Raw genomic sequence first — 161,975 nt, forward strand, 5'->3', positions numbered from 1 at the left:
GGGGAGCCGGGCCGGGGGCCGGGGAGCCGGGCCGGGGGCCGGGGAGCCGGGCCGGGGATCGGGGAGGCGGGCGGTTCACGGCCGTGGGTGGGGAGTCGGGACAGGTGTGCGGCCTGATATGTGCTGCGCCGGTCGGGGCCCGGGGGATCCAGGACCGAGGACGGGTGGGAGGGGCCGAGGTACTTTCGGCCACCGCGAGGAGCGCGAAGGCGTATCCGCGCCGCCGGGCGGGGAGCCGGGGTGCTTCCGCATCACGCGGCCAAGGACGACGGCGTACCGTCACCAGGCCGCGGAGGCGGGACCGGTCCCCATCCGCACCTCCGCGACCGAAGGCCGGCCCGATCCCGAGGGCGCCGGCGAGTCGGCCGCGGCTCCCCAGCCGTCGGAGGACGGAGTGCCCCCGCGCCGGGCGGGGCGGGGCGGAGCGCGTCACGTCCCGGCCGCCTCGACCCACCCAGCCCCCACGGCAAGTCGCCGCCCGAGCCTCACCCCCGCCCGACCCCGAACCCGGCCGCCGTCACTCCCCCACGTACGCCGCCAGATGCTCCGCCGTCAGCGTGCCCCCCGTCGCCACCAGCTCCGCCGGAGTCCCCTCGAAGACGATCCGGCCGCCGTCGTGGCCCGCGCCCGGGCCGAGGTCGATGATCCAGTCGGCGTGGGCCATGACCGCCTGGTGGTGTTCGACGACGATGACGGACTTCCCGGAGTCGACGAGGCGGTCGAGGAGACCGAGCAGCTGTTCGACGTCGGCGAGGTGGAGGCCGGTCGTCGGCTCGTCGAGGATGTAGACACCGCCCTTGTCCCCCATGTGGGTCGCCAGCTTCAGCCGCTGCCGCTCACCTCCGGACAGCGTGGTGAGCGGCTGTCCGAGGGTGAGGTAGCCGAGCCCGACGTCCGAGAGCCGCTCCAGGATCCGGTGCGCGGCGGGCGTCCGCGCCTCACCGGTGTCGAAGAACTCCAGCGCCTCCGTCACCGGCATCGCGAGCACCTCGCTGATGTCCCGCCCACCGAGGTGGTATTCGAGGACCGAGGCCTGGAACCGCTTCCCCTCGCACTCCTCGCAGGTCGTCGCGACCCCGGCCATCATCGCGAGGTCGGTGTAGACGACCCCCGCCCCGTTGCAGGTGGGACAGGCCCCCTCCGAGTTCGCGCTGAACAGCGCCGGCTTCACACCGTTGACCTTCGCGAACGCCTTCCGGATCGGTTCGAGGAGTCCGGTGTACGTCGCCGGGTTGCTGCGCCGCGAGCCACGGATCGCCCCCTGGTCCACGGACACCACCCCCTCCGCGGCCGGAATCGACCCGTGCACCAGCGAGCTCTTGCCCGACCCGGCCACACCGGTGATCACCGTCAGCACCCCGAGCGGGACGTCCACGTCGACGTCCTGGAGGTTGTGCGTGCTCGCACCCCGGATCTCCAGCACGCCGGTCGCCTTGCGGACCGTGTCCTTGAGAGCGGACCGGTCGTCGAAGTGGCGCCCGGTGACCGTGCCACTGGTCCGCAGTCCCTCGACCGTGCCCTCGAAGCAGACCGAGCCGCCCGCGGTGCCGGCACCGGGGCCGAGGTCGACGACATGGTCGGCGATCACGATCGTCTCCGGCTTGTGCTCCACGACGAGGACCGTGTTCCCCTTGTCCCGCAGGCGCAGCAGCAGGTTGTTCATGCGCTGGATGTCATGCGGGTGCAGCCCGATCGTCGGTTCGTCGAAGACGTAGGTGACATCGGTGAGCGAGGAGCCGAGATGGCGGATCATCTTGGTGCGCTGCGCCTCGCCGCCGGACAGCGTGCCCGAGGGCCGGTCCAGGGAGAGATAGCCGAGCCCGATCTCCACGAAGGAGTCGAGGGTCTCCCCCAGCGCCGTCAGCAGCGGCCCGACCGACGGTTCCTTCAGCGCGCGGACCCAGTCGGCGAGGTCGCTGATCTGCATCGCGCAGGCGTCGGCGATGCTGATCCCCTTGATCTTCGAGGACCGGGCGCCCTCGTTGAGCCGGGTGCCCTCGCAGTCGGGGCACACCATGAAGGTGATGGCCCGGTCCACGAACTCCCGGATGTGCGGCTGCATCGACTCGCGGTCCTTGGCCAGCATCGACTTCTGGATCCGCGGCACGAGACCCTCGTAGGTCATGTTGATGCCCGCGATCTTCATCCTGGTCGGCTCGCGGTACAGGAAGTCCTGGAGCTCGCGCTTGGTGAACTTCCCGATCGGCTTGTCCGCGGGGAAGAAGCCGGACTCGCTGTAGAGGCGGTAGTTCCAGCCGCCGGCCTTGTAGCCGGGGATGGTCAGGGCGCCCTCGTCCAGCGACTTGGAGTCGTCGTAGAGCTGGGTGAGGTCGATGTCGTTGACGGTGCCGCGGCCCTCGCAGCGCGGACACATGCCGCCGACGATGCTGAAGCTGCGCCGATCCTTCACGGTCTGCCCGCCGCGCTCCACGGTCACCGCGCCCGCCCCGCTGATGGAGGCCACGTTGAAGGAGAAGGCCTTGGGCGAGCCGATGTGCGGGGTGCCGAGTCTGCTGAAGAGGATGCGCAGCATCGCGTTGGTGTCGGTGACGGTGCCGACGGTGGAGCGCGGGTCGCCGCCGAGGCGCTGCTGGTCGACGGTGATCGCGGTGGTGAGGCCGTCGAGGACGTCGACCTCGGGCCGGGCGAGCGTGGGCATGAAGCCCTGGACGAAGGCGCTGTAGGTCTCGTTGATCAGCCGCTGCGACTCGGCGGCGATGGTGTCGAACACCAGCGAGCTCTTGCCGGAGCCGGAGACTCCGGTGAAGACCGTGAGCCGGCGCTTCGGGATCTCGATGCTGACGTCCTTGAGGTTGTTCTCGCGCGCCCCGTGCACGCGGATCAGGTCGTGGCTGTCAGCGGTGTGCCGGTCGCCCGAAGTGGCCTGGCTCATGGTCTTCCGTCCTCCCGTTTCGACGACTTCGCACACTATGTCGACGCGTGCGTCTCAGCGCAGCTCCTGGACCCGGATCACATTGCCCGCGGGGTCGAGGAAGGCGCAGTCCCGCACACCGTACGACTGCTCGATCGGCTCCTGGATCACCTCGGCGCGGGCCTGGAGCCACTCGAAGGCGGCGTCGAGGTCGGGGGTGGTGAGCAGGAGACCGGGGTCCTCGCCCACCGGGTGCAGCACCACCGAGGGGCCGCCCGCGGGACCGACCGTGATCCGGCGCCGGCCTCCGCGGCCGGTGTCACCCCGGACCTCGAAGCCGAGCACGTCCCGGTAGAACGCCAGCGACGCTTCCGGGTCGTCTTGCGGAAGGAAGCTCGCCCGAAGGGTGATGTCCATGGCGTCACGCTAGCCACGGCTCCCGGCCGGCGCTTCTCGAATACTGACCGGTCTCAGCGCACCCTCAGCGCACCAGGCCCGCGATGTGCGCCGTGACGGTGTCGAGGATCTCCGACCAGGCGGCCGCGTCGCCGAGGACGAGGTAGTTGAGGGTGAGCCCGTCGGTCATGGCCGCGAGATAACGGGCCAGGACGGACACGGGCACCCGCAGCTCCAGGTCCATGTCCCGGCGCAGCTGCTCGATGAGCTCGGCGTAGGACTCGCCGTACAGCTCGTACTGGCGTCTGGCGAGGTGGTCGAAGCCGGGCTCGCGCAGGGCGTACTGGGTGAGCTCGTAGGTGAGCATGTGCGCCTCGGGGTTGGCGCGGACATGGTCCCAGTAGGCCCGGAAACCGGCGGCGACGGTCTCCTCCAGGGTGTCCTTCGGGCGCAGCGCCTCCTGCACCACGCTCACCGAGTGGTCGGTGAGCGTGGTGATCACGGCCTCGACGAGGGCCTGCTTGGAGTCGAAGCAGTAGTGGAAGACGCTCAGGGACACGCCGGCCTCGGCGGCGATGGACCGGGTCGTCGTCTTCGCGACGCCGTCCCGGGCCATCGCCCTGATCGCCGCCTCCGTCAGCTGTCGGCGCCGCTCGGCCGACGGCATGCGTGCCATGTGTGTCCCCCGCTGTCGAACGGATCAGCCGCTGTGGACGCCCACCTCGTAGAGCGAGTATCCCCAGTCGGTGCCGCGGCCGAGACCGTGGACCCTGACGTAACGCGCCGGGGTACCGGTGAACTTGGCGGTGTCGAGGCCGCCGTCACCGGAGGTCGTCGACCAGACGGTCCGCCAGTCCGTCCCGTCCGTCGACAGCTCGATCCGGTACGACTTCCCGTACGCCCGCTCCCAGTCGAGCGTGACCTTGGAGACCAGGTTGGTGGAGCCCAGGTCGACCTGCCACCACTGGTCGTCGCTCCAGTCGCTCGCCCAGCGGCTGGAGTCGTCACCGTCGACGGCCCGCCCCGGCTGGTAGCTGGTGAAGGGGTTGGACTCGGACGAACTGGCCGTGGCCGCACGCCCTTGCGCGAGGTTGACGGACGCCTGGTGGCGCTCGGTGGTGCCCCAGGTGTCGAGGTAGGACTCGGCCCCGCGGAACAGGTCGTCGACCACGTCCTGACCGCCGACGAGCCGGATGTCCTCGATCCAGTCGGGGATCAGCCCGACGTGCGCGGCCCCGTCGGTGTTGAAGTCGAAGGTGCGCTGCCCGGAGGTCTGCCGGTCGATCACGGAGCCGCCGTCGACGCTCTTGAAGGGGTACGTGACCTTGTTCGCGGCGTCCGCTCCGCGTGGTGCGGGGTGGTCGCCGATGCCGTTGAAGTCGGTGCCGAAGCCGTATCCGACGCCGTACTTGTCCCGCAGGGCGTTCGTGCGCTTCGCCTCGGCGGCGAACCCCTCGGAGCCGTGCATGTACTGGGCGACGAACCCGCCCAACGAGTACACCCGCTCGGTCCAGTTGAGGTCCATCCAGCTGTGCGAGGACAGGACACCGGGGTAGTTCGCGGCCTCGAAGATGTCGAGGACCTGGCCGGTGGCCTTGACGCTCATGTGGTCGATCTCGAGCATCATCTTGCGTTTCATCATGCCGCGCACGGCGTACTCGCCGAGATCGGTGAGCCCGCGGACGTTGCACTGCGCGGCCTTGTCGTACGACGGGACGTCGACGCCGGCCGGCAGGTCCGCCTCGGCCTCGGAGGCCGCCGTGCCGATCGGGTTGTCGTGCTGCGGGCCCTTGCAGGCCTCGGTCTTCCAGAAGGTGCCGGTGGACAGGAACTGCCCGACGTTGATGGCGGTGCCGAGACCGCCCTCGTCGAAGCGGACCCCGCACAGCGCGTTGTCGAACTTGTGGCACAGGAACATCGAGCGCACACCGAGCCCGTACAGCTCGTCGAGGCCCTTGTCGATGTCCGCCTTGCTGCACTGCCCGATGTCGAGGATCTGCTTGCAGCCGAACGGCTCGGAGGTCTCGACGCCGAGCACGACGGCCAACTTGCCCTGCTCGATGACCTGTCGGGCCTGCGCGCTGTCGGTGACGATCCGGAACCAGCCCTTGCCGGTGCCGCCGTACATCTTGTCGACGAAGCCCTGGAGGTCGTAGGCGAGCTTGGCCTGAAGGCGGATCGAGGTCATCTCGTCACAACCGCGGTCCTTGAACGGGTAGATCGAGCAGATCATCCCGTTGGTGACGAGGTCGTTGACGAGCACCCGCTGGCCACCTCGCCAGGCCCGCTCCACCCAGGCGTAGTAGTCGGCCTGATGGGTCATCGAGTCGTACGCCGGCCAGTCCTTGAAGGTGGGCCAGCCGGTCGGGTCGTGCTTGCCGTCACCGCCGTGGGTGATGTAGTCGAAGAGCGCGAGGCTGCCGTCGGGGTAGTGCTCGGGGCAGTCCTTGAGAGCGTCGGCGACTCCGGACTCGGAGAACACCTTGCCGCAGATCAGCCGGCCACCGAAGGCCTCGTTGGAGAAGAGGTGGTTGTGCGCGTCGACGAACCCCCGTACCTCGCCTGCGGAGTTGGTGCCGGTGAAGGGCGCTCCGGTCACGTTGATCTGGGCGTCGGGGGCGGGCCGTGCGGTCGGCGTCCACCAGTCGGTGGCGGCCGAACTCGGCGTGGGGCCGAGGATCGCGGCCAGTACCAGGAAGAGCACGGAGACGATGGTGATGTTCTTGCGTCTGCGGCAGGAGCGTCCGGTCACGGCACACGTCCCTCGGTCGGCGGGGGCGCCGTCGACCGAGGGAGTTTTGACTGCCCTTGGAGTTGTCATGACCGGCGCAATAGATGCGTCGAGGATCGCGACGCGCGCGTTCCGAGTCAAGAGTCCGGGACAGTTGACCTGATGCCTCGGGTGCATCAACCGTTCACGCAGGACGCCCCGTTGAGGGTGAACGCGCCGGGCGCGGTGTTCTTGGCCCCCTTGCTGCCGATGAAGCCGACGGTCACAGAGCCCCCGGCGGGAATGGTGCTGGTGTACGGGGCCGGGGTGACGGTCACCGAGCCACCGCTCTGCGCGGCGGTACCGCCCCACATGGTGGAGACGGTCTGTCCGTCGGCGAAGGAGAAGCCCAGCTTCCAGCCGGTGACGGCGGCCGTTCCCGTGTTGCGGACGGCGATCTCGCCCTGGAAGCCGCCGGGCCAGTCGCCGACCACGCGGTAGCCGACCGAGCAGTTGCCGGCGGGCGTGGCGGTGGTGGTGACGCTCACCGTGCCCGACCGGGGCGACCTGTTGCCGGCAGCGTCACGGGCGTAAACGGCAAAGGAGTAGGCGGTGTCGGCGTTCAGGCCGGTGATCATCACGGAGGTGCCGGTGGCGGACGCGACCGTGGTCTCCGTGCCACCGCTGACCCGCACGACGTCGTATCCGGCGATGCCAACGTTGTCAGAAGACGCCGTCCAGGTGAGGTGGGCCGAGGATGCCGTCACCGCGGAGGCGGTCGGGGTGCCGGGCGCGGTCGGGGCCTGGGTGTCGGCGGAGCCGCCGCCGAAGACCGTGGCCTCCTTGGCGGTCTGCGCGATGCCGTCGGTGCCGTGGAAGATGCGCTGCCCCCACGAGGTCATCTGTGCGGGGTCGAAGCCGAGCACGAGGTCGAGGCTCGGGTCGGTGTTGCCGCTCCAGGACCAGGCGAGGTAGCCGAGTCCGAGCCGTTGGGCCGTCGCCATCATGGTGTCCTCGTCGGGATCGCCCCACTGGTCGGCGGGGCCGCCGAACTCCCCTATGAGGATGGGCAGTTTGGCGTTGACGAAGGCGTTCAGATAGTCGGTGACCTCGGCTGCGGTGTCGTAGACGCTGTACATGTGGATCGAGAAGATCAGGTTGCCGGTGGTGTCGGCGGCGTACACGGACCGGGCGTTGGTGCGCATGACCTGCTGCCAGTCCTGGCCCCAGTTGGGCGCGTCGACCATGATCGTGTGCTGGAAGCCGGCGTTGCGGAGCTTCTGGATCGCGGCGATGGTCGGAGCGGTCCACCCTTCCGGACCGGTGTTCCCCCAGGGCTCGTTGCCGATGTTGATGATGACGTAGTTCTCCTGGCCGGCGAGCACGTCCTTCAGGCCGATCCAGTAGTCGGCGGCCTGGTCGAGGGTGCCGGCGGCGCTCTCCTCGCCGTAGCCGGTGGTGTCGTGCACCTCCAGGACGCAGATGAGCTTGTTGGCTTTACACCGGGCGATCACATTCGCCACGTCCGCGGCACTGTTGGCGGTCCAGCGGTGCCCGTCAGCGAGGACGACCCGGACGGTGTTGGCGCCCTGCGCCTTGATGTCGGCCAGCGAACCGAGCTTGTCGGGGTACCAGGTGTGGGCATGGTTGACGCCGCGCATCACGAAGTCGTTGCCGTTGCCCTCGACGAGGCGGCCGTTGCTGATGTGCAGACCGGCGGCCTGCGTGCCGGGCTCGACGGCGGCCTGGGCGGTACCGGGGCCGAGGGCGCCGGGGACCATGAGGCCGATCAGGGCGGCCAGCCCGGCCAGGAAGGTGGGTAAGGGGCTCGTTCTCGTTCTTCTCATTGCGGCTCCAGGGGTGGGTGGGGTTGACGGAATGGGGAAGCGGAGCATGGAGATGGGAGCGCTCCCATGGAAGCCACTCTGCCGAGTACACGTCAAGATGCGCGACGACAAAGGGCGCACGGGAGTGGCGCATAGGGTGGCGGCCTCGACCACCGCACCCTGGAGGCACCTTGACCAGTCGCCCCGTCGACCCGGATTCCGTGAACGCCGCGGCCTGGCAGGCCTACGGCGACCACCATCTGCGGCGCGGCACGGTGCTGCCGGAGCCGACGCGGTTCGACTGGGGCTTCTGGGGCACCGGGCCGGGTGCCGAGATCCTCGGCGAACTCGCAGGGCGCCGAGTGCTGGACCTCGGCTGCGGTCCCGGCCGGCACGCGGCGCACCTGGTCCGGGCGCACGGCGCCTCGGTGGACGCGGTCGACTCCTCCCCCGCCCAGCACGAACGGGCCCGCGCCGCTCATGGCTCCGTGCCCGGCCTGAACCTGATCAGGGCCGACGCCGTCGAACACCTGGGCACGGCGGCGCCGTACGACGTCATCTACTCGGTCAACGGGATGCCGTACATCGACCCCCGCCGGCTGCTGCCCGCCCTCGCCGCGGCGCTGCGCCCCGGCGGGACGCTGTGCTTCACGGTGCTGCACACCAACTCCCGCGGCGACGGCCCCTCGACGGTCGTCGAGTCCCGGCCCGAGGTGCTGCGACCGGCGGGAGGCGATGAGACGACCGTGCACATGTGGGTGCTGACACCCGAACTCTGGACCGACCTGCTGGCCGAGCACGGACTGCGCGTCGAGGGTGTGGAGGTCCTCGACGCGCCGGAGAAGGACAACCACGCCTCGTACCGGATCTTCCGGGCGACTCGACCGGTCCGGGTGTCCTCCCGGCCTCGCGGCAGGCGCCCTCCGGTACCGCACGCGGCGATCGGGGTCGGCGCCATCCTGTACGGCCCGCGCGGACTGCTCCTCGGCAGGCACCGGCGCGGGACCTGGGAGTTGCCAGGGGGCACGGTGGAGCCCGGGGAGTCGCTGGAGGAGACCGTCGTCCGCGAACTCCGCGAGGAGACCGGGATCGAGTCCCGCCCCTCCGACGTACGGCTCCTGGGCACGCTTCTGGATCATGTCGAGGGGGTGGTCCGGATGACCGTGGCCAGCGAGGTCACCACCTGGCACGGCGAACCGTCCGACCAGCCCGACGAACGCGTCGGCGACTGGCGCTGGTTCCCCCTGGACCGCCTCCCGGAAAACCTGTTCGTGTGCAGCGCGCAGGGCCTCACGGTGTGGCGCCCGGACCTGCCGATCGACCACACAGCGGCGCACTTCACGCGGTATGCCGACCAGGAGGGGTAACGGCTGCGGGTGGGGCCGGGAGACAGCCGTCTCCCGGCCCCACCCGCAGGTCAGGGGCGTTCGGCGGGTGTCACAGCAGTTGTCTGTTCAGAGCGTCGGCCTCCTCGGGCGTGAGCGCGTAGTTCCATGCTTGGACGTGGCTGACGGCACCAGGTACGAAGTCGGTGGCCACGCCGTCGTACTGGCCCCGGCCGACGGTGAACGGACCCGAGGATCCCCAGGAGACGGCATTGGTGGTAGTGGCGGCGAGGGTGCCGTTGACGTACAGCTTGGCGGTCCGGGTCGTGGCGTCGTAGGTGCCGACGAGGTCCGTCCAGGTGCCTGCGGTGACGCCGGAGGCCGTTGCGTTCCAGAAGCCGACATCGGCGGTGTCGCTCTTGCTGAGGCTGAATGACCAACTGGGGGTGCCGGAGGCTGCGTTGTACTGGAGCATGAAGGGGCTGGTCTGGCTGCCGTCCTGGGCGGCGATGGTCGCGTTGTGGGTGGGCAGGGAGGACATCTTCACCCAGGCAGAGACGGAGTAACTGCGGGTGGTGTCCAGCGCACTCGTGCCGGAGGCGGCGTACCCGCTGGTCCCGTCCAGGTTCAGCACTTCGCCGCGGGTCGTGTCGTTGCCCCAGGTGGTACCTCCGCTCAGGGTCAGCGGATTGTTGCCCACCGTGGTGTCGGGCATCGCGTAGGCGGTGTCGGTGGGCGCGGTGTCGTTGGCGAAGGTGTAGCCGTCGCCGTCGTCCAGGTTCCAGCTGTGGTGCGGTGAGTCGTAGACGCCGGCGATGGCCCCGAAGCCCGCGTTCTTGGGGTTGAGGTGGTCCCAGCTGTCGGCGCCCGGCGCGAGCTTCTCCTCACCGTTCGTGGTGTCGATCGTGGCCAGGGTCGTGTCGATGTCGGTGACGAAGACGGGCGGGGTGTCCCACCACCCGCCGAGGTTGTAGCTGCGCAGCCAGTCGTTCACGGCCGACCGGTACTGGTCGACGGTCGTGGTGCACGGGTCGTTGACCGGGGACGCTGTCGTGGTGCCGCCGCCGGTGTAACCGTCGCAGGGGGTGAGGGTGCTCACCGTCGTGCCGATGCCCCAGCCGGTGAGCTGCTGGACGAGGGCGGTGTAGCCGTTGGTCTCCAGGTCGACGTCGGTGCGGCCGCCTTCCAACACGTCTTCAAGTCCCTCGTAGAGGAGGACGCTGTTCACGCCCGGCTGGTCGAGAACGTCACGGTCGATGCGGGACAGGAGCGAGGGGCCGGACGCGGGGAAGGCGCCGTCGGCGTAGTCGCTCATGAGCTGGTTCGCGGAGACGCTCTCGGAGATCTCGCCGGAGGCCTGGTCGGTGGAAGCGTCTGCGCGTTGCAGCACGTCGTCGATCTGCGTGCCGCTCGGCAGGGACTGGGGGCGCGATGTGTCGAACTCGCCGTCCCCGATGATGGCCCGCGTGGGAGCGCCGGCGGTCGTGACGTCGACGTCGGTGAGCAGATGCGTGACCGGGGTGCCTTCCCATTTGGAGCTGGTGAACGGGTTCCCCGTGGTGTCGGTGGTCTTGTCGCCGGTGCCGGTGTCGGCCAGATACTCCAGGCCGGTGTTGGCAGCGGTGTGCCAGACGATCGCATTGACCGAGTTCGACAGGAAGTACGAGACCAGCAGGAATCTGTTCCGGGTCACCGGGAAGGGCAGGGGGTCGCTGTAGATCATGCCGCCGGCCGGTACGGTGACGCTCTGGCTGCCCGAGAAGGTCAGCGAGGTCGGGGTGCCGGCGGGAACCGAGGAAGGCTCAGCGGGATCGGGCACGGTGTCGGACGACGTGGCGACGGTGGCGTGTCCGATGGACAGCTTCGATGAGCCCAGTGCGTTGTCCAGCTTGATGCGTACGGTGCTGCCGGACACGGAGGGGCGCAGCGCGACTCGGAAGGTCTGGTTGCCGAACGGCCCCATGTCGCCGTCCTCGCCCTCGCTCGGGCTGCCCCAGGCGCCGGTCCATGTCTGGCCACTCGGTGCGGCCACGTTGGTGCCGTTGGACTCCGTCGTGCGCACGGTGGTGTTGCGCGTGGCCAGGGAGAACACATGCAGCGACGGCGTGTGGTTGCCGATCTTGTTGCCGACGTCGGGCAAAGTGACCGACGCGATGGTCCGGGCCGGGTCGAGGGGGACGGAGAAGGCGTACAACCGCCGCTTGCTGGCGGTCTGGCCACTCGCGTTGTTGCGGTGCGGCAGGATCACCGCGGCAATCGAGTCGTCGGCGACGGTCCAGCCGGGCACCGTCAGGGCGTACGAAGTAGAGGTGCCGTCGGTGTAGTTGACCGTGCCGGTGGCGGCGCACGGCCCGTCGGGCGTGGTCCCGGTGAAGCAGTAGGTGCCGGTCACGGCGCTGCCGGCGGGCACGTACGGTGCGGTCGCCTGACCGTTGATGGCGCCCGGGTCGGTGAAGTTGGAGTACGACGACGAGGCCAGGAACTCCAGGGCGTTGCCGGAACCGCTGTAGGTGACGGTCTGGTTGGCGGCCAGCACGTTGTCCTTCTGGCCGGACCCGAAGGCGGGCAGCGTGAAGGTGGCGCCGTCGATGGTGACCTTGCCGCCGGACGTCCAGCCGACGTTGTTCAGGTCGGTGGCGGAGTAGCTGCTGCCGGTGCCGTCCATGTCGGCCTGCGACGGCGTGGCGTCAGCGCTGATGCCGGTGTTGTTGTAGCAGGCGGTCAGGCTCGCGCAGGTGGTCGGGGTGTGGCCGGTGGCCAGGAAGCGGTAGGGGTGGGTGGCGGAGAAGTCGCCGGCCGCGTCGATGGCGTAGACGTACAGCGTGTGCGGGCCGGGGGCGTACGGAGTGACGGTCACCTTGCCCGCGTTGCTGGTGGCGGGGACGGTCTGGGAGGCCGGCGGGCTGACGGTGGGGTCGAGGCCGACGTCGAGCGAGTAGACGAACTTCGTGGCACTCGCGCCGCCGCTGGTCGCCACGTCGAAGGTGCCTGCGGTACCCGCCACCGCACCGGCCGCGCCCCCGTTGTCGGTGTCCGGGTAGAGGCTGTTCTCCGAACTGACGGTCGGCTCGTCGGGGGCAGTGGGCTGGGCAACGAAGTGGCACGTCGAGGAGTAGGCGGTGGTGTCCTCGCCGTCGGTGACCTTCGCCTGCCAGTCGACGATCTTGCCGTTGGTCAGGGCACTGGTGAAGCTCGAAGGCAGCGAGGCGGTGGCGTAGCTGCCGCTGGCGAGGTTGTCGCCGCTGAGCACGGTCGCCTTGGTGGTCGAGCCGTCCACCCAGTACTGGAAGGTGGCCTGAAGCTTGTCACCGTCGCCGTCACTGACCTTGGCCTTGAGCACCGGCGGGGTGGAGGCGATGGTCTTGCCCATGTACGGGTACGGCGCGATGGTGTCGCAGCCCGCCGAGTGCGCGCCGGAGACGGCGGACATGGTGCTCACGGCCGGCACGTTCGGGATGGTGTTGTAGAAGATCTCCAGGCTCGGATTGTCGGCGAAGCGGGAGAAGCCGGACGCGTTGTGGGCGTCCTCGGCCGAGTCCTCCTTGAGTGTGACGGCGAAGGTGGAGGAGTGCCCGAGGGCATCGGCCTTGATGGGGGTGAGCACGTTCAGCCCGTGCGTGACGTCACCGTTGGAGGGGCAGTAGGTGGGGTTCCAGGCACGGGCGTACGAGGCCGACGTGGAGTAGCTGTTGAAGCCGGGCCGGTTCGACCAGTCGGTGCCCTTGCCGAAGCCGCCGGACCAGTGCAGGTTGACGGTGTAGCTGCTGGAGCAGGAGGCGGAGTAGACCTCGGTGGCGTTCACGGTGGCGGTGTTGATGTGCGCCCCGTACAGGGTGGAGGACAACTTCCACTGGTAGAGCGCGTGTTCCAGGCCGGCCGCGCAGTCGCCCTCCGACCAGCCGTTGTAGCCCACGCCGAGCCGCCCCGAGTCGGACAGCGCGTCGGTCTTGTCGTAGAACGAGGTGTTGGGGCACCCCTGCTTGATCTCGTCGAAATGCGGGGCGGCCGGGTCGTACGGATGCCAGTTGAAGGTGGGATCCACGTACAGCGGGAACACCGTCCCGCGGCTGGTGAGCAGCCGGGTGTCCGACTTCAGAACGAGCGACTTGGCGGAGGTGCTCAGCCCGACCGGGGCAAGGCGGGCGGCGAGCCCCGGGTGGCCGGCGTCCGAGGCGTCCGCCGCGACCTTGGCGCCGGGGGTCACACGGGTCGCGTGGGCGGGTCGCAGGGTGGTGTTGGAGTCCCACATCTGTGCGGCCGGGGCGTCCAGCACGTCGCGGCCGCGGGTGTCCAGCAGACTCAGCCCGCCGTCCGGGGCACGGCGAAGTCCGCCTCCGGTGACCGTGGTGCCCAGCCTCAGGGACTTCACCGCGGGATCGGCGGCCGCCGCCCTGTTCTTGACCACCAGGGTGTCGGTGAACCCGCCGGCCGCGGTGGCCGCCACCACCAGGTCCACGCCGGGAAGTGCGTCACGGTAGGTGGCCGTCGTGTCCTTGACGACCGGGGCCGGCAGCCGCCCGGGCCAGGCGACGGACATGGTCGCGTGCCCGTAACTGGTGCTGACGAGAGGCGCGTTGCCGCCCGCGGAGAACGAGACGCTGCCGTACGCGGTCGCGGCCGGGGCCAGGCGCCCGCCCGCGGCGGGGCGCAGCCGCAGGTCGATCGGTACCCAGCGGCCGTGCTGCCTGGTGCGCACCGGCTTGGGATTGCTGTCCAGTTCGAAGCCGCCCCGGGGCAGCGCCCTCACCTGCTGCACCGGGGTGGTCAGGGCGGCGACCGCGACCTTGTTCCCGGAGGTCCGCGCGGCGGCGCCGGCCTGCTCCATGGCGCGGCGCTCCGCCGGGGTGGGACCGAACCCGTCAGGGAGCGTAGGCAGATTGGGGTCCTTCACGGGATCACTGGCGCGTGCCGCTGCCGTCTTGCCTGTGGTGGTCGGGGCCGGGGAGTCGCCGGCCCGTCCCTGACCGGCGGTAAGCGCCTGCGCGGGCGCGACGCCGACCGCCAGGGCCAACGCCACCAGGCCGGTCAGCGCGGCCTGTCTCGCGCGCCATGACCCGTGACGACCGCCGCGCATGCGGTGAAGGTGCATGAAGAATCCTTTGCTCGCTGCTCCCGGGTGACAGCAGACGAACGTAGGAAGTGCGGCGCCTTCCGACTAGATGGAATGAGGCAGGATTTGATCGCTCTTGCCAGCAATCCTGCCCATATTCGATCACATAGCTTTCGCAAAGGTATGCCCACGAACTGGTTCCCACGGTCCGTCCGCCGGTGCCGCCGGGATACGTTCCCGCTCGTTTCGAACACAGCGGCAGCACAGTCAACTTGTGGGGGGCGCGACCGTGGCGGTCACCAGAGCGTGGGCAAGTCGGGCCATGAGACCCGGAGTCGGGAGGCGGTTCAGGAGCGGCCGGATCACGGCGCGCTGGCCCGTGCTGCTCGTGCTCGCACTCCTGACACCGGCCCTGCCGGGCGTCGGCCCGGAGGCGATCGCCGCACCCCTCCGGCACGCTCCGACTCCCGCGCACGGCAAACCCGTTGCTGTGCACGAGGTCGCCTCGCACTACCACGCACCCCGGCGGATGCCGGCCTTCAAGACCCCCCACGTCAGCTGGCCCGCCGGCACTGCCTCCCTCACCGTTCCGCGGGCGGACGGCAAGACCGCGCGCGCGGGGTCCCTGCCGGTACGGATCGGGCGAAGCGGCCACAGCGGCGCCCCGGACCGGCTCCAAGTACGGCTGCTTCCACACCGATCCGCCACTGCCGCGGGCGTCCACGGAGTGCTGCTGGACCTCACCGGGACAGCGCTCTCCGGCACGGCTCCCTCCGGCACAGCGGCCCGAGCGGCCGGCAGCAAGGTCGCGGTCAGCCTGGACTACTCCGCCTACGCGGGCGCCTTCGGCGGTGACTACGCCTCCCGCCTGCACCTCGTGCGGCTGCCCGCCTGCGCCCTGACCACCCCAGGCGTCCGCTCCTGCCGTACCCAGACTCCGTTGGCCTCCCGCAACGACACACACGGTCACATCCTGCACGCCGACGTGTCCCTGCCCGGCACACAGCCGTCCGCCTCACAGCAGGCCGCCGCGTCCGGCACCAAGCAGGCCATGCTGCAGGCCGCGAGCACGATGGTGGTCGCGGCGACCTCGGACAGCGGCGGCGGAGGCGGCGACTTCTCGGCCACCTCGCTGAGCCCGTCCGGTTCGTGGCAGGCCGGCGGCAGCTCCGACGGCTTCGAGTGGTCGTATCCGATGTCCGTCCCCGGGGTGCCCGGCGGGATGGCGCCGAAGCTCGGGCTCAGCTACAACTCCCAGGCCGTCGACGGTCTCGTCTCCTCCACCAACAACCAGGCGTCCGTCGTCGGCGACGGCTTCGGCCTCCCGGCCAGCTTCGTCGAGCGGTCGTACAGGTCCTGCAACGACAACCCGGCGGGCACGACCAAGACCCGGGACTACTGCTGGTCGGACGACAACCAGCTGACGCTCTCCCTCAACGGCCAGACGTCCACGCTCGTCAAGGACGACAAGACGGGCACGTACCACCCCGCCGGCGACTCCGACGAGAAGGTCGAATACCTCACCGGCGCCGCCAACGGCGCGCAGAACGGGGAGTACTTCCGGGTCACCACCGACGACGGCACGCAGTACACCTTCGGTCTCGACGAACTGCCGGGCTGGGCCTCGGGCGACACCAAGACGAACTCCGTGCTCACCGAGCCCGTCTACGCCACCGCGTCGGGACAGCCGTGCTACAACGCGACCTTCTCCAACTCCTGGTGCCAGCAGGCCTACCGCTGGAACCTGGACTACGTGAAGGACACGCACGGCGACGTGATGTCCTCCTTCTACACGGTCGACACGGCGTACTACGCGCGTGACCTCGGCACCACCGCGAACACCCCGTACAGCAGGGACTCCCGCCTCACCCGCATCCAGTACGGCCAGCGCGACGGCTCCGTCTACTCGACCAGCCCCGCCGCGCAGATCACCTTCAGCTACAACGGCCGCTGCAAGACGTCCGCGACCGGCTGCGCGACCTCCACGCTGTCCTCGTCGACGGCCGCCGACTGGCCGGACGTCCCGTACGACCTGAACTGTGCCAGCGGCGCCTCCTGCAGCGTCACGTCGCCCACCTTCTGGTCCGAGTACGAGCTGAGCACGGTGCAGACGCAGGCGCTGTCCGGCACCACCGAGACCAACGTCGACAAGTGGGACCTCACCTACGCGTTCCCGGCGACGGGCGACTCGACCTCTCCGGCGCTGTGGCTGTCCACCCTGGTGCACACCGGCCAGGACACCACCGGTGGCGGCTCCACATCACCGATCGCCATGAAGCCCGTCACCTTCACCGGCACACCGCTCTCGAACCGGGTGAACGTCACCAACGGCTACCCGCCCATCACACGCCACCGGCTCAACACGGTCACGACCGAGACCGGCGCGATCATCAACGTCAACTACTCGGCACCCGACTGCACTTCCGGCACACCGTCCGACCCGAGCACCAACACCAAGCGGTGCTACCCGGAGTACTGGACGCCCACCGGCCAGACCAGCCCGATCATGGACTGGTTCAACAAGTTCATCGTCACCGGCGTCACCCAGCAGGACCCCACCGGTGGCGGTGTCAACGACACCGTCTCCACCCACTACACGCCCATAGGCGGCGGCGCCTGGCACTACGACACCAACCCGCTGACGAAGTCCTCGCAGCGCACCTGGAACCAGTGGCGCGGCTACCAGGGCATGACGGTCACCACGGGTACCGCGCCCGATCCGGTCACACAGACCGACACCACGTTCTTCCGCGGGATGGACGGCGACACCCTGCCCGGCGGTGCGACCCGCTCGGTGAGCATCACGGACTCCCGCGGCGACACCCCGGTCAAGGACTCCAACCAGTTCGCCGGTCAGACGTACGAGTCCATCACGTACAACGGCAGCGGCAGCAACAAGGTGGTCAGCGACGCCGTCACCACCCCGTGGACCTCGGCCGCCACCGCCACCCACGCGGTCTCCGGGCTGCCCGACCAGCAGGCGTTCCTCACCGGGGCCGCGGACAGCAAGGTGTACACCCCGCTGGCCGCCGGCGGCACCCGGGTGACCGAGACCGCCTTCACCCATGACACGTACGGTCGCGTCACGAGGACCGACGACCGCGGCGACGTCTCGACCACGGCCGACGACCTGTGCACGACGACCGGTTACGCGGACAACACGGCGAAGTGGATCCTGGACACCGCCGACGAGGTCCGCACGGTGTCCGTCGACTGCGACACCACGCCGACACTGCCGAAGGACGCGGTCTCCGACACCCTGACCTTCTACGACCTCTCCACCACCCTGGGCGCGGCCCCGAGCGTCGGCGACCCGACCTCGACGCAGAAGGCCACCAGCTACAACGGCTCCACGCCGGTCTACACGACGACGGCCAGCACCACCGTCGACCAGTACGGCCGTCCCGCCACCTCGACCGACGCCGACAAGCGCACGGTGAAGACCACGTACTCGCCCACGACCGGCGCCGAACCGACGTCCATCACCGAGACCGACCCGCTCGGCTACGCCACCGTCAAGACCTACGACCCGCTGCGCAACGTCCCGCTGTCGGTGACCGACCCGGCCGGCTACAAGGCCTCCGGCACCTACGACGCACTGGGCCGCCTCACCCAGGTCTTCAACCCCGGCATCACCTCTCCGGTCACCAAATACGTATACACACTGAGCAGCACCGCCCCGTCGACGATCACCACCCAGTCGCTCAACGACGACGGCAGCTACCGCAGCGCCACCATGCTCTACGACGCACTTCTGCGAGTGCGCGAGACCCAGACCCCGACTCCCGACGGCGGCAGGGAGGTCAGCGACACCGTCTACAACACCATCGGCCAGGTTGCGAAGACGTCCAGTCCGTACTACACGACCGGCGCCCCGGACAGCACACTGGTCCAGGCGCAGGACGGCCAGATCCCCTCCGAGACCGGATACACCTACGACGGAGCCGGCCGCAAGACGGTCGCCACCGCCTACAAGCTCGGCTCCGAGACGTGGCACACGACCACGGTCTACGGCGGCAACTTCACCACCACGATCCCGCCGTCCGGCGCCACGTCCCAGAGTCTGCTGACCGACGCCCGCGGCCGTGTCACCGACCTGTACGAGTACCACACCGGTGCGACGGCCGATCCGGTGAACGACACCGCCTCGGACTACTCGGACACGAAGTACGCCTACTACCCGGACGGGAACCGGGCCTCTGAGACCGACGCCGCCGGCAACACCTGGTCCTGGAAGTACGACCTGCTGGGCCGACAGACCTCCGCCACCGACCCCGACAGCGGCACGGGCACCACGGCTTTCGACGCCGCCGGGCTGATCCTCAACACCACCGACTCCCGCGGCAAGCAGCTCTCGTACAGCTACGACGGCGACGGACGCAAGACCGGCGCGTACGACACCACCGGAGGCGTCGCCCAGTCGACCGCGAACCAGATCGGCGCGTGGACGTACGACACCCTCAAGAAGGGCATGCCCACCGCCAGTACCTCCTACCAGCTGGGCACCGGCAGCCCGTCGGTCACGACGGCGGTGCTGGCGTACAACTCCCTGGGCAAGATCGCCGCGGAGAAGACGACCCTGGCGAACCTGCCGACCGACGAAGCGGCGCTGGCTCCCGCGGCCGGCTACACCACCAGCTACACCTACAAGCCCACCGGGGCGCCGGCCACTGAGTCGGATCCCGCCGAAGGGGGTCTGCCGGCCGAGACCCTCACCACCGGCTACGACACGTTGGGGGAACCGACCAGTCTCACCAGCAGCGGCACCAACGCCTGGACCTACGTGAGCGCCATCGGTTACTCAGAGTCGGGCCAGCTGCTGCAGTACACCTTCGGCCCCTCCACCAACTGGGTGGCCCTGTCCCTCGGTTACGACGAGCAGACGGGCGCGCTGACGGACGCGCAGACCACGGACTCCACCAGCAGCACTGTGGTGGACCACGCGCGCTACACCTGGGGCGACACGCGCATCTCCAAGGGCGCGGGCCTGCTCACCGCCGTCAGCGACACACAGGACGGCGGGGCCGCCACCGACACGCAGTGCTACACCTACGACTACGCCGATCACCTCAGCAGCGCCTGGACGGCCACCGACAGCTGTGCCGCCGTTCCCGCCTCCGGGGCGAGCAGCACCGTCGGCGGCCCGAACCCGTACTGGCAGAGCTGGACCTACACGGCCGACGGACTGCGCAAGACGCAGACCGACCACGACACGACCGGCAACACCGCCAGTGACACCACGACCACCTACAACTACCCGACCCCCGGCTCGTCCACCGATCAGCCGCACACCCTCACCAGCACCACGGCCACCGGACCGAACGCCGCCGCGAACACCGCCTCGTACACCTACGACGCCGCGGGCAACACCCAGACCATCAGCGGCGGTGCGGCCGGACAGCAGGCCCTGACCTTCAACGACGAGGGCAAGGTCGCCACCGACACCACCAGCAGCGGTACGACCAGCTACCTGTACGACGCCACCGGTGGCCTCGCTCTGCGCACCGATCCCGGCAAAGCCACGCTCTTCGTCGGGAACGCCCAGATCGTCGAGGACACAACGACCCACACGCTCTCGGGCACTCGGTACTACACCGTCGCCGGTCACACCATCGCGCAGCGGAGCAGCTCGGGCGACATCCAGTACCTCATTCCCAACCAGCAGGGGACCGCCACGGTCTCCATCGACTATCAGACGCAGTCGGTGACGCGACGCCAGTACCTGCCCTTCGGGCAGACACGCAGCGGCTCCGGTAGCACGTTCCCGAACGGCACGGGCTTCGTGGGTGGCACCCCGGACCCGGCGACCTCGCTGGTCAACCTCGGGGCCCGGGAGTACGACCCGTACACCGGCCGCTTCCTGTCGGACGACCCGGTGTTCGAGTCAATGGACACGAACGAGCTGCCCGGCTACGACTACGCGGGCAACGACCCCGTGACCCTGTCAGACCCGTCCGGCGAGGACAACTGGTGGGCCGACCCCACGATGAACGTACCGGTAACCCCGGACGCCCCGCCGATCTCGCAGAGCCTCGCCGACGAGCAGGGCTTCGGCAGCCTGTGCAACGCGCACAACTGCTCGAACTATCACCCGCATCCCGTCTTCATCTCGCCCCACTTCGGCTTCAGCGCGAACACCCCGAACATCAAGCAGCTGGCCGCGGCATTCGCGAAGGAACTGAAGACGCACTACGACAAGATGTTCGACCCCCGTGCGTCGACCTACAAGATGCCCGACAAGGTGCTCGCCTACGGCACCGAGGTCGGCACCTGGGACGACGTGTGCAGCGGGAAACCGGGGTTGTGCTCCAAGTCGTTCGCCGACGAGGTCAGCGGCCTTCATGCGGCCCTCGACAAGCAGGCCAAGGCCAACGAACGCGGCACCATGTGCATCTTCTTCGGTGAGTGCCACTGGTGGAAGGTGACGGCCGCCGGCGCCATCTACTTCCGCACGATGCGCGCGGGCCCGGATGGCAAGCCGATGCTCGGCAACTCCGCCCGCACGCTGGGGGGCCGGGATAGGGACTACGAGGAGAACCTCGACGAGGACGGGAACATCGTCGTCGACGACGAGGAGGCCGCTCCCCCCGGCCTGTCGACGGACCTCGATCCGGGGCGGATGTACAAGGTGGCACGACCGAACTGGCTGCCGGGGGGCCAGTCGAAGGACCCGCTCTGGGCCATCAGGGACGACGCCCTGTCGGCACGTGGGCTCGCCGGGCGAGCGATGCCCACGAACAAGTTCCATATCGTGCTCGGACCGAACGAGAACGGTGTCTCACCCGACGACTACAACGCGAGAATCCAGTCGACCCAGGACGACTGGATCAACACCCAGGCACAGTCCATGGAAGACGTCCAGGCGTTTCTCGCGGAGGCTGAGGGAGAGGAACCATGATGAAGGCGGAGAACAGCATGGAGCTCAAGGAGATCCTGGCCGACTGGCGGGACTACGACGACGCGGCGTTCCGGCTCGGGATCTTCCTCGGCGTCTTCCCGCCCGACCAGAAGTTCAACTGGGTCAAGCCGATGTTCTGGCAGGACGGATACCCGTTGGGCGACATGCTCGTGGACATCCTGGACCGGATGGCCGAGGCGGGCGTTCTCCTGAAGGACGAGGACGACGCCCGGTACAAGTGGAACCCGGTGCCCCTCGACCTGTCCTGAGGTAGGTGCAACCCCTTCGCAACCTTCCCCGTGCTGCACTCATCCACCATGGACGAGGATTCCGCACATGCCGGGTACGACGAGGTGCCCCGGGTCGAGCTCACCGCCGCGGCCGGTGAGTTGCTGCGTCGGCTGCACGCGGTGCACGGGCCGTTGATGTTCCACCAGTCCGGCGGCTGCTGCGACGGGAGCGCGCCGATGTGCTACCCGGAGGGCGAGTTCCGTACCGGTGGTTCCGATGTGTTGCTGGCCGAGTTGGACGTCGCCGGGGTCGAGAGGCCGGTGACGTTCTGGATGTCGCGGAGCCAGTACGAGGTGTGGGCGCACACCCGGTTGATCGTCGACGTCGTCGAGGGCCGTGGGAGCGGATTCTCCCTGGAGGCACCCGAGGGAGTGCGTTTCCTCATCCGTTCGCGTGTGGTCGGTGCCGAGTAGCCACGCGGACCCCCGTCGTCTGGTGCACTTCCCTTGAGTTCTGGGACAGTTGACGAGACCTCAGGGGAGAGCTGTGACGCACCGTCAAGGACGTTTCGGCGCAGGCAGATCGGTACTGACGCTTCTCGCGGCCCTCGGCACACTGGCCGGTTCGGCCCTGGTGGGCGCGGCACCCGCGAGTGCCGCCCCGCAGTGGACGCGGCTCGCCAAGGGCGTGCGGTACGGCCAGTTCGACATCTCCGGGGCCGCAGGACCGACGCACGCCCATGTGCTGAGCGTCGACCTGCGCGCTCCGCGGGTGCGGGTCGAGCTGCTGTATCCGGGGGCGGTGGCCGCGCGGGCCCCGGTGTCCCGGCAGGCGACCGCGCAGGGCGCCCTCGCGGGCGTGAACGGCGACTTCTTCAACATCTCCGAGACCCAGCACCCGGGCGTGGAGGCGACCGGCGCGAGCGTGGGGCCGGCGATCGCGCACGGGCGGGTGCTGAAGGGGGCGGTCCCGGACGGCCAGCGATTCGGGCCCGCGCTGCCCCCCGGCACGAGCACCGAGGACGTGTTCGGGGTGGGCACCGACCGCCGGGCCCGCCTGGACGACCTGACGCTCGACGGATCGGTGCGCACACCCCAGGGTCCGCTGCCGCTCGGCGGGCTCAACCAGTACGCGCTGCCTGTCGGTTCGGTGGGGGCGTACACCTCGGACTGGGGCAACGTGTCCCGGGTGCGGGCGACCTGCGGGACGGACACCGACCGGGCGGCCCCGTGCAGCACCGACACCTGGGAGGTGACAGTCCGTGCCGGGCACGTCGTCGCCGCGGCCGGCACCCCGGGGAGCGGGCCGATCGCCGCGAACACCACCGTCCTCGTGGGCCGGGAGGCGGGCGCGCAGGAGCTGCGGAAGCTCGCGGTCGGCTCGACGGTGAAGGTGCGGCACCGGCTGGTCGCCGCCTCGTCGCGGGTCCCGTACCGCTTCGCGCTCGGCGGCTATCCGGTGCTGGAGGACGGCCGAGCGCTCCCCGGTCTCGACGACACCACGTCGGCGGTGCGTACCGCCGTGGGCATCGCGGACGGCGGCCGGACGCTGTATCTCCTCGCACTGGACGGAGCGCCCGACTACCGCGGCGGGCTGACGATCGCGGAAGTCGCGCGCGCCATGCGGGCGTTGGGCTCGGTCGACGCCTTCAGCCTGGACGGCGGCGGCTCGACGACCATGGCCGCCCGGTTGCCGGGCACGAGTTCCGTCACCGCCCTCAACCACCCCTCCGGTGGCGCCGAACGCCCCGTTCCGAACGGTATCGGGGTCTTCTCGGGTTGATCTCCGGCCCTGCTCAGGGACGCAGACTGCCGACGATGTCGGCGGTCGCCGTCATCCCGCTGTGGATGGTGGGCGCGATGCTCGTGCTCGCGAGGCAGAAGCCGAGGAGCGCGCACACCAACGCGTGGGAGACCTTGAGTCCGCCGCTGCGCAGGAAGATCACCGCCAGGATCAGCAGCAGCACCAGCACCGAGATGGAAATCGCCATGGACAGCCTCCTCCGCCACACCGCCGGTTCCGTTTCGCGGCGTTCGGGCGCAAGTGTGGCGTAGCGGAGGGTTCGTCCGTGCGGCGGAAGCGTCCTCCGAACGAGTGGTGTCCCACCCGTGGGAGAACGACTATCGACGGGCGTCCAGGAAGGCCTCCAGGCCCGCCAGGTCGTCCGTGTTGAAGTAGTCGACGTCGGCGGCGAGGAGTTCGCCCCACAGTGCGTCCCGGGCCGGACCCGGCAGGTCGGGGGTGGCCCAGAACCGTACCTTCTGCCCGCGCGCGTGGGCCTGTCCGACGATGCTCCGCAGCTTCTGCCGCTCGGCCTCGGGGAAGGTGCCTTCGCCGAGCCAGGTGAAGTTGAGCGTCCAGTTGTCGCTGATCAGCGGGATGAAGGAGGCGGGCGCCGGGGAGCCGAGGTCGGCGAGGCGGCCGTCGTAGAAGGCCCGTCGGACCGTCTGGACCTCCATGGGGACCCGTGCCGCCCGGTCGCCGGAGATCACAGCGGTGACCGCTCCGGGGACCACCTTGCCGTGGGCACAGGTCGTGAACAGGTGCCTGTGGCGCCGGAGATGGCGGTCGAGTTCCAGATAGGTCGAGGAGCCCTCGGTCTTGATGTCGATGAGGAGCTGGAGCGGGCGGCGCCAACCCCGGTACACCGCACCGCGGTTGCTCTTCACGATCCTGGCCAGCGGGTCGAGGTACAGGGATTCGAGCGTGCGCGTCGGATCGAGGTCGTCCGCGGTGTGGCCGACCAGGAGCTGGTCGCCGACGAGGAAGATGTCGGCCTCGACGCTGCCGAACCGGTGGTCGAGGGCGTCGAGCAGGGGGCGCGGATGCTCGTAGTCGTTGTGCGCGTGGGCGCGCCACAGCGGGCGCGCGCGGTGCTTGCGGTCGGCGGCCCACGCGCTGCCGGCGGGCGGGGCGAGCACCGCGGCGGCCGTGGCCCCGAAGGCGGTGAGGGCGGTGCGACGACTGATACGGGCCATGTTCTGCCTCCCTGCGAGTGGGTCGGAACCACAGGGAGTATGGGGCCATCCGCACCCCAATGAACCTGTACGCGAAAGGAGTTGGCCGGACCGCCGCCCCTCGTTCACTCCTCCCGCGCACACGGCACGGGAAAGCCCGCCCCAGGTGGGGCGGGCTTCACCGGGCGGTGGGACCAGGGGTCAGGGCGCCTGGAGGTCGACGAGTTCGGCCAGCCGGGCGCGGTGCGCGCCCGCCGTGCCGTACGCGATCGAGTCGGACTTGGCCCGCTTCAGGTACAGGTGCACCGGGTGCTCCCAGGTCATGCCGATCCCGGCGTGCAGCTGGAGCGCCTCCTCGGCGGCGTGCACGGCGACGGACGCCGCGTAGGCCTGGGCGACGGCGACCGCCACGTCCGCGTCCGCCCCGGTCGCGAGCGCGTCGGCCGCGTTGCGGGCGGCGGCACGGAGGTTGACGACCTCCAGCCACAGCTGGGCGAGCCGGTGCTTGAGCGCCTGGAAGCCACCGACGGGCCGGTTGAACTGCTTGCGCTCCTTGAGGTAGCGCACGGTCTCGGTCAACGTCCATTCGGCGAGCCCGAACTGCTCGGAGGCGAGCAGCCCGGCCCCGGCCCGGAGCGCCCGGTGCACTGCGGCCTCGGCGTCACCGAGGAGGCGGCCCGGCACTCCGTCGAGGGTGACGGTCGCGAGCGGCCGGGTCAGGTCGAAGGTGATCTGCGGGGTGACGGTCGCCGCGTCGGCGTCCACCGCGTACAGTCCGCCGTCGTCCGCGGGCACCAGCAGCACATCGGCCGCCTGGGCGTCGGCGATCGCCGTCAACTCCCCGTGCAGGGCACCGTCTTCATGGCGTACGACCTTGTAGGCGCCGCCCGGGGCGACGTTCAGGGCAACGGCGAGGGCGCCGATCCTCCGCCCGGAGGCGAGCTCGGCGAGGAGGTCGTCGGCGTCGCAGGCGAGCAGGGCCTCGGTGGCGACGACCGCGCTGGTGAGGTAGGGCACGGGGGCGACCGCGCGGCCCAACTCCTCCAGGACGACGGCGGCTTCGCGGTGGGTGGCGCCCTGGCCGCCCTTGTCCTCCGGGACCAGGAGCCCCGCGAGGCCCATCCCGTCGGCGAGGGCTTTCCAGGCCGCGAGGTCGTGCGGGGTGTCCGACTCGGTGCGGGCGATCACGCCCGGCGCGTCGCAGTGGTCGGCGAGCAGGTCCCGGACGGCGGCGCGGAGGGCCTCTTCCTCCTCCGAGTACAGCAGGTCGGTCATCGAGACAGGTCCTTCCAGGCGACGTCCTTGTCGGTGCGCGGTTCGGCCGGGAGGCCCAGGACCCGCTCGGCGACGATGTTCAGCAGGACCTCGCTGGTCCCGCCCTCGATGCTGTTGCCCTTGGAGCGAAGGTAGCGGTAGCCGGCGTCCCGGCCGGTGAAGTCCACCAGCTCGGGGCGGCGCATGGTCCAGTCGTCGTACAACAGGCCCTCCTCGCCGCGGAGTTCGACCTCCAGGCCGCTGATCTCCTGGTTGAGGCGGGCGAAGGCGAGCTTCATGCCGGCGCCCTCGGGTCCGGGCTGGCCCGCGACGAGCTGCTGGCGCAGCCGCTCGGCGGTGAGGCGGGCGACCTCGGAGTCGACCCAGAGCTTCAGCAGCCGCTGGTGCAGGTCCTGGGTGCGCAGTTCGGGGCGCTCGCGCCAGGTCTTCGAGACCGGGCCGATCATGCCGCCCTCGCGGGGCAGCCGCATGCCGCCGATGGCGACGCGCTCGTTGTTGAGGGTGGTCTGGGCGACCCGCCAGCCGTCGCCGATCGCGCCGAGTCGGCGGTCGTCGGGGATGCGGACGTCGGTGAGGAAGACCTCGTTGAACTCGGCCTCGCCGGTGATCTGCCGCAGCGGGCGGACGTCGACGCCGGGGTCGGTCATGTCGCAGATGAAGTAGGTGATTCCTGCGTGCTTGGGCACGTCCGGGTCGGTGCGGGCGATGAGGATGGCCCAGCGGGAGTTGTGGGCGCCGGACGTCCACACCTTCTGCCCGTTGACGACCCACTCGTCGCCCTCACGGACCGCCCGGGTGCCGAGCGCGGCGAGGTCGGACCCGGCGCCGGGCTCGCTGAACAGCTGGCACCAGACCTCCTCCCCCACCCACAGGGGTCGCAGATAGCGCTGCTTCTGGTCCTCGGTGCCGTACTTGAGGATGGTCGGCGCGGCCATGCCGAGGCCGATGCCGTTGCGCCGCGGGTCGTTGTCGGGGGCGCCCGCGGCCTCCAGCTCGGCGTCCACGACGGCCTGGAGGGAGCGGGGCGCGTTCAGCCCGCCGAGGCCCTCGGGGTAGTGCACCCAGGCGAGTCCGGCGTCGAAGCGGGCCTTGAGGAAGTCCAGGCGGTCCGTGCCGGCGGGCGGGTGGGAGGCCAGCAACTCGGCGGTGCGGCGCTGGAGTTCTGCTGCGTCCGTCATGCGGCGGCTCCGTTCTCGGAAGAGGGCACCACGGCGATCCGGCCGGTGGTGACGCCGTCGCCGAGGCGCTGCACCGCGTCCGCGGCCCCCGCCAGCGGCACCCGCTCGCTCACCAGCGGCTTGACGGCGCCACGGGCGGCCAGTTCGGTGAGCTGCTCGTGGCAGTGCTGGACCAGCTTGGGGTTCTTGGTGTTGTACAGGCCCCAGTGCAGGCCGAGGATCGAGTAGTTCTTCACCAGGGCGTGGTTGAGGGCGGGGCTCGGGATGGTCCCGCTCGCGAAGCCGACGATCACGATCCGGCCCTCGAAGGCGACGACCTTGGTCGACTGCGTGTAGGCCTCGCCGCCCACGGGGTCGTAGATCACATCCGCGCCCCGGCCCCCGGTGACCTCCTTGACGGCGGCGACGACGTCCTCGCTGCGCCGGTCGACCACCACGTCACAGCCCAGTTCCCGGGCCACGGCGGCCTTGTCGGCACCGCCGACGACCCCGATGACGGTGGCCCCGGCCGCCTTCCCGAGCTGCACGGCCGCGCTGCCGACCCCTCCAGCGGCAGCGTGGACGAGCAGCGTCTCGCCGGCCTCGAGGCGGGCCCGTCGGTGCAGACCGAACCAGCCCGTCTGGTAGCCGATGTGCAGCGCGGCGGCCTCGGCGTCGTCCAGCGAGTCCGGCGCGGGCAGCAGGGCGGCGGCGTCCGCGACGGCGTACTCGGCGAAACCGCCGTGCGGCAGCGCGGGGTTGGCGATCACGCGCCGCCCGTCCTCGGTCTCGCCACAGATCTCCACGCCCGGCGTGAAGGGGAGCGGCGGGCGGACCTGGTAGTGGCCGCGGCACATCAGGACGTCCGGGAAGTTGATGTTCGCGGCGCGCACCTTCAGCAGGACCTGGCCGTCGCCGGGCACGGGACGTGCCACGTCCTCGAGGCGCATCACCTCGCTCGGCTCACCGTTCTCGTGCACTTGCCATGCCTGCATGGGGGGCCTCCAGGGGGTCTGACCGGGGTCCCTCGCATACTAAGCGGTCGCTTGCCGATCAGGGAACAGCCCACGACAGAAAGTGCCGGCATCAATGCGAGGGAGAGGGGGTACATAACCGGCTCGACAGGTGACGCACGGTACTGACCGACTTCGGCCCCACCCGCGCCGGGACGTGGCCCGCTGCCGGCGGTTGCCCTCGGGACTCCGCGGAAGTCGTTCGCGGGGCCTCTGCGCGCGCGGTGAGACTCCACAGGGCCCGAATCCGGAGCGCACGTCGGCCCGGGAGCCTGCCACAGTCACCCCTGTGACGCTGCTGGACTTCCTCGTCGACTTCGCCCGCGCCGGCCGGATCGGGCCTCTTCACCTCGGCATGCCCCTGAGCGAGGCGGAGGACCTCCTCGGCCCCGGGCGCCCCCACCCCGCGATCCGCCTGAAGGGGCCCGACATCGACGGCTACCCGTACTCCTGGGACGGGCTGGAGCTGGACGTCGTACAGCGGGCGGTCAGCGGCATCCGGGTCCGCCTCCGGCCCGGCTCGACCGTGAGACTGCCCGCCCTCCTCCTGCCCGAGTCGGAGTCGTTCGAGGCCACCGTGGTCCGCGAGGACCTGGTCGCGGCCCTGGACGCGGCCGGCTGCGAGCACTGCGTCAACGACACCCTGACGTTCGGCGAGCAGTCCAGCATCCTGACCCGACCGGCCGGAGTCTGCGCGGTCTTCAGCCTCCCCGGGCGGGACGATCGCGTGCGCCACCGAGACCGTCACCACCTCGACGTGATCTACACCCGACCGTGAACGCGGCGTTCCCCGCCGGCACTTCTCTTCGTCCGCGGACACCCCGCCCTGGACTTCGCCGCCACCCTCCGCGCCCGGCGCTCGACCCGTTTCGAGATGCTCGTGTCGCCCGAGCGGCTCAACGCCTGGTACCTGGAAGCCGGGCTCGTGGACGCGAGCACGCCGGGCCAGGAGGAGGACGTCCGAGCGGCGATCACGGTGCGGGAGGCCGTCTACCGGCTCGTCACCGACCGTCGTCTCGGCGAGGGGTTCGACCGGGAGGCGCTCGCCGTGCTCAACGCCGCCGCACGCAGAACTCCCACGACACCGCAGCTCACAGTGTCGGGCCGGCACACCGACGCGACGCCCGGGCAGGCCCTCGCGACCGTCGCCCGACAGGCCGTGGAGCTGCCGAGTGGCCCGGACGTGCCCCGCATGAAGGAGGGCGGCAACCCCGAGTGCACCCTGTTGCCGCAGGACTCCATGCCGCACCACTGGCGTCGCATGCCGCGCGAGCGGTCGATGCAATCAAGGCGGCCGCCCACCGGGCCCGCAAGAAGGACGCCCCCACGAGAACCGCAGGCCGAGCCCCCGCAGGCCCCCTCACAGGCCCAGGTCGAGGGCCAGGCACGAGTAGTACTTCCAGCCCCCCGCGGGGTCGTACGACACATCCGTCCCGCCCCCGGGAGCGGCCTGCACCTCTTCGGTCATGTCCTCGAAGCGGATGCGCTCGGGAAGGCTGCCGTAGCGCGCCTGCCGGGCCGCCGTGTCGGCGTCCGCGGTGAGGTTCCTGCTCATGACGTTCTCCACTTCGTGGACCGGTCCGGCTCACTGCCTTGGACAGTGACCAGCGTGCACTCGGAGTGCGTCACCTGTCAAGCCGGTGACACTAGCTCCGAGGGCGGGCCGGTACCCGCCGAGCATGTCCGCCCCGGTCGTGGGTACGCCCCCTCCATGATTCGAAAGCTGCAAGCGGTCGCACTGGACTGCGCCGACCCGGTACGGCTCGCCGAGTTCTACGCGGAACTGCTCGGCGGCCGGGTGGTCAAGCACCCCGAGGATCCGGACTGGGTCGAGGTGCACGGGTTCGAGGGCACCCCGCTGGCCTGCCAGCGGGTGGACGGCTACCAGTCGCCGCAATGGCCGGGCCAGGAGCACCCCCAGCAACTCCACCTCGACTTCGACGTGGACGATCTCGACGGCGAGGAGCAGCGGGCACTCGCCCTCGGAGCGACCGTGCTGGAACGCACCGACCAGCTCCGCCCCGAGGCCAACTGGCGGGTCTACGCGGACCCGGCCGGCCATCCGTTCTGCCTCTGCTTCCACTGAGCCCGAGCCCGCCGCCGGCTATTCGGTTGCCGCAGGCCGATGCGGTCCTATAGGAAGCTCGCATGCTCAAGGGCGGCAAGGTCGGGCTGAGGGCCCGCCACGATGACGACATCCCGGTACTGCGGACCGAGCTCTACGACGACGTGGTCAACTCCTCGCGCGCCGAGGGCGGACCGTGGCGGCCCATCACGCCGGGTTCGAAGGACCCGCGGCTCGTGGTGGACGACAAGGAGCAGGGACACGTTCCGTTCTCCGTGGTGGAGCTGGAGGGCGGGACGCTCGTCGGCACCGCGACCCTGTGGGGCATCGACACCCACAACCGCTGCGCGCACATCGGCCTGGGCCTGCTCCCGTCCAGCCGCGGCAAGGGCTACGGCACCGATGTGGTCGCGGTCCTGTGCCACTACGGCTTCGTCGTGCGCGGTCTGCACCGGCTCCAGATCGAGACCCTGGCGGACAACGCGGCGATGCTGCGGTCCGCCGAGCGCAACGGCTTCGTCCGCGAGGGCGTACTGCGCTCCTCGGCCTGGGTGATGGGCGAGTTCCTGGACGAGGTCCTGCTCGGCCTCCTCGCCCGGGACTGGAAGCCGGCCCCGCTCACACCGTGATCGTCTTGTACTCGGTGCAGGTCGCCGGTCCCACCGCCCCGTACTCCGAGCCGTCGGCGATCCGGACGGCCTTCCTGGAGCGCGCTGCAGCAGTGGGCCTCCTGCACTCCGGCGCACCCCCGACGGATGGGCCGGGGCTCTGCTGCCCCAGCTCATGCACCTGATGTCACGTCAGCTGTCCCGGCTGAGCCCCGCGCAGCCCGCGGACGTCGTCGTCGACACCCTCCTGAACGGCCTGGGCGGGTCCTGAGGCACCCGCCGCCGTGCGGGACCGGTGCGGATGGGCCGGGTAGACGCCGAGGATCCGCACCTCGGTGGAGAAGAACCCCAGCTCGTGCAGCGCGAGGGCGACGTGCCGCTCGTCGGGGTGGCCCTCGATCTCGACGTAGAAACGGCTCGCGTCGAGGCCCGCGCCGACCTGGTAGCTCTCGATCTTCGTGAGGTTCACCCCGCTGGTGGCGAACCCGCCCAGCGCCTTGAACAGCGCGCTCGGGATGTTGCGCACGGAGAAGAACAGGCTCGTCATGGTCGGCTGCCCGGTGTCCGGGGCCACCACCGCGTCCCGGGACAGGACGACGAACCGGGTGGTGTTGTCCGGGTCGTCCTCGACCCCGGCGCGCAGCACGTCGAGGCCGTACCGCGCGGCGGCCGCGGGCGGGGCGAGCGCCGCGTGCCGCGGGTCCCCCAGCTCGGCCACCTCGCGTGCCGCGCCGGCGGTGTCGTCGGAGACGAGGGTCCGCCAGCCGCCCTCCCGCAGGACCTTGCGGCACTGCCCGAGGGCGTGCACATGGCTGCGTACGCATTCCACCTGGTCCACCGTCGCCCCGGCCACGCCCATCAGGTCGAAACGGATGGCGAGGAAGTGCTCGGCGATGATGAACAGCCCCGACTCGGGCAGCAGGTGGTGGACGTCGGCGACCCGTCCGGCCGCGGAGTTGTCCACCGGGATCACCGCCACGTCGGCGGTGCCGAGCGTCACCGCGTCCAGGGCCTGCTCGAAGCCGGTGCAGGGCTGCTCGGCGCACCCGGGGTACAGGGTGTGCGCGGCGGTTGCCGAGTTGGATCCGGGTTCACCTTGGTACGCGACGGTCGTCACTGTGCTCGGTCTCTTGTCGTGGGGCGGCGGAAGCTCCGTAACGTACCAGGCGGCCCCGTCCTCAGATCCAGGTGTCCAGCCACATCCGGGAGTGCCAGTCGGCGTACGGGATCGTCTGCCCGGTGTAGAGCGGGAAGAAGTACACGAAGTTCCAGGCGATGAGCAGCACGAGGGTGCCCGCGGCGACCGCGCCCAGGGTGCGCCGCCGGTGGTCCGAGCCGGGCGGGCCCAGCATCGCGCCGACCGTCATCGCGACCGCCAGGCACAGGTAGGGCACGAAGACGACGGCGTAGAAGGAGAAGATCGTGCGGTCCTGGTACAGGAACCAGGGCAGATACCCGGCGCCCACCCCGCACAGGATCGCCCCGGCCCGCCAGTCGCGGCGCAGCGCCCAGCGGAAGAGCAGGTAGGCGAGGGCCCCGCAGGCCGACCACCACAGCAGCGGGGTGCCGAGGGCGAGGACGGTCTGGGAGCAGTCGACCGCGGTGCGGCAGCCGTCCTGTCCCGGTTTCGGCGACTGGTAGTCGAACAGCACCGGGCGCCCCTGGACCAGCCAGCTCCAGGGGTTCGACTGGTACTTGTGCGGGGTGTGCAGTCCCACGTTGAACTCGTACACGGCGTGCTCGTAGTGCCAGAGGCTGCGCAGCGGGGCCGGGATCCAGGACCAGGTGCCGCCGCGGCCGTCGGCCCAGTGCCGTCCGTAGCCGTCGTCGGACAGGAACCAGCCGGTCCAGGTGGTCAGGTAGGTCAGCACGGCGACCGGCACCAGGGACAGCAGGGACCAGCCGAGGCCGTTGTTCAGCACCGCCAGGTACGGGCGACGGGAGCCGGCCACGCGGCGGGAGCCGACGTCCCACAGCACGGTCAGGGCCGTGAAGAACACCAGGACGTACAGGCCGTTCCACTTGGTGGAGGCCGCCAGGCCCAGGAAGACGCCGGCGGCGAGCCGCCAGGGGCGCGGTCCGGTCCCGGTGCGGTCGGCGGCGTGCTCGTCGGGGCGGGCGCGGCCGTCCGCCCCGACCGGCAGGGCGGCGGCGAGGCGGGCCCGCGCGTGGTCCCGGTCGATCAGCAGACAGCCGAAGGCCGCCAGGACGAAGAACATGACGACGAGGTCGAGCAGGGCGGTCCGGCTCATCACCACATGCAGCCCGTCCACCGCGAGGAGCGCCCCGGCCAGGCAGCCCAGGAACGTCGAGCGGAACAGCCGGCGTCCGACGCGGCACAGCATGAGCACCGACAGGGTGCCGAGGGCCGCCGTCATGAAGCGCCAGCCGAAGGGGGTGAGGCCGAACATCCACTCGCCGAGGGCGATGACCCACTTGCCGGTCGGCGGGTGCGCGACGAAGGTGCCGGTGTCGGAGAGGGAGATCACCTGCGGATCGGCGAGGAGCTGTGGGTCGGCGATCTTGCGGTCCGGCCAGGTGCCCTCGTAGCCGAGCCGCAGCAGGGACCAGGCGTCCTTGGCGTAGAAGGTCTCGTCGAAGATCACGGCCCTCGGCCGGCCGAGATGCCAGAACCGGATCACGCCCGCCATGGCGGCCACGAGCAGCGGGCCCAGCCAGTCCCACACCGAGGGCTTCGGGAAACGCGGGACCAGACGCTCACGGACGTCGGTCGCCGGGCGGGCCGCCGTGTACCCGTGTCGGCGAAGCCGGTCCTGCCAGTTCAGGGGCGCTGCCACGGTGCGGGAGTCCTCGACGAGGGGGGAACGGGTCATGTGGCCGCTGGTCACCGGGCACCCTGCCGCGCGGCGGAGTGCGGCCGCCGCAATATCTCGTCCATCCGGCGAACCTACCCGGGCCGCACGCCAGTTGTCGCGGGCGGGGGGCCGCTCACGCCTTCCGGGGACGCGCGCGGACGTGCATCCGCTCGCCCTGCGGTCCGAAGAGGCTGAGGAACTCCGCGGGCCCCTCCCCCGTCGAGCCGAACCAGTGCGGCACCCGGGTGTCGAACTCGGCCGCCTCTCCCGCCGTCATCACCACGTCGTGGTCCCCCAGCACCACCCGCAGCCGCCCCGCCAGCACATAGAGCCACTCGTAGCCCTCGTGGGTGCGCGGCTCCGGCACCTCCTCGCGGCGCGGCACCAGCACCTTGAAGGCCTGGAGGCCGCCCGGCTGCCGGGTGAGCGGCCAGAAGGTGCGCCCGTGCCGCTCCAGCGGCGCGGACCGCACGCGGGGATCGCCGACCTCCGGGGCGCCGACCAGTTCGTCGAGCGGCACCTGATGGGCCTGCGCGATCGGCAGCAGCAGCTCCAGGCTGGGCTTGCGCAGGCCGGACTCCAGCCGGGACAGGGTGCTCACGGAGATCCCCGTCGACCGGGACAGCGACGCGAGCGTCACCTCCCGGTCCTTGCGCAGCCGACGCAGTCGGGGCCCGACCTCCGCGAGAACGTCATCGGTACTCATGCGAGACATTGCAGAATCGGCAAAGAAGTTTGTCAATCCCGCACCCTCGCGTGACGGTGTCGGTATGACCGAGACATACGAGGTGATCGTCATCGGCGGCGGTGCCGCCGGACTGTCCGCCGCACTCGTCCTGGGCCGCTCCCGCCGCCGCACGCTCGTCGTCGACGCGGGCGAGCCGCGCAACGCGCCCGCCGCGCACATGCAGGGCTTCCTGACCCGGGACGGCATGCCGCCCGCCGAGTTCCTGGCGATCGGACGGGCGGAGATCGAACGGTACGGCGTCGAGCTGGTCCGGGACCGGGTCGTAGAGGTCGCCGAGGGCTTCGCCGTGACCCTGGCGAGCGGTCGCGTGCTCCGGGCCCGGCGCCTGGTGGTCGCGACCGGGCTGAAGGACGAGCTGCCCGGCGTCCCCGGGGTCGCCGAGCGCTTCGGCAAGGACGTGCTGCACTGCCCGTACTGCCATGGCTGGGAGGTCCGCGACCAGGCCTTCGGGGTGCTCGCGACCAGTGCGCTCGGCGTGCACCAGGCACTGATGGTGTCCCAGTGGTCGAAGGACGTGACGTTCTTCCTGCACGAGGTCGCCGAGGCCGACCTGGCGGACGACGACCTGCGCAGGCTCGCCGCGGCGGGTGTCACGGTGGTGCCCGGCGAGGTCGCCGAGCTGGTGGTGAGGGACGACCGGCTGACCGCCGTACGTCTGAGGGACGGGACCGTCCATGCGCGTGAGGTGGTCTTCACGGCGCCCCGGGCGGTCCCGCGCAACGGCCTGCTGGAGCGGCTCGGGGCCGAACTGACCGAGACTCCGTTCGGCGCGTACCCGGTCGTCGACGCGACGGGGCAGACCTCCGTGCCGGGGGTGTGGGCGGCAGGGAACGCCGTCGGCTTCGGCGAGCAGGTGATCAACGCGGCGGCGGGCGGCTACCGGGCCGGGGCCGCGATCAACGGGGACCTGCTGATGGCGGATCTCGACGGCTGACAGCGGGCTCGACACGGCCGCCGGGGTGTGGACCCGGCGCCTCCGGTACACCCTGGAGGAATGCTGCTTGCCCGACTGGCACAGGTGTCCCAGGAAGTCGCCGCGACCTCGGCGCGCTCCCAGAAGATCGCGCTGCTCGCGGAGCTGTTCCGGGAGGCGGAGCCGGACGACGTGCCCGTCGTCATCCCGTACCTCGCGGGACGGCTCCCGCAGGGCCGGCTCGGCGTCGGCTGGAAGGTGCTGAGCCGCCCGGTCGCACCCGCCGCCGAACCGACCCTGACCGTCCGCGAGGTGGACCACCGCCTCACCGCGCTCGGCAAGGTCGCGGGCGCGGGCTCGCAGGCCGAACGGACGCGGCTCGTCGGCGAGTTGCTGGGCGCGGCCACCGAGGACGAGCAGCGGTTCCTGTTCGGGCTGATCAGCGGGGAGGTACGGCAGGGCGCGCTGGACGCGGTCGCCATCGAGGGGCTCGCCCGGGCGACGCAGGCACCGCCCGCCGACGTCCGCCGTGCCGTGATGCTGGCAGGCTCCCTCCAGACGGTCGCCGAGGCCCTGCTCGGCGAGGGCCCGCCCGCTCTGGACCGCTTCCGTCTCACCGTGGGCCGCCCGGTCCTGCCGATGCTCGCGCACAGCGCCTCCTCGGTGGCCGAGGCGGTCGGGAAGCTCGGCGTGTGCGCGGTCGAGGAGAAGCTGGACGGCATCCGCGTCCAGATCCACCGCGACGGCGATGCCGTACGGCTCTACACCCGCACCCTCGACGACATCACCGGCCGGCTGCCCGAACTGACCGCTGCCGCACTGGAGTTGCGGGGCGATCGGTTCATCCTGGACGGTGAGGTGATCGCCTTCGACGAGGCGGGGCGGCCCCGCTCCTTCCAGGAGACCGCGGGCCGGGTCGGCTCGCGCACGGACGTGTCGACGGCCGCCGAGGCGGTCCCCGTCTCCCCCGTCTTCTTCGACGCCCTGTCCGTCGACGGCCGGGACCTCCTCGACCTGCCCTTCGCCGAACGCCACGCGGAGCTGGCCCGGCTGGTGCCGGAGCCGATGCGGGTACGGCGGGCCCTGGTGTCGGGACCGGACGAGATCCCCGCGGCGGAGGAGTTCCTCGCCGAGACGCTGAAGCGCGGGCACGAGGGCGTGGTCGTGAAGTCCCTCGACGCGCCCTACAGCGCGGGCCGGCGCGGCGCGTCCTGGCTCAAGGTCAAGCCCGTGCACACCCTGGACCTGGTGGTGCTGGCCGCCGAGTGGGGGCACGGCCGCCGCACCGGCAAGCTCTCCAACCTGCACCTCGGCGCCCGCACGGCGGACGGCGGCTTCGCGATGCTCGGCAAGACCTTCAAGGGCATGACCGACGCGATGCTCACCTGGCAGACCGAGCGCCTCCAGGAGCTGGCGGTGGAGAGCAGCGGCTATGTGGTGACGGTACGGCCCGAACTGGTCGTGGAGATCGCCTACGACGGCCTCCAGAGGTCGACCCGCTATCCGGCCGGGGTCACCCTGCGGTTCGCACGCGTGGTCCGGTACCGGGAGGACAAGCGGCCCGAGGAGGCCGACACCGTGGAGACGCTGCTGGCCGCGCACCCCGAGGTGAAGCCGTGAGGACGAGTGCGGGCCTGCTGTTGTTCCGGCATACCGAGAACGGGCCGGAGGTGTTGCTGGGCCATATGGGTGGGCCGTTCTTCGCCCGCCGGGACGCCGGGGCGTGGACGGTCCCCAAGGGCGAGTACGAGCCGGAGTCGGAGTCGGCCTGGGACGCGGCCCGGCGGGAGTTCGAGGAGGAGCTCGGGCTGCCGCCGCCGGACGGGGCGGCCGTACCCCTGGGCGAGGTGCGGCAGACGAACGGCAAGGTCGTCACGGCGTGGGCGATCGAGGCGGACCTCGATCCGGCGACCGTGGTGCCGGGGGTGTTCAGCATGGAGTGGCCGCCCAGGTCCGGTCGGACCCAGGAGTTCCCGGAGCTGGACCGGGTGGCGTGGTTCGGGCTGGAGCGGGCCCGGGCCGTGATCGTGAAGGCGCAGGCCGCGTTTCTCGACCGGCTGGCTGAGCACTCGGCCTGATGTCCACGCGTTGCGGTCGCCCCCGCCGCGCGGGAAGGTCGAAGCACAGTCAGCTCTTCAGGAGGTCGGTCATGCCCATCGCGACGGTGAACCCGGCGAACGGCGAGACGCTCAAGACGTACGAGGCCATGGGCGAGGAGGAGATCGAGCGCAGGCTCCAGCTCGCCGAGGCGACGTTCCGGACCTACCGCACGACGTCCTTCGAGGAGCGCGCCCGTCTCCTGAACCGGGCCGCCGAGGTCCTCGACGAGGCTCAGCAGGACATCGCCCGGGTCATGACGACCGAGATGGGCAAGCCGGTCAAGCAGGCCCGCGCGGAGGCCGCCAAGTGCGCCAAGGCGATGCGCTGGTACGCCGGGCACGCCGAGGCGCTGCTGGCCGACGAGGAGCCCTCGCAGGCCGACGTCGAGGACTCCGGCGGGGCACGCGCGCGCGTGCTCTACCGGCCGCTGGGTCCGGTGCTCGCGGTGATGCCGTGGAACTTCCCGCTGTGGCAGGTGATCCGGTTCGCCGCGCCCGCGCTGATGGCGGGCAACGTGGGTCTGCTCAAGCACGCCTCGAACGTGCCGCAGACCGCGCTGTTCCTGGAGGACCTCTTCCACCAGGCGGGCTACACCCAGGGCTGTTTCCAGACGCTGCTCGTCGGGTCCGGGGCGATCGACGACATCCTGCGCGACGAACGCGTCAAGGCGGCCACGCTCACCGGGAGCGAGCCCGCGGGGCGGGCCGTCGCGTCCACCGCCGGGGACATGGTGAAGAAGACGGTGCTGGAGCTGGGCGGCAGCGACCCGTATGTCGTGATGCCGTCCGCGGACATCGACCGGGCCGCCGAGGTCGCGGTGACCGCGCGGGTGCAGAACAACGGGCAGTCCTGCATCGCCGCCAAGCGGTTCATCGTGCACACCGACGTCTACCACCGGTTCGCCGAGCGGTTCGTGGCGGGCATGAAGGCGCTCAAGGTCGGCGACCCGCTGGAGGAGGACACCGAGGTCGGGCCGCTCTCCAGCGAACAGGGGCGCAACGACCTGGAGGAGCTGGTCGACGACGCGAAGCGCAGCGGGGCGAGCGTGCTGTGCGGCGGCGAGCGGCCCGACGGGCCCGGCTGGTACTACCCGCCGACCGTCGTCGCCGACGTCACCCGCGAGATGCGCATCCACCGCGAGGAGACCTTCGGCCCGGTGGCCACGCTGTACCGGGCCGCCGACCTCGACGAGGCGGTGCTGATCGCCAACGACTCGCCGTTCGGGCTGAGTTCGAACGTGTGGACGCGGGACGAGGCCGAGATCGACCGGTTCGTACGGGATCTGGAGGCCGGCGGGGTGTTCGTCAACGGGATGACCGCCTCGCATCCGGCGTTCCCGTTCGGCGGGGTGAAGCGGTCCGGGTACGGCCGTGAGCTGTCCGGGCACGGAATCAGGGAGTTCTGCAACATCACGACGGTTTGGCACGGAGCGTGACGCTTGCGCGGCTACGATCCCGGTGTGAACCGCGAAGTGACTCTGCCTCTGATCGTCGACGACCGCGGGACCCTGCAGGTGGCTGCCGCCGATGTGAGCAAGCTGCTGCGCAGTCTTGGCGGGCGGTGGCTGCACCTGGTCGAGGCCGGGGCCGACGGTCTCGACGAGGACACGGTTGCCGCACTGACCATCGAGTTGGCGAAGCTGGCCGACCGGATCGATGTGGCGTGCATCGCGCACAGCAGCGGTGGGGCGCCGTAGTCGCGCGCAGTAGCGGTGGGGCGCCGTAGGGGGCGCTGGTTCGTCGAGTTCCAGCCGGATGCCCCCGTTGGCGCCCCTGGCGCGACGTCAGCGGATCGGCATCCCGGAGAGGGTCCGGGCGATCACCAGGCGCTGGATCTCGCTCGTCCCTTCGAAGATGGTGTAGATCGCGGCGTCCCGGTGCATCCGCTCCACCGGGTACTCCCGGGTGTAGCCGTTGCCGCCGAGGATCTGGACGGCCTGCGCGGTGACCTTCTTCGCGGTCTCGCTCGCGAACAGCTTGGACATGGAGCCCTCGGCCGCGGTGAACTGCTTGCCGTTGATGGCCATCCAGGAGGCCCGCCACACCAGCAGCCGGGCCGCGTCGATGGACGTCCGCATGTCGGCGAGCTGGAAGGCCACGCCCTGGTTGTCGATGATGGGGCGGCCGAACTGGGTCCGCGTCTTCGCGTAGTCCAGCGCCACCTCGTAGGCGGCCCGCGCGGTGCCCACGGCCATGGCGCCGACCGCGGGGCGGCTGGCCTCGAACGTGGCCATCGCGGCGTTCTTGACCCGCTCGCCGTTGCCCGCCTTCGCCCGCTCCCGGGCCCGGGCGAGGCGCTGGTCGAGCTTCTCCTTGCCGCCGAGGAGGCAGGAGCCGGGCACCCGGACGTTCTCCAGGACGACCTCGGCGGTGTGCGAGGCGCGGATGCCGTGCTTCTTGAACTTCTGGCCCTGGGACAGGCCCGGGGTGTTCGGCGGCACGATGAAGGACGCGTGGCCCTTGGAGCCGAGCTCGGCGTCCACGACGGCCACGACGACGTGGACGTTGGCGATGCCGCCGTTGGTCGCCCAGGTCTTGGTGCCGTTGAGCACCCACTCGTCCTTGGCCTCGTCGTACACGGCACGCGTGCGCATGGAGGCCACGTCGGAGCCGGCGTCCGGCTCGGAGGAACAGAAGGCGGCGACCTTGACGTCGTTGGCGTCGCCGTACATCTGGGGGATCCAGGTGCCGATCTGTTCCTCGGTTCCGTTGGCGAGAACGCCCACGGCGGCGAGTCCGGTGCCTACGATCGACAGGGCGATGCCCGCGTCGCCCCAGAACAGCTCCTCCATCGCCATCGGGATACCGAGCCCGGTGGGGTCGAAGTACTGCTGGGCGTAGAAGTCGAGGGAGTAGATGCCGACCTTCGCGGCCTCCTGGATGACCGGCCAGGGAGTCTCCTCACGCTCGTCCCATTCGGCGGCCGCGGGGCGGATGACATCGGCGGCGAAGCCGTGCAGCCAGTCCCGCACCTCCTTCTGTTCGTCGTTGAGCTCCATGGTGAACTCGGCCATGTCCCCTCCAGCGGCGGCACACATACATGTTACTAGCGGTAACCCGAGTCTGTTACCCACGGGTAGGAAAAGTCAACTCCGAGGACCGGTCAGCAGCCTGTTCGATGCGCGCGACCTGCCGAGTGTTAGTTTGCGCAGGCGTCACCGATTAAGCACGGGTGGGGAGAGCTCATGGACACCACACAGCGGACCGATCAGCAGCGGTCCGCCGACCGCCGTCGGCGCGAGTTGTTGGAGGCCGCGGACCGGGTGGTGCTGCGTGACGGACCGCACGCCTCCATGAACGCGATCGCCGCCGAGGCGGGCATCACCAAGCCGATCCTGTACCGCCACTTCGGTGACAAGGGGGGACTTTACGCCGCCCTCGCCAAGCGGCACACCGACGCGCTGCTGGACTCGCTGCGGGCCGCGCTGGACGCCCCGGCGGAGCGGCGGGAGCGGGTCGAGGCGACGCTCGACACCTACCTCGCGGCGATCGAGGCGCGGCCCCAGGTGTACCGGTTCCTGATGCATCCCGCGGAGGGGGGCCAGAGCGCGGACCAGGGGTTCGACGTCGGCCAGCATTCCGCGCCGCTGCTGCGGAGGATGGGTGAAGAGTTGGCGCAGGTCATCGAGGACCGGCTGGACCTGGGGCCCGGGAGTCAGCTGCTGGCGCGGGTGTGGGGGCACGGGATCGTCGGGATGATGTACGCCGCGGGTGACTGGTGGCTGGGGGAACGGCCGTGTGAGCGGGGGGAGTTGGTGCGGAGTATGGCGGACCTGTTGTGGGGTCGGCTGGCCGCGGCGGGGGACAAGGTCGGAGGTCCGGGGTTCTGACGGTCGGATGTCGGGTGCGGCGCCCTGGGGGCTGGTCGCGCAGTTCCCCGCGCCCCTGACCTGGTCACCTGGTCCTGCGCCAAGAGGCACGGCCCACTTGGCGCAGCAACCTCCGGTGGCGCCAGCCACGCACTCGGTCCGCATAGGTCTTGCCGTCCAAGTGGTCGCACTCGTGCTGAAGGCAGCGGGCGAAGAATCCTGTTCCGTGCACGGTGATCGGCTCGCCCGTCATCGTGAACCCCTCCACCACCGCGTGGTCGTGGCGTTCCACCCCCGCCTCCAGGCCCGGCAGGGACAGGCAGCCCTCCGGGCCCCGCAGGACCACGCCGTCGGTCTCCACCAGGCGGGGGTTGACCACGTGGCCCAGGTGGCGGACCTCCTCGTCGTCCGGGCAGTCGTAGACGAACACGCGCAGGGGGACGCCCACTTGGTTCGCCGCGAGGCCCACCCCCTCGTGCGCGTACATCGTCGCGAACAGGTCCTCCACGAGACCCGCCAGTTCCGGGCCGAAGTCCGATACGTCCCCGCAGGGTTCGTGCAGGACGGGGTCACCGAGCAGAGTGAGGGGCCGGACCCGGCCACGGGTGCCCGGAATGGAGCCGTTTCGCATGGCCGCAAGGGTACGGCGATTCGGGAGTGCCTACGGATCTCGATAGGCTGAGGTCCACACCACGTGGCCGGAGTCTGTGGCGCGGCGCGTACGCAAGGAGGATCGAGAACTGATGACAGGCAACTCGGACCCGCTCTCGCCGCGGGCCAAGCTCGCCGTGACGGCGGGCAAGGCCGTCGCGGCGGCATCCCGAGCCGCGGGTCGCGGCAGCGGTTCGGTCATCGGCGGCAAGGTGGCCCTCAAACTCGACCCCGACCTCCTCGCCCGGCTCGCCCAGCACCTGGACGTCGTCCTCGTCTCGGCGACCAACGGAAAGACCACCACCACCCGGTTGATCGCGGAGGCCCTGGGAGCGGCAGGACCCGTCGTCTCCAACGCGCTCGGCGCCAACATGCCCGCCGGGATCACCTCCGCCCTCGCGGGCGGCTCGGACGCCCGTTACGGCGTGATCGAGGTCGACGAGAAGTACCTCGCGGGCGTGGCCCGGGACACCGACCCCAAGTGCATCGCCCTGCTGAACCTCTCCCGCGACCAGCTCGACCGGGCCGCCGAGACCCGCATGCTCGCCGAGAACTGGCGTGAGGGGCTCGCGGGCAGCAAGTCCGTCGTGGTCGCCAACGCCGACGACCCGCTCGTCGTGTGGGCCGCCTCCTCCTCCCCCAACGTCATCTGGGTCGCCGCCGGGCAGATGTGGAAGGACGACGCCTGGTCCTGCCCGTCCTGCGGCGGTGTGATGCAGCGGCCCGGCGACGACTGGTTCTGCGGCGAGTGCGGCTTCCGCCGCCCGACGCCGAGCTGGGCGCTCTCCGGAGACCACGTGCTCGACCCGCACGGCTCGGCCTGGCCCATCCACCTCCAGCTGCCCGGGCGCGCCAACAAGGCCAACGCCGCCTCCTCCGCGGCCGTCGCCGCCGTCTTCGGCGTACCGCCGCAGGTCGCCCTGGAACGCATGTACCAGGTGCAGGCCGTCGCCGGACGCTACGACGTGGTGCAGTTCCAGCAGCGCGACCTCAGGCTGCTGCTCGCGAAGAACCCGGCGGGCTGGCTCGAAACGTTCAGCCTGATCGACCCGCCGCCCACCCCGGTGATCCTCTCCGTCAACGCCCGCGGGGCCGACGGCACCGACACCTCGTGGCTGTGGGACGTCGACTACACCCGGCTGACCGGCCACCCGATCTGTGTGATCGGCGACCGCAAGCTGGACCTCGCGGTGCGGCTGGAGGTCGCGAACCAGAACTTCCAGGTCTGCGACAACCTCGACCAGGCCGTCTCGATGAGCCCGCACGGCCGTATCGAGGTCATCGCGAACTACACCGCCTTCCAGGACCTGCGCCGCCGCGTCGGCAACTGAGACACAGGGGACTTTTGTGAGCGACAACCAACTCCGGATCGTCTGGATCTACCCCGACCTGCTCAGCACCTACGGCGACCAGGGCAACGCCCTCGTCATCGAGCGCCGGGCCCGCCAGCGCGGTCTCGACGTGGCCCGTCTCGACGTGCGCAGCGACCAGGCGATCCCGACCTCCGGCGACATCTACCTGATCGGCGGCGGCGAGGACCGGCCCCAGCGGCTCGCGGCCGAGCGGCTGCGCCGGGACGGCGGACTGCACCGGGCCGTGGGCAACGGCGCGATCGTCTTCTCGGTGTGCGCCGGCTACCAGATCCTCGGCCACGAGTTCATCAACGACCTCGGCCAGCGCGAGCCGGGCCTCGGGCTCCTGGACGTCGTCTCCGTGCGCGGCGAGGGTGCCCGGTGCGTCGGCGACGTCCTCGCCGACATCGACCCGCGGCTCGGTCTGCCCCCACTGACCGGCTTCGAGAACCACCAGGGCGTCACCCATCTCGGGCCCACCGCCCGCCCGTTCGCCAACGTCAGGCTGGGCAACGGCAACGGCACCGGGGACGGCACCGAGGGGGCGTACAACGACACCGTCTTCGGTACGTACATGCACGGGCCCGTGCTCGCGCGCAACCCGCTCATCGCCGACCTGCTGCTGAAGCTGGCCCTCGACGTGAACGCGCTGCCGCCGACCGACGACCGCTGGTACGAGGCGCTGCGCAACGAGCGCATCGCGGCCGCTCAGCAGCCCGCCTGAGCAGGGGATCCCGTTCGGTTCCGGGCATCCGCCGGCAGCCCGTCTGACGCGGTGTCCGCACAGGTGAGCGGGGTCGTCCAGCAGGCGGACGCGTGCTTCGGCCCCGCCCCCTCCTGCCGCTAGGGTGGCGGGGTTCGAGCCGGACGACGAGGTCCGGATCCGGCCCCTGTCGAGAAGGTTGTAGCGGGCTTATGCGCATTGGTGTCCTCACGTCCGGCGGCGACTGTCCCGGCCTGAACGCCGTCATCAGGTCCGTCGTGCACCGTGCCCTCGTCGACCACGGCGACGAGGTCATCGGCTTCCGGGACGGCTGGCGCGGCCTCCTGGAGTGCGACTACCTCAAGCTCGACCTCGACGCCGTCGGCGGCATCCTCGCCCGCGGCGGCACGATCCTCGGCTCCTCCCGCGTCCAGCCCTCGCATCTGCGGGACGGTGTGGAGCGGGCCAGGGGACACGTCGAGGAGCTCGGCCTCGACGCGATCATCCCCATCGGCGGCGAGGGCACCCTCAAGGCGGCCCGGCTGATGTCGGACGCCGGGCTGCCCATCGTGGGCGTGCCCAAGACGATCGACAACGACATCGCGGTCACCGACGTGACCTTCGGGTTCGACACGGCCGTCGGGGTCGCCACCGAGGCGCTCGACCGGCTCAAGACCACCGCCGAGTCCCACCAGCGGGTGCTCGTCGTCGAGGTCATGGGGCGGCACACCGGGTGGATAGCGCTGCACTCCGGCATGGCGGCGGGCGCCCACGCCATCGTCGTGCCGGAACGGCCCTTCGACATCGAGGAGTTGACCCGGCGGGTCGGCGAGCGGTTCGAGGCGGGCAAGCGCTTCGCGATCGTCGTGGCGGCGGAGGGCGCCAAGCCGGCGCCCGGCTCCATGGCCTTCGACGAGGGCGGCAAGGACATCTACGGCCACGAGAGGTTCGCCGGGATCGCCCGTCAGCTGTCGATCGAGCTGGAGGGGCGGCTGGGGAAGGAAGCCCGGCCGGTCATCCTGGGGCATGTGCAGCGGGGCGGTACGCCCACGGCCTACGACCGGGTGCTGGCCACGCGGTTCGGGTGGCACGCGGTGGAAGCGGTGCACCGGGGGGAGTTCGGTCACATGACGGCTCTGCGGGGCACCGACATCGTGATGGTGCCGCTGGCGGAGGCGGTGGAGACGTTGAAGACGGTGCCGGAGGAGCGGTACGCGGAAGCGGAGTGCGTGCTTTAGGTCTCTTGCCGGGTGCGGGTCCGTCGTGGCTGGTCGCGCAGTTCCCCGCGCCCCTGAGTAGGTCAATCCGCCCCCGGTCCGAGATGTGACCGGGGGCGGTTCTAGTCTGTAGGGCGGACAGACTTGCACAACCCCCACGAAACAGGAGCCGCCGGCATGGATCACAGCGGGCACGGCATGACCATGGATCTGCCGCCGTTCACGCTGGGACGAGGGTTGCAGTGGTCGGCCGACCCCTTCTTCCTCGTCGCCTGCCTCTTCGCGCTCGGCCTCTATGCGTGGGGGGTCGTCCGGCTGCGGCGGCGGGGGGACTCGTGGTCGGCGGGGCGGACCGTCTCCTTCGTGATCGGTGTGCTGACCATCGTGCTGATGATGTGCACCGGGCTGAACGACTACGGCATGGTCATGTTCAGCGTGCACATGGTGCAGCACATGGTGATCAGCATGCTGTCGCCGATCCTCCTGCTGCTCGGCGCGCCGGTCACGCTCGCTCTGCGGGCGCTGCCCGTCGCCGGCAAGGGGCGCAAGGGGCCCCGTGAGCTGCTGCTCGCGCTGCTGCACAGCCGGTACATGCGGATCATCACGCATCCGGCGTTCACCATCCCGCTGTTCATCGCGAGCCTGTACGGGCTCTATTTCACGCCGTTGTTCGACTATCTGATGGGGTCGAAGACCGGGCACGTCGCGATGATGGTGCACTTCCTCGCGGTGGGTGTCGTCTTCTTCTGGCCGATCATCGGCGTCGACCCGGGACCGCAGCGGCCGGGGTATCTGATGCGGATGCTGGAGCTGTTCGCGGGGATGCCGTTCCACGCCTTCTTCGGCATCGCGTTGATGATGGCGTCCGAGCCGATGGTGGGGACGTTCAAGAACCCGCCCGCCTCACTGCACATCGACGCGCTCTCCGACCAGAACTACGCGGGCGGTATCGCATGGGCGTTCAGCGAGATTCCCTCCGTGCTGGTGCTGATCGCACTGCTGTTCCAGTGGTACGGCTCCGAACAGCGGCAGGCCAAGCGCAAGGACCGGGCCGCCGACCGGGACGGCGACAAGGAACTCGAGGAGTACAACGCCTATTTGGCCTCACTGAACGCACGCGGAAATTAGACGCTTCGTCCTTCCGGAGCATTCAGTAGCATGAAGCGCGTTGGGGGAACCGCCACCGGGGGGAGCGGTCGTGACACTTCGCGCATTGATGCAGAGGACAGCCGTTCTCGCGGTTTTCGCGGTGCTGCTGAGCGGCTGCGACACGTTGTCGTCCGGAAATCCACTGACCGCGGTCAAGGCGGTCGCCGCGGGTACGCCCTCGCTCGCGCCGTTCTTCGACGAGAGCAGCGGGATCGGCAAGGACGCCGGGGGCGTGCGGTCGCAGCGCGCGCGGGGCAGTCTCCAGCAGGGGGACACACCTGGTCTCTACGGCGGCAGCAAACAGCCGACCATCTGTGATGTCGCCGCACTCGAACGATTCCTCACCGATCCCAGGAATCACGACAAGGCCCAGGCGTGGGCGGATGTGCAGAACATCCGCACCGACGGGATACCGGAATACCTGGATCGGCTCACACCTGTGCTGCTGCGTCACGACACGCTCGTCCAGAATCACGACTACAAGAAGGGAAAGGCCGTCCCGTACAACTCCTTGCTCCAGGCGGGAATCGCGATTCTCGTCGATGAACAAGGGCTTCCGGCTGTGAAATGCTCGTGTGGGAATCCGCTGCGGCCCTTCCAGGGTGACACCAGCCGGATTTCCGTCCGGTTCGAGGACGGCAACAAGAAGTGGGCCGGATACGAGCGGAAGTCGGTCGTGGCCGTGCAGCCCGCTCCGCGGAAGCCCGCACGGATCGCTCTGGTCGACGTCGATGAGCCTGCCCGCGGCATCTACCGGCCGGTCGGGACGGCCGGTGAGAAGGACGCCGGCTTCGACGCCGATGAGCCACGCGTCGTACCGGGGCTCGCCGGGACGACCTTCGCGCAGGCCGGACGGGAGCTGATCGACGCCGGGCTCGCGGCCGGGTACGCCGGACAGCAGCCCCCGCCCGACGACGCGCGGGTCACGGCGACGGATCCGCCCGCGGGGAGCGAGCTGGCGTTCGGGCGGTACGTGATGCTGACCGTGGCCCAGGGTGACGGGAGCACCTCCGGTGCGGGGACCGGGCCCACGACCACTCCCGCGCCGTCGTCGTCCGGACCACGGACACCACCTGCCAGTGAGCCGCCCTCGTCCCGTGGGAAGCCCGAGGGGACCTCCTCCGCGCCCCCGTCCTCGTCGAGCGGCAGGCCCAAGCCCGGGTCGCCGTCGGCCTCGCCCTCGCCCTCGCCCTCGCCCTCGCCCTCGCCCTCGCCCTCGCCCTCGCCCTCGCCCTCGCCCAAGAAGTCGAGCAGCACATCGCCGCCCACCAGCGCCCCGGTGACCAGCAGCGCACCGCCGCCACCCCCACCTCCGCCTCCCTCGAAGAGCAGCGCGCCCGTGAGCAGCGAGCCCGCCACCGACGGGCCGAGCACCACCGTCGCCGCCTAACAACCCGGAGAACCGCAGAACCGGAGAGTCACCGGATGCCTTCAGGATCACCGACGTCGGGAGTGGGCCGGGTCATCGCCGGCCGTTATCTGCTGCTGAACCCGCTCGGCAGCGGCGGCATGGGCCATGTGTGGCTCGCCCACGACCAGAGACTCGCCTGCGAGGTCGCGCTCAAGGAGATCGTGTTCCGGGACCCGGTGGAGGCCGGCCACGAGCGGGAGGCACGGGTGGCACGGGCCCGCGCGGAGGCCCGGCACGCGGCCGGGCTGCGCGGCCACCCGCACGTGGTGACCGTGCACGACGTCCTGGAGCACGACGGGCTGCCGTGGATCGTCATGGAGTACGTGGCCGACGCCGTGGACCTGCGTGACCTGGTCGCCTCCCGTGGACCGCTCGCCCCCGCGGAGTGCGCCCGGGTCGGCCTCGCGGTGCTGGACGCGCTGACCGCCGGGCACCAGCGGGGCGTGATGCACCGGGACGTGAAACCGGCGAACATCCTGCTGGCGCCGGACCGCTCGGGCTCGCCGTACGGGCGCGTCCTGCTCACTGACTACGGCATCTCCGTGCAGCCCGACGCCGGGGAGACCCGGTACACGCTGGCGTCGGTGCTGGTGGGGACGGCGGGCTATCTGGCGCCGGAGCGGGCCACCGGCGGGGCGCCCACCCCGGCCGCCGACCTGTTCTCGCTGGGCTGCACGCTGTACCACGCCGTGGAGGGCGTGAGCCCCTTCGAGCGGGAGTCGCATCTCGCCGAGGTGACCGCGGTGGTCATGGAGGAGCCACGGCCCGCCGAGCGTGCGGGCGCGCTCGGTCCCGTACTGCACGCGCTGCTGGCGAAGGACCCCGGGCAGCGGCTGTCCGCGGCGGAGGCGGAGGCCGCGCTGTCGGCGGTCGTGGCGCCGTCGGTCGAGCCGTATCCGCGGACGCAGACCGATCTCGGCTCGCAGCCGCCCTGGGCGGGGGTGCAGGGACCGCCGTTCGGGCCGGCTCCGCAGGGACACCGGCCGTCCCCCGAGGCGCCGCCGTCGCGGGGCGGCCGTCGGCGGCGGGAGCGTTCGCACGCCCTGCGGGCCCTCCTCGCCTGCGGTCTGGGGCTGCTGCTGGCCCTGGGCGGGGTCTGGTACGCCATGGCCGACCGGTCGTCGGAGGGAGGAGGAGGCGGACAGCGGACCGCCCGGCAGCCGTACGGCGAGGCCGTCGGGCTCGTGAAACCGCTGCGGGACGGTGACTGCGTGATCGCCGACTGGCCGGGGTCGGAGCGGTTCCGGGGGACGCCCCGGCTGCGGCTGGATCCCGCCTGCCGTACGGCGCCGGACGGCCAGGTGATGGCGTTCGTCCCGGCCGGCTCCGCCGAGGAGGCGCGGCGGAGCGGGCCCGCGAAGTGCGAGGAGCGGACGCGGGAGCTCCGGGACCGGCTCGCCGACGTCCGCGGCCAGGCCGTCGTACCGACCGGCGAGGGGTTCGGGGCCGCGGGGCGGCGCACGGCCTGCCTGGTGCTGGGGGCGAACGGGCCGGTGTACGGGCCGATCGGCACGCACCGCGCCCTGGGTTCGGCGTTCGCGGACACGGCGACCATGCAGCGGCGGGACTGCCTGGACGTGCGCACCAACCGGGACGCCCGGCTGGTGTCCTGCGCGGGCTCCTACGACGAGCAGGTGCTCGGATTCACCCGATTGGCCCCCGATGTCACCCTGCCCGAGGCGCGCACCGAGTCGGACACGGCGTGCGCGCGGGAGGTGCCGCCGGGCGACTACGGCTTCGATCCGTCGGTCTACACGGCGGGGTCCTGGACGAGCGAGGGCCCCTGGAAGAACGGCACTCATTTCGTCGTGTGCACCGTCCGCAGGCAGAACGGAGGCACCATGGAGGGGGACGAATCCTGAGGAAGGTGTCGCGATGCCCGGTACCGGTTCCACGGATGGCTCGACCAGAACGATGGGGGTGCTCACCGTCGGCGGTCTCGTCGCGGTGACGGCGTACACGGTGGCGCTCGGCAGCAACGGCTGGCTGTGGTTCGGCTGGGTCGTGCTGGGTCTGATCACCCTCGGCATGGTGGCCACCCGCAGTTGACTCAGCCGCCCGTGAGGCGGCCCGCCGAGTGCACGCCCGGCTGGTACTTGGGCAGCCGGGCGGTGATCTTCATGCCCGCGCCCACGGCGGTCTCGATGACGAGGCCGTAGGAGTCGCCGTACACCTGGCGGAGCCGGTCGTCGACGTTGGACAGTCCGATGCCGCCCGAGGGGCTGACCTCCCCGGCGAGGATACGGCGGAGCAGGACCGGGTCCATTCCGGCGCCGTCGTCCTCGATGACCACGAGGGCCTCGGCGCCCGCGTCCTGGGCGGTGATCTGGATGTGGCACTTCTCGGTCTTGCCCTCCAGGCCGTGCTTGACGGCGTTCTCCACCAGGGGCTGGAGGCACAGGAAGGGCAGCGCGACCGGCAGCACCTCCGGGGCGATCTGGAGGGTGACGGAGAGGCGATCGCCGAAGCGTGCCCGCACGAGCGCCAGGTAGTGGTCGATGGCGTGGAGTTCGTCGGCGAGGGTGGTGAAGTCGCCGTGCCTGCGGAACGAGTAGCGGGTGAAGTCGGCGAATTCGAGGAGGAGTTCGCGGGCGCGTTCGGGGTCGGTGCGAACGAAGGACGCGATCACGGCGAGCGAGTTGAAGATGAAGTGCGGGGAGATCTGGGCCCGAAGTGCCTTGATCTCGGCCTCGATCAGACGGGTGCGGGACTGGTCGAGGTCCGCCAACTCCAGCTGGACGCTGACCCACCGCGCCACCTCTCCGGCGGCCCGGACCAGCACGGCGGACTCGCGGGGCGCGCAGGCGACGAGGGCGCCGTGGACGCGGTCGTCGACGGTGAGGGGGGCCACGACCGCCCAGCGGACCGGGCAGTCCGGGGTGTCGCAGCTGAGCCGGAAGGCCTCGCCGCGGCCGGTCTCCAGCGGGGCCGCGAGGCGTTCCATGATCTCGGTGCGGTGGTGGCCGCCGACGCCGTCCCAGACCAGGACCTGCTTCTGGTCGGTGAGGCACAGCGCGTCGGTGCCCAGCAGGGTGCGCAGGCGGCGGGCCGACTTGCGGGCGGTCTCCTCCGTCAGCCCTGCCCGCAGCGGGGGCGCGGCCAGGGAGGCGGTGTGCAGGGTCTCGAAGGTGGCGTGCTCGACGGGGGTGCCGAGACCGCCGAGGGCCTGCGAGCCGGCCGTGCGCCGGCCGAGCCAGAAGCCGGCGGCGAGCAGCGGGAGGATCGCCACGCAGAGACCGGCCAGGAATCCGCTCATGCCTTGGCCTCCGCCCGCAGTTCCTCCGGCAGATGGAAGCGGGCCAGGATGGCCGCCGTGCCCGCCGGAACCCGGCTCGCGGTGGACAGCGAGACCACCACCATGGTGAGGAAGCCGAGCGGCACCGACCAGAGCGCGGGCCAGGCGAGCAGGGCGTGCAGCGGGCCCCTCGCGGGGAGACCGGCCATGGTCGCGGCCACGGCGAGGAAGGCCGAGCCGCCGCCGACCAGCATGCCCGCGGCGGCGCCGGGCGGGGTGAGCCGCCGCCACCAGATGCCGAGCACGAGCAAGGGGCAGAAGGAGGACGCGGAGACGGCGAAGGCGAGGCCGACCGCGTCGGCGACGGGCAGTCCGCCGACCAGGACGCTCCCGGCCAGCGGGACGCACATCGCGAGGACCGTGCCGAGCCGGAAGTGCCGTACGCCGCGCGCGGGCAGGACGTCCTGGGTGAGCACGCCCGCGACGGCCATGGTGAGCCCGGAGGCCGTGGACAGGAACGCGGCGAAGGCGCCGCCCGCCACCAGTGCGCCCAGCAGGTCGCCGCCGAGGCCGCCGATCATCCGCTCCGGGAGGAGGAGTACGGCCGCGTCGGCGTCTCCGGTGAGGGTGAGTTCGGGGGCGTACAGGCGGCCGAGGGCGCCGTAGACGGGGGGCAGCAGGTAGAAGCAGCCGATCAGGCCGAGGACGGCGACCGTGGTGCGGCGGGCGGCGACGCCGTGGGGGCTGGTGTAGAAGCGGACGACGACGTGCGGCAGACCCATGGTGCCGAGGAAGGTGGCGAGGATCAGTCCGTACGTGGCGTACAGGGGCCGGTCCTCGCGGCCCGCGGCGAGGGAGGTCGACATGCCGTCGCCGGTGCCGCGGTCGGCGGCCGGGACGGTGGTGCCCCGGGCGAAGGTGAGGCTGGTGCCCTTGTCGATGTGGTGGGTGCCGGCGGGGAGTCGGAGCGTGTCGTCCTCGTGCGGGCGGCCGTCGACCGTGCCGGTGACCGTGACCGTCAGGGGCCTGTCCAGCTCGATGTCGACGGTGGAGTCGACGCGCACCGCGCGCTGTTCGCGGAAGGTCGCCGGTTCCTCGAAGGCGTGGCTGGGGGCGCCGTCGCCCTGCCAGGCGAGGATGAGGAAGAGGGCGGGGACGAGCAGCGCGGTGAGCTTGAGCCAGTACTGGAAGGCCTGCACGAAGGTGATGCTGCGCATGCCGCCCGCGGCGACGGTGGCGACCACGACGGCGGCGACGATGACTCCGCCGAGCCACTGGGGTGCCCCGGTGAGGACGGTCAACGTGAGTCCGGCGCCCTGGAGTTGGGGCAGCAGGTAGAGCCAGCCGACGCCGACGACGAAGGCGCCCGCGAGCCGTCGTACGGCTTGGGAGGCGAGGCGGGCCTCGGCGAAGTCGGGGAGGGTGTAGGCGCCGGAGCGGCGCAGCGGGGCGGCGACGAAGAGGAGCAGGACGAGATAGCCGGCGGTGTAGCCGACCGGGTACCAGAGCATGTCGGGGCCCTGGACCAGGACCAGGCCCGCGATGCCGAGGAAGGAGGCGGCGGAGAGGTACTCGCCGCTGATGGCGGCCGCGTTGAGGCGGGGGCCGACGGTGCGGGAGGCGACGTAGAAGTCGGAGGTGGTGCGGGAGATGCGCAGGCCGAAGGCGCCGACGAGGACGGTGGCGACGACGACCAGGGCGACGGCCGGGACGGAGTAGCTGGAGTTCATCGGTCCTCGACCAGGCGCACGAAGTCCCGTTCGTTGCGCTCCGCGCGCCGCACGTACCAGCGGGCGAGCAGGACCAGGGGGACGTAGAGGCCGAAGCCGAGGACGGCCCATTCGAGGCGGTGGGCGTCGGGCATCGCCGCGAACAGCAGCGGGAGCGGGCCGACGAGCAGGGCCAGGAAGGCGAACACCGCGAGGGCGGCGCGCAGTTGGGTGCGCATCAGGGAGCGGACGTAGGTGTGTCCGAGGGTGGTCTGTTCGTCGATCTCGGTGCGCGGCCGGTAGTAGCCGGAGGCGGGGCGGCTGCGGCGGGGCGGGCCGGTGACGACGACGCGCCGCTCGACGGGGTCCTGGGGCACGGCTAGGGCCTCCTCATCAGCAGGTCGCGCAGCTCGCGGGTGTGGCGGCGGCTGACCTGGAGCTCCTCGCCGCCGACGAGGACGCTCACCGTGCCCGCGTCCAGGCGGAGTTCGCCGACGTGGCGCAGGGCGACGAGGTGGCGGCGGTGGATGCGGACGAAGCCGCGCGAGCGCCAGCGGTCCTCCAGCGTGGACAGCGGGATGCGGACGAGGTGGCTGCCCTTGTCGGTGTGGAGGCGGGCGTAGTCCCCTTGGGCCTCGACGTGGGTGATGTCGTCGACGGCCACGAACCGTGTCACCCCGCCGAGTTCGACGGGTATGTGGTCCGGGTCGGGTTCGTGCACGGGGATGCGGGGCGCGCTGTCGAGGCGTTCGGCGGCACGGCGGACGGCCTCGGCGAGGCGTTCCTTGCGGACCGGTTTGAGGACGTAGTCGACGGCCTTGAGGTCGAAGGCCTGGACGGCGAAGTCCTCGTGGGCGGTGACGAAGACCACCAGCGGCGGCTTGGCGAAGCCGGTCAGCAGCCGGGCGAGGTCGAGGCCGTCGAGCCCCGGCATGTTGATGTCGAGGAAGACGACGTCGATCGCCTCGGGTCCGTGCGGGCCCGACTCCAGCGCGCGGTTGATGCGGCGCAGCGCCTCGGTGGCGTCACCGGCCCCTTCCACACTGCCGATCCGGGGATCGGCACCGAGGAGGTAGAGCAGTTCCTCCAGCGAGGGGCGTTCGTCGTCGACAGCCAGGGCGCGCAGCATGAACCCGGAGTGTAGGAGCAATTCGTACGACTGGACACGTGCGGTGGTGTGGACGCCCCTGCTGGATACAGTGCCGACATGAACAGCAGGACCGCCGCGTTCGACGAGCTCGACCGGAAGATCATCACCGCGCTGATGGCCAACGCGCGGACCTCCTTCGCGGAGATCGGTGCGGCGATCGGACTCTCCTCCACGGCGGTGAAGCGGCGCGTGGACCGGCTGCGGGACACCGGGGTGATCACCGGGTTCACGGCCACGGTGCAGCCGTCGGCGCTGGGCTGGCGCACCGAGGCGTACGTCGAGGTGTACTGCGAGGGCGCGGCCCCGCCACGGCGGCTCGCGGAGGTGGTCCGCAACCATCCGGAGATCACCGCGGCGATGACGGTGACAGGCGGCGCGGACGCCCTGCTGCATGTGCGGGCGCGGGACGTGGAGCACTTCGAGGAGGTGCTGGAGCGCATCCGGGTGGAGCCGTTCATCCGGAAGACGATCAGCGTGATGGTGCTGTCCCATCTCCTCCCGGAAAGCCCCGAGGCGGGGGCGAGCCAGCCCGCACCTGAGGCGTAGCGGATAAACGCAGCAGCCTTGCGTTTTACCGGCGATATTTGCAGCATTCCTGCGCGGACACGCAATTCTTGTTGCTTGTCGGGCCCCCGGGTCACTTCCTACCGTGGTGTCAACCCTCAGTAGACAGCGCAGGAAGCGGAGGAACCCCTCTGTGTCCGACTCCCGTGTGCCGCGCCTGCGGCGATTCCTGGTCTGCGAACCCAGACACTTCGCCGTGCAGTACGCGATCAATCCCTGGATGCATCCCGACACCCACGTCGACGTGGACCTGGCGCAGGACCAGTGGCGGACGCTGATCAGCACCTACGAGGCCCATGGGCACCGCATCGACGCGGTGGAGCCGGTCCCCGGTCTCCCCGACATGGTCTTCGCCGCGAACTCGGCGGTCGTCGTCGGCGGCCGCGTCTTCGGCTCCCTCTTCCACGCGCCCGAGCGGCGCCCCGAGTCCACGCACTACGACCTGTGGTTCAAGACCGCGGGCTACGACGTCCGGCGCCCCCTGTCGGTCTGCGAGGGCGAGGGCGACCTCGTCTGGACCGGCCGGTACGTGCTGGCCGGGACCGGTTTCCGCACGACCCGGGAGGCGCACCGCGAGGTGCAGGAGTTCTTCGGCCACCCGGTGATCAGCCTGACCCTGGTGGACCCGCACTTCTACCACCTGGACACGGCGCTCTTCGTGCTCGACGACTCGGCGGCGGGCAACAACATCGTCTACTACCCGGAGGCCTTTTCGGCGGGCAGTCGCGCGGTACTCGAACGGCTGTACCCGGAGGCGGTGCTCGCGACCCGCGACGACGCGATGGCGTTCGGTCTGAACTCCGTGTCCGACGGCCGGCACGTCTTCATCGCCCCGCAGGCCGAGGCCCTCGCCGTGCGTCTCGACGAGCACGGCTACGTCCCCGTCCCCGTCGACCTCTCCGAGCTCCACAAGGCCGGCGGCGGCATCAAGTGCTGCACTCAGGAGATCCGCTCATGACCGCACCCGTAAGCACGCGTTCCTCCGCCGATCTCATCCGCGCCGAGGAGCCGGTCCTCGCGCACAACTACCACCCGCTGCCCGTGGTCGTCGCCCGTGCCGAGGGCACCTGGGTCGAGGACGTCGAGGGCCGCCGCTACCTCGACATGCTGGCCGGCTACTCCGCCCTCAACTTCGGCCACCGCCACCCGGCGCTGATCGAGGCGGCCCACCGGCAGCTGGACCGGCTGACCCTCACCTCCCGCGCCTTCCACAACGACCGGCTCGCCGAGTTCGCGGAGCGGCTGGCCGGGCTGACCGGCCTGGACATGGTGCTGCCGATGAACACCGGCGCGGAGGCGGTGGAGAGCGGCATCAAGGTGGCCCGCAAGTGGGCGTACGAGGTGAAGGGCGTCCCGGCCGACCGGGCCACGATCGTGGTGGCCGCCGAGAACTTCCACGGCCGTACGACGACGATCGTGTCGTTCTCCACGGACGAGACCGCGCGGGCGGGCTTCGGTCCCTTCACACCGGGCTTCCGGATCGTGCCGTACAACGACCTGGCGGCGCTGGAGGAGGCGGTCGACGAGACGACGGCCGCGGTGCTCCTGGAGCCGATCCAGGGCGAGGCGGGCGTGGTCGTCCCGGACGACGGCTATCTGACCGGGGTCCGCGAGCTGACCCGCCGCAAGGGCTGTCTGTTCGTCGCGGACGAGATCCAGTCGGGCCTCGGCCGCACCGGCCGCACCCTCGCGGTCGAGCACGAAGGGGTCGTCCCGGACGTGCTGCTGCTCGGCAAGGCGCTGGGCGGCGGCATCGTCCCGGTGTCGGCGGTGGTCGCCCGCCGGGACGTGCTCGGCGTCCTGCGCCCGGGTGAACACGGCTCGACCTTCGGCGGCAACCCGCTCGCGGCGGCGGTCGGCACGGCGGTGGTGGAACTCCTGGAGACGGGCGAGTTCCAGAGCCGGGCGGCGGAGCTCGGGGTGGTCCTGCGGGACGGTCTGGCCGGCCTGGTCGGCAAGGGCGTGGTCGGCTTCCGCGCCCGTGGCCTGTGGGCGGGCGTGGACATCGACCCGGAGATCGGCACCGGCCGCGAGGTCAGCAAGCTGCTCATGCACGAGGGAGTCCTGGTCAAGGACACCCACGGCTCGACGATCCGGCTGGCACCCCCGCTGACGATCACTGCGGAGGAGCTGGAGTCGGCACTGGGGGTCCTGGAAAAGGTGCTCAGGCGATGACCTGCCTATAGGGGCGCGGGGCTGTATCGATGTGCGGCTCCGCCGCGTGGGCGTGACCAGCCACGACGAACCCGCACCCGCGCCCCACCGCACCGCCCTCTCCCGAGGTGCACTCCCACCTCACCGGGTGAAGATGTGACGAAGAGGTGATAGACCACTCTCAGCGACAGAGAGGTCGTCCGTGGGCGCTCACAAAGGGCATGACACCGCGCGGCACCGGTTCGACGTGGCCGATGCCGCGCCGCTGCTGCTCGACGCCCACGGAATCGTCACCGGCTGGACGAGGGACGCGGAACGCCTGCTGGACTACGGCGCCTCGGAGGCCGTGGGCATGACCGCCGCCGCTCTGCTCACCGCCGAGGACGCCGGTCGCGTGCCCGAGCTCGCCCAGCGCTGCCGCGCCGACGGCGGCTGGGCGGGGTTGCTGACCGCCGTCCGCAAGGGGGGCCGGCCCGCCCGGCTCATGGTGCGCATCACCTCGGCCGACACGGGCGGCACCGCCCGCTGGCTCGTCCTGCTGTCCGAGCTGGCCGAGGCGCCCGGCTGGGACATGAGCCGTCCGGTCCTGGAGCAGATGGTCACCCGCTCCCCCATCGGCATCGCGATCGTCGACACCGACCTGCGTTGTGTGTGGTCCAACCCGGCCCTGGAGCAGTTCGGCAGCGCTCCGGCGCCCGAGCGGCTGGGGCTGCGGTTCGGGGAGATCCAGCCGGGCCTGGACGCGGAGGCGATCGAGACGCAGATGCGGCGGGTGCTGGCGACCGGGGAGCCGGTCGTGGAGTACGAGCACGTCGGCCGGGTCCGTGCCGCCCCGCACCGGGAGACCGCGCACACCATGTCGTTCACCCGGATCGACGACGACCAGGGCAACCCGATGGGCGTCTACTACACGGTCGTCGACATCACCGAGCGACACCGCGCACGGCAGCGTCTTGCCCTGCTCGACCGGGCCGGTGAGCACATCGGGCGCGGTCTGGACATCCGGCAGACCGCCCAGGAGCTGGCCGACGTGGCCGTGCCGGCGCTGGCCGACTACATCACCGTGGACCTGCTGGAGTCGGTGCTGCGGGGAGCGGAACCCAGCATGCAGGGGCCGCTGGTGCGGGCCGGACAGCAGTCGGTGAACGAGGGGGTGCCGGAGGCGGTCGTCGCGGTGGGCGAGGTGGCCGCCTACCTGCCCGGCACACCCCCGCTGCGGTGTCTCGCCGAGGGCACGCCCTGGCGGGAGGAGCGGCTCGACCCGCTGGCCGCGGAGTGGGCCACCGGCATACCCGGCGGTCGCACGGCCACCTTCCTGGAGCTGGGGCTGCACAGCGTGATGGTCGTGCCGATCCGCGCGCGGGGTGCCACGCTCGGCGTCACGACCTTCTTCCGCCGGCGCCGCCAGGAGCCTTTCGACGAGGACGATCTCAACCTCGCCGAGGACCTCGTCTCCCGGGCCGCCGTCTGTGTGGACAACGCCCGGCGCTATACCCGCGAGCGTCAGGCTGCGCTCGTCCTCCAGCGCAGTCTGCTCCCGCACCGGCTGCCCGAGCAGGAGGCCGTGGAGGTGAGCGCCTGCTACCGGCCGGCCGACGAGCTGACCGGCCTCGGCGGGGACTGGTACGACCTGATCCCGCTCTCCGGCGCACGGGTCGCCCTCGTGGTCGGCGAGGTGCCCGGCCACGGAATCGCCGCCGCGGCGGCCATGGGCCGGCTGCGGACCGCGGTACGGACGCTGGCGGCCCTGGATCTCCCGCCGGAGGAGGTACTGGGCCACCTGGACGACCTGGTGGCCCGCGCGGCACGGGAGGAGGGGGCAGGCCCTGAGGGCGCGGGGGGCCCGGGGGGCGGGGCGGGGTGCGGGGCTGCGGGAGGGTCGGGGGCAGCGGACGGCTCGGGGGCAGCGGACGGCTCGGGGCTCGCGGGAGGATCGCCGACAGCGGAGGCCTCGGAGCACGAGGAGGCCTCGGGGCTCGCAGGAGGATCAGGGACCGCGGAGGCCTCTGAGCTCGCGGAGGGCACGGGGCTCAACCACACCACGAGGCTCGCGGACGGCTCGGGGCTCGCGGACGGCTCGGCGCTCGCGGACGGCTCGGGGCTCGCAGGAGGATCAGGGACCCCGGAGGCCTCGGAGCACGCGGAGGCCTCCGGGCTCGCAGCAGGGACCGCGGAGGGCTCATGGCCGGCGGGAGGGTCGGATGTCGCGCCCGGGGACCCACGTGCTCCCGGCCGCTCCGGGACGCCCGCTGACGCACCGGCCCCCGGGAGCTCGCGGACCCTGGCCGTCCCCGTCGACCCGTCGGACGAGTCCGACAGTGCCCAGGCGGTGGGGTCCGGGTGTGTGTACGTCGTCTACGACCCCGTCGACGGGCAGTGCGCGATGGCCGCCGCCGGGCACCCCGCGCCCGCCGTGATCCTGCCCGACGGCACGGTCGCCTTCGTGGACCTGCCTCAGGGGCCGTCCCTCGGTGTCGGGGGCCCGCCCTTCGAGTCCGTGGAGCTGGCCCTGGCCCCGGGCAGCACTCTCGCGCTGCACACCGACGGGCTGCTCGCCCACGGTGAGGACCAGTCGCCCGAAGCGGGCCGGGACCGGTTGCGCGAGGCCCTGGAGCGGTCGGCCGACACCCTCGACCTGCGCTGCCGGGCCGTCGTCGACTCGCTGGCCCCCGACCAGCCGCACGACGACGTGGCCCTGCTGCTGGCCCGCACCCGGTTGCTGGGGCCCGAACAGGTCGCGGACTGGGACGTGCCCGTGGACCCTGCGCAGGTCGCCGAAGCCCGCAAGGCGGCGTCCCGGCAGCTGACGGAGTGGGGTCTGGAGGAGCTCGCGTTCACCACGGAACTGGTCGTCAGCGAACTCGTCACCAATGCCATCCGGCACGCCGTGGGACCGATCCGGCTGCGTCTGATCCGGGCCCGCACCCTGATGTGCGAGGTGCTGGACAGCGGCTCCACCGCCCCCCACCTCCGCCATCCGCGGACCACCGACGAGGGCGGCCGGGGGCTGCTCCTGGTCTCCCAGTTCGCCCAGCGCTGGGGCACCCGGTTCGTGCCCGAGGGAAAGGTCATCTGGGCCGAGCAGTCCCTGCGGGAGCCCGGCGACTGAACACCGGCAACCGCACCGTACCCACCATCCATCTCGACGATCCCCCCAGGAAACCCTCATATCGTGGGAAAATGGGTGATCCCAGCGGCGAGGCGGCTGCAATGAGCGACACATCCATCGACTACGCGGCGGTGTTCCAGGCACTGCCGGGCATGGTCGCGCTGCTGACACCCGAGCTGGTGTTCACGGATGTCAACGAGGAGTTCCTGAGCGGGTCCGGCCGGTCGCGCGAGGCTGTCGTGGGCCGCTACCTCTTCGACGTCTTCCCGGACAACCCGAACGACCCCGGGGCCACCGGCATGCGCAATCTGGCCGCCTCGCTGCGGCGGGTCCTGGACACCGGCGAACGCGACGCCATGGCGCTCCAGCGGTACGACGTGGAGGACCCCGAGCGGCCCGGCGAGTGGGAGGTGCGCTACTGGAGCCCCGTCAACGCCCCGGTGCTCGGCCCGGACGGCAAGGTCGCGCTGCTGGTGCACCGGGTGGAGGAGGTCACCGAGCTGATACGGGCCCGCGGTGGGCCGCGCGGCGGCCGGTCCCGGGTCCTGGAGGCGGAGCTGTACACCCGGGCCCGCGAACTCCAGGAGTTCAACGAACGGCTGCGGCAGGCACACGCGCGTGAGCGCGAGGTCGCGCTGGCCCTCCAGGAGGCGATGCTGCCGGTCAGCCGGCAGTCCCTGCACGACCGGGCGGCCGTCCGCTACCGGCCGGCGGTCGGCGCGCTCAACGTCTGCGGGGACTGGTACGACCTGGTCGACCTGGTGGGCGGGCGCGGTGTCGGGGTCTCCGTGGGCGACGTGGTGGGGCACGGGCTCGGGGCGGCCTGTGTCATGGGCCAGCTGCGGAGCGCCCTGAGCGCGGCCTCGCGGGTGGCCGAGGGCCCGGCGCAGGCGCTGGACGTGCTGGGCCGGTACGCCCATGTGATCGAGGGCGCCGAGTCGGCGACCGCGGTCACCACCTTCATCGACTTCGACCACGGCACGATCACCTACAGCAGCGCGGGACACCCGCCGCCGATGCTGGTGCACGCCGACGGCCGCGTGGAGTGCCTCGACAGGGCCACCGACCCGCCGCTGGACGCCAGCCCCGACCCGATCCCGCGGCCACAGGCGACCACCACGTTCGCTCCGGGCGCCACGCTCGCCCTCTACACCGACGGTCTCGTGGAGCGTCGCCGCGAGGACGTCGACACCGGCCTCACCCGCCTCGCCGACGCCCTCACCCGCCACCGCAAGGAGGACCCCGAGACCCTGGCCGACGCCGTCCTCGCGGAACTCCTGCCCACCAGCGGCGCGACGGACGACACGGCGCTGGTGATCGTGCGGTTGTGAGGGCGGGTGGGGCGGAGTGCCGCAGGGGGCTCGCCGGACCGGGGCGCACGGTGGAAGGCAGTGGAAGGCAAGAGGCAGTCCCCGGCCTGTCTGCGGCGCGTATCGCGTCACCCGCGCTCGTCGAGTTGCCGTCGGCCGCGTGACGGGATCAAGCTGGAGCGGCGGTCGGGGCTGTTCCGGGCCCCGCCGCCTGCGCCTACACTGACAGCCCCATCTCACGCCGGTTGACCAGCCAGAACGCGGAGTTGAGCCGTCCGCCCGACCGAGGAGCGCCCCCTCTTGTTCTACTACCTGCTCAAATATGTGCTGTTGGGGCCGTTGCTGAGACTGGTCTTCCGGCCTCGAATAGAAGGCCTGGAGCACATCCCGGACTCGGGTGCGGCCATCGTGGCCGGCAACCACCTGTCCTTCTCCGACCACTTCCTGATGCCCGCGGTGCTCAAGCGCCGCATCACCTTCCTGGCGAAGGCCGAGTACTTCACCGGCCCCGGCGTCAAAGGCCGGCTGACCGCGTTCTTCTTCCGCAGTGCCGGACAGATCCCGGTGGACCGCTCCGGCAAGGAGGCGGGCCAGGCCGCCATCCGCGAGGGCCTCGGCGTGCTGCGCAAGGACGAGCTGCTGGGCATCTACCCGGAGGGCACGCGCTCCCATGACGGCCGCCTCTACAAGGGCAAGGTCGGCGTCGCGGTGATGGCCCTCAGGGCCCAGGTCCCGGTGATCCCCTGCGCGATGATCGGCACCTTCGAGGCCCAGCCGCCCGGCAAGGTCATCCCCAACATCCACCCCGTGGTGATCCGTTTCGGCAAGCCCCTCGACTTCTCCCGCTACGCCGGGATGGAGAACGAGAAGGCGATCCTGCGGGCGATCACCGACGAGATCATGTACGCCATCCTGAAGCTGTCCGACCAGGAGTACGTCGACGAGTACGCGGCCGTGGTGAAGGCGGCGGAGGCCGCTGCCGCCAAGGAGCGCAAGTTCCCGCGCCTGCCGCTCAGTTGACCGAGTCAACCCCTGCTCTCGGCAGAGCGCTTCGACCTCTGCTGTCGGCAGAGCCGCCTGTGCCCGCCCGACCTCCGACCGTAGGGTCACGGCATGACACGACGTGCTGTGGTGATCGGAGCGACCGGACAGATCGGGCGGGCGGCCGTGGGCGCGCTGGCCCGCGACGGCTGGGAGGTGACCGCCGTCTCGCGGGGCGGCGGACGGGACGAGGGCTGGCCCGCCGAGGTGCGTACCGCGCGGGCCGACCGCGCGGACGACCGGGCGCTGGCCGCCGCGGTGGGCGAGGGCTGCGAGGTCCTGGTGGACGTGGTGGCCTACGGGCCGGAGCACGCACGGCAGTTGGTGTCGCTGGCCGACCGGGTGGGCTCCGCCGTGGTGGTCTCCAGCGTCTCGGTGTACGAGGACGACAAGGGCCGCAGCTTCGACACCCAGGCCGAGCCGGACGGCTTCCCGGAGTACCCGGTGCCCACCGGCGAGGAGCAGCGGACGGTCGCACCGGGCGAGTCGTCGTACAGCACCCGCAAGGCAGGTCTGGAGCGTGAACTGCTCGCCGCGGGCGACCGGTTGCCCACCACGCTGCTGCGTGCGGGGGCGATCCACGGACCGCACTGCCGGTCTCCGCGCGAGCTGTACTTCGTCAAGCGCAACCTCGACGGCCGGCCCCGGCGCCTGCTGCCGTACGGCGGCCGGAGCCGCTTCCATCCGGCGAACGTCCACAACATCGCCGAACTGGTCCGGCTCGCCGCCGCCCGGCCCGGCAGCAGGGCACTGAACGCCGTGGACCCGGACGCCCCGACGGTGGCGGAGATCGCCGCCGCGATCGACTCCGTGATGGGCGTCGAGCCGGAGACCGTGCTGGTCGAGGGACCGCCGCCGTCGCCGACCGTGGGGGACACTCCGTGGTCGGTGCCGGTGCCGGTCGTCTTCGACATGTCCGCCGCGGAACGGGAGTTGGGCTACCGCCCGGTGGTCGTACGGTACGCGGACCGGCTCCCGGAGACCGTCGCCTGGATCGAACGGCGCCTCGCGGGAGAGGACTGGCGGGAGGCGTATCCGAAGATGTTCCAGACGTACGGCGACCTCTTCGACTACGCGGCGGAGGACGCGTATCTCGACTCGCTGGGCGCATGAGGAAAGGCGGCCGGTGACACCGGCCGCCTTGTCCCGTCCGTGCAGGTGTTACGGCTTCGGCGTGGCGTGCGGGGCGCAGGTCACGTCGGTCCTGTCCAGCTCTCCGCTGAGCAGGTAGGCGTCCACCCGCGGGTTGATGCACGGGTTGACCAGACCGGTCACGCCGTGGGAGCCCGCGTCCTTCTCGGTGATCAGGCGGGAGCCCTTGAAGCGCTTGTGCAGTTCGACGCCGCCCGCGTACGGGGTGGCCGCGTCACGCTGGGACTGCACGATGAGCACGCCCGGCAGGCCCTTGCCCGTCCTGACGCTCACCGGGGTCTGCTGCTTGACCGGCCAGGTGGCGCAGGGGAGGTTCATCCAGGCGTTGGCCCAGGTCATGAAGGGGTACTTCTTGTGGAGCGCGGTGTTGTCGCGGTCCCACTTCTTCCAGCTGGTGGGCCACTTGGCGTCGGTGCACTCGACGGCCGTGTAGACGGCGTTGCCGTTCTCGGAGGAGATGTTGCCCGCGGTGTCGGACGGGTCCGGGGCGGCCGCGTCGACCAGCGCCTGGGTGTCGCCGGCGACGTACTTGCCGAACACCGTGGCGACCGGCACCCACGAGGAGTCGTAGTACGGGGCGCTCTGGAAGAAGCTGATCAGCTCGGCCGGGCCGACGACCCCGCCGATGGGGTTCTTCTTGGCGGTGGCGCGCAGTTCGAGCCACTTCGCCTCGACCGCGGCCCGGGTGGTGCCGAGGTGGAAGGTGGCGTCGTTGGCGGCGACCCAGTCCTCCCAGTCCTTCCAGCGGCCCTCGAAGGCGATGTCCTGGTCGAGGTTGGCCTCGTACCAGATCTTCTCGCGGGAGGGGTTCACGACGCTGTCGACGACCATGCGGCGCACGTGGCCCGGGTACATGGTGCCGTAGACGGCGCCGATGTAGGTGCCGTAGGAGACGCCCAGGTAGTTGAGCTTCTTCTCGCCGAGCGCGGCGCGGATGACGTCCAGGTCGCGCACGGTGTTGGGCGTGGTCATCTGCTGGAGCATCGCCTTGCCGGTGCGCTCGGCGCAGCCCTCGGCGTACTCGCGGGCCAGCTTGCGCTGGGCCAGCTTGTCGGCCTCGGAGTCCGGGACCGGGTCGGCCTTGGGCGCCTTCACGAACTCCTGCGGGTCGATGCAGGAGATGGGCGCGGAGTGGCCGACGCCGCGCGGGTCGAAGCCCACGAAGTCGTACGCCTTGGACACGTTGGCCCAGATCGGGTTCTTGTTGACGACACGGAGCGGGAAGCGCATGCCCGAGCCGCCGGGTCCGCCCGGGTTGTAGACGAGGGCGCCCTGGCGCTCCGCCGGGGTGCCGGTGTTGCCGATGCGGTCGACGGCGAGCTTGATCTGCTTGCCGTTCGGCTTGGCGTAGTCCAGCGGGACGCTGACCCAGCCGCACTGGACCGGCTTGGCGATCCCCCAGTCGGCCGGGCAGTCCGCCCAGTCGATACCGGCCTTCGCGGCCCGGGCCGCGGCGATCTCGGCGCCGACGGTCTCCCGGTCCTTGCCGTGCCGGCCGCCCCCGTCGTACGTGTTGGCGCCGGACGCGGGTGCCGCGACGGCACCGGATATGAGTGTGGCCGTGATGAGTACTCCAGCCGAACCGAGCGCGGTCGTCCGCCACTTCGGTCGCGTCTCCCTCAAGAGGGATCCCTCCCCGTACATCGTTTCGAATGCGTACGGGGGATCCTCCTTGCTATGGAGACGCTGTGAACAGAGGGGCGTGACTCTTCTTTGCCAATCCGATAACCGGATGGGGTCGTTCGCTGGGCGAACTACGCACTCAGGACAGCCAACGCCTCGTCCAGCACCCGGCGCAGCCGCAGCGCGTCGGGGGCGACGGCGCTCACGAGTGCCGCGGGCCCGGCGAGCGGGACGACCACGGCGTGCTCGGCGAGCTGTCGTGCTGCCACGGGATGCTCGGCGAACTCCGGCCGCGCGAGGAGGAGTTGACCCACGGCCCGGTGCCCCGAGAGCACGGCGGGTCCGTCCCAGCCGCCCGGCGCGCCCGGTCCGCAGGTCAGTTCCTGGTCCAGCACGGTCCGGCCGGCGATCCGCAGCACGAGCCGGCTGCACAGCCGCCCGGGCTCCTCCCCCACCCGTCCCAGGACCTGCTCCTCGCGCAGCACGAACCGGCTGGTCCTCGCGAGGTCGACGCGCGTGGTGACGTACAGGTCGCTGCCGCCCGCGGAGATCAACTGCTCGGGCAGCCAGTGCAGTTCGGCTCCCTCGGAGAGGGTCAGGCGTACGTCGTAGTGCGCCTCGCCCTTGGCCTGTCCCGGCAGTGCGATGGTGGCGGCGGCCGAGCCGACGTGCAGCCTGGCGCCCTCCTGGACATCGGCCCGCACGGTGAAGTGGTCACCGCCGAGGGGGCCGCTCATCGCGCCGACCAGCATGACCCGTGCCTCGGTGCCGCTCCCCCGGGTGCGCCGCAGGGCCAGCGGTCCGTCGCTCTCCAGTACAGGCAGGGCGGTGCCGCCGCGCCCGTCGTCCCGGGCGACCAGCCGCGCGGTGGCCCGCACTCCGGTCAGGGCCGTGGTCACGCCGCCGTCCACGCGGCGAGCCGCGACCGGACCCAGGCGGCGGTGTCCTCGACGCCGGTCTCGCTCCGCAGGGACTGGAGGACGACCGGGAGCTCCGCGCGCTGCGCCTTGGCGTCGGCGGCCATCCGCGCGAGGTCGGATCCGACGTACGGGGCGAGGTCGGTCTTGTTGACGATGAGCAGGTCGGCGGTGGTGACGCCGGGGCCGCCCTTCCTCGGGATGTCGTCCCCGCCGGCCACGTCGATGACGAAGATCTGGGCGTCGACCAGGCCCTTGGAGAAGGTGGCGGTGAGGTTGTCGCCGCCGCTCTCCACGAGGATCAGGTCCAGGGGGCCGACCTCGTCCTCCAGGTCCTCGACGGCTTCCAGGTTGGCGGAGATGTCGTCCCGGATCGCGGTGTGGGGGCAGGCGCCGGTCTCCACGGCGGTGATGCGCTCGGGAGGCAGGACGGCTTCCCTGAGGAGGAACTCGGCGTCCTCGCGGGTGTAGATGTCGTTCGTCACGACGGCGAGGGACAGTTCGTCGCGCAGGGCGCGGCAGAGCGCGGCGACGGTGGCGGTCTTGCCGGAGCCTACGGGGCCGCCTAGGCCGATGCGCAGGGCTCGGTGGGAGCCGTCGGGGCGGTGGGCGTCGGCGCTTACTGCGGCGGGGCCGTTGTGGTGATGGTCCAGGTGCATGTACGGCTCCTTCGGTTCATGGTCGGGTGCAGGTGTGTGGGGGCTGGTCGCGCAGTTCCCCGCGCCCCTGACTTGGTCATCTGGGCGCCTCTTAGGACGCGAAGAGGCGTACTGGCCACGCCGCGTGCAGTTCCGCTCCGATTTCCAGCAGTGGCGCTGACGCCGAGGGCAGTACGCCGACCCCTTCGGCGACAACCCGCCGCGCCGCCTCCACCGCCTGATCCGCGACCCGGTCCAACTCCGGTGCCAGCCTTGCCAGTACGGCTGTCGCGTCGAAGGGGTCCAGGCTCAGCAGGCGGACCGTCGCGCTCGCCGGGCCGCTGACGCTCTCGTACACCGCGCAGTACGCCGCGTCCACGGCCTCCAGGCCCGCCGACCGGGCCGCCAGACCCAACACGACCGGCTGGTGGGCGCCCTTCGGGAACTCCGTCGCCAACGCCTCGAGTTCGGCGGACGGCCAGGTCGCCCGGGCCGCTCTCATCAGCTGTCGGCCCAGCTTGCGCGCGGCGAGCCGTAGCGCCGGGGACGGGGTGCGGGCGTCCGCCGCCGCGTCCAACTCCCCTGGTGGCACGCCGAGTACGGCGGCCGCGGCCAGCGCCGCCGACACCAGGCCCGCCGTGTGCAGCCGGCCCCGGCAGAACGTCTCCAGGCTCTCCGCGTCCGTGATCCGCCCCGCCTTGACCGCCGCCTCCGCCCCGCCGGAGTGCGCGTGGCCTCCGGCGGGGAAGCGGCCGTCGGCCAGGACGAGCAGTGCGGCCCGTGACATCACAGCCCCGCCATCAGAAGAGGAAGTAGCGCTGGGCCATGGGCAGTTCGGCCGCCGGGGTGGCCTCCACCAGCTCACCGTCGATGTGCACGGCGAAGCTGTCGGGGTCGATCCGGACGTCGGGCCGGGCGTCGTTCTCGCGCATGTCGGCCTTGGTGGTCCCGCGCGTCGACTCGGTGGCCACGAACCGCTTGCCGAGCTGGAGCCGCTCCGGCAGTCCGTCCTCGATGGCGAGCGGGGCCACGAAGTTGAAGGAGTTCGAGGCCGGTGCCCGGCCGATCGCCCCGTACATCGGGCGGGGCAGGATCGGCTGCGGGGTCGGGATGGACGCGTTGGCGTCGCCCATCTGCGCGTAGGCGATCTGGCCGCCCTTCAGCACGAGATGGGGCTTGACGCCGAAGAACGCCGGCTCCCACAGGACCAGGTCGGCCAGCTTGCCGGTCTCGACCGAGCCCACCTCGTGCGCGAGGCCCTGGGCGACGGCGGGGTTGATCGTGTACTTGGCGACATAGCGCCGGACGCGATGGTTGTCCGCGCGGCCGTCGCCCGGCAGGGCGCCCCGGCGCCGCTTCATGACGTGCGCGGTCTGCCAGGTCCGCATGACGACCTCGCCGACGCGGCCCATGGCCTGGGAGTCGGAGGAGATGATCGAGATGGCGCCCAGGTCGTGCAGGATGTCCTCGGCGCCGATGGTCGTGGGGCGGATGCGGGACTCGGCGAAGGCGAGGTCCTCCGGGACGGCCGCGTTCAGGTGGTGGCACACCATCAGCATGTCGAGGTGTTCCTCGGCGGTGTTGACGGTGAAGGGCCGGGTCGGGTTGGTCGAGCTGGGCAGCACGTGCGGCTGGGAGACCACGGTCATGATGTCCGGCGCGTGTCCGCCGCCCGCACCCTCGGTGTGGTAGGCGTGGATGCCCCGGCCGCCGATCGCGGCGAGGGTGTCGCCCACGAAACCGGCCTCGTTGAGGGTGTCGGTGTGGATGGCGACCTGGATGCCGGTGCGGTCGGCGACGGTCAGCGAGGCGTCGATGACGGCCGGGGTCGAGCCCCAGTCCTCGTGCAGCTTCAGGCCGAGGGCACCGCCGCGGATCTGAGACAGCATCGCCTCGTGCGAGACGGTGTTGCCCTTGCCGAGGAAGCCGATGTTGAGCGGGTACTGCTCCATCGCCTCCAGCATCCGGGCGAGGTGCCACGGGCCTGGGGTGACGGTGGTGGCCTTGGAGCCCTCGGCGGGCCCGGTGCCGCCGCCGACCAGGGTGGTGATGCCCGCGGCGAGCGCCTCGTCGGCGATCTGCGGGCAGATGAAGTGGACGTGCGCGTCGATGGCGCCCGCGGTCAGGATCCGTCCGTTGCCCGCGATGACCTCGGTCTCGGGGCCGATCACCAGGTCCGGGTGGATGCCGTCCATGGTGTCGGGGTTGCCCGCCTTGCCGATGCCGGTGATGCGGCCGTCGCGGATGCCGACGTCGGCCTTGACGACACCCCAGTGGTCGACGACAACCGCGCCGGTGATGACGGTGTCGGGGGTGCCTTCCGCGCGGGTGGCCCGCGACTGGCCCATCGACTCGCGGATGACCTTGCCGCCACCGAACACGGCCTCGTCGCCGGCGAGTCCGGGGCCGCCGGAACGATCCTCCTCGATCTCGATCAGCAGGTCGGTGTCGGCGAGCCGGATGCGGTCGCCGGTGGTGGGGCCGAACAGGTCGGCGTAGGCGGCACGAGAGATCTCAGGCATCGAGGGCACCTCCGGTCTCCCCGCGCAGCCCCGGCACCACACGGGCGCCGGCGAGCGGGACGAGTTCCACGTCGACCGGGATGCCGGGCTCGAAGCGCACGGCGGTGCCGGCGGCGACGTTCAGCCGCTTGCCGCGGGCCGCGGCCCGGTCGAACTCCAGGCCGGGGTTGGTCTCGGCGAAGTGGTAGTGGGAGCCGACCTGGACGGGCCGGTCGGCGGCGTTGAGGACGGTCAGACGGGTGACCTCACGGCCCACGTTGTAGGCAATCGGGCCGTCGGCGAAGAGGATCTCTCCGGGGATCATCGGGGCCCCTCAGACGATCGGGTCGTGGACGGTGACGAGCTTGGTGCCGTCCGGGAAGGTGGCCTCGACCTGCACGTCGTGGATCATCTCGGGGATGCCTTCCATGACGTCGTCGCGGGTCAGCAGGGTGCGCCCGGAGGCCATGAGTTCGGCGACGGTACGGCCGTCACGCGCGCCCTCGAGGATGTGCGAGGTGATGAGCGCGACCGCCTCGGGGTGGTTGAGCTTGAGCCCGCGGGCCCGGCGCTTCTCGGCGACGTCGGCCGCCACATGGATCAGCAGCCGTTCTTGCTCGTGCGGGGTCAGTTGCACGTCCCACCTCACAGTCCTCGCTCCGGACCGTGCGGGGTCCGGTTGCCTCAGCCCCGGGCAAAGTCCCTGGTGGCGTGGAGCGCAGGCTAGACGGATCCGGTTTCAGGCACGTTAACCAAGCTGTGATCCGTCAGCTCGTGCCGGGGCCGTCGCGCATGCTCATCAACGCCCGTAGACCCGCGGCAAGATCGTCGGCGGACGCCGGCCCGAACAGTGCCTGCTGCGCGAAGAAGCCCATCGCGGCCGCCATCATGGTCCGGGCCACCTGCTCCGGGGGCACGTCCGCGCGCATCATCCCGGCGTCCTGGTACTCCCCGACGATCCGCGTCCAGGCCGTGCGCACAGCGCCGTAGCCCTCCCGCAGCACGGCCGACAGCTCCTCGTTGCGGATCGTCTCCGCCCACACCTGGACGACCAGCCCCGGGAACGCGGGCCGGCCGTCCACGGTCAGGGACTCCTTGTCGGCGAGGACCCGCCCGAGCACCGACGCGACGAGGCGGTCCGGCGGCGGGGGCGGAGTGCTGCGGGCCGCCTCCTCGAATCCCTCCCGGACCTGGCCGAGCACCTCCGTGACGATCGCGCCGATCAGCTCGTCCTTGCCGCTGAAATAGCGGTACACCGCCCCGGCGGACAGATCGACCTCCTTCAGTACGTCCTGCATGGACGTGGCGTGGAAGCCGTTGCGGGCGAAGCAGAGGGCGGCGCCGTCGAGGATCTGACGGCGGCGGGCGTCGAGGTGCGCCTGGGATACACGAGCCATGCCCCCAACGTAAAACGAACATTCCTTCTTGACAAGGAGCGGCAGCGGCGGGACGGTGGTGACGAACCTAAAACGAACGATCCTTCTTTTTGGAGTCCCCATGGCCACCCGCCGCCGCCTGCTCGCGGTCGTCGTCCTCGTGCCCCTGCTGGCCGCCCTGGCGCTGTGGGCCTTCGCCTGGCCCGCAGCCCGCACCGCTCCCCGCGACCTGCCGCTCGGCGTGGCCGGCCCGGCCGCCGCGACGGCCCGGCTGGAGCAGCAGTTCGGGCGGCACGAGGGCGCCTTCGAGATCCACCGCTTCGCCGACGAGGCCGCCGCCCGGTCCGCCATCGAGAACCGGGACGTGTACGGCGCGGTCGTCGTCACCCCCGAGGGTCCCGAGCTGCTCACCGCGTCGGCCGCGAGCCCGGTCGTGGCCCAGCTCCTGCGGCAGGCCGTGACCGAGCAGGCCGCCGCACAGGGCAGCGGGATGAAGACCGTGGACGTCGTCGCCACCCCCGCGTCCGACCCGAGGGGCGCGGCCCTGAGCTCGTCCGTGCTGCCGCTGGCGCTGGCCGGTCTGGTGGCGGGCGCGCTCGTGACCCTGCTCGGACTGCGCGGGTTCCGGGCCGTCGCCGCGCTGACCGTCGCCGCCGCCCTGGTGGGGATCGTCGCGGCCGCGCTCGCGCACAGCTGGCTCGGGGTCCTCACCGGCGACTGGTGGGCGGAGGCCGGCACGCTCGGGCTTGCCACGCTGGCGGTGAGCGCTGCCGTGGCGGGTCTCGCCGCCCTGGTCGGTCCGGCGGGGATCGGTGCCGTCGCCTTCCTGGTGATGTTCCTCGGCAACCCGTTCTCGGCAGCGGCGTCGGCCCCGCAGCTGCTGCCCGACCCGGTGGGCACGATCGGCCAGTGGCTGCCGCCGGGCGCGAGCGCGACCCTGCTGCGCTCGGTGTCCTTCTTCGACGGAGCGGCCGCCACCGGACCCGCCCTGACCCTCGCCTGGTGGGCGGTGCTGGGGCTCGGCGCGGTCGTCCTGGGGAACGCCCTGAAGGAGCGGACCAAGACCACCGCGTCCGCATCCGGATCCGCCTCCGCGGAGCCCGCACTCACGCCGCTCGGCTGAGGAATCGGCTCCACCGGACCCCGGCCTCGGCGACCGGGGTCCGCGCGGTGCCGAGGCACCTGTCTACGACGGCCCGGCGCCCCGGTGGTGGGCCGCGATGCCGAACCGCTGCTGTTCGCGAGGAGCGGACGCGACCTCCCGCACGGTCGAGACCGCGCTGATCACCTGGTCCTCGGCGGGTTCCTGGAGCGCCTCGAGCTGTTCGAGGTCGGCGGCCGAGACGAGGGCGACCAGCGGCTTTCCGTGCCGTGTGACGACGACGCGCTCGCCGCCGTACACCACCCGGTTGATCAGGTCGGCGAGCTCAGCCCTGGCTTGCGTCACCGGAATCTCGTAGGCCATACCCCCATCATAACGTCACGTACGTCCTGTACATTTTTTACAGACAGCCTGCCGCGAGGAGGGGTACGCCATGGCCCGACCGACCGCCCGTCACGTCCTGCCCGAGTTCCACGAGCGCACGAGCGCGGGCCCGAAGACGATGGATCCCTACTCGAAGCTCCTGGAGGAGCGGATCGTCTTCCTCGGGACGCCGATCGACGACATCGCGGCGAACGACGTGATGGCGCAGTTCATGCACCTCGAGCACCAGGCCCCGGACCGGGACATCGCGCTGTACATCAACTCCCCCGGCGGCTCGTTCAGCGCCATGTCGGCGATCTACGACACGATGCAGTACGTCAGTTGCGACGTGGGGACGACCTGCCTCGGCCAGGCCGGCTCCTCCGCGGCGGTGCTGCTGGCGGCCGGCACGCCGGGCAAGCGCTCCGTGCTCCCCGGCGCCCGGGTGGTGATCCACCAGCCCGCCCTGGCCGAGCCGGTGCGGGGACAGGCGAGCGACCTCGCCATCCAGGCGGACGAGTTGCTCCGGGTGCGGGCCCGCCTGGAGGAGCTGCTGGTGCGGCACACCGGGCGCACTCCCGAGCAGGTGAGCGCGGACATCGAGCGGGACACGATCCTGGACGCGCAGGGCGCCCTGGACCACGGCCTCGTGGACGCGATCGTCCCGAGCCGCAGGTCCTCGCTCACCACGCCGGGCGCGAGGTGAGCCGCGGATGGTCCCCGACCTGCCACCGCTGCCCGCGCTCACGCGCGCGGAGGGCGAGCTGATCGACCGTTATCTCGACGTGGTCGACCTGCTGGGCCGGATCAACCCGGCGCGGCACGAGGACACCTACGGCGGACTGCGCGCGGCGCAGGCCCTGGTGAGCAGGGCGGCCGAGCTGCGCGACGCGCTGGTCCTGATGCACGCGCGCGGCGAGCGCGAGCTGCACGCCGTGACGCTGGCCCGGGCGCTGCGGGTCCTGGACGGTGAGCGGCGCACGGCCCGGGTCACCGTGCCGCCCGCCGAGGACAGTTGACGAGGCGTCCGGAGCTGAGTCGAAACGGACCAAAAGACGTACCCCCTATTGGAGGAGGCGCGACTCCTTTTTCACGCTCGTCAGGGGTGCGCAAGACGTCCGACACGGGAGTGGAGTGAGGAGTTTCTGTGCTGGTCCGGGGCTCCTTTGGCCCTCGACACGCCTGCGTTCGAAGGGGTGTTCACCCAAACGAGTGAGTGGTGAGTAACGCCACAAATCCCCGGTTCCGTTGGGTTTTTCGCACTTCCGTGCGCCAAGATCCCTGTCTGACGACAAGACCCCGCCGCAGTGGCGGGGCGATCCGGGCGGACGCCGAGTCCTGCCGCCGCACGGATGACCGGTCGACAGAAGTGGATCGGCAGGAGTGGAGGACCCAAGCACGACGGGTCGCCGGAACGGTCACGCCATGACCGGGCCGAGCAGCCCTTGGGGTGAAGCCGCGTCAGCGGCCGGGCAACTTCGCCAGCCCGAATCCGACAGGTCATCCTTCACAGGCGGCTGACGAAGGGTTGCGCATGACTGCGCTCAATCGTGTCCCGTCGCTGATGGTCCGGGCCGGTACGGTCTCGGCGTTCGCCATGGCCGCCGTGGGCGGCTCCGTCGTGGTTCCGGGTGTCGCAGCCGACGCCGCCGCCGCGACGCCGGCGACGAAGGCACTCAAGGTCGCGGCCTCCAAGAAGGGCTCGCCGTACAAGTACGGCGCCACGGGACCCCGCCGCTTCGACTGCTCAGGGCTGACGCAGTACTCGTTCAAGAAGGTGGGCAAGAAGCTCCCGCGCACGGCGGCCCAGCAGTACAACAAGACCCGCCACATCGGAGCCGGCAGCCGCAAGGCCGGTGACCTGGTGTTCTTCCACTCGGGCTCGAACGTCTACCACGTCGGCATCTACGCCGGGAAGGGAAAGATCTGGCACGCCCCCAAGACCGGGGACGTGGTGCGACTCCAGAAGATCTGGACGAAGAGCGTCTGGTACGGCCGGGTCAAGTGACGCCCCGAGGGACCGGCGGCGCCCTGACCTGCCGCCGGTCCCTCGGGACTCCCGGCACCCCTGACACACGCTCAGGCGGTCACGGCGGCTGAGGGCCGGCGCAGTGCGCCGTACGATTTCGGTCGTCCACCGGACCGGCAAGGCTACGGCCGCGCGCGGTCCCTTTGGTGTTTTACGGCTCCTGCTGTCCCGCGGCGCTGACCGGCTGTGCCGGTACCGTCCACGGAAGTTCGATGGAGACGGTCTTGCCGCCCTCCCGAGTGGGCCTGACTCTCAGTTTGCCGCCGCACTCCGCGGCGAGCCAGCGCACGATCACCATCCCGCGCCCGTTGTCCTGCTGGACCGCGGCCGGCAGGCGCTTGGGGAAGCGGGGATGGCTGTCGGTGACCCCGATGCGCAGATGTTCGTCACGGTCCAGCTCGATGTCCACCGTGAACGTGGGCGACTGCCCGAAGGTGTGCTGTACGGCGTTGGTGGCGAGTTCGGAGACGATGAGGCGGACGGTCTCGGCGGTGTCCGTGGCCGAGGGCAGCCCCCACTCCGCGAGAGTGCTCAGGACGTAGGTGCGGGCCGCGGAGACCGAAGCGGGTTCGCTCGGCAGAGTGACGGATGCTTCCAGGTGATCTGCCATGGCGACGTCGTCCCTTTCCCACGGGACCGGAGTCCGACATGGTGCGGATGGTTCGAGTACGGTCCCGGACTGGTGGTTCTTCGTCAGAGTGCCATTACCGGGGCGGTGACGGGTGCCGATCCACCAAGATATGCATATATCTGTCGCTCGAAGCGGTGAACTCTGCGACGCGAGACCGTATTTGGGCGGCTCGTAAGGAGTAAGGAGTAGCGCATGCAGCACGGTCCCGCGGTGCGCCGTCGAAAGCTGGGCGCCGAACTGCGTGCGCTGCGCGCGAGTGCGGGGCTCACCAGCGGTGAGGCCGCCCGGCTCGTGGGCTGGCACCAGTCGAAGGTGAGCCGGATCGAGACCGGCGCCAGCGGGGTGAAACCGGCCGATGTGCGGTTACTCCTGGACGCCTTCGGTGTGACGGACGCGGATCTGCGGGAGCTGCTGCTGGTATTGGCGGGCACCGACGGGAGCGGCGGTGGCCGGCACCACTGGTGGCACGCCTATCGGGGCGTACTGCCGCCGACCTACCGGGACTTCATCAGTCTGGAGTCCCAGGCGAACACGATGCGCACCCTGGAGACCTCGGTGGTGCCCGGGCTGCTCCAGACGCCCGAGTACGCCCGCGCGGTGACCAGGGCCGCGGTGGACGGGCTGGACGACGAGCGGCTCGACACACTGGTCGAGGTGCGGCTGGCCCGTCAGGACGTGCTGCGCGCCGAGCGGCCGCTGGAGCTGAGCGCCGTCCTGGACGAGGCGGTGCTGCGGCGGGAGGTCGGCGGGCCGGAGGTGATGACCCGGCAGCTGCGCAGGCTCCTGGAGGCGGCCCGGTTGCCACAAGTGTGCCTACAGGTACTGCCGTTCACGGCCGGGGCGCATGTGGGTATCACCGGGCCTTTCGTAATCTTCTCATTTTCGAGCACTTCTGATCTGGACGTGGTTGTTCTCGACCACTTGACGAGTAGCCTCTACCTCGAACGGAAAGAAGACCTGGAGGCCTACACCGAGGCCTTCAACACCCTTCAGGGCCACGCCCTTTCGCCCGAGGAATCGTTGGATTACATCGCCGGGATAGGTGACGGCGCGTAAGGAGGCACCATGTCTGCACTGCCTCGGCACGTTCCTTCCAGTACCGATCTGCGTGAAGTGCGGTGGCTGCGCAGCAGTCGCAGCACCGGAGCGAACAACTGCGTCGAGACGGCGAGGCCGTCGGCCGGGCCCTGGGCCGGGCTGCTCGCCGTCCGCGACTCCAAGAACCCGGACGGACCCGCGCTGCTCTTCTCCCCCGAGAGCTGGGCGGGCTTCACAGCCGCGTTCTGACCGTCAGTCCGTCCGGCGCACGGCCGTGTCACGCCGACTCATGGTCGTGTCCCGCCGATCACCTGTACAGCGCGTTCGATCTGCTCCTCGGTGAGGTCGGCGCGGGCGGTCAGCCTGAGCCGTGAGATCCCGTCGGGCACGGACGGGGGCCGGAAACAGCCCACGAACAGCCCGGCCGCACGGCAGTCGGCCGCCCACCGCACGGCCTCCTCCGGGGAGGGTGCCCGCACCGAGACCACCGCGGCGTCCGGACGTACCGCTTCCAGACCCGCGGCGGTCAGGCGTGCGTGCAGTCCGGTCGCCACCTCACGCGCGCGTGCGGCCCGTTCGGGTTCACGGCCGAGCAGCCGCAGGGCCGCGAGGGCGGCTCCCGCCGCCGCGGGGGCCAGACCGGTGTCGAAGATGAACGTCCGCGCCGCGTTGACCAGGTGCTCGACGACCCGTGCGGGGCCGAGCACGGCACCGCCCTGGCTGCCGAGCGACTTGGACAGCGTGACCGTGACGACCACGTCGTCGGCGCCCGCGAGTCCCGCCGCGTGCGGGGCCCCGCGGCCGCCGGCGCCGAGCACGCCCAGGCCGTGGGCATCGTCGACGACCAGGCCAGCGCCGTGCTCCCGGCATGCCTCGGCGAGGCCGGCCAGGGGCGCGGCGTCGCCGTCGACGGAGAAGACGGTGTCGGAGACGGCGAGGGCGGGGCCGTCATGCGTAGCGAGCGTCTTGCGGACGGCGTCCGGGTCGGCGTGCGCGACCACCTGGGTCGTACCGCGGGCCAGTCGGCAGCCGTCGATGAGGGAGGCGTGGTTGCCCGCGTCGGAGACGATCAGCGAGCCGTGCGGGGCGAGCGCGGTGACGGCGGCGAGGTTGGCCGCGTAGCCGGAGGAGAACACGAGCGCGGCCTCGAAGCCGCAGAAGGCGGCCAGTTCGCGTTCGAGTGCGGTGTGCAGCTCGGTGGTGCCGGTGACGAGCCGGGACCCGGTCGCGCCGGCGCCCCAGGTCCGGGCGGCCTCCTGCGCCCCCGCCACGACTTCGGGGTGGCGGGCCAGGCCCAGGTAGTCGTTGCTGGCGAGATCGAGCAGCGGCGAGTCGGCCGGGCGGGGCCGCAGGGTCCGTACGAGTCCGGCCCGCCGGCGTGCCGCCGCCTGCTCGTCGATCCAGCCGAACGCCATGGGTCCTCCGGTGCTTTTGTAGACAACGAACAGACCCTAGCGGCAGCAAACGCTACCCACGGTGTGGCAATACCCACACGTCAAAGCGGGTGAGTTGTTCGATCCCTACCTTGGCCGGGGGCGGGTCCTTAGGACAGGATCGGCTCTCATGGACCTGCTGAACACGCTGGTGGACAAGGGGCTTCGGCGCGAGCTGCCGACCCGCGAGGAGGCGCTGGCCGTACTGGCCACGTCCGACGACGAGCTGCTCGACGTGGTGGCCGCGGCCGGGAAGGTGCGCCGGCACTGGTTCGGACGGCGGGTGAAACTCAACTATCTCGTCAACCTGAAGTCCGGGCTGTGCCCCGAGGACTGCTCCTACTGCTCCCAGCGGCTGGGCTCTTCGACGGGCATCCTGAAGTACACCTGGCTCAAGCCCGAGCAGGCCTCCCAGGCCGCCGCGGCCGGGCTGGCCGGCGGCGCCAAGCGGGTCTGCCTGGTGGCGTCCGGGCGCGGCCCGACCGACCGGGACGTGGACCGGGTCGCCGGCACCATCAAGGCGATCAAGGAGCAGAACGAGGGCGTCGAGGTGTGCGCCTGTCTCGGCCTGCTCTCCGACGGCCAGGCCGAGCGGCTGCGCGAGGCGGGCGCGGACGCCTACAACCACAACCTGAACACGTCCGAGTCGACCTACGGCGACATCACGACCACCCACACCTACGCCGACCGGGTCGACACCGTGAACAAGGCGCACGCGGCCGGTCTGTCCGCCTGCTCCGGCCTGATCGCCGGCATGGGCGAGTCCGACGAGGACCTCGTGGACGTCGTCTACTCGCTGCGCGAGCTGGACCCCGACTCGGTTCCGGTCAACTTCCTGATCCCGGTCGAGGGCACCCCGCTGGCCAAGGAGTGGAACCTCACCCCGCAGCGCTGCCTGCGGATCCTCGCGATGGTCCGCTTCGTCTGCCCGGACGTGGAGGTCCGCATCGCGGGCGGCCGCGAGGTCCATCTGCGCACCATGCAGCCCCTCGCCCTGCACCTCGCCAACTCGATCTTCCTCGGCGACTACCTCACCACCGAGGGCCAGGCCGGCAAGGCCGACCTGGAGATGATCGCCGACGCCGGGTTCGAGGTGGAGGGCGCGGGCGAGGTGACGCTGCCGGAGCACCGGGTGACGGCCGGGGGCGGCTGCGGCTCGCACGAGGGCGGCGGCTGCGGCTCGGAGGCGGCCGAGAGTGCCGGGTGCGGGTCGCACGCGGGCGGTGGCGTCTGCGGTACGGCCGCCCCGGCGCCGGCGGTGGGCGAGCCCCGGACGGACCTGGTCGCGGTACGCCGCCGTGGTGCCGGTACGGATCTCGCGCCCAATGCCTGATCTGCCCGGCCTGCCGGTGCCGGAACTGCTCGCGCTCGACCGGCGGCACGTGTGGCATCCGTACGGTCCGATGCCCGGCCGGGTGGACCCGCTCGTCGTGGAGTCGGCGAGCGGGGTGCGGTTGAGGCTGGCGGAGGGGCCGGAGCTGGTGGACGGCATGTCCTCCTGGTGGTCGGCGATCCACGGCTACAACCACCCGGTGCTCAACGAGGCCGCGCGTGAGCAGCTCGGGCGGATGAGCCATGTGATGTTCGGCGGGCTCACCCACGAGCCCGCCGTCCGGCTGGCGAAGCTCCTTGTCGACATGTCTCCCGACGGCCTCGAGCATGTCTTCCTGGCCGACTCGGGATCGGTGTCGGTCGAGGTCGCGGTGAAGATGTGCCTCCAGTACTGGCGTTCGCTGGGCCGCAGCGGCAAGCAGCGCCTGCTGACCTGGCGCGGCGGCTACCACGGGGACACCTGGCAGCCGATGTCGGTGTGCGACCCCGAGGGCGGGATGCACGAGCTGTGGTCCGGGGTGCTGCCCCGCCAGGTGTTCGTGGACGCGCCCCCGGCCGGGTACGAGGAGGCGTACGCCGAGCAGCTGCGGGCGGCGGTCGAGCGGCACGCGGACGAGCTGGCCGCGGTGATCGTGGAGCCGGTGGTGCAGGGCGCGGGCGGGATGCGGTTCCACTCCCCCGCGTATCTGCGGGTGCTGCGCGAGGCGTGCGACGCGCACGACGTGCTGCTGGTGTTCGACGAGATCGCGACCGGGTTCGGGCGCACGGGCGCGCTGTTCGCTGCGGAGCACGCGGCGGTGACGCCGGACGTGATGTGCGTGGGCAAGGCGCTGACCGGCGGCTACCTGACCATGGCCGCGACTTTGTGCACGCCCCGGGTGGCCGAGGGGATCTCGCGGGGCGAGGTCCCGGTGCTCGCGCACGGCCCGACCTTCATGGGCAATCCGCTGGCCGCTTCGGTGGCCTGCGCCTCGATCGGGCTGCTGCTCGGGCAGGACTGGCTCGCGGAGGTCAAGCGGATCGAGGCGGGGCTGCGGGAGGGGCTGGCACCGGTCGGCGAGCTCCCGGGCGTGAAGGACGTACGGGTGCTCGGCGCCATCGGGGTCGTGCAGCTGGACCACGAGGTCGACATGAGGGCCGCGACGGAGGCCGCCGTGCGCGAGGGCGTGTGGCTGCGGCCGTTCCGCGACCTCGTCTACACGATGCCGCCGTACGTCACCGGTGACGGGGACGTGGCACGGATCGCGCGCGCGGTGTGCGCGGCGGCGAAGGAGGGATGACATGCCGGTCCTGGTGATCACGGGCACGGGCACGGAGGTCGGCAAGACGGTGACCACGGCCGCCGTCGCCGCGGCGGCGCTCGCGGCGGGGCGGACGGTCGCCGTCCTGAAGGCCGCGCAGACCGGCGTACGGCCGGACCAGGCCGGGGACGTCGAGGAGGCGGCCCGGCTCGCGGGTGCCGTGACCAAGGCCGAACTGGCCCGTTTTCCCGAGCCGTTGGCCCCGGCGACGGCCGCGCGCCGGGCCGCTCTCGCACCGGTCCGCCCCGCCGGGATCGCCGAGGCCGCCGCCAAGCTGGCCACCGAGCACGACCTGGTGCTGGTGGAGGGGGCGGGCGGGCTGCTCGTCCGCTTCGACGAGGCGGGCGGGACACTGGCCGACGCGGCGGAGCTGCTGGGGGCTCCGGTCCTGGTGGTGGCGTCGGCGGGCCTGGGCACGCTCAACACCACGGAACTGACGGCCCGTGAACTGCGCCGCCGCCGACTGGACTTGGCGGGTGTGGTGATCGGCAGTTGGCCCGACTCCCCCGACCTCGCCTCGCGGTGCAATGTCGCGGACCTGCCGGAGGTGTCCGGGGCCCCGCTGCTCGGCGCCCTGCCGGCCGGGGCGGGGCGGCTCGCGCCCGCCGACTTCCGCGCGGCGGCGCCGAGTTGGCTGGCACCGCGGCTGGACGGGACGTGGGACGCGGAGGCGTTCGGGGTGCGCGAGGCGGCCTGAGCCGTCGAGGGGCGTTGCGGGGCCCCGCCCTCGGCGCAGGCCGTCAGGGCACCTCGCTGCCGGCGATGAGGCGTACCAGTTCGATGCGGGAGCGGATGCCCAACCGGGTGAACACGCCCCGCAGATGGTGGTCGATCGTGCGGGGGCTGAGGGCCAGGCGGGCGGCGATCTCGCGGTTGGTGGCGCCCTCGGTGACCATGCGGGCGACCAGCAGTTGCTGGGCGGTGAGGCGGGCGGCCGGATCAACGGAGTGGGCCGGGGCGGCGGGGGCGCCCAGGGCACGGAGTTCGGCCCTCGCCCGGGCGGCACAGTGCGGTGCGCCGAAGTGGTCGAAGGCTTCGAGGGCACTGTGGAGCCGGTCGCGGGCCTCCGTGCGGTGCCGCAGACGGCGCAGGGCGCTGCCGAACAGGAGCTCGGTGCGGGCGCGTTCGAAGTCCCTCGTGCCGCGGGCGTGCAGTGCGAGGGCCGTGCGGTAGTGCTCGACGGCCTCCTCCCCCGGCGCCAGCAGGGCCCGGCAGCGGGCGCTCAGGGCGAGGTCGTCGGGGCTGCGGACGGCCGTCGCCCAGCGGTGGTAGTCGGCGTGGGCGGCGCGCGCGATGCGGGTGTCGCCGGTGCGGACGGCGGCCTCGACGTAGTGCGGGGTGGCCAGGTGCCGGATGGCCCGGTGCCCGTGGCCGGGGCCGAACCCGGCGAGGGCCCGCAGCCGGGCCGCCGCACCGGCGAAGCGGCCGTCCGTGAGGTCGAGGAAGGCGAGCGCCCACTGGGCGAGGGCGGCGGGCAGGCCGAGGCCCCGGGCGAGGGCGTACGACCGTGCGGCGGCGGCCCGTTCACGGCAGACGTCGGCGTCTCCGGTGATCGCCGCGAACATGGCCAGGGCGGCCTGGAGGTGGCAGGCCCCGTTGTCCTGGCCGGTGGCGTACGCCTGGTGCAGGGCCTCCGTCGCAGCGGCGCGGCCGGCTTGCGGGCGGCCCGTCCAGAAGTCGGCGTAGGCGCGGAACTCCATGGCCTGCGCCAGAACGCCGGTCGCGCCCCGGGCACGGGCGGAGGCTGCGGCGCGCAGGGTCGCGGTGGCGGCGCGGGTGTGGTCGCCGAGCATCAGCGCGGCGATGCCGGCGTGGACGAGGAGGGTGGGGTCCCCGCCCGGCCCGCAGCGCCCGGCGGCCGCCTGGAGGAGGTCGCGGGCGTCCTCGTAGCGTCCCTCGAAGGCGGCGGCGAGTCCCCCGAGGGTGCCGGGCGACGCGACCCCGAGCCGCTCGGCCACCCGGGCCGCCTCCCGGCAGCGCCGCAGGTCGCCGGTGTAGACGGCGGCTTCGGTGGCGCGGGCGAGGAGGTGGGCGGCGGGGTCGAGGGGCACGCCTTTGTCTTCTGACGTCCCCGCGTCTCCTGACCTCCGCGTGTCGCCTGACGTCCCCGCGTCTCCTGACCTCCCCGCGTCGCCTGACCTCCCCGTGTCGCCTGACGTCCCGCCCCCGTCCGGAGAATCGTTCCGTCTTCCTGGTCTCGCGCGGTGCGCGGCCGCGCCGAGGAGCGCGTCGAACGCCTCCGTGGCGTTGCCCGCGCGGAGCGCGATCAGGCCCGAGAGGGCGTCGTCCGCCGTGCCCTCGGCCACCAGGCGGCGGGCCCGGTCGCCGTCGCCGGCCTGCCAGGCGTCGGCGGCGGCACGTGTCACCAGACGTGAGCGCTCCGCGGGATCCGGACAGAGCGCGGCGGCGCGCTCCGACAGAGCGCGCGCCAGGGCGGGTTGCCCGGTGCGGCGAGCCTTGTCGGCCGCGCCCCGCAGCTCCGCCACCAGCCGTGCGCTCGGGCCCAGCGCGCCCGCGCCGCGGTGCCAGGAACGCCGGGGTGACTCGCCGTCCCCGTGCAGCACCCTGGCCAGCAGCCGGTGGACGTCACGGCGGTCGGCCGGGGACCCGGACTCGTACGCGGCGATCCTCGTCCAGGTGTCCCGGAAGACCACACCCCCGGTGCCGAAGTGCGCCACGCCCGCGGTCTCCGCTCGCTCCAGCGGGCGGGTGTCGAGGCCGACGGCGGTGACGGCCCGGGAGAAGGCGTGGGTGGCGACCGGGTACTGGTCGGCCGCCGCGAGGAGCAGCAGCAGGCGGGTGTCGTCGGGCAGGGACCGGATCTCCGCGCGTAGTGCGCGCAGCAACTGCGGTGCGAGCGAGGCCGGTTCGGCAGGGAGCGGGTCGAAGCCGGCCGACTGGCGGTCGCTCAGCAGCGTCACGAGCTCGGCGGCGGCACGCGGATCGCCGTAAACGGAATGCAGCAGCCGTACCCGCACGCCCTCGGGAAGCGCCTGGATCACGCGTCTCGGTGGCGAAGTGCGGCTGGGATGCGGAGGGTTCACCGGAGTCACCACGCAACTCACGTTACTGGCGAGTTAATTGACCCGTAAAGACCGGCGATTTCACCGATGCCACGCGCGTGGACCCGGCCCGACACTCCTGGCAACCCCACCCGTTTCAGGAGGCATCATGCAGCGCTTCGGGCGTCGCATCGCCGCGGCCGGCACGGCCGTGGTCTCATCGCTCCTTCTGGCACTCTCCCTCGCCGCGGTCCCCGCGCAGGCGGCGAGCCACAACCCGATCGTGTTCGTGCACGGTCTCAGCAGCGATGCGAGCAGCTGGGACGACTGGATCGCCGACTTCAAGGCGGACGGCTACAGCGCGTCCGAGCTTGACGCCTGGACGTACAGCTGGTCCCAGTCGAACGTGACCACCGCGCAGCAGCTGGCCACCGAGGTCCAGCGGGTCCTCAAGGCGACCGGCGCCTCCAAGGTCGACCTGGTCACCCACTCCATGGGTGCGCTGAGCGCCCGCTACTACCTGAAGAACCTGGGCGGCACGGCGTACGTGGACGACTTCGTGTCGGCGGCCGGCGTCAACCACGGGACGACCACGGCCTCCTTGTGCGCGTGGCTGTACACCTCGTGCGCGGAGATGAGCACCGGCAGCTCCTTCCTCACCGCACTCAACTCGGGTGACGAGACGCCGGGCAGCGTCTCCTACGCCAGTTACTGGTCCAACTGCGACGACGCCCTCACCCCGGACACCACGGCGATCCTGAACGGAGCGACGAACGTCGAGGTCGGATGCATTTCGCACACCGACATGAACAACGACTACGGCGTCTACCAGCAGGTGCGCGCCTTCGTGCAGTAGGCGCGCGAGGGGGTGCGACGGGGTCCCACGGGGGACAATCGCGGTACGACCCGTCCTCGGCGAGGGAGGCTGTCATGCCGCTACGGTCCGCCGGCACCGGCAAGGTGTCCCGGGATCCCGTCCACCACCCGCTCTTCGCCCGGTGCTACGAGCGGGCCAGCGTCGCCGCCGAGACAGGGCTGGGCATGGCCGGTGTGCGTCAGCGGCTGCTCGCCGGGCTGTCGGGGCGGGTGATCGAGATCGGCGCGGGCAACGGTCTGAACTTCGCGCACTATCCGGGCACGGTCTCCGAGGTCGTGGCGATCGAACCGGAGCGCCGGCTGCGGCAGTCGGCCCTGGAGTCCGCCCTGCGCTCCGAGGTGCCGGTCGATGTGGTGCCGGGCACCGCGGAGGCGCTGCCGGTCAAGAGCGAGGCCTTCGACGCCGTGGTCGTCTCGCTGGTGCTGTGCAGTGTGCGCGATGTGCCGCGCGCGCTGAGCGAGGCACGGCGGGTGCTGCGGCCGGGCGGGACCGTGCGGTTCTTCGAGCACGGCAGCGGCGGCGGGCCCGCGATGCGCTTCACCCAGCGCGCTCTGGACCGGACGGTGTGGCCGCTGCTGAGCGGCGGCTGCCATCTGTCCCGCGACCCGGTCGGGGCACTGCGCGGGGCCGGGTTCGAACTCGGTCCCTATCGGCGGATGTTGCTGCCGGAGAAGGGGCCGAAGCTGCCCCCGTCCTTCTGCGTGCTCGGCACCGCGTGGCGTCCCTCACCGGCGAACGGCTGATCTCAGGGCCGCCGTCCTGCAGGACGACTGGTCACAACGTCCACTTCCGCAGCTCGCGCGCGATGTCGTGCACCGAGGCGTCGCCCTTCTTGGCCACCTTGGCGAGATCACGGACGAGGACCGGCGAGGTGACGACCCTGAGGCCGCTGGCGACGAGGTAGGCGTAGGCGACCGCACAGGCGAAGAGTGCGTTCGTGCGCTCCAACGCCGGGACATGGATGAGGAGTTGCAGCAGCGCGGCGGCGCGCAGATGCGGGTTGTCGTAGACGGGGATGTCGAAGATCTCTGCCTCGTGCCGCGCCACGGCGGCGACCAGGGCACCCCAGTCGGTGACCTGGGGATCGCCGGGGGTCTTCTGCTCGGCGAGCATCAGCAGCCAGGCGAGATCGATGTGCAGATCGCTCAACGACCCTCGTTTTCCTTGCTGTCCCTGCCGAACTCCTCCGCGAAGACGGATTCGTACTGCTTCATGAAGTCGGCGGCGGCCTCGACGAAGGCCTGCCCTGCCTCTCCGGTGTCCTTCATGACCAGCTCCTCGATGTAGCGGTTGACGCTCACGCCACGGGCGAGGGCACGTTCACGGGCGGCGCGGGCGGTGCCCTCGTCCACCCGCACGTTCAACTGAGTCTTCGCCATACCTAGAAGCTAGCGCCGATCCGCTAGCACCGGCAAGGGGTGCCCAGGACAGAGCGGAAGGATGGCCCGTGCACGGGGTGCCCCTTACACCCGTGTCAGGGGCCCGACCTGGGAGGGAGGGCGCCTCGGCCGCAAGGGGGATATCGGGTGTGGGGCGGGTCACATTACCCTCGGCCCATGGCCACTGCTGCGGAGGACGCCCCCGAGACCGCTCCGACCGACGGGATCGCGGCCCGCGCCCGCGGTCTGACCAAGGCGTACGGCGGCGGCGAGACGGCCGTGCTCGCGCTGGACGCCGTGGACGTGGACATCGCGCGCGGTCGCTTCACCGCCGTCATGGGACCCTCGGGCTCCGGGAAGTCCACGTTGATGCACTGTCTGGCGGGCCTCGACACCGTCTCGGGTGGCCAGGTGTGGCTCGGCGACACCGAGATCACCGGGCTGAAGGATCGCGAGCTGACCCGGCTGCGCCGGGACCGGATCGGGTTCATGTTCCAGTCGTTCAATCTGATCCCGACGCTGAACGCGGCCGAGAACATCACCCTGCCCATGGACATCGCGGGCAAGAAGCCCGACGAGACGTGGCTGGACCAGGTGATCGACACCCTGGGACTGCGGGACCGCCTCAAGCATCGGCCCGCGCAGCTGTCCGGCGGTCAGCAGCAGCGGGTCGCGTGCGCCCGGGCGCTGGCCTCCCGGCCCGAACTGATCTTCGCGGACGAACCGACCGGCAACCTCGACTCGCGGGCCGGCCTGGAGGTGCTCGGCTTTCTGCGCGAGGCGGTCGACCAGCTGGGCCAGACCGTCGTCATGGTCACCCACGACCCGGGCGCCGCCGCCCACTCCGACCAGGTGCTCTTCCTCGGCGACGGACGGATCGTGGACAGCATGGAGCGGCCCACGGCCGAGGCGGTGCTGGAGCGCATGAAGCGGTTCGACGTGATCCGGGGGCAGTCCTCGCCCGGGGACGGCGGCTCGTCCCTCGTGAGCGGCAGCTCCTCCCCCGGCAACGGCGGCTCCTCCCCCGGGAGCGACGGCTCTTCCCCAGGTAGCGACGGCACCCCCGACGACGTGACCCCCGACAAGGACTGACCCCGTGCTGAAGGCGACCCTGCGCAGTTTCCTCGCCCACAAGGGGCGGCTGGTTCTCTCCGCTCTGGCCGTCGTCCTGTCCGTGGCCTTCGTCTCGGGCAGCCTGATCTTCTCCGACACGCTGAGCCGTACCTTCGACCGGCTCTTCGCCTCGTCGGCGCCCGACCTCACCGTCAGCCCGAAGGAAGACCTCAAGGAGGCCGTCCCCTCCGGGGCCACAGCCACCCTGCCGGCCGCGCTCGCCGACCGGGTGGCCCGGGTCGACGGCGTCGGGGCGGCCCGCTTCGACGCCGAGGCCGACGGGATCACCGTCGTCGACTCGCGGAACAAGTCGGTGGGCTCGACCACCGGCGCCCCCACCATCGGCACCGACTGGAACCCGACCTCGCGCAGCCCGGTGAAGCTCACCTCGGGGCACGCCCCGCACGGCGCCGACGAGGCCCTGCTCGACTCGGAGACCGCCGACCGCAAGAACCTGCGGATCGGTGACCCGCTGACCGTGATCGCGGGTCCCGGCTCGTTCAAGGTGCGGATCGTCGGCATCGTCACCTTCACCACCACCAACCCCGGTGCCTCGCTGGTCTACCTGGACCCGCCGACCGCGCAGACCAAGCTGCTCGGCTCCGCAACCGCCGCCACCAGCATCTCCGTGGACGCCGCCGACGGGGTGAGCAACGACCAGCTCAAGCAGCGGGTGGCCGCGGCGCTCGGCGCGGGCAGCTACGAGTACCGGACCGCCGCCGAACAGGCGAAGTCGGACATCGACCAACTGGGCGGATTTCTCGACGTCATCAAGTACGTGATGCTCGGATTCGCCGGGATCGCCGTCCTGGTCGGTGTCTTCCTCATCGTCAACACCTTCTCGATGCTGATCGCCCAACGCACCCGTGAACTGGGCCTGTTGCGCGCCCTCGGCGCCGACCGGCGGCAGGTCCGGCGCTCGGTGCTCACCGAGGCGACCCTGCTCGGGGTGGTCGCCTCGACGGTCGGCCTGGGCGCGGGCATCGGGCTGGCGGTCGGGCTCATCGCCCTGATGAACGCCTTCGGCATGAACATCGACACCGGGGAGATGGTCGTCGGCTGGGGCACGCCCGTCGCGGCGTACGTCGTCGGCGTGGGCGTCACCTTCGTCGCGGCCTACCTCCCGGCCCGGCGGGCGGCCGGTGTCTCCCCCATGGCGGCCCTCGCGGACGCAGAGATCGCCGGGATCGGACGGCCGTTGAAGGTCCGCGGGATCGTGGGCGGCCTGGTGGGCGCGGCGGGCGCCGGCGCGCTCGTGGGGTGCGTGCTCGCGTCGAGGACGGCGACGGCGGCCTCGCTGCTCGGCCTCGGTGTGGTCCTGACGCTGCTCGCGACCGTGATCGCGGGGCCACTGCTGGTGCGGCCGGTGATCCGGGTCCTGGGCGGCGCCTTCCCGGCGCTCTTCGGCCCGGTCGGGCGGATGAGCCAGCGCAACGCCCTGCGGAACCCCCGCCGCACCGGCGCCACCGCGGCCGCCCTCATGGTCGGACTCGCCCTGGTCGGCGGCATGTCGGTGGCCAGCGCCTCGATGTCGAAGTCGTTCGACGACCAGATCGACAAGACCCTGGGCGCCGACTTCGTCGTGCAGAACGGCAACTTCCTGCCCTTCCCGCAGGAGGTCACGGACGCGGTGCGGAAGACCGAGGGCGCCGGTCTCGTCGTACGGTCGAGGTTCGCGCCCGTCGCCGTGACGCTGCCCGACGGCAAGCGCGTCGAGACGACCGCCGCGGGCTACGACCCTCAGCTCGACGAGGTCGCCCACATCACCTACGCGCGGGGCGACACCGCGGCCGCGCTCGCACCCGGGCACCTGGCCATGGACCTGGACTTCGCGCGCGACCACGACGTGAAGGTCGGCAGCGGGATCCCCGTCGAGTTCCAGGGCGGCCGCCGGACCGAGCTGACCGTCGGCGCCCTCACCGACCAGGACTCCGCGGACGGGTTCGGGACGCAGGGCGGGATCTACTTCGGCCTGGACACGCTGGAGCGGTTCGCGCCGGGCGGCCAGGAGTCCGCGCTCTACGTCAACGCCGCACCCGGCACGAGCGCGGACCGGCTGCGCACCGCACTGGAGCGGACGCTGGACCGGTATCCGCAGGTCCAGGTGCGCGATCTGGCCGACTACAAGGACCTGGTGCACGACCAGATCGCGGTTCTGCTCTATCTCGTCTACGCGCTGCTGGGGCTGGCGATCGTCATCGCGGTGCTCGGGGTGGTCAACACCCTCGCCCTGTCGGTCGTGGAGCGCACCCGGGAGATCGGGCTGCTGCGTGCGATCGGGCTGGCCCGGCGTCAGCTGCGCCGGATGATCCGTCTGGAGTCGGTGGTCATCGCGGTGTTCGGCGCGGTGCTGGGGCTGGCACTGGGGCTGGTGTGGGGGGTGTGCACCCAGCAGGTGCTGGCGCTCCAGGGCCTGAACGCGCTGGCGATCCCCTGGGGCACGCTCGTGGCGGTCGTCGTCGGCTCGGCGGTGGTGGGCGTCGTGGCGGCGCTGCTTCCGGCCCTGCGTGCCTCGCGCATGAACGTACTGGCGGCCATCGCGCACGAATGACGGCATCGCGGGGCAGGAAACTCAAGTCGCTTACCGCTGAGGAGAGTTCATGCCCCACGCCGATCAGCCTCGCCTGGATGAGCCGCGCCCCGATCAGACCCGCCCTGACGAACCCCGGCCCGATCACACCCGCCGTGACGGGTCCAGCCCCGATGAGCCCCGCCCCGATAGGTCCCGGCAAGATCACCCCCACCCCCTTCGGCCGCGCCCCTTCCGCTTCGCCGTCAATCTGACCGCCGCCGCCACCGACGAGGTCTGGCGCTCCAGGTGCCGGCAGGCCGAGGAGCTCGGGTACGACGTCATCCTGGTCCCCGACCATCTCGGCAAGGTCGCGCCCTTCCCGGCGCTGGTCGCGGCGGCGGAGGTCACCGAGCGGCCACGGCTCGGCACGTTCGTGCTCAACGCCGGCTTCTGGAACCCGGCGCTGCTCGCCCGCGAGGCCGCCACGGTGGACGTCCTCACCGGGGGCCGCCTCGAACTGGGCCTGGGCACCGGCTATGTGCAGTCCGAGCACGACCGGGCCGGGCTGCCCTTCGGGTCGGCGGGCGAGCGGGTGGACCATCTCCGGCACACGGTCGAGGAGTTGGAACGGCTGCTGTCCGCCGAGGACCACGTGCCGCGGCCGGTGCAGCGGCCCCGGGTGCCCCTGCTGATCGGCGGGATCGGCAACCGGATGCTGCGGCTGTCCGCCGAGCACGCCGACATCACGGCCTTCACCGGGGCGACGCTGGTGCCGGGGAACACGACCGGCAAGCTGATCCCGACCACCGCCGAGCAGCTCGACGAACGCGTCGCGCACTACCGGCGGCTGGCCGAGGGCCGCAAGGAACCGGCCGAACTGAACCTGCTCGTCCAGACGGTGGTCGTCACCGACGACCGGGAGGCCGTCGCCACCCCGTTCCTGCACCGGTTCCCGGACCTCACCCTTCAGCAGGCCCTCGACCTGCCCATCATGCTGATCGGCACGGTCGAGGAGATCGTCGCCCAGGTGCTGGCCCAGCGCGAGCGGTACGGCTTCACGTACCTGACGGTGCTGGAGGCGTCCATGGAGGCGTTCGCACCGGTGATGGCGGAGCTGCGGGGGCGCTAGTCGCCGAGGCCGGGTCCTGCGGGGCGGTACCGGCGGAGCCGCCGGGCGGCAGACGTCCGGATGGTGGAATTCCGGGTGCCGTGCCGTCTCGCGTGATGGGATCGCCGTATGACCGACCTGCGCATACGGGCCGCCGTGCCCGACGACCTGGACACCGTGCTGGCCTTCTGGAAGCAGGCCGCCGAAGGCACGAGCATCAGCGACGACCGGGACGGCGTGGAGCGCCTGGTGTCCCGCGACCCCGAGGCGCTGATCCTCGCGGAGCTCGACGGTGAGCTGGTGGGGACGGTGATCGCGGGCTTCGACGGCTGGCGGTGCCATCTGTACCGGCTCGCGGTGCACCCCGAGCGCAGGCGGCGGGGCATCGGGGCCGCGCTGCTCACGGCCGCCGAGGAGCATTTCGTACGGCTGGGCGGGCGGCGCGGGGACGCGATGGTGCTGGTGCGCAACGAAACCGCACAGCACGCGTGGCGCGCCGCTGGGTATGCGCCCGAGGAGAAGTGGCGGCGCTGGGTGAAGCCCTTCGCCGGCTAGGACGGGCGATCCTGGGGACCCTGTCCGATCATGGGACGGAGGTGACCCGATGACCGAAGTGCTCCTTCTGCTGGTCGCGATCCTGCTGTCGCTGGCCTGCGGTGCCTTCGTGGCCGCGGAGTTCTCGCTGACGACGGTCGAGCGCGGACAGCTGGAGCGTGCGGCGGAGCGCGGCGAGCGGGGTGCGTCCGGCGCCCTGAAGGCCGTACGGAACCTGACGTTCCAGCTGTCCGGGGCGCAGCTCGGGATCACCGTCACCAACCTGGTCGTCGGCATGCTCGCCGAACCGTCGATCGCGGCGCTGATCGCCGGGCCGCTGGAGTCGCTCGGGATCCCGGCGTCCACGTCGAGGTCGCTGGCGCTGGTGCTCGGCACCGCGCTGTCCACCGTGTTCCTGATGGTGGTGGGCGAGCTGGTGCCGAAGAACTGGGCGATCTCCTCGCCGCTGGCGGTGGCCAAGCGGGTGGGCACCGCGCAGAGCTGGTTCAGCGCGGCCTTCCGCCCCTTCATCACGCATCTCAACAACACCGCCAACCGGGTCGTACGGCGCTTCGGCGTGGAGCCCGCGGAGGAGCTGGCCTCGGCGCGCGGGCCGCAGGAGCTGGCCGCGCTCGCCCGGCACTCCGCGCGCGAGGGCGCGCTGGAGGCGGACACCGCCGAACTGTTCGTGCGCACGCTCAACCTCGCCGACCTGACGGCGGAGAACGTGATGACCCCGCGCGTGCAGGTGGTCGCCCTCGACGTCCAGGCGACCTGCGAGGACGTGGCGAACGTGACGCGCGCGACCGGGCTGTCCCGGTTCCCCGTCTACCGCGGCAGCCTCGACTCGGTGGTGGGCATCGCGCACATCAAGGACGTGCTCGCGGTACCGGCCGAACGGCGGCCCCGGGCCTCGGTCGCCGAGCTGCTGCGTGAGCCGCTGCTGGTGCCGGAGTCCCTCACCGTGGACCGGCTGCTGGACCGGCTGTCCGGCAAACGGACGATGGCGGTAGTCATCGACGAGTACGGCGGAACCGCGGGCGTGGCCACGCTGGAGGACATCGTCGAGGAGGTGGTCGGCGAGGTGCGGGACGAGCACGACCCGCACGAGACCCCCGACCTGGCCCCCGCCGGCACCGACGACGAGGGCAGGCAGCTGTTCCACGCCGACGGTTCGGCACGGACGGACCAGCTCGCCCGAGTGGGCCTGCGGCCGCCCGAGGGGCCGTACGAGACGCTGGCAGGCCTGGTGGCGACGGAGCTCGGGCGGATCCCGGCCGTCGGCGACTCGGTGGAGGTCGCCGGCTGGCGGCTGGACGTGGTGGACGCGCAGGGGCGCCGGGCCGCGCGGGTGCTGCTGCACGCGCCGCCGATCGACAGCTCCGGGGAGTCCGAAGGGGCCGTACGGAAGTCCGGGGAGGGGGCCGAATGACCGTCGTCCAGCTGCTGATCGGTCTGGCGACCCTCGTCGTCAACGCCTTCTTCGTGGGCGCGGAGTTCGCACTGATCTCGGTGCGGCGCAGCCAGGTCGAGACCTACGCCGAACAGGGCGACCGGCGGGCGAAGAGCGTGCTGTGGGGCCTGGAGCACGTCTCCGCGCTGATGGCGGCCGCTCAGCTCGGGATCACGTTGTGCACGCTGGTCCTGGGTGTGGTCGCGGAGCCGGCCATCGCGCATCTGCTGGAGCCGGTGTTCCACGCGGTGGGCGTGCCGGAGGGCGCGGGGCACGCGGTGTCCTTCGTCATCGCGCTGGCCCTGGCGACCTATCTGCACATGCTGCTCGGCGAGATGGTCCCGAAGAACATCGCGCTCGCGGAACCGGTGCGCAGCGCGCTGATGCTGGGACCGCCCCTGGTCACCCTGGCGCGCGGGCTGCGCCCGGTGATCTTCGCGATCAACGCCTTCGCCAACGCCCTGCTGAAACTCCTGCGGGTGGAGACGAAGGACGAGGTCACGGCCACCTTCTCGGACGCCGAGCTGGCCCGGATCGTCCGGGACTCCGGTGAGGCGGGCCTGATCGACGAGCGGGCACGGGAGCGGCTGCACGACGCGCTGGAACTGGGCCGCCGGCCGGTGCGGGACGTGGTGATGCCGCTGGAGCGGGTCGTGTACGCGCGCGTGGGCGTCACCCCGGAGCAGTTGGAGGCGCTGTCGGCCGAGTCCGGGTTCTCGCGCTTCCCGGTGGTGGACGAGGGGCGGCGGATCGTCGGCTATCTGCACGTCAAGGACGCGCTGGACGCCTCGCCGCGGGACCTGCCGTTCTCGGTGCGCGACATGCGGCCGATCGCCCGGATCCGGGAGAGCACACCCCTGGACGACGTCCTGACGGCGATGCGGCGCAGCCGTACCCATCTGGCGGCGGTCCTGGGAGCGGACGGGCGCCTCGCGGGCCTGGTGACGATGGAGGACGTGCTGCGCGAGCTGTTCGGTCGACGGGTGTGAGCGGTGGCTCCGAGTGATCCAGGGGCGACCGACCGTCGGGTATGTGCACGGGATACGATTTCTTCCGCCATGCAGACGAATCCCACTTACTCCAGCCTGGTCGCGGTCGGCGACTCCTTCACCGAGGGCATGTCGGACCTGCTCCCGGACGGCACCTACCGGGGCTGGGCCGATCTCCTCGCCGGCCGGATGGCCGCCGTGACGCCCGGCTTCCGCTACGCGAACCTCGCGGTGCGCGGCAAGCTGATCCAGCAGATCGTCGACGAGCAGGTCGATGTGGCCGCGGCGATGCAGGCGGACGTGATCACGCTGGTGGGCGGTCTCAACGACACCCTGCGGCCCAAGGTCGACATGGTCCGGGTGCGCGACCTGCTGACGGAGGCGGTGGAGCGACTCGCCCCGTCCTGCAAGCAGCTGGTGCTGATGCGCAGCCCCGGCCGTGAGGGGCCGGTCCAGGTGCGTTTCCGGCCGCGCATGGAGGAGCTGTTCACGGTCGTCGACGAGCTCGCCGCCCGGCACGGCGCTCTGGTCGTCGATCTGTACGGCGCGCCCTCGCTCTCCGACCAGCGCATGTGGGACGTGGACCGGCTGCACCTGACGGCCGAGGGCCACCGCCGCGTCGCCGAAGCGGTGTGGCAGACCCTCGGCTACGACCCCGAGGACACGGAGTGGCGTACTCCGCTGCCGGCCACCGTGCCGCCGAAGTGGCTGGCCCGCCGGATCGCTGACGTCCGCTTCACCCGGCAGCACCTTCTGCCCTGGATCGGCCGCCGCCTGACGGGCCGCTCCTCGGGGGACGGCATGCCGCCCAAGCGCCCCGACCTCCTGCCCTACGACCGCTAGGACACCGTGCACACGCGCGTGGTGAACGTCCGGGGCCGGCTCCACGAGTACGGCCCCCGGCTGGAACACGCGCCCGCCGACCTCGTCTACGTCGGCCGCCGCTGGACAATGGGCGGCTGGGACCTGCCGAGACACCCCCTCTACAACCCCTTCGCCTACGACACCCCCACGCGCCGCAGGGACGGCACGCGGGCCGAGGTGATGGCGAAGTACCGGGCGTACCTGCTGGAGCGGCCGGATCTGCTCGCCCTGGTGCCCGAGCTGCGGGGCAGGGCGCTGGCCTGCTGGTGCGCACCCGAACTGTGCCACGCCGGTGTCCTGGCGGAGCTCGCGGAAACGCTCTCGTAGGTTCCGACGAACGGGGCCCCGGCGCCGGCCTGCACGGATCGCCAGTAGAACCCGCACACTCACCGGCGCTCACGCGGAGACCAGTGCCCGGTTGAGGGTCGTCTCGGTCACAGTGGCGGAGAAAGCGACGGTTGCACGGCCTGGGGCGGTTGGGTAGGTGCACGGCCACCATCGCGAACACTCCCACTCCTCATAGGGCAGTCAGTCCGCCGGCTGAACCGGTCCTTTCCGCCCCTGCACCTGAACCGCCCTGCCGCTGTCGCGTCTGCGACTCCCCTGTCCTCAACCTTCGTTGGGGACTCACCAGTGCCTCGATGTAGCGCTGGCGGGCAAGTACCGCCCCGCCCACGGCAATGGCATGCCGGGCGAGTTCCCCAGGCACGATGCGAAGAGCCTGGAAGGCGGGCGGCGCGACCCGCCGTCGCAGGGCCGCCTGCAGCCCTGAGATCACGAAGGTGGCGCCCGCTCCGAGGTCGGCGTCGACGACGAGGGTGTCGGGGTTGAGCAGGGTGAGGAAACCCGCGAGGGGCTCGGCGAGGGTGCGGCCGATGTCGATGAGATAGTGCTGTGCCCGCGGATCGTGCTGTGCTCGGCCGAGCACGTCATGCATGCCCGTGGCCTCGTCGAAGAAGGCCAACAGGTCGCCCGGGTGGGCCAGATGGCCACGAGGGGTGGTGGCGAGGCAGCCGCGGCCGCCGCACGCGCAGAGGGTGCCGTCCTCGCTGACGCTGACATGGGCCAGTTCCCCGGCAACACCTGCGGCGCCGTTGAAGAGACGGCCGTTGATCACGATTCCGGCGCCGTAGCCTCTCAGTACGCTGAGGCAGACGGCCGCTCTGGCACCTCGGGCAGCACCGTGCTCGGCCTCACCGAGTGCGGCGAGATTCGCGTCGTTGGCCACCTGAAGGGGCAGCATGAATGCTGCTTCGAGGGCCAGTACGGGATCGGCCCGCATCCAGGCCGGTACGGGACCGGCAGGCCTCCAGGCCGGTACGGGCGCGGCTCGCGAAGGGCCGCCAGGCCCGTGCGGGCGGGCGTGCCAGAGCCCCCGGCCGTCCCTGAGCACCGGCATGCCCAGTGCGACGACCATCGAGTCGGGCGGTGTCGCCGTCATGCGCTTGATGTTCTCCGTGATACCCGTGATGACCGCGGACATCGACCGTTCGGCTCGGGCCGGCAGGTCGGCCCGGCCCAGTACGCGTCCGTCGTAACTCACCAGGGTCGTCGCCTGCACGTGGTGGCCGAACTCGACGACGGCGACGGTGCGGTTGGCGAGTGCGATGTGCAGCACGGTGGCGGGCCGGCCTGCGCCCGCACGGGGCGCTGTGTCCTCGTCCTCGACCAGCAGCCCGCGCTCGAGCAGGCCGCTGACGGCGGCCGTGAGAGTGGTGCGGGGCAGTCCCGTCACCAGCGAGAGCTGTCGCCGGCTCGCCCTGCCGAGGGACTGAAGGGCAAGAAGAACGCTTTGCTCACCCGGGCGCAGTGCGGCCGTTTCGCGATTCATCGCCAGATCGTAAATCCATTGGTCGGGCGGCCACGTGCCGAGCCGCGATATCGAGAACGCGCTGCCGCCGCCGGCCGGTGACGTAAAAGCCGTAACGGAATGAAGGTAGAACGGCCGAACACGACCGTCAATGCTTCATACAGCGAAGGGATTAGGCCCGATCCAGGCCGAATTCAAGAGGGAGTAACGGAGCTCCGTGGCCAGCTGCGTGACCTGCCGATTCCCCGACCGTCGGGTCAATTCACCTTTCTCGTTCCTGTCCGGATCGTTGACGTGCCGGAAACCTGGCGCCTACCGTCCTCCCGCCGATGACGTTCGATTGATGGCCAGAGGAAAGCTCTCCGAGCCGGGCACAGGGATCCGGCCTTCTTTGATTTCACTCCTTGAACACGAAGGCCGAGCCGATTCGCCTCGTGTTCGCCAACACTGCCGAGGTGCCGCATGAGACCAAGTATTTCGCGCAGAAGTTTCGTCGCGGCGGCGGTCGCGACCGCTGCCGCCGCCACCGGTGTGGCCGCCGGGGCCGGGCCCGCGGAGGCACGCGGTGGCGTGGCCCGGGTGACCGGGAACAGCAGGGTCGACCGCCTGCTCGCCGTGATGACGCTCGACGAGAAGCTGTCCATGATCGAGGGGCAGCCGGAGAATGCCGCGACCAACGAGTACGAGGCCGGCTACCTCGCCGGTGTGCCCCGGCTCGGCATCCCGCCACTGCGGCTGAGCGACGGTCCGCCCGGAGTCATCACCCGCCGGGACTCCACCGGCATGACGTCCACCATGGCTCTGGCAGCCACCTTCAGCACCGCGGACGCCGAGGAGAACGGCAAGGTCATCGGGCGCGACGCGAGGTCGCTGGGGCAGGACCTCGTCCTGGAGCCCTTCGTCAATCTGGACCGGGACACCAGCTGGAGCCGGGGCTTCAACACGTACGGCGAGGATCCCCTGTTGACCGCCCGGACCGGCGCCGCGGTGATCACCGGCATCCAGAGCCAGGGCACCATGGCGCAGGTCAAGCACTACATCGCATACGACGGCGGCAACGACGTCGTAGTGGACTCGCAGACCCTGCACGAGGTGTATCTCCAGCCGTTCGACGCCGCCGTCAAGGCCGGTGTCACCTCGGTGATGTCGTCGTACAACAAGGTCAACGGCGAGTACGCGAGCCACAACGCGTACCTGCTCACCACCGTGCTGCGCGGGGAACTCGGGTTCAAGGGCTTCGTGACCTCCGACTGGGGCGCCAACCACGGCACCACGTCCATCAACGCGGGCCTGGACATGGAGATGCCGGGCGGTGGCGGCCCCAGTGGCGTCTCGATCACCCCCTACTTCACCAAGGAGAAGATGAAGGCGGCCCTCGCGGACGGGACGGTGACGGAAGCCACCGTCACTCGCGCCGTGGGGCGCATCCTGTACCAGATGGACCGCTTCGGCCTGCTGACCGGCGCCTCCAAACACACCGTCACCCCCCTGAAGACCGCCCGGAACCAGGCAGTCCTGCTCCGGACGGCGCAGCGGTCGGCCACGCTGCTGAAGAACAAGAACGGTGCCCTGCCGCTGAACGCCTCCGACCTGGGCTCGCTCGCCCTCATCGGCGCCGGCGCCGGACAGACCATCGCCACCAACAGCGGCGGTGAGGCGGCCGGAGGTCTGCTGGGCGAACAGACCAGTGCCCTCAACGCGTTGCGCGCCCGGGCCAAGAACGCCCGGATCACCTACGCGGTCGGCGGCGACCTCACCGGCTCCCCCGTGCCCGCCTCCGCGCTCGGCCACGACGGCGCGGCGGGACTGGTGCGCACCACCGACGGCGCCACCCGTACCGACAGCGTCCTCGACTTCACCACCGCGGGCGGCGACGCCCTGCCCCCGGGCACCGCCGCCACCTGGACCGGCACCCTGACCGTCCCCACCGAGGGCGACTACTGGCTCAACATCCAGGCCCTCGGCGCCACCGGCAAGCTCGTCGTCGACGGCAGGACGCTCACCACGGTGGGCGCGGGATTCGGCGCCGCGCCCCGTTACGGCGTCGTCCACGCCACCGACGGCAACGCGCCCACCGCGACCACGGACGGCCTCGCCAACGGCCGTACCAAGGTGCATCTCAAGGCCGGGCCGCACACGGTGTCCGTCACCGCCGCCCCCGACGTCTCCGGGGCCCCCGTCCAGATACGTCTCAACTGGGTCACCCCCGAGCAGGCCAAGGCAGACCACGACGCCGCCGTCGCCGCCGCGCGAAAGGCGAGAACAGCCGTGGTCTTCGTGTGGAACACCGGGTCCGGGGACCTGTCGGCCGCGCTCCCGGACGACCAGGACCAGTTGGTCGCCGACATCGCCGCCGTCAACACGAACACCATCGTGGTGCTCCAGGCCAACCAGCCGGTAGCGCTGCCCTGGCTGGACAAGGTGAACGCGGTCCTGGACACCTACTTCGGCGGTGACCAGGCCGGTGTCGCGGCCGCGGACATCCTGCTCGGCGCGGTCAACCCCAGCGGCCGGCTCCCCTTCACCTGGCCCAAGGACATCTCCCAGGAGGTCGCCCACGACCCCGCCCACCCGGAGCGGTCCAGCAAGGGGGTCGACGGGGTGACCACCTACTCCGAAGGCATCAACATCGGCTACCGCCACTTCGAAGCCACCGGGCAAACACCGCTCTTCCCCTTCGGGTACGGCCTGTCCTACACCACGTTCCGCCACGACGACCTGCGGGTCGCACACTCCCGCGACGGCGGACTCGACGTCACCGTCACGGTCACCAACACCGGCCGCACCGAGGGAACCGACGTGGTGCAGGTCTACCTCGGCGCACCCCGACAGGCGCCCAGCGGCGTACAGTTCGCACCCAAGGCGCTGGCCGCGTACGAGAGGGTCACGGTGAAGCCCGGACGGGGCCGCAGAGTCACCCTGCACATCGCGCCGCGGCAGCTCCGGTACTGGAGCGACAAAACCGGCTGGACCCTCGCCACCGGCCCCCGTGACGTGCTGGTCGGCGCATCCGCCCGCGACATCGCGCTCAGCCGGCAGGTGAACATCACCGGACGCTGACCGAACCGGTCACCCGTCCGCGGTTCCCGCGAGCCGCGCCTCAACCGTCGGCGGCATGCCTGGCTGGTATCCAGGGCCTCGGCCACCGTTGATCGTCAGTCGGCGGAAGGGCACTGACGGATCAACGGTGGCCGCTGGTCACCCCGCACCGGCTGCTCCTGCCTGGACGTCAGCGGCGTCCCAGGAACGGCGGAGCAGACCTCACATGCCTACGTGTCAACGGCCGGACTGTGCGTCGATGCTGTTCCAGAAGCCGCACTGGTGGTCGGTCTTGTACGCGGCACTCGTGATCGCCGCGCTGCCGCCGGGACGCAGCGACATCAGGTGGCCGCTGCGATAGGAGGGCCAGGCGGCCTGATGGGGCGCATGCGTGTTCGGGGAGCCGGTGCGGATGAAGGATCCCCAGTAGTCGGTCATCTCCTTCGCGAGTCGGCGCTGTGTCGTGGTGAACTGCGCCGACAGGGGCTCATCGCCACCGAAGTGGGCCCAGAGGTAGGGGAGTTCCGTAGCGTGCGCGGCACCGGCGTCGAAGCCCGGCAGCGCGGCGGACAGCGCTGACGGGGCGTCCTGGTCGTCGAACTCGTAGAAGTACGTACGAGCCTGTTCGTCGGCGAAGTCCTGTCCCAACTGCTCCGCAGGGCAACCGCCGAGGCCGATCATGTAGCCGCTGTCCGTCCACACGTCGCCCACCGCATACGTTGCGGTGTACGGACTCGGGTAGGACCGGTAGGGGTAGCGGGCGAGGACCGCGTCGGCGGCGGTGCCGTACTGGTCACGCATGGCCTGTTCGTACTGGGCCTCGGTGGCCGCCGAGTAGGAGAGAGCGAACATGCGCGCTTCGTCATGGTTGACGCCGATCAGCACCGGGACGTGGTTGAAGCGTCCGGAGCTGAGTGCCGTGCCCGGGGGGAGTGGGAGTTCCGCTGTTCCCGAGGTGGGCAGCAGGGTGCCGGAACTGTCGGCGAGGCTGCCGGACGCTGCCAGGAGCTCGTCGGCCGACCGGGTGCGCAGACAGGCGGCCAGTGTCGCGGGGCCGGTGCAGCCGACCGCGTTCGCGTAGGCCGTGCTCCGCGCGGTGGCCTCGGTCCGCGTGAGGCTCTCGCAGACGCCGCTCTCCATGATCGCTTTGCTGAACAGACGGCCGGCCTTCGGCGAGGCGACCAGTCCACACACCGAAATGGCGCCGGCGGACTCGCCGGCGATGGTCACCTGGCCGGGGTCGCCGCCGAACGAGGCGATGTTGCGCTGGGTCCATTCCAGGGCAGCGATCTGGTCGAGCATGCCGTAGTTTCCGTCGCCGTCGGCGCTGAGGCCGGGCACGTTGAGGTATCCGAACACACCGAGCCGGTAGTTGATGGAGACGACCACGGCGTTCTGGCTGTCGGCGATCTGCGAGCCGTCGTACTCGTTGCCGGAGCCGTTCTTGAGCGAACCGCCGTGGATCCAGAGGAGCACCGGGAGGCGCTTGTGCCCGGTGTTTGCGCCCGTCGGTGTGTAGACGTTGAGGTACAGGCAGTCCTCACTGTCCATGGTGGCGGACGTGGTGCCACGCCCGCCCGACTGCAGGCACTGGGCCGCGTACTCGGTCGCCTTTCGTACCCCCGACCACGATGTGGCCCGTCGCGGAGGCTGCCAGCGCAACGTGCCGACAGGTGCGGCGGCGTAGGGGACACCGAGGTACTGGTCGGCCGAGTCGGCGTGCTTGCCCTGGAGCTTGCCGGTGTCGGTCGCGACGACGAGTCCGCCGCTGCCCGCCGGTGCGGCAGTGACCGGCGTGGTCAACGCCACCGCGAGGCACGCGGTGGCCAGCGCCACCAGGCCCCCGCGCAGGGTTGTCCGCCGTTTTTGTGTGGTTCCGCCTCTGAAGAAACCCAGCATGTCGTCCTCTTCTTGAGAAGGTCCGCGGGATGTACGAGAAGCAGGTGCGCCGCACAGTGCACCACCTGGCCCGCGCGGGACCACCGTGATCGGTTCGCTCACCGGACTGCGCGGCGAGATGCGCGACCCCGGGGTGCGGCGGATGTTCACGGGCGCCTACGCCTTCCGTCCCCTGTGGGGCGACAGCAGCGCCTTCCACGGTCTCGGGGGCTGCCAGTACCAGCGCCTCACGGCCCAGCCCTTGAAGCGCCACCGCGCACCTTCTACTACGAGTTCAACGACCCACACCCGCCTACCGGCGGGCCCTCGACCAGGTATGACCCGGGGCTTCGCATGCCGGCGACATGGCCTACCTGTTGCCCTCGGCGCACTCGAAGCTGCTCACTCCCGAACAGCAGCAGTTGTCCGGGGATGGTGCGCTACTGGGGTTCGTTCGTGAAGCACGGCAACCCTGCCGCAGTTCGAGTTCTTGCCGCGCAGGCAGGCGTTTCCACGTCATTACGCGGCAAGCTCACAGGCGGGCCGCCGGGACCGTGACGGCCGGCTGCGGCGTCGCTGGTTCGGCTGGACTCGTCCCGGAGGGGCCAGGGGGCCACAGCAGGCTCGTCATGTCGAGCCAGGCGTCCGGTCGGTGCCCAGCGGGGCACCGACCAGGGACTGCAAGGAGCGGACCAGGCGCGCGGCGTCTGCGCTGGAGAGTGGGGCGAGGAAGCGGCGTTCCATCTCCTGGCGGGCAGATTCGGCGTTCTGCAGGCGCTTTTGGCCCGCGGTCGTCAGCTGCACGATGTTCTTGCGCCGATCCTGGGGACTGCGGCGCCGCTCGACGAGTTCCTTGTCCTGCAGGGCATCCACGAGAGCCACCATCGTCGTGCGGTCGATGCCCAGTTTCCCCGCCACGTCCAGTTGGGACAGCTCGTCATGTGCGTCGAGGACGACGAGAACGGCCAGTTCGCGGCCATCGATCCCATACGGAGCCAAGGCCAGTGAGGACTCCTCGGTCAGCCGCAGGTACGCGTGCTTGAGCAGATAACCGAGGCGGGAGGTGAGGACCTCGGGCGGTGCGTGGTGCGTCATGGCCGCATCGTATCGAAGACTGATAGTCAGCATCGCTGATGATCCGCTACGGTGACGGTACTGTGCCGTCGCCGTCACCGGTGACGCGTCGACTCGAAGGGCGCGTGGCAACCATGTCCGACCAGTTCCACTCCTCCGATACCTCCGTGACGTTCGGTATCAAGACCACCCCGATGCGGGTCCCCTACCAAGACATCCTGCGCGTGTGGGAGGAGGCCGACGAGCTGCCGGAGATCGCGGACGCCTGGTTGTGGGACCACCTCATGCCGATCGTCGGCCCCAGGGACGGCCAGGTCCTCGAAGGATGGACGTTGCTGAGCGCCCTGGCCGCCCGAACCCAGCGGCTGCGCCTGGGCCTGCTCGTGACGAGCAATCGGATCCGGCCGCCCGCCGTCCTCGGCAAAATCGCCACCACCGTCGACGTGATCTCCGGCGGCCGCCTGATCATGGGCCTCGGCGTGGGCGGCACCGTACAGCCGCCCGACGCGGGCGGGATCGCCGGCGAGAACCCGGCCGCCGCGGAGTACGCCGCCTACGGACTCACACTCGTCCCGCCCGCCGGAGGCATCGCCCGCCTGGAGGAGACCATCGCCATCCTTCGCGGCATGTGGACCCGGGACGTCTTCGACTTCCATGGCCGCTACTACACCCTCACCGGCAACCGCAACGAGCCCAAGCCCGTCCAGCAACCAGGCCCGCCCCTGCTGATCGGAGGCTGGGGAAACCGAACACTCCGCCTCGTCGCCGAACACGCCGACATCTGGAACATCCCCGGCCCACCGCACAACACACTTGACTACATCACCGACCGCAGCGCCGTCCTGGATGACCACTGCGCGGCCATCGGCCGTGATCCGCGGACGATCACCCGCTCCGTTCAGTACATCGTCTCCTACGACGACCCGGCAGCCGACCGCAAGGCCATAACGGAACTCATCGCCGCCGGCGTGACGCACATCGTGCTGAGCCTGCGCAGCCCCTATCCCCCACAGGTCACGCGATGGCTCACCGACGAGATCATCACGCCCGTACGCAGCAAAACCGGAGACGTCCGCTGACGACCGCTCGCCACTCGCCACTCGCCACTCGCGAAGACACTGAGCTTCTTCCAACCTGCCGGTGACGTGCGGTAGTTGAAGGCCCCGCAACCTGACGAAGCTACGTCCGCGAGGCGATCGGCGTGCTGGCCGCCCTCGCACCGACGCTCGACGCGCAGGTTCTGTTCAAGGCACGCCACCTCAAGCGGTGGCAGCGCCGTCACGACACCACCCACACCAAGATCCGAAAGATCCGATGTGTCGACGTGAAGGCCGTCCTTGCCCACGGATGCCCCTAGCGCCCGCGCCTTCACAAACGCCCCCTGGAGCCTCTGCCGGCGCCGTGATCCAGTGCCGCCATCTCGCACCCGTCTCACAAACCTCTCGCGACAGGACGCAGCCAGAACCGCCCTGCGGCCTCTGACCTGTACGTTCCTACATCAGAAGGACGGTTCGGAGCCTGTACGGACGCCCGGTAAACTCCGTACACGTGACTGCTCCCGCCAAGCCCCGCATCCCGAACGTTCTCGCCGGCCGCTACGCCTCCGCCGAGCTCGCCACGCTCTGGTCGCCCGAGCAGAAGGTGAAGCTGGAGCGTCAGCTCTGGCTCGCCGTGCTGCGGGCGCAGAAGGACCTCGGGATCGAGGTGCCGGAGCAGGCGCTCGCCGACTACGAGCGGGTCCTGGACACCGTCGACCTGGCCTCGATCGCCGAGCGCGAGAAGGTCACGCGGCACGACGTGAAGGCGCGGATCGAGGAGTTCAACGACCTCGCCGGGCACGAGCAGGTCCACAAGGGCATGACCTCCCGCGACCTCACCGAGAACGTCGAGCAGCTCCAGATCCGGCTCTCCCTGGAGCTGATCCGCGACCGCGCGGTGGCCGTCCTGGCGCGTCTGGGCAAGCTCGCGGGCGAGTACGGCGAGCTGGTCATGGCCGGCCGCTCGCACAACGTGGCCGCGCAGGCCACCACCCTCGGCAAGCGTTTCGCGACCGCCGCCGACGAGCTGCTCGTGGCCTACGCGCGCGTGGAGGAGCTGCTCGGCCGCTACCCGCTGCGCGGCATCAAGGGCCCGGTCGGCACCGCGCAGGACATGCTGGACCTGCTGGGCGGGGACGCCGCCAAGCTGGCCGACCTTGAGGACCGGATCGCCGGTCACCTGGGCTTCTCGCAGGCTTTCACCTCGGTCGGCCAGGTCTACCCGCGCTCGCTGGACTACGAGGTCGTCACCGCGCTGGTGCAGCTGGCGGCGGCCCCGTCCTCGCTCGCCAAGACGATCCGGCTGATGGCCGGGCACGAGCTGGTCACCGAGGGCTTCAAGCCGGGCCAGGTCGGCTCCTCCGCGATGCCGCACAAGATGAACACGCGGTCCTGCGAGCGCGTCAACGGCCTCATGGTCATCCTGCGCGGCTACGCCTCGATGACCGGTGAGCTGGCGGGCGACCAGTGGAACGAGGGCGACGTGTCCTGCTCGGTGGTGCGCCGGGTCGCGCTGCCGGACGCGTTCTTCGCGCTCGACGGCCTCCTGGAGACCTTCCTGACCGTGCTCGACGAGTTCGGCGCCTTCCCGGCTGTCGTGGCCCGTGAGCTGGACCGCTACCTGCCGTTCCTCGCCACCACCAAGGTGCTGATGGGCGCGGTGCGCGCGGGCGTCGGCCGTGAGGTGGCGCACGAGGCGATCAAGGAGAACGCCGTCGCCTCCGCGCTGGCGATGCGCGAGCAGGGTGCCGAGCGCAACGAACTCCTCGACAAGCTGGCCGCAGACGAGCGCATCCCGCTCGACCGTGCCCAGCTCGACGAGCTGATGGCCGACAAGCTGTCCTTCACGGGCGCCGCGGCCGACCAGGTCGCCGTCGTGGTCGGCCGGATCGAGGAGATCGTCAAGCAGCACCCGGCGGCCGCGGGCTACACGCCGGGGGCGATCCTCTGACCCGGTTCACCCCCGCGGACCTGGAGGCCGCCCGCGACCGGCTCGTGCCGGATGTCGTCGCGGACGGCCTCCGTGTTCTGTTCTGCGGCATCAATCCCGGGCTGATGACGGCGGCCACCGGCCATCACTTCGCCCGTCCCGGAAACCGCTTCTGGCCGGTGCTGCATCTGTCCGGGTTCACTCCGAGGCTCCTGAAGCCTTCGGAGCAGGGCGAGTTGCTGTCGTACGGGCTCGGGATCACCAATGTCGTGGCCCGGGCGTCGGCGCGGGCGGACGAGCTGAGCGCCGAGGAGTACCGCGAGGGCGGGCGGCTGCTGGCGGAGAAGGTGGCCAGGTTGAAGCCGCGGTGGCTGGCCGTGGTGGGGGTGACCGCCTATCGCGCCGCTTTCGACGACCGCAAGGCGCAGGTCGGGCCGCAGGAACGGATCATCGGCGACACACGGGTGTGGGTGCTGCCCAATCCGAGCGGCCTCAACGCGCACTGGACCGCGGCGACGATGGCGGAGGAGTTCGCGCGGCTTCGGGTGGCGGCGGAGGACGCCTAGCCGTCGCTCACACCGGGTCGATGTCGGAGGCCACCGCGAGCACGTGGATCTCGTCGGACTCGTCCTTGCAGGCCACTCCGAGGGCGATCCAGCGGTCCGATCCCGGGGGCTGCCACAGGCTCAGATCGTCCGTCACGATGCTCGTCAGCCTCCACGGCTCGGGTATCGCCTCGCCGCGTTCCAGACGCACCGTCAGCGTGCACATCCCCCAGAGCTGGTGCTGTCTGCCCCAGCGGTGGTCCAACTCCTGGGCTATTCGGCTCTTGAGGGCATGGAAATCCCCCACGGCGGCCCTGCGCGGCGCCGCGTCACCGTCCCGCAGACCGTGGCTCACCTCTAACGACTCGATGCGGTAACCGGGCCCCGACAGGTACACGCCCGACCCGCCGTCCGCCGCGGTCAGGTCGCGGGCGCACAGCGAGTCGATGGCGGCGAGGTACTTCGCGCTGTCCATGTGATCCAGTAAAGCGGCCGCCACTGACATTTGGCGGGGCGTCAGGCGATCCGCGGGGTCAGGCGTCCCGGTGCCGCACGCTCCAGGCACCCGCGGCCAGGGCGGCGGCCGCCCAAGCCGCCGTCACGGCGAGTCCCGTCCACGGTCCCAGAGGTCCGTCGTGCGTCTCGTACAGGACGATCTGGCCCGCCCGGTCCGGCATGAAGTCGGTGGCCCCGCCGGCCACGTCCCCGATCACGAACGAGACGACCAGGACGAACGGGATCAGGAGCGAGAGCGCCCCCACCCCACTGCGCAGCACCGCCGCGAGACCGGCCGCCAGCAGCGCCATCAGGGTGAGGTAGATCCCGCAGCCGACGACCGCGCGCACCTGGTCACCGGTGCTGAGGCCACTCGCCGCCTCGCCGAGACCGGCACGTGCCACGACTAGCGCGGCGACGGCGGTGACCAGGCCGACCACGAGCGTGGGCCCGGCGATGGCCGTGACCTTCGCCGCGAACCAGTGCCCGCGCCGCGGCACCGCGGCCAGTGACATCCGCAGCCCACCCCCGTGGAACTCCGAGGACACCGTCATGGCGCCGAAGCACATGGCCGCGATCTGGCCCGGCATGACCCCGGACAGTGCCGTGAACAGCGGGTCGAACTCGGGGTCGGAGGGGTCGGAGACACCGGCGAGCGCGGAGAACGCGGTGGTCGCGGCGAACAGGGCGAGCAGGGTGCCGAGAAGCGAGCGGAGCGTACGGATCTTCAGCCACTCGGAGTGGAGGACGGGGGCGAAGGGCATGTCAGGCCTCCTGGGGGTGTGCGATGAACTCGGTCTCGGCCGACGTGAGATCCAGGTAGGCGTCTTCCAGGGTGCCCTCCTGGGAGGCCAGTTCGAGGATGGGCACGCCCGCCGCCGAGACGACGGCGCCGATCTCGTCCACGCGTGCGTGCTGCACGCTCCAGTGCCCGTCCTCGTGTTCCACGGCGTCGTGGCCGTGCCGGGCCAGGGCCGTCCTGAGCGCGCCGGGGTCGGGCGTGCGGATCAGCACGCTCGGCTGCACGCGTGCGTGGATGAACTCCCGCAGGGGTGTGTCGGCGAGGAGGCGTCCCCGGCCCAGGACGACGAGATGGTCGGCGAAGGACGCGGTCTCGTTCATGAGGTGGCTGGAGACCAGGACGGTGCGTCCCTCGCCGGCCAGTCGGCGCAGCAGCCCACGGATCCAGATGATGCCTTCGGCGTCGAGTCCGTTCGAGGGCTCGTCGAGGAGGACCACCGGGGGGTCGCCGAGCAGGGCGGCCGCGATGCCGAGCCGCTGCCGCATGCCCAGGGAGTACGTCCGCACCCGGCGCCGGGCCACCGATGCCAGCCCCGTCGCCTCCAGCACCTCGTCGACCCGGCGGCCGGGGATGCGGTTGCTCGTGGCCAGCGTGCGCAGGTGGTCGCGGCCGGTGCGGGCGCCGTGCGCGGCCCGGGCGTCGAGCAGGGCGCCCACGTGGCGCAGGGGTTCGGCGAGAGCGGTGTAGGGGCGTCCGCCGATCGTCGCCGTGCCGGAGGTGGGCCGGTCGAGGCCGAGGACGAGCCGCATGGTGGTGGACTTTCCGGCGCCGTTGGGGCCGAGGAAACCGGTCACCCGGCCCGGCAGGACCCGGAAGGTGAGGTCGTCCACGGCGCGTCGGGTGCCGAACTCCTTGGTGAGGGACTGGACTTCGATGCTGGTCATGGCAGCAGCCTCGCCGGTGCCGCGGGGCGGGGCCTCCCCCGCGCGTGGAGATCGTCTCCCCCGTGCGGGGGAGGGCCGTTGTCGGTGGCGGCTGGCACGATGACCGCATGGTCCGCTTGCTGCGCCCGTTCGGTCGGGCGGTGACGTACACACGGTGGCTGCATCTGTTCATCGCCACCGTGTGGCCCGCCATGTGGATGTTCGTCGAGGAGGCGTGGTGGACCTGGCTGGTGGCGGCGGCGACGCTCGCCCCGGCCGCCCTCGTTCCGGCGATGCGCACGGTGGAGGGACTGCAGGCCAGGCTGCTGCTGACGGGGCATCGGCACGACAGCGAGAGCAGTGCCGTCGTGGTCGCGCCGTCCGCGTCCTGGGGCGACCGGGGCCGGCTCGTGCTGTGGCTGGAGGCGCGGCTGCTGCTCGGCTTCTCGACGGCGTGGCTCTCCGTCCAGTTGCTGGTCAGCACGGTGGACCTGGTGGCCTCGGCGTTCGGGCGGGATGTGGACGAAGGCGTGCTCGTCCTGCTCGGCGGCCACCGGTGGTGGCACATCCTGCTCGCGCCGCTCTCCCTGGCCGCACTGGCGGCGACCGTGTTCGGGGCGGGCCGTCTCGTCACCGCGCTCGCGCTGCGGCTGCTTGGCCCCTCCCCGGGCGACCGTCTCGCCGCCTTGGAGGAGCGCACCGAGCAGCTGCTGGAACGCACCCGGATCGCACGCGAGCTGCACGACTCCATCGGGCACGCGCTGACCGTCGCCGTGGTCCAGGCGGGAGCGGCCCGCGCGGCGGGCGACCCCGACTTCACCGACCGCGCCCTGGACGCCATCGAGGAGACCGGGCGGGCCGCGCTGGAGGACCTGGAGCGGGTGCTGGCTGTCCTGCGCGAGTCCGGGGGTCCGGTGAGCGGCCGTCCGACGCTGGCCGAGTCGGACCGGCTCCTGGAGTCCGCCCGTGCGTCGGGGGCGAAGGTGGACGCCGAGTTCACGGGGCCTCTGGACACCGTGCAGGGCCCGGTCTCGCGCGAGGGCTACCGCATTCTCCAGGAGTCGCTGACCAACGTGCTGCGGCACGCGGGTGCCGTCCCGGTCCGGGTCCGCGTCGAGGTCTCGCGGGAGACACTCGCCCTCGAGGTCCGCAATCCCGCCCCGGCGGGCGTTCCCGGCCCCGGCCGGGGCAGCGGTCTGCGGGGCATACGCGAGCGCGCGGCCCTGCTCGGTGGCCGCGCGCACACCGGCCCCGACCAGGGCGACTGGCAGGTGCACGCCGAGCTGCCGTTGCGCTGATCTAGGCTGGCCCGATGCCGGTCACCGTTCTCCTCGTCGACGACGAACCCCTGGTCCGCGCCGGTCTGCGGGCCGTCCTGGAGGCCCAGCCCGACATCGAGGTGGCCGGTGAGGCGGCGGACGGGGCGGCGGTGATCCCCCTCGTACGGCAGCTGCGGCCCGACGTGGTCGCCATGGACGTACGGATGCCGCTGCTGGACGGGATCGAGGCCACGCGCGCGGTGCTGCGGACGGTGGACCGGCCGCCGAAGATCCTCGTGGTGACGACGTTCGAGAACGACGAGTACGTGTACGAGGCGCTGCGGGCCGGTGCCGACGGGTTCCTGCTGAAGCGGGCACGGCCGGCCGAGATCGTGCATGCGGTGCGGCTGGTCGCCGAGGGCGAGTCCCTGCTGTTCCCGGCGTCCGTACGGCAGCTCGCCGCGCGGTACGGGGAGGACGGCGGCAACCTGGCGGCCCGCGCGGCGATGGAGCGGGCCCGGCTGACCGATCGGGAGGCGGAGGTGCTGCGGCTGATGGCGCGCGGACTGTCGAACGCGGAGATCGCCGAGCGGCTGGTCGTGGGCACGGAGACCGTGAAGTCGCATGTGAGCGGGGTGCTGGCGAAGCTGGGGGCGCGGGACCGTACGCAGGCCGTGATCGCGGCGTACGAATCGGGGTTCGTGGCGCCGGGGTGACCACAGATCGACAGGGGGCTCCGCCGTGGTGTGCGACCGGGTCACCACGGCGTCGCGGTCGAAAAACGGCCGAGCGCCCGGCGCAACCTGTCACAGCGACCTGTACGATCCGCCCCAACACGCGCACGAGCTGGGAGGACGGACGTTGGGGCGGCTGACCGGCGGGGACCCCTCGCTGCTGCGGAGGATCAATTCCGCGGTGGTGCTGCACGCGCTGCGTGCCACGGACTGTGCCACGCTCACGGAGATCACCCGGGTGACGGGCCTGTCCCGGCCGACGGTCGAGGGGGTCGTCGAAGGGCTCATCGAGGGCGGCCTGGTGGTCGAGAAGGCCGCCGACGAGAGCGTCGCCCGGCGCCAGGGGCGGCCCGCGCGACGGTTCCGGTTCCGGGCCGAGACGGGCCATCTGCTGGGCCTGGACATCGGACCGCACCGGGTGGCCGCGCTCCTGTCCGACCTGGACGGCCGGGTGCTCGGCGCCGTGGCCAAGGACGTCGACGAGACGGCGTCCGCCGACGAACGCCTGGAGCGGCTGCGCACCGCGGTCGCCGAACTGCTGCGCAGGGCCGGTGTCGCGCGCGACTCGCTGTGGGCCGTGGGAGTCGCGTCTCCGGGCATCGTGGAGGCGGACGGCACGATACGGCTGTGCGCCGCGCTGCCGGAGTGGACGGGGCTGCGCCTCGGCGAGCGGCTCAGCCGCTCCTTCAAGTGCCCGGTGCTGGTGGAGAACGACGCCAACGCGGCCGCCGTCGCCGAGCACTGGAAGGGCGCCGCCACCGAGTCCGACGACGTGGTGTTCGTGCTGGCCGGGCTGAGCCCGGGTGCGGGCTCGCTGATCGGCGGCCGGCTGCACCGGGGGTACGGCGGGGCGGCCGGCGAGATCGGCGCGCTGCACCTGCTGGGGCGTGAGGTCACCCCGGAGACCCTGCTGTCGACCACGGACGAACCCCTGCACCCGCTCGACGAGCAGGCGGTCGCCGAGGTCTTCGCGCAGGCCCGTGAGGGCGACCAGCGGGCCCGGGCGGCCGTGGACCGCTTCATCCAGCGGCTCGTCCACGACGTGGCCGCGCTCGTCCTGGCGGTCGATCCGGAACTGGTCGTGGTCGGCGGCTGGGCGACCGGGCTCGACGACGTACTGGAGCCGCTGCGGGGCGAGTTGGCCCGCTATTGTCTGCGCCCGCCGAAGGTGACCCTGTCGCTCCTCGGCGAGGCCGCCGTGGCGACCGGTGCGCTGCGCCTCGCCCTCGACCATGTGGAGGCACAGCTGTTCGCGGTGGAGGGCACGGTGACGGCGCGGCGGTGAACGGTCCGGCGGTGAGCGGTCCTGCGCGGTCGACGGATGACCCGCGGCGGTGCCCCGGGTCCGATCCGGGTCCGGGTCCGGGGCGCCGCCGCGGTGTTCACGAGCGTGGCCTTCAGGAGGCCTGGCGTTCCGGTCCCTCGTGGATCTCGACCGTGCCGGAGTCGCCGAAGGTCAGCCGGCAGGTGTCGGCGCGGTAGGTGGCCACCGAGAGGGCGGCGGTGCGGCCCGCGGCCAGATAGCGGGTGGTGACGACGAGGACCGGGGCGCCGGGCAGGCGGTCGAGTTCCTTGGCGTCGTCCGCGCGGGCCGAGCCGAGTTCGACGGCGTTCTCCCGGCTCTCCAGCTCCAGGCGCTGGAGTTCGCGCAGCACGGCACGCGCGCGTGCGGCCCCCGACGGCGCGTCTATGGCGGAGAGTTCCGGCACGGAGGCCTCGGGGACGTAGAGCAGTTCGGCGGCGACGGGCTGACCGTGAGTCACCCGGGAGCGGCGGACGATGTGCACCGGCTGCTCGCGGCCGGTCTCCAGGGCGTCGGCGACGGCGGCGGGCGGCACCGCCACGGCGCAGTCGACGGTCTGCCAGTCGTCACCGGCCGACCCGGGCCACGCCTGCTGCTCGGTGCCGACGGCCACACCCACGCGGGGCGGCGCGACGGTCGTACCGACACCGCGGCGGCGTTGGAGCCTGCCCTCCAGCTCCAGTTGCTCCAGGGCCTGACGGAGCGTCGCGCGGGCGACGCCGAAGCGGGCGGCGAGGTCGCGCTCGTTGGGCAGGATCTCGCCCACGGAGAATTCGGAGTCCAATGCCTCACTGAGCACGGTCTTGAGGTGCCAGTACTTCGGTTCCGGCACCGTTTCGAGCTGCGTGGTCCCCACCCTTGCCTCCGCAATCGCCGTGGTCCGGCGGCGTTTTAGCGCCCTTGTTTATTAAAGGTTGTTGCACTTCTCTGCGACCATAGGGCGGCCCCCACCCTTGGTCAAGACCAATCCTCGATCCTCGGAGCAACTCCCGGGCACGTTGCCGTGAACGTTCACGTCGCGTTCGCGCTCGACCGAGTGCGCAACACGACGGCAAGGCCCCGTCATGAACGGGGACCTGCTCGTATACGGAATGTCAGAGGTTCAGCAGGGAGCGCAGCTTGTCGGGGTTGCGCATGATGTAAACGGACTGGACACGGCCGTCGACGATGTCGAGCTGGAACACCGAGTCGGGCTTGCCGCCGGACAGGGCGAGCGCGGCCGGTCCTCCGTTGAGCTCCAGGAAGCGCCAGGTGAGGTCCTGGGCGCCCTTCTCGGCGACGCCGACGATGAAGCGGCCCACGTGGTCCGCGGACTCCAGTACCCGCAGCGGCGCCTTGGTCTTGCCGCCGCTGTCCCCGACGAGCCGCACGTCCGGCGCCAGCAGCGACATCAGGGCCTCCAGGTCGCCGCCGCCCGCGGCGACGAGGAAACGCTCCGTCAGATCCCGGCGCCGGACCGGGTCGACCTCGTAGCGCGGCCGTCGCTCGTCGACGTGCTTGCGGGCCCGCCCGGCGAGCTGGCGTACGGCGGGCTCGCCGCGGTCGAGCATGGCGGCGATCTCGGCGTAGGGGTAGCCGAAGGCCTCGCGCAGGACGAACACCGCCCGCTCCAGCGGTGACAGCGACTCCAGCACGACCATGACGGCGAGGGAGACCGAGTCCGCGAGGACGGCCTGCTCGGCGGTGTCGGGCACGGTGTCCCCGAAGTCGGTGACGTACGGCTCGGGCAGCCACGGGCCGACGTACGTCTCCCCCCGCGCCTTGACCTGCCGCAGCCGGTCGATCGCCAGGCGCGTGGTGACGCGGACCAGATAGGCGCGCGGCTCGCGCACCTCGCTGCGGTCCGCGGCCGACCAGCGCAGCCAGGCGTCCTGCACCACGTCCTCGGCGTCGCTGACGCGTCCGAGCATGCGGTAGGCGACGCCCTGGAGCACGGGACGGTGTTCTTCGAATACGTCGGTCTCGGTGTCGGTGGCCACCGGTTCATCCCAACCCACCCGCCGGTCGGTGTCCAGGCGATATCCAAGCGGCACTCCGGCGGGTCTACCCGTGAGTAGCAATTGCTGACAAGCTGTCTACGGCCAGCATGCCCAGCGTCCCGGTAGCCCCCTGAGCCACCGCCAAGGAGCCTTCATGTCCGAAACCGTCTCCTTCAAGGTCCCCTCCCCAAAGGGGCCGCAGCCCGTGACCGTCTCGTACGCGCGCGTGGGCCGCGGTGAGCCGCTGCTCCTGCTGCACGGCATCGGTCACCACCGGCAGGCCTGGGATCCGGTGGTGGACATCCTGGCCACGGAGCGGGACGTGATCGCCGTGGACCTGCCCGGCTTCGGCGCCTCGCCGGGGCTGCCCGAGGGGCTCGCCTACGACCTGGCCACGACGACATTCGTGTTCGGGGCGTTCTGCGAGGCGCTGGAACTGGACCGGCCGCATGTGGCGGGCAACTCCCTGGGCGGTCTGCTGGCCCTGGAACTGGGCCGCGAGAAGCTCGTACGGTCCGTCACCGCGCTGTCGCCCGCGGGGTTCTGGTCGCCGGCCGAGCGGCGGTACGCGTTCGGCGTCCTGCTCACGATGCGGCAGATCGCCCGCCGGATGCCGCTGCCGCTGGTCGAACGGCTGTCACGCAGCGCGGCCGGTCGCACGATGCTGACGAGCACGATCTACGCACGCCCGGGCCTGCGCGCTCCCGAGGCCGTGGTCGCCGAGACCCTCGCCCTCGTACGGGCCACGGGCTTCGACGAGACGCTCAGGTCCGGTACCGCGGTCCAGTTCACCGAGGACGTGCCCGGACTGCCGGTGACCGTGGCCTGGGGCACCCGGGACATGCTGCTCGTGCGCCGCCAGGGCGTGCGGGCCAAGCGGATCATCCCCAAGGCCCGGCTCGTCCGGCTGCCCGGCTGCGGCCACTGCCCGATGAACGACGACCCGGCCCTGGTCGCGCGCGTGATCCTGGACGGCAGCCGCTGACGGCTCACCGGGACACCGGGCCGATCAGGGACGGCATCGGCATTCCGCACAGGGGTTCACCTGTTCCCGGGGCCAGATGTTCACGTGCGGTTTCCGTGTGCGCTGCGGCGCCCCAGTAGTTGTGGCAACGCACACTGCCGGCTGGATCCCGTCCCTGGAGGCGCCTCCATGTCCCACCGTCCGTTCCCCGGACGCCGCAGCGTTCTGCGCGGCTCCCTGGCCGCCTCGGCGGCTCTCACCCTGCCCGCGGCGGCCGGAGCCGCCCCGGCCTTCGCGCTCTCCGGGCGCCCCGGAGCGGGCTGGGGCGTGCAGACGGGAGACGTGACCTCCGACTCCGGTCTGGTGTGGGTGCGTTCCGACCGCCCGGCCCGGATGATCGTGGAGACGTCCGCGACCGAGTCGTTCCGCAACGTACGTCGGTGGCACGGCCCGCTCCTCGGCGCGGACACCGACTTCACCGGTACGACCCGGCTGCACGGGCTGCCGTCGGGCGAGCAGATCCACTACCGGGTGCTGCTGGCCGACCCGGACGACCCCCGCCGCACCGGAGAGCCGGTCGCAGGCACCTTCCGTACGGTGTCCGGCAAGCGCAGGGACGGAGTGCGGTTCCTGTGGTCCGGTGACCTCGCGGGACAGGGCTGGGGCATCAACCCCGACGTCGGCGGTTACACCATCTACCAGGCGATGGCGAAGCTCGACCCGGACTTCTTCCTGTGCAGCGGCGACAACATCTACGCCGACGGCCCGATCCCGTCGACCGCCGCCCTGCCCGACGGCAGCACCTGGCGGAACATCACCACCGAGGAGAAGTCCAAGGTCGCCGAGACCCTGGCCGAGTTCCGCGGGAACTTCCGCTACAACCTGCTCGACCACAACCTCAGGGCGTTCAACGCCCAGGTCCCGTCCGTCATCCAGTGGGACGACCACGAGGTCCGCAACAACTGGTACCCCGGCCAGACGATCCTGGACTCCGACACCCGCTACACCGAGAAGCGGGTCGACGTACTGGCGGGCCGGGCCCGGCGCGCGTTCAGCGAGTACTTCCCGATCTCCACGCTCCGCCCGGGCGCGCGGGACGGCCGGGTCTACCGGGTGCTGCACCAGGGCCCGCTGCTCGACGTGTTCGTGCTGGACATGCGGACGTACCGCAACGCCAACTCCCCCGACGACCAGACCGTGGACCCGCAGGGCATCCTGGGCCGGGAGCAGCTGGAGTGGCTCAAGCGCGAGCTGTCGTGCTCGCGGGCGGTGTGGAAGGTGATCGCCTCCGACATGCCGCTCGGCCTGGTCGTGCCCGACGCCACGGAGGGCAAGCCGAACATCGAGGCGGTGGCGCAGGGCGACCCGGGTGCGCCGCTCGGGCGTGAGCTCCAGATCGCCGAGTTGCTGCGGTACGTCAAGCACCGCCGGATCACTGGCACGGTGTGGCTGACCGCGGACGTGCACCACACCTCGGCCCAGCACTACCAGCCCTCGCGGGCCGCGTTCACGGACTTCGAGCCGTTCTGGGAGTTCGTCTCGGGTCCGCTGAACGCGGGCGCCTTCCCGGCCAGCGCGCTCGACGGCACCTTCGGCCCGGAGCGGGTTTTCGTGAAGGCGCCGACCGCCTCGAACGTCTCCCCCGCCGGCGGCTACCAGTTCTTCGGCGAGGTCGACATCGACGGCCACAGCGGCGAGCTGACGGTACGGCTGCGCGAGGCGGACGGCGCGGTGCTGTTCACCCAGGTGCTCCAGCCGGGCCGCGTGGGCCAGTAACTCCCGTACCCTCGACGGCGGGTCGCGCACCGGCGTCATCCCCCGGTGCGCGACCCATGAACGGTTGAAAAGGGGACAAAGCGTACGGACCCACACTTTACCGCCCAGTCACAATGCGTTCGTGATCACGCAACACCACTCCTTCACAGTGGCTGCATGACTCGAAACATGTCTGATGTGACCCGTGCGCAGCACGGTCGCCCCGTGCACCACTGGCGGCGCGACCTGATCGAACTCGCGGCCCTGTTCACGGCCGTGGCGGTGGCGGACACCGTGGCGAACCTGATCGGGCACGGCCCCGACGGTACGGCGTTGCTGGTGATCTCGGCGGTCGCCCTGGCGGCCACGGCCGGCTTCCACACCTGGTGGGCACGCCGCCACGGCCACGCGCCGCCGACGAGCGATACCGGCGCCCGGCCGCTGGAGGGCGCGTCCGCCGGGCCGTCCGACCAGTCGGCGGGCGCGGACCCCGTGGCCGGGGAGAGCACGCTGTGGCGGATGCGGACCACGGTGAAGGACGAGCCGGGCTCGCTGGCCGCCCTCTGCGCGGCACTCGCCGGGCACCGGGTGGACATCCTGAGCCTCCAGACCCATCCGCTGGCGCAGGGCACCGTCGACGAGTTCCTGCTGCGCGCCCCCGGGGCACTCGAGGGCTCCGAGCTCACCCGGGCCGTCTCGGGAGCGGGCGGTGCGGACACCTGGATCGAGCGGGCCGACGCCCATGACCTGGTGGACGCGCCGACCAGGGTGCTGGGCCTGGCCACCCGTACCGCGCTGGACGCGGCGGAACTGCCGCTGGCGCTCAGGCAGTTGCTCGGCCGGTGCACGATCCGCTCGCTGCCGGCCATGCCGGTGGGCGGTGGCCGCGGACCGGAGGGCGTGCCGGTCGAGGGAGTTCTCGAGGAGACGGTGATGCGGTTGCGGGCCCCCGAAGGCGGAGTCATCACTGTGGAGCGGCCGTATCTGCCGTTCACACCGACCGAGTTCGCCCGGGCCCGCGCCCTGGTCGAGCTGGATGCCCGGCTCGGGCCGCGGATCCCGCACGGCCAGGACATGCTGACGCTGCCCGAGGGCCACGACATCACCGTGCGGCGGGCCGGCACCGGTGATCTGGAGGCCGCGCGGGAGATGCACGAGCGGTGCTCCCCGCGGACGTTGAGCACGCGGTACCACGGACCCGTCGGTGACGCCGACCGGTATCTCAACCACCTGCTCAGTCCCCGCTACGGCCGCACCCTCGCCGTACAGACCGCGTCGGGGCGGATCGTGGGGCTCGGGCATCTGCTGTGGGACGGGGACGAGACGGAGGTCGCGCTGCTCGTCGAGGACGCGTGGCAGCGTCGGGGCATCGGGGGCGAGTTGCTGGAGCGGCTGGTCGCCATGGCGGCGGAGGCCGGGTGCGAGAGCGTGTACGCGGTGACGCAGTCGTCCAACACCGGGATGGTCGCGGCCATGCGCGGGCTGGGGCTCCCCCTCGACTACCAGATCGAGGAGGGCACCCTGGTGATCACTGCCCGCCTGGACGCCCCGGTGGACGCCGAGCCCGTCCCCGCCGCGGAACCGCAGGTCAATACAGCTCCGCGCCCCTGACGGAGCAGTCCAGCGCCGCGTCCAGATCCCTCCAGAGGTCCTCGGCGTCCTCCAGGCCCACCGAAAGACGCAGCAGGCGGTCGCTGACCCCGGCGTTCCTCCGGTCGTCCGCGTCCACGATGCGGTGGCTGATCGACGCCGGGTGCTGGATGAGGGTGTCGACGCTGCCGAGGCTCACCGCCGGGGTGATCAGCCGGACGCCCGCGATCACCTCGTGCGGGTCTCCGGCCACCTCGAAGCCGATCATGGCCCCGCCGATGCGCGGGTAGTGGACCCGGGTGACGCGGGGGTCGGCCGCGAGGCGCCGGACCAGGGCGGCGGCGTTCGCGGAGGCCGCCCGCACCCGGACGGGGAGGGTGGCGAGGCCGCGCAGCAGCAGGTAGCCGGCCAGCGGGTGCAGCACCCCGCCCGTGGCGAAGCGGATCTGCCGGAGCCGGCCCGCGAACTCCTCGTCGCAGGCCACCACGCCCGCCATCACGTCCCCGTGTCCGCCGAGGTACTTGGTGGCGCTGTGCAGGACCAGACGGGCGCCGAGTTCCGCGGGGCGCTGGAGCACCGGGGTGGCGAAGGTGTTGTCGGCGAGGAGGGGCACGGAGCCGCAGGAGTGCGCCAGGGCCCGCAGGTCGATCTCCGCCAGGGTCGGGTTGGCCGGGGACTCCACCAGGACGAGCCCGGTGTCCGGGCGCAGCGCGTCGGCGACCCCCGCCGGGTCGGTCCAGGTGACCTCCGTGCCGAGGAGTCCGGAGTCGAGGAGATGGTCGCTGCAACCGTAGAGGGGACGTACGGCGACGACGTGGCGCAGGCCCAGGGAGGCCCGTACGAGAAGGACCGCCGTGAGCGCGGCCATGCCGCTGGCGAAGGCGACCGCGGCCTCGGTGCCCTCCAGTCGGGCGAGCGCGGTCTCGAAGCGGGCGACGGTCGGGTTGCCGAGGCGGCCGTACACGGGCGGCCCGTCCGGTTCGGCGCCGGTGCCGGCGAAGGCGTCGATGCGGGCGGCCTCGTCGCGGCTGTCGTAGGACGGGTAGGTCGTCGACAGGTCGATGGGCGGGGCGTGCAGTCCCTGCCGGGCGAGGTCGTCGCGGCCGGCGTGGACGGCCTCGGTGGCCAGTGCTCGCAGCGGGGTACGGGACGCGGTGGGTGTGCGCGCTGAGTCCATGCCCGCCAGGGTGAACACTCACCGGCGTACATCGGTGTAATCCCGTGCTACGTTCGGCCGATGGCTGAATCCGTCGTACTGGATCCGGTGGACCTGCATCTGCTGCGGTTGCTGCAGAACGACGCACGGACCACCTATCGCGATCTCGCCGCGCAGGTCGGCGTCGCCCCGTCGACCTGTCTGGACCGGGTGGCCCGGCTGCGCCGCTGCGGGGTGATCCTGGGCCATCAGCTGCGGCTGGATCCGGCGAAGCTCGGCCGAGGTCTCGAAGCTCTGCTGTCGGTGCAGGTCAGGCCGCATCGGCGGGAGCTGGTGGGGCCGTTCGTGGAGCGGATCCGGGCGCTGCCGGAATCACGGACCGTATTCCATCTGACCGGCCCCGACGACTACCTCGTCCATGTGGCCGTCGCGGACATGACGGATCTGCAGCGGCTGGTCCTCGACGAGTTCACGGCCCATCGCGAAGTGGCCCGGGTGGAGACACGGTTGATCTTCCAGCAGTGGGACTGCGGGCCGCTGCTGCCGCCTGCCACGCCGACAGCTGAATCGGGGTGACTCCCACGCGGTCCACGTATGAGGATGGACCGCATGTCTGAGACCCAGATCCCGCTGCCCCGTCAGGTCGCCGACGCCTACGTCGACGAGCTCATCGCCCTCGATCCGGTCACCGGTACCTATCTCGGAGTGAAGGAGAGTTCGAGCAAGCTGCCCGACACCTCGCCGGCGGGCCAGGAAGCGCTCGCCCAGCTGCTGCGGGCCACCCTCGCCAGGCTCGACGAGGCCGAGCGGCAGCCCGGCGCGGACAGTGACATCGAACGCCGGTGCGCCCGGCTGCTGCGGGAGCGGCTGACGGCCGAACTCGCGGTGCACGAGGCCGACGAGGGCCTGCGCGCGGTCGGCAATCTGTCCACGCCGCCGCACTCCATCCGGGACGTCTTCACCCTCACCCCGAACCAGTCCGACGAGGACTGGGCCGCGATCGCCGAGCGGCTGCGGGCCGTACCGGCCGCGTTCGCCGGCTACCGCGAGTCCCTCGCGCTCGGTCTGGAGCGCAAGCTGTACGCGGCGCCGCGCCCGACCGCCACCTTCGTCGAACAGCTCACCGAGTGGGCGGACACCGACGGCAACGGCCGTGGCTGGTTCGAGGACTTCGCCGCGGCAGGCCCCGAGTCGCTGCGTACGGAGCTGGACGAGGCCGCCCGCATCGCGACCGGCGCGGTGGTGGAGCTGCGCGACTGGATGCGGGACGTGTACGCGCCGACGATCGAGGGCGCCCCGAACACCGTGGGCCGGGAGCGGTACGCCCGCTGGGCGCGCTACTTCAACGGCACCGACCTCGACCTGGACGAGGCGTACGCGTACGGCTGGTCCGAGTACCACCGGCTGCTCGGCGAGATGAAGCAGGAGGCGGAGAAGATCCTGCCCGGGGCCGAGACGCCGTGGGTGGCGCTCGCCCACCTCGACGAGCACGGCAAGCACATCGACGGCGTCGACGAGGTCCGCGACTGGCTCCAGGGCCTGATGGACCAGGCGATCGACTCGCTCGACGGCACCCACTTCGAACTCGCCGAGCGGGTGCGGAAGGTGGAGTCCTGCATCGCCCCGCCCGGTGGCGCGGCGGCTCCCTACTACACGGCCCCGTCGCCGGACTTCTCCCGCCCCGGCCGCACCTGGCTGCCGACGATGGGACAGACCCGGTTCCCGGTCTACGACCTGGTCTCGACCTGGTACCACGAGGGCGTGCCGGGCCACCACCTCCAGCTCGCACAGTGGACGCACGTCGCCGAGAACCTCTCCCGCTACCAGGCCTCGGTGGGCGGGGTGAGCGCCAACGCCGAGGGCTGGGCGCTGTACGCGGAGCGGCTGATGGACGAGCTGGGCTTCCTCACCGACCCGGAGCAGCGGCTGGGGTATCTCGACGCGCAGATGATGCGGGCCGCCCGGGTCATCGTCGACATCGGCATGCACCTGGAACTGGAGATCCCGGCGGACTCCCCCTTCCACCCCGGCGAGCGCTGGACGCCCGAGCTGGCGCAGGAGTTCTTCGGCGCGCACAGCAGCCGCCCGGCGGACTTCGTGGAGAGCGAGCTGACCCGCTACCTCACGATCCCCGGCCAGGCGATCGGCTACAAGCTCGGTGAGCGGGCCTGGCTGCTCGGCCGGGAGAAGGCGCGGGAGCGGCACGGCGACGCGTTCGACCTCAAGGCCTGGCACATGGCGGCGCTGTCGCAGGGCTCCCTCGGCCTGGACGACCTGGTGGACGAGCTGTCGCAGCTCTGACACACCTGTCGAGGCGCGTCCCGGGCCGGTGGTCCGGGGCGCGCCTCGACAGCGTGGGTGACCGGACCGTCAGTCGGGCAGTCGCCGCAGCTGAACGAGCCCGAGCCAGGTCTCGGGACCGGGGCGCACGTCGGCCGCGCGGACCGAGTACCGGCCGGGGGCGAGCGAGATCTTGAGGTGGTCGGTGGTGACCGAGTCGTTGCCGGGCCAGGCAGCGTCGAAGAGGACGACCGGGCCGGGCACCGCCCAGCTCACCTCCTCCTCCCAGACCGCAGTCGCCAGGGCGGCCGGGACCTCGGCGAGGAGTTCGTCCTCGGAGTCGGCGGCGCACCACCGTACGAACGTGTCGTGGTCGGGGAGGTAGGAGGTCGAGGCGGGTTCCTCGCCGAGGACCAGGGCGGCGGAGTCCCCGACCGGCAACAGGCCCACCCAGCCGTCGACTTCACAGGCCCGGTCGTAGTCGGAGGCCGTCTCGTCGCCGTCGGCGCCCGCCCAGAACGGGAGCACGGTCTCCGGCACCGCTATGAGCGGACCGCCGCCCGACTCCACCCACTCCACCGCGCCCGGCTCCGCGTATCGCACCATGGGCCAGAACCTACACGCAGCGGAATCCCGGGGTTGCACCTGCACAGGAACCCCACTGAATTCGGCGAGGCTCAGCAGCCGCAGCGCAGGGTTCAGCAGCCGCAGTCACCGGCGCCGGAGGGTGCGGTCAACGGGTCGGCGGGACGCCGCTCGCGGCCCTCCCAGGTCTCGAACTCGAAGCCCTCGCGCACCCAGTACTCGAAGCCGCCGAGCATCTCCTTGACCTGGTAGCCGAGTTCGGCGAGGGCGAGCGCCGCGCGGGTGGCGCCGTTGCAGCCCGGACCCCAGCAGTACGTCACCACCGGCACCGCCCTGTCGAGGAGTTGGCCGGCCTGGTCGGGGATGAGGGCGGTGGGCAGGTGGACCGCGCCGGGGACGTGGCCCTGGTCCCAGGCGGCGGTGGAGCGGGAGTCGAGGACGACGAAGCCCGGGTCCCCGCCGGCCCCGAGCGCGGCGGCGACGTCGGAGACGTCCGCGTGGAAGGCGAGGCTCGCGCGGAAGTGGGCGGCGGCCTCGGCCGGGGCCGCGGGGGCGACGCGCAGGACGGGGTTGGCGGTGAGGGTCTCGGTTGTCGTCATGACAGGAAATCTACGGTCCATGATCACGGCCGGGAAGTGGGATTCCCCGGCGTGAACCTTGCTCCGCCGGGGAAACCCCTGCTATCTGTCGGGCATGACCACGTATTCCCCGGACGCCACCGACTGGCGGATCCTCGATGTCCTCCAGCGGGAGGGCCGGGCCAGTTTCGCCGAGCTCGCCCGGGCCGTATCGATGTCCGCGAGCGCGGTCACCGAGCGGGTGCGGCGGCTGGAGGAGGCGGGCGTCATCCAGGGGTACGCGGCCGTCGTGGACCCGGAACGGCTCGGCCTGCCGATCCTGGCGTTCGTCCGGCTGCGCTACCCGACCGGCAACTACAAGCCCTTCCACGACCTGGTCGCGGTGACGCCCGAGATCCTGGAGGCGCATCACGTGACCGGGGACGACTGTTTCGTCATCAAGGTCGCGGCCCGCTCGATGCGTCATCTGGAGGAGGTGTCGGGCCGGATCGGCACGCTGGGCTCGGTGACCACGAGCGTGGTCTACTCCTCGCCTCTTCCGCGACGGCCCTTGGGCCACTGAGCCCTTGGGCCCCTGAGCCCCTGAGCCCCTGAGCCCAGCCTCGACCCGCCGGCGCCGGCCTCAGCCGCCGCCCCGCTGTCTCAGCACCGACCCCGACCGCCCCTTCACGACCTCCAGCTGCGCATGGATGCGCCGCCGCAGATCCGCCACGTGGCTCACGATGCCGACGCTGCGGTCGCGTTCCCGCAGTGCGTCCAGGACGTCGAGGACCTCGTCCAGCGTCTGGTCGTCGAGGCTGCCGAAGCCCTCGTCGATGAAGAGGGTGTCGAGCCGGACCCCACCCGCCTCGTCGGTGACGACGTCCGCGAGACCGAGGGCCAGGGCGAGCGAGGCGAAGAACGTCTCGCCGCCCGACAGCGTGGACGTGTCCCGCTCCCGCCCGGTCCAGGCGTCGACCACGTGCAGTCCCAGACCGCTGCGCCCGCGCCCGCTGCGGTCGTCGGAGTGGACGAGGGTGTAGCGGCCGGACGACATGCGCTGGAGGCGTACGGTCGCGGCGGCCGCCACCTGCTCCAGGCGGGCCGCGAGCACATAGGACTCCAGGCGCATCTTGCGTTCGTTGTCCGCGGAGGTGCCGGCGGCGAGCGCGGAGAGCCGGGCCACCCGGTCGTACTCCTCACGCAGGGGAGCCAGCCGCCGGAGGCCGGTGGCGGCACGGGCGGAGAGCCGGTCGAGCTCGGCGCAGCGCCGGGCGGCGGCGTCCCGCGCGGAGGCGGCCTCCCGGACCCGGCCGGCCGCGTCGGCAGCGGCCCGCTCGGCCCCGGTCACGTCGGCGTCGGGCTGCCGGGACGCCTCGGCGGAGTCGGTCTCGGCGAGTACGGCCCGGACGGCGGCCTCCTCCGCCTGCCAGGCGTCCAGCCGCTGCTGGAGGTCGCGATGGGCCGCGTCGTCGAGGAGGGCGGCGGCCGCGGCCCCCGGGGTGTCGAAACCGGCCCGGAAGGCGGCGTCGGCGAGCCGGGCGTCGGCGTCCTTGAGCCGCTGGGCGGTGTCCTCGGCGACGCGCGCGGTGTCGGCGGCGTCGGTGAGCAGTGCGGTCTGCCGCTCCAGCTGCGCGGCGCGCACGGCCACGCTGCCGGCATCGCCGCGCGCCTCGGCCAACTCCGCTTCCAGGGCGGTCCGTTCCCGGTCCAGCGCGTCCCGGCGGGCGCCGCGCGAGGCGGTGCGTACGGCGGCCTCGCGCTGGGCGGTCAGGCGTCGCTCGCGTTCCCGCTCGGCCTGGCGCAGCTGTTCCGTCGCGGTGTGCAGCGCCGAGGCGAGGCCGCGCGCCCGGGTGTACTCGCGCTCCAACTCCTCCACCTGGACGGCGAGTTCCCCGGTGGAGGTGTCACCGGCCTCGCCCTGGGCGGCGGCCAGGGCCCGCTGCACGAAGGCGAGGCGCCGCTCGGCCTCGGCGCGCTGTTCGTCGGCGCGCTGGGAAGCGGCCAGGGCGCGCTCCTCGGTCTCCCGGTCGACGTGCCCGGCGTCCTTGCGGGCGGGCGCGGGATGCTCGGTGGCCCCGCAGACCGCGCACGGTTCGCCCTCGGTGAGCTGTGCGGCCAGTTCGGCGGCGATGCCGTTCAGCCGCTGTTCCTTCACCTCCAGCCACTCGGCGCGGGCCTTCAGGGCGCGCTCGGTGGCCTCGATCACCTGCCGCTGGGCGTCGTCGGTGTCCCGGGCGAACTCGTCGCGCTGCTGGGCGGCGGCGAGCCGCTTGCGGGCGGGCTCCTGCTGCACGGCAAGCTGTTCGGCTCGGGTGGCCGCCTCCTGCGCCGACTCCACGCCCTGTTGGAGTCCCGCGCGGGACTCCTCCCAGCCGGCGAGCCAGGTCTCGGCTTCCTGAAGGACGTCCTCGTCGGACCGCTCCTCGTGCTCCAGATCGGCCCGCTCGGCGACGAGTCGACCGAGCCGCTGCTCGGCGCGCCGGGCGGAGTCCAGCCCGCCCAGCTCCTCGGCGGACCGGCGTGCGGCGCTCGCGAGTCCGGCGGCTCCGGCTTCCGCGAACGTCTCCGGCAGCAGCCCCCGCGCGCGTGCCTCGGCCGAGGCGGCCCGCCGGTGCTCGGCCTCGGCGGCCTCCCGCAGCTCCAGCGCGGGCGCCACCGCCTCCGCCTTGCGCGCCCGCTCCATCCGGGCCTGCGCCTGGTGATAGCCGTCGGCGCGCTCCTCCAGCAGGGTGGCACGCTCGCGTGCCTGGGCGAACCGCCTCTGCAACCGGTCGAGTTCGCGCACGTCGGCCAGGTCGCGCTCGGCGGCGGCCTGACCTGACTCGGCGGCGGCGAGCCCGCAGTGGGCGATCGTCAGCTGCTCACGGGCGGTGGCACGAGCGACGGCGGCAGCGCTCAGGACGGCCTCGGCCAGCCCCGGCTCTCCCGGGGCGAGCTCGGGCAGCTCCATGGCGTCACCGGCGGCCTGCTGCATACGGTGCGCGTCGGCCAGCAGGGCGGCGTCACCTTCCCGCACCTGCGCCTCGGCGGTGCGGCGGCGCTCCGCCAGCCGCTTCTCGACCTCGGCGAAGCGGTGGGTGTCGAAGAGCCGGCCCAGCAGCTTGCCGCGGGCTTCGGCGTCGGCCCGCAGGAAGCGCGCGAAGTCACCCTGAGGCAACAGCACGACCTGGCAGAACTGCTCACGGCTCATGCCGAGCAGCTGGGTGATCTCCTCGCCGATCTCCTGGTGGGACCGGCTCAGGTCCTTCCAGCTCCCGGCCGTGCCGTCGTACTCGCGCAGCCAGCTCTGCGCCTTGTCGAGCGTCGAACCGGAGCCGCGCTTCTTGGGGCGCTCCCAGGGCGGCTGCCGGGTGATCTCCAACCGCCGTCCGGCCACGGTGAGTTCCAGCGTCACGGAGGTGCGGGTGCCCGCGGCGGCGTGGTCGCTGCGCAGTGTCAGTCCCTGGCCGCTCTGCCGGGCGCCCGGTACCGCGCCGTAGAGCGCGTAGCAGACCCCGTCGAGCACGGAGGTCTTGCCCGCGCCCGTCGGGCCGTGCAGCAGGAACAGTCCCGCGGCCGAGAGTTCGTCGAAGTCGACCGTCTGGGAGCCGCCGAAGGGGCCGAAGGCGGTGATGTCGAGCCGGTGCAGCCTCATCGCGCCACCTCCCGGACGGACTCATCGGCTCGCACGGTGTCGAACGCGTCCCGCAGCACGGCCTGTTCACGCTCGTCGGGTCCGGCGCCGCGCACATGGGCCACGAAGTCCTCCGCGATCTCCTGGTCGCTGCGTCCGGCCAGCCGCCGGGCGTACGACACGTCGGGGTCGTCGGGCGCCCGCTCGGGGTCGAAGACCAGGCTGAGGGTGTGCGGGAACCGCTCGGTGAGCCGGGCCATCGGTTCGGCCGGGCGGACCGGGTCGGTGAGGGTGGCCTCGACCCAGGCCTCCTCCTGGTGCACGAGCCGGGGATCGGCGAGCAGTTCCTCCAGCGTCCCGCGGATGCGGGCCAGCGCGCGCGGTACGGGGCAGTCGACGCGCTCGGCGCTGATCGCGCCCTCGGCGTCCAGGTCGATCAGCCACATGCTCTTGCGGTGGTCGGCCTCCGAGAAGGAGTACGGTAGCGGGGAGCCGGAGTAGCGCACGCGCTCGGTGATGGTCTGGCTGCCGTGCAGGTGGCCGAGGGCGGTGTAGTCCACCCCGTCGAAGACGCCGGAGGGGACGGCGGCCACTCCCCCCACCGTGATGTCCCGCTCACTGTCGCTGGCCTCGCCGCCGGTGACGAAGGCGTGGGCCAGGACGACGGACCGGGTGCCCGGCGCGCGGGTGGCGAGATCGGCGCGGACGCGGTCCATGGCGGCGGCGAGCACGGTCTCGTGCCCGGCCTTCGCCACGCCGAACTCGTCTTTCACGAGGGCAGGTTCGAGATAGGGGAGCCCGTAGAACGCCACAGCTCCGTGGGCGTCGTCGAGCACCACCGGTGTGCCGCACGCGGCGGGCTCGGTCCGCAGGTGGACACCGGCGCGCCCGATCAGTCCCGCGCCGACCCCCAGGCGGCGGGCCGAGTCGTGGTTCCCGGAGATCATCACGGTGGGCACGCCGAGGTCGGCGAGGCGGTGCAGCGCGTCGTCGAACAGCTCGACCGCGGCGAGCGGCGGGACCGCGCGGTCGTACACGTCTCCCGACACCACCACCGCGTCCACCGCGCGCTCCCGCACGGTCGTGACGAGGTGACCGATGAACTCGGCCTGGGCCCCGAGCATGGAGACCCGGTGGAAGGCCCGGCCGAGATGCCAGTCGGAAGTGTGCAGCAGCCTCATGATCCCCGACCCTAACGGCCGGGTCTGACATCACGTGCGGTTACTCCCGTATCGACCCGTCATGACCACACTCCGACAGGCCCGTTATGCCCGAAAAGCACAACTAGGCGTCCCCGTACGCCTCTCCACCGAGCTCGAGCCCCGCCGTCCCCGCGGTCGCGTCCGCGAGCCACGCCCGGAACGCCTCCACGTCTGCGTCCGGCAGTCCGATCTCGATGGTGACCGCCTCGCCGTAGCGGACGTCGCGGACGGTGCGGCCGGTCGAGCGCAGGTCGTTCTCCACCTTGCCGGCGCGCTGGTGGTCGACGGTGACGGTCGCGAGGCGGAAGCGGCGGCGGGTGAGGGTGCCGAGGGTGTCCAGGGCCGCGCCGACCGCGCCGCCGTACGCCCTGATGAGGCCGCCCGCGCCGAGCTTGACGCCGCCGTAGTAGCGGGTGACGACGGCGACGACGTAGCGCATGTCGCGGCGGAGCAGCATCTGGAGCATGGGCACACCGGCGGTGCCGCCGGGTTCGCCGTCGTCGCTCGCCTTCTGGATCGCGGCGTCGGCGCCGATGACGTACGCGTAGCAGTGGTGACTGGCGTCGGCGTGCTCCTTGCGGACCCCGGCGATGAAGTCCTGCGCCTCCTGCTCGGTGGCCACGGGGGCGAGCGCACACACAAAACGCGACCGATTGACCTCGACCTCATGCACACCCACGCGGGCCACTGTGCGGTACTCGTCCTGCATCGGGCCAGCGTAGTCCGTGGTGAGGGGGGGTGGGGCCGGGGGCAGAGCCCGGCGCGGGGCGGTTCGGTCGGGGACCGGGCTACCGACCCCGCACCGGACGCCTGCGAATGGCACCGGCGACTCCATGGCCGAGCCGTGCGCGGGGGCTCGGTCCGCGGACCGAGCGCCGTACGACACACCCCTCACCCTTTCCGCCCCCGCGCCACCATCACGGACGTGAGCAGCGCCGCGCCCGGGTCCAGGGAGCGCCAGGTTGGCCCGTGCCAGGCCAGTACCGCGATCGCCGCGGTCGGGAACTTCAGGCGTAGCTGCTCCAGCGAGTCGTCGAGGCCGTCGCCGGCCAGAGTCAGGATCAGCTCCTCCAGGCCGGGGTTGTGCCCGACGAGCAGCAGCGTCACCACCTCGGGCGGTGTACCGCGCACCGCCGCCAGCAGCTCGGGCACGTCGGCCCCGTACAGCTCCGGGTCGAAGCGGACCGGCGGCGGGCTCCCCCACTGCGCGGACGCCAGTTCCCAGGTGTGCCGGGCACGGACGGCGGTGGAGCACAGGGCGAGGTCGGGGAGCAGGTCGGACGCGGCGAGGACCCGGCCCGCCTCCGGCGCGTCCCGGTGTCCGCGCGGCCCGAGCGGTCGCTCGTGGTCGGCGACCCCCTCGGGCCAGGCGGACTTGGCGTGCCTGAGGACGACCAGTCGGCGCAGCGGGCCCGCTCCGGCGCGCTCGATCATGACGGGCACCCCAGGTCACGGGTGAGTTCGAGGCCGAGCAGCCGGTCCGCGTAGGCGTACGTCTCGAAGCGGGCACCTTCCGGCAGCTCCGACCCCTCGACCCACGTCAGCACGCGCAGCACTCCGGGTACGTCCAAGTCGTCCTCCCAGGCGGTACGGAGCCGTCCGCGTACCTCGTCGGGGACGGGCCGGGACGGCTGCCGCGCCCACGCGGCGACGGCCCGACGCCAGCGTACGAGGGTCTCCTGGGCCCGGCCCAGGGCGCTCTCGTCGAGCCGCACGGGTGCGTTCCGGGGCGGGGTGAGCAGCGCGAGCCGTACGACGGAGGGGTCCGTGCCCGCCACATCGCTCAGGGTCTCGACGGGCGCGACGGCGACCCGTACGCCGTCCGGCGTCGCACCGCCTTCCCCCACCACATGGATGACCTGCGACTCGCCCCACGCGGGGCCGACGTCCTCCACGTCCTCGAAGGGCCGGACGCCGAGCTCGGCGGCTCCGGTGTGCAGTTCGGCCCGGTCGCGGTCCGCGGTGAGCAGCGCCCACACGGGCGTGCCGCCGAGTTCCAGGGCCCGCAGGAGGACGTCGGCGACGAGCAGGACGCGGAGCCCGGAGCCGTCGTAGCCCGGCACATGGGCCTCGACTCGGGTCAGGCCCCTGCGGGCGGGGACGGCGTCGACGGGCTCGCCGGTTCGGGCGTCGATGATGCGCAGCACGTGGCGAGCGTAGGCCGACGGCGGGCCCGGCGCGGGCGACTGGCGCGGATTGCTGACACGGGACGTCATTCGGCCGGGCCGGGATCAGCCGAGGGGCCGGGCCGGGATCGACCGAGAGGCCGGGCCGAACGGCCGAGGAATCACCGCGCCCCGCGCACTGTTGTCCGCCACAGCGACCGCACCGACTTCAAGGAGACCGAGCGTGTACGGCGACCCCGCAACGATCCGCAAGATCCTCACCGAGCTCGGTGACACCTGGGCCGTCGTGGGCCTGTCCTCGAACCAGCGGCGCGCGGCGTACGGCGTGGCCGGCGTCCTCCAGCGCTACGGGAAGCGCATCGTGCCGGTGCACCCGAAGGCGGAGACGGTGCACGGCGAGCAGGGCTACCCCTCCCTGACGGCGATCCCGTTCGACGTCGACGTGGTCGACGTGTTCGTCAACAGCGACCTCGCGGGAGCGGTCGCCGACGAGGCGGTCGCCAAGGGCGCGAGGGCCGTGTGGTTCCAACTGGACGTCATCGACGAGTCCGCGTACGCCCGTACCCGCGCCGCCGGTCTGGAGATGGTCATGGACAAGTGCCCGGCCATCGAGATCCCCCGCCTGGGCTGATTCCGATCCCTCTCCGCTCTCCCTCTCGAATTCCTGAAACGCTCGCAATTAATTCCCCGTAAGCCAGTCAAATATACGACAACCTCCTTTAATCCAAAGGCTGTTGATTCGTAATCTGAGGCCCCTCACACAGCAATTGTGTGTATTTCGTGAGAGGCCCCCTAAATTATGGTAAGCGTCGATTCAGCACCTGGAATAAAGGGGACGCCGGGCAGCAGCCTGCGGCGGGACATAGGGCTGATCGGGCTCATGTGGGCCTCGGTCGGTTCCATCATCGGCTCGGGCTGGCTGTACGGCGCGCAGGAGGCGGTCGTCGTGGCCGGCCCCGCCGCCGTGATCTCGTGGGTCATCGGCGCTGTCGCCATCGTGCTGCTCGCCCTGGTCCACGCCGAACTCGGTGGAATGTTCCCGGTGGCGGGTGGCACCGCCCGATATCCCCACTATGCCTTCGGCGGTCTCGCCGGAATGTCGTTCGGCTGGTTCTCCTGGCTCCAGGCCGCGACCGTCGCACCGATCGAGGTCGAGGCGATGATCGGTTATGCCGGTCACTGGTCGTGGGCGCAGGGATTCCAGCACGCCGACAAGACGCTCACCACGAGCGGATTCCTCGTCGCCATCGTCCTCATGGCCGTCTTCGTGATCGTCAACTTCCTCGGTGTGAGGGTGCTCGCGCACACCAACAGCGCCGCCACCTGGTGGAAGATCGCCGTGCCCCTGGCGACCATCTTCATCATCGCGGTCGGCAACTTCCACCCGGGCAACTTCCACTCCGAGGGCTTCGCCCCGTTCGGCGCCAAGGGCGTGCTGAGCGCGATCAGCACCAGCGGCATCATCTTCGCGCTGCTGGGCTTCGAGCAGGCGATCCAGCTGGCGGGCGAGAGCCGCAACCCCAAGCGCGACCTGCCGCGCGCGACCATCGGCTCGGTCGCCATCGGCGCGGTCATCTACGTGCTGCTCCAGGTCGTGTTCATCGGCGCGCTGCCGCACAGCTCCTTCGCCCACGGCTGGGCGAAGCTCGACTACGCCGGCATCAGCGGCCCCTGGGCCGGTCTCGCGACCCTCGTGGGCCTCGGCTGGCTCGGCTGGATCCTCTACCTGGACGCCGTGATCTCACCGGGCGGCACCGGTCTCATCTACACGACCGCCACCTCCCGGGTCTCCTACGGCCTGTCCAAGAACGGTTACGCGCCCAAACTGTTCGAGCGCACCGACGACCGGGGCGTGCCGTGGTTCGGCCTCGCCATCTCCTTCGTGACCGGCGTGGTCTGCTTCCTGCCCTTCCCGAGCTGGCAGCAGCTGGTCAGCTTCATCACCTCGGCGAGCGTTCTGATGTACGCGGGCGCCCCGCTGGCGTACGGCGTCTTCAGCGACCGGCTGCCCCGGCACGAGCGGCCCTACCGGCTGCCCGCGGGCTCGGTCCTGTCCCCCGTGTCGTTCGTGGTCGCCAACCTCATCATCTACTGGGCCGGTTGGAACACCCTGTGGCGGCTCGGCATCGCGATCGTCCTGGGCTATGTGCTGCTCGGCGGCTATGCCCTCTACGCGATCGCCAAGCGGCTGCCGGACGCGCCCCGCATGGACTGGAAGGCCGCCCAGTGGCTGCCGGTCTACCTGGTGGGCATGGGCCTGATCTCCTGGCAGGGCGGTTTCGGCGGCTCGGGCCGGATCGCGCTGTGGTGGGACATCCTGCTGATCGCGGTGTTCTCCCTGGCGATCTACTACTGGGCCCGCGCCACCGCGTCCCCGGCGGCCCAGATCGAGCGCAGCATCCAGGAGGTCGTCGTCACGGACGCGCCCGCGCACTGACACCCGGAGGGAGCGGGCCGGATGCCTCCGCGCGTGGAGGCATCCGGCCCGCGTACCCGTCCCACCGGGGCGCCGACATAATGGCCGGGTGACCTCCCACCCCAACTCCGGTGCCGCACAGCGTTTTCCTGTCGTCATCGTCGGTGCCGGACCCGCCGGACTGACGGTCGGCAACATCCTGCGGGCCGCGGGCGTGGACTGCCTCGTCCTCGAGGCGGAGACCCGCGCGTTCATCGAACAGCGGCCGCGCGCGGGGGTCATCGAGGAGTGGGCCGTCCGCGGTCTGGAGCGGCGCGGTCTCGCCGACACCCTGCTGGAGCGGGCCCAGTTGCACACCGAGTGCGAGTTCCGCTTCGCCGGCGACCGCTTCCGCTTCTCCTACGGCGAACTGACGGGACAGCACCACTTCGTCTATCCGCAGCCCCTGTTGGTGACGGACCTGGTGCGCGAGTACGCCGACGAGCGGGGCGGCGAGATCCGCTTCGGCGTCCAGGACATCGAGCTCCACGACCTGGAATCGCCCCGGCCCTCCGTGTCGTACACCGATGCGCAGAGCGGTCAACGACACCTGGTGGAGTGCGAGTTCGTGGCGGGCTGCGACGGGGCGCGCGGGGTGACCCGTACGGTCCTGCCGCCGACCGCGACCGTCTCACGGCACGACTACGGCGTCGGCTGGCTGGCGTTGCTCGCCGAGGCGCCGCCGTCCTCCGACTGCGTCCTGTTCGGCATCCATCCGCACGGCTTCGCCGGGCACATGGCCCGCAGCCCCGAGGTCACCCGCTACTACCTGGAGTGCCCGCCCGGCGACGACCCGGAGAACTGGTCCCACGAACGCGTGTGGAGCGAGCTCCAGTCACGTCTGCGCGCGGACGGCACCCCGCCGCTCACCGAGGGACGGCTGATCGAGAAGCGCGTCCTCGACATGCACAACTACGTGGTGGAACCCATGACATTCGGCCGGCTCTTCCTCGCCGGCGACGCCGCCCACCTGACCGCGCCGATCGCGGCGAAGGGCATGAACCTCGCCCTGCACGACGCCTTCCTGCTCGGCGACGCGCTCGTCGCCTACCTCGGCAAGGACGACGGCAGCGGCCTCGACGGCTACTCGGAGACCTGTCTGCGGCGCGTGTGGGACTACCAGGAGTTCTCGCAGTGGCTCTCGGAGGTCTACCACGGCACCTCCTCGGGCGACGAGTACCGCGCGGGCACCACCTTCGCCCGCCTCCGCCGCCTGTTCACCTCCCCCGCGGCGGCCGCCGCGTTCGCGGAGCAGTACCTCGGTACGGCGTCCGCGTACTGAACCGCCGGCCCCGATCCCGGCCCCGACCCCGATCCCGACCCCGGCCCCCGCCGGGCCGTCAGTCGTGCACCGGCCGGTCGCTGAGCCGGTGGTCGGCCACGTTCAGCGCCTCGTCGACGAGCCGGCGCAGATGGCCGTCGGGCAGCGCGTAGATCACCCGGCGCCCCTCCTTGCGCGTGGTCACGAGACCGGCCAGCCGGAGCCGCGCCAGATGCTGGCTGACGGCCGGCCGCGCCGCCCCGCACGCCTCCGTGAGAGTCGTGACATCGGCCTCTCCCCCGGTCAGGGCGTGCAGCAGGGTCAGCCGAGTCCGGTCGCCGAGCAGGGCGAGGATCTCGGCGGCCAGGGCGAACTGTTCCTCGCCGGGGCTGCGCGGATGCGCATCGTGCGCAGGTGATAGGTGCATGCGTGCGCTCATACGCACATAATGGCTCCGTGGGCACGGCACGTCCACTCCCGCGCGCACCGGAAGGAGCACCACGTGAGCGACCACGGCCATCACCACGGGCACGACGACGGACACGCCCACGACCATCCGCACGAACACCCCCGGCACGGCCTGCGCCACCGTCTCGCCCACCTCCTCACCCCCCACTCCCACGAGACCGCCGACAAGCTCGACTCCGCGCTGGAGTCCTCCGCCCGCGGCATGCGCGCCCTGTGGGTCTCCCTCGCCGTGCTCGGCGTGACGGCCCTGGCGCAGGCGGTCGTGGTGGTCGTGTCCGGGTCCGTCGCCCTCCTCGGCGACACCGTGCACAACGCGGCGGACGCGCTGACCGCCGTCCCGCTGGGCATCGCCTTCGTGCTGGGCCGGCGCGCGGCCACCCGCCGCTTCACCTACGGCTACGGCCGCGCCGAGGATCTCGCGGGCATCGCGATCGTGCTGACCATCGCGGCGAGCGCGGCCTTCGCGGGCTGGGCGGCGGTCGACCGGCTGCTGGACCCGCGTCCGGTCGCCCATGTCCCGGCGGTCGCGGTAGCCGCGCTGCTGGGCTTCGCGGGCAACGAATGGGTGGCCCGGTACCGCATCCGGGTGGGCCGGGACATCGGCTCGGCGGCGCTGGTCGCGGACGGACTGCACGCCCGCACCGACGGGTTCACCTCACTGGCCGTGCTCGTCGGGGCCGGCGGCTCCGCCCTCGGCTGGCAACTCGCCGACCCGATCGTGGGGTTGGCGATCACGACCGCGATCGCCCTCGTCCTGCGGGACGCGGCACGCGAGGTGTTCCGGCGGGTGATGGACGCCGTCGATCCGGCCCTGGTCGACCGTGCCGAGAGCGCGCTGCGGACAGTCGAAGGCGTGTGCGAGGTCGGGGAGTTGAGGCTGCGCTGGATCGGGCACCGGCTGCGCGCGGAGGTGGCGGTCGTGGTGGACGGCGAGATGACGGTACGTCAGTCGCACGCCGTCGCCGTCGAGGCCGAGCACGCCCTGCTGCACGCCGTACCCCGCCTGACCGCCGCACTGGTGCACGCGGATCCGGCCCCGGTGCCTGGCGGGACGGACCCGCACCATGCCCTGGCCCACCACGCTCCGGCCCGGTGACGGGGCGGGCCCGCACTCCGGCGCTGTGACGGAGAAGGCCCCACGGTGACGAGGAAGACCCGCGCTCCAGCCCCGTAACGGGGCAGGTCCAGCGCGGGTCAGGCCCTGCGAGGCGTCAGGCCCCGTGAGGCGTCAAGCCACGCCCAGCCCCTCCAGCACCACCGCGCCCGGCAGTTCGGCGAACGCCTTCCCCGGCACCAGCAGCTTTCCGCGTCGACGCCCGCTGCCGACGAGGACATAGGGCAGGTCCACGACGGCAGGGTCGACCAACAGCGGCCAGTCGGCCGGGAGTCCGAGCGGGGTGATGCCGCCGTACTCCATGCCGGTCTCCCCGGTCGCCGTGTCCATCGAGGCGAACGACGCCTTGCGGGCGCCCAGTTGGCGGCGGACGGCACCGTTCACGTCGACCCGGGCGGTGGACAGCACCACGCACGCCGCGAGCGTGGTCTCGCTGCCGCGCCTGCCCGCGACGACCACGCAGTTCGCCGACCGCTCCAGGAGCTCGCGGCCGTAGTGCTCCACGAAGACGGCCGTGTCGGCCCAGCGGGGGTCGGTGTCGACGTACACGATCTGCTCGGCGGGGACGCTGCCGCTCCAGTGACGTACGGCGTCGGCGACCGGGCCGGTCAGTACGTCGAGGGCGTCGGGGGCAGGGGTGGCGTGGTCGAAGTGTCCGAGGGGCGCGTCCATGGCGGCACGCTAACAGCCGCTCAGGACACCCCGGGCACGGAGACCGCCAGCATCCACCGGGCGGGGACGTCGCCCTGGTTGGCGTACATGTGCTCTGCGTTGGCCTCGAAGGTGACACTCGCCCCGGCGGGGACCCGGTGTTCGACACCGTCGACGGTCAGGGTCATCTCGCCCTCCGTGACGTGCAGGATCTCCACGGTGCCGACGGGGTGCGGATCCGACCGGCTGCTCTCGCCCGGCATCATCAGCCACTCCCACATCTCCAGCGGCCCCGGGGCCTCCGCGCCCGCGAGGAGCCGGCTCCAGCTGCCCGCCTCGGTGCTCCACAGCCGGACCACCTGCTCGGGCGGGACGACCCGCACCCTGGGGCCTTGTTCGTAGTCGAGCAGAGTGGTGATGCTGATGCCGAGCGCGTCGCCGATCTTCACGACGGTGCCGAGGCTGGGGTTGGTGCGGGCCTGCTCGATCTGGATCAGCATGCCGCGGCTGACTCCGGCCCGGGCGGCGAGCGTGTCCAGGGTGAAGCCGCGGTCGGTCCGCCAGCGCTTGACGTTGCGCGCGAGGGACTGGGTCAGCAGGTCGAGGTCCGACACGTCACGTCCAATATTGTGTATGACACAGTGCAATTGAATGAACTACGGTGGGGTGCACCCGATCGTTCACCGAACTGTACTGCGAGGCACCCCGTGACGGCATTCTTCGCCCTGGCCACCAGCCTGCTGTGGGGCCTGGCCGACTTCGGCGGCGGGGTGCTGACCCGACGGCTCCCGGCGCTCACGGTGGTGGTCGTCTCGCAGGCGGTCGCCGCGGTCGTGCTCGGGGCGATCGTGGTGGCCACGGGCGGCTGGAGCGAGGCCGGACCACGCCTCTGGTTCGCCTTCGCCGCGGGCCTGGTGGGACCGGTCGCGCTGATCTGCTTCTACAAGGCGCTCGCGCTGGGTCCGATGGGGGTCGTCTCCCCGCTGGGCACACTGGGCGTGGCGGTCCCGGTCGGCGTCGGCCTCTTCCTCGGCGAACGGCCCGGACTGGTGCAGGCCGCGGGGATCGCCGTAGCCGTCACCGGGGTCGTCCTGGCCGGCGGCCCCCAGCTGCGGGGCGCTCCGGTGCAGCGCCGGGCGATCGTCCTGTCGCTGGTCGCGGCCCTGGGCTTCGGCACGGTGTTCGCCCTGATCGCGGAGGCGTCCGCCACCGTCACCGGCCTGTTCCTGGCCCTGTTCGTGCAGCGTGTGGTCAATGTGGGAGTGGGCGGCGCCGCACTGTACGTCTCGGTCCGCCGGGGCGCCCCCGCCCTCCCGGACACCGGTTTCCCCTGGCGGTCCCTCCCCGCACTGGCCTTCGTCGGCCTGGCGGACGTGGCGGCCAACGGCACCTACGCGGTCGCCGCCCAGCACGGCCCGGTGACCGTGGCCGCGGTACTGGCCTCCCTCTACCCGGTGGTGACGGCCCTGGCGGCCCGGGGTTTCCTCAGGGAACGACTGAGGTCCCTCCAGGCGATGGGAGCGGGTCTGGCCCTGGTGGGCACGGTGCTCCTGGCGACGGGGTAGGAGCAGGGAAGCACCCCTGCTGGGGCACGCTGCGCTTACCAACGGGGTAACGCTGCAACACGCCTTTTGGGGGCGCGGGGCTGTGTCCATGTGCGGCTCCGCCGCGTGGGCGCGACAAGCCCCCACTCACCCGCAGCCGCCAGACAACGGCACCCACCACCCCCTTGGGCACCCTCAGTCCAGCTCAGCCAACCTCGCCACAGCCGCCTCGTCCAACCCCGCCAACGCGCTCAACCCCTCCGCCGTGACCCCCGGAGGAATCGGCACCGGCGCCGGCGTGCGCAGCGGCGGCTGCCAGCCCTCCTCCGCGGTCCACCGCCGTACGACCCGGGCGGGCGCCCCCGCCACCACGGCGTGGTCCGGCACCACACCCCGGACCACCGCCCCGGCGGCGACCACGACGTTCCGTCCGATCCGCGCGCCCGGCAGGATCACCGCCCCGGTCCCGATCCAGCACCCCGGCCCGATCTCGACCGGCTCCATCCGCGGCCACTGCTTGCCGATGGGCTCGTGGGGATCGTCGTAGGAGTGATTCGTCGAGGTCACGTAGACGTAGGGCCCGAAGTAGCAGTCGCTGCCGATGGTCACCGTGGTGTCGGCGATGACATGGCTGCCGCGCCCCAGCACGACCCCGTCGCCGATGCGCAGGATCGGCTCCGGGCCGAGGTCGAGGTCGGGCATGAGGCCCGCGGTCAGGGTGACCTGCTCGCCGACGATGCAGTGGGAGCCGACATGGATCCACGGCTCACCGAAGACCGTGCCGAGCGGAAAGGCCAGCCGGCTGTGCGCCCCCAGCGCGCCGAAGCGGAGGCGTCCCGGGCGCTCGGCGGTGACAGAGCCGGTGCGCTGCACCCAGGCCCAGCCCGCGTGGACAGCGCGCTGTGCGAGGCGGCCCCGCCAGGATGAGAACGTGTTCTTGCTTTTCGGCACGAGGTCACCGTACTGAGCGCACGCTGTCCGGATGAGAGGCGGGGCTTGTGATCTTCGCCCCACCGGGTGGCGTACGGTTCGGGATATCCCGAACCAGGAGGCGACATGGCGCACAGGGCTTTGATCACGGGCATCGGCGGAAAGGAACCGGCGATCGACGAAGCGGCCTTCGTGGCGCCCACGGCGTCGGTGATCGGGGACGTGACGCTCCGGGCCGGGGCCAGCCTCTGGTACGGCGCGGTGGCCCGCGGCGACGTAGAACGCATCTCAGTCGGCGCCCAGAGCAACATCCAGGACAACTGCACGCTCCACGCCGACCCCGGCTTCCCCGTCACCATCGGCGAGCGGGTGTCCGTCGGCCACAACGCCGTCGTCCACGGCGCGACGGTCGGGGACGACTGCCTGATCGGCATGGGCGCCACGGTCCTCAACGGCGCGGTGATCGGCGCGGGTTCCCTGGTGGCGGCCCAGGCCCTGGTGCCGCAGGGCATGCAGGTGCCGCCGGGCTCACTGGTGGCGGGCGTGCCCGCGAAGGTCCGGCGGGAGCTGACGGAGGAGGAGCGCCAGGGGGTCACCCTGAACGGGACGCTCTACGCCGACCTGGCCAAGGCCCACGACGAGGTGCACGGGACGCCTTAAGGATCGGGTGGATCGGGCAGGGCCGGTGCGGCGGCAGGCGTCGGTGCGGCGGCAGGCGTCGGTGCGGCGGCAGGCGTCGGTGCGGTGTCGGGTCAGTCCGCCGCCGGGACGGCCTCCGGCTCGGCCGCCTGCTTCTGGGCCGCCGCCGTCGCCGTGGCCTTGGCCGCCTTGCGCCTGAGCACGAGCATCGAGGTGAGTCCGATCAGCACGGCCAGCACCAGCCCCAGCCACGAGAACTTCTTCAGCCAGGACTCCGCGACGATCCCGACGTAGTAGATGACGGCCGTCGTGCCGCCCGCCCAGACGATCCCGCCGAGCACGTTGGCGATCAGGAACTTCCAGTACGGCATCCGCAGCACCCCGGCGAGCGGGCCCGCGAAGATCCGCAGCAGGGCGACGAAGCGGCCGAAGAACACCGCCCACATGCCCCACTTCTCGAAGGACCGCTCCGCCGTGGCGACATGGCCCTCGCTGAAGTGCCTGGGGAACTTGTTGCCGAGCCAGGCGAGCAGCGGCCGTCCGCCCTTGCGCCCGATGGCGTAGCCGATGGAGTCGCCGACGACCGCCCCGACGCTGGCGCACGCGCCGAGCACCACCGGGTTGATCCCGGCGTGCTGTGAGGACAGCAGCGCGGCCGAGACCAGGATGATCTCTCCGGGCAGCGGAATGCCCAGGCTTTCCAGGCCGATGACCAGGCCCACCAGGGCGTAGACGGCGGCCGGGGGCACGGTGTCGAGCCATTCCTGGACGTGCAACGCCGGTTCCTCCTGAGTCGCGTTCCGGCGCGCGCCACGTACCGGCGCGCGCCGTGGCAGCCTACCGGGTCGCGTGAACGACCGTCCGGGACAACGGCCCACCACCTCCCGCCGTCCCGTCCCCCCAGCCGCTCGCTACGGCAGCGCGCCCTGCAGCGTCGAGGTGACGGCCGTCGCCGCGGACGAGAGGGGTGCCGTCACCGGCGTCACGGTCACGGTGTCCACGACCGCGCCCGCCGCGGCCCCGGCTGCCGCCCCCGCCTCGACGACCGGCGTCGTGAGCCCGGAGCCCCCGTCACTCCCGGAGCCCGGGCCGGAGTGGCTGTCGCCGACCGGCGCCACCCGGGTCTCGTACTGCCTCGACTGCGTTCCGTGCCGGTCCGACGGCGGCGCCTGGCCCGAGTCCCTGTCGGGGTGCCCGTCGGCCCCGGGTGGCGTGGCGAGGTGCGGGGCGAGCGGGTTCCCGTCCGGGGCCTCGGACGGGCCGTCGGTCTGCGCGCCCTTCGGGGGCGGGGTGCCCTGCCCCGTCGGCGCGCTCCCGTCGGCGAACTCCAGGGACCAGCGCTGCCGTTCCGAGCCGTCCCGTGCGGCGACGACCACGGTGTCACCCTTGCCGGGCGCGACCAGCAGGCCCTTGCCCCGGCGCAGCAGCAGTTCGCCGCGCACGGTGAGGTCGTAGCGGACCTCACCCGCCGACTCCTGGCAGTCCGCGACGAGGACCGAGCCCTTCCGGGCGTCCGAGTCGAGGCAGAGCCGCGGGTCGACGCCGCTGCGCAGCAGACCGTCCTCCTGGTACGACCACTGCTGGGACCCGGCGGCCGAGCACTCGTCGAGCACGGCCTCGGCTCCGGCGGCGGTCCGGCCGTCGGAGGTGTCGAGGCACAGTCCGGCGTCGAGGTTGCGGAGCCGGCCGTGTCCGACCTCGACGGGTTCGCCCACCGAGGCGGGTGACGGGGAGCCTTCGGAACGCGAGGCCTCCACCGGGCTCGGCCGCACGGTGTTCCCGGCCGCCGCGCCCCAGGTGACGTCGGACGAGGGCACGCCTTCGTCGGACCAGCCCTTGGTGACGAGCACCGTCGCAAGGAGGGCGAGGGCGGTCACGCCGGCCCCCACGAGGACGGCCCTGGAGTGCCGCCGCGGACGGCCGAACAGTCCGCTGTTCGCGGGGCGGTGGCGTCCGCCGGGCCGTGGCCGGGCCGCCCCGTGCAGGTCGGGTGCCGGACGGCCGGCGGCGCGGGCGGGTCGGGAGTCGAGGTACCGGTGGGCGCCCCAGCCGAGCACCGTCTCGGCGAGCAGCACCTCCAGACCGCCCTCGAAATGGCTGAGCTGTTCGGCGGCGTGCCGGCAGTAGCGGCAGTCCGCCAGATGTTCACGGACATCGGGCAGAAGGTCCCCGCCCCGGCGAATCGGGACATCCAGGAGACGGTTGTAGAAACGGCATTCGCTGCTGGGCGCGAGTTCCCGGTGGGCCCGGACGCAGCCGGCCCGGAATTGCTCGCGTGCCTGCTCCAGGGCGGCCGCCGCACGGGTCGTGTCCACGCCCAGCAGACCGGCCGGTACGGATATGGGTTCGGCCTCGACCTCGGCATGCCACAACAGGCATTGAGAGGCATGGGGAAGAGCCCGGAATGCCCGCTCGGCAAGCAGTCGCCTTTCCGGGGTGACGGACCTCGCCGCGCGTAGACCACGACCGCCGATGGTCTTGCGAAGTTCCGGCAGCGCACCGGAGATTTCGTCGTCCGCGGCCCACTCCTTGACGAACTCCCTTACCGCGACGAGAAGTTGAGGACGCAGCGCGCCTTCAGCCGCCCGGCCGAGCACTCGGTCGAATGCCGCGGCAGCCGCCATGGAGGCCGAAGGCGACCAGGTGGCAAGACAGATGACCGAGTATGCGTACGTCGCCTGCCAGTGCCGTGCCATCAACAGCGCGACGGCATGACTGTCCGAACCGTTCACGCCCAGCCGGGCGAGAAGCGTGCGGTCGGACTCTCCCGGGCTCGATCCGGGGCGTGGGGGGTAAGGGGGGCGGGGAGGGTGAGCGGATTGCACGGGACCAATTCCTTCCAATCCGCAGGACGGCATGGAATATGCCAGTCCTCGGAAAGCAGGTGCCTGATTGGTGCATACCTATGCCGGGTCAGATGCGCCCCGGCCTTCGGAGGGGCGATCACCTTCGCACAATTGATGTTCAGGTAACAAGAAGTTCGAGTGACCTATGTTCAAAACGAGTCCGCTTCAGAAAAGTTACCGGCGGTATCCGCACCGGCTTTCGAAATTAAGCGGGACGACGGCCTCAAGTTGTGTACGCCGCCGGATGCTTGGCACACGAAATCTCCAAGTGGCCACGCGCCACGTACGGGTCCACAGGGAACTCCGAGGCGGCTCCCGGCGAGCTCTCATCTCGGTGCCCCAGCGTGATCCGCATGATCGCCCCCCACCGGGCCGCAGCGCCCGCCCCCACGACGCCCGCCCTCGCCCGCACGGTCCGCAAGGCGGTCGTCCCGGCCGCCGGCCTCGGCACCCGGTTCCTGCCCGCGACCAAGGCGACACCGAAGGAGATGCTCCCGGTCGTCGACAAGCCGGCCATCCAGTACGTCGTGGAGGAGGCCGCGGCGGCCGGGCTCGACGACGTCCTGATGGTCACCGGCCGCCACAAGCGGGCCATCGAGGACCACTTCGACCACGCCGTCGAACTGGAGCAGGCCCTCGCGGCCAAGGGCGACGCGGTACGCCTCGACGCGGTGCGTGACCCGGCACGCCTGGCCAACATCCACCACATCCGCCAGGGCGAACCGCTCGGCCTCGGACACGCGGTCCTGTGCGCCCGCCGGCACGTGGGCCACGAGCCCTTCGCCGTCCTGCTCGGCGACGACCTGATCGACCCGCGCGAGACGCTGCTCAGCACGATGCTCGAGGTCCGCGAGCGGTACGCCGGGAGCGTGGTCGCGCTGATGGAGGTTCCACGCGAGCAGATCCACCTCTACGGCTGCGCGGCGGTGGCGCCCACGGAAGAGGAGGGCGTGGTCCGGGTGACCGGGCTGGTGGAGAAGCCGCCCCCCGGGACCGCGCCCAGCACCTACGCGGTCATCGGCCGCTACGTCCTGGACCCCGCGGTCTTCGACGCCCTCGACCGCACCCCACCGGGCCGCGGCGGCGAGATCCAGCTCACCGACGCCCTCCAGTCCCTCGCGGTCACCGGCTCGGTCCACGGCGTCGTCTTCGACGGCCTGCGCTACGACACCGGCGACAAGGCGGACTACCTGCGCACCGTGGTCCGCCTGGCCTGCGCCCGGGACGACCTGGGCCCGGAGTTCATCACCTGGCTGAAGGGGTTCGTGGCGGGGCTGGACGAACTGGATGAGAAGGGAGGGGTCGAGCGGCGGCGGTCGGCGGCCTGAGGAGCGGGCTGTACGGCGCCGGCGGGTTCACGGCCTGCCGGGCGGCCCTGGGAGCGCACAAGCACCCAGGGCCGACGGGTTGCATCCGGGTCCCGGCGTGCGACGGCCTGAATCCCGATCCGGGCGAGCGACGGACTGCATCCCGGCCACGGTCACCTCCGGTCCCGCCGTGTGGCGGTCGCATCCCGGCCCCGACGCCACTGCATGCCGGCGGCGCTCACCACGCCGCCCAGGCCGGCAGCCGCCCTCACCGCCCCACCGACACGCTCACCTCGGGACTCAGCCGTTGGGCCGAAGCGTCCACACCACCGTCATCTCGCCCGTGACCGCCCCGTCCGCGCGGCGGATCTCGATCGTGACCGGGAACTCGGGGCGCTGCCCGGCGTCCAGTTCGGCGATGACCTCGCCGGCCGGGCGGCCCAGGGTCGCCGTGGCGGTCACCGCGCCCATCGCGAGCTTGCGGTAGGCGATCTCGGCGTTGACGGCGAGCGGCACCGCGCGCGAGAGCTGGTCGCCGAACGCGGCCAGCACGACGGCCCCGCTGGCGGACTCGGCGAGCGTGAACATCGCTCCGGCGTGCGGTCCGCCGACGTGGTTGTGGAACTCGCCCTGGTCGGGCAGGGCCACCACGACCTTCTCCGGGCCGGTCTCCAGGAACTCGAGGTTCAGGGTCCGCACCATGGGCACGGTCGCGGCGAGCATCTCGCCGACGGACATCTGGTCTGCGCTCATGCCGCGATGTTACCCATGGGTAGCCAACCCGGACAGAGTCGGTCCCCGTGATCGCCGTCTCTTCTCGCCCGGCACCCCGTACTCGGCCGGCAAATGGTTTGGCAAGCCGGGTCCCCGACGGCGATAGTCGGCCGGTGACCCCCTCCGCCACCTCCTCCCGCACCCGCGGTCCCGCCTGGGCGAGCCGCAACTACAGCCTGCTGACCGCCGCCGCGTTCGTGACGAACCTCGGCAGCAACGGCGCCCTCATCGCCGCCGCGTTCGCCGTGCTGGGTGCGGGCGGCGACAGCGGCGACGTGGGCCTTGTGGCCGCCGCCCGCACCCTGCCGCTGGTGGTGTTCCTGCTGATCGGCGGCGCGGTGGCCGACCGCCTGCCCCGGCACCGGGTGATGGTCGCGGCCAACACCCTCAACTTCCTCTCCCAGGGCGCGTTCGCCGTCCTGGTCCTGACCGGCGAGCCCCGGCTCTGGCAGATGATGCTGCTGACCGCGCTGGGCGGCACCGGGCAGGCGTTCTTCAGCCCGGCGGCCGAGGGCATGCTGCTGTCCTCGGTGCGCGGCGAACAGGCCGGCCGCGCCTTCGCGGTGTTCCGGATGGCGATGCAGGGCGCGGCGCTCGGCGGCGCCGCGCTCGGGGGCGCGCTGGTCGCCGCGGTCGGCCCGGGCTGGGTCCTCGCGGCGGACGCCGTCGCGTTCGCGCTGGCCGGCTCCCTGCGGGCCTTCCTGGACGTCAGCCACATCCCGGCCCGTGAACCGGGTTCCGGAATCCTCGCCGACCTGCGGGACGGCTGGCGCGAGGTGTCGGGACGGCCGTGGCTGTTGGGCATCGTCGTGCAGTTCTCCCTGGCCAACGCGGTCGTGGGCGCCGCCGACGCGGTCTACGGCCCGCTCGTCGCCCGGGACCACCTGGGCGGGGCGGGCCCCTGGGGCGTGGCCCTCGCCTTCTTCGGCGCGGGCACGGTCGTCGGCGCCCTCCTGATGACCCGCTGGAAGCCGCAGCGGCTGCTGTTCGTGGGCATTCTGTGCGTGTTCCCGATGGCGTTGCCGTCCGCCGCACTGGCCGTACCGGTCCCGGTGCCCCTGCTGTGCACGGCGATGTTCGTGGCCGGCGCGACCGTCGAGGTGTTCGGCGTCTCCTGGATGACCGCCCTGCACCAGGAGATAGCGGAGGACAAGCTCTCCCGGGTCTCTGCCTACGACTGGTTCGGCTCGGTCGCCCTCATGCCGCTCGCGGCTGCGCTGGCGGGCCCCGCGGAGTCGGCGTTCGGACGCGGTACGGCCCTGTGGGGCTGCGCCGGACTGGTCGTGGCCGTGACGGCGGCCGTCCTGTGCGTGCCGGACGTGCGCAACCTGCGCCGGAGCACCAAGCTGGTCACCCAGGTCACGCCGCTGGAGTCAGCCGATACCGAACGCCCCGTCGGGGGGCTCGGGTGACGCCACGGCGTCCGCGTCCGGCACCGGTCGCGCCCCGCCGGTGAACTTCCGCAACCCGTCCCCGTGTTCGACCCGCGCGGGAAACGCGTCGGCCGCCGTACGCCGGGCCAGCGCCACCGTGTCGAACGGCTGGTGCGCCGCGACGAGCACCGCGTTCCCGAACCGCCGCCCCCGCAGCACCGCGGGTTCGGCGATCAGCACGAGCTCCTCGAAGACCTCGGCGAACGTGGCGAGTTGGGACCGCAGGAAGGCGAAGGGCGCGGAGTCGGCGAGGTTCGCGAGGTAGACCCCGTCGCCGCGGAGCACCCGTGCGGCCTCCCTGGCGTACTCCAGGGACGTCAGGTGCGCGGGGACCCGCGAGCCTCCGAAGACGTCGGCGACGAGCACGTCGGCGGAGTCCACCGGAGCCTTTTCCAGCCACCTCCGGGCGTCGGCGGCGTGCACCGCGATTCCCGCCCCGTCCGGAAGCGGCAGATGCTCGACGACCAGCTCCAGCAGCCCCTGGTCGAACTCGACGACGTCCTGCCGCGATCCGGGCCGGGTGGCGGCCAGATACCGCGGCAGCGTCAGCGCACCCCCACCGAGGTGTACGACGTCCAGCGCCCGCCCCGCCTCCCCGACGAGATCCAGCACATGCCCGAGCCGCCGCACGTACTCGAACTCGAGATGTGTCGGCTCGTCCAGATCGACGTACGACTGCGGAGCCCCGTCCACGGTCAGCAACCAGGCCCGCGCACGGTCGACATCGGGCATGAGCTTGGCAAAGCCGAAGTCGGTGGCCACGGCGACGGGTATCGAGTCATTCACAGGCTCAGTGTGCCAACCCGGGGGCGCGGGGCACTGCGCGACCAGCCACAAACCGGCCCGCAGTCCCCCACGCACACCAGCCCCCCCTACGGAACGGCTGTCACGGTCCCCGCCCCGACAGTCCGCCCACCCTCACGGATGGCGAACCCGAGTCCCGCCTCCAGCGGCACGTCCCGTCCCAGCTCGACGGTCATGACGACCTTCTCCCCGGGCCGGGCGACGGCGACCGTACCGAGGTCGACATCGCCCACCACATCCGCCGTACGGATGTAGAACTGCGGCCGGTACCCCGTGGAGACGGGCGTCGTACGCCCGCCCTCCCGCGCCGACAGCACGTACACCTGCGCGGTGAAGCGACGGCTCGGCACCACACTGCCGGGCTCGGCCACGACATGGCCCCGCCGGACCGCGTCCCGCGGCACGCCCCGCAGCAGCAGCGCCACGTTGTCCCCGGCCTGCGCCTCCTCCATCGGCTTGCCGAAGGTCTCGACCCCGGTCACCACCGTCTCCACGGCGGCCCCGAGGACTTCGACGCGGTCGCCCACCCGCACGGTGCCGCGCTCGACCGCACCGGTCACCACGGTCCCCCGGCCGGTGATGGTCAGCACGTTCTCGACGGGCAGCAGGAAGGGCGCGTCCAGATACCGCTCGGGGATGGGCACATAGGTGTCCACCGCGTCGAGCAGCGCCTCGATCGACGCCGTCCAGCGCGGGTCCCCCTCCAGGGCCTTCAGCCCCGAGACCCGTACGACGGGCACGGCGTCGCCGCCGTAGCCGTGCGCGGTGAGCAGTTCACGGACCTCCAGTTCGACGAGCTCGACCAGCTCCTCGTCGGCCGCGTCCGCCTTGTTGAGGGCGACCACCACGTGGTCGACGCCCACCTGGCGGGCGAGCAGCACGTGTTCGGCCGTCTGCGGCATGATCCCGTCGAGCGCGGAGACGACGAGGATCGCCCCGTCGAGCTGCGCGGCCCCGGTGACCATGTTCTTGACGTAGTCGGCGTGGCCCGGCATGTCCACGTGCGCGTAGTGCCGGGTGTCGGTCTCGTACTCGACGTGCGCGATGTTGATGGTGATCCCGCGCGCGGCCTCCTCCGGGGCCCGGTCGATGCGGTCGAACGGCACGAAGGTGCCGCTGCCGCGGTCGGCGAGGACCTTGGTGATGGCGGCGGTCAGGGTGGTCTTGCCGTGGTCGACGTGACCCATCGTGCCGATGTTCAGGTGCGGCTTGGTGCGCACGTAAGCGGTCTTGGACATGGCTGTACCTCGAAGCCTCTTCGTGTTCGTGGAAGAACGGGGACCCCAAGGACTCGCCGACCCTCCCCCTGCGGGGTCCGCCGGACGATCCGGGAAGGGTCAGCTTCGGGCGCCGTCTGCGGCGGCCGGGAAAAAGGGAACGGCAGCCTTCGGCGCATCCGCGACTGCGGATGCTGCGAGAGCGAAGGCGTACCGGAACATGACGCAGATCATGTCCCACCCGTCGTCCCACGTCGAACGGTTTTTCACGGCCGCCCGTCGCCGTTCCCGCGCACAACCTGCGGCATCCGCAGGGCGATCACCCGTCCGGGTCGGTTACCGTCACAGGATGCTCGATGCCACCACCCGCTCTGGGGGCACCGCCACGGCCACTCCCCCGGCCATCGCCACGGAGCTCGCTCTCCCCGTCCCGGCTCCGGTGGGTCTCACCACCCGCTGCACGAGAGTGCTGCTGTCGCCGTGGGCCCGGCTCTCCCTGCTGATCGCCCTGCTCGCGGGGGCCGCCACCGCGGTCCTGCTCTTCGAGCCGCAGAGACTGCTCTCGGACGGCTGGCCGCCCCAGCTCGGCGGGGTCGCGGCCGCGATCGTGTTCGGGGTGGCGTACGGGCTGTGCACGGTGGCGTTCGTGCCGCGGCCGCTGCTGAACCTCGCCGCGGGCGCGCTCTTCGGCTCACAGCTCGGGCTCGCCTCGGCGCTCGCCGGGACGGTGCTCGGGGCGGGGGTCGCCTTCGGTCTCGGCCGGGTGCTCGGGCAGGACGCGCTGCGGCCGCTGCTGCGGGGCCGGTGGCTGAAGGCCGCGGACGGGCAGCTCAGCCGGCACGGGTTCCGGTCGATGCTGGCGGCCCGGCTGTTTCCCGGGGTTCCGTTCTGGGCGGCGAACTACTGTGCCGCCGTCTCCCGGATGGGGTACGTGCCGTTCCTGGTCGCGACGGCGCTCGGGTCGATTCCGAACACCGCCGCGTATGTCGTCGCGGGCGCGCGGGCCTCGGCGCCCACGTCACCGGCGTTTCTGATCGCCATGGCGGCGATTGCCCTGCCGGGGCTGGCCGGGGCCGTGGTGGCCTGGCGCAAGCGGCACCATCTGCGTGGGCGCTGAGCGCCCCTTCAGGGGCGCGGGGAACTGCGCGACCAGCCACGACGGCGCAACAGACACACGATGTGCCTTCAGACCCGCTCCAGGATCATCGCGTTGGCCAGGCCGCCCGCTTCGCACATGGTCTGGAGCCCGTAGCGCGCCCCGCGCTCCCGCATGGCGTGCACCAGGGTCGTGGTGAGGCGGGTGCCGCTCGCGCCCAGGGGGTGGCCCAGCGCTATCGCGCCGCCGTGCACATTGACCTTGGTGAGGTCCGCGCCCGTCTCCTGCCGCCAGGCCAGGACCACACTGGAGAAGGCCTCGTTGACCTCGAACAGGTCGATGTCGTCGAGGGTGAGGTGCGCCCTGCGCAGGACCTTCTCCGTGGCCGGGACGACTCCCGTGAGCATGAGGACGGGGTCGGAGCCGGTGACGGCGAACGAGTGCAGCCGGGCCAGGGGCCGCAGGCCCAGCCGTTCGGCGGTCTCGCCGGACATGATGAGCACCGCCGAGGCGCCGTCGTTGACCGGGCTGGCGTTGCCCGCGGTGACGTTCCACTCGATCTGCGGGAAGCGTTCGGCGAAGTGCGGGTCGTAGTAGGCGGGCTTGAGGCCGGCGAGGATCTCGGGGGTGCTGCCCGGGCGGACGCACTCGTCGCGCGAGACCCCGTCCAGGGGTGCCAGCTCGGCGTCGAAGAGGCCCTTCTCCCAGGCAGCGGCGGCCTTGTGGTGGGAGGAGACGGCGAACGCGTCCATCTGCTCGCGGGTGATCGACCACTTGGCGGCGATGAGCTCGGCGCTGATGCCCTGCGGCACCAGTCCCTCCTCGTAGCGCGCGGCGATTCCGGGGCCGAAGGGGTCCTTGCCCTCGGGCACGTTCGACCACATCGGCACGCGGCTCATCGACTCGACCCCGCAGGCCACGACGATGTCGTAGGCGCCCGCGATCACCCCTTGGGCGGCGAAGTGCACGGCCTGCTGGGAGGAGCCGCACTGGCGGTCCACGGTGGTGGCCGGGACGCTCTCCGGGAAGCCGGCGGACAGGGCCGCGTAGCGGGTGGTGTTCATGGCCTGCTCGCCGACCTGGTCGACGGTGCCGCCGATGACGTCGTCGATGAGCGCCGGGTCGACGCCGGAGCGCTCCACGAGGGTGCGCAGGGTGTGGGCGAGGAGTTCGACGGGATGCACATGGGCGAGGGCGCCGTTCGACTTGCCCTTGCCGATGGGAGTGCGTACGGCTTCGACGATCACTGCGTCACGCATGGTGCGGGCCTCCACGGGCTACCAGCGAGTAGGAAATCCAAACTCACCATAACTCCGCGAGTTGGAAAAGCAAACTCTCCCCTAGACTGGGCGCATGGCCGCCACCAAGGACCCGCGCCCCTGCTCGATCGCCGACACCCTGACGCTCGTCGGCGAGAAGTACTCCCTGCTCGTGCTGCGGGAGGTCTGCCTGGGCAACGGCCGCTTCGACCAGCTGGTGCGCAACATCGGGGCCCCGCGCGACATCCTGGCCACCCGGCTACGCCGGCTCGTGGACGCCGGGATCCTGACCAAGCGGGTCTACAGCGAGCGGCCGCAGCGCTTCGAGTACCGGCCCACACGGGCGGGTCTGGAGCTGGAGCCGGTGCTGCTGACGCTCATGGCGTGGGGCGACCGGCATCTGCGGGGGGACGACGACCGGCCCATGGTCGTCGAGCACAGCTGCGGCAACGAACTGCTGCCGGTCGTCTCCTGCTCCGTCTGCGGGAGCGCGGTGGCCCACGAGGACCTGACGGCCCACCCGCAGTCCCCCGGCTGGACGGTGAGCGGCCCCACGGCCGCCGCCTGACCGCCCCTGTGCCGGAGCTGTCACCCCGGGACGCTACGCTTCCCCCGTACCCCGATCACCGCTCCCGGTGATCCGGCCTGCCCGACTCCCTTCACTCGACCAGCACTTGGACGCCGTAACTTCATGTCTTGGTTTGAATCACTCATCCTCGGACTCGTCCAGGGGCTGACCGAGTTCCTTCCCGTCTCGTCCAGCGCGCACCTGCGTCTGACCGCGGCCTTCTCGGGCTGGGAGGACCCCGGGGCGGCCTTCACCGCGATCACCCAGATCGGCACCGAGGCCGCCGTGCTGATCTACTTCCGCAAGGACATCGGGCGGATCCTCTCGACGTGGAGCCGTTCGCTGGTGAAGAAGGAGCTGCGCAGCGACCACGACGCCCAGATGGGCTGGCTGGTCATCGTCGGCTCGATTCCGATCGGTGTGCTGGGGCTGCTGTTCAAGGACCACATCGAGGGGCCGTTCCGCGATCTGCGCATCACCGCCACGATGTTGATCGTCGTGGGCATCGTCATCGGCATCGCGGACCGGCTCGCGGCGCGTGACGAGACCGGAGGCAAGCACCGGGCGCCCAAGCAGCGCAAGGGACTTGAGGACCTCGGCGTCAAGGACGGCCTGATCTTCGGCTTCTGCCAGTCCATGGCCCTCGTCCCCGGAGTCTCCCGCTCCGGCGCCACCATCAGCGGCGGCCTCTTCATGGGCTACAAGCGGGAGTCGGCGGCCCGCTACTCCTTCCTCCTCGCGATCCCGGCCGTGCTCGCCTCCGGTCTCTTCGAGTTGAAGGACGCGATGGAGAGCGACCACGTGTCCTGGGGCCCCACGATCTTCGCCACGGTGATCGCGTTCGCGAGCGGGTACGCGGTCATCGCGTGGTTCATGAAGTGGATCTCCAACAAGAGCTTCATGCCCTTCGTCTGGTACCGCATCGCCCTCGGCATCGTCATCATCGCCCTGGTCACGGCGGGAGTCCTGAGCCCCCACGCGGCGGAGTCCGCGGGCTGACACAGCCGTGGCCCTCACTCAGCAGTTCGCGCGCGTCGCACCGGAGTACCTGGAACGGCTCCGCGCCGGGGCCGAGGAGTGGGATCCGGGCGCCGAGAACGTCCTGGACACGGGCTGGGCGGTGTGGGGGCTCATCCTTTTCTGCCGCGCGTCCGGAGCGGCCCCCGACACCGTGGCCCTGCTGGATCGCGCGGTCTCCGGCGATCCGGACGGTGACACCGGCTTCCTCGACCACGACGGCGTCCACGACGGCTTCACGGACCCGCCGCGCCTGTTGACGTTCGATGCCGTGGCCGACATCGCGAGCGGGCTCGACGCCCTCGACCCCGGCGCCCTGCTCGCCGACCTGCCGGACTCCCCCGACGCGGCGTCAGCCCTGTGCGGCTTCGGCCCGCGGTTCGACGGCGACGTGCGCGCACATCTCCTCGAACACCTCGCCGCGATGCGGGAGTTCTACCGCGAAGCCGCGCTCCACGCGCAGTTTGTCGTCACCTGGGTCGACTGAACGGCGGCTGGATCGCGGGGCGTCCGACCCGGTTCCCGTGACCTATCGCACGCGTTCTGCGTAGCCGTCCGGTAGCGGACTGTCAGTTCTTGCGCCTAGGCTGGTCCGCATGTCCCCCGATTCCGTGATCCCTGGTTCCGTGCGGTCTGCTGCCGAAGTGAACGAGCAGATCCGGGCGCTCTGGATGCGTGCCGGCGGCACCCTGTCGTCCGAGGAGCGCGCGGAGTACGAGCTGTTGGTGGTCGAGTGGGCGGCCGCGATCCGCGCCGACATCATCGAAGCGGCCTGAGCCGAGCCCTGAGCACAGGCTCAAATGCCGTGCCCAGCCTCACAGTTCGCTCCGCTGCCCTGGCCGGCCCCGCCCCCGAGCCCCCTCGAAGTGAGGTTCTCTCATGAGAGCGATCGTCGTGGGCGCCGGCATCGGAGGACTGACGGCGACCCTGAGCCTGCGTCGGTCCGGCCATGACGTGACCCTCCTTGAGCGGGCGCGGCGGCTCACCGAGATCGGCGCCGGCATCCAGCTCGCCCCCAACGCCACCCGCGTTCTGCGCCGGTTGGACCTCCTGGACGCCGTCGCGCGGCGGTCCACCCGCCCCACCCAGGTCAGCTTCCGCACCTGGTCCGACGGCTCCAAGATCTGCCGCTATGTCATCGGCCCGGAGGCGGAGGAGGAGTTCGGGGCGCCCTACCTCCAGGTCCACCGGGCCGATCTCCAACACGCCATGGTCGCCGCCCTGCCACCCGGATCCCTGCGCCTGGCCACCGCCGTCGTGGCGATCGAACAGGACGACAGGTCGGCCCGGGTGACCACGGCGGACGGTGACCGTCTGGAGGCCGAGCTCGTCGTGGCCGCCGACGGCATCCGCTCCGCCGCCCGCCAGTGGCTCTTCGGCGCGGACGAGGTGCTGTTCTCGCACACCGCCGCCTACCGGGTCCTGCTCCCCGCCGCCGCGGTCGCCGACCTGGACCTGCCCGAGTACGCCGGCTGGCTCGGGCCGGGCGGCCATGTCGTCCACTACTGGCTGCGCCGCGGTGAACTCCTCAACGTCGTCGCCGTGTTCGGCACGCACCGGCCCGCCGAGGAGTCGTGGACGGCGCCGGCGGAACCCGGTGAGCAACTGCGCACGTTCGCCGGCTGGGACCCCCGCCTGCTGACCGTCCTCGAACGGGCGGGCCAGGTCTTCCGCTACGGCATCCACACCCGCGCACCGCTCAGCCGCTGGAACCTCGGCCGGGTCACCCTGCTCGGCGACAGCGCCCACGCGATGGTGCCGTTCCAGGCCCAGGGCGCCGCCCAGGCCGTCATGGACGCTGCCGTCCTCGGCGACTGCCTCACCGGCACGGCACCCGACGAGGTCCCCGACGCCCTCGACCGTTACGTCCGCAGGCGCCTTCCGGCCGCCACGGCCGTGCAGAGCAGTTCCGCCCGCGCGGGCCACGACTACCACCTCCCCGACGGCCCCGAGGCGGACGCCCGCAACGCCCGCCTGGTCGCCCTCGCCGCCGAGAACAGATTCGGCCCGCACTCGGCCGCCTGGCCGGTCGACGTCCTGTCCGAGGACTGACCCCGGCCCACCAGACCACCAACGCCAGCACCCGGGCCCCGAGCCGCCCACGCCGGCCCCCCGGCCTGCCGTCCACGGAGGACCCCGCCCCCAGAGCCGACCCGGCCGACCGCAGCCACCAACCCGCCCACGGCGATCCCGGGCCACCGGCCCACCCGCGGCCGACCCTCGCCACCGTCCCACCCGCGGCGGACCCGGGCCGCCGCCCCACCCCACCCCGCCCGCCGAATGTCCCCGCACGCCCCTAGCCGCCGCTCGCCCCATGCCCAACACTGAGCCGATGACGCAGCGTGTGGAGCTCGCGACCGTGATGGACCGGCTGGCCGTGGACGCACTCGTCACCGACTACGCCGCCGCCGTGGACGACGGCGACTGGGAGGCGTACCGAGGACTCTTCACCCCCGACGGACGGGCCGACTACCGCTCGGCGGGCGGGGTCGAGGGCGACGCGGACGGCGTCGCCGCCTGGCTCGCGGACAGCCTGGGGCTGTTCTCGATGCGACAGCACCTGATCGTCAACCGCCAGGTCCGCTTCGGCACCCTGGAGCAGGACACCGGCGACACGGCCCGCGTCCGCGCCGACTACCTCAACCCGATGCGCCTGGCAGGCACGGACGCCACCGCCCCGGACTTCGTCTGCGGGGGCCGCTACGCCTTCGACCTGCGGCGCACCGACGACGGCTGGCGGGTGCGCGAGGTCGTCGTCGAGGAGAAATGGCGGCGTCTGCCCGGCCCGCGCCCGGCACCTGTGATCAACTGAGCCGACGCCCGTCGGATCGTCAACCCCACGATCACCGATGACACTCACGGGGTAGGAGGCGCCGTATGAAGACGTTCGGCCACTGGCTCGCCTCCCCGTGGCGGCGCACGACCGTCGCCGTGCTGGCGGGCGCCCTGCCCCTGCTCGCGTTCCCCGCCCCGTCCCTGTGGTGGTTCGCCTACGTCGCCCTTGTCCCGTGGATCGCGCTGATCCGCTCGGCTCCGACGGCGAAACGGGCGGCCTACGACGGCTGGGCCGGCGGCTTCGGCTTCATGGTGGGGATGCACCACTGGCTGCTGCCGAGCCTGAGCGTGTTCATCTTCGTCATCGGCGCCCTGCTGGGCGCGCTGTGGGCCCCCTGGGGCGCGCTGGTACGGCACTTCCTGGCCGGGACGCCCTCGCGTGGCCGGACGGCCGCGGCCGTCGTCGTGCTGCCGTCCGGCTGGCTCGGCATCGAACTCGTCCGTTCCTGGCAGGGCCTCGGCGGCCCGTGGGGGGTGCTCGGCGCCAGCCAGTGGGAGGTCGAACCGGCGCTGCGGCTGGCGTCGGTCGGCGGGGTGTGGCTGATCAGCTTCCTGATCGTGGCCCTCAACGTGTGTGTCGCCGTGCTGGTGACGATCCGTGCCTCCCGGGTCCCCGCGGTGGCGGGCCTCGTCGCCACGGCCGCCGTGACCTCGGCGGCCTGGGTGGGGTCACCCCGCCCCGACAGCGGGGGCACGACACGGATCGCGGTCGTCCAGCCCGGTGTCATCAGCGGCCCCGACCAGCGCTTCGCCCGCGAGGAGCAGCTCACCCGCGACCTCGCCGGGAAGGACGTCGACCTGATCGTCTGGGGCGAGAGCAGCGTCGGCTTCGACCTCGGGGACCGCCCCGACCTCGCGCAGCGGATCGCCGGGCTCTCCCAGGAGACGGGCGCCGACATCCTGGTCAACGTCGACGCCCGCCGCTCCGACAAACCCGGCATCTACAAGAGCTCGGTCCTCGTCGGCCCCGACGGGCTCACCGGCGACCGCTACGACAAGATGCGGCTCGTCCCCTTCGGCGAGTACATCCCGGCCCGCTCGCTGCTCGGTTGGGTCACCTCGGTCGGCAAGGCGGCCGGCGAGAACCGCAGGCACGGCTCCGAGCAGGTCGTCATGGACGTCGGCCACAGCCTGAAGGTCGGTCCGATGGTGTGCTTCGAGTCGGCGTTCCCCGACATGAGCCGCCATCTCGCCGAGGACGGCGCCCAGGTGCTGATCGCCCAGTCGGCGACCTCCACCTTCCAGCAGAGCTGGGCCCCCGAGCAGCACGCCTCGCTCGCCGCCCTGCGCGCCGCCGAGACGGGCCGCCCGATGGTGCACGCGACCCTGACCGGGGTCTCCGCGGTCTACGACGCGAGCGGCCGGCGCGTCGGGCAGTGGGTCGGCACCGACGCCAGTACGGCGCGCGTGTACGACGTGCCGCTGGCCGACGGCACCACGCCGTACGTCCGCTTCGGGGACTGGACCGTGCACCTGGCCCTGCTCGTCCTGCTGGTGTGGTGCGCGACCGACGGCCTGCGCACGCTCCGGCTCAGGCGGACCGCTCCTGAACCGCGAGTACCACCCGCTCGCACAGCTCATGGCTCGCCAGCGCGTCCCGGGCGCTGAGCACCTTTCCCGCGCGCACGGCGTCGAGGAAGGCGAACACGGCCTGCTCGATGCCGCGCTGCCGGGCCACCGGCACCCAGTCGCCGCGCCGCCGCACCGTCGGCTGGCCCTTGTGGTCGATCACCTCGGCGAGATTGAGCACCTGGCGCTTGGTGTCCTGCCCGGACACCTCCAGGATCTCCTCGGCGGAGCCGCTGAGCCGGTTCATCACACCGAGCGCGGTGAAGCCGTCCCCGGCGAGCTGGAGCACGACGTGGTGCAGCAGTCCGTCCCGCACGCGCGCGCGTACCGTCACGTCGTCGACCGGGCCTGGCACCAGGAAGCGCAGGGTGTCGACGACGTGGATGAAGTCGTCGAGGATCATCGCACGCGGCTCCTCGGGGAGCCCGATCCGGTTCTTCTGCAGGAGGATCAGCTCGCGCGGGTGCTCGGCGCACTGCGTGTACCCGGGCGCGAACCGCCGGTTGAACCCGACCGCCAGCGAGACGTTCCGCTCCTCGGCGAGCGCCACCAGCCGCGCGGAGTCGGCGAGTTCGTAGGCGAGCGGCTTGTCGACGTAGGTCGGCACGCCCGCGTCGAGGAGCCGTTCGACGATGTCGGGGTGCACGTTCGTCGGAGCGTGCACGAAGGCCGCGTCGAGATCCTGGGCGAGCAACGCGTCCAGGTCGGCGTGCCTCTGGTGCTCCGGGAGGTGCAGACCGTCCGCGACGCTGGTGAGGGTGGCCGGGGTGCGTGTCTGGAGGTGCAGTTCGACGTCGGGCCGGCCGCCGAGCACCGGGAGGTAGGCCTTCCGCGCGATGTCACCGAGTCCGATGCAGCCGACCTTCACGTGGACTCCTCCAACGGTTGTCTGCGGGGCCTTGCCGGAAGCATACGGGCGGCCGGGAAATCGTTGGTGGCCGGTGCTTCTCCGGGGGAGGATGCGGCCATGAGCAGCGAGCGCACCGAACCCGCGACGACCGCCGACGAACGCACCATGCTGGAAGGCTGGCTGGACTACCACCGGCGCACTCTCGCCTGGAAATGCGAAGGACTCACCGATGCTCAGCTCCGAACCGCCTCGGTGGAGCCGTCCACGCTGTCCCTGATGGGCCTGGTGCGGCACATGGCCGAGGTGGAGCGCAGCTGGTTCCGCCGGGTCCTGACCGACGAGGACGCGGGACCGATCTACTACAGCGAGGCCGACCCGGACGGCGAGTTCCGTCTCACCGAGGCCGACACCTGGCAGGAGGCGTACGGCACCTGGCAGGCCGAGATCGACAAGGCCCGCGAGAACACGGCCCGCTTCGGCCTGGACGACGTCACCGTGGGCAAGCACCGCAGGACCGGCGAGCGCTTCAACCTCCGCTGGCTCTACACCCACATGATCGAGGAGTACGCCCGTCACAACGGGCACGCCGACCTGATCCGCGAGCGCATCGACGGCTCGACCGGCGACTGAGGTCGGTGCCGGGAGGCGAGGGCGGTCAGCACTGGGTGGCGAGGGCCCTCACCACCGGGAGGCGAGGGCCGTCAGCACCGGGAGGCATGAGCACGCCGTACGGGCACGGAGATCACCCGTGCGGGGCAACCTCCGCTTGTCCGCTGTCGCCCGGGTCGTCCGAACCAGCAGAGTGACGCGGGTGCATCGAACCTCGACTACCGCAACGCTCCTGGTCACCGTGGCTGTCTCGGCCCTCACCGGCTGTGTGACGATCCAGCGTCCACCGGTGACCGGGCCGCCGCCGCCCAGCACGGCGCCCTCCCAGCTGCCGGGTCCCGGGGGCGCCCGGCCGGACGGTCAGGCGGAGCCGCAGATCGTGCAGGCTCCGGCCCAGGAGGCCCTGTCCATGATCGACCCGTCCAGGCCGGCGAAGCCGGGCGGAGGCGCGCCGCGCACGACCCCGGGGAGCGCGGCGGCCCCCGTACGACCGGAGCACCGGCAGCCGGAACACCCGCGCCCGGAGCACCCCGTGCACGCGGCGCCCCCCGAGCGGCGGCACTCGGACGTACGCCACCCCCGGCCGCCGCGCGTCGAGATCCCGGACGTGACCACGTCGATCCCCAAGTCGGTCCCCAGGAGCCAGAAGGACGTCTGCGCGCTGGGCAGGAAGTACGGGCGCTGGCAGGAGGGCAGCGCGGAGTCGGTCATCTGCAACCAGACGTACCACCACTGAGGAACGGGGCTGCGGCTGAGGCGCGGACGGTCGGTCCGTCGGCGGGTCAGGGCCGCTGTCGCGGCGGCCCCCACCCGTCGCCGGCGGCTCCGCCCTCGCCGAGCCGCAGCTCGAGTCTGCTGATGGCCGCCCGCACCCCGTCGCTGTAGCTGTCCTCCCCCAGCTCGGCCGAGGCTCTGCGGGCGCGGCGGAGGTGGGAGCGGGCGGCGTCGCTGCGGCCGAGGCGCACGTAGTCCGCGGCCAGGTTCAGATGCAGCGAGGGGTACAGGGCGCGCACCGCGAGCGCACCCTCCTGACGGATGAGCCGGTCGTCGGTGAGTTCCTCGGCGGCCGTCAGTGCTCGGAGGTCCCAGGCGAGTTCGTCGCAGGGGTCGTCCTGGGCGTCGGCCATGTAGTGCGCGAGGGTGCAGCGGTGCAGCGGGTCGCCGTCCTCGCCGATCTCCGCCCACAGGGCGAGGTAACGGTTCCGGGCCTCCTCGCGGTCCCCCGCGTGACACAGCATGACGACCTGCCCGATCCGCGTCATCACGGCATCCGGCACCGCCTGCTCCTGTCGCTCCGTCAAAGAGTCCTCCGGGCCTTGTACGACTGTCTCGCTGTCCCTGCCGACGCTAGGCCCTGCGAGAGGGTTCACGCCGACGACGCGTACGCAGGTACGCCCATCTGCGACGTCACGACTCCCTCACGCCCACCGCCACACGCTGACCCGCACCCGCTCCCACGTCCGCCCCTTGGGCCCGGCGTCACCGCACACGCGCTTCCAGGGCCAAGCCCCCCTCGGCCCGGCAACGCCACTCCCCACGCCCCCTCCCCAGGATCGACCGCGCCCGCGGAGACACCCCGATCGGGTCGCCCCACGGGTCGGACATCACCGCACGCCCGGACTCGGCCCCCGCCACGGTCCCACCCGACAGCCCGAGCCCACACCCACCGCACTCCCCCGCCGAACAACCGCCCCGGGTCGCCCCCGTCCCACCGACCCGGTGACGAACGTCAGCCCAGGTTGGGGATGGTCCAGTCGATCGGCTCGTGGCCCTGGGCCGCGACCGCCTCGTTGATCTGGGTGAAGGGGCGGGAGCCGAAGAACTTCTTCGCCGACAGCGGGGAGGGATGCGCGCCCTTGACCACCACGTGCCGGCTCTCGTCGATCAGGGGGAGCTTCTTCTGCGCGTAGTTGCCCCACAGCACGAAGACCGCCGGGTCGGGCCGCTCGGCCACCGCCCGGATCACCGCGTCGGTGAACTTCTCCCAGCCCTTGCCCTTGTGGGAGTTGGCCTCACCGGAACGGACCGTGAGCACCGCGTTGAGCAGCAGGACACCCTGCTGGGCCCACGGCATGAGGTAGCCGTTGTCCGGGATCTCGGTGCCCAGCTCCTCCTTCATCTCCTTGTAGATGTTCCGGAGGGAGGGCGGGGTCTTCACACCGGGCCGGACCGAGAAGCACAGCCCGTGGCCCTGGCCCTCGCCGTGGTACGGGTCCTGGCCGAGGATCAGCACCTTCACCCGGTCGTACGGCGTGGCGTCCAGCGCGGCGAAGACCTCCTCGCGCGGCGGATAGACGGGACCCTTCGCCCGCTCGTCCTCGACGAACTCCGTCAGCTCCTTGAAGTACGGCTGCTGGAGCTCGTCGCCCAGAACCCCGCGCCAGGACTCGGGCAGCATGGCGATGTCGGTCACGTCAATTCCTCACGGTGTGCGGTCACTTACGGGCTCGAAAGCCTTCCTGCAGGCTTCAGAACCTACAACCGACCACTGACAATCGCCGCCCGCCCCGGAATCCGCAGCCGCCCCGGAATCCGCGATCGTCCCGGAATCCGGGACCTACCAGCTGGTCTTCCAGTACAGCTCCCACATCGTCATCATGGTCGCCGGGTCGATGACCTTCTCGAGGCCGGCGATCTCCTCGCTCGCGGCCACGTACTGCTTGCCCTGCCACAGCGGCACCAGCCGCGCGTCGTTCACGAAGACCTGCTGGGCCTCCTCGATCTGCGGCCCCACGGCCCCGCGGTCGCTCTCCGCACGGGACTGCGGCAGCAGCTTGCCGGTGATCTCGGGGGCGTCGTACGGGGTGCCGAGGGCGTTCTGCTTGCCGACGAAGGGGGAGATGAAGTTGTCGGCGTCGTGGAAGTCGGGGAACCAGCCGCGCCCGAACACCGGGTACTCGCCGTTCTGGTAGCCCTGGACATAGGTCTTCCACGGCCGGCTCTTGAGGGTGATGGTGAACAGGCCGGAGGACTCCAGCTGCTTCTTCAGCTCCTCGAAGGCGGGCTTGGTCGTGGAGCCGTAGCGGTCGCTGGTGTACCAGAGGGTCAGCGGCACGCGCTCGGTGATCCCCGCGTCCCTGAGGAGCTTTTTGGCCTTGGGCACGCTGGGGTCCCCGAAGTCGTCGAAGAAGCCCGTGGTGTGGCCGGTCAGTCCGGCCGGGACCATCGAGTACAGCGGTTCGACGGTGTCCTTGTAGACGTAGTGGACGAGGGCCGGGCGGTCGACGACCTGGGCGACGGCCTTGCGGACGGCGGGCTTCGCGGACCACGGGTCCTTCGGGTTGAACACCAGGTAGCTGATCTCGGTGGTGGGGTTCTCGATGAGCTGGAGCCCCTCCTTCTGCTGGTTGACCTCGATGTCCACGGTGTCGGAGGCGCCGAGCCCCCGGTAGACGACCGCGATCTGCTTGTCCTTGAGGGCCTTGACCATCTCGTCGGACCGCGAGAAGTAGCGGATGGTGACGGCGTTGTTCTGGAGGTCCGCTATGCCCTTGTAATTGTCGTTGCGGACCAGCTCGGCCTTCTCGCCCTCCTGGTAGGAGTCGAGGCGGTACGGCCCGGAGCCGTTGATCTTGCCGTCCTTGCGGATCGCGGTCGCGGAGTACTCCTCGGGGTCCACGATCGACATGGCGGGCGTGGTGAGCACCAGGGGGAAGGTGGCGTCGGGCTGGCTGAGGTGGAAGACGATCTCGCGGTCGCCCTTGGTCTGGACCCGGGAGAGGGTGCCCAGCAGGCCCGCGGGGCCGCCGTTGACGTTGATCCTCTTGATGCGGTCGAAGGAGTACTTGACCGCCTGGGCGTCCAGCGGGTGACCGTCGGAGAACTTCAGCCCCTCGCGCAGCGTGCAGCTGTACACGGTGCTCGACGCGTCGGTGAACTCGCAGTGCTCGGCGGCGTCGGGTTCGGGGTCGGAGCCGCCGGGCGAGTAGTTCAGGAGCGTCTGGTAGACGTTGCGGAACAGCTCCCAGGAGTTGTCCCAGGAGGCCGCCGGGTCCAGTGTGGCCGGGGCACTGGTGGTCCCCACGACGATCGCCTTGCCGTCGTCGGAGGAGCCCGAGGAGAACACACCGCATCCGGCCACCGTGGAAAGGGACACGAGGGCCGCGAAAGGCGGCAGGTATCGGTTCCGCATGAACACGCGCTCGCTCCTCGAAATGCCGTGCCGAGAGTCGGCAAAACATACCGCAGGGCCGCGCACACTCAACCGGTTCGTCCACAGGCTGTTTGATCACCGTCTCGGTGATGACCCTGTGATGCCGTTGTGCGGCTTTTGTGCGTCGACACGGGCGCCGTCGCTGTCAACGGACGCCCGTGCCGAAACCGGGAAGGTCAGCCCACGCCGGCGTTGAGGAAGATGCCGCCGTCGACGACGAGCGTCTGGCCGGTGACCCAGTCGGACTGCCCGGAGGTGAGGAAGGCCGCGGCGCCGCCGATGTCGGAGGGGACACCGAGCCGGGCCAGCGGGTAGGCCGCGGCGGCCTCGGCCTCGCGGCCCTCGTACAGGGCCTGCGCGAACTTGGTCTTCACAACGGCCGGGGCGATCGCGTTGACTCGCACCTTGGGCGCGAACTCGTGGGCGAGCTGCTGGGTGAGGTTGATCATCGCGGCCTTGCTGATGCCGTAGGCGGCGATGAAGGGCGAGGGCGTGATGCCCGCGACGGAGGCGATGTTGACGATCGCGCCGCCGTTGTCCTTCTGCCAGGCGTGCCAGGTCTTCTGGGCGAAGCCGAGCGCGGAGATCACGTTGGTCTCGAAGACCTTGCGGGCCACATCGAGGTCGAGGTCGGCGATCGGCCCGAACACCGGGTTGGTGCCGGCGTTGTTGACCAGGTAGTCGACGCGCCCGAAGGCCTCCATGGCGCGCTCGACGGCGACGGCCTGGTGGGCCTCGTCGTGCGCCTTGCCCGCGACGCCGACGGCCCGGTCGGAGCCGAGCTGCTCGACGGCCTCCTTGAGGGCGTCCTCGTTGCGGCCGGTGATGACCACCCGGTCACCGCGGGCGACGAGCGCCTCGGCGACGCCGTAACCGATACCGCGGCTGGCGCCCGTGATGAGCGCGACCTTGCCCGAAAGCTCGGGGAGTTGCGAAGTCATGGTTCCGTTTCCCTAGTCGAGCGGTCCGCCGGCGACGTACAGCACCTGGCCGGATACGAACCCGGCCGCCTCGCCGGTGAAGAAGGCGATGGCGTTGGCGATGTCGTCGGGCTCGCCCACGCGCGCGACCGGGATCTGAGTGGCGGCGGCGGCCTTGAACTCCTCGAAGCCCATGCCGACGCGCGCGGCGGTCGCGGCGGTCATGTCGGTGGCGATGAAGCCGGGGGCGACGGCGTTGGCGGTGATGCCGAATTTGCCGAGCTCGATGGCGAGGGTCTTGGTGAAGCCCTGGAGACCGGCCTTGGCGGCGGAGTAGTTGGCCTGGCCGCGGTTGCCGAGCGCCGAGGAGGAGGACAGGTTGACCACGCGGCCGAAGCCGGCGTCGACCATGTGCTTCTGGACGGCCTTCGTCATCAGGAAGGAGCCGCGCAGGTGGACGTTCAGGACGGTGTCCCAGTCCGAGACGCTCATCTTGAACAGCAGGTTGTCGCGGAGCACACCCGCGTTGTTGACGAGGATCGTCGGGGCGCCGAGCTCGGCGACGACCCGCGCGACGGCAGCCTCGACCTGGGCCTCGTCGGAGACGTCGGCGCCGACGGCGATGGCCTTGCCACCCGCTGCGGTGATCTTCTCGACGGTGTCCTTGCAGGCGGCCTCGTCGAGGTCGATGACGGCGACCGCGCGGCCCTCGGCCGCCAGTCGGACGGCGGTGGCGGCGCCGATGCCGCGCGCGGCACCGGTGACGACGGCTACCCGCTGCTCAGTGGTGGACATTGCTGTTTCTCCTCGCCCTTGAGAACGTTCGGCCCGACCCGGTCGGTGAGCGACCGCTTAGTACCTTCGGCAGACGTGACGCTAGAAGCCCTGGCACGCGGTGTCAACGTCCCACGGGACCGGTGTGATCCATTACCTCACCAGCAGGTCGAGCAGGCGCTCCGCCTCGGCCGCCGGATCCAGGGTGAGTCCGGTGTGCACGGGGCCCGGCTGGACGACCGTGGAGCGGGGTGCGACCAGCCAGCGGAAGCGGCGACCGGCGTCGTCGCGTGCGGCCGGCCCGGCCGCCTCGCCGCCCGCGCAGACCGCCTCGACGGCCTGGAGAGCGGCCCGGACGCCGGCCACGTCCGCGGCGGGATCGAGCGCGCGCAGCCGGTCCTCGTCGAGGTGGGTGCGCACCCCGACGTACGCCTTCGCCCGGCAGTAGACGAGCACGCCGGCGTTGATGCACTCGCCGCGCTCGACGCGGGGTACGACCTTCAGCAGGACGTACTCGAAGACGTCCCGTTCGCTGACCCGTCCGCCCTTGATGACGTGCCGCTCGACCACGCTGCCGGCCATGTGGATGTGCCGCTCGCTCACTTGTCCCCCTCGGTTCCCGTGATGCGTTCGTGGACGGTGGCGGCCCGCTGGAGCAGGGGCCGGGCGTAGGCCCGTCTCAGGTCGTCCGGGGTGTCGAAGCCCGGCTCGTCGGCCAGCCAGGCGTCCGGGATCTCGGCGGTGACCTCGGCGAGCAGGTCCTCGGTGACCTGGGGGGCCAGTGCGGCGGCGGCCGCGGCGATGTCCGGGGCGAAGGGCCTCAGGACGTGGTCCGAGGCGTCGTAGGGGCGCGCGGCGGACTTCTCGGCGCCGGGCCAGTTGTGGTGCCAGATCATGGTCGCGCCGTGGTCGATGAGCCACACCTCGCTGCGCCACCACAGCAGGTTGGGGTTGCGCCAGGAGCGGTCGACGTTGTTGACGAGCGCGTCGAACCAGACGATCCGGCCCGCCTCCTCGGGGTCCACCGGGAAGGCGAGCGGGTCGAAGCCGAGGGCCCCGGAGAGGAAGTCCATGCCGAGGTTGGTGCCGCCGCTGGACCTGAGCAGTTCCTGCACCCGCTCGTCGGGTTCGCCGAGCCCCAGGTCGGGGTCGAGGTCGAGGGTCAGCAGCCGCGGCACCCGGAAGCCGAGCCGCCGGGCGAGCTCTCCGGCCACCACTTCGGCGACCAGCGTCTTGCGGCCCTGGCCGGCGCCGGTGAACTTGATGACGTACGTCCCGCGGTCGTCGGCCTCGACGAGTCCCGGCAGCGAGCCGCCCTCACGCAGGGGCGTGATGTAGCGGGTCGCGATGGCTTCCTTGAGCATCGCCCCAGGTTACTGGCCGACAGCGAAGCGACAGCTCCAGCTTACGGACGCCTGATCTCGAAGATGTTCAGATCTCGACATCGTCTGAACAGGGGACGCCGAGCGGCCGTACCTCTGGACAGCTACAGGATTTCCGCACTGGAAGGACG

The 161,975-nt window shown here is 71.5% G+C and carries 147 protein-coding genes, 2 pseudogenes and 1 riboswitch; of the genes and pseudogenes, 79 read left to right on the forward strand and 70 right to left on the reverse strand.

From position 1 onward, the window contains the following. Positions 1–517: 517 nt before the first annotated feature. The 5 genes from H295_RS0137015 to H295_RS0137035 form a co-directional block, all read right to left on the reverse strand. Positions 518–2,893, reverse strand: a complete 2,376-nt coding sequence (locus tag H295_RS0137015) for an ATP-binding cassette domain-containing protein (protein ID WP_020140403.1) — start codon at positions 2,891–2,893, stop codon at positions 518–520. Between the two features lie 54 nt (positions 2,894–2,947). Continuing rightward, positions 2,948–3,289 carry a VOC family protein gene (locus tag H295_RS0137020; protein WP_020140404.1) on the reverse strand — a complete coding sequence of 114 codons (342 nt, stop codon included), beginning with the start codon at positions 3,287–3,289 and terminating at the stop codon, positions 2,948–2,950. A gap of 64 nt (positions 3,290–3,353) precedes the next feature. Further along, positions 3,354–3,944 (reverse strand): TetR/AcrR family transcriptional regulator, encoded by a 591-nt coding sequence (locus tag H295_RS0137025; protein ID WP_020140405.1) that lies wholly within the window; start codon positions 3,942–3,944, stop codon positions 3,354–3,356. Positions 3,945–3,968: 24 nt separating this feature from the next. After that, the gene (locus H295_RS0137030; RefSeq protein WP_020140406.1) at positions 3,969–6,020 is read right to left on the reverse strand and encodes a discoidin domain-containing protein; all 2,052 of its coding nucleotides are present in this window, start codon (positions 6,018–6,020) and stop codon (positions 3,969–3,971) included. A gap of 155 nt (positions 6,021–6,175) precedes the next feature. Beyond that, positions 6,176–7,825, reverse strand: coding sequence for a cellulase family glycosylhydrolase (locus H295_RS0137035; protein WP_028810095.1), 1,650 nt, complete (start codon positions 7,823–7,825; stop codon positions 6,176–6,178). Between the two features lie 170 nt (positions 7,826–7,995). Between H295_RS0137035 and H295_RS0137040 the strand changes: the two genes are divergently transcribed. After that, positions 7,996–9,171, forward strand: a complete 1,176-nt coding sequence (locus H295_RS0137040) for a bifunctional class I SAM-dependent methyltransferase/NUDIX hydrolase (RefSeq protein ID WP_028810096.1) — start codon at positions 7,996–7,998, stop codon at positions 9,169–9,171. A gap of 70 nt (positions 9,172–9,241) precedes the next feature. Here the strand turns inward: H295_RS0137040 and H295_RS0137045 are convergent, their stop codons facing one another. Beyond that, on the reverse strand, positions 9,242–14,218 hold the full coding sequence (locus H295_RS0137045; RefSeq protein ID WP_234021769.1) for a LamG-like jellyroll fold domain-containing protein: 4,977 nt from the start codon (positions 14,216–14,218) through the stop codon (positions 9,242–9,244). A gap of 283 nt (positions 14,219–14,501) precedes the next feature. Between H295_RS0137045 and H295_RS44160 the strand changes: the two genes are divergently transcribed. The 4 genes from H295_RS44160 (at position 14,502) to H295_RS0137065 (ending at position 23,090) form a co-directional block, all read left to right on the forward strand. Next, positions 14,502–21,077: an RHS repeat domain-containing protein gene (locus H295_RS44160; protein WP_158691106.1), complete on the forward strand. Its 6,576-nt coding sequence runs from the start codon at positions 14,502–14,504 to the stop codon at positions 21,075–21,077. Next, the gene (locus tag H295_RS0137055) at positions 21,074–21,346 is read left to right on the forward strand and encodes a hypothetical protein (RefSeq protein ID WP_106961048.1); all 273 of its coding nucleotides are present in this window, start codon (positions 21,074–21,076) and stop codon (positions 21,344–21,346) included. The genes H295_RS44160 and H295_RS0137055 overlap by 4 nt, the downstream gene beginning before the upstream one ends. Positions 21,347–21,394: 48 nt before the next feature. Continuing rightward, the gene (locus H295_RS0137060) at positions 21,395–21,781 is read left to right on the forward strand and encodes a DUF779 domain-containing protein (RefSeq protein ID WP_028810097.1); all 387 of its coding nucleotides are present in this window, start codon (positions 21,395–21,397) and stop codon (positions 21,779–21,781) included. A 73-nt stretch (positions 21,782–21,854) separates the two neighbouring features. After that, positions 21,855–23,090, forward strand: coding sequence for a phosphodiester glycosidase family protein (locus tag H295_RS0137065; RefSeq protein WP_020140412.1), 1,236 nt, complete (start codon positions 21,855–21,857; stop codon positions 23,088–23,090). 13 nt (positions 23,091–23,103) lie between these two features. On the opposite strand, the gene H295_RS0137070 is transcribed toward H295_RS0137065, so the two are convergent. From H295_RS0137070 to H295_RS0137090, 5 genes are all read right to left on the reverse strand, one after another. Next, complete coding sequence (locus H295_RS0137070; RefSeq protein WP_020140413.1) at positions 23,104–23,298, reverse strand: hypothetical protein; 195 nt, start codon at positions 23,296–23,298, stop codon at positions 23,104–23,106. Between the two features lie 130 nt (positions 23,299–23,428). Then, entirely contained in the window at positions 23,429–24,286 is an 858-nt protein-coding gene (locus H295_RS0137075) for a phosphatidylinositol-specific phospholipase C/glycerophosphodiester phosphodiesterase family protein (RefSeq protein ID WP_020140414.1), read from the reverse strand. A 180-nt stretch (positions 24,287–24,466) separates the two neighbouring features. Continuing rightward, the gene (locus tag H295_RS0137080; RefSeq protein ID WP_020140415.1) at positions 24,467–25,540 is read right to left on the reverse strand and encodes an acyl-CoA dehydrogenase family protein; all 1,074 of its coding nucleotides are present in this window, start codon (positions 25,538–25,540) and stop codon (positions 24,467–24,469) included. After that, the gene (locus H295_RS0137085; RefSeq protein ID WP_020140416.1) at positions 25,537–26,718 is read right to left on the reverse strand and encodes an acyl-CoA dehydrogenase family protein; all 1,182 of its coding nucleotides are present in this window, start codon (positions 26,716–26,718) and stop codon (positions 25,537–25,539) included. The genes H295_RS0137080 and H295_RS0137085 overlap by 4 nt, the downstream gene beginning before the upstream one ends. Continuing rightward, the gene (locus tag H295_RS0137090; protein WP_028810098.1) at positions 26,715–27,692 is read right to left on the reverse strand and encodes an NADPH:quinone oxidoreductase family protein; all 978 of its coding nucleotides are present in this window, start codon (positions 27,690–27,692) and stop codon (positions 26,715–26,717) included. The genes H295_RS0137085 and H295_RS0137090 overlap by 4 nt, the downstream gene beginning before the upstream one ends. A gap of 307 nt (positions 27,693–27,999) precedes the next feature. On the opposite strand from H295_RS0137090, the gene H295_RS0137095 reads away from it, so the two are divergent. Then, on the forward strand, positions 28,000–28,488 hold the full coding sequence (locus H295_RS0137095) for a hypothetical protein (RefSeq protein ID WP_020140418.1): 489 nt from the start codon (positions 28,000–28,002) through the stop codon (positions 28,486–28,488). 96 nt (positions 28,489–28,584) lie between these two features. Further along, positions 28,585–28,932 (forward strand): annotated as a pseudogene (locus H295_RS46165) (ABATE domain-containing protein); the annotation flags it as partial. Positions 28,933–28,955: 23 nt separating this feature from the next. Here H295_RS46165 and H295_RS48640 read toward each other — a convergent pair. After that, positions 28,956–29,138, reverse strand: a pseudogene (locus H295_RS48640) (hypothetical protein); the annotation flags it as partial. Continuing rightward, the gene (locus H295_RS0137100) at positions 29,071–29,265 is read right to left on the reverse strand and encodes a hypothetical protein (RefSeq protein ID WP_020140419.1); all 195 of its coding nucleotides are present in this window, start codon (positions 29,263–29,265) and stop codon (positions 29,071–29,073) included. The pseudogene H295_RS48640 and the gene H295_RS0137100, both read right to left, overlap by 68 nt. Before the next feature lie 156 nt (positions 29,266–29,421). On the opposite strand from H295_RS0137100, the gene H295_RS0137105 reads away from it, so the two are divergent. Together H295_RS0137105 and H295_RS0137110 are read left to right on the forward strand one after the other, a co-directional pair. Next, positions 29,422–29,796, forward strand: coding sequence for a VOC family protein (locus H295_RS0137105; RefSeq protein WP_020140420.1), 375 nt, complete (start codon positions 29,422–29,424; stop codon positions 29,794–29,796). 62 nt (positions 29,797–29,858) lie between these two features. Then, on the forward strand, positions 29,859–30,404 hold the full coding sequence (locus tag H295_RS0137110; RefSeq protein WP_020140421.1) for a GNAT family N-acetyltransferase: 546 nt from the start codon (positions 29,859–29,861) through the stop codon (positions 30,402–30,404). Positions 30,405–30,570: 166 nt separating this feature from the next. Here the strand turns inward: H295_RS0137110 and H295_RS0137115 are convergent, their stop codons facing one another. From H295_RS0137115 to H295_RS0137125, 3 genes are all read right to left on the reverse strand, one after another. After that, complete coding sequence (locus H295_RS0137115; RefSeq protein WP_020140422.1) at positions 30,571–31,500, reverse strand: prephenate dehydratase; 930 nt, start codon at positions 31,498–31,500, stop codon at positions 30,571–30,573. A 61-nt stretch (positions 31,501–31,561) separates the two neighbouring features. Further along, a complete protein-coding gene (locus H295_RS0137120; RefSeq protein ID WP_199788667.1) occupies positions 31,562–33,217 on the reverse strand; it encodes a dolichyl-phosphate-mannose--protein mannosyltransferase in 1,656 nt (551 codons plus the stop codon). Positions 33,218–33,332: 115 nt separating this feature from the next. After that, entirely contained in the window at positions 33,333–33,905 is a 573-nt protein-coding gene (locus H295_RS0137125) for a helix-turn-helix domain-containing protein (RefSeq protein WP_020140424.1), read from the reverse strand. 64 nt (positions 33,906–33,969) lie between these two features. Between H295_RS0137125 and H295_RS0137130 the strand changes: the two genes are divergently transcribed. The 5 genes from H295_RS0137130 (at position 33,970) to H295_RS0137150 (ending at position 38,656) form a co-directional block, all read left to right on the forward strand. Continuing rightward, on the forward strand, positions 33,970–34,881 hold the full coding sequence (locus H295_RS0137130; RefSeq protein ID WP_020140425.1) for an NAD(P)/FAD-dependent oxidoreductase: 912 nt from the start codon (positions 33,970–33,972) through the stop codon (positions 34,879–34,881). A 60-nt stretch (positions 34,882–34,941) separates the two neighbouring features. Further along, entirely contained in the window at positions 34,942–36,480 is a 1,539-nt protein-coding gene (locus tag H295_RS0137135) for an ATP-dependent DNA ligase (protein WP_020140426.1), read from the forward strand. Continuing rightward, on the forward strand, positions 36,477–36,938 hold the full coding sequence (locus H295_RS0137140) for an NUDIX domain-containing protein (protein ID WP_020140427.1): 462 nt from the start codon (positions 36,477–36,479) through the stop codon (positions 36,936–36,938). The genes H295_RS0137135 and H295_RS0137140 overlap by 4 nt, the downstream gene beginning before the upstream one ends. A 71-nt stretch (positions 36,939–37,009) precedes the next feature. Next, on the forward strand, positions 37,010–38,395 hold the full coding sequence (locus H295_RS0137145; protein WP_020140428.1) for an NADP-dependent succinic semialdehyde dehydrogenase: 1,386 nt from the start codon (positions 37,010–37,012) through the stop codon (positions 38,393–38,395). Positions 38,396–38,419: 24 nt separating this feature from the next. Beyond that, positions 38,420–38,656, forward strand: coding sequence for a DUF6213 family protein (locus tag H295_RS0137150; protein ID WP_007380390.1), 237 nt, complete (start codon positions 38,420–38,422; stop codon positions 38,654–38,656). An 87-nt stretch (positions 38,657–38,743) separates the two neighbouring features. On the opposite strand, the gene H295_RS0137155 is transcribed toward H295_RS0137150, so the two are convergent. Continuing rightward, positions 38,744–39,973, reverse strand: coding sequence for an acyl-CoA dehydrogenase family protein (locus tag H295_RS0137155; RefSeq protein ID WP_020140430.1), 1,230 nt, complete (start codon positions 39,971–39,973; stop codon positions 38,744–38,746). Between the two features lie 171 nt (positions 39,974–40,144). Between H295_RS0137155 and H295_RS0137160 the strand changes: the two genes are divergently transcribed. After that, positions 40,145–40,789 carry a TetR family transcriptional regulator gene (locus H295_RS0137160; protein WP_020140431.1) on the forward strand — a complete coding sequence of 215 codons (645 nt, stop codon included), beginning with the start codon at positions 40,145–40,147 and terminating at the stop codon, positions 40,787–40,789. A 64-nt stretch (positions 40,790–40,853) separates the two neighbouring features. On the opposite strand, the gene def is transcribed toward H295_RS0137160, so the two are convergent. Beyond that, positions 40,854–41,399, reverse strand: coding sequence for a peptide deformylase (def, locus tag H295_RS0137165; RefSeq protein ID WP_028810099.1), 546 nt, complete (start codon positions 41,397–41,399; stop codon positions 40,854–40,856). Between the two features lie 112 nt (positions 41,400–41,511). Here def and H295_RS0137170 point away from each other — a divergent pair, with 112 nt between their 5' ends. From H295_RS0137170 to H295_RS46960, 7 genes are all read left to right on the forward strand, one after another. After that, entirely contained in the window at positions 41,512–42,750 is a 1,239-nt protein-coding gene (locus H295_RS0137170; protein WP_020140433.1) for a MurT ligase domain-containing protein, read from the forward strand. Positions 42,751–42,766: 16 nt separating this feature from the next. After that, entirely contained in the window at positions 42,767–43,495 is a 729-nt protein-coding gene (locus H295_RS0137175) for a type 1 glutamine amidotransferase (RefSeq protein ID WP_020140434.1), read from the forward strand. A 191-nt stretch (positions 43,496–43,686) separates the two neighbouring features. Beyond that, on the forward strand, positions 43,687–44,712 hold the full coding sequence (locus H295_RS0137180) for a 6-phosphofructokinase (protein ID WP_020140435.1): 1,026 nt from the start codon (positions 43,687–43,689) through the stop codon (positions 44,710–44,712). A 156-nt stretch (positions 44,713–44,868) separates the two neighbouring features. Beyond that, positions 44,869–45,819, forward strand: a complete 951-nt coding sequence (locus tag H295_RS0137185; protein ID WP_020140436.1) for a cytochrome c oxidase assembly protein — start codon at positions 44,869–44,871, stop codon at positions 45,817–45,819. Positions 45,820–45,907: 88 nt separating this feature from the next. After that, on the forward strand, positions 45,908–47,230 hold the full coding sequence (locus H295_RS47335; RefSeq protein WP_158691107.1) for a PASTA domain-containing protein: 1,323 nt from the start codon (positions 45,908–45,910) through the stop codon (positions 47,228–47,230). A 35-nt stretch (positions 47,231–47,265) separates the two neighbouring features. Continuing rightward, positions 47,266–49,113 (forward strand): serine/threonine-protein kinase, encoded by a 1,848-nt coding sequence (locus H295_RS0137195; RefSeq protein ID WP_028810100.1) that lies wholly within the window; start codon positions 47,266–47,268, stop codon positions 49,111–49,113. 13 nt (positions 49,114–49,126) lie between these two features. Then, complete coding sequence (locus tag H295_RS46960; protein ID WP_020140439.1) at positions 49,127–49,300, forward strand: hypothetical protein; 174 nt, start codon at positions 49,127–49,129, stop codon at positions 49,298–49,300. 1 nt (position 49,301) lies between these two features. On the opposite strand, the gene H295_RS0137205 is transcribed toward H295_RS46960, so the two are convergent. From H295_RS0137205 to H295_RS0137220, 4 genes are read right to left on the reverse strand one after another with little or no spacing between them, the layout of a single operon-like run. After that, positions 49,302–50,507, reverse strand: coding sequence for a sensor histidine kinase (locus H295_RS0137205; RefSeq protein WP_020140440.1), 1,206 nt, complete (start codon positions 50,505–50,507; stop codon positions 49,302–49,304). Then, entirely contained in the window at positions 50,504–52,216 is a 1,713-nt protein-coding gene (locus tag H295_RS0137210; RefSeq protein ID WP_020140441.1) for a cation acetate symporter, read from the reverse strand. Before H295_RS0137210 ends, H295_RS0137205 begins: the two co-directional genes overlap by 4 nt. Next, a complete protein-coding gene (locus H295_RS0137215; protein WP_020140442.1) occupies positions 52,213–52,572 on the reverse strand; it encodes a hypothetical protein in 360 nt (119 codons plus the stop codon). Before H295_RS0137215 ends, H295_RS0137210 begins: the two co-directional genes overlap by 4 nt. 2 nt (positions 52,573–52,574) lie before the next feature. Continuing rightward, the gene (locus H295_RS0137220) at positions 52,575–53,324 is read right to left on the reverse strand and encodes a LytR/AlgR family response regulator transcription factor (RefSeq protein ID WP_020140443.1); all 750 of its coding nucleotides are present in this window, start codon (positions 53,322–53,324) and stop codon (positions 52,575–52,577) included. A 78-nt stretch (positions 53,325–53,402) separates the two neighbouring features. Between H295_RS0137220 and H295_RS0137225 the strand changes: the two genes are divergently transcribed. From H295_RS0137225 to H295_RS0137255, 7 genes are all read left to right on the forward strand, one after another. Further along, on the forward strand, positions 53,403–53,891 hold the full coding sequence (locus H295_RS0137225) for an Lrp/AsnC family transcriptional regulator (RefSeq protein WP_020140444.1): 489 nt from the start codon (positions 53,403–53,405) through the stop codon (positions 53,889–53,891). A gap of 151 nt (positions 53,892–54,042) precedes the next feature. Then, positions 54,043–54,867, forward strand: coding sequence for a dimethylargininase (gene ddaH, locus H295_RS0137230; RefSeq protein ID WP_020140445.1), 825 nt, complete (start codon positions 54,043–54,045; stop codon positions 54,865–54,867). Further along, entirely contained in the window at positions 54,864–56,084 is a 1,221-nt protein-coding gene (gene rocD, locus H295_RS0137235; RefSeq protein WP_020140446.1) for an ornithine--oxo-acid transaminase, read from the forward strand. The genes ddaH and rocD overlap by 4 nt, the downstream gene beginning before the upstream one ends. 181 nt (positions 56,085–56,265) lie before the next feature. Next, on the forward strand, positions 56,266–59,172 hold the full coding sequence (locus tag H295_RS48245; protein ID WP_234021770.1) for a SpoIIE family protein phosphatase: 2,907 nt from the start codon (positions 56,266–56,268) through the stop codon (positions 59,170–59,172). 101 nt (positions 59,173–59,273) lie between these two features. Next, positions 59,274–60,503 (forward strand): PP2C family protein-serine/threonine phosphatase, encoded by a 1,230-nt coding sequence (locus tag H295_RS0137245; RefSeq protein WP_020140448.1) that lies wholly within the window; start codon positions 59,274–59,276, stop codon positions 60,501–60,503. A gap of 279 nt (positions 60,504–60,782) precedes the next feature. Then, complete coding sequence (locus H295_RS0137250) at positions 60,783–61,502, forward strand: lysophospholipid acyltransferase family protein (RefSeq protein ID WP_020140449.1); 720 nt, start codon at positions 60,783–60,785, stop codon at positions 61,500–61,502. A gap of 108 nt (positions 61,503–61,610) precedes the next feature. Further along, positions 61,611–62,636, forward strand: coding sequence for an NAD-dependent epimerase/dehydratase family protein (locus H295_RS0137255; protein ID WP_020140450.1), 1,026 nt, complete (start codon positions 61,611–61,613; stop codon positions 62,634–62,636). A 48-nt stretch (positions 62,637–62,684) separates the two neighbouring features. Here the strand turns inward: H295_RS0137255 and H295_RS0137260 are convergent, their stop codons facing one another. The 8 genes from H295_RS0137260 to H295_RS0137295 all read right to left on the reverse strand — a co-directional run bounded on the left by H295_RS0137260 (position 62,685) and on the right by H295_RS0137295 (position 69,751). Beyond that, complete coding sequence (locus tag H295_RS0137260) at positions 62,685–64,298, reverse strand: alpha/beta hydrolase (protein ID WP_028810101.1); 1,614 nt, start codon at positions 64,296–64,298, stop codon at positions 62,685–62,687. Between the two features lie 131 nt (positions 64,299–64,429). Next, positions 64,430–65,209 (reverse strand): urease accessory protein UreD, encoded by a 780-nt coding sequence (locus H295_RS0137265; RefSeq protein ID WP_020140452.1) that lies wholly within the window; start codon positions 65,207–65,209, stop codon positions 64,430–64,432. Further along, positions 65,194–65,874: an urease accessory protein UreG gene (ureG, locus tag H295_RS0137270; protein ID WP_020140453.1), complete on the reverse strand. Its 681-nt coding sequence runs from the start codon at positions 65,872–65,874 to the stop codon at positions 65,194–65,196. Before ureG ends, H295_RS0137265 begins: the two co-directional genes overlap by 16 nt. Positions 65,875–65,965: 91 nt before the next feature. Beyond that, complete coding sequence (locus tag H295_RS0137275; protein WP_020140454.1) at positions 65,966–66,640, reverse strand: urease accessory protein UreF; 675 nt, start codon at positions 66,638–66,640, stop codon at positions 65,966–65,968. A gap of 13 nt (positions 66,641–66,653) precedes the next feature. Next, the gene (locus H295_RS0137280) at positions 66,654–68,375 is read right to left on the reverse strand and encodes an urease subunit alpha (RefSeq protein WP_020140455.1); all 1,722 of its coding nucleotides are present in this window, start codon (positions 68,373–68,375) and stop codon (positions 66,654–66,656) included. After that, positions 68,368–68,679 (reverse strand): urease subunit beta, encoded by a 312-nt coding sequence (locus H295_RS0137285; RefSeq protein ID WP_020140456.1) that lies wholly within the window; start codon positions 68,677–68,679, stop codon positions 68,368–68,370. The genes H295_RS0137280 and H295_RS0137285 overlap by 8 nt, the downstream gene beginning before the upstream one ends. Positions 68,680–68,688: 9 nt before the next feature. Continuing rightward, on the reverse strand, positions 68,689–68,991 hold the full coding sequence (locus tag H295_RS0137290; RefSeq protein WP_028810102.1) for an urease subunit gamma: 303 nt from the start codon (positions 68,989–68,991) through the stop codon (positions 68,689–68,691). A 130-nt stretch (positions 68,992–69,121) separates the two neighbouring features. After that, the gene (locus tag H295_RS0137295) at positions 69,122–69,751 is read right to left on the reverse strand and encodes a TetR/AcrR family transcriptional regulator (protein WP_020140458.1); all 630 of its coding nucleotides are present in this window, start codon (positions 69,749–69,751) and stop codon (positions 69,122–69,124) included. 100 nt (positions 69,752–69,851) lie between these two features. On the opposite strand from H295_RS0137295, the gene H295_RS0137300 reads away from it, so the two are divergent. After that, complete coding sequence (locus H295_RS0137300) at positions 69,852–70,853, forward strand: membrane protein (protein ID WP_020140459.1); 1,002 nt, start codon at positions 69,852–69,854, stop codon at positions 70,851–70,853. Between the two features lie 63 nt (positions 70,854–70,916). Here the strand turns inward: H295_RS0137300 and H295_RS0137305 are convergent, their stop codons facing one another. After that, entirely contained in the window at positions 70,917–71,195 is a 279-nt protein-coding gene (locus H295_RS0137305; RefSeq protein ID WP_020140460.1) for a type II toxin-antitoxin system Phd/YefM family antitoxin, read from the reverse strand. Positions 71,196–71,265: 70 nt separating this feature from the next. On the opposite strand from H295_RS0137305, the gene H295_RS0137310 reads away from it, so the two are divergent. The 3 genes from H295_RS0137310 to H295_RS0137320 all read left to right on the forward strand — a co-directional run bounded on the left by H295_RS0137310 (position 71,266) and on the right by H295_RS0137320 (position 73,203). Continuing rightward, positions 71,266–71,901: an ATP-dependent Clp protease proteolytic subunit gene (locus tag H295_RS0137310; protein ID WP_020140461.1), complete on the forward strand. Its 636-nt coding sequence runs from the start codon at positions 71,266–71,268 to the stop codon at positions 71,899–71,901. Positions 71,902–71,908: 7 nt separating this feature from the next. Further along, positions 71,909–72,214, forward strand: coding sequence for a hypothetical protein (locus tag H295_RS0137315; RefSeq protein ID WP_020140462.1), 306 nt, complete (start codon positions 71,909–71,911; stop codon positions 72,212–72,214). 300 nt (positions 72,215–72,514) lie between these two features. Then, positions 72,515–72,726: riboswitch (cyclic di-AMP (ydaO/yuaA leader) on the forward strand. 3 nt (positions 72,727–72,729) lie between these two features. Then, a complete protein-coding gene (locus H295_RS0137320; RefSeq protein ID WP_028810103.1) occupies positions 72,730–73,203 on the forward strand; it encodes a C40 family peptidase in 474 nt (157 codons plus the stop codon). Positions 73,204–73,375: 172 nt separating this feature from the next. Here the strand turns inward: H295_RS0137320 and H295_RS0137325 are convergent, their stop codons facing one another. Then, a complete protein-coding gene (locus H295_RS0137325; RefSeq protein WP_020140464.1) occupies positions 73,376–73,834 on the reverse strand; it encodes an ATP-binding protein in 459 nt (152 codons plus the stop codon). 213 nt (positions 73,835–74,047) lie between these two features. Between H295_RS0137325 and H295_RS0137330 the strand changes: the two genes are divergently transcribed. Together H295_RS0137330 and H295_RS0137335 are read left to right on the forward strand one after the other, a co-directional pair. Further along, positions 74,048–74,911: a helix-turn-helix domain-containing protein gene (locus H295_RS0137330; protein WP_020140465.1), complete on the forward strand. Its 864-nt coding sequence runs from the start codon at positions 74,048–74,050 to the stop codon at positions 74,909–74,911. A gap of 9 nt (positions 74,912–74,920) precedes the next feature. Next, entirely contained in the window at positions 74,921–75,142 is a 222-nt protein-coding gene (locus tag H295_RS0137335) for a DUF397 domain-containing protein (RefSeq protein WP_028810104.1), read from the forward strand. A 38-nt stretch (positions 75,143–75,180) separates the two neighbouring features. Here H295_RS0137335 and H295_RS0137340 read toward each other — a convergent pair whose 3' ends face one another. Continuing rightward, a complete protein-coding gene (locus H295_RS0137340) occupies positions 75,181–76,308 on the reverse strand; it encodes an 8-amino-7-oxononanoate synthase (protein ID WP_020140467.1) in 1,128 nt (375 codons plus the stop codon). 148 nt (positions 76,309–76,456) lie between these two features. On the opposite strand from H295_RS0137340, the gene bioB reads away from it, so the two are divergent. From bioB to bioD, 3 genes are read left to right on the forward strand one after another with little or no spacing between them, the layout of a single operon-like run. Then, complete coding sequence (gene bioB / locus H295_RS0137345; protein ID WP_020140468.1) at positions 76,457–77,659, forward strand: biotin synthase BioB; 1,203 nt, start codon at positions 76,457–76,459, stop codon at positions 77,657–77,659. Then, positions 77,652–78,938: an adenosylmethionine--8-amino-7-oxononanoate transaminase gene (locus H295_RS0137350; protein WP_020140469.1), complete on the forward strand. Its 1,287-nt coding sequence runs from the start codon at positions 77,652–77,654 to the stop codon at positions 78,936–78,938. The genes bioB and H295_RS0137350 overlap by 8 nt, the downstream gene beginning before the upstream one ends. Position 78,939: 1 nt before the next feature. Further along, positions 78,940–79,656, forward strand: coding sequence for a dethiobiotin synthase (gene bioD / locus H295_RS0137355; protein WP_020140470.1), 717 nt, complete (start codon positions 78,940–78,942; stop codon positions 79,654–79,656). Positions 79,657–79,699: 43 nt separating this feature from the next. On the opposite strand, the gene H295_RS0137360 is transcribed toward bioD, so the two are convergent. Beyond that, the gene (locus tag H295_RS0137360; protein ID WP_020140471.1) at positions 79,700–81,961 is read right to left on the reverse strand and encodes a helix-turn-helix transcriptional regulator; all 2,262 of its coding nucleotides are present in this window, start codon (positions 81,959–81,961) and stop codon (positions 79,700–79,702) included. Between the two features lie 169 nt (positions 81,962–82,130). Between H295_RS0137360 and H295_RS0137365 the strand changes: the two genes are divergently transcribed. Both H295_RS0137365 and H295_RS0137370 read left to right on the forward strand, forming a co-directional pair. Continuing rightward, complete coding sequence (locus tag H295_RS0137365; RefSeq protein WP_020140472.1) at positions 82,131–82,817, forward strand: esterase/lipase family protein; 687 nt, start codon at positions 82,131–82,133, stop codon at positions 82,815–82,817. A 74-nt stretch (positions 82,818–82,891) separates the two neighbouring features. Continuing rightward, the gene (locus tag H295_RS0137370) at positions 82,892–83,581 is read left to right on the forward strand and encodes a class I SAM-dependent methyltransferase (protein ID WP_020140473.1); all 690 of its coding nucleotides are present in this window, start codon (positions 82,892–82,894) and stop codon (positions 83,579–83,581) included. Positions 83,582–83,612: 31 nt separating this feature from the next. Here the strand turns inward: H295_RS0137370 and H295_RS0137375 are convergent, their stop codons facing one another. Both H295_RS0137375 and H295_RS0137380 read right to left on the reverse strand, forming a co-directional pair. Then, complete coding sequence (locus H295_RS0137375) at positions 83,613–83,987, reverse strand: hypothetical protein (protein ID WP_020140474.1); 375 nt, start codon at positions 83,985–83,987, stop codon at positions 83,613–83,615. Then, positions 83,984–84,217, reverse strand: coding sequence for a hypothetical protein (locus tag H295_RS0137380; protein WP_020140475.1), 234 nt, complete (start codon positions 84,215–84,217; stop codon positions 83,984–83,986). The genes H295_RS0137375 and H295_RS0137380 overlap by 4 nt, the downstream gene beginning before the upstream one ends. 177 nt (positions 84,218–84,394) lie before the next feature. Between H295_RS0137380 and H295_RS0137385 the strand changes: the two genes are divergently transcribed. The 8 genes from H295_RS0137385 (at position 84,395) to H295_RS0137420 (ending at position 93,117) form a co-directional block, all read left to right on the forward strand. Next, complete coding sequence (locus tag H295_RS0137385) at positions 84,395–85,309, forward strand: ABC transporter ATP-binding protein (protein ID WP_020140476.1); 915 nt, start codon at positions 84,395–84,397, stop codon at positions 85,307–85,309. 4 nt (positions 85,310–85,313) lie between these two features. Next, positions 85,314–87,881, forward strand: coding sequence for an ABC transporter permease (locus H295_RS0137390; protein WP_020140477.1), 2,568 nt, complete (start codon positions 85,314–85,316; stop codon positions 87,879–87,881). Between the two features lie 49 nt (positions 87,882–87,930). Continuing rightward, the gene (locus H295_RS0137395) at positions 87,931–88,971 is read left to right on the forward strand and encodes an LLM class F420-dependent oxidoreductase (protein ID WP_020140478.1); all 1,041 of its coding nucleotides are present in this window, start codon (positions 87,931–87,933) and stop codon (positions 88,969–88,971) included. A 108-nt stretch (positions 88,972–89,079) separates the two neighbouring features. Continuing rightward, positions 89,080–89,505: a GNAT family N-acetyltransferase gene (locus H295_RS0137400; protein WP_020140479.1), complete on the forward strand. Its 426-nt coding sequence runs from the start codon at positions 89,080–89,082 to the stop codon at positions 89,503–89,505. A 49-nt stretch (positions 89,506–89,554) separates the two neighbouring features. Beyond that, positions 89,555–90,916: a hemolysin family protein gene (locus tag H295_RS0137405; RefSeq protein ID WP_020140480.1), complete on the forward strand. Its 1,362-nt coding sequence runs from the start codon at positions 89,555–89,557 to the stop codon at positions 90,914–90,916. Next, the gene (locus tag H295_RS0137410) at positions 90,913–91,926 is read left to right on the forward strand and encodes a hemolysin family protein (RefSeq protein ID WP_020140481.1); all 1,014 of its coding nucleotides are present in this window, start codon (positions 90,913–90,915) and stop codon (positions 91,924–91,926) included. Before H295_RS0137405 ends, H295_RS0137410 begins: the two co-directional genes overlap by 4 nt. Positions 91,927–91,995: 69 nt before the next feature. Beyond that, the gene (locus tag H295_RS0137415; protein WP_020140482.1) at positions 91,996–92,769 is read left to right on the forward strand and encodes an SGNH/GDSL hydrolase family protein; all 774 of its coding nucleotides are present in this window, start codon (positions 91,996–91,998) and stop codon (positions 92,767–92,769) included. Between the two features lie 6 nt (positions 92,770–92,775). Beyond that, positions 92,776–93,117 carry a DUF4326 domain-containing protein gene (locus H295_RS0137420; RefSeq protein ID WP_028810107.1) on the forward strand — a complete coding sequence of 114 codons (342 nt, stop codon included), beginning with the start codon at positions 92,776–92,778 and terminating at the stop codon, positions 93,115–93,117. A gap of 190 nt (positions 93,118–93,307) precedes the next feature. On the opposite strand, the gene H295_RS44870 is transcribed toward H295_RS0137420, so the two are convergent. After that, the gene (locus H295_RS44870; protein ID WP_078616864.1) at positions 93,308–94,621 is read right to left on the reverse strand and encodes an ROK family protein; all 1,314 of its coding nucleotides are present in this window, start codon (positions 94,619–94,621) and stop codon (positions 93,308–93,310) included. 441 nt (positions 94,622–95,062) lie between these two features. Between H295_RS44870 and H295_RS0137430 the strand changes: the two genes are divergently transcribed. Beyond that, positions 95,063–97,660: a beta-glucosidase family protein gene (locus H295_RS0137430; RefSeq protein ID WP_028810108.1), complete on the forward strand. Its 2,598-nt coding sequence runs from the start codon at positions 95,063–95,065 to the stop codon at positions 97,658–97,660. Positions 97,661–97,876: 216 nt separating this feature from the next. On the opposite strand, the gene H295_RS44180 is transcribed toward H295_RS0137430, so the two are convergent. Both H295_RS44180 and H295_RS0137440 read right to left on the reverse strand, forming a co-directional pair. After that, positions 97,877–99,538: a carboxylesterase/lipase family protein gene (locus H295_RS44180; protein WP_078616865.1), complete on the reverse strand. Its 1,662-nt coding sequence runs from the start codon at positions 99,536–99,538 to the stop codon at positions 97,877–97,879. Between the two features lie 606 nt (positions 99,539–100,144). After that, positions 100,145–100,612 (reverse strand): MarR family winged helix-turn-helix transcriptional regulator, encoded by a 468-nt coding sequence (locus tag H295_RS0137440; protein WP_020140487.1) that lies wholly within the window; start codon positions 100,610–100,612, stop codon positions 100,145–100,147. Between the two features lie 113 nt (positions 100,613–100,725). On the opposite strand from H295_RS0137440, the gene H295_RS0137445 reads away from it, so the two are divergent. The 3 genes from H295_RS0137445 to mug all read left to right on the forward strand — a co-directional run bounded on the left by H295_RS0137445 (position 100,726) and on the right by mug (position 104,124). Next, positions 100,726–101,670 carry an LLM class flavin-dependent oxidoreductase gene (locus H295_RS0137445; RefSeq protein WP_020140488.1) on the forward strand — a complete coding sequence of 315 codons (945 nt, stop codon included), beginning with the start codon at positions 100,726–100,728 and terminating at the stop codon, positions 101,668–101,670. A 469-nt stretch (positions 101,671–102,139) separates the two neighbouring features. Further along, entirely contained in the window at positions 102,140–103,579 is a 1,440-nt protein-coding gene (gene purB, locus H295_RS0137455; RefSeq protein ID WP_020140490.1) for an adenylosuccinate lyase, read from the forward strand. Between the two features lie 44 nt (positions 103,580–103,623). Beyond that, entirely contained in the window at positions 103,624–104,124 is a 501-nt protein-coding gene (mug, locus tag H295_RS0137460) for a G/U mismatch-specific DNA glycosylase (RefSeq protein ID WP_020140491.1), read from the forward strand. A 7-nt stretch (positions 104,125–104,131) separates the two neighbouring features. On the opposite strand, the gene H295_RS0137465 is transcribed toward mug, so the two are convergent. From H295_RS0137465 to H295_RS0137475, 3 genes are read right to left on the reverse strand one after another with little or no spacing between them, the layout of a single operon-like run. Further along, positions 104,132–104,578, reverse strand: a complete 447-nt coding sequence (locus H295_RS0137465; RefSeq protein WP_020140492.1) for a hypothetical protein — start codon at positions 104,576–104,578, stop codon at positions 104,132–104,134. Positions 104,579–104,636: 58 nt separating this feature from the next. Continuing rightward, positions 104,637–105,362 (reverse strand): ABC transporter permease, encoded by a 726-nt coding sequence (locus tag H295_RS0137470; RefSeq protein ID WP_020140493.1) that lies wholly within the window; start codon positions 105,360–105,362, stop codon positions 104,637–104,639. A 1-nt stretch (position 105,363) separates the two neighbouring features. Next, entirely contained in the window at positions 105,364–106,284 is a 921-nt protein-coding gene (locus H295_RS0137475; protein ID WP_020140494.1) for an ATP-binding cassette domain-containing protein, read from the reverse strand. Positions 106,285–106,391: 107 nt separating this feature from the next. Between H295_RS0137475 and H295_RS0137480 the strand changes: the two genes are divergently transcribed. The 3 genes from H295_RS0137480 to H295_RS0137490 all read left to right on the forward strand — a co-directional run bounded on the left by H295_RS0137480 (position 106,392) and on the right by H295_RS0137490 (position 109,541). Next, positions 106,392–107,561: a sensor histidine kinase gene (locus H295_RS0137480; protein ID WP_020140495.1), complete on the forward strand. Its 1,170-nt coding sequence runs from the start codon at positions 106,392–106,394 to the stop codon at positions 107,559–107,561. A gap of 14 nt (positions 107,562–107,575) precedes the next feature. After that, positions 107,576–108,238 (forward strand): response regulator transcription factor, encoded by a 663-nt coding sequence (locus H295_RS0137485; RefSeq protein WP_020140496.1) that lies wholly within the window; start codon positions 107,576–107,578, stop codon positions 108,236–108,238. A 145-nt stretch (positions 108,239–108,383) separates the two neighbouring features. Further along, complete coding sequence (locus tag H295_RS0137490) at positions 108,384–109,541, forward strand: ROK family transcriptional regulator (RefSeq protein WP_020140497.1); 1,158 nt, start codon at positions 108,384–108,386, stop codon at positions 109,539–109,541. Positions 109,542–109,653: 112 nt separating this feature from the next. Here the strand turns inward: H295_RS0137490 and H295_RS0137495 are convergent, their stop codons facing one another. Beyond that, a complete protein-coding gene (locus H295_RS0137495) occupies positions 109,654–110,415 on the reverse strand; it encodes a GntR family transcriptional regulator (protein ID WP_020140498.1) in 762 nt (253 codons plus the stop codon). 238 nt (positions 110,416–110,653) lie between these two features. Beyond that, on the reverse strand, positions 110,654–111,538 hold the full coding sequence (locus tag H295_RS0137500) for an RNA polymerase sigma-70 factor (RefSeq protein ID WP_020140499.1): 885 nt from the start codon (positions 111,536–111,538) through the stop codon (positions 110,654–110,656). A gap of 154 nt (positions 111,539–111,692) precedes the next feature. Here H295_RS0137500 and H295_RS0137505 point away from each other — a divergent pair, with 154 nt between their 5' ends. The 3 genes from H295_RS0137505 to H295_RS0137515 all read left to right on the forward strand — a co-directional run bounded on the left by H295_RS0137505 (position 111,693) and on the right by H295_RS0137515 (position 115,868). Further along, positions 111,693–112,523 (forward strand): alpha/beta fold hydrolase, encoded by an 831-nt coding sequence (locus H295_RS0137505; RefSeq protein ID WP_020140500.1) that lies wholly within the window; start codon positions 111,693–111,695, stop codon positions 112,521–112,523. A gap of 168 nt (positions 112,524–112,691) precedes the next feature. Beyond that, the gene (locus H295_RS0137510) at positions 112,692–114,278 is read left to right on the forward strand and encodes an alkaline phosphatase D family protein (RefSeq protein ID WP_020140501.1); all 1,587 of its coding nucleotides are present in this window, start codon (positions 112,692–112,694) and stop codon (positions 114,276–114,278) included. A 168-nt stretch (positions 114,279–114,446) separates the two neighbouring features. Further along, positions 114,447–115,868, forward strand: coding sequence for a GNAT family N-acetyltransferase (locus tag H295_RS0137515; protein ID WP_234021771.1), 1,422 nt, complete (start codon positions 114,447–114,449; stop codon positions 115,866–115,868). Here the strand turns inward: H295_RS0137515 and H295_RS0137520 are convergent. Next, on the reverse strand, positions 115,846–117,024 hold the full coding sequence (locus H295_RS0137520) for a trans-sulfuration enzyme family protein (protein ID WP_028810109.1): 1,179 nt from the start codon (positions 117,022–117,024) through the stop codon (positions 115,846–115,848). The two genes, H295_RS0137515 and H295_RS0137520, sit on opposite strands and share 23 nt — an antisense overlap. 60 nt (positions 117,025–117,084) lie before the next feature. On the opposite strand from H295_RS0137520, the gene H295_RS0137525 reads away from it, so the two are divergent. Continuing rightward, the gene (locus H295_RS0137525; RefSeq protein ID WP_028810110.1) at positions 117,085–117,579 is read left to right on the forward strand and encodes an Lrp/AsnC family transcriptional regulator; all 495 of its coding nucleotides are present in this window, start codon (positions 117,085–117,087) and stop codon (positions 117,577–117,579) included. Positions 117,580–117,612: 33 nt separating this feature from the next. Beyond that, positions 117,613–119,304: a DUF885 domain-containing protein gene (locus H295_RS0137530; RefSeq protein ID WP_020140505.1), complete on the forward strand. Its 1,692-nt coding sequence runs from the start codon at positions 117,613–117,615 to the stop codon at positions 119,302–119,304. A 69-nt stretch (positions 119,305–119,373) separates the two neighbouring features. Here the strand turns inward: H295_RS0137530 and H295_RS0137535 are convergent, their stop codons facing one another. Continuing rightward, complete coding sequence (locus H295_RS0137535; protein ID WP_020140506.1) at positions 119,374–119,889, reverse strand: immunity 21 family protein; 516 nt, start codon at positions 119,887–119,889, stop codon at positions 119,374–119,376. 92 nt (positions 119,890–119,981) lie between these two features. Beyond that, complete coding sequence (locus H295_RS0137540; protein ID WP_020140507.1) at positions 119,982–120,467, reverse strand: rhodanese-like domain-containing protein; 486 nt, start codon at positions 120,465–120,467, stop codon at positions 119,982–119,984. A gap of 94 nt (positions 120,468–120,561) precedes the next feature. Between H295_RS0137540 and H295_RS0137545 the strand changes: the two genes are divergently transcribed. Then, positions 120,562–121,008 (forward strand): Lrp/AsnC family transcriptional regulator, encoded by a 447-nt coding sequence (locus H295_RS0137545; RefSeq protein ID WP_020140508.1) that lies wholly within the window; start codon positions 120,562–120,564, stop codon positions 121,006–121,008. Between the two features lie 60 nt (positions 121,009–121,068). Here the strand turns inward: H295_RS0137545 and H295_RS0137550 are convergent, their stop codons facing one another. From H295_RS0137550 to H295_RS0137570, 5 genes are all read right to left on the reverse strand, one after another. Beyond that, positions 121,069–124,062: an AAA family ATPase gene (locus H295_RS0137550; RefSeq protein ID WP_020140509.1), complete on the reverse strand. Its 2,994-nt coding sequence runs from the start codon at positions 124,060–124,062 to the stop codon at positions 121,069–121,071. Further along, entirely contained in the window at positions 124,059–125,222 is a 1,164-nt protein-coding gene (locus H295_RS0137555) for an exonuclease SbcCD subunit D (RefSeq protein WP_020140510.1), read from the reverse strand. Before H295_RS0137555 ends, H295_RS0137550 begins: the two co-directional genes overlap by 4 nt. A gap of 103 nt (positions 125,223–125,325) precedes the next feature. Beyond that, entirely contained in the window at positions 125,326–125,952 is a 627-nt protein-coding gene (locus tag H295_RS0137560; protein WP_020140511.1) for a YigZ family protein, read from the reverse strand. A 182-nt stretch (positions 125,953–126,134) separates the two neighbouring features. After that, on the reverse strand, positions 126,135–126,677 hold the full coding sequence (locus tag H295_RS0137565) for a SixA phosphatase family protein (protein WP_028810111.1): 543 nt from the start codon (positions 126,675–126,677) through the stop codon (positions 126,135–126,137). Continuing rightward, complete coding sequence (locus tag H295_RS0137570; protein WP_028810112.1) at positions 126,674–127,390, reverse strand: hypothetical protein; 717 nt, start codon at positions 127,388–127,390, stop codon at positions 126,674–126,676. The genes H295_RS0137565 and H295_RS0137570 overlap by 4 nt, the downstream gene beginning before the upstream one ends. A 202-nt stretch (positions 127,391–127,592) precedes the next feature. On the opposite strand from H295_RS0137570, the gene H295_RS0137575 reads away from it, so the two are divergent. The 3 genes from H295_RS0137575 (at position 127,593) to H295_RS0137585 (ending at position 131,106) form a co-directional block, all read left to right on the forward strand. Continuing rightward, positions 127,593–128,000: a CoA-binding protein gene (locus H295_RS0137575; protein WP_020140514.1), complete on the forward strand. Its 408-nt coding sequence runs from the start codon at positions 127,593–127,595 to the stop codon at positions 127,998–128,000. Between the two features lie 168 nt (positions 128,001–128,168). Next, positions 128,169–129,806, forward strand: a complete 1,638-nt coding sequence (locus H295_RS0137580; protein ID WP_028810113.1) for an APC family permease — start codon at positions 128,169–128,171, stop codon at positions 129,804–129,806. A gap of 88 nt (positions 129,807–129,894) precedes the next feature. Next, complete coding sequence (locus H295_RS0137585) at positions 129,895–131,106, forward strand: 4-hydroxybenzoate 3-monooxygenase (RefSeq protein WP_020140516.1); 1,212 nt, start codon at positions 129,895–129,897, stop codon at positions 131,104–131,106. A 58-nt stretch (positions 131,107–131,164) separates the two neighbouring features. Here H295_RS0137585 and H295_RS0137590 read toward each other — a convergent pair whose 3' ends face one another. Next, on the reverse strand, positions 131,165–131,524 hold the full coding sequence (locus tag H295_RS0137590; RefSeq protein WP_043218617.1) for an ArsR/SmtB family transcription factor: 360 nt from the start codon (positions 131,522–131,524) through the stop codon (positions 131,165–131,167). A 63-nt stretch (positions 131,525–131,587) separates the two neighbouring features. Here H295_RS0137590 and H295_RS0137595 point away from each other — a divergent pair, with 63 nt between their 5' ends. Continuing rightward, complete coding sequence (locus tag H295_RS0137595) at positions 131,588–132,649, forward strand: cation diffusion facilitator family transporter (protein WP_020140518.1); 1,062 nt, start codon at positions 131,588–131,590, stop codon at positions 132,647–132,649. Between the two features lie 132 nt (positions 132,650–132,781). Here H295_RS0137595 and H295_RS0137600 read toward each other — a convergent pair whose 3' ends face one another. Continuing rightward, on the reverse strand, positions 132,782–133,339 hold the full coding sequence (locus H295_RS0137600) for a YbaK/EbsC family protein (protein WP_020140519.1): 558 nt from the start codon (positions 133,337–133,339) through the stop codon (positions 132,782–132,784). Between the two features lie 20 nt (positions 133,340–133,359). Continuing rightward, complete coding sequence (locus H295_RS0137605; protein WP_020140520.1) at positions 133,360–133,932, reverse strand: helix-turn-helix domain-containing protein; 573 nt, start codon at positions 133,930–133,932, stop codon at positions 133,360–133,362. Positions 133,933–134,025: 93 nt separating this feature from the next. Between H295_RS0137605 and H295_RS0137610 the strand changes: the two genes are divergently transcribed. Then, positions 134,026–134,883, forward strand: a complete 858-nt coding sequence (locus H295_RS0137610; RefSeq protein WP_020140521.1) for an EamA family transporter — start codon at positions 134,026–134,028, stop codon at positions 134,881–134,883. 174 nt (positions 134,884–135,057) lie between these two features. Here the strand turns inward: H295_RS0137610 and H295_RS0137615 are convergent, their stop codons facing one another. Continuing rightward, entirely contained in the window at positions 135,058–135,813 is a 756-nt protein-coding gene (locus H295_RS0137615) for an acyltransferase (RefSeq protein ID WP_020140522.1), read from the reverse strand. Positions 135,814–135,918: 105 nt separating this feature from the next. Between H295_RS0137615 and H295_RS0137620 the strand changes: the two genes are divergently transcribed. Continuing rightward, positions 135,919–136,452 (forward strand): gamma carbonic anhydrase family protein, encoded by a 534-nt coding sequence (locus H295_RS0137620; RefSeq protein ID WP_020140523.1) that lies wholly within the window; start codon positions 135,919–135,921, stop codon positions 136,450–136,452. 92 nt (positions 136,453–136,544) lie between these two features. On the opposite strand, the gene H295_RS0137625 is transcribed toward H295_RS0137620, so the two are convergent. Together H295_RS0137625 and H295_RS0137630 are read right to left on the reverse strand one after the other, a co-directional pair. Further along, positions 136,545–137,207, reverse strand: coding sequence for a DedA family protein (locus tag H295_RS0137625; protein ID WP_020140524.1), 663 nt, complete (start codon positions 137,205–137,207; stop codon positions 136,545–136,547). Between the two features lie 135 nt (positions 137,208–137,342). Beyond that, complete coding sequence (locus H295_RS0137630) at positions 137,343–138,803, reverse strand: RICIN domain-containing protein (protein ID WP_020140525.1); 1,461 nt, start codon at positions 138,801–138,803, stop codon at positions 137,343–137,345. A gap of 827 nt (positions 138,804–139,630) precedes the next feature. Here H295_RS0137630 and galU point away from each other — a divergent pair. Further along, positions 139,631–140,605, forward strand: a complete 975-nt coding sequence (galU, locus tag H295_RS0137635) for a UTP--glucose-1-phosphate uridylyltransferase GalU (protein WP_020140526.1) — start codon at positions 139,631–139,633, stop codon at positions 140,603–140,605. A 279-nt stretch (positions 140,606–140,884) separates the two neighbouring features. On the opposite strand, the gene H295_RS0137640 is transcribed toward galU, so the two are convergent. Then, positions 140,885–141,322, reverse strand: coding sequence for a DUF4442 domain-containing protein (locus tag H295_RS0137640; protein WP_020140527.1), 438 nt, complete (start codon positions 141,320–141,322; stop codon positions 140,885–140,887). 149 nt (positions 141,323–141,471) lie between these two features. Between H295_RS0137640 and H295_RS0137645 the strand changes: the two genes are divergently transcribed. Next, complete coding sequence (locus H295_RS0137645; RefSeq protein ID WP_020140528.1) at positions 141,472–142,770, forward strand: MFS transporter; 1,299 nt, start codon at positions 141,472–141,474, stop codon at positions 142,768–142,770. On the opposite strand, the gene H295_RS0137650 is transcribed toward H295_RS0137645, so the two are convergent. Then, positions 142,732–143,577, reverse strand: coding sequence for a spermidine synthase (locus tag H295_RS0137650; RefSeq protein ID WP_020140529.1), 846 nt, complete (start codon positions 143,575–143,577; stop codon positions 142,732–142,734). The genes H295_RS0137645 and H295_RS0137650 overlap by 39 nt on opposite strands. A gap of 86 nt (positions 143,578–143,663) precedes the next feature. Continuing rightward, the gene (gene tuf / locus H295_RS0137655) at positions 143,664–144,833 is read right to left on the reverse strand and encodes an elongation factor Tu (protein WP_020140530.1); all 1,170 of its coding nucleotides are present in this window, start codon (positions 144,831–144,833) and stop codon (positions 143,664–143,666) included. A gap of 328 nt (positions 144,834–145,161) precedes the next feature. Between tuf and H295_RS0137660 the strand changes: the two genes are divergently transcribed. Beyond that, positions 145,162–145,929, forward strand: coding sequence for a TVP38/TMEM64 family protein (locus tag H295_RS0137660; protein WP_028810114.1), 768 nt, complete (start codon positions 145,162–145,164; stop codon positions 145,927–145,929). Between the two features lie 68 nt (positions 145,930–145,997). Here the strand turns inward: H295_RS0137660 and H295_RS0137665 are convergent, their stop codons facing one another. Next, the gene (locus H295_RS0137665) at positions 145,998–147,167 is read right to left on the reverse strand and encodes a thiolase family protein (protein WP_020140532.1); all 1,170 of its coding nucleotides are present in this window, start codon (positions 147,165–147,167) and stop codon (positions 145,998–146,000) included. A gap of 94 nt (positions 147,168–147,261) precedes the next feature. On the opposite strand from H295_RS0137665, the gene H295_RS0137670 reads away from it, so the two are divergent. From H295_RS0137670 to lnt, 7 genes are all read left to right on the forward strand, one after another. Further along, complete coding sequence (locus tag H295_RS0137670) at positions 147,262–147,735, forward strand: winged helix-turn-helix transcriptional regulator (protein ID WP_020140533.1); 474 nt, start codon at positions 147,262–147,264, stop codon at positions 147,733–147,735. 123 nt (positions 147,736–147,858) lie between these two features. After that, entirely contained in the window at positions 147,859–148,734 is an 876-nt protein-coding gene (locus H295_RS0137675) for an undecaprenyl-diphosphate phosphatase (RefSeq protein ID WP_020140534.1), read from the forward strand. A gap of 7 nt (positions 148,735–148,741) precedes the next feature. Further along, positions 148,742–149,239 (forward strand): hypothetical protein, encoded by a 498-nt coding sequence (locus tag H295_RS0137680; RefSeq protein ID WP_020140535.1) that lies wholly within the window; start codon positions 148,742–148,744, stop codon positions 149,237–149,239. A gap of 109 nt (positions 149,240–149,348) precedes the next feature. After that, complete coding sequence (locus H295_RS44185) at positions 149,349–149,528, forward strand: hypothetical protein (protein ID WP_030316269.1); 180 nt, start codon at positions 149,349–149,351, stop codon at positions 149,526–149,528. A 103-nt stretch (positions 149,529–149,631) separates the two neighbouring features. After that, the gene (locus H295_RS0137690) at positions 149,632–150,804 is read left to right on the forward strand and encodes an FAD-dependent monooxygenase (RefSeq protein WP_020140537.1); all 1,173 of its coding nucleotides are present in this window, start codon (positions 149,632–149,634) and stop codon (positions 150,802–150,804) included. A 280-nt stretch (positions 150,805–151,084) separates the two neighbouring features. After that, positions 151,085–151,564 carry a nuclear transport factor 2 family protein gene (locus H295_RS0137695; RefSeq protein WP_020140538.1) on the forward strand — a complete coding sequence of 160 codons (480 nt, stop codon included), beginning with the start codon at positions 151,085–151,087 and terminating at the stop codon, positions 151,562–151,564. 65 nt (positions 151,565–151,629) lie between these two features. Continuing rightward, positions 151,630–153,195, forward strand: coding sequence for an apolipoprotein N-acyltransferase (lnt, locus tag H295_RS0137700; protein ID WP_020140539.1), 1,566 nt, complete (start codon positions 151,630–151,632; stop codon positions 153,193–153,195). Here lnt and H295_RS0137705 read toward each other — a convergent pair. After that, a complete protein-coding gene (locus tag H295_RS0137705; protein ID WP_020140540.1) occupies positions 153,119–154,024 on the reverse strand; it encodes a Gfo/Idh/MocA family protein in 906 nt (301 codons plus the stop codon). The two genes, lnt and H295_RS0137705, sit on opposite strands and share 77 nt — an antisense overlap. A gap of 99 nt (positions 154,025–154,123) precedes the next feature. On the opposite strand from H295_RS0137705, the gene H295_RS0137710 reads away from it, so the two are divergent. Further along, positions 154,124–154,636, forward strand: coding sequence for a DinB family protein (locus tag H295_RS0137710; protein WP_020140541.1), 513 nt, complete (start codon positions 154,124–154,126; stop codon positions 154,634–154,636). 220 nt (positions 154,637–154,856) lie between these two features. After that, positions 154,857–155,351 carry a hypothetical protein gene (locus H295_RS0137715; RefSeq protein WP_063741206.1) on the forward strand — a complete coding sequence of 165 codons (495 nt, stop codon included), beginning with the start codon at positions 154,857–154,859 and terminating at the stop codon, positions 155,349–155,351. A 46-nt stretch (positions 155,352–155,397) separates the two neighbouring features. Here H295_RS0137715 and H295_RS0137720 read toward each other — a convergent pair whose 3' ends face one another. The 7 genes from H295_RS0137720 to H295_RS0137750 form a co-directional block, all read right to left on the reverse strand. Beyond that, positions 155,398–155,916, reverse strand: a complete 519-nt coding sequence (locus H295_RS0137720; protein ID WP_028810117.1) for a hypothetical protein — start codon at positions 155,914–155,916, stop codon at positions 155,398–155,400. Positions 155,917–156,344: 428 nt separating this feature from the next. After that, the gene (locus H295_RS0137725) at positions 156,345–157,028 is read right to left on the reverse strand and encodes a uracil-DNA glycosylase (protein ID WP_020140544.1); all 684 of its coding nucleotides are present in this window, start codon (positions 157,026–157,028) and stop codon (positions 156,345–156,347) included. A gap of 144 nt (positions 157,029–157,172) precedes the next feature. Further along, complete coding sequence (locus H295_RS0137730; RefSeq protein ID WP_020140545.1) at positions 157,173–158,753, reverse strand: ABC transporter substrate-binding protein; 1,581 nt, start codon at positions 158,751–158,753, stop codon at positions 157,173–157,175. Between the two features lie 191 nt (positions 158,754–158,944). Then, complete coding sequence (locus H295_RS0137735) at positions 158,945–159,709, reverse strand: SDR family oxidoreductase (RefSeq protein WP_020140546.1); 765 nt, start codon at positions 159,707–159,709, stop codon at positions 158,945–158,947. Positions 159,710–159,721: 12 nt separating this feature from the next. After that, positions 159,722–160,483, reverse strand: coding sequence for a 3-oxoacyl-ACP reductase FabG (gene fabG, locus H295_RS0137740; RefSeq protein WP_020140547.1), 762 nt, complete (start codon positions 160,481–160,483; stop codon positions 159,722–159,724). Positions 160,484–160,615: 132 nt separating this feature from the next. Further along, complete coding sequence (locus tag H295_RS0137745; protein ID WP_020140548.1) at positions 160,616–161,065, reverse strand: DUF3037 domain-containing protein; 450 nt, start codon at positions 161,063–161,065, stop codon at positions 160,616–160,618. Beyond that, on the reverse strand, positions 161,062–161,826 hold the full coding sequence (locus H295_RS0137750; RefSeq protein ID WP_020140549.1) for a HipA family kinase: 765 nt from the start codon (positions 161,824–161,826) through the stop codon (positions 161,062–161,064). The genes H295_RS0137745 and H295_RS0137750 overlap by 4 nt, the downstream gene beginning before the upstream one ends. Between the last annotated feature and the right edge of the window lie 149 nt (positions 161,827–161,975).

Source organism: Streptomyces sp. 351MFTsu5.1, from assembly GCF_000383655.1.
GTDB lineage: Bacteria > Actinomycetota > Actinomycetes > Streptomycetales > Streptomycetaceae > Streptomyces > Streptomyces griseorubiginosus.

Excerpts from the sequence above, each read along its gene's own strand:
- H295_RS0137015 (WP_020140403.1), bottom strand. The coding sequence starts at position 2,893 with ATGAGCCAGGCCACTTCGGGCGACCGGCACACCGCTGACAGCCACGAC.
- H295_RS0137020 (WP_020140404.1), bottom strand. The coding sequence starts at position 3,289 with ATGGACATCACCCTTCGGGCGAGCTTCCTTCCGCAAGACGACCCGGAA.
- H295_RS0137025 (WP_020140405.1), bottom strand. The coding sequence starts at position 3,944 with ATGGCACGCATGCCGTCGGCCGAGCGGCGCCGACAGCTGACGGAGGCG.
- H295_RS0137035 (WP_028810095.1), bottom strand. The coding sequence starts at position 7,825 with ATGAGAAGAACGAGAACGAGCCCCTTACCCACCTTCCTGGCCGGGCTG.
- H295_RS0137045 (WP_234021769.1), bottom strand. The coding sequence starts at position 14,218 with ATGCACCTTCACCGCATGCGCGGCGGTCGTCACGGGTCATGGCGCGCG.
- H295_RS44160 (WP_158691106.1), top strand. The coding sequence starts at position 14,502 with ATGAGACCCGGAGTCGGGAGGCGGTTCAGGAGCGGCCGGATCACGGCG.
- H295_RS0137055 (WP_106961048.1), top strand. The coding sequence starts at position 21,074 with ATGATGAAGGCGGAGAACAGCATGGAGCTCAAGGAGATCCTGGCCGAC.
- H295_RS0137060 (WP_028810097.1), top strand. The coding sequence starts at position 21,395 with ATGGACGAGGATTCCGCACATGCCGGGTACGACGAGGTGCCCCGGGTC.
- H295_RS0137070 (WP_020140413.1), bottom strand. The coding sequence starts at position 23,298 with ATGGCGATTTCCATCTCGGTGCTGGTGCTGCTGCTGATCCTGGCGGTG.
- H295_RS0137075 (WP_020140414.1), bottom strand. The coding sequence starts at position 24,286 with ATGGCCCGTATCAGTCGTCGCACCGCCCTCACCGCCTTCGGGGCCACG.
- H295_RS0137080 (WP_020140415.1), bottom strand. The coding sequence starts at position 25,540 with ATGACCGACCTGCTGTACTCGGAGGAGGAAGAGGCCCTCCGCGCCGCC.
- H295_RS0137085 (WP_020140416.1), bottom strand. The coding sequence starts at position 26,718 with ATGACGGACGCAGCAGAACTCCAGCGCCGCACCGCCGAGTTGCTGGCC.
- H295_RS0137090 (WP_028810098.1), bottom strand. The coding sequence starts at position 27,692 with ATGCAGGCATGGCAAGTGCACGAGAACGGTGAGCCGAGCGAGGTGATG.
- H295_RS0137100 (WP_020140419.1), bottom strand. The coding sequence starts at position 29,265 with ATGAGCAGGAACCTCACCGCGGACGCCGACACGGCGGCCCGGCAGGCG.
- H295_RS0137105 (WP_020140420.1), top strand. The coding sequence starts at position 29,422 with ATGATTCGAAAGCTGCAAGCGGTCGCACTGGACTGCGCCGACCCGGTA.
- H295_RS0137110 (WP_020140421.1), top strand. The coding sequence starts at position 29,859 with ATGCTCAAGGGCGGCAAGGTCGGGCTGAGGGCCCGCCACGATGACGAC.
- H295_RS0137120 (WP_199788667.1), bottom strand. The coding sequence starts at position 33,217 with ATGACCCGTTCCCCCCTCGTCGAGGACTCCCGCACCGTGGCAGCGCCC.
- H295_RS0137125 (WP_020140424.1), bottom strand. The coding sequence starts at position 33,905 with ATGAGTACCGATGACGTTCTCGCGGAGGTCGGGCCCCGACTGCGTCGG.
- H295_RS0137130 (WP_020140425.1), top strand. The coding sequence starts at position 33,970 with ATGACCGAGACATACGAGGTGATCGTCATCGGCGGCGGTGCCGCCGGA.
- H295_RS0137135 (WP_020140426.1), top strand. The coding sequence starts at position 34,942 with ATGCTGCTTGCCCGACTGGCACAGGTGTCCCAGGAAGTCGCCGCGACC.
- H295_RS0137145 (WP_020140428.1), top strand. The coding sequence starts at position 37,010 with ATGCCCATCGCGACGGTGAACCCGGCGAACGGCGAGACGCTCAAGACG.
- H295_RS0137155 (WP_020140430.1), bottom strand. The coding sequence starts at position 39,973 with ATGGCCGAGTTCACCATGGAGCTCAACGACGAACAGAAGGAGGTGCGG.
- H295_RS0137160 (WP_020140431.1), top strand. The coding sequence starts at position 40,145 with ATGGACACCACACAGCGGACCGATCAGCAGCGGTCCGCCGACCGCCGT.
- def (WP_028810099.1), bottom strand. The coding sequence starts at position 41,399 with ATGCGAAACGGCTCCATTCCGGGCACCCGTGGCCGGGTCCGGCCCCTC.
- H295_RS0137170 (WP_020140433.1), top strand. The coding sequence starts at position 41,512 with ATGACAGGCAACTCGGACCCGCTCTCGCCGCGGGCCAAGCTCGCCGTG.
- H295_RS0137180 (WP_020140435.1), top strand. The coding sequence starts at position 43,687 with ATGCGCATTGGTGTCCTCACGTCCGGCGGCGACTGTCCCGGCCTGAAC.
- H295_RS0137185 (WP_020140436.1), top strand. The coding sequence starts at position 44,869 with ATGGATCACAGCGGGCACGGCATGACCATGGATCTGCCGCCGTTCACG.
- H295_RS47335 (WP_158691107.1), top strand. The coding sequence starts at position 45,908 with ATGCAGAGGACAGCCGTTCTCGCGGTTTTCGCGGTGCTGCTGAGCGGC.
- H295_RS0137195 (WP_028810100.1), top strand. The coding sequence starts at position 47,266 with ATGCCTTCAGGATCACCGACGTCGGGAGTGGGCCGGGTCATCGCCGGC.
- H295_RS46960 (WP_020140439.1), top strand. The coding sequence starts at position 49,127 with ATGCCCGGTACCGGTTCCACGGATGGCTCGACCAGAACGATGGGGGTG.
- H295_RS0137205 (WP_020140440.1), bottom strand. The coding sequence starts at position 50,507 with ATGAGCGGATTCCTGGCCGGTCTCTGCGTGGCGATCCTCCCGCTGCTC.
- H295_RS0137210 (WP_020140441.1), bottom strand. The coding sequence starts at position 52,216 with ATGAACTCCAGCTACTCCGTCCCGGCCGTCGCCCTGGTCGTCGTCGCC.
- H295_RS0137220 (WP_020140443.1), bottom strand. The coding sequence starts at position 53,324 with ATGCTGCGCGCCCTGGCTGTCGACGACGAACGCCCCTCGCTGGAGGAA.
- H295_RS0137225 (WP_020140444.1), top strand. The coding sequence starts at position 53,403 with ATGAACAGCAGGACCGCCGCGTTCGACGAGCTCGACCGGAAGATCATC.
- rocD (WP_020140446.1), top strand. The coding sequence starts at position 54,864 with ATGACCGCACCCGTAAGCACGCGTTCCTCCGCCGATCTCATCCGCGCC.
- H295_RS0137245 (WP_020140448.1), top strand. The coding sequence starts at position 59,274 with ATGAGCGACACATCCATCGACTACGCGGCGGTGTTCCAGGCACTGCCG.
- ureG (WP_020140453.1), bottom strand. The coding sequence starts at position 65,874 with ATGCACCTGGACCATCACCACAACGGCCCCGCCGCAGTAAGCGCCGAC.
- H295_RS0137275 (WP_020140454.1), bottom strand. The coding sequence starts at position 66,640 with ATGTCACGGGCCGCACTGCTCGTCCTGGCCGACGGCCGCTTCCCCGCC.
- H295_RS0137280 (WP_020140455.1), bottom strand. The coding sequence starts at position 68,375 with ATGCCTGAGATCTCTCGTGCCGCCTACGCCGACCTGTTCGGCCCCACC.
- H295_RS0137285 (WP_020140456.1), bottom strand. The coding sequence starts at position 68,679 with ATGATCCCCGGAGAGATCCTCTTCGCCGACGGCCCGATTGCCTACAAC.
- H295_RS0137295 (WP_020140458.1), bottom strand. The coding sequence starts at position 69,751 with ATGGCTCGTGTATCCCAGGCGCACCTCGACGCCCGCCGCCGTCAGATC.
- H295_RS0137300 (WP_020140459.1), top strand. The coding sequence starts at position 69,852 with ATGGCCACCCGCCGCCGCCTGCTCGCGGTCGTCGTCCTCGTGCCCCTG.
- H295_RS0137305 (WP_020140460.1), bottom strand. The coding sequence starts at position 71,195 with ATGGCCTACGAGATTCCGGTGACGCAAGCCAGGGCTGAGCTCGCCGAC.
- H295_RS0137310 (WP_020140461.1), top strand. The coding sequence starts at position 71,266 with ATGGCCCGACCGACCGCCCGTCACGTCCTGCCCGAGTTCCACGAGCGC.
- H295_RS0137315 (WP_020140462.1), top strand. The coding sequence starts at position 71,909 with ATGGTCCCCGACCTGCCACCGCTGCCCGCGCTCACGCGCGCGGAGGGC.
- H295_RS0137320 (WP_028810103.1), top strand. The coding sequence starts at position 72,730 with ATGACTGCGCTCAATCGTGTCCCGTCGCTGATGGTCCGGGCCGGTACG.
- H295_RS0137325 (WP_020140464.1), bottom strand. The coding sequence starts at position 73,834 with ATGGCAGATCACCTGGAAGCATCCGTCACTCTGCCGAGCGAACCCGCT.
- H295_RS0137330 (WP_020140465.1), top strand. The coding sequence starts at position 74,048 with ATGCAGCACGGTCCCGCGGTGCGCCGTCGAAAGCTGGGCGCCGAACTG.
- H295_RS0137335 (WP_028810104.1), top strand. The coding sequence starts at position 74,921 with ATGTCTGCACTGCCTCGGCACGTTCCTTCCAGTACCGATCTGCGTGAA.
- H295_RS0137340 (WP_020140467.1), bottom strand. The coding sequence starts at position 76,308 with ATGGCGTTCGGCTGGATCGACGAGCAGGCGGCGGCACGCCGGCGGGCC.
- bioB (WP_020140468.1), top strand. The coding sequence starts at position 76,457 with ATGGACCTGCTGAACACGCTGGTGGACAAGGGGCTTCGGCGCGAGCTG.
- H295_RS0137350 (WP_020140469.1), top strand. The coding sequence starts at position 77,652 with ATGCCTGATCTGCCCGGCCTGCCGGTGCCGGAACTGCTCGCGCTCGAC.
- bioD (WP_020140470.1), top strand. The coding sequence starts at position 78,940 with ATGCCGGTCCTGGTGATCACGGGCACGGGCACGGAGGTCGGCAAGACG.
- H295_RS0137365 (WP_020140472.1), top strand. The coding sequence starts at position 82,131 with ATGCAGCGCTTCGGGCGTCGCATCGCCGCGGCCGGCACGGCCGTGGTC.
- H295_RS0137370 (WP_020140473.1), top strand. The coding sequence starts at position 82,892 with ATGCCGCTACGGTCCGCCGGCACCGGCAAGGTGTCCCGGGATCCCGTC.
- H295_RS0137380 (WP_020140475.1), bottom strand. The coding sequence starts at position 84,217 with ATGGCGAAGACTCAGTTGAACGTGCGGGTGGACGAGGGCACCGCCCGC.
- H295_RS0137385 (WP_020140476.1), top strand. The coding sequence starts at position 84,395 with ATGGCCACTGCTGCGGAGGACGCCCCCGAGACCGCTCCGACCGACGGG.
- H295_RS0137395 (WP_020140478.1), top strand. The coding sequence starts at position 87,931 with ATGCCCCACGCCGATCAGCCTCGCCTGGATGAGCCGCGCCCCGATCAG.
- H295_RS0137400 (WP_020140479.1), top strand. The coding sequence starts at position 89,080 with ATGACCGACCTGCGCATACGGGCCGCCGTGCCCGACGACCTGGACACC.
- H295_RS0137405 (WP_020140480.1), top strand. The coding sequence starts at position 89,555 with ATGACCGAAGTGCTCCTTCTGCTGGTCGCGATCCTGCTGTCGCTGGCC.
- H295_RS0137410 (WP_020140481.1), top strand. The coding sequence starts at position 90,913 with ATGACCGTCGTCCAGCTGCTGATCGGTCTGGCGACCCTCGTCGTCAAC.
- H295_RS0137415 (WP_020140482.1), top strand. The coding sequence starts at position 91,996 with ATGCAGACGAATCCCACTTACTCCAGCCTGGTCGCGGTCGGCGACTCC.
- H295_RS44870 (WP_078616864.1), bottom strand. The coding sequence starts at position 94,621 with ATGAATCGCGAAACGGCCGCACTGCGCCCGGGTGAGCAAAGCGTTCTT.
- H295_RS0137430 (WP_028810108.1), top strand. The coding sequence starts at position 95,063 with ATGAGACCAAGTATTTCGCGCAGAAGTTTCGTCGCGGCGGCGGTCGCG.
- H295_RS44180 (WP_078616865.1), bottom strand. The coding sequence starts at position 99,538 with ATGCTGGGTTTCTTCAGAGGCGGAACCACACAAAAACGGCGGACAACC.
- H295_RS0137440 (WP_020140487.1), bottom strand. The coding sequence starts at position 100,612 with ATGACGCACCACGCACCGCCCGAGGTCCTCACCTCCCGCCTCGGTTAT.
- H295_RS0137445 (WP_020140488.1), top strand. The coding sequence starts at position 100,726 with ATGTCCGACCAGTTCCACTCCTCCGATACCTCCGTGACGTTCGGTATC.
- H295_RS0137465 (WP_020140492.1), bottom strand. The coding sequence starts at position 104,578 with ATGGACAGCGCGAAGTACCTCGCCGCCATCGACTCGCTGTGCGCCCGC.
- H295_RS0137470 (WP_020140493.1), bottom strand. The coding sequence starts at position 105,362 with ATGCCCTTCGCCCCCGTCCTCCACTCCGAGTGGCTGAAGATCCGTACG.
- H295_RS0137475 (WP_020140494.1), bottom strand. The coding sequence starts at position 106,284 with ATGACCAGCATCGAAGTCCAGTCCCTCACCAAGGAGTTCGGCACCCGA.
- H295_RS0137480 (WP_020140495.1), top strand. The coding sequence starts at position 106,392 with ATGGTCCGCTTGCTGCGCCCGTTCGGTCGGGCGGTGACGTACACACGG.
- H295_RS0137485 (WP_020140496.1), top strand. The coding sequence starts at position 107,576 with ATGCCGGTCACCGTTCTCCTCGTCGACGACGAACCCCTGGTCCGCGCC.
- H295_RS0137505 (WP_020140500.1), top strand. The coding sequence starts at position 111,693 with ATGTCCGAAACCGTCTCCTTCAAGGTCCCCTCCCCAAAGGGGCCGCAG.
- H295_RS0137510 (WP_020140501.1), top strand. The coding sequence starts at position 112,692 with ATGTCCCACCGTCCGTTCCCCGGACGCCGCAGCGTTCTGCGCGGCTCC.
- H295_RS0137515 (WP_234021771.1), top strand. The coding sequence starts at position 114,447 with ATGTCTGATGTGACCCGTGCGCAGCACGGTCGCCCCGTGCACCACTGG.
- H295_RS0137520 (WP_028810109.1), bottom strand. The coding sequence starts at position 117,024 with ATGGACTCAGCGCGCACACCCACCGCGTCCCGTACCCCGCTGCGAGCA.
- H295_RS0137525 (WP_028810110.1), top strand. The coding sequence starts at position 117,085 with ATGGCTGAATCCGTCGTACTGGATCCGGTGGACCTGCATCTGCTGCGG.
- H295_RS0137530 (WP_020140505.1), top strand. The coding sequence starts at position 117,613 with ATGTCTGAGACCCAGATCCCGCTGCCCCGTCAGGTCGCCGACGCCTAC.
- H295_RS0137535 (WP_020140506.1), bottom strand. The coding sequence starts at position 119,889 with ATGGTGCGATACGCGGAGCCGGGCGCGGTGGAGTGGGTGGAGTCGGGC.
- H295_RS0137540 (WP_020140507.1), bottom strand. The coding sequence starts at position 120,467 with ATGACGACAACCGAGACCCTCACCGCCAACCCCGTCCTGCGCGTCGCC.
- H295_RS0137545 (WP_020140508.1), top strand. The coding sequence starts at position 120,562 with ATGACCACGTATTCCCCGGACGCCACCGACTGGCGGATCCTCGATGTC.
- H295_RS0137550 (WP_020140509.1), bottom strand. The coding sequence starts at position 124,062 with ATGAGGCTGCACCGGCTCGACATCACCGCCTTCGGCCCCTTCGGCGGC.
- H295_RS0137555 (WP_020140510.1), bottom strand. The coding sequence starts at position 125,222 with ATGAGGCTGCTGCACACTTCCGACTGGCATCTCGGCCGGGCCTTCCAC.
- H295_RS0137560 (WP_020140511.1), bottom strand. The coding sequence starts at position 125,952 with ATGCAGGACGAGTACCGCACAGTGGCCCGCGTGGGTGTGCATGAGGTC.
- H295_RS0137565 (WP_028810111.1), bottom strand. The coding sequence starts at position 126,677 with ATGATCGAGCGCGCCGGAGCGGGCCCGCTGCGCCGACTGGTCGTCCTC.
- H295_RS0137580 (WP_028810113.1), top strand. The coding sequence starts at position 128,169 with ATGGTAAGCGTCGATTCAGCACCTGGAATAAAGGGGACGCCGGGCAGC.
- H295_RS0137590 (WP_043218617.1), bottom strand. The coding sequence starts at position 131,524 with ATGAGCGCACGCATGCACCTATCACCTGCGCACGATGCGCATCCGCGC.
- H295_RS0137600 (WP_020140519.1), bottom strand. The coding sequence starts at position 133,339 with ATGGACGCGCCCCTCGGACACTTCGACCACGCCACCCCTGCCCCCGAC.
- H295_RS0137620 (WP_020140523.1), top strand. The coding sequence starts at position 135,919 with ATGGCGCACAGGGCTTTGATCACGGGCATCGGCGGAAAGGAACCGGCG.
- galU (WP_020140526.1), top strand. The coding sequence starts at position 139,631 with ATGATCGCCCCCCACCGGGCCGCAGCGCCCGCCCCCACGACGCCCGCC.
- H295_RS0137640 (WP_020140527.1), bottom strand. The coding sequence starts at position 141,322 with ATGTCCGTCGGCGAGATGCTCGCCGCGACCGTGCCCATGGTGCGGACC.
- tuf (WP_020140530.1), bottom strand. The coding sequence starts at position 144,833 with ATGTCCAAGACCGCTTACGTGCGCACCAAGCCGCACCTGAACATCGGC.
- H295_RS0137660 (WP_028810114.1), top strand. The coding sequence starts at position 145,162 with ATGCTCGATGCCACCACCCGCTCTGGGGGCACCGCCACGGCCACTCCC.
- H295_RS0137665 (WP_020140532.1), bottom strand. The coding sequence starts at position 147,167 with ATGCGTGACGCAGTGATCGTCGAAGCCGTACGCACTCCCATCGGCAAG.
- H295_RS0137670 (WP_020140533.1), top strand. The coding sequence starts at position 147,262 with ATGGCCGCCACCAAGGACCCGCGCCCCTGCTCGATCGCCGACACCCTG.
- H295_RS0137675 (WP_020140534.1), top strand. The coding sequence starts at position 147,859 with ATGTCTTGGTTTGAATCACTCATCCTCGGACTCGTCCAGGGGCTGACC.
- H295_RS44185 (WP_030316269.1), top strand. The coding sequence starts at position 149,349 with ATGTCCCCCGATTCCGTGATCCCTGGTTCCGTGCGGTCTGCTGCCGAA.
- H295_RS0137690 (WP_020140537.1), top strand. The coding sequence starts at position 149,632 with ATGAGAGCGATCGTCGTGGGCGCCGGCATCGGAGGACTGACGGCGACC.
- H295_RS0137695 (WP_020140538.1), top strand. The coding sequence starts at position 151,085 with ATGACGCAGCGTGTGGAGCTCGCGACCGTGATGGACCGGCTGGCCGTG.
- lnt (WP_020140539.1), top strand. The coding sequence starts at position 151,630 with ATGAAGACGTTCGGCCACTGGCTCGCCTCCCCGTGGCGGCGCACGACC.
- H295_RS0137710 (WP_020140541.1), top strand. The coding sequence starts at position 154,124 with ATGAGCAGCGAGCGCACCGAACCCGCGACGACCGCCGACGAACGCACC.
- H295_RS0137735 (WP_020140546.1), bottom strand. The coding sequence starts at position 159,709 with ATGACTTCGCAACTCCCCGAGCTTTCGGGCAAGGTCGCGCTCATCACG.
- fabG (WP_020140547.1), bottom strand. The coding sequence starts at position 160,483 with ATGTCCACCACTGAGCAGCGGGTAGCCGTCGTCACCGGTGCCGCGCGC.
- H295_RS0137750 (WP_020140549.1), bottom strand. The coding sequence starts at position 161,826 with ATGCTCAAGGAAGCCATCGCGACCCGCTACATCACGCCCCTGCGTGAG.